This is a genomic window from Nonomuraea sp. NPDC059007 (genome assembly GCF_042740555.1).
GTDB lineage: Bacteria > Actinomycetota > Actinomycetes > Streptosporangiales > Streptosporangiaceae > Nonomuraea.
In genome coordinates, this window is the sequence record NZ_JBHYJD010000009.1 from 204,448 (window position 1) to 370,199 (window position 165,752).

161 protein-coding genes and 1 pseudogene (1 of these 162 running past the window's edge) are annotated in these 165,752 nt (G+C 70.7%); 86 read left to right on the forward strand and 76 right to left on the reverse strand.

Annotated features, from left to right (window positions below; translation table 11 throughout):
* The 4 genes from ACFWY5_RS17395 to ACFWY5_RS17410 all read right to left on the reverse strand — a co-directional run.
* Positions 1-104: the beginning of a serine hydrolase domain-containing protein gene (locus ACFWY5_RS17395; RefSeq protein WP_379610822.1), read on the reverse strand. It extends 886 nt beyond the left edge of the window; only the first 104 of its 990 coding nucleotides appear in the window; it begins with the start codon at positions 102-104; the stop codon falls past the left edge of the window.
* 250 nt (positions 105-354) lie between these two features.
* On the reverse strand, positions 355-1,173 hold the full coding sequence (locus ACFWY5_RS17400) for a carbohydrate ABC transporter permease (RefSeq protein ID WP_379632900.1): 819 nt from the start codon (positions 1,171-1,173) through the stop codon (positions 355-357).
* Complete coding sequence (locus tag ACFWY5_RS17405; RefSeq protein ID WP_379610824.1) at positions 1,170-2,036, reverse strand: carbohydrate ABC transporter permease; 867 nt, start codon at positions 2,034-2,036, stop codon at positions 1,170-1,172. Before ACFWY5_RS17405 ends, ACFWY5_RS17400 begins: the two co-directional genes overlap by 4 nt.
* On the reverse strand, positions 2,030-3,319 hold the full coding sequence (locus ACFWY5_RS17410) for an ABC transporter substrate-binding protein (RefSeq protein WP_379632902.1): 1,290 nt from the start codon (positions 3,317-3,319) through the stop codon (positions 2,030-2,032). Before ACFWY5_RS17410 ends, ACFWY5_RS17405 begins: the two co-directional genes overlap by 7 nt.
* A 158-nt stretch (positions 3,320-3,477) precedes the next feature.
* On the opposite strand from ACFWY5_RS17410, the gene ACFWY5_RS17415 reads away from it, so the two are divergent.
* The 3 genes from ACFWY5_RS17415 to ACFWY5_RS17425 all read left to right on the forward strand — a co-directional run bounded on the left by ACFWY5_RS17415 (position 3,478) and on the right by ACFWY5_RS17425 (position 8,181).
* The gene (locus tag ACFWY5_RS17415; RefSeq protein WP_379632904.1) at positions 3,478-4,533 is read left to right on the forward strand and encodes a LacI family DNA-binding transcriptional regulator; all 1,056 of its coding nucleotides are present in this window, start codon (positions 3,478-3,480) and stop codon (positions 4,531-4,533) included.
* A 181-nt stretch (positions 4,534-4,714) separates the two neighbouring features.
* On the forward strand, positions 4,715-6,295 hold the full coding sequence (locus ACFWY5_RS17420) for a hypothetical protein (protein ID WP_379610827.1): 1,581 nt from the start codon (positions 4,715-4,717) through the stop codon (positions 6,293-6,295).
* A 20-nt stretch (positions 6,296-6,315) separates the two neighbouring features.
* A complete protein-coding gene (locus ACFWY5_RS17425; protein ID WP_379632906.1) occupies positions 6,316-8,181 on the forward strand; it encodes a hypothetical protein in 1,866 nt (621 codons plus the stop codon).
* On the opposite strand, the gene ACFWY5_RS17430 is transcribed toward ACFWY5_RS17425, so the two are convergent.
* Positions 8,151-8,837, reverse strand: coding sequence for a TetR/AcrR family transcriptional regulator (locus ACFWY5_RS17430; protein ID WP_379610830.1), 687 nt, complete (start codon positions 8,835-8,837; stop codon positions 8,151-8,153). The genes ACFWY5_RS17425 and ACFWY5_RS17430 overlap by 31 nt on opposite strands.
* A 66-nt stretch (positions 8,838-8,903) precedes the next feature.
* On the opposite strand from ACFWY5_RS17430, the gene ACFWY5_RS17435 reads away from it, so the two are divergent.
* The 8 genes from ACFWY5_RS17435 to ACFWY5_RS17470 all read left to right on the forward strand — a co-directional run bounded on the left by ACFWY5_RS17435 (position 8,904) and on the right by ACFWY5_RS17470 (position 17,193).
* Positions 8,904-9,764: an alpha/beta hydrolase gene (locus ACFWY5_RS17435; RefSeq protein ID WP_379633108.1), complete on the forward strand. Its 861-nt coding sequence runs from the start codon at positions 8,904-8,906 to the stop codon at positions 9,762-9,764.
* A gap of 10 nt (positions 9,765-9,774) precedes the next feature.
* Positions 9,775-11,007, forward strand: coding sequence for an extracellular solute-binding protein (locus ACFWY5_RS17440; protein WP_379610831.1), 1,233 nt, complete (start codon positions 9,775-9,777; stop codon positions 11,005-11,007).
* Entirely contained in the window at positions 11,004-11,867 is an 864-nt protein-coding gene (locus tag ACFWY5_RS17445; RefSeq protein ID WP_379632908.1) for a carbohydrate ABC transporter permease, read from the forward strand. The genes ACFWY5_RS17440 and ACFWY5_RS17445 overlap by 4 nt, the downstream gene beginning before the upstream one ends.
* On the forward strand, positions 11,864-12,664 hold the full coding sequence (locus tag ACFWY5_RS17450) for a carbohydrate ABC transporter permease (RefSeq protein ID WP_379610833.1): 801 nt from the start codon (positions 11,864-11,866) through the stop codon (positions 12,662-12,664). Before ACFWY5_RS17445 ends, ACFWY5_RS17450 begins: the two co-directional genes overlap by 4 nt.
* Positions 12,661-13,950 carry a M28 family metallopeptidase gene (locus ACFWY5_RS17455; RefSeq protein ID WP_379632910.1) on the forward strand — a complete coding sequence of 430 codons (1,290 nt, stop codon included), beginning with the start codon at positions 12,661-12,663 and terminating at the stop codon, positions 13,948-13,950. Before ACFWY5_RS17450 ends, ACFWY5_RS17455 begins: the two co-directional genes overlap by 4 nt.
* Entirely contained in the window at positions 13,947-15,275 is a 1,329-nt protein-coding gene (locus tag ACFWY5_RS17460; protein WP_379632912.1) for a carboxylesterase/lipase family protein, read from the forward strand. The genes ACFWY5_RS17455 and ACFWY5_RS17460 overlap by 4 nt, the downstream gene beginning before the upstream one ends.
* 1 nt (position 15,276) lies before the next feature.
* Positions 15,277-16,869, forward strand: coding sequence for an AMP-binding protein (locus tag ACFWY5_RS17465; protein ID WP_379632914.1), 1,593 nt, complete (start codon positions 15,277-15,279; stop codon positions 16,867-16,869).
* A 66-nt stretch (positions 16,870-16,935) separates the two neighbouring features.
* Positions 16,936-17,193, forward strand: coding sequence for a hypothetical protein (locus ACFWY5_RS17470; protein ID WP_379610837.1), 258 nt, complete (start codon positions 16,936-16,938; stop codon positions 17,191-17,193).
* Between the two features lie 64 nt (positions 17,194-17,257).
* Here the strand turns inward: ACFWY5_RS17470 and ACFWY5_RS17475 are convergent, their stop codons facing one another.
* Positions 17,258-18,646: a PLP-dependent aminotransferase family protein gene (locus ACFWY5_RS17475; protein WP_379632916.1), complete on the reverse strand. Its 1,389-nt coding sequence runs from the start codon at positions 18,644-18,646 to the stop codon at positions 17,258-17,260.
* Between the two features lie 73 nt (positions 18,647-18,719).
* On the opposite strand from ACFWY5_RS17475, the gene ACFWY5_RS17480 reads away from it, so the two are divergent.
* Entirely contained in the window at positions 18,720-18,947 is a 228-nt protein-coding gene (locus ACFWY5_RS17480) for a hypothetical protein (protein ID WP_379632918.1), read from the forward strand.
* 147 nt (positions 18,948-19,094) lie between these two features.
* Here ACFWY5_RS17480 and ACFWY5_RS17485 read toward each other — a convergent pair whose 3' ends face one another.
* Positions 19,095-20,078: a helix-turn-helix domain-containing protein gene (locus ACFWY5_RS17485; protein WP_379632920.1), complete on the reverse strand. Its 984-nt coding sequence runs from the start codon at positions 20,076-20,078 to the stop codon at positions 19,095-19,097.
* Between the two features lie 42 nt (positions 20,079-20,120).
* On the opposite strand from ACFWY5_RS17485, the gene ACFWY5_RS17490 reads away from it, so the two are divergent.
* Positions 20,121-20,897: a TetR/AcrR family transcriptional regulator gene (locus tag ACFWY5_RS17490; RefSeq protein ID WP_379610843.1), complete on the forward strand. Its 777-nt coding sequence runs from the start codon at positions 20,121-20,123 to the stop codon at positions 20,895-20,897.
* Between the two features lie 125 nt (positions 20,898-21,022).
* Here ACFWY5_RS17490 and ACFWY5_RS17495 read toward each other — a convergent pair whose 3' ends face one another.
* Positions 21,023-22,171 (reverse strand): FAD-dependent oxidoreductase, encoded by a 1,149-nt coding sequence (locus ACFWY5_RS17495; RefSeq protein WP_379632922.1) that lies wholly within the window; start codon positions 22,169-22,171, stop codon positions 21,023-21,025.
* A gap of 43 nt (positions 22,172-22,214) precedes the next feature.
* Positions 22,215-22,850, reverse strand: a complete 636-nt coding sequence (locus tag ACFWY5_RS17500; RefSeq protein WP_379632924.1) for a TetR/AcrR family transcriptional regulator — start codon at positions 22,848-22,850, stop codon at positions 22,215-22,217.
* 61 nt (positions 22,851-22,911) lie between these two features.
* Between ACFWY5_RS17500 and ACFWY5_RS17505 the strand changes: the two genes are divergently transcribed.
* Both ACFWY5_RS17505 and ACFWY5_RS17510 read left to right on the forward strand, forming a co-directional pair.
* The gene (locus tag ACFWY5_RS17505; protein ID WP_379610846.1) at positions 22,912-24,081 is read left to right on the forward strand and encodes an amidohydrolase family protein; all 1,170 of its coding nucleotides are present in this window, start codon (positions 22,912-22,914) and stop codon (positions 24,079-24,081) included.
* A 137-nt stretch (positions 24,082-24,218) separates the two neighbouring features.
* Positions 24,219-25,202 carry a saccharopine dehydrogenase family protein gene (locus ACFWY5_RS17510; RefSeq protein ID WP_379632927.1) on the forward strand — a complete coding sequence of 328 codons (984 nt, stop codon included), beginning with the start codon at positions 24,219-24,221 and terminating at the stop codon, positions 25,200-25,202.
* 45 nt (positions 25,203-25,247) lie between these two features.
* Here ACFWY5_RS17510 and ACFWY5_RS17515 read toward each other — a convergent pair whose 3' ends face one another.
* From ACFWY5_RS17515 to ACFWY5_RS17535, 5 genes are all read right to left on the reverse strand, one after another.
* Entirely contained in the window at positions 25,248-26,189 is a 942-nt protein-coding gene (locus tag ACFWY5_RS17515; RefSeq protein WP_379632929.1) for a DMT family transporter, read from the reverse strand.
* Entirely contained in the window at positions 26,186-27,256 is a 1,071-nt protein-coding gene (locus ACFWY5_RS17520) for a glycosyltransferase family 4 protein (RefSeq protein WP_379632931.1), read from the reverse strand. Before ACFWY5_RS17520 ends, ACFWY5_RS17515 begins: the two co-directional genes overlap by 4 nt.
* A gap of 31 nt (positions 27,257-27,287) precedes the next feature.
* Positions 27,288-28,100: an SDR family NAD(P)-dependent oxidoreductase gene (locus tag ACFWY5_RS17525; protein ID WP_379610850.1), complete on the reverse strand. Its 813-nt coding sequence runs from the start codon at positions 28,098-28,100 to the stop codon at positions 27,288-27,290.
* The gene (locus ACFWY5_RS17530) at positions 28,097-29,278 is read right to left on the reverse strand and encodes a Gfo/Idh/MocA family protein (RefSeq protein ID WP_379610851.1); all 1,182 of its coding nucleotides are present in this window, start codon (positions 29,276-29,278) and stop codon (positions 28,097-28,099) included. Before ACFWY5_RS17530 ends, ACFWY5_RS17525 begins: the two co-directional genes overlap by 4 nt.
* Positions 29,279-29,412: 134 nt before the next feature.
* Positions 29,413-30,543 carry an ROK family protein gene (locus tag ACFWY5_RS17535; RefSeq protein WP_379632934.1) on the reverse strand — a complete coding sequence of 377 codons (1,131 nt, stop codon included), beginning with the start codon at positions 30,541-30,543 and terminating at the stop codon, positions 29,413-29,415.
* 120 nt (positions 30,544-30,663) lie between these two features.
* On the opposite strand from ACFWY5_RS17535, the gene ACFWY5_RS17540 reads away from it, so the two are divergent.
* Complete coding sequence (locus ACFWY5_RS17540) at positions 30,664-32,925, forward strand: phosphatidylserine/phosphatidylglycerophosphate/cardiolipin synthase family protein (RefSeq protein WP_379632936.1); 2,262 nt, start codon at positions 30,664-30,666, stop codon at positions 32,923-32,925.
* Here the strand turns inward: ACFWY5_RS17540 and ACFWY5_RS17545 are convergent.
* On the reverse strand, positions 32,906-34,147 hold the full coding sequence (locus ACFWY5_RS17545) for an MFS transporter (RefSeq protein ID WP_379632938.1): 1,242 nt from the start codon (positions 34,145-34,147) through the stop codon (positions 32,906-32,908). The two genes, ACFWY5_RS17540 and ACFWY5_RS17545, sit on opposite strands and share 20 nt — an antisense overlap.
* Positions 34,148-34,229: 82 nt before the next feature.
* Between ACFWY5_RS17545 and ACFWY5_RS17550 the strand changes: the two genes are divergently transcribed.
* Entirely contained in the window at positions 34,230-34,775 is a 546-nt protein-coding gene (locus ACFWY5_RS17550) for a CGNR zinc finger domain-containing protein (RefSeq protein WP_379632940.1), read from the forward strand.
* Between the two features lie 20 nt (positions 34,776-34,795).
* On the opposite strand, the gene ACFWY5_RS17555 is transcribed toward ACFWY5_RS17550, so the two are convergent.
* The 3 genes from ACFWY5_RS17555 to ACFWY5_RS17565 all read right to left on the reverse strand — a co-directional run bounded on the left by ACFWY5_RS17555 (position 34,796) and on the right by ACFWY5_RS17565 (position 36,722).
* Complete coding sequence (locus tag ACFWY5_RS17555; RefSeq protein ID WP_379610857.1) at positions 34,796-35,221, reverse strand: DUF6640 family protein; 426 nt, start codon at positions 35,219-35,221, stop codon at positions 34,796-34,798.
* Positions 35,222-35,316: 95 nt separating this feature from the next.
* Positions 35,317-36,132, reverse strand: a complete 816-nt coding sequence (locus ACFWY5_RS17560) for an MBL fold metallo-hydrolase (RefSeq protein ID WP_379632942.1) — start codon at positions 36,130-36,132, stop codon at positions 35,317-35,319.
* Positions 36,126-36,722, reverse strand: a complete 597-nt coding sequence (locus ACFWY5_RS17565) for a dihydrofolate reductase family protein (protein WP_379632944.1) — start codon at positions 36,720-36,722, stop codon at positions 36,126-36,128. Before ACFWY5_RS17565 ends, ACFWY5_RS17560 begins: the two co-directional genes overlap by 7 nt.
* A gap of 75 nt (positions 36,723-36,797) precedes the next feature.
* On the opposite strand from ACFWY5_RS17565, the gene ACFWY5_RS17570 reads away from it, so the two are divergent.
* On the forward strand, positions 36,798-37,286 hold the full coding sequence (locus ACFWY5_RS17570) for a winged helix-turn-helix transcriptional regulator (RefSeq protein ID WP_379632946.1): 489 nt from the start codon (positions 36,798-36,800) through the stop codon (positions 37,284-37,286).
* 71 nt (positions 37,287-37,357) lie between these two features.
* Here ACFWY5_RS17570 and ACFWY5_RS17575 read toward each other — a convergent pair whose 3' ends face one another.
* The 3 genes and pseudogenes from ACFWY5_RS17575 to ACFWY5_RS17585 all read right to left on the reverse strand — a co-directional run bounded on the left by ACFWY5_RS17575 (position 37,358) and on the right by ACFWY5_RS17585 (position 38,541).
* Positions 37,358-37,522, reverse strand: a complete 165-nt coding sequence (locus ACFWY5_RS17575) for a family 1 glycosylhydrolase (protein ID WP_379633110.1) — start codon at positions 37,520-37,522, stop codon at positions 37,358-37,360.
* Positions 37,480-37,794, reverse strand: a pseudogene (locus ACFWY5_RS17580) (family 1 glycosylhydrolase); the annotation flags it as partial. The gene ACFWY5_RS17575 and the pseudogene ACFWY5_RS17580, both read right to left, overlap by 43 nt.
* 57 nt (positions 37,795-37,851) lie before the next feature.
* Positions 37,852-38,541 carry a TetR/AcrR family transcriptional regulator gene (locus tag ACFWY5_RS17585; RefSeq protein WP_379632948.1) on the reverse strand — a complete coding sequence of 230 codons (690 nt, stop codon included), beginning with the start codon at positions 38,539-38,541 and terminating at the stop codon, positions 37,852-37,854.
* Positions 38,542-38,595: 54 nt separating this feature from the next.
* Between ACFWY5_RS17585 and ACFWY5_RS17590 the strand changes: the two genes are divergently transcribed.
* Positions 38,596-39,723, forward strand: a complete 1,128-nt coding sequence (locus ACFWY5_RS17590) for an FAD-dependent oxidoreductase (protein ID WP_379632950.1) — start codon at positions 38,596-38,598, stop codon at positions 39,721-39,723.
* Here ACFWY5_RS17590 and ACFWY5_RS17595 read toward each other — a convergent pair.
* From ACFWY5_RS17595 to ACFWY5_RS17605, 3 genes are read right to left on the reverse strand one after another with little or no spacing between them, the layout of a single operon-like run.
* Complete coding sequence (locus ACFWY5_RS17595) at positions 39,704-40,186, reverse strand: hypothetical protein (protein ID WP_379632952.1); 483 nt, start codon at positions 40,184-40,186, stop codon at positions 39,704-39,706. The genes ACFWY5_RS17590 and ACFWY5_RS17595 overlap by 20 nt on opposite strands.
* Positions 40,183-41,688 carry an ATP-binding protein gene (locus ACFWY5_RS17600; protein ID WP_379632953.1) on the reverse strand — a complete coding sequence of 502 codons (1,506 nt, stop codon included), beginning with the start codon at positions 41,686-41,688 and terminating at the stop codon, positions 40,183-40,185. The genes ACFWY5_RS17595 and ACFWY5_RS17600 overlap by 4 nt, the downstream gene beginning before the upstream one ends.
* Before the next feature lie 7 nt (positions 41,689-41,695).
* On the reverse strand, positions 41,696-42,370 hold the full coding sequence (locus tag ACFWY5_RS17605; protein ID WP_379610866.1) for a response regulator: 675 nt from the start codon (positions 42,368-42,370) through the stop codon (positions 41,696-41,698).
* A gap of 191 nt (positions 42,371-42,561) precedes the next feature.
* On the opposite strand from ACFWY5_RS17605, the gene vanY-N reads away from it, so the two are divergent.
* Positions 42,562-43,146, forward strand: a complete 585-nt coding sequence (vanY-N, locus tag ACFWY5_RS17610) for a D,D-peptidase/D,D-carboxypeptidase VanY-N (RefSeq protein WP_379632955.1) — start codon at positions 42,562-42,564, stop codon at positions 43,144-43,146.
* Positions 43,130-44,995 carry an AAA family ATPase gene (locus tag ACFWY5_RS17615; RefSeq protein WP_379632957.1) on the forward strand — a complete coding sequence of 622 codons (1,866 nt, stop codon included), beginning with the start codon at positions 43,130-43,132 and terminating at the stop codon, positions 44,993-44,995. The genes vanY-N and ACFWY5_RS17615 overlap by 17 nt, the downstream gene beginning before the upstream one ends.
* A gap of 8 nt (positions 44,996-45,003) precedes the next feature.
* Here ACFWY5_RS17615 and ACFWY5_RS17620 read toward each other — a convergent pair whose 3' ends face one another.
* Genes ACFWY5_RS17620 through ACFWY5_RS17630 form a run of 3 tightly spaced genes read right to left on the reverse strand, consistent with a single transcriptional unit; the run spans position 45,004 to position 48,040 of the window.
* Positions 45,004-45,696, reverse strand: coding sequence for an aspartate/glutamate racemase family protein (locus ACFWY5_RS17620; protein WP_379632959.1), 693 nt, complete (start codon positions 45,694-45,696; stop codon positions 45,004-45,006).
* 11 nt (positions 45,697-45,707) lie between these two features.
* Positions 45,708-47,087, reverse strand: a complete 1,380-nt coding sequence (murF, locus tag ACFWY5_RS17625) for a UDP-N-acetylmuramoyl-tripeptide--D-alanyl-D-alanine ligase (RefSeq protein WP_379632961.1) — start codon at positions 47,085-47,087, stop codon at positions 45,708-45,710.
* Positions 47,084-48,040 carry a D-alanine--D-alanine ligase family protein gene (locus tag ACFWY5_RS17630; RefSeq protein ID WP_379632963.1) on the reverse strand — a complete coding sequence of 319 codons (957 nt, stop codon included), beginning with the start codon at positions 48,038-48,040 and terminating at the stop codon, positions 47,084-47,086. The genes murF and ACFWY5_RS17630 overlap by 4 nt, the downstream gene beginning before the upstream one ends.
* 331 nt (positions 48,041-48,371) lie before the next feature.
* Here ACFWY5_RS17630 and ACFWY5_RS17635 point away from each other — a divergent pair, with 331 nt between their 5' ends.
* The gene (locus ACFWY5_RS17635) at positions 48,372-49,814 is read left to right on the forward strand and encodes an MFS transporter (RefSeq protein ID WP_379632965.1); all 1,443 of its coding nucleotides are present in this window, start codon (positions 48,372-48,374) and stop codon (positions 49,812-49,814) included.
* Here the strand turns inward: ACFWY5_RS17635 and ACFWY5_RS17640 are convergent.
* From ACFWY5_RS17640 to ACFWY5_RS17650, 3 genes are all read right to left on the reverse strand, one after another.
* Entirely contained in the window at positions 49,756-52,695 is a 2,940-nt protein-coding gene (locus ACFWY5_RS17640; protein ID WP_379632967.1) for an ATP-binding protein, read from the reverse strand. The two genes, ACFWY5_RS17635 and ACFWY5_RS17640, sit on opposite strands and share 59 nt — an antisense overlap.
* Before the next feature lie 73 nt (positions 52,696-52,768).
* The gene (locus ACFWY5_RS17645) at positions 52,769-52,948 is read right to left on the reverse strand and encodes a hypothetical protein (protein ID WP_379632969.1); all 180 of its coding nucleotides are present in this window, start codon (positions 52,946-52,948) and stop codon (positions 52,769-52,771) included.
* Positions 52,949-52,976: 28 nt separating this feature from the next.
* Positions 52,977-54,164, reverse strand: a complete 1,188-nt coding sequence (locus ACFWY5_RS17650; protein WP_379632971.1) for a cytochrome P450 — start codon at positions 54,162-54,164, stop codon at positions 52,977-52,979.
* A gap of 109 nt (positions 54,165-54,273) precedes the next feature.
* Between ACFWY5_RS17650 and ACFWY5_RS17655 the strand changes: the two genes are divergently transcribed.
* Positions 54,274-54,921, forward strand: a complete 648-nt coding sequence (locus ACFWY5_RS17655; protein WP_379632973.1) for a TetR/AcrR family transcriptional regulator — start codon at positions 54,274-54,276, stop codon at positions 54,919-54,921.
* Between the two features lie 114 nt (positions 54,922-55,035).
* On the opposite strand, the gene ACFWY5_RS17660 is transcribed toward ACFWY5_RS17655, so the two are convergent.
* From ACFWY5_RS17660 to ACFWY5_RS17680, 5 genes are all read right to left on the reverse strand, one after another.
* Positions 55,036-55,602, reverse strand: coding sequence for a class I SAM-dependent methyltransferase (locus ACFWY5_RS17660; RefSeq protein ID WP_379610876.1), 567 nt, complete (start codon positions 55,600-55,602; stop codon positions 55,036-55,038).
* 11 nt (positions 55,603-55,613) lie between these two features.
* Positions 55,614-56,774, reverse strand: a complete 1,161-nt coding sequence (locus ACFWY5_RS17665; protein WP_379610877.1) for a cation:proton antiporter — start codon at positions 56,772-56,774, stop codon at positions 55,614-55,616.
* Positions 56,775-56,786: 12 nt separating this feature from the next.
* Positions 56,787-57,269, reverse strand: a complete 483-nt coding sequence (locus tag ACFWY5_RS17670) for a cation:proton antiporter regulatory subunit (protein ID WP_379610878.1) — start codon at positions 57,267-57,269, stop codon at positions 56,787-56,789.
* Between the two features lie 131 nt (positions 57,270-57,400).
* Positions 57,401-58,390, reverse strand: coding sequence for an alpha/beta hydrolase family protein (locus tag ACFWY5_RS17675; RefSeq protein WP_379632975.1), 990 nt, complete (start codon positions 58,388-58,390; stop codon positions 57,401-57,403).
* Positions 58,387-59,310 (reverse strand): zinc-binding dehydrogenase, encoded by a 924-nt coding sequence (locus tag ACFWY5_RS17680; RefSeq protein WP_379632977.1) that lies wholly within the window; start codon positions 59,308-59,310, stop codon positions 58,387-58,389. The genes ACFWY5_RS17675 and ACFWY5_RS17680 overlap by 4 nt, the downstream gene beginning before the upstream one ends.
* A gap of 88 nt (positions 59,311-59,398) precedes the next feature.
* On the opposite strand from ACFWY5_RS17680, the gene ACFWY5_RS17685 reads away from it, so the two are divergent.
* On the forward strand, positions 59,399-60,331 hold the full coding sequence (locus tag ACFWY5_RS17685; protein WP_379632979.1) for a LysR family transcriptional regulator: 933 nt from the start codon (positions 59,399-59,401) through the stop codon (positions 60,329-60,331).
* On the opposite strand, the gene ACFWY5_RS17690 is transcribed toward ACFWY5_RS17685, so the two are convergent.
* Positions 60,321-63,422: a BTAD domain-containing putative transcriptional regulator gene (locus tag ACFWY5_RS17690; protein WP_379632981.1), complete on the reverse strand. Its 3,102-nt coding sequence runs from the start codon at positions 63,420-63,422 to the stop codon at positions 60,321-60,323. The two genes, ACFWY5_RS17685 and ACFWY5_RS17690, sit on opposite strands and share 11 nt — an antisense overlap.
* Positions 63,423-63,486: 64 nt before the next feature.
* Here ACFWY5_RS17690 and ACFWY5_RS17695 point away from each other — a divergent pair, with 64 nt between their 5' ends.
* Positions 63,487-64,338 (forward strand): NAD(P)-binding domain-containing protein, encoded by an 852-nt coding sequence (locus ACFWY5_RS17695; protein ID WP_379632983.1) that lies wholly within the window; start codon positions 63,487-63,489, stop codon positions 64,336-64,338.
* Position 64,339: 1 nt separating this feature from the next.
* Here the strand turns inward: ACFWY5_RS17695 and ACFWY5_RS17700 are convergent, their stop codons facing one another.
* Positions 64,340-64,786 carry a winged helix-turn-helix transcriptional regulator gene (locus tag ACFWY5_RS17700; protein ID WP_379610885.1) on the reverse strand — a complete coding sequence of 149 codons (447 nt, stop codon included), beginning with the start codon at positions 64,784-64,786 and terminating at the stop codon, positions 64,340-64,342.
* A gap of 89 nt (positions 64,787-64,875) precedes the next feature.
* Here ACFWY5_RS17700 and ACFWY5_RS17705 point away from each other — a divergent pair, with 89 nt between their 5' ends.
* From ACFWY5_RS17705 to ACFWY5_RS17725, 5 genes are all read left to right on the forward strand, one after another.
* The gene (locus ACFWY5_RS17705; protein ID WP_379632985.1) at positions 64,876-66,075 is read left to right on the forward strand and encodes an MFS transporter; all 1,200 of its coding nucleotides are present in this window, start codon (positions 64,876-64,878) and stop codon (positions 66,073-66,075) included.
* Between the two features lie 81 nt (positions 66,076-66,156).
* Positions 66,157-67,629: an FAD-dependent oxidoreductase gene (locus tag ACFWY5_RS17710; RefSeq protein ID WP_379632987.1), complete on the forward strand. Its 1,473-nt coding sequence runs from the start codon at positions 66,157-66,159 to the stop codon at positions 67,627-67,629.
* 98 nt (positions 67,630-67,727) lie between these two features.
* Complete coding sequence (locus ACFWY5_RS17715) at positions 67,728-67,934, forward strand: hypothetical protein (protein ID WP_379632989.1); 207 nt, start codon at positions 67,728-67,730, stop codon at positions 67,932-67,934.
* Positions 67,935-68,814: 880 nt separating this feature from the next.
* The gene (locus ACFWY5_RS17720; RefSeq protein ID WP_379632991.1) at positions 68,815-70,935 is read left to right on the forward strand and encodes an NACHT domain-containing protein; all 2,121 of its coding nucleotides are present in this window, start codon (positions 68,815-68,817) and stop codon (positions 70,933-70,935) included.
* A 434-nt stretch (positions 70,936-71,369) separates the two neighbouring features.
* Positions 71,370-73,919, forward strand: a complete 2,550-nt coding sequence (locus tag ACFWY5_RS17725) for a DUF262 domain-containing protein (RefSeq protein WP_379632993.1) — start codon at positions 71,370-71,372, stop codon at positions 73,917-73,919.
* On the opposite strand, the gene ACFWY5_RS17730 is transcribed toward ACFWY5_RS17725, so the two are convergent.
* Genes ACFWY5_RS17730 through ACFWY5_RS17775 form a run of 10 tightly spaced genes read right to left on the reverse strand, consistent with a single transcriptional unit; the run spans position 73,864 to position 82,622 of the window.
* Complete coding sequence (locus ACFWY5_RS17730) at positions 73,864-74,559, reverse strand: O-methyltransferase (RefSeq protein WP_379632995.1); 696 nt, start codon at positions 74,557-74,559, stop codon at positions 73,864-73,866. The two genes, ACFWY5_RS17725 and ACFWY5_RS17730, sit on opposite strands and share 56 nt — an antisense overlap.
* 4 nt (positions 74,560-74,563) lie before the next feature.
* Positions 74,564-75,655: an HAD-IIIC family phosphatase gene (locus tag ACFWY5_RS17735; RefSeq protein ID WP_379611134.1), complete on the reverse strand. Its 1,092-nt coding sequence runs from the start codon at positions 75,653-75,655 to the stop codon at positions 74,564-74,566.
* Positions 75,656-75,689: 34 nt separating this feature from the next.
* Positions 75,690-76,799, reverse strand: a complete 1,110-nt coding sequence (locus ACFWY5_RS17740) for an acyl-CoA dehydrogenase family protein (RefSeq protein ID WP_379610893.1) — start codon at positions 76,797-76,799, stop codon at positions 75,690-75,692.
* A complete protein-coding gene (locus tag ACFWY5_RS17745; RefSeq protein ID WP_379610894.1) occupies positions 76,792-77,055 on the reverse strand; it encodes an acyl carrier protein in 264 nt (87 codons plus the stop codon). The genes ACFWY5_RS17740 and ACFWY5_RS17745 overlap by 8 nt, the downstream gene beginning before the upstream one ends.
* A complete protein-coding gene (locus ACFWY5_RS17750) occupies positions 77,052-77,918 on the reverse strand; it encodes a 3-hydroxyacyl-CoA dehydrogenase family protein (protein ID WP_379610895.1) in 867 nt (288 codons plus the stop codon). Before ACFWY5_RS17750 ends, ACFWY5_RS17745 begins: the two co-directional genes overlap by 4 nt.
* Positions 77,919-77,935: 17 nt before the next feature.
* Complete coding sequence (locus ACFWY5_RS17755) at positions 77,936-79,039, reverse strand: Gfo/Idh/MocA family protein (protein WP_379610896.1); 1,104 nt, start codon at positions 79,037-79,039, stop codon at positions 77,936-77,938.
* 10 nt (positions 79,040-79,049) lie between these two features.
* Complete coding sequence (locus ACFWY5_RS17760; RefSeq protein ID WP_379610897.1) at positions 79,050-80,288, reverse strand: MFS transporter; 1,239 nt, start codon at positions 80,286-80,288, stop codon at positions 79,050-79,052.
* The gene (locus ACFWY5_RS17765) at positions 80,285-80,539 is read right to left on the reverse strand and encodes an acyl carrier protein (protein ID WP_379610898.1); all 255 of its coding nucleotides are present in this window, start codon (positions 80,537-80,539) and stop codon (positions 80,285-80,287) included. The genes ACFWY5_RS17760 and ACFWY5_RS17765 overlap by 4 nt, the downstream gene beginning before the upstream one ends.
* A 5-nt stretch (positions 80,540-80,544) precedes the next feature.
* Positions 80,545-81,354, reverse strand: coding sequence for an HAD family hydrolase (locus ACFWY5_RS17770; protein WP_379610899.1), 810 nt, complete (start codon positions 81,352-81,354; stop codon positions 80,545-80,547).
* Positions 81,351-82,622, reverse strand: coding sequence for a condensation domain-containing protein (locus ACFWY5_RS17775; protein WP_379633112.1), 1,272 nt, complete (start codon positions 82,620-82,622; stop codon positions 81,351-81,353). Before ACFWY5_RS17775 ends, ACFWY5_RS17770 begins: the two co-directional genes overlap by 4 nt.
* Here ACFWY5_RS17775 and ACFWY5_RS17780 point away from each other — a divergent pair.
* The 3 genes from ACFWY5_RS17780 to ACFWY5_RS17790 all read left to right on the forward strand — a co-directional run bounded on the left by ACFWY5_RS17780 (position 82,560) and on the right by ACFWY5_RS17790 (position 87,900).
* Positions 82,560-82,697 carry a hypothetical protein gene (locus ACFWY5_RS17780; protein WP_379633117.1) on the forward strand — a complete coding sequence of 46 codons (138 nt, stop codon included), beginning with the start codon at positions 82,560-82,562 and terminating at the stop codon, positions 82,695-82,697. The two genes, ACFWY5_RS17775 and ACFWY5_RS17780, sit on opposite strands and share 63 nt — an antisense overlap.
* A gap of 621 nt (positions 82,698-83,318) precedes the next feature.
* Positions 83,319-86,903: a beta-ketoacyl synthase N-terminal-like domain-containing protein gene (locus ACFWY5_RS17785; protein ID WP_379632997.1), complete on the forward strand. Its 3,585-nt coding sequence runs from the start codon at positions 83,319-83,321 to the stop codon at positions 86,901-86,903.
* A gap of 10 nt (positions 86,904-86,913) precedes the next feature.
* On the forward strand, positions 86,914-87,900 hold the full coding sequence (locus tag ACFWY5_RS17790; RefSeq protein ID WP_379632999.1) for a YdcF family protein: 987 nt from the start codon (positions 86,914-86,916) through the stop codon (positions 87,898-87,900).
* A 23-nt stretch (positions 87,901-87,923) separates the two neighbouring features.
* On the opposite strand, the gene ACFWY5_RS17795 is transcribed toward ACFWY5_RS17790, so the two are convergent.
* Genes ACFWY5_RS17795 through ACFWY5_RS17810 form a run of 4 tightly spaced genes read right to left on the reverse strand, consistent with a single transcriptional unit; the run spans position 87,924 to position 90,289 of the window.
* A complete protein-coding gene (locus ACFWY5_RS17795) occupies positions 87,924-88,286 on the reverse strand; it encodes a hypothetical protein (protein WP_379633001.1) in 363 nt (120 codons plus the stop codon).
* A 41-nt stretch (positions 88,287-88,327) separates the two neighbouring features.
* Complete coding sequence (locus tag ACFWY5_RS17800; RefSeq protein WP_379633003.1) at positions 88,328-88,459, reverse strand: aldehyde dehydrogenase family protein; 132 nt, start codon at positions 88,457-88,459, stop codon at positions 88,328-88,330.
* A complete protein-coding gene (locus tag ACFWY5_RS17805; protein ID WP_379633005.1) occupies positions 88,456-89,304 on the reverse strand; it encodes a class I SAM-dependent methyltransferase in 849 nt (282 codons plus the stop codon). Before ACFWY5_RS17805 ends, ACFWY5_RS17800 begins: the two co-directional genes overlap by 4 nt.
* A 13-nt stretch (positions 89,305-89,317) precedes the next feature.
* The gene (locus ACFWY5_RS17810; RefSeq protein ID WP_379633007.1) at positions 89,318-90,289 is read right to left on the reverse strand and encodes an alpha/beta hydrolase; all 972 of its coding nucleotides are present in this window, start codon (positions 90,287-90,289) and stop codon (positions 89,318-89,320) included.
* Positions 90,290-90,476: 187 nt separating this feature from the next.
* Between ACFWY5_RS17810 and ACFWY5_RS17815 the strand changes: the two genes are divergently transcribed.
* The 9 genes from ACFWY5_RS17815 (at position 90,477) to ACFWY5_RS17855 (ending at position 98,809) form a co-directional block, all read left to right on the forward strand.
* The gene (locus tag ACFWY5_RS17815; RefSeq protein WP_379633009.1) at positions 90,477-91,037 is read left to right on the forward strand and encodes a TetR/AcrR family transcriptional regulator; all 561 of its coding nucleotides are present in this window, start codon (positions 90,477-90,479) and stop codon (positions 91,035-91,037) included.
* Between the two features lie 20 nt (positions 91,038-91,057).
* A complete protein-coding gene (locus ACFWY5_RS17820) occupies positions 91,058-91,204 on the forward strand; it encodes a hypothetical protein (RefSeq protein WP_379633011.1) in 147 nt (48 codons plus the stop codon).
* 28 nt (positions 91,205-91,232) lie between these two features.
* Positions 91,233-91,805 carry a TetR/AcrR family transcriptional regulator gene (locus ACFWY5_RS17825; RefSeq protein WP_379610907.1) on the forward strand — a complete coding sequence of 191 codons (573 nt, stop codon included), beginning with the start codon at positions 91,233-91,235 and terminating at the stop codon, positions 91,803-91,805.
* 137 nt (positions 91,806-91,942) lie between these two features.
* Complete coding sequence (locus tag ACFWY5_RS17830) at positions 91,943-92,764, forward strand: ABC transporter ATP-binding protein (protein ID WP_379633013.1); 822 nt, start codon at positions 91,943-91,945, stop codon at positions 92,762-92,764.
* Positions 92,761-93,522 carry an ABC transporter permease gene (locus tag ACFWY5_RS17835; protein WP_379633015.1) on the forward strand — a complete coding sequence of 254 codons (762 nt, stop codon included), beginning with the start codon at positions 92,761-92,763 and terminating at the stop codon, positions 93,520-93,522. Before ACFWY5_RS17830 ends, ACFWY5_RS17835 begins: the two co-directional genes overlap by 4 nt.
* A 30-nt stretch (positions 93,523-93,552) precedes the next feature.
* Complete coding sequence (locus ACFWY5_RS17840; protein WP_379633017.1) at positions 93,553-94,761, forward strand: cytochrome P450; 1,209 nt, start codon at positions 93,553-93,555, stop codon at positions 94,759-94,761.
* A 15-nt stretch (positions 94,762-94,776) separates the two neighbouring features.
* On the forward strand, positions 94,777-96,090 hold the full coding sequence (locus ACFWY5_RS17845) for a serine hydrolase domain-containing protein (protein ID WP_379633019.1): 1,314 nt from the start codon (positions 94,777-94,779) through the stop codon (positions 96,088-96,090).
* Between the two features lie 24 nt (positions 96,091-96,114).
* A complete protein-coding gene (locus ACFWY5_RS17850) occupies positions 96,115-97,998 on the forward strand; it encodes a CocE/NonD family hydrolase (RefSeq protein ID WP_379633021.1) in 1,884 nt (627 codons plus the stop codon).
* A gap of 64 nt (positions 97,999-98,062) precedes the next feature.
* Positions 98,063-98,809, forward strand: coding sequence for a tyrosine-protein phosphatase (locus ACFWY5_RS17855; RefSeq protein WP_379633023.1), 747 nt, complete (start codon positions 98,063-98,065; stop codon positions 98,807-98,809).
* Between the two features lie 16 nt (positions 98,810-98,825).
* Here the strand turns inward: ACFWY5_RS17855 and ACFWY5_RS17860 are convergent, their stop codons facing one another.
* Positions 98,826-99,569: an SDR family NAD(P)-dependent oxidoreductase gene (locus ACFWY5_RS17860; protein WP_379610915.1), complete on the reverse strand. Its 744-nt coding sequence runs from the start codon at positions 99,567-99,569 to the stop codon at positions 98,826-98,828.
* A gap of 165 nt (positions 99,570-99,734) precedes the next feature.
* Positions 99,735-100,409: a GntR family transcriptional regulator gene (locus tag ACFWY5_RS17865; protein ID WP_379610916.1), complete on the reverse strand. Its 675-nt coding sequence runs from the start codon at positions 100,407-100,409 to the stop codon at positions 99,735-99,737.
* A 240-nt stretch (positions 100,410-100,649) separates the two neighbouring features.
* Here ACFWY5_RS17865 and ACFWY5_RS17870 point away from each other — a divergent pair, with 240 nt between their 5' ends.
* The 11 genes from ACFWY5_RS17870 (at position 100,650) to ACFWY5_RS17920 (ending at position 110,809) form a co-directional block, all read left to right on the forward strand.
* Complete coding sequence (locus ACFWY5_RS17870; RefSeq protein ID WP_379633025.1) at positions 100,650-102,299, forward strand: ABC transporter substrate-binding protein; 1,650 nt, start codon at positions 100,650-100,652, stop codon at positions 102,297-102,299.
* 9 nt (positions 102,300-102,308) lie between these two features.
* Positions 102,309-103,271, forward strand: coding sequence for an ABC transporter permease (locus tag ACFWY5_RS17875; RefSeq protein WP_379633027.1), 963 nt, complete (start codon positions 102,309-102,311; stop codon positions 103,269-103,271).
* Positions 103,268-104,128, forward strand: coding sequence for an ABC transporter permease (locus ACFWY5_RS17880; RefSeq protein WP_379610919.1), 861 nt, complete (start codon positions 103,268-103,270; stop codon positions 104,126-104,128). The genes ACFWY5_RS17875 and ACFWY5_RS17880 overlap by 4 nt, the downstream gene beginning before the upstream one ends.
* On the forward strand, positions 104,125-105,078 hold the full coding sequence (locus ACFWY5_RS17885; protein ID WP_379610920.1) for an ABC transporter ATP-binding protein: 954 nt from the start codon (positions 104,125-104,127) through the stop codon (positions 105,076-105,078). Before ACFWY5_RS17880 ends, ACFWY5_RS17885 begins: the two co-directional genes overlap by 4 nt.
* Entirely contained in the window at positions 105,075-105,842 is a 768-nt protein-coding gene (locus ACFWY5_RS17890; RefSeq protein ID WP_379610922.1) for an ABC transporter ATP-binding protein, read from the forward strand. The genes ACFWY5_RS17885 and ACFWY5_RS17890 overlap by 4 nt, the downstream gene beginning before the upstream one ends.
* A 23-nt stretch (positions 105,843-105,865) precedes the next feature.
* A complete protein-coding gene (locus ACFWY5_RS17895) occupies positions 105,866-106,696 on the forward strand; it encodes a carbon-nitrogen hydrolase family protein (RefSeq protein WP_379633030.1) in 831 nt (276 codons plus the stop codon).
* Positions 106,689-107,618, forward strand: a complete 930-nt coding sequence (locus ACFWY5_RS17900; RefSeq protein WP_379633032.1) for an acetamidase/formamidase family protein — start codon at positions 106,689-106,691, stop codon at positions 107,616-107,618. The genes ACFWY5_RS17895 and ACFWY5_RS17900 overlap by 8 nt, the downstream gene beginning before the upstream one ends.
* An 11-nt stretch (positions 107,619-107,629) precedes the next feature.
* Positions 107,630-108,484, forward strand: a complete 855-nt coding sequence (locus tag ACFWY5_RS17905; RefSeq protein ID WP_379633034.1) for a hypothetical protein — start codon at positions 107,630-107,632, stop codon at positions 108,482-108,484.
* Between the two features lie 85 nt (positions 108,485-108,569).
* Entirely contained in the window at positions 108,570-109,301 is a 732-nt protein-coding gene (locus tag ACFWY5_RS17910; RefSeq protein WP_379633036.1) for a hypothetical protein, read from the forward strand.
* Between the two features lie 48 nt (positions 109,302-109,349).
* A complete protein-coding gene (locus ACFWY5_RS17915; protein ID WP_379633038.1) occupies positions 109,350-109,871 on the forward strand; it encodes a hypothetical protein in 522 nt (173 codons plus the stop codon).
* Positions 109,868-110,809, forward strand: a complete 942-nt coding sequence (locus ACFWY5_RS17920) for a hypothetical protein (protein ID WP_379633040.1) — start codon at positions 109,868-109,870, stop codon at positions 110,807-110,809. The genes ACFWY5_RS17915 and ACFWY5_RS17920 overlap by 4 nt, the downstream gene beginning before the upstream one ends.
* Before the next feature lie 84 nt (positions 110,810-110,893).
* On the opposite strand, the gene ACFWY5_RS17925 is transcribed toward ACFWY5_RS17920, so the two are convergent.
* On the reverse strand, positions 110,894-111,169 hold the full coding sequence (locus ACFWY5_RS17925; RefSeq protein WP_379633042.1) for a hypothetical protein: 276 nt from the start codon (positions 111,167-111,169) through the stop codon (positions 110,894-110,896).
* On the reverse strand, positions 111,166-111,462 hold the full coding sequence (locus ACFWY5_RS17930; protein WP_379610930.1) for a hypothetical protein: 297 nt from the start codon (positions 111,460-111,462) through the stop codon (positions 111,166-111,168). The genes ACFWY5_RS17925 and ACFWY5_RS17930 overlap by 4 nt, the downstream gene beginning before the upstream one ends.
* Positions 111,463-111,739: 277 nt before the next feature.
* Between ACFWY5_RS17930 and ACFWY5_RS17935 the strand changes: the two genes are divergently transcribed.
* The 3 genes from ACFWY5_RS17935 (at position 111,740) to ACFWY5_RS17945 (ending at position 113,451) form a co-directional block, all read left to right on the forward strand.
* Positions 111,740-112,528 (forward strand): hypothetical protein, encoded by a 789-nt coding sequence (locus ACFWY5_RS17935; RefSeq protein WP_379633044.1) that lies wholly within the window; start codon positions 111,740-111,742, stop codon positions 112,526-112,528.
* A gap of 217 nt (positions 112,529-112,745) precedes the next feature.
* Positions 112,746-112,889, forward strand: coding sequence for a hypothetical protein (locus ACFWY5_RS17940; protein ID WP_379633046.1), 144 nt, complete (start codon positions 112,746-112,748; stop codon positions 112,887-112,889).
* A gap of 253 nt (positions 112,890-113,142) precedes the next feature.
* Positions 113,143-113,451: a DUF6355 family natural product biosynthesis protein gene (locus ACFWY5_RS17945; RefSeq protein WP_379633048.1), complete on the forward strand. Its 309-nt coding sequence runs from the start codon at positions 113,143-113,145 to the stop codon at positions 113,449-113,451.
* A gap of 52 nt (positions 113,452-113,503) precedes the next feature.
* On the opposite strand, the gene ACFWY5_RS17950 is transcribed toward ACFWY5_RS17945, so the two are convergent.
* Positions 113,504-114,043, reverse strand: coding sequence for a hypothetical protein (locus tag ACFWY5_RS17950; protein WP_379633050.1), 540 nt, complete (start codon positions 114,041-114,043; stop codon positions 113,504-113,506).
* Between the two features lie 358 nt (positions 114,044-114,401).
* Between ACFWY5_RS17950 and ACFWY5_RS17955 the strand changes: the two genes are divergently transcribed.
* The 8 genes from ACFWY5_RS17955 to ACFWY5_RS17990 all read left to right on the forward strand — a co-directional run bounded on the left by ACFWY5_RS17955 (position 114,402) and on the right by ACFWY5_RS17990 (position 127,312).
* Positions 114,402-116,300, forward strand: coding sequence for a hypothetical protein (locus ACFWY5_RS17955; protein ID WP_379633052.1), 1,899 nt, complete (start codon positions 114,402-114,404; stop codon positions 116,298-116,300).
* A gap of 208 nt (positions 116,301-116,508) precedes the next feature.
* Positions 116,509-117,195: a hypothetical protein gene (locus ACFWY5_RS17960; RefSeq protein ID WP_379633054.1), complete on the forward strand. Its 687-nt coding sequence runs from the start codon at positions 116,509-116,511 to the stop codon at positions 117,193-117,195.
* 9 nt (positions 117,196-117,204) lie between these two features.
* A complete protein-coding gene (grpE, locus tag ACFWY5_RS17965; protein WP_379610937.1) occupies positions 117,205-117,702 on the forward strand; it encodes a nucleotide exchange factor GrpE in 498 nt (165 codons plus the stop codon).
* On the forward strand, positions 117,703-119,286 hold the full coding sequence (locus tag ACFWY5_RS17970; RefSeq protein WP_379610938.1) for an Hsp70 family protein: 1,584 nt from the start codon (positions 117,703-117,705) through the stop codon (positions 119,284-119,286).
* Positions 119,287-119,289: 3 nt separating this feature from the next.
* On the forward strand, positions 119,290-121,812 hold the full coding sequence (locus tag ACFWY5_RS17975) for a hypothetical protein (protein ID WP_379633056.1): 2,523 nt from the start codon (positions 119,290-119,292) through the stop codon (positions 121,810-121,812).
* A 4-nt stretch (positions 121,813-121,816) separates the two neighbouring features.
* Entirely contained in the window at positions 121,817-122,977 is a 1,161-nt protein-coding gene (locus ACFWY5_RS17980) for a hypothetical protein (RefSeq protein WP_379610940.1), read from the forward strand.
* Positions 122,978-122,981: 4 nt separating this feature from the next.
* The gene (locus tag ACFWY5_RS17985; RefSeq protein ID WP_379633058.1) at positions 122,982-125,207 is read left to right on the forward strand and encodes a hypothetical protein; all 2,226 of its coding nucleotides are present in this window, start codon (positions 122,982-122,984) and stop codon (positions 125,205-125,207) included.
* Entirely contained in the window at positions 125,207-127,312 is a 2,106-nt protein-coding gene (locus ACFWY5_RS17990; RefSeq protein WP_379633060.1) for a hypothetical protein, read from the forward strand. The genes ACFWY5_RS17985 and ACFWY5_RS17990 overlap by 1 nt, the downstream gene beginning before the upstream one ends.
* Before the next feature lie 66 nt (positions 127,313-127,378).
* Here ACFWY5_RS17990 and ACFWY5_RS17995 read toward each other — a convergent pair whose 3' ends face one another.
* Together ACFWY5_RS17995 and ACFWY5_RS18000 are read right to left on the reverse strand one after the other, a co-directional pair.
* On the reverse strand, positions 127,379-127,783 hold the full coding sequence (locus tag ACFWY5_RS17995; protein WP_379610943.1) for a hypothetical protein: 405 nt from the start codon (positions 127,781-127,783) through the stop codon (positions 127,379-127,381).
* 202 nt (positions 127,784-127,985) lie between these two features.
* Positions 127,986-128,915 (reverse strand): SMP-30/gluconolactonase/LRE family protein, encoded by a 930-nt coding sequence (locus ACFWY5_RS18000; protein ID WP_379610944.1) that lies wholly within the window; start codon positions 128,913-128,915, stop codon positions 127,986-127,988.
* 128 nt (positions 128,916-129,043) lie between these two features.
* Between ACFWY5_RS18000 and ACFWY5_RS18005 the strand changes: the two genes are divergently transcribed.
* The 3 genes from ACFWY5_RS18005 (at position 129,044) to ACFWY5_RS18015 (ending at position 131,178) form a co-directional block, all read left to right on the forward strand.
* Complete coding sequence (locus tag ACFWY5_RS18005) at positions 129,044-129,412, forward strand: winged helix-turn-helix transcriptional regulator (protein WP_379633062.1); 369 nt, start codon at positions 129,044-129,046, stop codon at positions 129,410-129,412.
* Between the two features lie 114 nt (positions 129,413-129,526).
* The gene (locus ACFWY5_RS18010; protein ID WP_379610947.1) at positions 129,527-130,144 is read left to right on the forward strand and encodes a TetR/AcrR family transcriptional regulator; all 618 of its coding nucleotides are present in this window, start codon (positions 129,527-129,529) and stop codon (positions 130,142-130,144) included.
* Positions 130,141-131,178, forward strand: a complete 1,038-nt coding sequence (locus tag ACFWY5_RS18015; RefSeq protein WP_379610949.1) for an FAD-dependent monooxygenase — start codon at positions 130,141-130,143, stop codon at positions 131,176-131,178. The genes ACFWY5_RS18010 and ACFWY5_RS18015 overlap by 4 nt, the downstream gene beginning before the upstream one ends.
* A 116-nt stretch (positions 131,179-131,294) precedes the next feature.
* Here the strand turns inward: ACFWY5_RS18015 and ACFWY5_RS18020 are convergent, their stop codons facing one another.
* Positions 131,295-131,426 carry a hypothetical protein gene (locus ACFWY5_RS18020; protein ID WP_379633064.1) on the reverse strand — a complete coding sequence of 44 codons (132 nt, stop codon included), beginning with the start codon at positions 131,424-131,426 and terminating at the stop codon, positions 131,295-131,297.
* Between the two features lie 93 nt (positions 131,427-131,519).
* Positions 131,520-132,110 carry a TetR/AcrR family transcriptional regulator gene (locus ACFWY5_RS18025; protein WP_379633066.1) on the reverse strand — a complete coding sequence of 197 codons (591 nt, stop codon included), beginning with the start codon at positions 132,108-132,110 and terminating at the stop codon, positions 131,520-131,522.
* Positions 132,111-132,126: 16 nt separating this feature from the next.
* Here ACFWY5_RS18025 and ACFWY5_RS18030 point away from each other — a divergent pair, with 16 nt between their 5' ends.
* Both ACFWY5_RS18030 and ACFWY5_RS18035 read left to right on the forward strand, forming a co-directional pair.
* Positions 132,127-133,422: an amidohydrolase family protein gene (locus ACFWY5_RS18030; RefSeq protein ID WP_379610954.1), complete on the forward strand. Its 1,296-nt coding sequence runs from the start codon at positions 132,127-132,129 to the stop codon at positions 133,420-133,422.
* Entirely contained in the window at positions 133,419-134,273 is an 855-nt protein-coding gene (locus ACFWY5_RS18035) for an alpha/beta hydrolase (protein ID WP_379633068.1), read from the forward strand. Before ACFWY5_RS18030 ends, ACFWY5_RS18035 begins: the two co-directional genes overlap by 4 nt.
* A 167-nt stretch (positions 134,274-134,440) precedes the next feature.
* Here ACFWY5_RS18035 and ACFWY5_RS18040 read toward each other — a convergent pair whose 3' ends face one another.
* Together ACFWY5_RS18040 and ACFWY5_RS18045 are read right to left on the reverse strand one after the other, a co-directional pair.
* The gene (locus tag ACFWY5_RS18040) at positions 134,441-135,598 is read right to left on the reverse strand and encodes an NAD-dependent formate dehydrogenase (RefSeq protein WP_379633070.1); all 1,158 of its coding nucleotides are present in this window, start codon (positions 135,596-135,598) and stop codon (positions 134,441-134,443) included.
* Positions 135,599-135,690: 92 nt separating this feature from the next.
* Positions 135,691-136,617 (reverse strand): LysR family transcriptional regulator, encoded by a 927-nt coding sequence (locus tag ACFWY5_RS18045; protein ID WP_379633115.1) that lies wholly within the window; start codon positions 136,615-136,617, stop codon positions 135,691-135,693.
* Positions 136,618-137,001: 384 nt separating this feature from the next.
* On the opposite strand from ACFWY5_RS18045, the gene ACFWY5_RS18050 reads away from it, so the two are divergent.
* A complete protein-coding gene (locus ACFWY5_RS18050; RefSeq protein WP_379633072.1) occupies positions 137,002-137,637 on the forward strand; it encodes a TetR/AcrR family transcriptional regulator in 636 nt (211 codons plus the stop codon).
* A 354-nt stretch (positions 137,638-137,991) separates the two neighbouring features.
* Complete coding sequence (locus ACFWY5_RS18055) at positions 137,992-138,258, forward strand: DUF1876 domain-containing protein (protein ID WP_379610959.1); 267 nt, start codon at positions 137,992-137,994, stop codon at positions 138,256-138,258.
* 448 nt (positions 138,259-138,706) lie between these two features.
* Here ACFWY5_RS18055 and ACFWY5_RS18060 read toward each other — a convergent pair whose 3' ends face one another.
* Positions 138,707-139,609: a LysR family transcriptional regulator gene (locus ACFWY5_RS18060; RefSeq protein WP_379633074.1), complete on the reverse strand. Its 903-nt coding sequence runs from the start codon at positions 139,607-139,609 to the stop codon at positions 138,707-138,709.
* 71 nt (positions 139,610-139,680) lie between these two features.
* Here ACFWY5_RS18060 and ACFWY5_RS18065 point away from each other — a divergent pair, with 71 nt between their 5' ends.
* Entirely contained in the window at positions 139,681-140,097 is a 417-nt protein-coding gene (locus ACFWY5_RS18065; protein WP_379610964.1) for a RidA family protein, read from the forward strand.
* Positions 140,098-140,256: 159 nt separating this feature from the next.
* Here the strand turns inward: ACFWY5_RS18065 and ACFWY5_RS18070 are convergent, their stop codons facing one another.
* The gene (locus ACFWY5_RS18070; RefSeq protein ID WP_379610965.1) at positions 140,257-140,583 is read right to left on the reverse strand and encodes a hypothetical protein; all 327 of its coding nucleotides are present in this window, start codon (positions 140,581-140,583) and stop codon (positions 140,257-140,259) included.
* A gap of 99 nt (positions 140,584-140,682) precedes the next feature.
* Between ACFWY5_RS18070 and ACFWY5_RS18075 the strand changes: the two genes are divergently transcribed.
* Both ACFWY5_RS18075 and ACFWY5_RS18080 read left to right on the forward strand, forming a co-directional pair.
* Complete coding sequence (locus ACFWY5_RS18075; protein ID WP_379633076.1) at positions 140,683-140,886, forward strand: hypothetical protein; 204 nt, start codon at positions 140,683-140,685, stop codon at positions 140,884-140,886.
* Positions 140,887-140,972: 86 nt separating this feature from the next.
* A complete protein-coding gene (locus tag ACFWY5_RS18080; protein ID WP_379633078.1) occupies positions 140,973-141,260 on the forward strand; it encodes a hypothetical protein in 288 nt (95 codons plus the stop codon).
* A 62-nt stretch (positions 141,261-141,322) separates the two neighbouring features.
* On the opposite strand, the gene ACFWY5_RS18085 is transcribed toward ACFWY5_RS18080, so the two are convergent.
* Positions 141,323-141,961: a class I SAM-dependent methyltransferase gene (locus ACFWY5_RS18085; RefSeq protein ID WP_379610967.1), complete on the reverse strand. Its 639-nt coding sequence runs from the start codon at positions 141,959-141,961 to the stop codon at positions 141,323-141,325.
* A 61-nt stretch (positions 141,962-142,022) separates the two neighbouring features.
* Here ACFWY5_RS18085 and ACFWY5_RS18090 point away from each other — a divergent pair, with 61 nt between their 5' ends.
* On the forward strand, positions 142,023-142,661 hold the full coding sequence (locus tag ACFWY5_RS18090; protein ID WP_379633080.1) for a TetR/AcrR family transcriptional regulator: 639 nt from the start codon (positions 142,023-142,025) through the stop codon (positions 142,659-142,661).
* A gap of 67 nt (positions 142,662-142,728) precedes the next feature.
* Here the strand turns inward: ACFWY5_RS18090 and ACFWY5_RS18095 are convergent, their stop codons facing one another.
* The gene (locus ACFWY5_RS18095; protein WP_379633082.1) at positions 142,729-144,378 is read right to left on the reverse strand and encodes a SulP family inorganic anion transporter; all 1,650 of its coding nucleotides are present in this window, start codon (positions 144,376-144,378) and stop codon (positions 142,729-142,731) included.
* Positions 144,379-144,590: 212 nt separating this feature from the next.
* A complete protein-coding gene (locus tag ACFWY5_RS18100) occupies positions 144,591-146,399 on the reverse strand; it encodes an alkyl/aryl-sulfatase (protein WP_379633084.1) in 1,809 nt (602 codons plus the stop codon).
* Positions 146,400-146,789: 390 nt separating this feature from the next.
* Between ACFWY5_RS18100 and ACFWY5_RS18105 the strand changes: the two genes are divergently transcribed.
* A complete protein-coding gene (locus tag ACFWY5_RS18105) occupies positions 146,790-147,758 on the forward strand; it encodes an alpha/beta hydrolase (RefSeq protein ID WP_379633086.1) in 969 nt (322 codons plus the stop codon).
* 58 nt (positions 147,759-147,816) lie between these two features.
* On the forward strand, positions 147,817-148,665 hold the full coding sequence (locus ACFWY5_RS18110) for an alpha/beta fold hydrolase (protein ID WP_379633088.1): 849 nt from the start codon (positions 147,817-147,819) through the stop codon (positions 148,663-148,665).
* Between the two features lie 79 nt (positions 148,666-148,744).
* Here the strand turns inward: ACFWY5_RS18110 and ACFWY5_RS18115 are convergent, their stop codons facing one another.
* Positions 148,745-149,419, reverse strand: coding sequence for a TetR/AcrR family transcriptional regulator (locus tag ACFWY5_RS18115; protein ID WP_379610973.1), 675 nt, complete (start codon positions 149,417-149,419; stop codon positions 148,745-148,747).
* 157 nt (positions 149,420-149,576) lie between these two features.
* On the opposite strand from ACFWY5_RS18115, the gene ACFWY5_RS18120 reads away from it, so the two are divergent.
* The 5 genes from ACFWY5_RS18120 (at position 149,577) to ACFWY5_RS18140 (ending at position 155,524) form a co-directional block, all read left to right on the forward strand.
* The gene (locus ACFWY5_RS18120; protein ID WP_379633090.1) at positions 149,577-150,977 is read left to right on the forward strand and encodes an MFS transporter; all 1,401 of its coding nucleotides are present in this window, start codon (positions 149,577-149,579) and stop codon (positions 150,975-150,977) included.
* A 2-nt stretch (positions 150,978-150,979) separates the two neighbouring features.
* On the forward strand, positions 150,980-151,849 hold the full coding sequence (locus ACFWY5_RS18125; protein ID WP_379633092.1) for an SDR family oxidoreductase: 870 nt from the start codon (positions 150,980-150,982) through the stop codon (positions 151,847-151,849).
* A 79-nt stretch (positions 151,850-151,928) separates the two neighbouring features.
* Positions 151,929-152,765 carry an SDR family NAD(P)-dependent oxidoreductase gene (locus ACFWY5_RS18130; RefSeq protein WP_379633094.1) on the forward strand — a complete coding sequence of 279 codons (837 nt, stop codon included), beginning with the start codon at positions 151,929-151,931 and terminating at the stop codon, positions 152,763-152,765.
* Positions 152,766-152,779: 14 nt separating this feature from the next.
* Positions 152,780-153,487 (forward strand): DUF2306 domain-containing protein, encoded by a 708-nt coding sequence (locus ACFWY5_RS18135; protein ID WP_379610977.1) that lies wholly within the window; start codon positions 152,780-152,782, stop codon positions 153,485-153,487.
* Positions 153,488-153,505: 18 nt separating this feature from the next.
* The gene (locus tag ACFWY5_RS18140; protein ID WP_379610978.1) at positions 153,506-155,524 is read left to right on the forward strand and encodes an AAA family ATPase; all 2,019 of its coding nucleotides are present in this window, start codon (positions 153,506-153,508) and stop codon (positions 155,522-155,524) included.
* Here ACFWY5_RS18140 and ACFWY5_RS18145 read toward each other — a convergent pair.
* Entirely contained in the window at positions 155,513-155,971 is a 459-nt protein-coding gene (locus ACFWY5_RS18145; RefSeq protein ID WP_379610979.1) for an Lrp/AsnC family transcriptional regulator, read from the reverse strand. The genes ACFWY5_RS18140 and ACFWY5_RS18145 overlap by 12 nt on opposite strands.
* Positions 155,972-156,072: 101 nt before the next feature.
* Between ACFWY5_RS18145 and ACFWY5_RS18150 the strand changes: the two genes are divergently transcribed.
* Positions 156,073-157,509 (forward strand): pyridoxal phosphate-dependent decarboxylase family protein, encoded by a 1,437-nt coding sequence (locus ACFWY5_RS18150; RefSeq protein WP_379633096.1) that lies wholly within the window; start codon positions 156,073-156,075, stop codon positions 157,507-157,509.
* Positions 157,510-157,557: 48 nt separating this feature from the next.
* On the opposite strand, the gene ACFWY5_RS18155 is transcribed toward ACFWY5_RS18150, so the two are convergent.
* The 4 genes from ACFWY5_RS18155 to ACFWY5_RS18170 form a co-directional block, all read right to left on the reverse strand.
* Complete coding sequence (locus ACFWY5_RS18155) at positions 157,558-158,451, reverse strand: hypothetical protein (RefSeq protein WP_379633098.1); 894 nt, start codon at positions 158,449-158,451, stop codon at positions 157,558-157,560.
* Between the two features lie 45 nt (positions 158,452-158,496).
* Positions 158,497-158,922, reverse strand: coding sequence for a peptidase inhibitor family I36 protein (locus tag ACFWY5_RS18160; protein ID WP_379633101.1), 426 nt, complete (start codon positions 158,920-158,922; stop codon positions 158,497-158,499).
* Positions 158,923-159,144: 222 nt separating this feature from the next.
* Positions 159,145-160,338 carry an NAD(P)/FAD-dependent oxidoreductase gene (locus tag ACFWY5_RS18165; protein WP_379610986.1) on the reverse strand — a complete coding sequence of 398 codons (1,194 nt, stop codon included), beginning with the start codon at positions 160,336-160,338 and terminating at the stop codon, positions 159,145-159,147.
* A gap of 32 nt (positions 160,339-160,370) precedes the next feature.
* Complete coding sequence (locus ACFWY5_RS18170; protein WP_379610987.1) at positions 160,371-161,222, reverse strand: SDR family NAD(P)-dependent oxidoreductase; 852 nt, start codon at positions 161,220-161,222, stop codon at positions 160,371-160,373.
* Positions 161,223-161,447: 225 nt separating this feature from the next.
* Between ACFWY5_RS18170 and ACFWY5_RS18175 the strand changes: the two genes are divergently transcribed.
* The 3 genes from ACFWY5_RS18175 to ACFWY5_RS18185 are packed head-to-tail and all read left to right on the forward strand — an operon-like array spanning position 161,448 to position 163,806.
* Positions 161,448-162,356, forward strand: coding sequence for an RNA polymerase sigma-70 factor (locus ACFWY5_RS18175; protein WP_379610988.1), 909 nt, complete (start codon positions 161,448-161,450; stop codon positions 162,354-162,356).
* Between the two features lie 21 nt (positions 162,357-162,377).
* Positions 162,378-163,601 (forward strand): cytochrome P450, encoded by a 1,224-nt coding sequence (locus tag ACFWY5_RS18180; RefSeq protein WP_379610989.1) that lies wholly within the window; start codon positions 162,378-162,380, stop codon positions 163,599-163,601.
* A gap of 10 nt (positions 163,602-163,611) precedes the next feature.
* Positions 163,612-163,806, forward strand: coding sequence for a ferredoxin (locus ACFWY5_RS18185; RefSeq protein ID WP_379610990.1), 195 nt, complete (start codon positions 163,612-163,614; stop codon positions 163,804-163,806).
* A 340-nt stretch (positions 163,807-164,146) separates the two neighbouring features.
* Here ACFWY5_RS18185 and ACFWY5_RS18190 read toward each other — a convergent pair whose 3' ends face one another.
* From ACFWY5_RS18190 to ACFWY5_RS18200, 3 genes are all read right to left on the reverse strand, one after another.
* Positions 164,147-164,608 carry a VOC family protein gene (locus ACFWY5_RS18190; protein ID WP_379610991.1) on the reverse strand — a complete coding sequence of 154 codons (462 nt, stop codon included), beginning with the start codon at positions 164,606-164,608 and terminating at the stop codon, positions 164,147-164,149.
* A 34-nt stretch (positions 164,609-164,642) separates the two neighbouring features.
* Positions 164,643-165,050, reverse strand: a complete 408-nt coding sequence (locus tag ACFWY5_RS18195; protein ID WP_379610992.1) for a helix-turn-helix domain-containing protein — start codon at positions 165,048-165,050, stop codon at positions 164,643-164,645.
* A gap of 182 nt (positions 165,051-165,232) precedes the next feature.
* Positions 165,233-165,583 (reverse strand): VOC family protein, encoded by a 351-nt coding sequence (locus tag ACFWY5_RS18200; protein ID WP_379610993.1) that lies wholly within the window; start codon positions 165,581-165,583, stop codon positions 165,233-165,235.
* Between the last annotated feature and the right edge of the window lie 169 nt (positions 165,584-165,752).

Genomic DNA, 165,752 nt, shown 5'->3' on the forward strand with positions numbered 1-165,752 from the left:
ACCTGGATCCCGCCGGAGGTGGCGGCGCCGAACACCGCGCACGGCAGCCGCCCCGCCTTGATCTCGCGCCTGACCCAGTCGAGCGCGAAGTCGTGAGTGGTCATGGATGACTCCGACCTTTCGTGTTCCGCATCTCTGCGGTCCCTCCATTGGTATCGTTTAGGTGTTCGAACGGCCGGGTGATAGCCAAGCCTGGCTTGCCGGACTTACCGCCGGGCTGGCGGGATGTGAAGCCTGTGGAGGCTATGTGAGACCGGTCGTCCATCTTCGGGTGGGCGTGGGCAGTCGCTGGTGAAGCAGGAAGATCCAACCCGTGAGGGCTGGAATCCCCCGGATTCATCCGTGGGGAGGATGTCAACCCTTGAGTGCACCTTCCGTAAGACCGGCCAGGACGCGCTTCTGCGCGACGACGTACACCGCCACGAGCGGCAGCGTGGTGAGCAGGACGTGGGCGAAGACGAGGTTCCAGTTCAGGCTCTGCAAGGTGCCGGAGGCGAACTGGAACAGGCTCAGCGGCAGCGTGGCGTTCGCGCTGCCCTGGAGCAGGAAGAGGGCGAAGAAGAAGTCGTTCCAGACGTTGATGATCAGGATCACGCCGCCGACGAACAGGACAGGGCGCAGCAACGGCAGCAGGACGCGGACGAAGACCTGCGGGCGCGAGGCGCCGTCGATGGCGGCGGCGTCCTCCAGGTCGCGGGGGAACGCCCGCACGAACCCGGTCGCCAGGAAGATCACGATGCCCAGGCGGCAGCCGGTCATCGTCAGCACGTAGCCGAGCGAACCGCCGTCCAGCGACAGGGCCCGCAGCAGGTAGACGGTCGGGATGATCGACGGCGGCAGCAGGATCGACAACCCCATCACGAAGTACGCCGCCTGCAGCCACCGCGACCGGCTGCGCCCGAACGCCCACGCCGCCGCCGCGCCGAGGAGCACCACGGCCACCACGATCGGCACGGTCACTTTGAGGCTGTTGAGCAGCCCCATCAGGTAGCCGCCCCGGTCGAGCACGATGCCGTAGTTCTCGGCGATCGCCCACGTCCTGGGCAGGCCGAGGCCCAGCTCGGCGGCCTCGCCCGCGGGTTTGAACGAGTTGACGACCACGAGCCAGATGGGCACGATCACCCACGGGATCGCGAAGAGCGTCAGCGCCGCGTACTTCACGAAAGCCTTCATCCCGTCACCTCCCTGCGCCGCAGCCACCACACCAGGGGCACGGCGGTGGCGATCACCAGCAGCGTCACGGTGAACCCCAGCGCGCTGGCCGAGCCGAAGAAGCCCTGCCCCCACTGCTGGCGCATCACCACGTTCAGCGCCCGCGTGTGGTCGCCCGGCCCGCCGCCGGTGGTGGCGGCGATGACGTCGTACGCGCTGAGCGCGCCCACCAGCGTGACCGCCACGTTGAAGGTCAGCGCCGGGGCGAGCATCGGGAACACCACCCGGCGGAACCGGGTCCACGGCCCGGCCCCGTCGACGGTCGCCGACTCCAGCAGCGACTTCGGGATGGAGTTGAGTCCCGCGATGTAGACGAGGGTGATCAGCCCGCTCCACTTCCACGCGTCGATGAACGCGACCACCACCAGCGCGGTGGCCGGTTCGCCCAGCCACGCCCACTCCAGGCCGAGGAAGGAGTTGACCGCCCCGTCGGGGGCGAGCAGCCCGCGCCAGATGTATCCGGCGGCCAGCGGCGAGATGAGCGTCGGCAGAAAGAACGCCGAGCGGAAGACGGTGTTGATCCGGCTGGTCCGCTGCAGGGCCAGGGCCAGCGAGAGGCTGACCGTGTTCTGGATCGCCATGCACAGGATCGCGTACAGCACGGTCACGGTGACCGCGTTGGCCAGCAGGTCCTGGTCGATCAGCGTGCGGACGTTGTCCAGCCCGTTCCAGGTGATCTCGGCGCGGAAGCTCGTCCAGGAGGAGAACGCGAACCGGACGTTGAGCAGGAACGGGGCGACGAAGAAGACCGTGACCAGCACGATCGCGGGCAGTGCCCACAAAAGGGCCCACGGCAGCCAGGCCGCCCGGTTCCGCATCACCATCCGGGCAGCCCTGCCGCCTTGGCCGCCTGCTCGACCTGGCCCTGGAGCTGGGCCGCCGCCTTCTGCGGATCCTTCTGCCCGGCGATCAGCTCGGACATGAGCTGGGCCAGCCCGCCCATGCCGGGGATGTCGGAGTTGAAGGCGATGACCGCGCCGGTGTCGTACGCCTTCTTGACGTCCCGCAGCACGGACGAGACGCCCTGCGGGTCGGGCACGTCCTTGAACACGGGGAAGGTCTTGGACGCGGTGATGTACTCGGCGTAGGCCGGGCCGGTCATGAAGCGCACGAAGTCGAGCGAGGCCTTCTCCCGTGCCGCGTCACCGGTCTTGGGCAGGTAGAACGTTCCTATCGGGCCGGGCGCGTAGGTCACGAGCGGCTTGTCGCTCGACAGGCCGACGAAGCCGACGGACTCGTCGACGGTCTTCTGGTCGCCGCCCGCGGCCGCGAGGAGGGCCGGGAGCATGTCGGAGTGCTGGGCGACCATGGCGGCCTTGCCGCTCACGAGGGCTTTCATGGAGTCCTCGAACTTGGCGGTGACGATGTCCTTGTTGAAGCAGCCGTCGCTCTTCAGCTTGGCGTAGGCGGTCAGGCCGGAGACGAAGGGCGAGCCCGGGTCGGCCAGCGTGCTGCTGTGGCCGGCGATGGCCTTGCCGTACGCGTTGGACTGGTTGGCGCCCGCCAGGTAGAGGATGGGCAGGATCTGCACCGGCCAGATCGACCCGCCCGACTCGAAGACCGGCGTGACCCCGGCGGCCTTGAGCTTGGGGCAGGCGGCGGCGAGCTCGGCGAAGTTCGCGGGCGGGGTCAGCCCGGCCGCGGTGAAGACCTTCTTGTTGTAGTAGAGGCCGAAGACCTGGGGGAAGCCGGTGATGGCGGCGTAGACCTTGCCGTTGACGGATCCGGCGGCCTGGTAGAGGTCGCCGGACCTGGCGATGTACGGCTCGCCGGTCAGCTCGCGCAGGTTCTGGGCCGGGTTGAGCGCGAGCAGGCCGCTCACCGTGGCGTGGTACTCCAGGATGTCCGGGCGCTCGCCGGTGGCCCACCTGGTCTGGGTGGTGTCCTCGAAGCCGTCGGACGGGATCGACACCAGCTCGATCTTGTGGCCGGACTGCTTCTCGAACTTCTTGTACATCTCCAGCAGCGGCGCCGGGTCCGCGCTGTTGTGCCAGAGGGTCAGCTTCACCTGACCGGTCCCCTCCGGGGCGGACGATCCGCAGCCGGAGAGAGACAGGGCGAGGACGGCGCCGAGTGCCGCGCCGAGCAGACGGGATGGTGCTCTCACGCCCGCCCTCCTGTTCATGTTGGGTCAACTTCGTGTAGAACGTTCTCCATTGGTAGGGCATGAGAGAATCGCCCGTCAAGAGGTAGACCTGAGTAGCAGTGGAGAGCTAGCCTCCATTTTTAGAAATCGTTCTACGAAGACTCGACGAAGGACGGCGTGTGACGAGCGGACGGGTGACGATCGCCGATGTGGCCAGGCGGGCCGGGGTTTCCACGGCCGCCGTGTCCAAGGTGGTGCGTGGGGCCTACGGCGTGAGCGCGGAGATGCAGACCAAGGTAACGCAGGCCATCGACGAGCTGGGCTACCGTCCGCACGCCGCGGCCCGCGCCCTGCGCGGACGCACCTACACCCTCGGCGTCATGCTCTCCGACACCCGCAACCCGTTCTTCCCCGACATCATCGAGGGCGTCACCGACCGGCTGGGCGACACCGAGTACCAGGTGCTGCTCGGACCCGGCGGGATCGAACCCAAGACGCAGGCCAGGATGACCGACGCCATGATCGACCGGAGCATGGACGGGCTCATCCTGATCTCGCCGGTCATGACGGACGCCGAACTCACCGCCATCGCGACGGCCACCCCGGTCGTCGTGGTGGGCAGGCACGGCGGCGCCGCGGCCTACGACGCGGTCGTCGACGACGACGTGATGGGGGCCAGGCTCGTGGTCGACCACCTGGTCGGGCTCGGGCACACCCGGATCGCGCACATCACCCACCTGGAACGGGCCCGCGCCCAGGGACTGCCGCACACGGTGCGCGCCGAAGGCTACCGCCAGGCGATGCGCGCCCACGGACTCGCCGACGACGTGCTGGCCACCTCCTTCACCGAGGTGGGCGGCTTCGAGGGCGCGCGGGAACTGCTCGCCCGCGGCGACCGGCCCACGGCGATCTTCGCCGGGGCCGACATCGCGGCGCTCGGCGTGCTGCGCGCCGCCGACGAGGCGGGCCTGTCGGTGCCGGAGGACCTCTCCGTCGCCGGATACGACAACATCGGCATCGCCTCGCTCAAGCGCATCTCGCTCACCAGCGTCGACCAGGACGGGCACGTGATCGGGGCGACCGCCGCGCGCCTGCTCGTCGAACGCATCGAGGGACGTACCCGTTCGGTGACCTCGTCGGTGTCGCCCACGCTCATCGTCCGCGGAACCACCGGACCCCCTCGCCCTGAGACCCTGACCGCCTCGCCCCTGAGACCCGGGCCACCTCGCCTCTGAGACCAGACCGCCTCGCCCCCTGAGACCCGGACCGCCTCGCCCCCTGAGAACTGGGCCGCCTCGCCTCTGAGACCAGGCCGCCTCGCCCCTGAGACCCGGACCGCATGTCGCGGGCCACGCGTAAAACGTTCCGGCCGTCACCTGCCGTGCGTTAAAACGATTCAATGGAAGGACCCCCCACGTGAGACGACTCGCTCTCCTCGCCCTTCTCCTCCCGCTGGTCGCGCCCGCGCAACCGGCCAACGCCCAGGCGGCGGCCCTGGCCTGCCCGGTCAGGGTCGACCCCGCCGCGTTCGCCTCCGAAGCCCGCCTGAACACCCTGGCCGAGCAGCAGGAGGCGTTCGGCCCCAGACCGACCGGCTCCACCGCGCACGCCGGCTACGTCGACTGGCTGGAGGACGAGATGGCGGCCATTCCCGGCCTCCAGTTCTCCTCCCTGCCCTACGCCATCGACCGCTGGGACAGCCTCGGCACCGGCCTGACCGTCGGCGGTACGGCCGTGCAGGTCGCGGCCCCCGTGCCGTTCTCCTCCTCCACCGGCGCCGGCGGCGTCACGGCGCCGCTCGTCCACCTGGCCGCGGGCACGAACATCACCGCCGCCAACGCCGCCGGGAAGATCGTCGTCAGGGACCTGCCCTGGACCAACGTGCCCAACCTGCTCTTCTATCCGCTCGGCCTCGGCTACTCCATGTACGACCCGGGCATGACGATCAACCTGCTCGGCTCGGAGTCGATGGAGGCCCCGGCCGCGGCCGACGCCGACCTCAAGGCGGCCGCCGCCGCGGGCGCCGTGGGCGTGATCGAGGTCAGCCAGCTCCCGCACGCCCAGATCCAGGGCATGTACGCGCCCTACGAAGGCCTGCCGTACGGCGTGCCGGGCGCGTACGTGGGCGCCGACCAGGGCAAGCAGATCAAGGACGCGCTGGCCGCCGGGCAGCCGGTCCAGGCCGAGCTGACCGTGAACGCCGCCTGGACGCCGACGACGACCCGCACCCTGCTCGCGACACTGCCCGGCGGCAGCGCCCAGAAGATCGTCGTGGAGAGCCACACCGACGGCATGAGCCCGGTGTGGGACAACGGCCCGCTCACCATGATCGAGATGGCCCGCTACCTGTCGTCGCTGCCGGTGGAGTGCCGGCCGCGCACCGTGCAGTTCGCGTTCGTGACCGGCCACCTCTACCAGCACCTGACCGGTCCCGACGTGCGCGAGGGCGGCGCCGGTCAGCTCGCCGCCCAGCTCGACGCCGAGTACGACCAGGGCGGGGTCTCCTCCGTCGTCGTGCTCGAACACCTCGGCGCCAAGCGCTACGACGCGGTCGCCAGGCCGAACGGCCTGCCGGGCAAGCAGCTCGTCGCCAGCCCCACCCTCACCGAACTGCTGATGGTCCCGGTCAGCGAGAGCACGCCGCTGCGCGAACTGGTCAAGGGCCACGTCCAGTACTGGGACGTGAAGCGCACCGCGGTGCTCAAGGGCCTGTCGGCGGCCGACCTCGGCACGGTGCCGCACCACTGCGGCTTCGGCGGCGAGGGCACGCCGTACAACCAGCACCTGCTGCCCGTCATCGCTCCCATCGCCGCGCCCAAGACGCTGTTCTCGCCGCAGTTCGGCGCCGAGGCGATCGACGTGCCGGCGATGCGCAAGGCGTCGCTCGCCTTCACCGACGTCGTGCTCGACCTCGGCCCGATGGCCCAGTCGGCCGTCGCGGGCGACGTCACGGCCATGCGCCAGCAGCGCGCCTCGGGTACGCCGGGGTGTGCGTGAGCATAGACAGGAGGACGCTCGTGCGCCGGCACACCATCGCCGACGCCGGGTGTCCGCTCACCGTGGGAAACGGGGAGTTCGGCTTCACCGCCGACGCCACCGGGCTGCAGACCTTCGAGCCGCTGGGCACGCAGGCGCAGTGGGGCTGGCACACGATGCCCAACCCCAAGGGCCACGTGCTGGAGGACGCGCTCACCGACTACGACGGCGTCGGCTATCCGGACCTGTATCCGGCCACCGAGGCGGGCGGCTGGCTGCACGTGAACCCGCACCGCCTGCATCTGGGCCGGATCGGCCTCGATGCCGGCCTCGAAGTGCTCGGCCGGTCGAAGCAGACCCTCGACCTGTGGACCGGCCTGCTGTCCAGCTCCTTCGAGCTGGGCGGCGTGCCGTACGAGGTGGAGACGGTCTGTCACCCCGAGCGGGACCTGCTGGCCATCCGCGTCGCGGGTGGCGCGGTGATCAGGATCGCCTTCCCCTACGCCAGCGACGGCTGGCACACCACCGCCGACTGGGACAAACCCAACAGGCACACCACCACGCACAAGCAGGACGGTTCGCGCTGCGACTTCGTGAGGATCCTGGACAAGGACCGATACCACGTCGCCGCCGAGTGGGCGGGGCCGGCGCGGCTAACGTCGCCCGGCCCTCACGTGTACCTGATCCAGTGCGAGGAACTCGTCGTCGAGTTCTCCCCGTGTCCCGTCAAAGGCGCTCTCCCGTCCTTCTCCCAGGTCAGGGCGGCCGCCGAGGAACACTGGGAGAGGTTCTGGACCAGCGGGGGAGCGGTGAGCTTCGAGGGCAGCACCGACGCGCGGGCGCCCGAGCTCGAACGCCGGGTCGTGCTCTCGCAGTACCTCACCGCGGTCAACTGCGCCGGCTCCACCCCGCCGCAGGAGACCGGGCTGGCCGTCAACTCCTGGAGCGGCAAGTTCCACCTGGAGATGCACTGGTGGCACGCCGCCCACTTCGCCCTGTGGGGCAGGCCGGAGCTGCTGGAGCGCAGCCTGCCCTGGTATCGCGAGATCCTGCCGATGGCCAGGGCCACGGCCGCGCGGCAGGGGTTCCGCGGCGCCCGCTGGCCCAAGCAGGTGGGGCCGGAGGGCAGGGAGAGCCCGAGCGAGATCGGCGCGTTCATCATCTGGCAGCAGCCGCACCTGATCTACTTCGCCGAACTGCTCCGCCGGGTCCGCCCGGGGGCGCTGGAGGACTACCGGGACCTGGTGTTCGAGACGGCCGAGTTCATGGCCTCCTTCGCGGGCGGCGGGCATCTGGGTCCGCCGCTGGTCCCGGCGCAGGAGTCCTATTACGAGTCCAGGCGGGTGGTGCGCGATCCCACCTTCGAGCTGGCCTACTGGTGGTGGGGGCTGGAGACGGCGCAGCGGTGGCGGGGCCTGCTCGGCCTCGATCCCGACCCGGAGTGGGCGCGGGTCCTGCGCGGCCTGGCCCGGCCGCTGGTGCGCGACGGTGTCTACGCGGCCGTCGGCGTGGAGCCGTACACGATCAGGACCGATCACCCCTCGATGACCGGCGCGCTCGGGTTCGTGCCGCCCACGCCGCTGATCGACCCCGAGATCATGCGGGCCACCCTGCACGACGTGCTCGCCGGCTGGGACCTGGAGAGCACCTGGGGCTGGGACTATCCGATGCTCGCCCTGTGCGCGGCCAGGCTGGGCGAGCCCGGCACCGCCGTGGACGCGCTGCTCATGGACGCCCCGAAGAACACCTACCTGGCCAGCGGCCACAACCACCAGTGGCCCGATCTGCTGCCCCTCTACCTGCCGGGCAACGGCGGCCTGCTGGCCGCCGTCGCGCACATGGCGGCTTCCCGGTGTTTCCCGGAAGGCTGGCGGGTTCAGGCGGAAGGGGTGGTCGCGATGCCGTGATCGGGGCCGGCGAGCAGGGCGACCGTGTAGTGGTAGAGGTCGCCGGCCGACGACGTCAGGGTGGCGGCGCGGCCCGCGCGTACCTCCGAGGCGATGAACTCGGTGGTCCCGTAGACGATCAGGCGGGGCACCGCGGCGCGCAGCGGCGGCAGCGAGGGATCCTCCAGCCTGGCCCGCGCGGCCAGCGCCCCGAACATGTCGAGGAAGGGCCGGTAGGCGGCCTCACGCTGCTCGACGGCCCGCTCACCCGCCCTCGGCAACTCCACGAAGTACGCCTGCGCGTACTCCGGGCGCTCCTGCCACCACCGCAGGTAGGCGTTCATCCCGAGCCGGAGCGCCTCGCTCCAGCGATCGCCGGCCTCCGACGCGGCCGTGTAGATCGAGTCGATCATCTCGGGCAGGTCGCGTTCGCATCCGGCGAGGAAGCACGCCTCCTTGTCGGCGAACTGGGCGTAGAAGGCGTTGCGCGAGACCCGCGCGGCGGCGATCACGTCCGGCACGCTCGTCGCGGCGTATCCACGTCTCGCGACGAGCTTCAGCATGGCCGCCACGAGGCGTTCGCGCTGGGAGTTGCGCACCGTGTCGGGGGAGAGCCCGTGCCGCCCCCTGGGGAGTGGCCGGGCCGCCGGAACTTCCTTCTGTTCATGTCTTGACATCGCTCACCGATCGTACTTCCCTCTGTTGGGAGACGTTCACGTCTCCAAATAATCTACGAGGTGACCATGGAGAACTTCACCCGTCGGCAGGCGTTACGGGCAGGGGCGCTCGGCCTCATGTCGGCCGGATTCCTGTCGTTGACGACCACCGAGGCCGGCGCCGCCTCCACCATCGAAACGATTTACAAGGCAGCGGGTCCGTGGCCGGTCGCCACCGGCACCTCGGGCGGGCACCGGCTCTACTACCCGTCGGCCCTGGGATCGGGCGGCGCCACCCACCCGATCGTCACCTGGGGCAACGGCTCGTGGGCCACCCCCGACAACTATCCGGGGCTGCTCAACCACCTCGCCTCGTGGGGCTTCGCGGTGGTCGCCTCCACCGACACGACCACGGGCACCGGCGCCGAGATCCTCGCCGCCGCCCAGCACCTCGTCGGCCTCAACACCGACCCGGCCAGCGTCTTCCACGGCAAGCTCGACACCGCCCAGGTCGCCGCCGTCGGCCACTCCCAGGGCGCGGGCGGATCCATCAACGCGGCCAACGACTCCGCCGGGCTGATCAAGACCGTCGTGCCGATCGCCGTGCCCGCGCCATGGATGGCCGGCCCGGGAGACGAGTTCTCGGTCGCCGACCTGACCTGCCCGGTGCTCTTCCTCAGCGGCGCGAACGACTGGCTGATCTCCTCGGCCGCGACCGTGCAGGGCCACTACGACCAGGCCACCGCCGGAGCGGGCAAGGCGCTGCTCAAGGGCGCGGGACACAACGACATCCAGAACACCGGCGGGGCCTTTCTCGGCTACGTGACCGCCTGGCTGAGGTACCGCCTGCAGGCCGACGCCCAGGCCCGGGGGGCGTTCGCCGGCGCCACCCCCGAGCTCCCCACCAACACCGCCTGGCAGAACCAGGCACTCAAGAACCTCACCTAGGAGAACCACCATGGCGGATCTGACGCGGCGTGGGCTACTCGCCGCCGGCGCGCTCACCCTGCTCGCCGGATGCGGCGACGACCAGCCTCGGCAGCAGGCCGCGGACGGCAAGCCGCAGGGCACGGTCAACGTCTGGCTGCACGGCTCGCAGGACACCGGCCGGCAGTTCCAGGAGCTCGTGCACCGCTACATGGCCGACTTCCAGATCGACGTGAGGCTGCTCTACCTGCCCGTGGGCCAGCTCGACGCGAAACTGCTGACCGCCTTCAGCGGCGGCGCCCCGCCCGACGTCTTCAAGATCGGCCACTGGAGCTTCCCCGCGCACGCCAAGAAGAAGCGGCTCGCGCCCGTCGACGCCAAGGCGCTCTCGCTGCAGAACTACGAGCCGGGCACGACCACCCCGCTCACCTACCAGAACGTGCCCTACGGCGTGCCCATCGACTTCAACCCCTGCATGCTCTACTACCGCAAGGACCGGTTCAAGGAGGCCGGACTCGACCCCGACAAACCCCCGGCGACCTGGGAGGAGGTCGCCGAGTACAGCGCCAGGCTGACTTCCGAGGACCGCAGGCGGGTCGGCCTGCAGTGGCTCTACGGCGACCCGCAGTGGGCCCTCATGATGCTCACCGCCCTCATCCAGGGCAAGGGCGGTACATTCCCGGCGCTCGCCACCGAACACGGCATCAACGCCCTGACGTACATGTCGGGGATCGGCAACCCCAAGCTCTCCAACCCGCTGGGCGCGCTCGGCCTGTTCTACTCCGGCGAGGCCGCCATGGTCGTCAGCGGCGCCTTCCTCGGTCCCGCGCTGGAGAAACTGGGCAAGGACAAACTCACCTTCGGCAAGCAGTACGGCGTCGCGCCCATCCCCACCTGGGCCGGCGGCAAGTCCGTCGTCCCCGCCTACACCTGGGGCTGGGGCGTGGCCAAGGACTCGCCCAACCAGTTCACCGCCTGGCACCTCGTCAACTACCTGCAGGGCGCCCCGTCGGTGACCGCCAACCTCGACAACGGCATCATCATTCCTGCCAAGGGCTGGCGCGAGGCAGGGCCGCGCGGCAAGTCCGAGATCATGAAGATCGTCGCCGACAGCCTCCCGCACGTCGACTTCGGGCCGATCATCCCCGGCACCCTCGAACTGGCGAAGGCCGCGGCGAGCGCCATCGACGCGGTCGCCCACGGCAAGTCGGCCCCCGCCCAGGCCGCGGCGACCTTCGACTCCGCCGTGCGACTGATCCAATGAGAACCCGGCCCCAGGCCACGGCGGGAGTGGCGCTGACCCTCCCGGTGGCCGTGTTCTTCGTCGTGTTCTGGCTCGTCCCGTTCCTGTCCGCCATCTATCTCAGCTTCACCGACTACGAGATGGCGGGGACGCCCAACTGGATCGGCCTCGCCAACTACGAGCGCATGTTCGCCGACCACGGCTTCCTCAACTCGGCGTGGATCACCGTCGTCTACACGGTCTGCACGGTCGTCCCGACGATCGTGCTGGCCCTGCTGGTGGCCGTGCCGCTGAGCAAGCCGGGACGGCTCAACCGCTGGCTCAGGGCGCTCGTCATGATCCCGGCCGTGATGCCGCTGGCGGCGACGTCCATGGTCTGGGTGATCATCTACTCCGACCGCGGCCTGGCCAACACCCTCATCGGCCTGGCCGGGATCGAGCCGCAGTCCTGGCTGACCAGCTCCGACCTGGCCATCTGGGCCCTGGTCGTGATGGTCGTCTGGAAGAGCATGGGGCTGTTCGTGATCATCCTGACCGCCGGCCTGCAGGCGCTGCCCGGCGAGGTGTACGAGGCCGCCGCCATCGACGGCTCGGGAGCGGTGACCACGTTCACCCGGATCACGCTGCCGCTGCTGCGCAGGACCCTGCTGTTCGTCCTGGTCATCTCGGTGGCCGGATCGATGCAGGCGTTCGTGCCCGCCTTCCTGCTCACCGGCGGCGGGCCCGCCGACGCCACCCAGGTCCTGCCGTACTACATCTGGGCCAACGCCTTCCCCTACGAGCACATGGGCTACGCCGCCGCGATGGGCATGGTGCTGCTCGTCGCCATGGTGATCGTCTCGGCGCTGCAGTTCGGGTTCCTGAAGGGCGGCGACGAATGAGGATTCTGCGCGCCGCCTGGCTGATCGCCGCGGTCGGGGCGATGTTGCTGCCGGTCTACGTCATGATCGTCGTCGCCTCGGCGCCCGACGACACCGACCTGCGCGGGCTGGTCTTCAACGGCTTCCACCTGCCCGAGAACATCAGCGTGCTGTTCGGCGCGGGCAACCTGCCCACCTACCTGCGCAACAGCCTCATCCTGTGCGTCGGCACCGGGCTCCTGGACGTGATCTTCTCGGCCGCCGCCGGATACGCGATGGCCCAGCTGTCCTTCCCCGGCCGCCGCGTCCTGTTCGCGCTGGTGGTCGGCACGCTCGCGCTCACCCCGATGGTCCTGGTCATCCCCGTCTTCCTCATCGTGAAGGAGCTCGGCTGGGTCAACACCTTCCAGGGCATGATGGTGCCCGGCATGATCAGCGCGTTCGGCGTCTTCCTGGTGCGGCAGTTCGCCCTCGGCATCCCGAAGGAACTGCTGCTGGCCGCGCGGGTCGACGGCGCGGGGGAGTTCCGCATCTTCGCGCGCATCGCCGTGCCGCTGCTCAAGCCCGCGCTCATCACCCTGTTCCTCGTGCACTTCCTGGCGCAGTGGGACAACCTGCTGTGGCCCCTCATCGTGGCCAACGAGCAGGAGCTGTGGCCGTTGCCGGTGGGGCTGGCCAACTTCCAGAGCGAGGTCGGCATCACCTATCACCTGACCACCACCGCGGCGCTGGTCACCGCCGTGCCACCGTTCATCCTGATGGTGGCGCTGCAGCGCTACTACGTGGCGGGGCTCACCTTCGGAGGGCTGAAACGATGATGGACTGGATTGAAACGATCGTTTCGCAGGGCATCAGGCGTCCCGGCTACCCGGCCGACGACTGGACCGCCGCGTGGGCCGCCGAGCGCTTCACGGAGTTCGGGCTTCACGATGTACGGCTGGAGCCGGTCGAGCTGCCCGTCTGGCGGCCGGTCCACGCCTCGTTGGAGGTGCGCCTCGACGCCGACCCGTCGAAGGTCGTGCGGGTGGCGGCGTCGGCGCTGCCGTACACCAGACCGAAGGCGACCGTGAGCGCGCCGGTCAGCCGCGAGGTCGTGCCGGGCGCGATCGTCGTGCCCGAGTACACCTTCACCGAGCTGCCGCAGTCCTTCGTCAGGGATCTGGCGACGGCCGTGCACGACCCGGAGGGCGTCTTCGACGAGCTGGTCCAGACGCTGCCGTTCCAGCTCGACTACCTCGACGTCATCCAGGGCGTCATGGACGGCGGCGCCGCCGCCTTCGCGGGGGCGCTGACCGGCGTGCCGTGGGAGACACGCGACTACTACGTGCCCTACGACGCCGTGCACCGCGACCTCCCGGCCGTCTGGCTGTCGGGCGGCGACGCGCGGCGGGTGCTCGACCTGGTCGACGACGGTCCCTGCACGGGCACGCTCACCGTGGAGTCGGAGACGGGCCCGGCCGTCTCGCACAACGTGATCGGCACGCTCCCCGGCGGCTCCGACCAGTGGGTGATCATCGGCTCGCACCACGACGCGCCCTGGGCCTCCGCCGTCGAGGACGCCACCGGGATCGCGCTGGTGCTGGCCGCCGCGCGGTACTGGGCGGGCGTGCCCGAGCGGGACCGGCCGCACAACCTGATCTTCCTGCTCACCGCGGGGCACATGGCGCACGCCGCGGGCACCCGGGCCTTCATCGAGACCCACCGCGACCTGCTGGGCGACGTCGTCCTGCAGCTCCACCTGGAGCACGCCGCCCGGCGGTGCGTGGTCGTGGACGGCGAGCTGGTGCCCACCGGCGATCCCGAGCCCGGCTGGTGGTTCACCACCAGGAAGCCGGAGCTGGAGAGCCTGGTGGCGAGCGCCCTCGTCGCGGAGGACTTGAAACGTTCGTTCGTGCTGCCGCCGGACGTGTTCTCCCCGATGCCGCCGACCGACGGGGCCTTCTTCCACCCGGAAGGGGTGCCGCTCGTGCACTTCCTGTCGGCTCCCATGTACTTGTTCGACTCGGCCGACACCCTCGACAAGGTGCACGAGGCCAGCCTTGAGCCGCTCACCCGGGCGGCGATCAGAATCGTCGAAGGGACGGCCGGATGGCGCCGGGCATGATCGTGCGAACGACCGCCGGGCTGGTCGAGGGCAAGGCCGAGGAGGGCGTGCTCGCCTTCCTCGGCGTGCCGTACGCCGCCCCGCCCTTCGGCGAGCACCGCTTCGGCGCGCCCGCGCCCGCACCCGCCTGGCAGGGCGTACGGCCGGCCGGCACCCACGGCCCGGCCGCTCCGCAGGCGGCGGGGGAGGACATCGGCCTGTACGCGCCCGACGTCTTCGCGACCGGCGAGGACTGTCTCAACCTCGACATCCGCACCCCCTCGCTTGAGGGGACGGGGCTGCCCGTCCTGGTCTGGATCCACGGCGGCGCGTTCTCCATCGGCGGCAACGCAGCGGCCTGGCACCAGGGCCACCGCTTCGCCCGCGACGGCGTGGTCTGCGTGGCCATCAACTACCGGCTCGGCTTCGAGGGCTTCCTGGCCCTGGAGGACGCCCCGCTCAACCGGGGTGTGCTCGACTGGCTGGCCGCGCTGGAATGGGTACGCGACAACATCGCGGCCTTCGGCGGCGACCCCGGCAACGTGACGATCGCCGGCCAGTCGGCGGGCGCCGCCGCCGTCGCGACCCTGCTGACGATGCCCCGCGCGGAAGGGCTGTTCCGGCGCGCGATCGTGATGAGCGGCTCGGCCGGCCTGGTCGCCACCGAGCAGGAGGCGCGCGACTACGCCAAGACGGTCGCCACCCGGCTGGGGATTGCCCCGACGAGGTCCGCCTTCGCCCGGCTGTCCCCTGCGGAGCTCGTCGCCGAGCAGCCGCCGCCGCTGGCGGGCGGCTCCGGCGGGCTGAACGAGTCGGTGCCGATCAAGCCGGTCGTCGACGGCGACCTGATCCCGGCCGTCCCGCTGGCCGCGCTGGCCGCGAGCGCGCACCTGCCGCTGCTGGTCGGCTGCACCTCCCAGGAGGCCGACGTGTTCGTCCGCCGCATGGCCGCCGACGTCGACGAGGCCGCCGCGCGGGTCCTGCTCGACCACCTCGGCGTCCAGCTCGACGAAGCCGGCCTCACACCCGCCGAGCAGGTCGGACGCGCCGTCACCGCGCACCTGTTCACCCGCGAGACACGCTGGATCCGCGAGGCCAGGCCCGCCTACGCCTACGAGTTCCGGTGGGAGTCGCCCGTCGAGAGCCCGGTCGGCGGCGGACGCGTGGGCGCGGTGCACAACCTCGACCTGCCCTTCGTCTTCGACGTGCTCGACGCGCCCGGCGTCGAACGCACCGCGGGGCCGGACGCGCCGCAGGAGCTGGCCGACGCGATGCACGCCGCGTGGGTCCGCTTCGCCCGTACCGGCGATCCGGGCTGGCCACTTGATCATCTACGGAGGTTCTGACATGCGGTCCTACTCGAGCGCGCTCGCGCCGGCCCCGCTGCTGGGCGAGACCATCGGCGACAACTTCGAGCGTACGGTGGCCCGCTTCGGCGACCGTGAGGCCCTGGTGGACGTGCCCTCCGGCCGCCGCTGGACCTACGCCGAGCTGGACGCCGAGGTGAACCGGCTGGCGCTCGCGCTCCTGGCCTCCGGCATCGCCAAGGGCGACCGGATCGGCATCTGGGCGCCCAACCGCGCCGAGTGGGTGCTCGTGCAGTACGCCACCGCGAAGATCGGCGCGATCCTGGTCAACGTCAACCCCGCCTACCGCGCCCACGAGCTCGACTACGTCGTCAGGCAGTCCGGCCTGCGCCTGCTCATCAGCGCGCTCACGCACAAGGGCAGCGACTACCGCGCGATGGCCGAGGAGATCGGGTTCGCCGACGTCGTCTACCTCGGCGAGCCCGGCTGGGACCGGCTGCTGGCGATGACCGCCCCCGACGAGCGGCTGCGCGAGCGCATGGCGTCGCTGAGCGCCGACGACGCGATCAACATCCAGTACACCTCTGGCACGACCGGCTTCCCCAAGGGCGCCACGCTCTCGCACCACAACATCCTCAACAACGGCTTCTTCGTCGGCGAACTGCTCGGCTACACCCCGGATGACCGGATCTGCCTGCCCGTGCCCTTCTACCACTGCTTCGGCATGGTGATGGGCAACCTCGGCGCCACCTCCCACGGCGCGTGCGTGGTCATCCCCGCGCCCGGCTTCGACCCCGATGCGACGCTGCGGGCCGTACAGGAAGAAAGATGCACTTCCCTGTACGGCGTGCCGACCATGTTCATCGCCGAGCTGGAGCTGGCCGCCCGCTTCGACCTGTCCAGCCTGCGCACCGGCATCATGGCGGGCTCGCCCTGCCCCGTCGAGGTGATGAAGCGCGTCGTCACCGAGATGAACATGGCCGAGGTCGCCATCTGCTACGGCATGACCGAGACCTCGCCCGTCTCCACCATGACCAGGCCGGACGACAGCCTGGAGCGCCGCACCGAGACCGTCGGCCAGGTGATGCCGCACGTCGAAGTCAAGATCACGCACCCGGAGACCGGGCTGACCGTGCCGCGCGGCGAACCCGGCGAGCTGTGCACCCGCGGCTACTCGGTGATGCTCGGCTACTGGAACGAGCCCGCCAAGACGGCCGAGGCCATCGACGCCGCCCGCTGGATGCACACCGGCGACCTGGCCACCATGGACGCCGACGGCTACGTCAACGTGGTCGGCCGGATCAAGGACATGGTCATCAGGGGCGGCGAGAACGTCTACCCGCGCGAGGTCGAGGAGTTCCTCCACCGCCACCCCGACATCGCCGACGTGCAGGTGGTCGGGGTGCCCGACGAGAAGTACGGCGAGGAGCTCATGGCCTGGATCGTCATCCGCCAGGGCGGCACCCCGCTGAGTCCCGAGGCCGTGAGGGAGTTCTGCGCCGGCAAGCTCGCCCACTACAAGATCCCGCGCTACGTCCACGTCGTCGACGGGTTCCCGATGACGGTCACCGGCAAGATCCGCAAGGTCGAGATGCGTGAGGAGGGCATGCGCCTGCTCGGGCTCGACCGGTGAGCCTCGCCTCACATTCCGGAGCGGTGCGTTGTCGGACCGGGTGAGACGGAGGAGCGCATCACCGCCGTGGCGACCTGGCAGAGCGCCCCCTACTTCACCGGCGCCGAACGCGTCGCGCTGGAGCTCGCGGAGGCCGTCTTCACCCCGAGCCCGTTCGAGGACCGCGTCTCCGACGACCTGTTCGCCAGGGCGTCCGCCCACTACGACGACCAGGCGCTGTGGACGCTCACGATGGCGCTCGGCCACCTCAGCCTGTCCGTCCCCGTCGCGCTCATCGGCAAGCCGATCCCCGGCCGCCCATTCGGCAAGAACTACAGCAGGTAGGCCCCCTTCCTGACCTGCCATCCGGTACGGCTCGCGCCGCGGAAGGCGGGAGCCGTACCGCCGCTCATGAGGGAGGGGCGGTGCGGAGGGCGTCGACGAGGGTGCCGAGGGCGTGGCGGTAGGTGTGTTCGGCGGGGGTGGCGTAGCCGATGACGATGGCGGGTGGCGCGTTCTGCCGCCGGTGGTAGAACGGCGACAGGCCCTCGACGTGGATGCCGTGTCGCTCGAGGTGGCCGAGCAGGGAGGACTCGGAGCCGGTGTGCGCGGGGAACTGCAGCACGGCGTGCAGCCCGGCGGCGATGCCCGACAGCCGTGCGTACGGCAGTTGCTCGGTGACGGCTTGGCCGAGGAGGTCGCGGCGGTGGCGGTAGCGGGTCCGGCAGTGGCGGATGTGCCGGTCGAGTTGGCCGGTCTGGATGAGCCGGGTGAGGACGAGCTGGTCGATCACGTTGACGGACGACTCGTCCCAGCGGGTCGCCTCCTGTAGCGGGTCGACGAGGCTGCCGGGCAGGACGAGCCAGGCGAGGCGCAGGCCGGGCGCGATGGTCTTGCTGGTGGTTCCCACGTAGATGACCCGGTCCGGGGCCATTCCCTGGAGCGCGCCGACGGGGCGGCGGTCGTAGCGGAACTCGCCGTCGTAGTCGTCCTCCACGATGAATCCGCCGGACCGCCTGGCCCAGGAGACGAGCTCGACCCGCCGGGCCGGGCTCAGCGTGACCCCCAGCGGGTACTGGTGGGCGGGGGTGACGACGGCGGCCGATTCGCCGGTGAGCCTGTCGACGATCAGCCCGTCCCGGTCGACGGGGATGTGGCGCGCGCGGTGTCCCAGCTGCTCGATGAGGGCGGGGTAGTCGGGCTCGGTGGGATCTTCGAAGGCGATCGTGCTCCCGGCGCCGGCGTGGTGGCTCAGGACCTGGCACACCAGCCGGAGCGCCTGCGCGTATCCGGCGCACACCACGATGTGGGCGGGGGTGGTGGCGACTCCGCGAGCCCGGCCGAGGTATTCGGCCAGCGCCTGCCGCAGCTCGACGGCGCCGGCCCGATCCCGGTAGCCGAACGCGGTGTTGGGCGCGGTCCGCAGGACGTGCCGAGTGGCGGCGAGCCACTGGCGTCGCGGGAACACGGCCAGGTCGGGAAAACCCGAGCGAAGATCGATTCCCGGTACGGCCGGCAGCGTCGCGTGCGACGGGCGCGGGGACTCGGCGGGCGGCGCGGGCTGGGGCGCCACGCGCAGGCCCGAGCGCGGCTTCGACTCCAGGTACCCCTCGGCGACCAACTGGTCCAGGGCCTGGGTGACGGTGCCGCGCGAGACCCCGAGGTCGCTCGCGAGCGTCCGCGACGAAGGCAGCCGTGTTCCCGGCGGAAGCCGCCCGCTGCGTACGGCCTCGCGCAGAGCGAGCTCGAGCCCGGCTCTCAGCCCCTCACCCGTGCCGGTCTGAAGATGAAGATCCAAGCCCGATCTGGACCACTGATCCCGCATAAATCTGGACTATATCTCTGAGCCAGATGCCACCTACTTTGAAGGCATGAGGCACCTAGCCATGGCCATCGGGCTCACGGAGTACTTCCTCGGCCAGACCGCCCCCGCGGCGGCGGAGGCGGCGACGGAGGCACAGGCGCGGGCGGATCGATCGGACGGTGACCGGCTGTGGGGCATCGCCCGCTGGGCCCGGCGCGTGGCCTGTCCAGCAGAAGGCGGTGAAGGCGGAACCGGCGCACGACCTCGCGGAGTTGCCCAGGGCAAGGTCCGTTGAGGCGCGGGGAGAGGCAGGGGCGTGGAGCTGGTCATTGCCGGCGTACCGATAGCGCTGGTGATCTATCTGTCCTTCCTGGGCGCCATCGGCCTCTACCACGTCGTGAAGTCGTGGAAGGGCGAGGTCGCGGACTTCTTCTAGCGTTCATCAGGACTTCTGGTGGGACCGGCGGTAGGCGCTGGGGGTGATGCCGTAGGCCCGCCGGAAGGCGCGGGAGAAGGAGGAGGTGTTCGGGAAACCCCACTGGGCGCCGATCGTGTGGATGGGGTGCCGGTGTCTGGCCGGGTCGGCGAGTTCCTCGCGGCATCGTTCGAGGCGGCGTCGCCGGATCAGCGCGGACACCGTGTCGCCGCGGTCTTCGAACAGGGTGTAGAGGGTGCGGAGCGAGACGTTGTGGCGGGCGGCGACGGCCTGAGGTGTGAGCCGGTCGTCGGCCAGATGGTGGTCGATGAAGGCGTCGATGCGGTGCAGCAGGACCTGCCGGCGGGTTTCCGCCGGCAGGTGCCGCCATCTGGCGAGTTGCTGGGCGAGCAGGCCAGAGGCGAGGTCGAGCGCGGTGCGCTCCAGGACCCGCAGGCCCAAGGGTGTGCAGTCGGCGGCATGGGCGTCGATGGAGGTCAGGAACCGGCGAAGGATGGCGCCCAGGCCTTGGCGGGTGCCGAACCGGTGGCCGAGGGCGGCGTCGAGCCGGTCCTGGGGGAGGGGGATCGTGCCACGGGGGATGCGGAGGAGGGTGACCGCTGTGTCGCGGGGGCCTGGCGACCCGGCCGCGTAGGGGTGTGAGGTGTCGAACAGGACCATGTCTCCGGAGTCCATGACGCTGACGGTCCGCCGCTGGGAGATCGCTTTCCGCCCGTGGGTGATCAGCCCGAGCAGGTAGTCTTCCGGATCGCTACGGCGGATCAGGTGCGGCGTACGCCACGCGTGATGGTCGGACTGCACGTGCTGAGACAGTTCGATCCGGCCCAGGCGCAGCACGCGTGCCGATGCCTGGAAGCCCGCGGGGTCGGTGATCCGCAACCGGTGGGGCGCGATGGTCTGCGCCACCACGTCCTGATACCAGTCCGTCCTCTCGCGCGCGGGAACGTCGTCCGTGGCCACCCGTACCCACACAGCCGCTTCCTTTCCCATCGATTAGTGTCCTCCATATACTATCTGTGGGAGACTATAGGTATGCAGGACAAGAGGGCGGAGCCCGACGTTTCCCCGCACATCAAACGGCTGTGGCGCCTTTCCCCAGGACACCAGCGCGGGCGTCCGGCCGAGCTCGACGTGGAACAGGTGGTGCGCACGGCGATGGAGCTCGCCGATCGCGACGGCCTGAGCGGCGCCACGCTGCCCAAAGTCGCCGAGGCGCTGGGATTCACGAAGATGTCGTTGTACCGGTACGTGGGCTCCAAGGATGAGCTGTGCGAGCTGATGGGCGACCTGGCCATCGGCCCGGCGCCCGAGGTCGACGAGGCCGCCGGCTGGCGGGAGGCGCTGCGGCGGTGGACGCTGACCAGCCGCCGGGTCTACGGCCGTCACCCCTGGCTGGCGCAGTTGCCCATCACAGGCCCGCCCGTCGGCCCGAACGCGATCGGCTGGATGGACGCGCTGCTGCGCGCCCTCCGCGAGACCGGCCTCGGCTGGCCGGCGAAACTCGGCATCCTCAACCTCCTGGGCGGATACGTCCGCACCGTCAGCGCCTTGGAGCAGCAACTCACGCAAGGCCGCCTCGGCAGCGGACTCGACCAGGCGCAGAGCGAGCGGGACTACGGGGCGGCCCTCTCCCGCCTGGTGGAGCCGGACCGTTTCCCGGAAGCGGCCAAGCTGTTCGCCTCCAGCGTGTTCCGGGCGCCCGCGGAAGAAGGGGCCGAGGACGAGTTCGGGTTCGGCCTGGGGCTGATCCTCGACGGGATCGAGGCGCTGATCGCCACCGAGGCGGGTATCCGGCATGGATCTCCGTAGGGGATGGCAGCGCGTGGTCATCGCCGTCCTCACCGCCTTGGCCGTGCTCGTCCTTCTGGCCATCGCCGGGATGATGGTCGTTCTACTGGTCGCGGGTCCCGACTGAAGCGGTCGGTCAACGGCTTCTAGGCGTGCCAGAGGGCGGCGAGCCGGCGGGTGGCCAGGCGCTTCGGGACCAGGCGCAGCAGGGTGTCGCGTAGCCACGCCGGCGGACCGGTCAGGGAGGTCAGCCGCGACTGCCGGGCCGCCGCCAGCAGGATGCGGTTGGCGCGGGGACGGCGCTCGGCGTCGTAGCGGCGTAGCCGCTGGACGACCTCTCCCGGTTCGGCGCCGGTCAGATGCCGGGTCACCGCGGCCGCGTCCTCGAAGGCCTGGCTGGCCCCCTGCCCGAGGTCGGGTGACATGGCATGCGCGGCGTCGCCGAGAAGCGCGATCCGGCCGGACACGTACGAGGTGAGCGGCTCGGCCAGCTTGACGATCGGGTCGACGTGGATGGCCTCGGCCGGGGTGTCCGCGATCACTTTGAGCACTCCGGGGTGCCATCCGGCCATCATGGCCAGCACCTCCCGGCGCCCCTCCTCGGGGCTGGGGGGCGGGCCGTCCTGCGGGGTGTCGGTGTACCAGTACAACGAGTCGTCGCCGAGAGGGAACAGGCCGAAGTTCACCCCGGTGCGCCGGTCGACCATGATGGCCGCCAGCAGGCCGTTCTCCTCCGCCTCCGGGCTCCGGGGGAGTGTGCCGCGAAGGTCCATCCGGCCGGTCCGTCCCGGCCCGGGATGGCCGGGGAACAGGTGTGTACGCAGCTTGCTGCGGACTCCGTCGGCCGCGATCGCGGCGTCCACCGTCTCGACGGTACGGCCCTCGCTGATCACCGTGACCCCGTTGGGGCCGGGCTCCAGGCGTTCGATGGGCATGCCGGTGCGTACCACGCCGTCGGGCAGCGGGGCGCGCAGCGACCGGTGCAGCTCCGCCCGGTCGACGACGGCGGCGGCGCCGACCTCCCGCTGCGCCTGGGCCGAGTCGGTGACCAGCAGCGGCCGTCCGCGCCAGTCGCGCAGGCCCGCGTCGGTGGAGGGCATGGACAGCGTACGGACGTAGCCGTCCAGGCCGAGCTGCCGCAACGCCCGGGTGCCGTTCGGCATGATCACCACCCCGGTGCCCGCCTCCCTGAGTTCGGCGCCCCGCTCGTACAGGCTCACCTCGTGACCCTGGCGGTGCAGCCCGACCGCCGCCGCGACTCCCCCCAGCCCCGCGCCCACCACCGCGATCCGCATGCGCCCTCCATTCACTACGGTCGTACTAGTACGACAGTAGCAGTCACAGGAGAGTGAGCATTCTGATGAGGGCGGTTTCCGCCCACGCCTGCCAGGCGGCGTGGCTCCAGCGGCGCTCCGTGACCAGCAGCGTGTAGGTCTCGGGAGACAAGATCGTCAGCGCGATGTCGGCGGCGGTCTCCGGGTCCATGTCGTCGCGCAGCGGCGTCTTGCCCGCCAGGGCCCGGGCGAAGACCCGCTGTACCGTCAGGCGCTGCCGCAGGTTGGTGGCCCAGAGTTCGCTCAGGTCGGGATCGGTGGGCGCCGCGCTGCGTACGACGTCGAGCAGGGGCGCGGCGCGCAGGTAGATGTCGCCCGCCCCCGCGGCCTGGCGGCGGAGCTGCCCGCGCGGGTCGGGGTCGGCGACCGCCTCCCGCGCCCACGGGCGGTCCAGCGTGGGGATCGGCTGGTCGTCGCCGGCGACGGCCCGGTCGAGCGCGGCGGCGAGGATCGCCTTCTTGGTGCCGAAGGAGTAGTAGACGGTTTGCTCGCCCACCTTGGCCGCCGCGGCGATGGCGCCGATGCTCGTCAAGGTGTAGCCGGCGCTGGTGAACAGGTCGGCCGCCGCCGCGACGACGCGTGCCCTGGTGGCCTGTGCCCGTGCGGTGCGGCCGTCCACCTGCTGTGATCTTTCTCCCATCCACTTGACTGTAGCAGCACTACAAAAACATTCTTGTAGCCGGACTACAAAATGAGGTCAGATGAACAGACGCGAAAGCATCAAGCTGGGCGCCCTGGTCGCCGTGTCGGGCGCGGCCTTCGCCGAGAACCAGGTGGTCGCCGCGGGCAAGGAGGTGCTCGTCACCGCCGACCTCATGTTCGACGGCCGGCGCTTCGTCGAGGACGCCGCGGTGCTCGTCAGGGACGGCAAGGTGGTGCGGTCCGGCCCGGCACGGGCGGTGGGCGGGTCCTCGGCCCGCAGGTTCGCCCTGGGTGCGGCGACCATCGCGCCCGGGATGATCGACCTGCACGTGCACGCCACGCACAACCACGTGCCCTTCGACCGGATCCTGCGCCACGGGGTGACCACCGTCCGCGACCTCGGCGGCCACGTGCGGGGCGGCCCGCAAGGACCCGGGCGGCTGCGCTACCTGGGCTCCGGGCCGCTGGTCACCGCGCCGGGCGGCTATCCGATCCCCACCTGGGGGACGGGGCTGGCCGCGGTGGTCACCGGGGCGGACTCGGCTCGCCGTACCGTCTCCAAGCTCGTCGACCAGGGAGCGGCCGTCATCAAGATCGCGCTGGAGCCCGGCGGGGAGTCCGGGGCGCCGTGGGGCGGGGAGCACGCCTCGACGCCTCCGCCGTGGCCGATGCTCTCGCCTGAGACGGCGCTCGCCGTGGTGCGAGAGGCGCACCGGCGCGGACGCAAGGTGAGCGCGCACATCGGCGAGGAGCGCGGGGCCCGTCTCGCGCTGGCGGCGGGCGCGGACGAATGGGCGCACAGCCCCGCCGACCCGCTGCCGGCCGACGTGCTCAAGAAGGCCGTCCGGCAGGGTGTACGCATGATCGGCACCCTCGACACCCAGTCCAGGACCAAGGGGGCGATGAAGAACGCCAAGGAGTTCGTCGCCCTGGGCGGCAGGCTGCTCTACGGCACCGACATGGCCCACCCCGAGATCCCGCACGGGTTCGACTCCCAGGAGCTCAGCCTGATGATGTACGCCGGGCTCTCCCTGGAGCAGGCGCTCGCCGCGGCCACCTCGCTGGCCGGCGAGCACCTGGGGCTGGCGCCGCTCGGCACCCTGCGGCCCGGCGCGCCCGCCGACCTCATCGCCGCCGCCGGGGACATCCGCAAGGGGCACGGCGGCGTGAAGAACCTCGAGTTCCCCCTGCTTGTGATGGCGGGCGGACGTACGGTCGTCACCCCCTAGCCTCCACGCTCTTCATGAACGCGGGCGCTGACGAATCGCACGTTCCTCATAAGGACAGGGCTCGACATGGATATGGGTGTTACCGAACGGACGGAAGAGGCGTGCAGGTCGCGCGATCGGCGGGGAGGAAGCCAGGGATGAACACCGTCCTCATTCTCGGCGGCTACGGCGCGGTCGGCCGCGAAGCCGCCGCCGCGCTCACCGGAGTTCCCGGTACCCGGGTGATCGTGGCCGGCCGTAACCCCGGCCGGGCGGCGCCCATTCCGGGCACCACCGCCATGCGCGTGGACGCCGCCGACCCGGCCGATCTGGACAGGGCGCTGGACGGGGTCACGACGGTCCTGATGTGCGCCGAGATCGACAACGCCCGCGTCGCCCGCGCCTGCCTGAAGAGGGGCATCGGCTACGTGGACGTGTCGGCCTCCCACGACCTGCTGGCCGAGATCGGCGGCCTCGACGACGTGGCCCGCGCGTCCGGCGCGACCGCCGCGCTCAGCGTCGGCCTGGTCCCCGGGGTCACCAACCTGCTGGCCCGCGTCTGCGCCGAGCGTTCACCGGCCGCGGAACTGCGCGTCGGCGTCCTGCTCGGCTCTGGTGAACACCACGGCCCGGCCGCGATCGCCTGGACCCTGGACGGGCTGGGCGCCCTTGACGGCTCCTGGACGATGAACTTTCCCGTGCCGTACGGCTCCCGCGTGGTCCACCGCTTCCCGTTCTCCGATCAGTACACGTTGCCAGGGACGCTCGGCGTGCCTGCCGTACGCACCGGGTTGTGCCTGGACTCCCGGCTGTTCACCAGACTGCTGGCCGTGGCCGGCCGGCCCGCGGTCGCCCGCCTGCTGCGCCGGAAGGGGGTCCGCTCCCTGCTCCTCGGCGCGCTGGCGAGGTTCCACTTCGGCGGCGACGGGTTCGCCGTGACCGTCACCTCGGGCAGGGGCGGGGCGTCCTTCAGCGGGCGGCGGCAGAGCCGCGTCACCGGCCGCGCCGCCGCGCTGCTCATCCGCGACCTGCCCGCGCTACCGCCCGGCGTCCGGCACATCGAGCAGCTGGTGGACCCGATCGCCTTCCTGTCCGAGCTCGCGAGCGACGGCTTCGACCTCCGGATCGACGACGGCCCGTGACACCCGGTCGGGCGTCGGATCGGAACCGTACCGTGGCCACCGCCATTACGATGACGCGGCGTGAGCGGGTTCGTCCTTTTTCTCCCGCGCCAGCTTGCTCCGGATGACGAGGGCCATCCCGGCCAGCGTGAGCCCCATGCCGGCGACCTGCAGCGACGTCGGCGCCCCGGCCAGGTGCAACAGCGCCGAACTCACTCCCACCAGCGGCGGTACGGCGAGGCCCAGCAGCGCCGAGTAGGACGGTCCGCCGGTCAGCAGGATGCGGTGCTGGAGGAGGTAGACGGGCACGTAGATGACGATGCCCAGGAGCACGAGCATGCCCAGCACCGTCCAGCTGACCCGCTCTCCTGCCGCGACGTCCGTCGCCGCCCAAGCGGCGAGCGGTATCGTCCCGACCGCGAAGATCGGCAGGATGCGTGGCGCCATCGCCCCCTGGTAGCCGCGGTTCGTCCTGCTGAAGTAGAGGCCGTAGAAGGCCATGGAGAACATCGCCGCGAGCGCGACCAGCGCCCCGAGCGCCACGTCGTCGCCGAGCGACCCCGCCAGCCTGGGCACCGTGTACAGCGCGGCGCCGGCGACCGCGATCACGGTTCCGGCGATGGTGCGTGGTGAGGGCCGGGTGCGCAGCATCACGCTCTCGGCGATCAGCACCACGGCCGGGGTCAGGGAGAGGGTCAGCGCGGGCAGCGCCGGTCCGGCGAGGCTGATCGCGACGGTCGAGAGCACCGTGTACGCGGTCACCCCGGTCAGTGCCAGCAGCCCGATCTGCCACCACCGATAGCCCGTGGCCCGGGAGGCGGGCGGCGCGGAGGCGGGCGACCACCAGGTGAGCGCCACCAGGCCCAGGACGGTGAACGCGGTACGGCCCGCCGACACGATCCCGGTGCTCGCGTCGCGCAGGGAGGCCTCCACGACCAGCCAGGTCGAGGCCAGCAGGAGGACCAGCGCGGCGGACTGCCAGATCAGCCGCCCTCTGCCACCGCTCACCGCGTGACGGTTTCGTAGACGGCGCAGGTGCGTTCCACCATGCGGGCGGCCGTGTACAGCTCGCGGTGCCGGTCGCGGGCGCGGGCGGTCATGGCGGCGCCGCGGTCCTCGCGGGCCAGGACGTTCAGCGCGGCGCGGGCCAGCGCGTGCGGGTTGTCGGGGGCGACCAGCAGGCCGTCGACCTCGTGCCGGACCAGTTCGGGGATGCCGCCCACCGCCGTCGACACGATCGGGACGCCCGAGGCCATCGCCTCCAGGATGACGAGGCTGGCCGCGTCGCCGCGGGAGGAGGCGAGCAGCACGTCCGCGCCGATCCCGGCGGTCAGGGCGCCCGGCACGCTGCCGTGGAAACGTACGTGCCCGGCGATCCCGAGAGCGGAGACCAGCCTGTGGAGCAGGGTCTCGTCGGGGCCCGTCCCGACGAGGTGCAGCGTCGCGCCGGGCAGCTGGCCGAGCATGAGCTCGAATGCGAGGACGGCGACATCGGCGCCCTTCTCCGGCGACAGCCGCCCGCAGTACAGCACCCGCGGACCCGCGCCCGCCTCCAGCCGGAAGCCCGACGGCGAGGGGACGTCGACTCCGTTCGGCACATAGTGGACGCGGCCCGCGTCGCCGAGGAACTTGCCGATGGCCCGCTGGGCGAACTCGGCCACGGCGATGACCGGGAAGTCCGCGCCCGTGGCCAGGGCGGCCTCGAGGAACGGGTCCACCGGCTTGTACATGTGCTGTGTGTACAGCAGCGGCGCCCCGATCGCCGTGGAGAGCTCCTGGCCGCGGAACCCGGCGTGCATCAGGTGGGCGTGGATCAGCTCCGGCCGCCAGCCGGCGCCGGCGGCGAGGAGGGCGGCCGGGTCGCCGGGCTGTCCGGGAGCCGGGACCGGGAGCAGAGTCGGGTCGACGAAGACGTCGGCGCCCGCCTCCCGGCAGTGCCCGGTCAGCACCCCGTCGCTCCCGGCCACCACGGCGACCTTCAGCCCGCGGGCGATCTGGTGGGTCACCTGGGTGGCGACGTGGCTGACGGTTCCACCGGTCGTGGGGCCGCACTGCACCAGATGCATGACACGCATGCGTTGCGTCCTTTCCTGTCGGGTCGAGGGGTCAGTTGCCTTCGACGGAGCGGGCCATGAGGGCGTTGCCCGCGGTGAGCCCGCCGTCGACCGTCAGGACCGACCCGGTGATCCAGGCGGCGCTGTCGGAGGCCAGGAAGCAGATCGACGTCGCCACGTCCTCCGGCTCCCCGACCCGGCCCAGCGGGTACCACTTCTTGAGCGCGTCGAAGGTGGCGGGGTTCTTGGCGATCTGCTCGTCCCAGGCCGGGGTGCGGATGGTTCCGGGGCTGATCGCGTTCACCCGGATGCCGTGCCCGCCGTACTCCACGGCCAGTGAGCGGGTCAGCGAGACGATCGCCGCCTTGGCCGCGCTGTAGGAGGGGTGGCCGAAGAAGGCGAAGGCGTTCACCGACACGACGTTCACGATCACGCCGTCGCCACGCGCCATCATCGCGGGCAGCGACGTCTGTACGCAGCGCACCGCACCCTTGACGATCACGTCGAAGTCGGTGTCCCAGAGCCGCTCCGGCGCCTCATGGAAGCGGGGCGGTACCGGGCAGGCCACGATGGCGTTGTTGACCAGCACGTCCACCGGGCCGCCCAGTTCTCGCGCGGCCGCGGCGAATCCCGCGGACACGCTCTCGGCGGACGTGACGTCCAGCCGGAGACCGAGCGCCCGGCCACCGCCGGCGGCGATCTCCCGGGCGAGGTCGGCGGCGCCGGACTCGTCGATGTCGGTGACGGCCACCGCCGCGCCCGACGCCGCCAGCCGCCGTGCCGTCACCCGGCCGACGCCTCCGGCCGCGCCGGTCACCAGCGCCACCCGCCCGCTCAGGTCGAATCGGTCCTGACGTCCGCTCATGCCGCCTCCACCTGTCCGTTGTCGAAGTAGGCCCGCAGTGACTCCTCCAGCTCGGGAATCCGCAGTACGGCGCCGCCGTTCCGTAACGAGCGGGTGGCCAGGTCACCGGCGGCCACGGCCGTGCGCGCGTCCACCGGCGAGGTGTCGGTACGCCCGCCCTCACGCACGAACCGGACGAACTCCTCGATCACCTTCGCGTCCGCCCCGCCATGCCCGCCGACCGGCCCCGGGATGCGGAACTCCGCGTCCCCGGCCGGGTCGTAGCCGCGACGGCTCGAGTTCCACACCCGGATCGTGCCGCCCGGCTCGTCACCGAAGTTCTCCAGCCGCCCGGCGTCGCCGATCACCGTGAAGGAGCGCCAGTAGTCGGGGGTGTAATGACATTGCTGGTACGCGGCCAGCACCCCGTTGCCCAGACGCAGGTTCAACAGTGCCAGGTCCTCGACGTCGATCACCGGGTTGAGGTCACGCTGCCTGGACGGCGGCCAGTGCTCCAGGCTCAGCCAGTTCTCCGCCTTGGGCACTCCGGCGGCGCGCCGCGGCAGGTCGCCGTAGACGGTCAGCCCGCCGAGCGCCTGCACCTCCTCGGTGTGGCCGCCGACGATCCAGTGCATGGCGTCGAGGTCGTGGCAGGCCTTCTGCAGCAGCAGGCTGTTCACCTTGGACCGTTCGGCGTGCCAGTCCTTGAAGAAGTAGTCGCCGCCGTGACCCACGAAGTGGCGGATCCACACCGCCTTCGGGGTGCCGATCCGGCCTTCGAGCACGAGCCGGCGCATCAGGCGTACCACCTCCATGTGCCGCATGTTGTGCCCGACGTACAGCCGGGAGCCCGACTCCCTGGCGGCACGCAGGACGGCGTCGGCGTCCGCCACCGTCGTCGCCATCGGTTTTTCCAGGTAGACGGCCTTGCCGGCGCGCAGCGCGTCGATCGCCACCTGGGCGTGGGTGTGGTCGGGGGTCGCCACCAGTACCGCGTCGACGTCGTCGCGGTCCAGCAGGCGGCGGTAGTCGGTCTCGGCGGCGTTCGCGCCGAAGAAGCCGGCCTCCGTGCGGAGGGTGGTCTCATCCAGGTCGCAGACTGCGGTGATGCGCGATCCGCGGCCTGACTCGCGGTGGGCGGCGACGGCGAGGCTACGCCTCTGTCCCAGCCCGATGGCGGCAATGCGGAGATCGTCCATGCTCTGTCGGCCTCTCCATCACGTTGAGTCGTCAAGGCGTGGTGCCGTTGCGATCAAGATGCCTAATGGTGATTGAAAAGACAAGACTTGAAGCGATTTCGCGCACGGATCGTCATATATGGAGGAGACCATAATTAATGGAGCGGAGCCACCGGCCCGTGCTCCGGGTTGAAGAACCGCTGGTTGAGATGCTCGACCCCGAGGCAGACGGCCCCGATGGCCACGCATTCGTCCCCGAGCGTCGAGGCGCGCAGCTCGGGGGTGCGCAGGCACATCGTCTCCAGCTCGGCGCGCAGCGGTGGCATCAGGACGTCGGCCGAGCGGGAGAACCCGCCGCCGATGACGATCACCTGGGGGTCGACGGTCAGCGTCATGGCGGCGGTGGCCAGGGCGAGCACCTTGACGTAGCGCAGGACCACGTTGAGCGCGGCGGCGTCACCGCGCCGGGCCGCGTCGAAGACGGCCTGTCCCGAGTTTCCCGCGGTCAGCAGGTCGCTGGAGTCGGCCAGGTGGAACAGCGGGTGGAGGCCGATCTCGCCGGCCGCCCCGGTCGAGCCGCGCAGCGGGACGCCGTCCAGGATGATGGCCGCGCCGGCCCGGCGCCCGATGTGCAGGTAGACGATGTTGCGCGCATCGCGGGCGGACCCGCGGCGGCATTCGGCGAGCGCGGCGAGCCGGCTGTCGTTGTCCACCAGGACCTCGCCGGCCAGCCGGCCGGTGAGGTGGCCGGCCAGAGGTACGCCGGACCAGTCGTGGATGGCGCGGGAGACGACGATGTTGCCCTCGTTGTCGACGTAGCCCGTGCTCCCGGCGGTGGTGATCCAGACGTCGGCCGGTGAGGTGCCGGTGGCGGCCAGGCACGCGTCGACGGCCCGGTCGACGGCGGCCAGGCGCTCCTGCCTGGTGTGCCCGGGGGTGATCGGCTCGCGGGAGACGTGCCGGACCTCGCCGTCGAGGTCGCTGATGGCGGCCAGGACCTTGTGCGCCCCTATGTCGAGGCCGAGCACCCGGCCGTTCTCTGCGCGGAAGCGGTAGCGCCGGGCGGGGCGTCCCTTGCCGCCGCCGGTGCTCGGATCCATCTCGGCGACCCAGCCCATGGCGATGAGGTCGCGGACCACTTCCTTGATCGTCGCTCTGGCCAGCTCGGTGTGCTCGGCGAGGCGGGTGAGCGGGAGCGGTCCGGCCCCGCGCAGGGCGGAGACGACGGCGAGGGCGTTGAGCCGCCGCAGCCGCTGGAGGTCGCCACCGCTGACAGCGAGGGTCACTGCGTTGATCCCCTCTTGACGGTTATTAATTGTGGAGTCCACTATAAGTGCGATTTCGGGGATCAGCACTAAGAGACGATCTTGTCACCCCTCGCTGTGTCATCCCATGAGAGAGGTCACATGCTCAAGATTCTTGCCAGCTTAGTCATGCTGCTCGGCCTGGCCGTACCGGCTCAGGCGGCAGCCACCCCGCAGCTCGAGGCGTACTTCACCGCCCCGGGCGTCACCGGCCCCACCGACGACTCGCTGGAGACCAAGCTCACCGGGCTGATCGACCAGGCGGCGCCGGGCTCCACCCTCCGGCTGGCCACGTTCGTGCTCGAACGGGCGGTCATCAAGAACAAGCTCGTCCAGGCCGCGGGGCGCGGCGTGGACGTCCGGGTCGTGGCGGAGAAGACCGGGCACAACGCCCTTCTCGACCAGTTGGCCGCCGATCTCGGTCCGGGCCACGTGGTGCTGTGCGCGGACGCGTGCAACAGCACCGCCAAGGACGTCATGCACCACAAGTTCGCCGTCTTCAGCCGGTTGCTGGACGGCCGGACCGACGTGGTGGCGCAGAGCTCGCAGAACCTCGACGCCAAGTTCGGTGCGCACCAGAACATGCTGGTCAGCTCGGGCGACGCCGGGCTGGCGGCCGGCTATCGCGGCGTCTTCGACAAGCTGTGGTCGCAGCAGATCCACACCTGGGCGGGCTCCTTCACCTCCGACAGCGGCAAGGTCACCGTCTGGATGACGCCACGCGCCGACGACCCGATGGCGGCGGCGATCGACGCGGTCCGGTGCCCGGGTTCGATCCGGCTGGCCCACTCCCAGTTCGCGCTCGACCGCGTCGCGGTCCGGACCGCGCTGGTGAACCGCAAGAAGCAGGGCTGCTCGATCCAGATCTTCGTGCCGGAGGGCAACCAGACGACGGACGTGGCCAAGGAGCTCGCCAAGGACGGCCTCGTCGTTCACACCTTCCGCCCCGGCGGCTGCCACGAGCCCGTCACCACCTGCGACGTGGGCACGCTCCACTCCAAGATCATGCTGACCGAGGACGCGCTGGGCAGGCAGTACGTCTACACCGGCTCGCACAACATCAACATGGGATCGCTGACCACGGCAGACGACTCGTTCGTCAAGATCGACGATGCCGCGATCCACGCCGCCTACGCCGCCAACATGGATCTGCTGTACGAGCAGGCGATCAAGGTCGTGCCCGCCGCGTACCCGGACGCCGCCCTGCAGATGGCGGCCAACGACGCGGCCGACGAGCGCACTCCCAGAGCCTCGACGGAACGCAACGGCTACACCGCGCTCACCTGGGAGAGCGGCGCGCGGGTCTTCGCCAGGATCTACCGGTACGGCAGGCCCGTCACCGCCCCGATCCGCGTCGACATGGGCGGAGCGGGCTGCGCCACCGGCTGGAACCACGTCCAGCCCGCGGCCGGAGTCGACGACGGCGGCAACGCCTTCATCGCCTGGGCCGAGGACGGCGACTGCCGCGGCGAGCACAACATCGCCGTGCGCAGGCTCTCCGTCACCGGCCAGCTCGGCGTCACGATCTGGGTCAACCAGCCGGAGTGGCGCGGTGACCAGACGCGGCCCCGGATCGCGGTCACCGGTACCGGGGCGTTCACCGTGGTGTGGGAGGACGCTCACACCTCGTCCGTCCGCGCCGCCGGATACTCCTCGGCCGCGACCCGGCTCTGGGGCCCGGACGAGGCCGGCGCCGGCAACCGGCCCGACGTCGCGGTGGACGCCTCCGGCGTCGCCACCGTGGTCTGGCAACAGGCCCCTCACGTGTACGGCAAGCGGCTCGGCACGAACGGGGCCGTGGTGGCCGGCCGTACCCAGATCAACGCCAACAACGCGGGCCAGCACCTCGCACCGGCGGTCGCGACCACCTCGTCGGGAAACAGCGTGGTGGCCTGGAGCGACAACCTCGGCGGCATCTGGCGGGTGCGGACCCGTGGATTCACCCCGGCGCTGGCCGGCCGGTTCGCCGAGAAGCCGGTGAAGAACGGCCGCTACACCCTCGGCGACCAGGCCGACGGCAACCTGGAGTACCCGCCACTCTGCCACCTGAACGCCTGCGCCGTGCAGGGGACGCCGTCGATCGCCGCGGAGCCGTCGGGAAGCTTCGTCGTCGGCTGGACCGAGACCGACCTCTGGAACCAGGACCGCACGCACGAGGTGTACGCCAAGGGCTTCAACGCCGACGGCTCCGCGACCGGACGCTTTCCCGCCGAGCGCATGAACCCGAACACGGTCGGCAACCAGTTCGCCACCGCGGTCAGCGCCGGGCCGGGCGGATTCACCTACTTCTACACCGAGGACTTCAACGTCAACGGCTACGCGGACATCGTGGCCAGAACCGGATTCACGAACACTTCCCCCTGAGGTCCTCCGACACCACGTGATCGGCTTCCGCGCCCGGGTCGGCGGGCTTGGCTGAGCGCGTGGCGAACCACCCGGCGACGGCCGCCAGGACAGCTCCGGCCGCGGCGGCGACGAAGGCGGCGGGGTCGCCGCCCGCCGCCCCGTTGCCGCCCGGCCCGGTGAGCTGGCCGGCGACGGCGGTGCCCAGCCCATAACCGGCCCACATGAACGTGTTGAGCCAGGCGAAGACCTCCGTGCGGTAGCGGGCGGGCGCACGGTCGGCGAGCAGCGCCGGTACGACGGCGTCGCGCGGCCCCGTCGCCAGCCCGACCAGCGTGATCAGCACGGCGAGCGTGACGAACCCGGGCGCCCAGCCCGCCCCGAGCAGGAGGAGGGACTCGGCGAGCGAGAACAGGACGAGAAAGCGGCCGGAGGCGATCGGCCAGGACCGCGCGCCGTACCCGAGGGTGCCGACGAGGGCCCCGGCAGACAGCAGGCCCATCAGGACGCCGGCGGAGGCGGCTGAGCCGAAGGCGTCGGCCGAGGCGACCGCGCCGACGCGCAGGCAGCCGAAGGTGAACGTGCCGGACGCGGCGACGGCCAGCAGCAGGAGAGTGGGCCGGTGGGTGAGCGGTCCGGCCAGGCGGAACCTGCCCGGTGCCGCGGGTTCCGCCTGCCGTACCGCCGGCGAGGTCAGGAGCAGCGCGGTGCCGAGCAGGACCGCGGCGCCGGCGGCCGCCACCACGTTGTGGGCGGAGACCGCGAGGGTCAGCAGCGGCACGAGCATGGGGCCGGCGATGAACATCATCTCGTTGACCGCGTTGTCGGCCGCGTACGCCGCGGGCAGGCGGGCCTCGGGGACCAGGCGGGGCCAGGCGCCCCGGATGACCGAACCCGCGGGCGGAGTGGTGGCGCCGAGCAGGACCGCGGCGCCGATCATCAGGGCGGGCGGGGTGAGGAGGAGCAGGGCGTAGGCCAGGGCGTGGGCGGCCAGGTAACCCTTCAGCGCCCGGCGCGGGCCGTACCGGTCGGCGACCCGGCCGCCGAGCGGCGCGCACAGCGCCAGTGCCAGCGCGTGGCCGGTGAGGACGAGCCCGGCGACGGCGTAGGAGCCCAGCCTGTCGACCGCGGCCAGCAGCAGGGCAAGGCTGAGAACGGGCGTGCCCAGCTTGACGATGAGCCCGGCGGCGAGCAGGCGCGGGACACCCGGACAGGCGAGCAGGTGTCGGTAGGGTGCGAGCATGGCGACTCCGTTACCATCTAACTGGACTACACCCATAACATAGGGAAGGGGTGTTACTAGTCAAGTGGAAATAGCCTGTAACGTGACACGGCAGGCTCCGCTGCTCGCCGAACTGGTCAACCTGGCGACGGCGCGCCTGCGGGGCGGCGCCTCGGTGGTGCCGCCGGTCGGCGCGGACCTGGCGGCGGCGTTCGCCGCGGGACTCGGTGACCGGACGGCCGCGGCGGTGCTCGCCGTACCGGATGCCGGGCCGCGCCTGGCCGAGCTGGCCACCGAGCTGCGGCAGGCCCTCCTTGCCGCGAGCCCGGCCGATCAGGCCGCCCGCGTCAATGCCATGATCGCCAGGTACGGCGCGCAGCCGTACCTGGTCGACGATGTTGGCCAGCCCTTTCACCTGCACTTTCACGGTTCCGGTGGAACCCCGGTGGAGGCTCTGGGCGGTGAGTTCGCCATGGTGCTCGCCCTTGTGGTGGACGGCTACGGGCCGGATCGTTTCGGCGAGTGCGCCGCGCACCAGTGCGAGGCGGTCTACATCGACCTGACCCGCAATGGGTCGCGTCGTTACTGCAGCGCGGCGTGTACCGCTCGTGCCAAGACCGCCGCCTACCGCGGCCGCCGCCAGGCTTGAGCCACGTCTCTGGTGACCTCTCAGGTGGAGGCGTGGTGACGCAGGGTCGCCGCCGCGGCGGCCAGCAGGACCAGGAGCAGGACGATCGCCATGAAGACCTGCCCGTGCAGGCCGAGAACGAAGACGGTCCGGCCGGCGAACTCCGGGTCGTAGGTGGCGGTGCCGGGGAACAGGAGCGCGCCGATCATGCCGAGCCAAGGGACGGCCAGGATGGCGGCGGCGTGCAGCAGGGAGTTCCGGCCTCGCCGGAGGGCGAGGGCCAGCCCGATGATCCCGAGGAGCACGGTCATCACCATGTATTGGGCGTCGTGGAACTTGGCGTGCGGTGGCCAGGCCGGGTTGAAGGCGTGTTGTGCCGCGAGGTCGGGGATCACCAGGTCGGCCAGCACGGCGCCGACCGTGGTGATCACGGCGACCAGGACGATCAGGATTCGGGGGAGGGGCATCACGTGCATTCCTCTTAGAGCATCTAGTTTACTTAGAGGCATTAAGTAAACATAGATGCCCTAGGATGTCAATCGCACGGCGCCCGATGCCGGGTCTAGCCGGGGGTCGTGAGGCGTTGCAGCTGGCCTGTGTGGATGCTGCTCACCCATTCCCAGCCGGGCTTGGCCGACGGGCCCACCCGCGGGTCGCCGGGGTCCTGGCCGTCGCGCAGGGCGAGCACGTACGCCCGGTCCAGCTCGATCCGTGCCCGCGCCTGATCGGCTCCGCCGACCGACCCGTGGCCGGGGACGAGGGCGTCGACGTCGCCCGCCACGCCCTCCAGCAGCCGCAACGCCGCGAGGTAGTCCTCGATCGGGTCGGCGGTGCCGTCCAGGTCGAGCATCGGAACCAGGACGTCGGAGAGCATGTCGCCGGCGACGAGAACCCCGCGGTCTTCGACGAACAGCGCCGCATGGCCCGGGGCGTGCGCCCGATGCTCGATGATCCGGACTCGGGGGCCGTCCCAGGGGATCTGCGCGGTTTCGGCGGGGAGGGCGGTGATGAGGCCGTACAGGTCGAGCGGGACCTGGTCGGCGATGCCGGTCGGCTCCAGGTGGGCGGTGATCTCGGCCTTCGCGCCCGGGTCGGACAGCTGGTCGCGGACGGCGGCCGCGCATCGGGCCGTACCGTAGCGAGGGGCCGCGCCGAACAGCGGGTGCCAGAGCATGTGATCCCAATCCGGATGCGTCGAGAAGCCCGCCACGACGGGCTGCCCCAGGTCGGACAGGTCGCTCGCGAGGCAGGTCATCTCGCCGCCCGTGATCCCGGGGTCGATGAGCAACACGCCTGCGCGGCCTTGCACGACAATGGCGTTGCTCTGGACGAACTCGCTCTCGTGGACCAGCACACCCTCGGCGATCCGCGTCAGCACGGGCTCGCCTCCTTTACATCCTGGAGGGCGTAGCGGTGCATCGTGACGCCGTGCTCGAACGTTCGCTGCTCGATCAGGTCGAGCTCGATCGGCATGTCGTAGTCGTCGAAGAGCGGCCTGCCGAAGCCGAGGATCGCGGGGTGGGTCCAGAGGAGCAGTTCGTCGAGCAGCCCGGCCCTGAGCAGTTGTGTCGCGAGCGTCGCGCCGCCCACGCTGATGGTGCCGTCGGTCCCGGCCCGCAGGGCGGCGAGTCGCTCGATCGCGTCGTCTCCGCCGATGATCCGGGTGTTGTGGCCGGCGCCGCGCCGGGTGCGTGAGACGAGCACCTTGGGCTTGGCGGTCCAGAGCTCGCCGTACTCACGCATGTAGTCCGGCAGCGACGCGTCCTCGGAGGTGCCGGGCCAGGACTCCTCCATGAGCTCGTAGTAGACCCGGCCGTGGACCATGAGCGCGAGCGCCCGTGTCCGCGCGTTGGCCTCGCGGTGCATGTCCTCGTGGAGGCGCAGCCACTCGCCGGCGCCGTTGTCCCCGGGGACTTGCTCGATCCGCAGGTCGAGGGACACGTTCATCGAATAGACGAAGCGGCCCATCGTCCCCCCTTTCCCAAGAGTGCTTGCATTTTGCAATCACTATAATCAGGGCGAAGTGCCTGTCAAGGAGGAGCCGTGGAACCTCGGTCCGGGTGTCCGGTCAACGCCGCCGTCGAAGTGCTCGGAGATCGCTGGTCGTTGCTCGTGCTTCGCGACATCATCTTCGGCGACCGCCGCTACTTCCGGGCGCTGCTCACCGGGTCGATCGAGGGCATCGCCTCGAACATCCTCGCCGACCGCCTCGTGCGGCTCATCGACGCGGGGATCCTCACCCGCGGCACCGCGGTCCGGGGGCAGCGCGCTCGCTACAGCCTCACGGAAGCCGGCATCCAGACCCTCCCGATCATCTACGCCCTCGGCAACTGGGGCCTCGACCGGCGCCCCGGCAGCGACGAGCTCCGGAGCCGGCAGCAGCTCATGCGCGACGAAGGTCCGGCGTTCATCGAGGAGCTCATGGACGAACTCCGCACCCGCCACCTCGGCGCCCCGCCGAAGCCGCACGAAGGTCCCAGCCCGCTCGAACGTCTCGACGCCGCCTGCGCCGCACGAGAACACGCCGAGTGACAACCGCGGGAGCGCCTACGTCGGCAATGGCCACGCGGTCCCGTCGCCGCGGGGGCCGGCGGGGGAGCGGGTCAGGTGGACGGCAGGCCGTTGGCGGCGGCGACGGTCTGGTACCAGTGGCCGGAGGCCTTGACGGTTCTGCGCTTGGTCTGATGCTCCACGTGGACAAGGCCGTAGCGCAGTCCAGCCCGGCATGGTTGACGGTGCCCGTGCCCTCGGGTAGCACCCGGGCCCAGCTGATCCCGAAGTTGTGGGAACCGAGCCCGAGCCGGCGCATGAGCCGCAGGTCGTCGCGGTAGTGCCGGTAGAAGTCGGGTCCGTCCTCGACGGTCTCGCCCGTCGTCACGTTGCCGGGCGTACGTGACCAGGGGTGCCAGATGGAAGGGCCGCCGCCGTCGGCGAGCGGCGCTCCCTCGTTCTGTACGCCGTTGGTGCCCGCGCCCCACAGGAAACCTCGCGGGAAGGCGTAGCCGAGGGATGGGTCCACGTGCTGCATTTCGGTCATCATCTCCTTCTGGGAAGGGAATCACGACCCAGACGTTAACCCTGGAAGGCTCTCCTTCGCCTATGGCAGGTTGGCGATGCCGCCGAGGATGAGGGCGATGCCGGCGAGGAACTGCTCGCGGTCATCGTGCTCGCGCATCTGGCCGCTGATGGCGTGCATGAACGGGTAGCTGGCGGGGTCGAGTTCCTGCCACGCCGTCGACGTCGCCTCGAAGAACTTCTCGCGGTCGGTCTCGGCGTCTGGGGGGTCCCCTCCCATGCCGGTCTGGCTGACGGCGCCCAGGATGTAGTGCACGAGCGTCGAAGCCGCGACGAACCAGATGGCGTGCGGCACGCCCAAGGCGCGCACCTGCCGGCCGATCTTCTCGAAGATCCCCACGGTCACCGGGCCCCACGGGTTGCGGGTGAGCTGTACGGCCAGCCGAGTCGCCAGCCACGGGTGTACGGCGACCGCGTCGAACAGGCCCAGCGCCACGACCCGGATCTCGTCCTCGGGCGTGGCCGGAGTCCGGGAAGGCTCGGTGGCCAGGGCGGCGGCGACGACGGTTTCGGTCGCGGTGTCCAGCAGTTCCTCCCGGGTGCCCACGTGGTAGTAGATCGCCCCGGATCCGGTGGCAAGGCGCTCGGTCAGTGCCCGGACGGTCAGCCCGCCCTCGCCGCCCGCGTCCAGCAGTTCGATGGCGGTATCGATGATCTGCTCGCGGGAGAGCACCTGTCTGCGCCGCTCTGTCCGGCGCGCTCGCGTTGCCATGTCCCGCATTCTGCCACCTTGGAGCGATGAACCAAGTTGGTATAGTGTTCCAACATGGAACAGCGCACCAAAGATGCAGTCACGATCATCGGCGCCGGGCTCGGCGGACTCACGCTGGCCCGCGTCCTGCACGTCCACGGCATCCCGGCCGAGGTCTACGAGGCGGAGGCCTCGCTGGAGGCACGGTCGCAGGGCGGGATGCTCGACATCCACCACTACAACGGGCAACTCGCCCTTGAGGCGGCCGGTCTGATGGAGGAGTTCCGCGCCATCGTGGTGGAAGGCCGCCAGGCGATACGCGGTCTGGCGCCGGACGGCGCCGTACTGTTCGAGAAAGCCGACGACGGCACGGGCGGCCGTCCGGAGGCGCAGCGCGCGGACCTGCGGCGGATGCTGCTGGACGCGCTCCCGGAGGGCACCGTCCGGTGGGGCCGCAAGGTCACCGGCGCCAGGAGCCTCGGCGGCGGCCGCCACGAGGTGATCTTCGCCGACGGCGGCAGTGTCACCACGAGTCTGCTGGTCGGCGCGGACGGCGCCTGGTCGCGGGTCCGCCCGCTGCTGTCGGAGGCGGTGCCCGAGTATGCCGGCACGTCCTTCGTCGAGACCTACCTGTTCGACGCCGACACGCGGCACCCGGCCGCCGCGAAGGCGGTCGGCGGCGGCATGATGCTCGTCCCCGCGGAGGGGGAGACGATCACCGCTCACCGCGAACGCGGCGACACACTGCACGCCTATGTGGAGCTCACCAGGCCGCTGGCGTGGTTCGACGACATCGACTTCGCCGATCCGGCCGCGGCCGTCACGCGTGTCGTGGCGGAGTTCGACGGCTGGGCGCCCGAGCTCACCGCGCTGATCACCGACACCGACACCCCGCCGGTCCTGCGCCCGCATCACGCCCTGCCCCACCCGCACCGGTGGGACCGGACACCCGGGGTGACCCTCGTCGGCGACGCCGCCCATCTGCTGGCGCCCAACGGCGAAGGAGCCAATCAGGCCATGTCCGACGGCGCCGAGCTCGGCAAGGCTCTCGCCGCCCATCTCGACGACGTCGAGGCCGGTCTCGCCGCGTACGAGCAGGCCATGTTCACCCGCATGAGCCAGGCCGAGGAGGAGACGGCCAAGCACCTGGAGGAGACGTTCGGCGACCTGATCCGCGCCACCGCTACCCCGGGCAGTCTCTAGGGTCGACGCTCTGCCCCGCACCGACGACGGAGATCCGGGCAAGGCCCTCCTGCAGCGCGGCGGTGGTGCACACGATCTGCCGGACGGCCAGCGGGGACAGTTCGTCGCCCGGGGTGGACGGGTTCAGCACCAGGTGGCCGCCCGGCTTGACGGTCGCCGCGATCGGGCCGATGCCGGGCGGGACGTCGGTGGTGAGCCCGCGCGCTCGTTCCTCCGCGGTGGGGCCTTCCGCCAGCAGCGCGAGGGTGTCCGTCAGGAACATCGGACGGATACGCGGTCGCGTCACCACGCTGAGCCGGCCGTCCTTGACCAGGTAGAGCGTCATCGTCTTGGTCTGTGCCACGCCTCCGCTCGGCGGCTCGCCGGCGGAGATGGGGTCGCTGGGCCGTACGCCGCAGCCGGCCACGGCGACGAGCGACACGAGGCCGGCGGCCAGCACGCGGCGGGAGAGCCCGGGCCTCACGCGGAGTCTCCTTCCGGATCGGGTGCCCGGCGCGGCAGGCGCAGGGTGAACAGGGCGCCGCCGTCCGGGGCGTTGGTGACGGTGAGGTCGCCTCGGTGCAGGCGCGCGTTCTCCATCGCGATGGCGAGGCCGAGGCCGCTGCCCTCGGACCTGGCCCTGGCCGCGCTGGCCTTGTAGAAGCGGTCGAACGCGTGTGGCAGCACCGCTTCGTCCAGCCCCGGCCCGTGGTCGCGTACCTCCAGAGTGATCCAGTGCTGGTCGGCGGAGAGCCGTACCGACACCGGTGGCGCGCCGTGCCGCAGGGCGTTGCCGACCAGGTTCGCGAGGATGACGTCCACCCGGCGCGGGTCCAGCCGGGCCGTCACCGCGGGTGGAAGCTCGGTGTCCACCTGCTCCGTCCAGCCTCGGGCACGCAGGGTCGCGGGCACCAGCTCGGCCACGTCGACCTCGTTCAGCGTGAGGGCCGCGACGCCGGAGTCGAACCTGCTGATCTCGATGAGGTCGTTCACCAGCTCGGTGAGGTTGAGCGTCTCCTGGCTGACCAGCCGTGCGGCCTTGCCGGCGGTCTCGGGCAGCCGGGCCGCCTCCTCGTCGAGGATCTCGGCGACCGCGGCGAGCGCGGCCAGAGGGGTGCGCAGCTCGTGGGAGACGTCGGCCACGAACCGGCGCGCGTCGGCCTCCATCTCACGCAACTGCGTGACGTGCTGTTCCAGCTCCGCGGCGGTGTTGTTGAACGTACGCGCCACGTCGGCCAGCTCGTCGGAGCCGCTGACCGCGATCCTGGTCCGCAGCTCGCCCTCGCCCAGCAGGCGTGCCGCCCGGCCGAGTTCGCGCACCGGGCGCAGCACGCTCCGGGTGGCCAGCAGCGCGAGGAGGACCGCGAACGCCATGGCCGCGCCGCCGATGAGCCAGGAGTTCATGGCGAGCCGGTCGATGCTGCGTTGTTCGGGAAGCAGGCTGCGCGTGGTGTAGATCTCGATGCCGGAGTTCCGCGTCGCCTCCTGCTCGACGATCAGCAACGGCGCGCCGATGATCAGGAAGGGCTTGCCGTCCCGCACGACGCGTTGCCACGCGATGGCGCCGCCGGCCACTTCCTGCCGGAGCCCTCGTGAGAGGTCCCCGGGACCCAGGGCGGGCGGCATGTTCCCGCCCGGCCCCGTGCCCCACGGCGGGCCGGGCGGGGCGCCGGGTGGTGGGCCCTCCGGCGGGCCGGCCTGCGCGTACGCCTTCTGGTAGAGGACGAGCGTGGAGCTGTTTCTTTCTGTCATGGTTTCGGCGATCCTGCCGAGCTCGGTCTGGTCCGGCGTCGACGTCCGCAGCGGGAAGAGCGCCTCCAGGCGGCCCTTCATCGCCTGCAGCGCGGCGTCCTGGGCCCGCTGCAGGATGTCGTTGCGGGCCTGGACGTAGATCCCGCCGGCCACCGCCGCCGTGGTGACCACGCACAGCAGCGCGAACGCGGACAACAGCCGGGCACGCAGCCCCAGACTCGGCCGAGGCGTCATCGGCGGCTCACACCGGCCCGAACCGGTACCCGAACCCCCGCACCGTCTGCACGTAGACGGGCGCCGCCGAGTCGTCCTCGATCTTCGCGCGCAACCGCTGCACGCACGCGTCCACCAGCCGCGAGTCACCGAAGTACCCGTGCTCCCACACCGAGTCCAGCAGTTGCTGGCGGCTGTGCACCCGGCCCGGAGTACCGGAGAGTTCGAGCAGCAGGCGCAGCTCGGCCGGGGTGAGCCTGACCGGCACGCCGCGGTTGGCGACCACCAGCCCGGCCCGATCGATGGTCAGGTCCCCGTGCCGCTCCAGCTCCGCCTGGTCCCGGCCGATCCGCCGGAGAATCGCGCGGATGCGCGCCTCGAGCACCCTGGGCTGCACCGGCTTGACCACATAGTCGTCGGCGCCCGCCTCCAGCCCCGCCACCACGTCCATGTCGTCGCCGCGAGCGGTCAGCATGATGATCGGTATCTCCCCGATGGCCCGGATGCGGCGGCAGACCTCGAACCCGTCCATGCCCGGCAACATCAGGTCGAGCACGACGACGTCGGGAGGGTCCGTACGCAGCCGGTCCAGACCTTGCTCGCCGGACTCCACCGCGCCCACCCGATGCCCGTGCCGGGTCAGGGCCAGCTCAAGGCCCTCCCGCACGGCCGGGTCATCCTCGATCAACAACACTCGCGACACGCCGCCGAGTACCACAGCACGCTCCGTAACTCGTCCGCCGGTCAACTCCATCCACTGTCGGCCGGTCATGTCCCCGGCTCGTCCGCGCCATGTCATGGTTGTGTCACGGTCCCGCCGGCGGTGGCCGCCGTCGTCAAACGGTGACAAACGACAGACGACGCACACACATTCGGCGCCAATCGTAGTTCGTCATGAACGAACCACGCACCATCCCATCCCGGCCCCGAGATCGGCTGTTCGCCGTGGTCACGCACGTGCTCGCCGTACTCCTGCTGCCCGTGGCGCTCGCCCGCGACCCCGGCCGGGCCCGCGAACTGGCCTGCGGCTGGGCGTTGCGGATGCGCTTCCCCGCCGAGGACCTCGCCGGGCTCACCGAGGGCGCCCTGGCGGCGTTCACCGCGGCGCGCACCGAGGCGTTCTGGCGTCACGGCCAGCTCATCGGCCTCACCTCGGGACACCGCGATCCCGTTGTCCAGCAGCGGATGTTCGACGACGAGGTACGCCGCACCGGCTCCCCGGCCCTGGCCCGCATGCTCGTGCTGCCACCGGCGGAATCCTGCCACGTCAAGGGCATCGCGCTGGACGTACGCCCCCACGAGGGCGCGCACTGGCTGGAGGAGCACGGCGCCCGCTACGACCTCTACCGCATGTACGACAACGAGTGGTGGCACTTCGAGCACCACCCGGAGCGCCGCGGCATACCACCACGACGACGGCCCCACCCCGGCGTGGCCCACATGAGCGGGAACGGGAACCGGTATGTCAGCGGGGAGTAACGAACTGCTGGGACGCCGCCTGCGAGCGGCACGCGAGACGGCGTTCGTGGGGCGCGAGGAAGAGCTCGCGGTCTTCACCACGGCGTTGTACGGCGGCGGCACCAGCGTCCTGTACGTGCACGGTCCCGGCGGCATCGGCAAGACGGCCCTGCTACGGCGATTCGCCCGCGAGGCCGCGGCGGCGGGCCGGCCGGTGTCCATGGTGGACGGGCGCGTGCCGGATCTCCGCGAGACGGACGCGGTGCTGCTCGTCGACGACTTCGAGCGCCTGCAAGGCTTGGAGGAATGGCTGCGCGAGCGGTACCTGCCGCGGCTGCCCGTGGGAGCGCTGGTGGTGATCGCGGGTCGCAACCCGCCGGACCTGCGGTGGCAGGTGGATCCCGGATGGGCGGGGGCGCTGGAGGTGCTGCCGCTGCGCGACCTGCGGCCCGGAGACGCGCGGGCCCTGCTGGACTCCAGCGGGGTGCCCGCCGAGTCGCGCGAGCCGCTGCTGGCCTTCGCCGGTGGCCATCCGCTGGCGCTGCTGCTCGGGGCGGCCGTGGCGGTGAAGGACGGCGGGCGGTGGACGCCGGATCAGGCCATGGTGGCCACGTTGCTGGATCACCTGGTGGGCGAGGTGCCTTCGGCGGCGCACCGGCACGCTCTGGAGATCTGCGCGCACGCGCACACCACCACGGAAGACCTGCTGCGCGCGGTCGTGCCGCAGGACGCCGGGACGTTGTTCCGGTGGTTGCGGCGGTCGCCGTTCGTGTGGTCGGGCCGGCTCGGCCTGTTCCCGCATGACGTGGTGCGGGAGGCCCTGGAGGCGGACCTGCGATGGCGGGATCCCCAGGGGTACGCGGCGATGCACGACCGCGTCCATGCGCACCTGTCGGACAGGGTGCGCACGGTGAGCGACGCGGACGTGCCCGGCGCGGTGGCGGCACTGCTCTACCTGCACCGCGACACCAGGGCACCGGACGAGGGCCGGTTCCGGGAGGAGCCCTTGCGGGAGGAGGACGTCGGCACGCTGCTCCGGGTGGCGGCCGGAGCGGAGAGCGCCGCCTTCTGGGCCGAACGTCAGCCGGAGGCGTTCCGGCTGTATCGACGGACCGGAACCGGCGAGCCCGTGGCTTTCTCCGCGTGGCTGCGGCTGGCGGAACTCGACGAGGAGGAGCTGGCGGCCGACCCCGTCGTGGCCATGGCGTGGGCGCACGCGCGTGCCACCACGCCGTTGCGCGCCGGTGAGCATCTGGCGATCAGCCGGACGTGGGCGCTGCCGCCGTATCGCGGAAACTCGCCGGTGATGGACCTGATCCAGTGCCGGGCGATCGGCAACTGCCTGCGGTCCGAGCGGATGGCATGGTCCTTCCTGGAGCACGCGGAGCGCCTCGGGATGCGGGAGATCTCCGATGACGCGCACACCCTGTTCGCTCACGACTGGCGCGCGGTTCCGGCGCGGGCGTGGCTGGAAGGAAGGAACCAGCGGCCCACCGTCGCGACACTGGAGGTGCTGTCCCAGGCGGAGTTCGCCGAGGCCGTCCGCCAGGCGTTGCGCCGGCTGCCGCGCAAGGACGCGCTGGCCGACTCCCCGCTGACGCGCACCAGGCTGATCGCCGGGCGGACCGGCGAGAACCCGGCCACGGCCCTGGGCGACCTGCTCCGCCAGGCGATCGACGACCTGGCTGAGGACCCGCGCTCGGCCAAGCTCCACCGGGCGCTGTCCGTCACGTTCCTGCGCGGCACGCCCACCCAGGAACTGGCCGCGGAACGGCTCGGCCTCCCGCTCACCACCTACCGCCGCCATCTGAGCGCCGGCATCGAACGCGTCCGCGCCGGCCTGTGGCACCGGGAGCTGTATGGCACCTGAACCGCAGGTCAGTCGGCGAGCGCGAAGCCGGCCGCCGCCTCCGCGTGCAGCCGGGCGCTGGGCAACACCGGAATGGGGCTGTCCTTCTCGCCGATCAGCAGCTCGATCTCCGTACAGCCCAGGATGACGCCTTCGGCGCCGTCGTCCGCGAGGTCATCGATGATCTTCCTGTACGCCTCCCTGGACGAGTCACGGAGCACCCCGCGCACCAGTTCGTCGAAGATCACGCGATGGACCAGTTCCCGCTGCTCACGCCGGGGGACGACCACGTCGAGACCGTGGGCGGCCAGCCGGTCGCGGTAGAAGGGCTCCTCCATGGTGAACCGGGTGCCCAGCAGGCCGACCCTGCGCATGCCCCTGGCGCGGATCTCGGCGCCCAGGGCGTCGGCGATGTGCAGCACCGGGACGCTCACCGCCCGCTCCACGTCGTCGCTGACCCGGCTGAAGGTGTTGCTGCAGACGAGCAGGAGGTCGGCGCCGAGCTCCTCCAGGCCGCGGCCCGCACCGGTCAGCAACGTGCTCACCTCCTCCCAGCGGTCGGCGAAGATGAGATCCTCGACGGTCGTGTAGTCGACCGACCAGATGAGGCTGTTGGCGGAATGGCTGCCGCCGAGCCGCTCGCGTACCCGCTGGTTGATGATCTGGTAGTAGACCACCGTCGACTCCCAGCTCAGCCCGCCGATGAGACCGATCGTGCGCATGGAACTCCGTTTCACTGAATCGCCAGGGCCCGGGCGCAGACACCGAGGCCGATCTCGCTGGAGGCCTTGACGAACACCACGTCCCCCGGTTCGAGAAGCGCGGTGGCCAGCCTGATCGCATCGGCCACGTCATCGGCGGTGTGGACGGCCACGCCCTGGTCCGAGGACTCCGCCGCCTCCGCCAGCGCGAGCGGATCCCCCGCTCCGACCGCGATCAGCACGTCGAAGCGGAGGCCGGCGACCAGCCGGCCGATCTCCGCGTGCCGGGCGCGCGAGGCCTCCGCCTGCTGTCCCATCGCGCCGAGCACGGCGACGGTACGGCGGGCGCCGGCCAGCGCCTTCACCGCCCGCAGCCCGGCCCGCATGGATTCGGGGCTGGCGTTGTAGGCGTCGTTGACGACGGTGACGCCGTCCGGTCGTTCGACGATCTCCAGCCGGCCCGCCGAGCGCCGCCGGGCGGCGTTCAGCCCATCGGCGATCTCGGCGGCGCCCAGGCCGAGCGCGGTGGCGACGGCGGCGGTGGCCAGGGCGTTGCCCACCTGGTGCTCGCCGATGAGACCGAGCTCGACCGCGGCGCGGCCGGACGGCGTCACCAGCTCGAACGCGGCTCGCGCGCCATCGGTCATCCGCACGTCTTCGGCTCGCACCTGTGCCTCCGGCGCCCTGCCGTACAGCAGAATCGTGGCCCTGGTGCGACCGGCCATGCCCATGACGTACGGGTCGTCGGTGTTGAGCAGGGCGAACCCGTCCGCCGGAAGCGCCTCGACCAGCTCGCCCTTGGCCTCGGCCACGTCGGCGGGCCCGGTTCCCAGACGTTCCACGTGCGCGCTGCCGACATTGAGCACCAGCCCGACCTGGGGCGGCGCCAGCCCGGTCAGGTACGTCAGGTCGCCCTTGCGGCCCGCGCCCATTTCCAGCACCAGGTATCGGGTGGTGGCGTCGGCGCGCAGCACGGTGAGCGGCAACCCCAGCTCGTTGTTGAACGACCGGTCGGTGGCGACCGTCGCGGCGTGCCGTTCGAGCACCTGGGCCAGCAGGTCCTTGGTCGTGGTCTTGCCCACGGAGCCGGTCAGGCCGATCACGGCCGGGCTGATCTGTTCGAGCAGGTGCTTGGCCAGCAGGCCGATCGCGAGCTGGACGTCCTCGACCACGAGGGCGGGCACGCCGACGGGCCTTGAGGCCAGCACGGCGACGGCGCCCACCGCGACGGCGCCGGCCGCGTAGTCGTGACCGTCGACGTGGGCGCCCACCGTAGCGACGAACAGGCCGCCGGGCACCACCTCACGGGAGTCGACCGCCGCGGGCGCCGTCACCGTCGCCCGCGGGTCGGGCACGTCACACAGGCGGGCGCCGACGACCCGCGCGATCGTGTCCAGGGTCATGGGGATCATGAGCCGCTCCTGGCGAACGCGAGGTCGATGAGCCTGCGCAGCAGGTCGGGGTAGGGGACGCCGCTCGCGGCCCACGTCCTGGCGTAGACAGAACGGGCGGTGAAGCCGGGCATCGTGTTGATCTCCAGCACGTACAGGCGTCCCGTGTCCTGCTCGTAGAGGAAGTCGACACGGGACAGGCCGTAGCCGCCGATCGCCCGGAAGGCGCGCAGGGACAGCTCACGCACGTCCTCGGCCACCCGTTCCGGCAACTCGACGGGGATGGTGGCGATCTCGGCCTGGCTGAGGTACTTGGCCTCGTAGTCGAGCCACTCGCCGGGCACGATGAGCTCGCCGGGCACCGAAGCGTCCGGAGTGTCGTAGCCGCCGAGCACGCTGCAGATGAGCTCGCGCGCGCTCACCTCCTGCTCGACGATGACCACCCGGTCGTAGGCCAGCGCCAGATCCACGCCCGCGCGCAGTTCCTCCATGGAGGTGACGCGGGAGATGCCGATGGAGGAGCCCATGGCGGCCGGTTTGACGTACATCGGCCAGTCGAGCGACTTCACCAGATCCCAGGAGTCGGTGGTGGTACGCCATTCGTGCTCGGTGAACCACACGTGCGGAGTGACCGGAATGCCCTCCGCCAGGAAGGCGCGCCGCATCGCGACCTTGTCCATGGCCACGGCTGAGGCCAGGACGCCGCAGCCCACGTACGGGATGCCCAGCGTCTCCAGGTGGCCCTGGATGACGCCGTCCTCGCCGAACGGCCCGTGCAGCGCGGGAAAGACCACGTCCACCCGATCGCGTCGCAGCTCCACCGGCCACCTGCCCTGCCGGTCGATGATGACGGCGACGGGGTCGTACAGATCCTTCGGCAGAGCGTCGAGCACCGCGTGCGCCGACTGCAGCGACACCTCATGCTCCGCGGACGGCCCTCCCGCCAGTACGGCCACGCGTACGCGTTCAGTCACGATCTGATCAGCCTTCCTCAGGGACACGGAGACAGCGCCGGCGCCTCGGTGTTCGGCGTCGCCGGCTCAGCCTGCCGAGTGTCGAGCTTTCGGCCGGCCAGTTCCCAGGCCATTCGCCGTCCAGTTCCTGACCAAAACGCTCAGGGCTCGACCCGCTTCCGGCCAGGCGGAGCCATGCTCGCCGCGGCCCCTTGGCCCGTGAGCGGCTGGGCGCACGACCTTGAACCGGGGGGAACATGCCCGACGCTGATTGACCGGGTTCTGCCCCGCCCACGGAACCCGGTCACCCGACAGAGGCGCCCGCCGGCCGCCCCCACCTAACGTCGCCCGCATGGAACGGACTGAGACGGTACGGGCGACCCGCCGGGAGTGGATCGGGCTGGCCGTGCTGGCCCTGCCCACCCTCCTGCTGTCCCTGGATGTGAGCGTGTTGTTCCTGGCGCTGCCGCACCTGAGCGCGGACCTGTCGCCGAACGGCGCCCAGCTGTTGTGGATCATGGACGTCTACGTGTTCATGAGCGCCGGGTTCCTGGTCACGATGGGCGCCCTGGGCGACCGGATCGGGCGCAGGCGCCTGCTGGTCGCCGGCGCCGCCGCGTTCGGCGTGGCCTCGATCCTCGCCGCGTACTCCACCAGCGCGGAGCAGCTCATCGCCGCCCGCGCCCTGCTCGGGATCGCCGGCGCGACGCTGATGCCGTCCACGCTGTCGCTGATCGGCACGATGTTCGGCGACGCCAGGCAGCGCGGGATCGCGATCGGTGTCTGGATGGCGTGCTTCTCGGCGGGGACCGCGCTCGGTCCCGTGGTGGGCGGGGCGCTGCTGGAGTACTTCTGGTGGGGCTCGGTGTTCCTGCCGGGCGTGCCGGTCATGGCGTTGCTGCTGGTGGCGGCGCCGGTGCTCCTTCCCGAGCAGCGGCCCGGCGCGGCCGGGCGGCTGGACCTGCCCAGCGTGGCGCTGTCGCTCGCGGCGATCCTGCCGGTCGTCTACGGGGTCAAGAAGGTGGCCGAGCGAGGTCTGGGCGCGGAGCCGCTGCTGGTGGCCGCGGCCGGGCTCGCCGTGGGCGTGATCTTCGTCCGCAGGCAGCGCAGGCTGGCGGATCCGCTGCTGGACCTGCGGTTGTTCGGGCATCGCGCGTTCGGCGCCGCCCTGGCGCTCCTGCTGCTGAGCATGATCGCGCTGAACGGCACGGAGTACTTCCTCGCGCAGTATCTCCAGCTCGTCGAGGGGCTGTCGCCGCTGCGCGCCGCGCTGTGGATCGTGGTGCCCGCGCTGGGCATCATCGCCGGTTCGCTGCTGGCCCCGGTGCTCGCGCGCCGGGCGGGCCCGGTGGTCGTGGTGGCGGCGGGGATGGCGCTCGCGACGGCCGGGTTCCTGGCCATCGCACAGGTGGACGGCACGTCGGGCGCGGCCTTCACGGTGGCCGGGTTCACCGTGGCCTTCTTCGGCGTCAGCCCGGCCATGGTCCTGGGCACGGACCTGATCGTCGGCGCGGCGCCGCCGGAGAAGGCGGGTTCGGCCGCGGCCATGGCGGAGACCGGCGCCGAGCTCGGGGCCGCTCTGGGGATCGCGCTGATGGGCAGTGCCGGCGCTGCGGTCTACCGCGCGGGCATCGCGGGTACGGCGGCGCCTGCCGTACCGGGTGGGCTGCTGGAGGGTGTGGCGCGGGAGGCTTTCACGCGGGGGTTGAACACGGTCGCCGGCCTCAGCGCGGTGATCATGGTGTGTCTGGCGGTCGCGGCGGTTCTGCTGCGCCGGGTCCGGGCCGAGGGGTGAGGTCGAGTCCGGCGAGTTCGGTACGGGAGGAGATGCCGAGTTTGGGATAGGCGTTGGACAGGTGGTAGCCGACGGTTCTCGGGCTGAGGAACAGGCGGGCGCCGATGGCGCGGTTGCTCAGCCCGCCGGCGGCCAGCCCGGCCACCTGGAGTTCCTGCGGCGTGAGGCGTCCGACCAGGTCGGCGGCGTCCTGCCGGGCCGGGCGGCTCTCTCCGGCCGCGCGCAGTTCGGCGCGGGCCCGCTCGGCGAACAGCGCGGCCCCGAGGTGCTCGAAGATCGCGAGCGCGGTACGCAGGTGGGGGCGGGCGTCGGCGCGGCGCCGCTCACGCCGTAGCCATTCGCCGTACAGCAGCCGGGTCCGCGCCTCTTCCAGCGGCCGTCCGGCGCCGTGTTCGTGGAGTTCGACGGCACGGACGTAGTGAGTTTCCGGGTGGTCGCCGGCCAGCGCCCGGCAGCGCGCCGCGACGGCGGCGGCCCAGGTGTTGCCGGAGTGCGCGGCCCAGCCGGCGTACCAGTCGCGGGCGGCGGCGGCCTGCTCGGGCCGTCCCGCACGGGCCGCCGCCTCGATCACGTCGGGCAGCGCGAAGAGGGTGAACGGCAGGTGCGCGGCGTCCTCGATCGTCCCCCGCTCGGCGAGGACGTCGTCGTGGCGGCCTAGCCCGAGCGCGAGCAGGCTCGACGCGCCGGAGGTCAGGACCGTTCCGAGACCGGGCCGCTGCGCGCGGCAGCCGGCGATCAGCGCCCGGCACCGTTCCTCGTCGCCTTGGAGGGCGGCGAGGTCGGCCAGCAGGCTGACCAGGTAGATCTCGCTCATCCGGTGGCCGGTGTCGCGGGCGATGCGCAGGCCCTCCTCGGCGTTGGCGAGGGCGTCGTGCCGGTGGCCGAGCAGGATCTGGAAACGGCTCAGGGTGCACAGTGCCAGCGGCAGCACCCCGATCGCCCCCTGTTCCCGGCAGGCGCGCACCAGATCGCCGGCCAGGCGCAGGCCGCCGGCGTCGTCGCCCAGCGCCCAGTACCAGGAGGGGACGAGCGCCGTCTCGCGCAGCTGTGAAGAATCGGCGAGGCCGGTCAGCTCGCGCAGCGCGCGTACCCCGTCGGCGATGTCGCCGCCGAACCCGATGGCCATGCGCGCCAGGGCGGTGGCTCTGCGGGCGTGGGGTGCGCGGCGGCCCATCCGCTCCGCGGTCTCGCGTACGGCGGGCAGGTCGCCGGCCACGATCGCGGAGTCGACCGCGCGGAAGAGCAGCGAGTCGGCCAGTTCGGCGTCGAGGCCCGCCGCGAGCCCGGCCGAGGTCAGGATCCGCCGGGCGGAGGCAGGACGGTGGTGCTCGTCGGCGACTGTGGCGCGGATGGCGGCGGCCCGCGCGAGCATCACCGGGTCGGCCCCGGACTCGGTGGCCCGTGCGGCGAGGGCGCCGGCGTGGTCGAGGCGCCCCGCGTCGGTGGCCGCCTCGGCGGCGGCGAGCAGCAGCCGCTCCCGCCTGCCGCGGTCCTCGCTCAGCGCGGCGGCCCGCTCGTAGGCCGCGGCCATCGCCGCGTAGCCGCCTCGGGCGCGGGCGCGTTGCGCGCTGTCCTCCAGCAGGGTGGCGACGTGCTCGTCCGGTCCGGAGCTGATCGCGGCCAGATGCCACGCGCGCCGGTCGGCGTCGGCGGCGCCGAGCTTCTCCGCCAGCGCGCGGTGCGCCTCCAGGCGCAGGGCCAAAGGAGCGCTCTGGTACGCGGTCGCGCGTACCAGCGGATGCCGGAACGTCAGGCGCCCCTCGGTGAACAGCAACAGGCCGGCCTGCTCACCGGGCGCCACATCCGTGAGGGAGGCGCCCAGCCGCGCCGCCGCGCCGAACACCACGGCGGGGTCCGCGGTGTCGTCGGCCGCGGCCACCACCAGCAGCCGTCGCGTGGCCGCCGGAAGGTCCGCGATCCGGTGGGCGAAGGCCCGGCGCAGCCCGTCGCCGGGTCCTCCGGCGGGTGGCGGGCCGTCGTGGAGGTCCACCGGGAGTTCCAGCAGCGCGAGCGGATTGCCTCGTGCCTCGTCCAGGATCTGGTCCCTGACCTGCGGCGCGAGACCGGCGGCGCGCTCGGCCAGCAGGCTCGCGGCGGCGTCGCGGTCCAGTCCGCCCACGGTCAGCTCGGGCAGGCCGGGCGCGGGGAACCCCGACGGGTGCTCGTCACGGGCGGCGAAGATCATCGTGATGCCCTCGGCGTGCAGCCTGCGTGCCGCGAACAGCAGGACCTCGGCGGAAGCGTGGTCCAGCCAGTGGGCGTCGTCGATCAGGCACAGCAGAGGGCCGTCCTCGGCGAGGTCGGCGAGCAGGGTCAGCACCGCGAGGCCCACGAGGAACCGGTCGCCGTCCGCGCCCGTGCCCAGCCCGAGCGCGGCGCGCAGTGCGGCGGCCTGGCGTCCGGGCAGCGCGTCCACGCGGGCGAGGTACGGGTGCAGGAGGAGGTGCAGGCCCGCGAACGGCAGCTCGCTCTCGGACTCGATCCCGATGCCGCGCAGGACCCGAGCGGTTCCGGCGACGTCGACGGCGTGCCGGAGCAGCGCCGACTTCCCGATGCCCGGCTCGCCCCGCAGGACCAGCGCTTCGCTGTGCCCGGACCGGGCGCCCGCCACCAGCCGCTCGATCACGGCGGTCTCCCGCTGCCTCCCCCAGAGCATGACGAACAACCTACTGCTCCCCGGAGAACGGGCAGAGCTACAGGCGCCCCGCCCGGCGGCGATCCTGCCGGACGAGCCCCATCGCATGCGAACGCTCGTTGCATCAGTACGCCTTCCACGCGAGCCGCGCAGGACGAGGCCCTGCGGCGAGGTCCACGCGACGGTGCCGGCCGCCACCAGGGTCAGGGCCACGATGGCGGTCGTCAGCAGGTAGGCCGTCGCCACCCACGAGAAGTGCTCCCGCCCAGGTCACCGTCGTTCCCGCGGCGGCCGTCACGGCGCGCGTACCTGCGGATGATCACGACGCCCGCGGGGATACCTTCTGGTGGTAGGCCAGGAATCCGGCGAGGAGCAGGACGAGCTCGCCCGGCAGGACGAGGCCGAACAGCACCGACTCGGCGGTGACGAGCACGCCCACGACGACGTACAGCCATCCGGGGCTCACTCCCGTGAGCGCGTCGATCAGCCGGCGATCCACGCCGGTTCTTCCCCCGTCACGTTTCCGCTCACCAGGTGACCGGAAGGGCCTGCACGTTGTGTGAGACCGAGTTGACGCGGAACACGACGTCCTCCCTGGGCACGGCCAGCCGCAGGCCGGGAAACCTGCGCAGCAGCGCCGGGAAGGCGATCCGCATCTCCGTCCTGGCCAGGGGCGCGCCGATGCAGTGGTGGATGCCGTGGCCGAACGCGATGTGCGACACGGTCTCGCGGGTGATGTCGAAGACGTCGGGCTTGCCGGCGAGCGTGTGGTCACGGTTGGCGATGGCCAGCGAGCAGACGACCGCGCTGCCTGCCTTGATCAACCGGCCGCCCAGGGTCACGTCCTCGGTCGCGGTCCTGATGATGGGGATGCTCACGACGGACAGGTAGCGCAGCATCTCCTCCACCGCCTGTTCCACGGCTCCGCGCCGGTCGCGGACCAGGTCGGCCTGTTCGGGATGGTCGAGCAGGAGCAGCGTGCCGAGGCCGAGCATGGCGGCGGTCGTCTCGTGTCCGGCCAGGAGCAGCAGCGCGCCGATCCCGGTCAGTTCCTCGTCGGTGATCTCGTCGCCGTGCTCGCGTACCAGCATGCCGAGCAGGTCGTCGCCGGGGTCGGCACGCTGGAGGGCGACCAGCTTGGCCATGTAGGCACGTGACTCGGCGGAGATGGCGACCCTCTCCTGGACGCCGCGCCGGAAGTCGAGCTGGGCGCTGCTGCGCTCCTGGAACTCGTCGCGGTCTTCGTACGGGACGCCGAACAGCTCGCAGATCACCAGGGACGGCAGCGGCAGCGCGAACGTCTCGATCACGTCGACGGGCCCGCCGCCGCTCTCCATGGCGTCGAGCAGGTCGTCCACGTATCGCTTGATACGCGGCACCAGGGCGTGGATGCGCCTGACGGTGAACTCGGGGGTCAGCAGGCGGCGCAGCCGGGTGTGCTCGGGAGGGTCCTCCTCGATGAACCAGCCGGGAGATCTCATGCTGAGCCGGGCCGCGGACTCCTCGCCCAGGGACGCGGCCTGCGCCCCGCCGGTGCTGCTGAACAGGGCGGAGTCGCTCAGGACCCGGCGTACGTCCTCGTGGCGGGTGACGAGCCAGGCGGGCATGGACCGGAGGCCGATCGGCAGCCGGTACTCGGCGACGGGGGCCTCGTCGCGGAGCTGGTAGAGGGTCTCGCCGGGGTGGTAGCCGTCGCGTTGCACGTGGAGGGCCATGGACTGTCCTTTTCTCGCACGAACATGAGTGAGAGTCGACTCTCGTTTATGGCTGATTTCGACGGTAGCACAACTGGGAGCCAGCTCTCACTCAGGTAGGATGGGCTCCGTGAACGCCGAAGCTCCGCGCAGACTGCGCGCCGACGCCGCCCGCAATGTCGAACGCATCATCGTCGCCGCGCGTGAGGTCTTCGCCGAGCAGGGCGCGGAGGCGCAACTCGACGACATCGCGAGACGGGCGGGGGTGGGACAGGCGACGCTCTATCGCCACTTCGCCAACAAGGAGGACCTGATCCTGACGATCGTCAGGCGCAGGTTCGACGAGGACGTCGAGCCCGCCATGCATCGGGCGCTGGCCGACCCCGATCCCTGGTCGGGCATCGTGCTGCTGCTCGAAACGGTGCTGGAGGTGGCGGCGGGGGAGCGGGCGACGTTCGCCGCGGCGAGAGGTCCCGCGGCCTTCCTCGGGCTCGCCTCGCAGTACTTCGACTCGCTGACGGTACTGCTCGGCCGCGCGCAGGAGGCGGGGCTGGTGCGCGCCGACCTGACGGGGGAGGACGTGCCCAGGTTGTTCACGATGCTCGTGGCGGTGCAACGGCTGGGCAGCGACCCCGGAGACCTGCTCATCGGCGCCAGGAGCCTGGGCAGCGAGCCCAATGAGGGGTGGCGGCGCTACCTGGTGCTCCTGCTGGACGCGCTGCGCCCCGCCGCCGCCAGCCCGCTACCTCCGCTGACGACGCGGACCTCTCCTCTGTAGGGCGTTCAGGCGGCCAGCGCTATCCGTCTCGTGGCTTCCTCCTTGCACAATCGACTGCGTTGCTCAGCGCTGAGCGGGGATCCCGCCGGGAGCGGCTCCACAGCAGAGCGTCTGTCATCTCCCGGCGATGACCAGGCGGAACCAGGGGAACAGCACCGTCCCGCTGATCACGCGCTGCGCCTGGATCGCGAGTCCGGCGGCGGCCAGGTGGCGGGACAGGCCGTCGGGGCGTGGGCGGGCGCCCAGGCGGCGGGGCGGTGGGTGGGTGAGGTCGGCGTAGGCGAACACCCCGCCGGGGGCGAGCACGCGGGCGATCTCACGCAGCCCGGCGGCCAGGTCGTGCCAGTGGCGGCAGCTCAGGGTGGCGGTGACCACGTCCGCGCCGGCGTCGGCGAGCGGCAGCCGTTCCGCCCGCGCCCGCACCAGCCCGGAACCGGACGGGCAGGGGCGGGCGGCGGCGAGCATGGCGTGGGCGGCGTCCACCCCGATCAGGCGCGCGTCCGGATAGCGCTCGCGCGCCCGCCGGAGCAGGCGCCCGGTGGCGCAGCCCACGTCCACCAGCACGCCGGGCGGCGGCCGATGGTTGTCGAGCAGGTCCAGCAGGGCGGCCTGCACCGGCTCGCTCACGGCGGCCGGCAGGCTGTCGTCGTAGCCTGCCGCCCAGCGTTCGAACCGCCCCATGCCTTTTAGTTTCAGGTACGGCGGGCGATCGCGGTGATCAGCGGCTGGACCAGTTTGGCGGCCAGCGGCCCGAAAGCGGCCAGGATGAGGACGTAGGCGGCGGCCAGCGGACCGAGGTCGGGGTGCGCTCCCGCGGCGACGGCCAGTCCGGCGATGACGATGTTGAATTCGCCGCGGGGGATGAGGGCGATGCCGGCGCGGGCTTGGCCGGCTTTGGCGATCCCGGCGCGGCGGGCGGCGTAGGCGCCGGTGAGCAGTTTGGTGATCATGCTGACGACGGCCAGCAGGATGGCCAGCCCGGCGACGGGCAGGATGGCGGCGGGGTCGGTTTGCAGGCCGAAGAAGACGAAGAAGACGGCGGCGAACAGGTCGCGTACCGGGGCGAGCAGGGTGCGGGCTTCGTGGGCGAGTTCGCCCGACAGGGCGATGCCGACGAGGAAGGCGCCGACGGCGGCGGAGACCTGGAGCTTGGTGGCGATGCCCGCGACCAGGAGCGCGAGCCCGATCACCTTGAGAAGCAGGACCTCGCTGGAGGGGCTGGCGACGAACTTCTCGATGAGGCGGCCGAAGCGCAGCGCGATGAGCAGGACGACGCTGACGGTCGCCAGCGCGATGCCGACGGTCACCGCGCCGCCGGCGAAGCTGACTCCGGCCAGCATGGCGGTGAGGATGGGCAGGTAGAGGGCCATCGTGAGGTCTTCGAAGACCAGGAGCGACAGGACGACGGGCGTTTCCCTGTTGCCGATCCAGCCCAGGTCGGACAGAACTTTGGCGGTGATGCCGGAGGAGGTGGCGTAGGTGACGCCGGCCATGGCGACGGCGGCGACGGGGCCCCAGCCGAGCAGCAGGGCGGCGATCGCGCCGGGCGCGGCGTTGAGCACCAGGTCCACGAGGCCGGCGCGGGCGTTGCTGCGCAGGGAGGAGACGAGCTCGGAGGCGTTGTATTCGAGGCCGAGGGTGAGCAGGAGGAGGATGACGCCGATCTCGGCGCCGGTGGCGATGAACTCGCCGCTGGTGGCCAGGGGGAGGATGCCGCCTTGGCCGAAGGCGAGGCCGGCCACGAGGTAGAGGGGGATGGGGGAAATGCCGGCCCGTACCGCTAAGGCGCCGAGTACGCCGAGGCCGAGGATGATGGCGCCGAGTTCGAGGATGAGGATGGCGGTGTGGTGCACGCGGTGTCTTTTCTATCCGGTGGCGAGGATCTCGGCGACCGCCGCGGTGGACTCGGCCGTGCCGACGACGACGATGACGTCGCCGGCCAGCAGGGCGAGGTCGGGGGCGGGGCTGGTGATGACCCGGCCGGCGCGGACGACGGCCACGATGGAGGCGCCGGTGCGGGTGCGCACGCGCGCGTCACCCATCTGCCGGTCGGAGTACGGGCTTTCGCCGGTGATCGGCAGCTGGACGCTGACCAGGCCTTCGACCTGCTTGTGCAGCTGGTTGAGGCGCTGGACGATGCGGGGCGCGCCGAGGAGTTCGGCCAGGGCGTCGGCCTCGTCGTCGTTCAGGACGATGTCCTCGCAGGCGCTGTCGGGATCGTCGGGGTCGTAGATGATCAGGTCGCGGCGGCCGGTGCGGTGGGAGACCACCCCGATCCTGCGTCCCGCGTGGGAGGTGAACTCATGTTTGAGCCCGATGCCCGGCAGCGCCGTCTGCTCGATCTCCATGGGGGTCTCCGTTCTCGATAGCGGAAGGGGTGGTCCGCTTGTGGGCTGCGTTCGCGGAGGTTCGCAGGTACGTAGACTATCGAAATGATCATTAATGGCCGGAACTCGGGCGCGAGGACGGACAGCCGTGATCAGCGCGGCCCTGTCAGTTCTCCGGAAAGCCAGTCGGCGGCCGCCGCCAGCCAGTCCGGACGGGCGTTGCCGAGCAGGTGGTCGCCGTGCGGAACGTGCAGGTACCGCCCGCGTGACGCCAGGTGGGCCAGCGGCTCGCCGTTGGTGACGCCGGGGATGACGTCCTGGCCGCCGTCGATCACCAGCAGCGGGCAGGTGATCCGCGGGGCGAGGCCGGACAGGTCCACCTGCTCGGCGAAGCGGCGGGCCGCGTCTTCGCCGCCGGCGCGTTGGGTGAGCAGGTCGCGTACCGGGGGCGGCAGGGTGTCCCAGTCCAGCCGGAACGGGCCGCTGACCGTGACGGCGGCCGCGACGCGGCGTTCCATGGCGGCGCTTTCCGCGGCGTAGTAGCCGCCGAGGCTGAGTCCGACGAGCCCCACGCGCTCGGCGCCGCGCGCGTCGACGACCTGCGCGATCACGTGGTGGTAGTCGGCGCGGACGGTGGTGGTGGCGGTGAGCGTGCCCTGTCCAGGCCCGTCCATGGCGAACACGGCCATGCCGCGGCGGAGCAAGGCGTTGATCACGTCGTGGAACTCCTCCTTACCGGAGTCCAGCCCGGGGACCACGATCGCGGTGGCCGCGGCATCGGCCGGGCCGCGCAGCCAGCCGGTGAAGGTCGTGCCCTCGATCCGGCGCGAGTCCGGCTCCAGCAGGTCCAGCGCGCGGCCCATGGCGGTGTCCGCCTCTGCGGCCGCCAGCGCGCGCTCGTTGTTCGGCCCCAGGGTGGCGAAGTGGAACCAGCGCGCCGCGTCCTGGAGGTGTCCGGCCGCTGAGATCGCCGTTCCCGCCCGCGCCGCGCGGGCCAGGTGCCCGCGCGCGGCGCTCATGAAGGCTTGACCCCATTGGTCCAGGCCGGCCAGCTCGGCGGCGACACGCTGGTACTCGTGCGGGTCCAGCCCGGCTCCGGTCGCGCGCGACAGGTTGGCGGCGGCGAAGTCCGCTGCGTTCATCGTGATGCTCCGATCGTGAGGACGGCCTTGCCACGGATCCGGCGTTCCCGCAGGTCGATCAGGACGTCCGCGGTCCGGCTCCAGTCAGCGGTGCGGCCGATCTCCACGTGCAGCCGCCCGCCGGCCACCAGTCGCAGCAGGGTGGCCAGGTCGCCGCCGTACGGGCCGCCTGCGTAGTGGAAGTGCCGGATCACGGCGTTCTCCGGCCCGGCGAGCAGGTCGAAGAAATCCACCGTCGCGGGTGTACGGCCGGCCTGGCCGAACCAGATCAGCGTGCCGCCGGGGACCAGCCTGGCCAGCGCGTCCGCGAGCACGCCGCCACCGGTGGACTCCATGACCACGTCGAACGGCCCCTCCGCGGCGGCCACGTCGTGCACGATCGCCGCGGCTCCCAGCTCGCGCAGGCGCGCACCGCGCTCGGCGGTGGCGCTCACCGCGGTCACCTCCGCTCCGGCCGAGGCGGCCAGCTCGGTCAGAAAGTGCCCGACTCCGCCCGAGGCGCCGGTCAGCAGGATCCGCCTGCCGGCGACGGCGCCTGCCGTACGGAGGAGCCGGAGCGCGGTGATCCCGGCCAGCGGCAGGGCGGCCGCCTGGACGGTGGTGATCTCGTTGGGCAGGACGGCGACGGAGTGGGTGGGCACCGCCGCGTACTCGGCCCAGCCGCCCATCGCCGGATGGCCTGCCACGCGGGTACCGGCCGGCGGCCCGGAGCCGTCGGCGGCGGCCTGGACGACCAGGCCGGCGACGTCCTTCCCGGGTGTCAGGCCGGGTTCCGGCTCTTCCAGCAGGAACGTCTCCCCGCGATTCGGCGAGAACGCCTCGACCTTGATCAGCACCTCGCCCGGGGCGGGCGTGGGCTGAACGTCCTGGGCGAACTCCACCGGCCGCGCCACATCTCCCGTAGGGATCAATCTACGCATGCGGCCATGAAACCGTCATCGGGGTCGGGTGCTCCAACAACGATCGCGACCGGCCGACAACCATCGGTTGTCACCTAAGGTGACAGGCGTGGATCTCGACTTGGCGCAGGTACGTGCGTTCGTGTTGACCGCCGAAGGACGGCACTTCGGTCACGCGGCCGAGGAGCTGTCGATCTCCCAGCAGGCGCTTTCCAAGCGGATCGCCCGCCTGGAGTCCACGCTCGGCCGCCGCCTGCTCGACCGCGGCGGCCAGGGAGTACGGCTCACCGAAGCCGGACGGCGTTTCCTGGAGCCTGCCCGGCAGGCGCTGACCGCCGCGGACCGGGCCGTGGCGGCGGTGCTGGAGGCGCACCGCCCGCTGCGGATCGACGTGTGGGGCCACCTGTACGCGCCCATGCGCACGCTGGCACAGGTGACCACCGCCGAACCGCGGCTGGAACCGGGACACGGCCGTGACCTGCCTTCCGTGATCGCCGCGCTGTCGCACGGCGACGTCGATGCCGCCTTCGGCCGCGTCCACGCCCCGCTGCCCGCAGGGCTGACGCATCGCCTGGTACGGCTGGAGCCGGTCGACGTGATCCTCGGCGCGGATCATCCCCTGGCGGACGCGCCGGCGATCCGGCCCGAGCAACTGCGTGACGGCGTCCTGTGGGCCCCGGGCGCGCTGCACCGGCTGGACTTCCTGCGCCGCTTCGCCGACTCCTTCGGCATCCGCGAGCGCGCCGAGGGCGCCAACCTCGGACTGGACCACTTCCTGGCCGACCTGGCCGCTGACGCTCGGCGCTTCAGCCTGCTGCCCGCGGACGTGCCCCTCCCGCCCCGCCCGGCGATCCGCTCGATCCCGCTGATCGGCCCCACTCCCTTGTACGCCTGGTCACTGCTGTGGCGCGGCGACGGCGCTCATCCGCTGCTGGACACCCTGGTGAGCGCCTTCGTGACGGAGGCGGAGCGGAACCGGTGGCTGGAATACGATCCCGTCCACGACTGGCTCCCCGAGAACGACCTCTCGGCTACCCCGTGAAAGAACCCCGCCGGCGAGCCACAGCCTGTAGCGCGGCGACAGACGCGCCGGCACCCTCCGACCGGCCGCGGGCGAACGCCTCGGCGAAGGCGTCCAACCCCAGGGCGCGCCGGGCGGCGGCCGTGACGCGGTCGACGTCACCCCGCTCGCCCGCCGGCAACGGGGCCTTCACCGAGTCACGGGCCGCCGAACCGGCGCCCAGGAGGCGGGCCGCCGCCCGGTGGTCGCCCGCGCCCGCCCACGCTCCGGCGAGCCCTTCCAGGGCGAGCGCCACGGCACGCTGATCGCCCGTGGCCAGGGCGGCCTCCAGCCCTTCCCGGTGCAGGTCGAAGGCCGTTTCGTGGTCGCCGCGGAGTTCGGCCACGAAGCCCAGTTCGGCCAGGATGAGCGCGGCGCCGGGATCGCCCTGCCACTGCCGGCACCAGTCCAGCCAGGCCCGCAGATGCCGCTCGGCGGCGTCGAGGTCACCGCGCCGCCGGGCGGCCAGGCCCAGGCCCACCTCCGCGAACTGCTCGGTGAGGGTGTTCAGCTGCTCGGCCGCCAGCCGTCTGGCCCGCTCGTGATACTCGTCGGCCTCGGCGTACGCGCCGGTGTGCAGCGCGATCCGGCCCAGCATGGCCAGGCTGTCGGCGACCTGGGGCCAGAGCCGGAGGTCCTCGGCGACGTCAAGGGCGTCGCGGTGCAGGGCGCGGGCGCGTTCGTAGTCGCCGCCGATCTGGGCGAGGGAGCCGAGCAGGTGCGTGGCCTGCAGGAGTCCCCAGCGGTCGCCTTCCTCCCTGAAGAGCGCCAGGCTCCGCTCGGCGTCGCGCCCGGCCGCGTCCAGGTCGTGCGCGAGGGTGTGGGAGGCGTGAACGCTCAACGTCGCGGCGATCCCCCACCGGTCATCCAGCGCGCGGAACGTCTCCAGTGCCCGGCTCGCCAGGCCCAGGCTGACGGACGGGTCGTCGAAGCCGGAGTGGGCCAGGCTGAGAAGCCATTGCGCCTCGGCGCGGGCCCGCGGGTCGCTGATCCGCGCGCAGAGCTCGTCGAGATGCTCCGGCGAGATCGCGGCCGGCCGGTCGCGGATCAGCAGGCCCATCCCGGCGTGCCACGCGGCGGCCACCGCGCGCGCTTCGGCGTCACCGCCGAGCGTCAGTGCCAACTCCAGCGAACGGCGGGCCTCGCCGAGCCGGCCGCGCAGGAACCAGTACCTGGACAGCGCGGTCACCAGCCGAAGCGCCCGGTCCGCGGCGCCCCGCCGTACCGCGTCGTCCAGTGCCGAGCGCAGGTTGGCGGCCTCGGCGTCGAGGCGGCGCAGCCAGTGCCCCTGGTCGGGGCCGTGCAGGTGCGGCCGGGCGCGTACGGCGAGTGCGGTGTAGAAATCCCCGTGCCGCTCCCGCACGGTGTCCAGTTCGCCGGCCTCGTCGAGGCGCTCCAGGCAGTAGGCCTGGACGGACTCCAGCAGCCGGTACCGCTCGTCGCTCACGACCACCAGGGAACGGTCCACCAGCCGCGCCAGGAGACCGAGCACCTGCGAGGAGCCGACGCCGTCTCCCGCGCAGACCGTCTCGGCCGCCTCCAGCGCGCACCCGTCGGCGTGGACGGCGAGCCGGCGCAACACGGCACGTTCGGGGCCGGTGAGCGGCTCCCAGCTCCAGTCGATCATGGCCCCGAGTGTCCGCTGCCGCGGCGGGGCGCCGCGCCGGCCCGCGTCCAGCAGGTGGAAGCGGTCGCCGAGCCGGGCCTCGATCTCGCGGGCGCTGAGCGTGCGGGCCCGGATCGCGGCCAGTTCCAGCGCGAGCGGCAGGCCGTCCAGCCGCCTGGCGATGGCCTCCATGGCGAGCCGGTCCGCGGCGAACCCCGGCGCCGCGGCGGCGGCCCGCGCGGCGAACAGCCGGACGGCGCTGTCCAGGTCCAGCGGTGGTACGGCGTGCAGGTGCTCGCCGGGAATGTCCAGCGGGATCCGGCTGGTCGCGAGAACCCGCAGGCCCGGCGCGCTGGTCAGGAGCAGCTCGGCTAGCTCGGCGACCGCGTCCACCACGTGCTCACAGTTGTCGAGCAGGAGGAGCAGGTGCTTGTTGCGCACGGTCGCGGCCAGGCGGTCGGCCACGTCGTGCCGGACGCCGATGGCGGCGGCCACCGCCTCGGCCACCCGGTCCGGGCCGCCGTGCCGGTCGAGCCCGGTCAGGTCGGCCAGCCAGACGCCGTCGTCGTAGGCGGGGGCCAGCCGGGCGCCGGCCTCCAGCGCCAGCCTGGTCTTGCCGGCGCCGCCAGGACCGGTGAGGGTGACCACGCGGGCGGTGGCGAGCAGCTCGCGTACCTCCTCGACGGCCTTCTCCCTGCCGACCAGCTCGGTGAGCGGGACGGGAAGGTTGGTGCGGGGAGGGTCGAGCGCGGGGTCGCGGCGCAGGATCGACCGGTGGAGCGCGCGGAGCTCCGGGCCCGGGTCCACGCCCAGCTCCTGGGCCAGCCGGGCGCGTACCTCGTCATAGCCCTTCAGCGCCTCGCCCTGCCGGCCGTCGCGGTAGAGAGCCCGCAGGTGAACGGCGCGCAGGCGCTCCCTGAGCGGGTGGCGGGCGACCAGGCCGGCCAGCTCGGCCGACAGCCCGTGCGCGCCGAGCGACAGCCGGGCCTGCGCCTGCTCCTCGATCGCGGCGAGCCGCTGCTCCTCCAGCCGGAAGGCGGCCGCGCGGGCGAACTCCTCGTCGGCGTACTCCGCGAACGCGGGCCCGCGCCACAAGGCCAGCGCGTCACCCAGCAGCGCGGTCTTCTCCGCGGGATCCTGCGCCGCCCGCGCTCGCTCGACCAGCGACTCGAAGCGGCTCGCGTCCACGTCCCCGACGTCCAGGAGGTACCCGGGAGCGCGCCAGGCCACGAGCGCCGGATCGCCCAGGGCCTTGCGCAGCCTGGACACCTTCGCCCGCAGCGCGGCCTCGGGATGCTCCGGCGGCCGCTCGCCCCACAGGATGTCGATCAGCAGGTCGGCGGGGACCACGCGGCCGTGGTCGACCAGCAGGGCGGCAAGGACGCGCCGGACCTTCGCCTCGGGGACGCCGACCTCACGGCCGTCCGCCGACCGTACGGCGAGCGGGCCCAGCACGTCGAAACGCATGAGACCACGGTAGGCGGCATCCGACCGGCATCGAACCGGAACCCCCGCCCGGCACGCTCAAGCCATGAACACTCCTGTAACTGTCATCGGCCTGGGTCTCATGGGAAAGGCCCTGGCCGCCGCGCTGGCGGGGAACGGATATCCGACGACCGCCTGGAACAGGTCGGCGACCGCGGTCCCCGACGGCGTGACCCGGCTGGACACGGTGGCGGAGTCGAGCCCGACGATGGTCGTCTGCCTGTCGACCTACGACGTCATGGACGAGGTGCTTTCGACCGCCGACCTGCGCGGCCGTACCGTGATCAACCTGACGTCCGGCACCCCGGGCGAGGCCAGGCGGGCGGCCGCGTGGGCGGCCGAGCGGGGCGCCGCCTACCTCGACGGGGCGATCATGGCCTCTCCGCAGATGATCGGCACGCCCCAGGCGCAGCTCCTGTACGGCGGGCCGAAGGATCTCTTCGCGGCCGGCGAGCCCATGCTGCGGGTCTTCGGCGGCACCACCGTCCATCTGTCCGAGGATCCGGGCGTCCCGCTCCTGTACGACCTCGCGCTGCTGGCCATGCTGTACGCGGCCGGCCAGGGTCTGGAGCACGCGCAGGCGCTGGTGGGAACGGCCGGCGTCAGCGCGACGGAGTTCCAGCCCTACGCGAACGCCTGGCTCACCCACGTGATCGGGCCGATGGCCGGCCCCGAGAACGCGCACGCCATCGACGCCGGCGAGCACGCCACGGACGTGTCCAACATCAACACCAACGCGCTCGCGATCGGCCACGTCATCCGGGCGAGCCAGGACGCGGGCCTGCCCGCCGACTGGCTCTTCGCCCAGCAAACACGGTTGGAGCAGGCCGTCGCCGACGGGTACGGCAGCGAGAGCCCGACGCGGCTGATCGACTACCTCAGGAAAGAGATGGGATGAGCTAACGGATCTTCCGCACGTGGGTGGTGCCGGAATCGAGGAGGGCGCCGTCGGCGCCGGCCGGCGCCACTTCAGGCACCCGGACGCCGTGCTGGTCGACCAGGGTGGAGTGGGCTTCGCCCGGCGCGAAGGCGTGGCGTTCTCCCCACTGCCGCAGGGTGAGGATGACGGGGAAGAGGTCGCGGCCGGCGTCGGTGAGCACGTACTCCTGGCGGCGGCCCGACGGCGCGGTGCGCTGGGCGAGGAGCCCGTGAGCGGTGAGCTTGCCGAGGCGGTCGGTGAGGATGTTGCGGGCGATGCCGGTACGCCGCTGGAACTCGGTGAACGACCGCGCGCCGTCCATCGCGTCACGGATGACGAGAAGGCTCCACCTGTCGCCGACGAGGTCGAGCGTGCGGGCGACGGGGCAGGTGGGGTCGGTCCAGCCGAGGTCGGTGCTGCGCGACATGACACCTCCGAATGAGTTGCGAATTGAAACCATTATGCCGTACGGTCAAAATTGGTGGCAATTTGCTACTAATCGAAGGTGGGAGTGCGATGGACATGCGGCGGCGGTTGCTGCTGGCGGTGGTGTGCGGTGTCGCTGTGGCGAGCATCTACGCGGCGCAGCCGGTTCTGGAGCCGATGGGACACGATCTCGGCGTACCGGCGGAGCTCACCGGGTGGATCGTGGCGACCGGCCAGATCGGCTATCTGGCGGGGCTGGTCCTGCTGGTGCCGCTGGGCGACGTGGCCGATCGGCGCCGGCTCATCGCCGCGCACCTGGCGCTCACCGCGGTGGGCCTGATTCTGACGGCCTCGGCGCCGGCCGCGTGGGTGGCGTTCGCGGGGCTCGCGGCGGCCGGGGTGTTCGCGGTCGTGGTGCAGACCACGGTGGCGTACGCCGCGTCGGTCTCGCCGCCCGCCGAACGCGGACGGAACATCGGTGTCGTGACCTCGGGCGTCGTGGTCGGCATCCTGGGCGCGCGGGTCGTCACCGGCGCGCTCGCCGAGGTGTGGGGCTGGCGGAGCGTCTACGCCGTGCTCGCGCTGCTGGCACTCGGGCTCGCGGCCCTCGTCCTCGCCGCCCTGCCACCGGAGGAGCGCCCCAGCCCGCCCGCGGGCTACCGGCGGGCGGTCCTCTCGCTGGGCGGACTGTTCCGGCAGCGCGTCTTCCTGACGCGCGGGCTCATCACGTTCTTCCTGTTCGCGTCGTTCGGAACCCTGTGGAGCGGGTTGTCCCTGCCGCTGGCGGACACGCCGTGGCGGCTGAGCGAGAGCCAGATCGGGCTGCTCGGCGTCGCCGGACTCGCCGGCGCGCTCGGCGCGGCACGCGCGGGACGGTGGGCGGACGCGGGACGGGCGGGTCCGGTCACCGGCCTCGCGCTCACCCTGCTCATCGTCTCGTGGGTGGCGATCGCGCAACTGCCGTGGTCACTGGGGCTCCTCATCGCCGGCATCGTGGTTCTCGACTTCGCGGTCCAGGCCGTACACGTGAGCAACCAGCAACTGCTCACCGCCGCGCATCCGGACCGCACCAGCGGCGTCATCGGCGGCTACATGGTCTTCTACTCGCTGGGCTCCGCCCTCGGCGCGGCCACGACCACCGCCGTCTTCACCGCCCACGGCTGGGTGGGCTCCAGCCTCCTCGGCGCCGGATTCGCGGCCTGCGCGCTGGCCGTCTGGGCCTTCGACAGGCGACGACCCCTCGGCGGCGCGACCCTCCGATCCGAGACCTTCGAGTCGCGACACCGTTGAACCGGCTGCTCACGGAGTGTCACCACGATCGCGAGGGTGGCGGCTGCCTACTCTGGCCCTTGCGGATCACAGGGGGGCAGCATGACGGTCAGCCGACGAGTACTTCTGCGAGCCGGGGCAGCCGTGGCGGGCGCCGCGCTGGTGCCGGGATCTCCCGCCCGGGCCTCGGCACTACCGGCGAGGCCGGAACCGGAGCCGGCCGCGTGGCGCCAGCTTCGGCGGCGGCTGAGCCCCGCCGCCCGCCTGTACCGGCCGGGCGCGCCGGAGTACCCGTCCCGGGCCGCGGTGGACAACCTGCGCTATGCCGCGGTACGGCCGGCCGGGGTGCTGGCCTGCGCCACCGAAGCCGACGTGAAGGCCGCGCTGCGCTGGTGCGCCGAGCACCGGGTGCCGTTCGCGGCTCGCTCGGGCGGCCACAACTACGCCGGGCACTCGGCCACCACCGGCCTGGTCGTCAGCGTGCGGGCGCTCAACCGGGTGGACCCGCGCGGGCGGCGGCTGCACCTGGGCGGCGGCGCCACCAACTCCGACGTCTACGCCGCCCGCGACGCCGGCCTGTACTTCCCGGGCGGCCGCTGCCCCGGAGTCGGCGTGGCCGGCCTCACGCTGGGCGGCGGGCTCGGCTTCAACGACCGCAAATGGGGGCTGACCTGCGACCGGCTCGTCGAGACCCGCCTGGTGCTGGCCGACGGAAGCGTCGTGCGGGCCGCCGAGGACGAGAACGCCGACCTGCTGTGGGCCTGCCGCGGCGGCGGGGGCGGCAACTTCGGCATCAACACCGCCTTCGTCTTCGACGCCGTACCGGTGGACCGTCAGCGCGTCACGGTCTTCGACCTGACCTTCCCCCTGTCCGCCGGGCCGCGCGTGGTCGACGAGCTCCAGCACATCCTGCACGCCGACCAGTCGGGCGAGTTCGACGTACGCATCGGCTTCAGGCACACCGGCACGGTGGCGGTGCTCGGCCAGCGCCTCGGCGACCAGGAGGTCCTGCGCCGCCTGCTCACCCCGCTGCTGCGCCTGCGCCCGGCCACGACCCACATCGAGGAGCTCGGCTTCTGGGCCGGACAGGACTACCTCATGGAACGCCCCGGCCCCAAGGACTGCTACGCCAGCAAGTCCCTGGTCCCCGACCGGTGGCTGAGCCCCGAAACCGTCGAGCACATCACCGAATGGGCCCGCACGTGGAAGCCAGGCCCCGCCCATGCCACCGGCTACCTCACCCTGTTCGCCATGGGCGCCACCAGCGCCGCGCCCCGCCCCGACGAGAGCGCCTACCCGCACCGCGCGGGCACCTTCGTCATCGACATCGGCACCCACTGGCGACCCGGCACCCCCGCCCACCAGGTACGCCTCCTGCTCGGCCAGATCCGCGCCCTTCACGAGACCTTGCGCCGCCACCTGCGCACCGACGCCGCGTACGTCAACTTCCCCGACCCCGACCTGCCCGGCTGGCAACACGCCTACTGGGGCGCCAACTACACCCGCCTGGCCGAGATCAAACGTCGCTACGACCCAACCGGCCACTTCCGCCACCCCCAAGCCATCGGCCGGTGACAGAGACGCCCGGCGGAACAGCCGTGGAACCGGGCTGGAACGCCCATCGGATGGTGGCCCCGCAACCGGCGGGGCCGAGCACCCGAAGGGGACAACCCATGAAGATCAAACGCATGCTACGGCGGGCCGCGGGCATCACCACCGTCGGCGGCGGCGGGCGCGTCACCGACGTCATCCACACCGACGCGACGCAGCGCCTGGCCTGGGAGAAGTTCGCACTGGTACCCGTCGGGAACGGCTTCCACGCCATCCAGACGATCAACGGGCGCTTCCTGACGGCTGTGGGCGGCGGTCGGCGCCGCTGACCGGTTGCTGGGCTCGGCGGCGAAGACGCGTACCGGATGGTCCTGGCGCTCCCGAGCATCGCGCTGTCGCGCCTGCACGCGTACGCCCACCTGGGCGAGCCGAGGTGGTTGGCAGGACGCGATCACCGCGCTCGACACCACCGAGCGGGCGACGGGCCCGCTGGTCGAGAGCGGCAGCGCGAACTTCTCCCTCTGCCACGGGCTCGCGGGCAACGCCGAGCCCTTCCAGGAGCCCCGAGCGCTGCTCGGAACCGAAACGAACCTCCCGGCACCCGTCGCCGCCCACGGCCAACAGCGCCACGCGGACACGGGCTTCCCCCGGCCGTGCGGCACTCACAGGAAGGGTCACGACCACGTGATCGCCCAGGAGGCAGCAGCGGTGCGGACCTGTCGGCGATCGCTTGCGACGTGTTCCGATGGGCACGTTCCTCTGACCATGCCCCAGATCCGCCGCATGCTGGCGCCACTCATCCCGGGCCGGTCTCGATCTGCCGAAGAGCTCCTGTGCCGGCGTAAGTGCCGAATCGCCGTGACGCCGGCATGAACGGTGTGGCGGATGCGCGACCAAGCGGCGACATGGGATCTCAGATTGCTGGTGGCGGTCTGCAGTCGCGCCCGCTTGACCATGCGCTGCGCCGCTGTTCGGGATCTACCGGCCACCGACCGCCGGATTGTGCATCGCAGGCCCCGGCCACGACCGGCATCCTGCTTGCCCTGAGCACAGTGCAGCCGACGTGGCAGCAACGCGGGTTGCCGTCGGCAGTTCGCTATGTCCATGCAGAAAGACCGGTTTGGGCGTTCTTGGCGTGCCGGGTGAGCGAGTGGGAACGATGATGACGTGATTCCCCCGGGGGCAGGCTGGCGGACACTGGTCGCGGTCGTGACCCTTACGTTGCTGGGGGTACTCATCGCCTTCGCCGCGCAGGAGCTTGACCGCAAGGCCGAGGTCAGCCGGGCTGATCTGGCCGCCTTGGCTGTGGCCGCGGCGGTAGCGGCCGCAGGAGTGCTTTCCTGGCTCAAACGTTCTTTCCCTGCACCCTCCCTTCGGACAACCAATCTCGAGATGGCCCGGCAGACTCTGGCCGAGCAGGTGGAACAGCAGTGGAAGACGGAATCCCGGCTTCGGGTCTTGGACGATCCGGAACCCATGCCCATCGCCTGGCGGCTGACCGGCAACGCCGCGGTGATGAGTCAACCTCACCTGATCACGGCCGGAGATCCGCCCTTTTCCGCACGTGCCGATGACATCGCCGATCTGACCCGCCAGTTTCGCGCCCTCAAGCGCCGTCGGCTGATCATCACCGGGGACGGGGGCATGGGGAAGACGACTCTGGCCGTGCAACTCCTCCTGGAATTACTCGCATCCCGGAAGGCCGAACAGCCGATGGCGCCCGTCGGCGAGATCATTCCCGTCCCGGTGCTGCTCCCCGTCAGCGGATGGGATTGCCGCGCCCATCCTCGCCTGCACGACTGGCTTGGCGCTCGTCTGGCGCAGGACTATCCGCTGCTCACCAGGCCGGAGTTCGGACCTGGAGCCGCTGCCGCGTTGGCGCGCGGCCATCACATCCTGCCGATTCTGGACGGCCTGGACGAGCTTTCCGAGCAGGACCGCGTCAAGGTCATCAAGGCGCTGAACGCGTCCATGGACGCTTCCGACCAAGTCGTCCTCACCTGCCGCAAGGGCGAATTCCTCACAGCCATCGCGCAACTCGGCCGAGCGATCAACGGTGCCGCCGTCATCAGTCCCGAGCGTCTCACCGCCGTCGACGCCGCGAACTACCTGACAGCCTGTCTGCCCGGTGAACCGCCTGAGGCATGGCGAGGCGTCCTTGCGGCACTTACCGATGGCGTTGCCCCCAGCTTGGCTCAAGTTGCCTCTACTCCATTGGGCCTATGGCTGATCCGTGTCGTCTACATCGACACCAATTCCGACCCCACACCTCTCATCGGGCCTCTGAACGGCGATCCCGCCTTACTTCACACCCACCTACTTGATCTCCTCATCCCTGCCCTCATCGAAGCACGTCCAGCCAGTTCGAGTTCCGCCGATCACTTCCGGCCCCGCCGACAACTCAACGCCGTAGCCACGCGCCGCTACCTCACCTATCTGGCCAACCACTTCCACCCCGATACCACTCGGGATATCACCTGGTGGCATATCCCTTACACCGTCCCTCACCTGCGCGTCGCCGCTGGGATCACAGCCGGTCTGATCACCGGGATCGTGTTCGGGCTCGGGGGCAGGCTCGCGTTCGGCCTCATGACAGCACTGGCAGCGGGGCTCGTCGGTGGCTTCATAGGCGGGCTCACAGCGTGCGGATCTTGGGTTGACGAAGCACCCGGACATGCCCCCTTACGACCCTGCGGACGAACAACCCTGTTGTTCCAGTCCATGAGGAGCAATCTCGCGTTCGGACTCACGTTCGGAGTCACTACCACGCTTGCGCTCGGACTCGAAAAGGGTGCCGTATTCGGTCTGGAGATCACCTTGATGGTGGGGCTTGTATTCGGGCTAGTCGAGTGGGCGGAACAATCCACCCGCCCACCGAACAGAACGCCCCGCTCTCCATGGGGAATGGCTACTGGATTTCACACCCTCTTTCGTGCGCTCCTGGCCGGGGCTGCGGCAACGCTCACCGTCGGTCTCGGGGGCGTGCACATGACTACTGGGCTCGGGAACGCGATCACGGGCGGACTCGCCATCGGGTTGGTCATCGGACTTGCGGGCGGACTCGGAGTGGGCCTCGGGGGAGGGTTTTGGGGTCGGCTTGGCGGTGGACTGGGGGGCGGGAACCATCACGCGTGGCTGGCATGCACGCTCGCGGTCGCACGGCTGGTGGTGACGCGGCGACTTCCCCTTCGGATCATGGACTTCCTTGATGACGCCCATCGGTTGGGACTATTGCGAGCGGTCGGACCGGTCTATCAGTTCCGGCACGCAGCTCTGCATGATCATCTCGCCGGAGTACCTGCCACGTCGGGCGGCCAAGCAGGCCAATAGTCGGTCACCGAGATGGCCGCCGAGGTCGTGTATCGATTTAGAACTCGGGAACACGCTGAACGGGTACTCATCGGAGTATCCAGGCGGCTTGGTGGTACTCGTTGATCGCTTCGTCGCCGGCCTCTCGGCTGCGCGCTGTCTGCCCTCTACCGCTTCAAAGTACCGCCGCGACGGTTCTGGTTTGCCTGGGGCTCGAACCTGGAGTCTACGGGTTAAAGTCGCCTCGATTGGTGGCGTTCTGTGGCTGTGAGTTCCGTTTTGTATCGCTGTGGCCGGGGATTTCCGTAGTGGCGTTATGCGTAATGTGTGCATCTCGTGGCGACTGGTTGTGGCGGAGTCAAGGGAGACGCCACGGTTGCGACTGACCAGGTATGACAGCGTAACTTATTGTGTCTTTGCGGTGTACAGGATGCTCCGGCAATGAACGGGACGGCATGAAGGCGACCGAAACCACTCTTCGCAAGCTCATTCAGGGTGACCAGCAATTAGTGGTCCCTCTCTACCAGCGCCAGTACACCTGGGAACGCCCGCAGCTCACCCAGCTGTGGGCCGACATCACCGCCCAGGTCGATGTGCTGGCCGAGCGGCGGCAGGATGCCCCCAGCCACTTCATGGGGTCGGTGGTCCTCGCGCCAGGGCCGGAGCTGGCGCCGAACCGGTCCCAATGGATCATCGTGGACGGCCAGCAGCGGCTGACCACCCTGATGCTGGCGCTCTGCGCGATCAGGGATCACCTCGTTGCGGAGGAGCCCACTGCTCGTGAGCGGATCAACGAGCTCCACCTGATCAACAAGTTCCAGCAGGGGGAGATGCGCTATCGGCTCCTGCCCACCCAGGCGGACCGGGCGGCGTTCAAGGCGTGTGTGGACGGCGCGGCGGAAGGCAGGTCCGAGAGTCTGATCGGCAACGCCTATCAGTTCTTCCGCAGCGTGCTGAAGGAGTTCGACGATCCGGCCGACCCGCATGACGTCGCGCGAGTGGAGTCGGTGCTGCTGGATCGGCTGAACCTCGTGCAGATCCTGGTGGAGAAGGACGACAACGCGTTCCGGATCTTCGAGTCGATCAACAACACGGGCATGCGGCTCAGCCAGGTGGACCTGATCCGCAACTATGTCTTCATGTGCCTGCCCACGCGGGGCCAGCACGTCTACGACGCGTACTGGAAGCCGATCCAGGACCTGCTGGATGCCAAGGCCATGGAACAACTGATGTACCTGGTGCTGGTTCTGAAGGAGGGTGGCGACGCCCAGTACAGCGCCGTTTACCGTGGGCACCAGCAATTGCTGCTCGCACTGTCCGCGGATGAGAGCCGGGTCGAGGAGTACGTCCGGGATCTGCACCGCCGTGCCCGGCATCTCCGGCAGATTCTCTTTCCCGGCGATGATCTGCCGTTCGCCGGGAAGGTGCGCTTCCTCAAGGAGTGGCAGGCTTCGACCGCCTACCCGCTGGTGATGCGCCTGATGGAGTTGCGCGAGGACGACTTCATCGGCGACGAGGAAGTGGGGCAGGCGCTGGCCTATGTCGAGAGCTTCCTCGTCCGCCGGCTGATCGCCGGTGTCACTACCGGAAACCTCAACCGCATCTTCCAGCGGCTCGCCGTACAACTGTCGGCCGAGGAAGAGGTGCCGCAGGCGGTACGAGCCGCACTGTCGCCGGCCAGGCTGTACTGGCCTTCGGACGACCAGCTACGGGAAGAGATCCGCAGCCGTGCCTTCTACTGGCAGGGCCGCACGGTGCAGCAGAAGCTGGTCCTGCGGCGCATCGAGGAGTCGCTGGGCAGCAAGGAGCGGGTGGACCTCGCCGACAAGCGCATCACCATTGAGCATGTCCTGCCGCAGTCCATGACCGCCGACTGGCTGAGCGAACTGTCCGGCGGGGGAGAGGACGCCGATCTCCTGCACCGCCGGCTCGTTCACACCCTGGGCAATCTCACGCTCAGCGGCTACAACTCCGAGCTCGGCAACAACTCCTTCGCCGCCAAACGCCGGCAGCTGAGCCAGAGCGGGCTGGTCATGAACCAGGAGATCGCCGCCGGCGAGCGCTGGGGGAAGGCCGAGATTCTCGCTCGCGCCGACCGGCTCGCCGACCGGACGATCGCCATCTGGCCCGGTCCGGAGGAGTCCGGGCGGGGCAGCGCGGCCTCACGCGACTGGACGCAGCTGCACAGCGCCCTGGCGGCGCTGCCGGCCGCCACCTGGACCTCCTACTCCGACCTCGCCGAGCTGATCGGCTCGCATCCCGTTCCCGTCGGCGTACACCTGGCAAGCGTCCCGGTCCTCAACGCGCACCGGGTCCTCACCAGGTCAGGACAGGTGTCCGACGGTTTCCGCTGGGTCGATCCCGACGACGATCGAGACGTGCACGACGTCCTGCGCGCGGAAGGACTCACCTTCGACGAGGCCGGACGGGCGGCCGCGGACCAGCACATCAGCGTCCGCGAGATCGCCGAGCTGCTCGGACTGCCCATCGCCGCGGATCTGGCCGAGACCGAGAGCGCGGGCGAGGAGAGCCTCTCGCCGCAGGCGTTGACGACGCTGGAGCAGCGCTTCCTCCGGCAGCTCAACGAGCAGAGCGGCCCGCAGGCGGCCGGCGCCGTCCAGCGTCTGCTGGAGCACTGGCGGTCGCGGGGCGGCGAGCTTCAGTACGGCACGTCCGCCGCCGCCTCCTGCGCGCCGATCATCAAGGTCGGCGGGCAGACCATGTACGTCATCCGGTTCTACGCGAAGACCGCCGAGATCCCCTTCGGGCTGCTACGCAACCGCGAGCCGTTCAACGACCCGGGGCTGCGAGAGGAGCTTCGGCAGCGCCTCAACGACGCGCCCGGCGTGGACATCCCGGTCGCCAAGCTGGAGCTGTATCCCCCTGTCAAGAACACCCAGCTGGCGAGCCTGGCTGTGTTCGACGTGGTCGTGGCGGTGCTCGACTGGTTCATGGCCACGGTGACCGAATCTGAAGGCCGGTTGGGCGTTTTCGGGCCAGGGTGACGCCGTCGGCCATCGGCAGCAGGGCGATCTCCACGCGTTCGTCGGCGTGCAGCAGCAGGTTCAGCTCCCGGATCGCCCGCGTGTCGGAGTCCTGGGCGTCCTCGTCGACGACCTTGCCGAACAGCAGTGTGTTGTCGATGATGATCAGGCCGTTGGGCCGCACCAGGCTGAGGGCCAGTTCGTAGTAGGTGAGGTAGCCGGCCTTGTCGGCGTCGATGAAGATCAGGTCGGCGCCGGCCGGGCCGTACGTGTCGAGGAGGTCGGAGAGTGTGGTGGCGGCGTCGCCGATGCGCTGCTCGATCCGGTCGGCGACGCCGGCGCGCTGCCAGAACTCGCGTGCCACCGGCGACCACCGCTCGGTGATGTCGCAGGTGATCAGGCGGCCGTCCGGCGGCAGGGCGCGGGCCATGCACAGCGCGCTGTAGCCGGTGTAGGTGCCGACCTCGATCACGGTGCGTGCGCCGGTGAGGCTCACCAGCGTGGCCAGGAACTGGCCCTCCTCGGGCGAAACCTGCATGAGCCGGCCGCCGGGCAGGCGCTCGGTCTGCTCGCGCAGGCCGGTCAGGACGGGATCGTCGCGCAGGGAGACCTCGCGCACGTAGGAGCGCAGTTCGGGGGTCCATTCGAGCTGGCCGGCCATGGGTTCAGCCTCCTTGAGGGGCCGCGCGGGCCAGGTCACGGGCGGTCAGGTCGGGGGCGGTCAGGTCGATGGCCGCGGGGGCCGGACGCGGCGCGGGCACCTGGTGCAGCAACTGGGTGCCTTCGACGGCGTGCCCGTCCAGGCAGGCGCACGGCTCCAGGGTGTAGCCGGCGAAGCGGTAGGCGATCTCCATCATCCGGTTGCGGTCGGTGGGCCGGAAGTCGGCGGCCAGGTGGACGCCGGCGGTCGCGGCCTGGTCGCCGAGCCAGTTCAGGATGGCCGCGCCGGCGCCGAAGGAGACCACGCGGCAGGAGGTGGCCAGCAGCTTGACGTGCCACATGGCCGGGTGCACGCGCAGCAGTACGACGCCGACCGCGCCGTGCGGGCCGAAGCGGTCGCTCATGCTGACCACCAGGACCTCGTGGCCGGGGTCGCCGGTCAGCTCGCGCAGCGCCGCGGCGCCGTAGTGGACGCCGGTGGCGTTCATCTGGCTGGTACGCAGGGTGAGCTCTTCCACGCGGGCGATGTCGTCGTGGCCGGCACGCGCGATGCGCATCTCCAGCCGCAGCGAGCGCAGGAACTCCTCGTCGGGCCCGGCGAACGCCTCCTTCTCCGCCTCGCGCAGGAATCCGGCCTGGTACATGCGCCGGCGCTGGCGGGAGTCGGCGGTGACGGTCGCCGGGCTGAACTCCGGCAGCGCCGTCAGCCCCGGGAGCTGGCCGGGCTCGTACAGGCGTACCTCGGGCAGGTGGAAGGCGACCTCGGCGCGTTCGGCCGGCTGGTCGTCGATGAACGCGAGCGTGGAGTGGGCGAACCGGAGCCGCTCGGCCAGTTCGCGCACGGCCGCCGACTTCGGCCCCCAGCCGATGCGCGGCAGGACGAAATACTCGCTCAGGCCCAGCCGCTCCAGGCGGGCCCAGGCCAGGTCGTGGTCGTTCTTGCTGGAGATGGACTGCAGGATGCCCCGGGCGTCCAGCGCGGCGATGACCTCGCGGACCTGCTCGCTGACGCGGACGTCGCCGTCCTCCAGCAGCGTCCCCTGCCACAGCGTGTTGTCCAGATCCCACACGAGGCACTTGATGGTCGCGGAAATGATCTTCCTCCTGTCGCGAGTGTTGTCGCGAGTGTCGTCACGACCCGGTGAGCGCATGCCGGGCCAGGATCAGCTGGCAGATCTCGCTGCTGCCCTCGATGATCTCCATGAGCTTGGTGTCGCGGTAGGCGCGGGCCACCACGTGGTCGTCGCGCGCGCCCGCCGAAGCCATCACCTGTACGGCCGAGGCCGCGCCACGGGCGGCACCGCTGGCGCTGACGTGCTTGGCCAGCACGGTGGCCACCACGACGTCGGGGGAGGAGGCGTCCCAGCAGTCGCTGGCGTGCTCGCAGGCACGGGTCGCGCTCCGCTCGGCCACGTACAGCTCGGCCAGGTGCCGGCCGATGAGCTGGTGCTCGGCCAGCGGCTTGCCGAACTGGCGGCGGGAGCCGGCGTGCGCGGTGGTGGCGGCCAGGCAGGCGCGCAGGATGCCGACGCAGCCCCAGGCGACCGACATGCGGCCGTAGGCCAGCGCGGTGGTGACCAGCAGCGGCAGCGGCTGGCCGCCGCCGCCGAGCACCGCGTCGGCCGCCAGGCGCACCTCGTGGAAGCGCACGTCGGAGTGGCCGGCGGCCCGGCAGCCGAGCGGCGCGGCCACCGGCTCGACCGTCACGCCCGGCGCCGTGGCGGGCACCAGGACGGCGGCGGCCCCGTCGCCGTCCTTGGCGACGATGACCAGCAGGTCGGCGTAGGCGGCGGCGGTGACCCACTTCTTGTGGCCGGTGAGCACGACCGTGTCGCCGTCGCGGCGGATCTCGCTGGTCATGGCGGCCAGGTCGCTGCCGGCCTCGTCCTCGCTGAAGCCGACCGCGGCCAGGTCGCCGCCCACGAGCCGGGGCAGGTGCGCGGCGCGCTGGCCGGGGCCGCCGAGTCGCTGGATCGTCCAGGCGGCCATGCCTTGGGAGGTCATCACGCTGCGCAGGGAGCTGCACCGGCTGCCGACGTGGGCGGTGAACTCGCCGCCGTCGCGGCTGCCGAGGCCGGGCCCGCCGTACGCGGTGGGGACCTGTGCGCACAGCAGGCCACGCGCGCCGAGCGTGCGCAGCACCTCGGGCGGGATGCGCCCGGCCAGGTCCCAGTCGCCGGCGCGGCCGCCGATCAGCTCGTCGGCCAGCTCCCGCGCCCGGGTCAGGGCGGGCTCAGGCATCGGCCCGCTGCTCGCGCAGCCGGTGCACCAGCGCCGCCATCGTCTCGACCGAGCGGAAGTTGTCCAGTTGCAGGTCGGTGCCGGTGACGGCCACGCCGTACGTGCTCTCCAGGTGGACGACCAGCTCCATGGCGAACATCGAGGAGACCAGGCCCGAGGCGAACAGGTCCTCGTCCTTGGTGACGAACGACTTGGTGCGGCTGGTCAGATGGGCCAGCAGCTCGTCCTCGACGGTGGTGATGGGTTCGACGGTCATGACAGCGCCTCTCCGTAGTCGTAGAAACCTCGGCCGCTCTTGCGCCCGAGGTGGCCCTGGCGGACCTTGTCCAGCAGGACCTCGCATGGCCGGCAGCCTTCGTCGCCGGTCCGCTCGTACAGGGCCGTGAGGGAGTCGGCCAGGTTGTCCAGCCCGATGAGGTCGGCGGTGCGCAGCGGCCCGGTCGGGTAGCCGAGGCAGCCGTGCATCAGCGCGTCGACCTGCTCGACCGTGGCGGTGCCCGCGCCGACGACGCGCGCCGCGTCGTTGATCATCGGGTGCAGGAGACGGCTGGTGACGAAGCCGGGCGCGTCGCGTACCACGACCGGCTGGCGGCCCAGCGCGGACAGCAGCGCCATGGTGGCGGCCATCGCGGCCTGGTCGCTGCGCTCGCCGCGGATCACCTCGACCATCCTGATCAGGTACGGCGGGTTCATGAAGTGGGTGCCGAGCAGGTCGCCGGGCCGTTTGAGCGTGGCGGCCAGCTCGCCGATCGGGATGCCCGAGGTGTTGGTGATCAGCGGCGTGCCGGGCTCGACCAGGCCGCACACCTCGCCCAGGACGTCGGCCTTGAGCGCGGCGGACTCGGTGACCGCCTCGATCACGGCGCTGGCGTGGCGTCCGTCGGCGAGCTCGCCGGTGACGGTGAGCTCGGCGGGCGCGGCGCCGCGCGGGGTCCCGCCCAGCAACTGCGCGTGGCGGGTCTGCTGCCGCACTCTGGTGTACGCGCTGTCGCGCGCGAGCGTGCCGGTCTCGACCAGCACGACCGGGACGCCGTGCCCGATCGCCATGGTCGCGATCCCGACGCCCATCGTGCCTGCTCCGATGATGGTGAGCCGGTGTGCTGACTGCTCGGTGTCCACCCAACCTCCTGAAAGGGTCACAGTGTCTGGCGCTGTCCGCCGGCCGAGCCGCGCACGGCCAGGTCCATGAGCCGGTGGATGCCGGCGGCGAAGGCGAATCCGGGCTCGGCCGGCTCGCCGGTCCGCACCGCGCGCGCGAGCCCCTGGTAGGCGTGGGCGACGCTGGCGGCCGGTCCCGGCGCGAGGGCCGAGGCCGGGTCGTGCACGTCGACCGGGACGGCCAAGGGCCGGCTGGTCTCGCCTTCGAGCAGGCGGATGTCCCAGGGCGCGATCTGGCAGGGCAGTCCTGGTACGGCCGGTTCGATGGCCAGCGTGGCCTCGGAGCCGACGATCCGCAGGCTGAACCCGGCGGCGGCGGGCGGCGCCCCGGACAGGACGGCCACGGTGGCGGTGGCGCCGTCGTGCAGCGATCCGGCGATGACGACCTGGTCCGGCGCGCTCGCGTCGGCGAGCTGCCCGGTCTCGGCGATCGTGACGCGCGGGCGGCGCGTGTCGACCTGGGCGGAGAAGGTGGCGAAAGGGCCGAGAACGGCCCGCAGCACGGCCAGGGCGTGGCCGCCGCCGACGGTCAGCAGCGTCGCCCCGCTCGCCTGGTCGATGATCTGGCGGCGGGCCTCGGTGACGCTGGCCTCGCCGAATCCGGACAGCACTACCTGGAAGGAGGCCGACAGCACCTGCCCGATCCGGCCGCTTTCGACCAGGTCGCGGACGAAGCGGACGCTCGGCGAGCGCACTCCCTGCAGCCCGGCCAGGTGCACGCGGCCGGAGGAGGCCGACAATTCGGCCAGCTCGCGCGCCTGGTTCTCGTCCAGGGCGAGCGGCCATTCGCAGTAGACGTGCTTGCCGGCGGCCACGGCCGCGCGGATGAGCGTGTCGTGCTTGGGCACCTTCACACAGATCGTCACCAGGTCGACGTCGGGGCTGGCGATCAGCTCGGCGGCCTCGCCGAAGGCGAGGGGGACGTCGAAGGCCTTGGCCGTCTCCTCCGCGCTGTGCTTCCTGGTGGTGGCGACGGCGGCGACCGTGAAGTCCGGCAGCCTGCTCAGTGCCGCCAGGTGGGCGCCGACCGCCCAGCCGTTGCCGCTCGCGCCGATGATCCCGGCCCGAATCCTGCCGTTCATGTTCTTCCCTTCAGCTTGTGCCCGCGGGCGTGGGTGACACCGGCCGCAGTCCGCGTACCGCGGGGATCGCGACCAGCGCGAGGCAGCCGAGGGTGAGGACGGCGGCGCTGGCCAGCAGGACCGGCGCGCTGCCCGCCGTCTCGGCGACCGGTCCGGACAGTGCCCGGCCCACGGGGACCAGCATCATCGAGCCGGTGATCTCGTAGGCCAGCACCCGGTTGAGCACCTTGGGCGGCACCTGGGTCTGCACCGAGGTCGACCACATCACCGCCCAGTAGGAGCGTCCGACGCCGGCCGCGAACATCGCCGCGGCCACGAGCACGACCGGCGCCTTCAGCGCGATGAACAGGAACTGCGGGATGAACAGGGCCAGCCACAGCGCGCCGGTCAGCAGGGGCCGTTTCGGCATGCGTTTGAGTGCCAGGAAGCCGCCGGCGATCGCGCCCGCGCCGTGGGCCGACATCAGCAGCGCGTACGCCGAGGCGCCGCGGTCCTCGGTCAGGACGGTCGCGCTGAGCACGTGGTAGGGGCCGAACACGGTCAGGCCCAGGACGACGAAGACGCAGATGACCGACCACAACCACGGCCGGGAGGCGAAGGCCGTCCAGCCCTCGCGGATGTCCTTCAGCACGCGGGGACGGCCCGCGGCGGCGGCGCCGGACAGCCGCAGCGTCCAGACCAGCAGGCAGCTGATCAGGCAGGTGGCGGTGACGAACACCATCACGACCGGCGGCCCGGCCACGACGAGCAGCACTCCGGCCAGCGCCGGCCCGCCCAGGGTCACGCACGACTCGGTGATGCGCAGGGCGGCGTTGGCCTCGTGCACCCGGCCCGGCGCGACCTCCGGGACGATGCCGGAGATGGACGGCTGGAACAGGGCGGTGGCGGTGCCGAAGACGGCCTGCGTGATGAGGATCTCGGCCAGGCTCGGGCTGCCGGTCAGCAGGCTCACCGCCAGCCAGCCCTGCGCGGCCAGCCGTACCAGATCGGCGAGGACGAGCAGCGGCTTCGGACGGAAATGGTCGGCCAGCGCGCCGCCGAACAGCATCAGCACGATGGTGGGCCCGAGTGAGGCGGCCAGCGCGTAGCCGACGCCGCTGGCGCCGTAGCCCTCGCCCAGCACGGCGGCGATCAGCCCGATCGGCAGGATGATGTCGCCGAGCAGCGAGATGGTGCGGGCGGCGAAGTAGTTGCGGAAGTTCGCCGACCACAGGCGCGGCCCCGCGCCGGTCGCGAGATCCTCGGTCAAGGTTGGGCCCGGAGCTCGCGGATCGTCTCCCACAGGGCGGCCGGGGTGGCGAAGGTGGTGAAGGTGACCAGGTCGTCGGGCAGCGCGAGCTGGTACTCGTCCTCCAGCCTGGCCGCCAGGTTGATCATGCTGATCGAGTCGAGGCCCAGGTCGACCAGGGAGACGTCGGGCTCCAGCCCGTCGGCGACGACCCCGTCGGGCAGGCACTCGGCGATGGCCGCCTCGAACCGCTCGTCCCAGGTGATCTGCATGCTCTTCACTCCGTTCCTCGGTGGGGGAGAAGGTTTCCGGCCAGCCAGGCGGCGACGCCGTCGGCGTCGCAGGCTCCGGTGATCGCGTCGGCCGCGCGCAGCACGTCCTGTTCGGCGTTCTGTACGGCCACGCCCACCCCCGCCCAGCGCAGCATGCCGAGGTCGGCCGCCGAGTCGCCGAAGGCCACCACCTGGCCGGCCCGTACGCCGCGGTCCGCGCACCAGCGGCGCAGGGCCGAGGTCTTGTCGACGCCCGGCGCGACGATGTCGGCGAAGCCGTCGAAGCGGTGCGAGACCTCGGCCAGGCCGGCCACGGACGCGGCGACGGCGGCGTCGAAGCGGGCCGGGTCCATCCACGGGTTGCGGGCGAACAGCTTGAAGACCGGGCCGGCGACGCGGCCCTCCCCGGCCCGGCGTACGCGGACGGTGCTGAGCCGGTCGGGGTAGTCGTGTTCGACCTCGGCCGCTTCGGCGGTGACCCAGCCGAAGCTGGTGCGCGGCGCGGCGGCGGTGATCCGGTCGGCGATGGTGTGGATCGTCTCCGCATCCAGCACCTGTTGTCCGGAAATTTCGCAGGAAGGGAGGGCGTAGGTGATGGCGCCGCCGCAGCAGATGCCGGCCGAGACCAGCCCCACCTCGTCGGAGACGCGGCGCAGCGCGGACAGGTGGCGGGCGGTGACGTAGACGATGTCGAGCCCGGCGGCGGCGACCGCGCGCAGCGTGCCCACGGTGGCGGGTGACAGCGAGCCGTCGCTGCGGAGCAGGGTGCGGTCGAGATCGGTCGCCACGACGCGCAGGCGGGAGGCGTCGATCACCGGCCCGCCCCCCTGGCGGGGACCACGTCGGACAGGCGTACGCTCCAGTCGCCCGCCGCGGCGGTGAGGAAGCGGTGGATGCCGGCGGCGAAGGCGCTCACCCAGGGCCGGGAGTAGAAGTCGGTGCGGTAGCGCACGTCCACGCTGATGACGCCGGGCCGCTCGGCGCTCAGGATGCGCAGGCCGCCGCGCGGTACCGGGAGCACGGGCAGGCCGACCTGCCTGAAGACGGCCCGCCCGGTGCCGGCCTGCCCGGTGTCCGGCTTGGCGGCGGCTGGGTCGTTGTGGCTGCCGAAGTCGAAGTTGACGTAGCGCGGCACCCTGGCCGGGTCGGCGCCGTGGCGCACGCCGTACTGGGACGGGTTGACGAGCTTGGTGACCAGCGAGTGCGGCAGCTGCTGGCGGCGCAGCGCCCCGAGGACCGCGCGCGTCTCCATGGCCAGCAGCCGCTCCAGCGTCGGGTCGCCGCTCAGGTCGGTGCGGAAGACGATGGGGGTGGCGAAGTACCCGAAGACCTCGGCGACCTCGGGCAGCACCCGGTTGGCCGCCGAGCCGTAGACGGCGACGTCGTAGGGGTCGTGGGGGGTGGAGCCCGGCAGGCGGTGCGCGGCGACGGCCGCCTTGACCGCGGCCGAGACGATCCCGTAGACGCTGACGCCCGCGGCCGTGGCCGCGGCGGCGAGCTTGGGCTGCAGGTCCGGCGCGGTGGTGAAGCGCACCCGGTCGGCCCCTGTTTCGCCGCCCGGCGCCGCGGGGTCGGTCAGGCCGGAGGCCGGCAGCGGGTCGACGCCGTCCAGCGTGGTACGCCAGTAGTCCGACAGCCGCTCCAGGACGGCCCCCTGCAGATACGAGCGCTCCCAGGCGGCGTAGTCGGCGAACTGGACCGCGACCTCGGGCAGCCCGGGATCGGTTCCGGCGGTCTGCGCGCCGTAAAGCCGGATCAGGTCGTTGACCAGGACGTCGCGGGACTTGCCGTCGGCGATGATGTGGTCGACGCTGAGGCCGAGCAGGCTCAGTTCATCCTCCACACGTACCAGCCACGCGCGCAGGAGCGGGCCGCCGGCCAGGTCGAAGGGCTCCTGCAGGCGGCGCTCCAGCAGGCTCAGCGCCTGCTCGCGCGAGCCGGCGGCGGTCACGTGGAAGAAGTCGCGCAGTTCGGCCACCGGGCGCATACGCAGGCCGTCGAATGTGGCGCGTAAATTCTCGTGGCGGGCGGCGACGCCGTGCAGCGCGGTTTCGAGCGCGGAACGGTCGAGTTTCCCGGTTATCTCAATGCAGGTGGCGATGATGTTGTTCGGAATATGCCCGCCGCCGGCCAGGAGACGTTCTTCCTGGGTGTGTGATACCGGCAGATCTCGGTCGGCTCTCGATAGGACGGTAATTCCCCCGGACCGCGCCAAATCTTCCTCCGTATGTCGTGTTCGGGCTGTATTTGCTGCCCCGTCGCCCGGACGCGAATGGAACTCCAACAGATCGCGTCCGGAATGTCAATGCGTCCGAGCGGCCCGCGCTGGCTGTCAGGAGCCTGATAGGCGTCTCGACATGCGTCCGAACCGCAGTGCCCCCTACCTGCGAAGAATCTCATAAGGGAGGAGCCGTAAAACAGGATTACGGCCTGTCCGGGCGCTGGTCGGCGGTGCCTTGTGACCCACGTCACAACAAGGTCGGGGATTGACACATTCATTTTCCGATGCGAATCTCGCCAATGATGTAGCCAGGGCTCAAATCGGGGGACGGTGCCTGTGCAAACCCATGTCTTGACGCGTTCAGGTCTGCTGCCCTGGATTGTCTCGGGCCCGGACGAAGCCGCACTGCGGGCCAGGGCGGCGGAACTGTCACGGTACGTAGCAGCACAGGAGCGGATCGACCTGACCGGCCTTTCCTATTCCCTTTCGAAGGCCGATGGCAGGTCAAGTAACCGGGCCGTTCTGCTGGCTCAGGACCGCGCCGGATTGATTGCGGGAATGGCCGCGCTGGCCGACGGCGAAGACGTTCCGGGGCTCTTTCGCGGCACCGGCCCAAATCGCCGGACGGCATTCCTGTTCTCCGGGCAGGGCGGTCAGCGCGCGGGGATGGGCCGCGAACTCGCCGAGGTCTTCCCGGTGTTCTCCGCGGCCCTCGACGAGATCTGCGCCCACTTCGACTTCCCGCTGCGCGAGGCGATGTTCGCCGCCGACGGCGCCACGCTGGACGAGACGCTGTACACCCAGGCGGGCGTGTTCGCGCTGGAGGTCGCACTGTTCCGGCTCGTCGAAAGCTGGGGGCTGCGGCCCGCCTACGTGCTCGGCCACTCCCTCGGCGAACTGGCCGCCGCCCACGTCGCCGGCGTCATGTCGCTCCCGGACGCCTGCACTCTGGTCGCCGCGCGCGGCAGGCTGATGGGCCAGGTGGCCGGGGACGGCGCGATGGCGGTGATCCAGGCCGCCGAGCACGAAGTCGCCGCCGACCTCGCCGCGAACGTCTCCCTGGCCGCCGTCAACGGGCCCGCCTCCGTCGTGGTGGCCGGAGACGCGGACGCCGTGGCCGAACTCGGCGCGCGCTGGCAGGCCAAGGGGCGCGTCGTACAGCGCCTCAACGTCCGGCTCGCCGGGCACTCCCCGCACATGGACGCCATCCTCGGCCCGCTGGGCGAGGTCCTGGCCGGGCTGGAACTGCGGCCCGCGCGCATCCCCCTCGTCTCCAACGTCACCGGCGCCATCGCCACCGAGACCGACCTGCGCTCGCCCGCCTACTGGGTACGCCACGTCCGTGAGCCGGTGCGCTTCCACGACGGCATGCGCCGCCTGCGGGAGGAAGGCGTCACCACCTTCCTGGAACTGGGCCCGGACGGCACCCTCACCGGCATGGGCCGCGCCTGCCTCGGCGAGGACACCGAGGCGGTACTCGTCCCGGCGCTGCGCGGCAGCAGGGCCGAGGCCCGCGCGATCGTGCTCGCGCTCGCGCAACTGCACGCCCGCGGCGCCCTGGTCGGCTGGGACCCGATCTTCGCCGGCTCCGGCGCCGAGCCGTACCCGCTCCCGGCCGGTCTTTCCGATGGGAACACCGCGACGGGCCCCGGCGGCTCCCTCCGCGAGCGGCTGCCGGCACTGCCGGAGCGGGAGCGGCTGCGCGTCCTGACCGACCTCGTGCGCACCCAGGTCGCCTTCGCCGCCGACCACCTGGCCGCCGGCGAGGTCACCGGCACGCGTCCGTTCGCCGAGCTCGGCCTGACCTCGCTCAACGCCGTCGAGCTGCGCGACCGCCTGGCCGCCGCCACGGGCACCCGCCTGACCGCCACGCTGATGTTCGACCACCCCACCCCGGCCGCCCTCGCGCGTCACCTGCACGACCTTCTCGCGGGTACGGCCGGCGGCCCGCACACCGCCCCCGCCCCCATGGCCGGCGACCCGGTCGCCGTCGTCTCCATGAGCTGCCGCTACCCGGGCGAGGTGCGCTCACCCGAGGACCTGTGGCGCCTGGTGTCGACCGGACAGGACGCCACCGGCGGCTTCCCCACCGACCGCGGCTGGGACCTGGAGATCCTCAGCCGCTTCGGCGAAGGCAGAAAGGGCGCCACAGGACCCGCCTACCGCAACGCGGGCGGCTTCCTGTACGCGGCCGGCGAGTTCGATCCCAGCGTGTTCCGCCTGTCACCGCGCGAGGCCCTGGCCATGGACCCGCAGCAGCGCCTGGCCCTGGAATGCTCCTGGGAGGCGATCGAACGGGCCGGCATCGACCCCGTCTCCCTCAAATCCACCGAAACCGGCGTGTTCGTCGGCACCAACGGCCAGGACTACGCCTCTCTCCTGCACGCCTCCCAGGAAGGCGTGGACGTCTACCACGGCACCGGCGGCGCCGCCAGCGTCCTGTCCGGCCGCATCTCCTACGCCCTCGGCCTCGAAGGCCCCGCCCTCAGCGTGGACACCGCCTGCTCCTCCTCGCTGGTGGCACTCCACCTGGCAGGTCAGGCGCTGCGGCAGGGCGAGTGCTCGATGGCCCTGGTCGTGGGCGTCACCGTGATGGCGACCCAGCGCAAGTTCCTGGAGTTCGCGCGCAACCGGGGGCTGTCGCCGGACGGGCGTTGCATGTCGTTCGCCGAGGCGGCCAACGGGATCGCCCTGTCGGAGGGCATCGGCGTCCTGCTGCTGGAGCGGCTGTCGGACGCCCGCCGTAACGGACACCGCGTCCACGCGCTGCTGCGAGGCAGCGCGATCAACCAGGACGGCGCCTCCAACGGCCTGACCGCACCCAACGGACCCTCGCAGGAGCGGGTGATCCGGCGCGCGCTCGCGCACGCCGGCCTGCGCCCGGACGACGTCGACGCCGTGGAGGCGCACGGCACCGGCACCCCGCTCGGCGACCCCATCGAGGCCAACGCCCTGCTCGCCACCTACGGCCGCGACCGCCCCGCCGGCCGCCCCCTCTGGCTGGGCTCGCTCAAGTCGAACCTCGGCCACAGCCAGGCCGCCGCCGGGGTCGGCGGCGTCATCAAGGTCATCATGTCCCTGCGCCACGGCCTGCTGCCCCGCACCCTGCACGTGGACGAGCCGACCAGCCGCGTCGACTGGAGCGCGGGCCCCGTGCGGCTCCTGACACGGGAGACGGCCTGGCCCGCCCGCGACGTCCCGCGCCGGGCCGCCGTCTCGGCGTTCGGCATCAGCGGCACCAACGCCCACGTGATCATCGAGGAGGCGCCGCACCCGGAGCCTCCGCCTGCCCAAGAGCCCGCCCAAGAGCCCGCGCCCGCCCGGGAGCTCGCGCCCGCTCAGGAGCCCGCGCCCGCCCGCGACGTCAGCGCGCCGTGGGTCTTCGCCGCGCGCACCGAACCCGCGCTGCGCGCGCGGGCCGCGCAACTGCTCGACGTGCTCGACCGCGCCGCCACGCCCGCCGACGTGGCGGTGTCGCTGGCCACCAGCAGAGCATCACTCGAGTACGGCGCCGCCATCGTCGCCACGGATCGGGCCCACCTGGCCGAGGCCCTCAACGCCGTGGCCACCGGCGGCGAGGCGGACGGCCTCCACCGGCGCACCACCCGCAAGGAACCCGCGACCACCCTGCGCCTCACCGCGGGCGGCACCCGGTTCGCGGACGAACTGGCCACCGCCCTCCCCACCTACGCGCGCGAACTCGCCACGATCACGGCCGCACCGGCTACCGGCGCGCGAGCACCATCCGAGCAGGAGGCCGGCCGCGCTCTGGTCCATTGCCTCGTCCACTGGGGTCTTCGCCCGGACGCCATCACCTGGCCGGAAGGCCTCGCCGCCGGGATCCCCGGCCTGGCCGGGGTGCCGGTCCTGGCGGCAACGGCAGAGCCGGACTCCGGTCTCGTGGTGACGATCGGCGACCCGGGGCCCGCTGACGAGGGCCACCTGGCCTACCGTCCCGGCGAGGGCGCCGCCGTGCGCGAGCTCGCCACGCTGCTCGCCCGCCTGTACGCCGCGGGCGTCCCGGTGAACTGGCGGGCGTTCACCGCCGAGTTCGGTGGCGAGCACGTGGACCTGCCCACCTATCCGTTCCAGCGCCGCCATTACTGGCTGAAGGCGCCGGCCGCGCCGTACACCTCCCACTGAAGCCGCCACGATGCCGCTCGCCACTCGCCCCGCGTCGAGGATCAGGGACTACCTCGCCTCCGTGCTCTCCCAGGCGGGCGCCGCCCGCGAGGACGCGGCAACCGCCGCGACGCAGGTGCACGTGGACCTGCCCGGCCAGGACGCCGCGGCGTTCTACCTGACGTTCACCGAGCACGACCTGCTGGGCTGCGGCGAGGGGGTGCTGGCGGCGGCCACCGCGGTGGCCCGCTTCGACGGCGGCGTCATCGAGCACCTGTGGAGCCGGCGCGTCACGGGCACCCGGGCGGTCATGTCCGGCCTGGTCAGCCTGGAGGGCTCCTACCGCGAACTGGCGGGGCTGCGCCGGGCCATGCGCGGGCCGAAATTCCGGGCGTGGGTCAACCGGCTGCGCCTGCCGTCCAGGGCGGCGCACCATCCGGCCTTCCGCCCGCGCGGCGGCCCGCCGCTGATCGTCATCCTGGGCGCGACCAACGACGACGCCGGCGGCCTCAGCCCGATGGCGCGGGCCAGGGCGGCGAAGGCGATCGAGGTACGGCACATGCTGGCCGGCGCGCGGCTGGTGCTGACCGGCGGCTTCGGCGCACATTTCAACACCACCGGCCACCCCCACTGGCGCTACCTGGCCGACCACCTGAGCGAGCGCGGGGTGCCGCCGCAGGACATCCTCGCGGTGACGGAGAGCAAGCACACCTACGAGGACATCCTGTACCTGCGCGAGGTCGTCGCCCTGCACCGCCCGAAGCGGGTCGTGGTGGTGACCTCCGACTACCACGCGGCCCGGGTTCGCTGCATCCTCGACCTCGTGCTGCCGACCGCGGGCCTGGCGGTGGCCTCCAGCGACGGCGTGGACGCCCGCCTGCTCGCGCGCCTGGCCGCGCACGACGAGGAAGCCCTGGCCAGGACCGTCGTGGCCGCCGCCCTGTTCGGCCCCGACCAGCTCAACGACGGCCCGCTCGCGGTCTGCCTGGGCCCGACGTTGTGCTGGAAGTCCGTCTGATCCGGTACGCGGTCACAGGCGCTCTAGCGGGTGTTGAAGGTGTAGTCGGTGAAGTTCTTTCCGCCGGGGTGATAGGCGGTCGAGGTCCCGCCGGACGGGGCCCAGTTGCCGTGGACCGTGTCGCAGTTGTGGCCGGGGCCGCACCACTTGCCGACGATGCGCCACTCGGTCTGGCCGGGGCGCTGGTTCACGCAGCCCGAGATGCGGACGTGGGTGCTGGAAGCGCGAGGGGTCTCCCAGCAGGCCAGGTCGAGCGTGATGTCTCGGGTACTGGCGCCGGCGACTCCGAAACCGGTGGTGGTCAGGGCCGTGGCGAGGGCCGCGACGGCGGCGGCCCTGGGAAGGAACCTGCTGGGGCGAGCGGACGGTGAGCGGGGGACTCGCATGGACATCTCCTTGTTGCGGTTGGTGACTACGGTCTGGTGGGTCATCGTTCGCGGGTGACGCGGCCCGCGATCGACCGGGTTTCGAGGTATTCGGCCAGGCCCTGCCTGCCGAGTTCGCGTCCCATGCCGGACTGCTTGAACCCGCCGGCAGGGGTGCCGGCGTTGATGTTCACGGTGCCCGGCCGAAGGTGTATCTGAGCATCCCCTTGTCCATCCTGGCCAGGCCGGGGATCGCCCGCATGACGGCGCAGCGGATCTGTTCGCCGCGGGGCATCTTCGCCACTTCGGGCGAGCTGATGAACCGTTCCTGCTCGGCCAGTTTCAGGTCCGGGTTCCAGCGCTCCACCTCGCGCGGGTTGTCGAACCCCTCGTTGACGGGGACGCCGATGGTCTTGATGGCCGGGACGACGGTGCGCATCATCCGGGAGGAGAGTTTCGAGAAGCCCAGCAGGAGGATCTCGCCGCTCTTGAAGTGGGCGGTGATCCTGCGCAGGAGCCTGATGAAGGTGGGCCGGGTCATCCACGGGTAGAGCCCGTCCATGACCGCGATGACCGGCCGGTGTGAGGGGAGCGCCTCCAGCCAGCCTTCGTCGTCGAGTGAGGTGGCCAGCATGTGGATGTTGGCGGTCTCCTGGTACACCTGGGCGCGCAGGGCGATCATCGTGGGCAGGTCCACGTCGTACCAGTCGGCTTCGGGCGGCGGGCCGATCCGGTAGCCGCGGCTGTCGAGCCCGCAGCCGAGGTCGAGGACGATCGCGCTGGGGTGGCGGGTGAGGAATCCGCGGATCCAGCGGTCGAAGTGGACGGCCCTGATGGTGACGTTGAGCCGTTCCTTCTCTTCGAGTTTGGGGGTTGGCTGGATGCGCGACCAGTCGTAGTCGAAGGACTGGGCGACCTTCTGGGCGTACGGGTCGCCCAGGATGGGGCTGGCGGCGCCGGCGTCCACGGCGCGGGCGTGCAGGGTGATGAACGAGGTCTCCTCGATGCCGCCCAGGCCCGCGGTGCTGATTCCGGGCACGGTCCTTCCTTTCTCACTGCCGCATCGCGGCGACGGTGTCCTCGGTGGGCGCGGGGGTGGCGGACGGCAGCCGGGTCTGGCGCAGGTAGCGGTCGAACCAGCCGACCGCCAGCTCCATCGCCTTCTCCAGGCCGGGCCCCGTGTACAGGCCGAGCACGTCGTAGGGCAGGATTTCCAGCCGCTTCGGCTCACCGGCCTTGTCGAAGGCGCTCTGCGCCTCCTCCAGCACGTGGTACGGGTCGTAGTGGCCGTTGGCGATCATGAGCAGGGGTGTCGGCGCGAGCCGGTGGATGAGGTTCTCGGGGGCGAAGGTGAGCAGGTGCTCGGTGGAGTCGAGCGTCTTCTCGTTGCGGTAGGTGGGGTACAGCGTGGACGACAGCTCGTGCGCCTGCCGGGCGCTGTCGTGGTCCAGGCTCAGATGGGGCACCCGCAGGCTGGCGCCCGTCTCGTGGCGGCGTTGCCAGTCCAGGTCGAGCTGCTCGCGCATCGCGTGCACGCCTTCGCGGCCGAGGAGCCGTTCCAGGTAGCGCCAGCCGTTCCAGACGCTGGGGCTTTGCACGACCACCGCCTTGACCCGGCGGTCCAGGACGGCGGCCTGGACGGCGACGGAGCCGCCGACGCTGACCCCCCACAGCCCGATCCGCTCGGGCTCTACCTCCGGCCGGGTCTGCAGGTAGGAGACGGCGCTGCGGAAGTCGTCGACCTGCCGGTCCGGGTGGTCCAGGCCGCGCGGCTCACCCTCGCTGGAGCCGACCGTGCGGTAGTCGATGGCCAGGACGGCGAAGCCCGCGCTCACGAAGTAGGGCGCGAAGTACGCCAGCGCCTCCTTCACCATCACGCCGCTGTGGCCCAGCACCAGGGCGGGCGCGGGAGTCCGCTCCGGCAGATACAGGTCGGCCGCGCAGCGGGTGCCGAGGCTGTTGAACGTCACGTGTTCCGGCTGAAGAGCCATGTCTTCACATCCTTCTTGATATTTCAGCCACAACTGAAACAGCTAGCATCTTGGACTTAACCATCATTAGCATTAATCGGCAAGCCCTGCCGGGCTTCTCTGGCAACATCCTTGGATCTGGCGGACTTTGGTGATCGATGGTTAACTGCGTATCACCTGGAAGGAGCTCTTGTTGGCACAGCGCACGCGGCGCGGAAGACCGCCGGGAGATCGCCGCGCGGTGATCCTTCGCGAGGCCGCGCGGCTCTTCCACGAGCGCGGCTTCCACGGCACGAGCATCAGCGAGATCGGCGCCGCGGCAGGAGTGAAGGGCCCGACCGTGTACCGGCACTTCTCCGACAAGAACGCCGTGCTGGTGGCCCTGATCGAGCGGAGCGCCGACCGGTCGGAGAGCGATGTCGCCCAGGTTCGGCGCGACGGCGGCACGCCCGCCGAGCTGCTGGCCCGGCTCATCGGGGTGCAGGTGTGCCAGGCCGTGGAGGACGGCCCGGTGACCGCGGTCGCCGCCCGCGAGGTGCGCAACCTGCCCGCCGGGACGAGCGAGCCGCTGCTGCGCCGCGCCAGGCTGAACCACGAGCTGTGGACGGGCCTGCTCGCCCAGGCCCGCCCGGAGCTGGCGAAGGACGAGGCCCACGCGCTGGTGACCGGCGTGAAGTGGCTGATCTTCACGCTCGCGACCGGCCGCACCGGCCTGGAGACCGACCGGCTGCACCGGCTGATCGCCGGCATGGTGCTCGACGTCCTGCTGCCCGGATGTCCGCGTCGCGCGGAGCCCGGCTGATCCACGAGAAAGGAGTCCGCATGGACATCGCCAACGGGGTCGCACTGGTCACGGGCGACGTTCTCATCCAGCGCGGCACCCCGCACGCCTGGAGCAACCGTTCCGGCGAGGTGTGCGTGCCGGCCTGCGTGGCGATCGGCGCGGACGCGGCCACCAGGCCACAGTAGGGTTCTGGCCGGGACGAAGGGGGAACGGGTGCAGCCCGCTGGCGACAGGCGTGAACCGATCATCCGGCAGGCGGCACGCCTGTTCGTCGCCCAGGGTTACCACGCGACCGGCATGGACGAGATCGGCGCGGCGGCCGGCGTCACCGGACCCGCGATCTACCGCCACTTCACCGGCAAGGACGACCTGCTGCTGGCGATCGTGGCGGCCGACACGGCACGGGCCGAGGCCGAGATCCGCGAGGCCTACCAGGAGGCCGGCTCCCCGGAACACCTGCTGCGGGCGCTGGTCGGCAAGCGCGTACGCCGGGCGCTCACCGACGCCCACCTCATGATCGTCGCGGCCCGCGAGGCGGGCAACCTGCCCGCCGGCCCGCGGCGGCCCATGGCCCGCCGCCGGCGCCTGATGCGCGAGGAGTGGGCCCACCTGGTCGCGGAAACGCACCCCGGGCTGCCCGACCCCGAGGTCCGCGCGATGGCCGACGGCGTCATGGCGCTCATCTACGGCCTCGTCGCCGCCGATGCCGGATGCGACGAGGAACGGCTCCAGCGCCTGGCGTATGAGGCGGCACTGGCCGCGTTGCGCCCTCGCGGGGACCACTAAGAGCCTGATGGACCAGCTACTCGGTGTTGCTATCTACCGGTAGTCGGTGTTACTTTGTACCGGTAGCTAGCGCCACCGAGTAGCTGGCGCGCCGGCCGTGGCGCATTCCCCCCGTACATCAGAGAACGGATATCCGGATGACAGTCCATCAGGCCCAAGGGCCCTCGATCCGCGTCCAGGGCCTGACGAAGGCCTACAAGGAACTCCAGGTGTTGCGCGGTGTGGACTTCGAGGTGGCGCGGGGCAGCATCTTCGCCCTGCTCGGCTCGAACGGTGCGGGCAAGACCACGGTCGTGCGCATCCTGTCCACGCTGCTCAAGGCCGACGGGGGCACGGCGCACGTGCACGGCTTCGACGTCGCCAAGCAGGCCGGGCAGGTGCGGGAGTCTTTCTCCCTCACCGGCCAGTTCGCCGCCGTGGACGAGATCCTCAGCGGCCGGGAGAACCTGGTGCTGGTCGCCAAGCTGCGGCACCTGGCGAACCCGGGCAAGGTCGCCGACGACCTGCTCGCCCGCTTCTCGCTGACCGAGGCCGGCGGACGCAAGGTGTCGACCTACTCCGGCGGCATGCGCCGCCGCCTGGACATCGCGATGAGCCTCATCGGCAACCCGCCGGTCATCTTCCTGGACGAGCCGACGACCGGGCTCGACCCCGAGGCCCGCCTCGAGGTGTGGCAGGCCGTCAAGGAACTCGCCGCCGGCGGCACCACCGTGTTGCTCACCACCCAGTACCTCGACGAAGCCGAGCAGCTCGCCGACCGGATCGCGATCCTGCACCAGGGCCGGATCATCGTCAACGGCACTCTGGCCGAGCTCAAGCAGCTGCTGCCGCCGGCCAAGGTCGAATACATCGAAAAGCAGCCCACCCTCGAAGACGTCTTCCTCGCGCTGGTCGGCAGCGACGGCAAGGACGCCAAGCACCGCGTGTCCGTCCAGACGAAGAACAAGGACCCCCGATGAACAAGCACTTCCTCGGCGACACCACCGTCCTGCTGGGACGATCCCTGCGCCACATCACCCGCAGCCCGGACACGATCGTCACCACCGCGATCATGCCGATCGCCATGATGCTGATGTTCGTCTACGTCTTCGGCGGCGCGATCAAAACCGGCTCCGACTCCTACGTGAACTACATGCTGCCCGGCATCCTGCTCATCACCGTCGCCTCCGGCATCGCCTACACCGCCTTCCGCCTGTTCACCGACATCAAGAGCGGCATCTTCGAGCGCTTCCAGTCGATGCCGACCGCCCGCTCCTCGGTGTTGTGGGCGCACGTGCTGACCTCGCTGGTCGCCAACTCGGTCTCCCTCGTGGTCGTCCTGCTCGTCGCCCTGATCATGGGCTTCCGCTCCGGCGCCACGGTGGGCGCCTGGCTCGCGGTCGCCGGCATCCTCATCCTGTTCACCCTGGCGCTGACCTGGATCGCCATCATCCCCGGCCTCACCGCCAAGACCGTGGACGGCGCGAGCGCGTTCTCCTTCCCGCTCATCTTCCTGCCCTTCCTCAGCTCCGCCTTCGTGCCCACCAACACGATGCCCGGCCCGGTCCGCTTCTTCGCCGAACACCAGCCGGTCACCTCCATCGTCAACGCCATCCGCGCCCTGCTCACCGAACAGCCGGTCGGCACCGACATCTGGATCGCCCTCGGCTGGTGCGTGGGCATCCTCGTCGTCGCCTACGGCTTCGCCATGAACACCTACCGCCGCAAGATCGCCTGACCAGGGAAAACATCGCGAGATGGGAATGCCATGAGTGAATCCCTCCACACCGTCACGACGATGCCGACGGCCCGCCGGCCCGGCTGTCCCTTCGACCCGCCCAAGGAACTGCTCGACATCCGCGAGCGCGGCCCTATTGCCCGCTACTCCTTCCCCGACGGGCATCAGGGCTGGCTGGTCACCGGGTTCGACCTGGTCCGGTCGGTGCTGGCGGACCAGCGGTTCAGCTCGCGCAAGGAGCTGATGCTCCATCACCCGACCATCGACTTCGGCGACATCGAGGTTCCTGCGGCGCCGCCGGGCGAGTTCCTGCTGATGGACGATCCGCGGCACAGCCGGTATCGCAAGCCGCTCGTGGGCAAGTTCACGGTACGGCGGATGCGGCAGCTCACCGAGCGGGTCGAGCAGGTCACCGCCGAGCACCTGGACGCCATGGAGCAGGCCGGAACCACGGCGGACCTGGTCACCGCGTTCGCCAAGCCGATCCCGGCCGTCATGATCTGCGAGCTGCTGGGCGTGCCGTACGCGGACCGGGGCTCTTTCCAGGAGAACATCGACAAGTTCATGAGCGGGGAGACCAGCGACGAGGAACTGATCGCGGCCTACACCGCGGTGCAGACGTATCTGGCCGAACTGGTGGCCGCCAAGCGCGCCGAGCCCACCGACGACATCCTCAGTGAGCTCACCGACAGCGACCTCACCGACGAGGAGCTGAAGGGGATGAGCCTGATCCTGCTGGCGGCCGGGCTCGACACCACCACGAACATGCTCGCGCTGGGCACGTTCGCCCTGCTGCGGAACCCGGCCCAGCTGGCCGCGCTGCGCGCCGGCCCCGAGCTCATCGACAGCGCCGTCGAGGAACTGCTGCGGTACCTCAGCGTCGCCAAGGGCTCCGTGCGGGTCGCGCTGGAGGACGTCGAGCTGGGTGGCCAGAGCATCAAGGCCGGGACGACGGTCCTCCTGTCCTACAACACCGCCAACCGGGATCCCGAGCGCTTCAGCGACCCCCACCTGCTCGACCTGCGCCGGCAGGACGGCGGGCACCTGGCCTTCAGCCACGGCGTCCACCAGTGCCTCGGCCAGCAGCTGGCCCGCGTCGAGATGCGGGTCGCGTTGACCGCGCTGGTCAAGCGCTTTCCCTCGCTACGGCTGGCCGTACCGGCTGACGAGGTCGCGCTGCGTCCGGAGAGCGCGGACATCTACGGCGTCAAGAGCCTCCCGGTCACCTGGGGCGCCTGAATGACAGGCGACTTCATGACCTCGCCTGAGGACGGCCCTTCGCGCCGTTCGGTACTCGGCGCGCTGGGCGCCGTCCCGCTGGCGGCCGGTGGCCTCGTGGCCAAGGCGAGCACCGGCCCGATCCCCAAGACAGGGCTGCGCAGAGTGCGTGACGTGCTGGCCCGGCATGTCGAGTCCGGGCGGATTCCAGGGCTGGTCGCCCTGGTCAGCCACGGTGGGGAGACGCACGTCGAGGCGATGGGAACCATGCGCGCCGAAGGCGGCGCGCCGATGCGCCGGGACACGATCTTCCGGATGGCCTCCACGACCAAGCCGGTGGCGATGGCGCCGATGATGGTCCTGCTCGACGAGTGCAAGGTGCGGCTGGATGACCCGGTGGATCAATGGCTGCCCGAACTTGCCGACCGGCAGGTGCTGAAGCGGCCCGACGGCCCGTTGAACGACACCGTCCCTGCACAGCGGCCGATCACCGTGCGGGACCTGATGACCGCCACGTTCGGTCTCGGCATCGATCCGACGGTGCTGAGCTTTCCGATCACGGCCGCGATCTTCGAGAGAGGGCTCTACCCGCCCGCGGGGTTGCCGATCCTTGGGCCGGATGAATGGATGCGCCGCCTGGGCACGCTTCCGCTGATCTATCAGCCAGGAGAGCACTGGCAGTACAACATCAGCCACGATGTCCTCGGGGTGCTGGTCGCGAGGGTCGCGGGCAAGTCGTTCGAGACGTTTCTGCGCGAGCGCGTCCTCGATCCGCTGGGCATGAAGGATACCGGTTTCCACGTGCCCGCTGGCAAGATCGACCGGCTGCCGCCCCTCTACGCGCCCGACCCGAAGACGGGAAAGCTCAACGTCTGGGACGAGCCGGTGGGCGGAAGCGTGAGCAAGCCTCCGGTCTTCCAGTCCGGCGGCGGTGGGCTGGTCTCCACCGTCGACGACTACCACGCCTACTTCCGGATGCTGCTCAACGGCGGGACGCACGGCGGCCGGCGCATCCTGTCCCGGTCCGCCGTCGAGATGATGACCACCAACCGCCTGACGCCCGAGGAGACGGCGATCCGCACCGCCATGGGCAAGAAGTTCGTCCACGTGTCCTTCGGCCAGGGGCAGCACGGCGGCTGGGGCTTCGGGATGGCGGTGCGCACCTACCGCGCCGACTACGCCTCCGTCGGTCAGTTCGGCTGGGACGGCGGAGCCGGGACCTCGACCTACGGCGACCCGGACAAGCAGCTCGTCGGCATCCTGCTCACCCAGGTCGGCACGACCAACCCGGACTCGACACGGGCCATCCTCGACTTCTGGAGCACGCTCTACCAGGTGATCGAGGACTGACCATCAACCCCAAGGGAAAGGCGCATGTTCAGCACGCGACGGCGAGGGTTCCTCGCCAATGTCATCCTCGCGACCACGCTCGTGATCGCCACCGCTCCCGCCGCCTCCGCGACGGCGAAGCCGGAGATCAAGGTCTCCGGCGGGGCCACACAGCCGGTCTTTTCCTATGAGGACGCCATCCGTGAGCACGTCCGGGTGCGGTCCTCGGTGGACAGTGACGGCGATGGCAAGAAGGACCTGGTCCGGGTGGACATCATCCGGCCGAAGGAGTCCGATTCCGGGCTCAAGGTCCCGGTGATCATGCAGGAGAGCCCGTACTACGACAACCCCGGCGTCGGCTTCGAGATCGAGAAGAAGAAGTACGACGCTGAGGGGAACGTGATGAAGTTCCCCATGTATTACGACAACTACTTCGTGCCCCGCGGGTACGCGTTCGTATCCGTCGACATGATCGGCACCAGGCTGTCCGACGGCTGCCCGACGTCTTATGGCGCCTCCGACGTGCTGGGCGGCAAGGCGGTCGTCGACTGGCTGAACGGCCGGGCGGTGGCCTACGACGACAAGGGCGATCCGGTCAAGGCCACCTGGACCACCGGGCGTACCGGGATGATCGGCCACTCGTACGAGGGAGCGCTCGGCGTCGGCGTGGCCGGTACCGGCGTGGAAGGGCTGGAGACGATCGTGCCGCTCTCCGCCTACACCAGCGGATACGAGAACGGCCACGCCAACGGTGTCCTCACCTGGTTCAAGGGCGGCGCGAGGTGGCAGTCCGAGCATGTCGACAAGGACCCGGCGGAGAAGTGTGAGGCGGTGCGCCGGCAGATGGACGCCGAATCCGGCGATGAGACCGGCAACTACACCGCCTACTGGAACGAACGCAACTACCGGACCGGGCCGATCGCGAAGGCGCGCAACGTCCGCGCCAGCGTCTTCGCGGTGATGGGCATGCAGGACCGCAACGTGGTGGGCAGCCAGTTCGCCGAGTGGTGGAGCGCGCTGCCCCGCGACGTGCGGCGCAAGGCGTGGGTGACCCAGTACGGGCACATCGACCCGTTCTGGGCCCGTCGCGAGGCGTGGCTCACCGCCCTCAACAAGTGGTTCGACCACGAACTGATGGGCGTCTCCAACGACATCATGCGCCGGCCGCGCGTCGACGTGCAGCTCGGCCCGGACCGGTGGATCAGCCAGGCCGACTGGCCGGCGCCGGCGCGGTCGACGACCCTGCGGCCGCGGCAGGACGGGTCTCTGGGCCGCGAGTCCTCGACCGGAACCGGCGGCTACGTCGACATCGCCAAGACCGAGATCGCGATGGCCGCCGACCCCGCCACCGCCAACCCGAACCGGCTGGCCTACCTGACCCCGCCGCTGAAGAAGGCGATGAGAGCGTCCGGAACGCCGTCCGTGAGCCTGCGCCTCAAGCTGGACAAGCCGACCGCCAACCTGGGCGTCCTGCTCGTCGACTACGGCCAGGACACCCGGATCAACTACCGCGAACGCGGCGCGACGTCCGGGGAAGGACTCAAGATCATCGGGGGCGAGGACTGTGTCGGCCAGAGCACGGCCGATGACGACGGCTGCTACTTCAAGGCCGGCGACAACACGGCGGCCTCCGGCTTCCACGTGGTCACCCGCGGCATCCTGGACGCGCAGAACCACAAGTCGCTCAGCCGCCAGACGCCGCTGACGCCGGGCCGGCCGTACCAGATCACCTGGAAGATGTTGCCGCTGGACTACGAGTTCAAGGCGGGACACCGGCTCGGCCTGGTGCTGACCGGGGCCAACGACGACTTCAACCTCGACATGTCCGGCAACGGCTCCGGGACCGACGTCGAACCCGGCACCGGGGCCCGGGTCACCGTCGACCTGGCCGGCACGTCGGTGTCGCTGCCGCTGGTGACCGCGCCATAGGGGGCACGTTTTCCCGCCGCCCGCGAGCAAGAACCAATCCGGCGCCGCGCGCATCTGATCAGGCATGAGTGAGATCGATGTTGAGCGAGTGCCCGCCGATCGAAACCTCGACTGGGACGGCTGCTTCAACGCCCGTGACCTCGGCGGCATCCCGGTACTCGGAGGCGAACAGATCCGATGGCGGGCCGTCATCCGCTCGGACAATCCCGAGCGGCTCACCCCTGCCGGCTGGTCGGCGCTCATTGCGTACGGCGTGCGAACCGTCGTCGACCTGCGCAACCCCAACGAGCGCCAAGGCGACCAGTGGGCGCGCCCCACAGGCCTGAGCACGGTGCACGTGCCGCTGGACGACGCGGACGACACCCAGTTCTGGACCTACCTGTGGGACAACAAGCTGGACGGTTCGCCGCTCTACTACCGGATCTTCCTCGAACGCAAGGCACGGCAGTGCGCCGCCGCCATCGCCGCCGTCGCGCGGGCTCGACCTGGTGGCGTCCTCATCCACTGCGGCCTCGGCCGCGACCGCACCGGGCTCATCGCCATGCTGCTCCTTGCCCTGGCCGGAGTCAGTCCCCACCACATCGCCGCCGACTACGAACTGAGCATCCCGCGCCTGCCCCGGCTGTTCGCCGCCCTGGGGATCGACGACCAGACAGCCGACATCCAGGACATCCTGGCTCGCAAGAACACCACGGCCCGAGCGGCCATCCATGACGCCCTGGACGGACTCGACGTGGCGGACCACCTGCGGACGGCGGGACTGTCCGGGCAGGACATCCAAGCCGTCCGCGAGCGCCTCCTCCCTGTGTGACCTCCCGAGGGGTTGGCTACCAGGCGATGGGGCCGAGTCGATCGATGAAGAGCCCGGTCGGTCCGTCGGCGCCGATCGTCGCGAGTTCGACGATCGGGTCGGTGCCCTCGGTGACGGTCAGCTGGCCGGTGTGATGGTTCATGTCGGTGGCGGTGAACTTGTGGTTGGCGACCTCGCCGGGAGTGATCATGTTGAATTTGACGTCCGGGAGCGCGTGGGCGTACCGGACGGTGATCATGTTGAGCGCCGCTTTCGACGAGGTGTAGGCGAGCTCGTGCATCTTCGAGGCGGGCTGGTCCGGATCGGTCACGACCGCGAAGCTCCCGGCGGCGCTGGACACCATCACCACCCGCGGATTGTCCGCCGCCCGCAGCAGGGGAAGGAACGCGTGCGTGACCCTGACCGGCCCGTACACGTTGGTGTCGTAGACGGAGTGGATCTCCTCAGCCGTCGCGTCCGCGGGAGCGACGGCCCGCCCTGGCGCGCCGGCGTTGTTGATCAGCACGTCCAGCCGGTCGGTGTGCTCGCGTACGAGCCGCTCGGCGTCGCGCACCGACTCGTCCGAGGTCACGTCCAGCGGGACCATGACCACGTTCGCGCCGCCGTCGGTCAGCCTGCCGGCGGCCGCCCGTCCTCGCCCCGGGTCGCGGGAACCGAGGAAGATCGTCCATCCGAGTTCCCCGAGCCGCCGGGCCGTTTCCAGGCCGAGTCCCTTGTTGCCTCCGGTGATCAGCACCGAGGTCTGTTCCGAGTTCGTCATGCCCCCTGAGACGAGATGCCCCGATCGGCTGTGACACGACCGGGACGGCAAGGCCATCACCGGGGTCGCCTCCGCCCGTCCGGGTGGCCTGATCGCGGTGTGGCGGGCGGGCATGCCGGGGCGCCGGTCACCGCGGGCAGGCGCCACGCCGGTTGAAGCCCCGGGTCACGCCTCCAGGGGTGCCGGCTTCAGCAGTTCCTCGCCGCGCCGCAGGGAACGCAGCCAGTTGGCGCGGGCCGCTTCGGCCGCGGCCTGGGCGTCGCCGGCGCGCAGCGCGGCGAGCAGGACGCGGTGCTCCTCGTAGGCCTCCTCGTGAACGGGGACGTAGCCCCAGATGTGCCGCTCTATGCGACGCAGTTGTTCGTCGAGTGATTCGAGCAGCTCGATCAGTACCGGGTTGCCGGCTCTTCGGTAGTAGACCCGGTGGAACTCCTCGTCGAGGGCGCTGAGCCGGTCGGGCGCCGTGGTGCGGGCCATCGAGTCGAGCAGGCCCTGCATGAGGTTCAGATCGGCTTCCGTCATCAACGGCGTGGCCAGTTCGGCGGCCAGCGCGTCGAGTGGCGCGCCGGCCTGGAACAGGTGCGGCGCCCGGTCGAGGGGCAGCCCGGCGACCCGGGTCATCCGGCTGGCGCTGGCCTCGATGAGTCCTTCCTGGCCGAGCCTGATGAGCGCTTCGCGCACGGGCGTGCGGCTCACGCCGAGGAACTGCGCGATCTCGACGTCGCGCACGACCTCGTGGGGCTGCAGGACTGCGTTGAGTATCCAGCTGCGCAGCTCCTCGTAGGCGAACTGCTGAGCGCTCGTGTAGCGCCTTGCTGACTTCACTAGCGGGAGGGGCACCGCTCAAATATATCGGCTATCGCCTCCGGCCGCGATCCCCCGGGGGAATGCGCCCAGTGAGTGGCTGGTAACAGGGGTCTTGTCGGAATTCGGCTGACCGATATACTGGCCGCCATTCCGCGACGAACCCCGGTGATCCCCCAGGTCGGCACGGCCACCGCCGGGGCGCGGCCTGGTCCACGCCCGCGAACCCGTGTGCGGCCAGAGCCTCGTGTGGGCACGGAGAAAGAAGGCAAGACGGTGAAACCTCAGACTCGGATCGCCGCGTTGTCCCTGGTCGGCCTGCTGGCCGCGGGGTGCTCCAGTGGTCAGGGCACGGCTTCCCCCGCCGCGGGGAAGGGGGGCGGCGTGCTGCGGATCGGCACCACGTTCACCTGTAACTCGATCAACCCGTTCGCGTCCACCGGGACGACCTGCGCGATGATCTTCCGGTACAACTACCCGTTCCTTGTCCAGTACATCAGTTCCGGCGCCGTCGAAGGCGATCTGGCGACGAAGTGGACCACCTCACCCGACGGCCTCACCTGGACGTTCGACCTGCGTCCGGGCGCCAAGTGGTCGGACGGCAAGCCTCTCACCGCCGCCGACGTGGCCTTCACCATCAACACGATCGTGAAATACCGCAAGGGTCCGACCGCCTCGGAGGCCGCGTCGGTGAAGAACGTCAAGAGCGCTTCCGCCACCAGCCCGACCCAGGTGACCGTCACCTACGACAAGCCGACCGCCAACGTGCTCGGCCGCCTGGTGAAGATCCCCGTGCTCCCCGCCCACGTCTGGCAGCAGTACGCCACCGGCGACGGCATGCGGCTCAAGCAGACCCCGAACGCCGCGCCCCTGGTCGCCGGTGGACCGTTCCGGCTGGCCAAGTACACCAAGGACCAGATCGCGCTCATGGAGCCCAACCCCCACTGGTACGGCGACAAGCCCAAGCCGGCCGGCTTCGGCCTGCAGTTCTTCAGCAGCCCCGACGCCATGGTGAACGCGCTCAAGACCAACAGGATCGACTACGCCGCGCCGTTGCCCATCACCGCGGCCAAGCCCGTCGAGCAGGCGGGGTTCACCGTGACCAGGCAGCCCGGCTTCCGCATGCACAACCTGATCATCAACCAGTCGCCCCACCAGAAGGCCCACCCCGAACTGCGCGAGCCGAAGGTGCGTGCGGCGTTCGAGGCGGCGGTCGACAGGAAGCGCATCATCGAGGTCGCCTACCTCGGCTTCGGCACGCCCGGCAGCTCCATCATCCCCCCGGTGAGCGGCGACTGGTACGACCCGTCGGTCAAGCCCGACGCCTTCGACCTCACCCGCGCCGCCGCCCTGCTCGACGAGGCCGGATACAAGCCGGGTCCGGACGGCATCCGCGTGGCCGGCGGCGCGACCATGTCGTACGAGGTGATCATCCCCGACGTCGAGGGCGGAGAGGGAGAACGCGCCCTGCAGATCGTCACCGAGGACTTCAAGAAGATCGGCGTCCAGCTCAAGCCGCGGCCCGCCGACAACGCCACCGCCTTCGACCAGATGACCGGCACGGACAAGAAGTACGACCAGTACACCGTCGCGCAGTGGGGCTGGATCGCCCAGCGCGACCCCGACTTCCTGCTCAACGCCATGACCTGCGACCAGTGGGGCAGCTGGAACGACAGCGCCTACTGCGACAAGAAGTACGACGAGATGTACGAGCGGCAGGCGGGCACGGTCGAGGACGGCGCGCGCAAGAAGCTCGTCTGGGAGATGCAGAAGACGGTCAAGGACGCCCGGCCGTACGTCGTCACGCACTACGACGACGTCGTCGAGGCCCACACCAAGAGCTGGAGCGGGTTCGCCACCTCCGCGCTCGGCATCCTCGACTCGCAGTCCCGCTTCGGCCTGCTGTCCGCCGGCTCCGGATCCTGAGGATCGCCCGTGTCGCGTACCAGCCATCTGATCAGGCGCCTGCTGGCGGCCCTGATAACCGTCTACGCGGTGGTGACGCTGAACTTCCTGCTGTTCCGCGTGCTGCCGGGGGACGCCGTGGCGAACATGTCACGGGTCCCCGGTGGCTCGCCGGAGCTGACCGCGGCGCTGCGCCGGCAGTTCGGTCTCGACCTGCCGCTCTGGGACCAGTACTGGATCTATCTCGGCCGCCTGGCGAGCGGCGACCTCGGCGTCTCCTTCGCCACGCAGGAACCGGTCGGCGCCCGCCTGGCCGAGGCGTTCGCCAACACGCTGCCCCTGGTCACCGCCGGGCTGCTGCTGGCCCTGGTGCTCGGCCTGGTCAGCGGCGCCCTGGCGGCCTGGTACCGGGGCGGATGGGTGGACAGGCTCAGCACCAACACCGCGATCGCCTTCTACTCGGTCCCGACGCCCTTCCTCGGACTGCTGCTGATCATGATGTTCGGCGGCTACCTGCCCGCGCAGGGGATGCGCGACGAGTTCCTGGTCGACCCGACGGGGGCCGAACTCGTGGCCGACCTGGTCAAGCACATGACGCTGCCGGCCATGACCATCGCGCTCATCGTCTTCGGCCAGTACACGCTCGTGGTGCGCTCCTCGATGATGGAGACGCTCGGCGACGACCACGTGCTGACCGCGCGGGCGCTCGGCGCCGGACCCGTCCGCATGCTGGCCAGGCACGTGCTGCCCAACGCCATGCTCCCCATCACCACCCTCGTCGCGCTCTCGCTGGGCGGCCTCATCGGCGGCTCGATCCTGGTGGAGAGCGTGTTCTCCTGGCCGGGCGTCGGCCGCGCCATGTACGAAGCGGTGGTCCAGCGCGACTACCCGATGCTGCAGGGAGTCTTCCTCGTGCTCACCGTCTCCGTGGTCACCCTCAACCTGCTGGCCGACCTGCTCTACGTCCGGCTCGACCCGCGGGTGGCCCGATGAGACGCCTGCGCGCCAACCCCAGGGCCGCCGCGGGCGTGGCCGTCCTGCTGCTGCTCACCGCCGTCGCCCTGCTGGCGGGATGGCTCGCACCGTACGGCCCGGCCGAGCAGGTCGGCCCCGTCTTCGGCCCGCCGGAGCCCGCCCACCCGCTGGGTCTGGACGACGGCGGGCACGACGTCCTCAGCCTTCTGCTGTACGGCACCCGCCCCACGCTGTTCGTCGGCGCGGCGGCGGCCCTGGTCGCGATCCTGGTGGGCGGCGTCATCGGCGTGGTGGCCGGGTACTTCGGCGGCTGGATCGACGGGCTGCTCATGAGGATCACCGACTACGCCATCGTGATCCCCGCCCTGCCGCTGGGCATCGTCATCGCGGCGGTGTGGGGCAGCAGCATCGGCCATCTCGTGGTGGTGATCGCGCTGCTGCTCTGGACGACCACCGCCCGCGTCATCAGGGCGGAGACCGCCTCCCTCAGGAACCGGCCCGCCATCCAGCGTGTCCTCGGGCTCGGCGCGAGCCACCTCCGCGTCATCGTCCGCTTCCTGGTGCCGCAGCTCGCGCCGCTGCTCAGCGCGATGGCCGCGCTCACCATCGCGCTGGCCGTCTTCACCGAGACCGCGCTCACCTTCCTCGGCCTCGGCGACCCCGACACCGTCACCTGGGGGACCATGATCCGCTTCGCGTTCCAGCGGACGGCGATGACACAGGGCGCCTGGTGGGCCTTCGCGCCGCCCGGCATCGCCATCTCGCTCGTCGTCATGTGCTGCTACTGGGTGTCCCAGTCGATCGAGGACACCCTCAACCCCCGGCTCAAGGTCGCGCACGCGTCCCGGACGTACTTCCAGGTGGTGAACAGATGAGCCTGCTCAGCATCCGCGACCTGGAGGTCGCCTTCTCCACCGGCGGCGCGCAGGTGCGCGCGGTGCGCGCGGTCAGCCTCGACCTCGCCCCGGGCGAGCGGGTCGCCCTCGTCGGCGAGTCGGGCTGCGGCAAGACCACGACCATGCTGGCCATGATGGGCCTGCTGCCCGCGAGCGCCACCGTCTCCGGGCAGGTGCTGCTCGACGGCACGGACATCCTGGCCGGCGGCGAGAGCACGATGCGGCCGCACCGCTGGACCGACATCGCGATGGTCTTCCAGGGCGCCATGAACGCGCTCAACCCGGTCCGCCGGGTGGGCGCCCAGATCGTCGAGGCGGTCCGCATCCACGGCGGCTCCCGGCAGGAGGGCAGGCTGCGCGCCCGCGAGGTGCTCGACCTGGTCGGCCTGCCGCGGGACGCCGTGTCCCGCTACCCGCACGAGCTGTCGGGCGGGCAGCGGCAGCGGGCGGTCATCGCGCTCGCGCTGTCGTGCCGGCCCAGAATCCTGCTGGCCGACGAGCCGACCACCGCGCTCGACGTGATCGTGCAGGACCAGATCGTCACCCTGCTGAAGGAGCTGAGCGACTCGCTCGGGCTGGCCGTCGTGCTCGTCACCCACGACCTGGCGCTGGTCCCTCGCCTGTGCGACCGGGCCGCCGTGATGTACGCGGGCTCGGTCGTGGAGAACGCGCCGTGCGCCGACCTCGTACGCGGCCCGCGCCATCCGTACACGCGGCGCCTGGTCGAGGCGACCCCCGACCTGGCCGGCGAGCGCCCGCTGACCTCCATCCCCGGCGCGCCGCCCAGGCTCGACGGGCCGCTGCCCGGCTGCGCCTTCCAGCCCCGCTGCGGGGAGGCGCTGGAGCGGTGCGCGAGCGCCGCGCCGCCGCTGCTCCCGCTGGCCGGCGGCAGATCCTGCGCCTGTCACCTTACGGAGGTGCCCGCGTGAGTCTCGTCGCCGACGACGTCGTCGTCACCTACGGCCGCAGGGGGCGGGCTCGCGCTCTCGACGGGGTCGCTCTCACCCTCGGCAAGGGGTCCATCGTCGCGCTGGTCGGCGAGTCGGGCTCGGGCAAGAGCACGCTGGCCCGCTGCCTCGTCCGCATGCAGGAGCCGGCCGCCGGCCGGGTCAGCCTGGACGGCACCGACCTGCTCACTCTGCGGGGCAGGCGGCTCAAGGACTTCCGCCGCCGCGTCCAGATGATCTACCAGGACCCCTACGAGTCGCTGATTCCACGCCAGCGGGTCAGCGACATCGTCGCCGAGGGCCTGGCCATCCACGGCGTTCCGAAGGGCGAACGGGACGAGCGGGTTCGCGAGGCGCTGATGGCCGTCGGGCTCACCCCGGTCGAGTCCTTCCTCGACCGCAGGCCGTTCGAGCTGTCGGGCGGGCAGCGGCAGCGGGTCGCCATCGCCGGGAGCCTCGTTCTCGAACCCGCGTACCTGATCGCCGACGAGCCGGTCTCGATGCTGGACGTCTCGGTCAGAGCGGGCGTGCTCAGCCTGTTCGGAGACCTGCGCCGCACCCGGGAACTGGGCATTCTGCTCATCACCCACGACCTGGCCACCGCCGTCCACGTCGCCGACCGGATCGTGGTCATGCACCGGGGAAAGATCGTGGAGGAGGGCCCGGCCAGGCAGGTGACGGCGGACCCCGCCCACGACTACACCCGTGCGCTCCTCGCGGCCACGCCGGACCTCGGCCGCCCGTGAAGCCACGTCAAGAACGGAGATCCATGCGCATCGCCATGGCCCAGATGTCCTCGGGGGACGACCGGGCCGACAACCTCCGCCGGATGGCGGCCACGCTCGACCGGGCGGCCGGCGAGGGGGCGGAGCTCGTCCTGTTCCCCGAGGCGTGCTCCTATCGGGGCACGCTCGCGGCCGAGCACGTCGAGGACAGGACGGGGCCCACACTGTCGCTGATGTCGGAGAAGGCGGCAGGTCACGGGATCGCCGTCCTGGCCGGGGGGCTCTGGCTCGCCTCCGGTGATCCGGGCCGGCCGTACAACGCCAGCGTTTTCGTCGGTCCCGGCGGCGAGCTCGCCGCGGAGTACCGCAAGGTGCACCTGTTCCGGCTGCGGGCCGCCGAGGTGAACGAGGACGAGGGCGCCTACACCACCCCGGGCGAGCACCTGGTCAACGTCTCCTACCGGGGGTTCGGCTTCGGCCTGTCGATCTGCTACGACCTGCGCTTCCCCGAGCTGTACCGGGCGCTGGCCCGCTCGGGCGCGGACGTGCTGTGCGTGCCGTCGAACTTCTCCGCCGTCACCGGCGCCGTCCACTGGGAGCCGCTGCTGCGGGCTCGGGCGATCGAGAACCTCTGCTACGTCCTGGCCCCGGCCCAGGAGGGCGTCAGCCCCGACGGGTTCGTCACCCACGGCCACAGCCTGGCCGTCGACCCCTGGGGCCGCGTGCTCGCGTGCGCTCGGGACGGCGCCGGGCTGATCATGGCCGAGCTCGACCGCGGCGCGCTCGACCAGGCTCGCGGCGCGCTCAACGCGCCGAACGAGACCGTTCCTTCCGTGTACGGCGGGTCGGTCGCGCAGGAGCAGGTCCATGGGTGAGACGGTGAAGGCGGTGCGGGTGCCGGTAGGTCCACGCCGGTTCTTCTACGACCGTGGCGAGCCCGCCGTGGCAGAGGTCGCCAGCGGGACCAGCCTCGTCTTCGAGACTCTCGACTGCTTCTCCAACCTGCTGACCTCGCCCGAGCAGCGCTTCCGCTCCGAGGCCGAGCTGATCGAGCTGGTCGGCGCGTTCAACCCGGTCGCCGGCCCCGTGGCCGTCCGCGGCGCCGTACCCGGAGACGCGCTGGCGATCACCGTCGAGCGCGTCAGCCTCGGCGCGCGGGCCGTGACGGTGCTCCACGCCGACCCCGAACTCGGCCTGCCGGACGGTGACACCCGCGTCTGCCCCGTCGAGGGCGGCACGGTGTGGTTCCCGACCTCGCGGGGACGCCTGGCGCTCCCGGCCAGGCCCATGATCGGCACCCTCGGCGTGGCCCCAGCGGGTGCCGCGTTCCCCTCGCTGCTGTCGCACGCCCGCTGCGGCGGCAACATGGACTGCCAGGCGCTACGACCCGGCAGCGTGCTCGTGCTGCCGGTCGAGGTGCCGGGCGGGCTGGTGTCGCTCGGGGACGTGCACGCGCTCATGGGCGACGCCGAGATCACCGGCACCGCGCTGGAGGCCCCGGCCGAGGTCACCGTGACGGTCGAGCTGCTGCCGGGGCTGGGCCGGGCGATGGCCGGGCCGTACCTCGACGAACCCCATCGGATCGGCGCCGTGGGCTGTGCCCACGGCGTGAGCGTCGACCACAACCTCCGCTCGGCGATGACCGAACTCCGGCGCAGGCTGGTCGAGGAGTGCGGCTACCTTCCCGGCGAGGCGTACGAGCTGCTCGGCGCGGTCGCCGAGGTCACCGTGAACCAGTGCGTGCACGGCGGCTGGTCGTCGGTCCACGCCGCCGTACCTCGCTACGTCACTTCCTGATACGAGGGATCATGCACCAATCGCGCAAACTCTCCGTGTGGGACATAGGCCGCACTCCGCTGTACGCGTGCCAGTACGACCAGCGCTTCTCCTACTGCCTGTACGTCCCCGACGACTACGCGCCGGAGGGGGACAAGGTGTACTCCCTCGTCGTGCTCGTCCACGGCACCGAACGGGACGTCCAGTCGTACCGGGACTCCTTCGTGGACTTCGGCAGGGCCAACGACTGCATCGTGCTGGCCCCGCTGTTCCCCGCGGGCATCCCCGACCCCGGCGAGCTCGACGGCTACAAGTACCTCGAACACCGGGGCATCCGCTTCGACGAGATCCTGCTCTCCATGGTCGAGGAGATCTCCGCCTGCTACCGGGTCGAGGGGGCCAGGTTCCTGCTGTTCGGCTACTCGGGCGGCGGGCAGTTCGCGCACCGGTTCGTCTACCTGTATCCGGAACGGGTCCGCGCCGCCTCGATCGGCGCGCCGGGCGCGGTGACCCTGCTCGACGAGGCCCTGCCCTGGCCCGCCGGCCTCGCCGGAGCCGAGGCGGTGCTGGGCAGGAACGTCGATCCGGCCGCGCTCGGCGGTACGGCCATGCACCTGGTGATCGGCGCCGACGACACGGGAACCCAGTCGAACAGCGTGCCCGCTGGCCATCCCGCCTGGATTCCCGGTGTCAACGACGAGGGCGTCCCGCGCACCACACGGCTGCGGGCACTGCGGCGCAGCCTGGAACGACACGGCATCCCGGTCCGCTACGACGTCGTGCCGGGTGTCGGCCACTACGGTCCCGGTGTGGTGAGCAGGGTGAAGGACTTCTTCACCCACGTGCTCACCGTCGACGCCGAACGGACCACCTCGGGCACGGGCTGACGTCAGCGCTGAACTCCGGACTTGCCTGAGCGGCGGAGAGCATGGCCGGTATCGAGATCGGCCTCATGGAGACTCCTTTTCCGCGATGGCCGTTCGACGCTGGTTCCCCTCAGCTCTGGCCGCCGACTTCTACCCGCACTGCAGTACACAGCCCGATCTGGTCGGCGCCTTGCAGGACGCGCAGGTCACCGTAGGCCCGATGACCGCCGACGAGATACGCCGGGTCATCGTTCAGCCCGCGGCCCGTGCCCGGTGCACCGTCGAAAGCGCTCTGGTCGCGCACTTGGTGGCGCAGGCTCACGGGCGGCCGGGTGTGCTTCCGCTGCTGTCTCACGCCTTGCTGGAAACGTGGCGCCGCCGTCAAGGCAACGCCCTCACGCTGGCCGGGTTTCACGCGACCGGCGGAATCGAACGCGCGCTCGCCAGAACGGCCGAGAGCGTGTTCACCACGTTCGACACCCGCCAGCAGCGCGTTGCCAAGCAACGGTTCCGGCGGCTGACCGCGCCTGGCGAGGCCACCGAGGCCACCAAACGCCGCATCGCCACCATCGAACTATCTGGCCGGTCGACGGCGGCGCCCCCGTCGCGTATCACCGCTTTGGAGCGTCGGTCGAAAGCGTCACCTACATCCCGGACGGTCGTCTCGCCACGGCGCATGACGACGGCACGGTCCGGGTGTGGTCCTGCGGAGCCTGCCGGCCGATCGAGCAGGTGCGGACGCTGGCGGAGAACCTTGGTGTGGACGACCACACCCGACGAACGGGCAGGCTTCCTGACCTTCATCGACGATGCCGACAAGAAGCAGAGATCGCGATGACTACCGGCCGCTTATCGAAGGTCGCTGACAGTAGCGGACAATGGTGCTATGACACGATTGAGCGCGAACATGCTGGCCCTCCTGGTTTGCCTGGTGCTGGTCGGTTGTGGTGCTCCCCTCGGGCGGGAAGCCGAGGAGCCCGCCGGTGGCGTAAACCCCACCGGCGAGGAGGCCGAGGCGCCTGGTGCCCCTACCGGTGGGAGAGGGGATGCGGAGGCGTACGGGGCCCCGATCGAGATCCCCGCGAAAACGGAGGATTCTGGCCGCCCTCTCGATCACATGATGAAGGTGATCAAGGACGGCATACGGCGGCAGTGCCCTCGGCACGAGTTGTGCGTCAAGGTGAGGGTCGAGGCGCGCGACCGGGGTTCTCTCTCGACCTGCCAGTTCGACGAGACGGAGCCCAAGCAGGGAAGCAAGGTCAGACAGGGCTCCACCGTCGTGATCGTCACCGGCAAGGAGCCCTGCCCGACGCCGGTGACCCCTGACCCCGGCGACTCGTCCCCGTCGACCGGGAAGTCTCCCGCCCCACGTTCGCCCGACGTTCTGGAGCCGGAGGTCAGTCCGTGACGGAGGGCTCGCCAGGAGCCGGCCCCACCGCCGCCACGAAGCGGCCGCGGCCGGCCGCCGATGAGGCGGCGAGCTGGCTCGGGACCGACTCTCCGATCATCAGAGTCCTCGGGGCGGTCGTGGCTCCCGCCACCGCGCTCACCGCGATCTTCTTCTACTTCGGCTGGTCCCGCGCGTTCTGGTTCTACGACTACCTCGGCGTGGATTCGACCCTGCTGGGCCTGACCACCCAGGACTACGTGTTCCTCAGCGTGGACGGCCTGTTCGTGCCCCTGGTCACGGCCGCCTGCGCGGGGCTGGCCGTACTCGTCCTCCGGTGGGCGCGGAACCGGCTGGGCATCCGCGTCATCCCCGCACCCAGGGTGCTGGTCCCGGTGATGGTCGCGGCAGGGCTGATGCTGTTCCTCAACGGGGTCTCCCGCATCTTCGGTGAAACGATCTTCAACCGGCCGCTGGCGGTCGCACCGCTGAGCCTGGCCGCCGGAGTGCTGCTTCTGGTGTGCGCGCCGCGCCTGACCCAGATCGCCCGCCCGCGTTGGGTCACCATTCTGGAACTGACGGTTGTGCTGGTCCTGGTCGGCATGAGCCTCTTCTGGGCCGCCAACGACTACTCCGCCGCGGTCGGCCGTTCCCGGGCCCGCGAGTTCGTCTCCCAGCTCTCGAAAGCCCCGGCCGTCGTGGTCTACAGCGCCCACGGCCTGAGCCTGCAGCACGTGCCCGGCATCCGGCGGACCCGCTGCGAGGACCCCGACACCGCCTACCGGTTCCGTTATGACGGACTGAAGCTCGTGCTGCGCTCCGGCGACCAGTATCTGCTGGTCCCCGCGGACTGGTCACGCGCGGAAGGCGTCGCCCTGCTGCTTCCCCAGGGCGACACGCTCCGCTTCGAGTTCAGCCCGGCATCCGTCCGCGCCACCACCCGGCCACCGTCCTGCTGATCATCGAGTGGATCCTGGATCGCGAGAGACGCCGAGGACGTCGAGCACCCTCCAGGTGCCGGCGCGCTGACTACCTGACGCGGCTCAGCAGGAGCTGCCGAGCACCCGCCCGTCGAGCATCGAGGCCGCCCGGCAGGAGAAGGTCGCCGGTGGGGACATCACTCCGGACAGCAGAGTGATGGTGGCGGGCCCGGTGCCCGACGGGCCGGTGCATCCGCCCGCCATGATGTTCATGGTGCTGGCCAGCGGGTTGAAGTAGTAGATGCCCCAATCGCAGACGTAGGCCCGTTCGGCGGGCGGCGGTGTGGGTGCTCCCGCCGAGATCGTGGCGGCGGCGAGGGCCGCGATCAGGATCTTCATGGTGTCGCCTCCGGACGGCAGCCGTCGGCTCCGAGGAAGCCGTTCCAGGAGAAGGCGGTGTGGCAGCGGTAGGTGCCCGCGTCGCGGCCGAACCGGAGCACGACGACGACGTCGGCGCCGCCCCAGCCGTCGCAGGGGTTGGCCGAGATGTGGCCGCCGTTCTGCCCCGGGGTGAGCATGCCGCTGAAGCAGGTGTGGGTGCCCGCGGCGTGGGCGGTTCCGGCGAGGAGCGGCGAGGCGGTGAGGGCCGTCGCGGCCAGGGCGGCGACGGCGGCGCGCCGGAGGAGTGGCACGGTGTTGCCTCCTAGGTATGCTGCGGATTTCGCCCCACACGCTAGGAACGCCGCCCCGCGCCGCCCAGAGGCATGCGTCACCGGTTGGCATGGATATTTCCCCGTCGACCTCTCATGTCATCACATCTCAGGAATTCGCCCAGGTTCCGCCAGGGGTGACATGGGGCCACCGTCCGTCAGGGCGCCTCCCAACCTCGACCGGCGGGACAGTCGTGATTGGCCCGAGATCTTGGTCTGTGAAGATTCCCGGCAGATCACAGGCAGGGAGGAGCGAGCCATGGTAAAGCCGTGGGTGGCGGTTCTTTGTGCGGCGGCAAGCTTGACCATGGTTTTCGAGGCGAGCGCAGATGCGCGGATCGATCCGGCGACCGCTCTCCAGCGTCAGCTCGTGGACGGCCGGGGAGTAAAGATCGCGCAGTTGCATATCGCTGAGCCCGGCACGTGGAGAACCACCGGTAGCGTGGAGTTCGGCAAGGGAAAAGCTGTCGCAGCCGACGTGGTCTATCGCGACTCCAAGGCGGCGCCCGAGGCCCGGGTCATCAGTTTTCCCGACCGCTGGTACAGGCGTGAATACCCGCGTGACAAGTCGCTGCCGGACGGAAAGACGTGGTTTCTCTTCCCGGCCCCGCCGAACGGTCCCATGTTGGACTGCGGGCCTATCGATTTGAGCCATCCGGCCACGCTGAAGGCCGTGCTGCGGACCGCCACGGTCAAGCGTCCGGCGGGAACGTACGACAAGGTGCGCACCACTCTCTACCAGGGCCGCATCACCCTGGGCGAGCTCTACAAGGCGAACAGCGCCTTCCGGATCCCGCTCGACACCAAACCCGCCGGCAAGTACGCCAAGATCCCGGTGACCTGGCAGATATGGCTCGGCAAGGACCAGCTCGTGCGCCGATGCCGGAGCTCTTACGCCCAGCCGATCATCGCACCTGGTCTGCAGATCGACGAGCGTTTCCCGGTCACCGAGGACATCCGGCTGTCCAGATGGGGCACCGAGACAGACATTCAGCCACCTCCCGATGATCAGGTGACGTCCTACGACGACGTCGACGCGTCAGAGTAGGTAGCCGTCGTCAGCAGGCCGCCGGCCGGATCAACTACGAGTGGTGCACAACCGAGCGCACGCCCCTGACAGAATCCTCTTCGATTGGAACTCGCGGGACAACGTCCGTAAGGGGTCAGGCGGTATTTCGAAGACCGTGCGTGTGTTGCGCCGAGACCGCGCTCACGGCCCTCGACCGCGCGAGGCGGGCGGCGGTGATCATGCGGATGAGGAGCAGGTGCTGCGGGCTCAGATCCTCGCCGCGTTGCGCGAGCTCAACAGGTGGCGGGCGCGCGTCCTGTGGGTGGCTTTGGTGGTCGAGGTGTTCGCGCTGGTTCTGATGGCGGCGAGCGCGGCGGTGGTGCTGAGTTCGCTTCTTTGAGGGTGACCGTCTGCGGTGACCCTCAGGTGCCGGCCGCTCCTGCCTGTCCGAGGGTGGCCGCGTGGTGGTCGACTTCGGCCGAGTCTGTCCGAGGGCCTGTTGGACACCTCCTTCACCCGGCTTTGCTCGTACCACGCAGCGGTGATCGAACGGACACCCACCGCGAGCGAGGTGCGGCGAACCGCCCACCGGCCGAGCGCCCCCTCACGCGCCGGCACCTCTCCACACACCGAACACGAGAAGGAGAACTCCCATGCGCACTCAGCTCAAGGCGGCCCTGCTGGCGGCGACCACCGTGCTGGCCCTCGGCCCCGCGACCACGGCGCTCCCCGCCGCGGCCACCACCGGCACGACGGCAACCGCACGCCAAGCACCGGTGTGCGGCCACTTCACCAACGCGGGAACGGAGTACTACCGCAACTGCGCGAACGTGAGTGAAAGGATCTGGGTGACCAGGCGATTCAGTCAGAACGAGCACTACTGCGTCCGGCCGGGAACGCAGGTGCAACTGGGCAACTTCGCCAACGTCTACGGCGTCTATCACGACGGCTGGAACTGCTGACCTTCAGATCGTTCGGCCCGGCGCTCACGTCTCCGTGAGCGCCGGGCCGGTGTCAGTATCGGATCCAGAGCGAGCTGGTCCGGTCGTTCATGCGGTCGCCGACATAGCCCACGTTGGGCCCGTCGCCCCTACCGTCGAACCAGTACGCCCCGTCGCCGTCCAAGCTGTAGCCGTCGTAGATGCTCACCGAACGGCAGTTGCTGTACGTGTAGAAGCCGGAGATCTCGTTGTCCCAGATGAGGTTCGGCCGCAGGCGGTAGCCTGACGAGTCGCAGGGCCCCTCCTCCGCCGACACGATGATGCGCGTGAGGTTCGGCGGGTTGTTGTGCGCGTTCCAGAACCACTCCATGAGCAGCACGTCGGGCGCGGCCGCCGCCGTGAAGGCCGGCGAGGCCGGGTCGTCGCTGCACGTCTCCGACTTCACCGGCGAGAAGCCCCCGTCGACCGACTTGCCGACCTCGACGACGCAGAACTTCCCGTCGGGCGCACTGGCTGCCGTGGCGGTCCCGGTCGTGAGACCGGTGATGAGCAGGGCCGATGCGATCACCGCCAGCACCCGGCGGGCCCGGGCGGCGCCCTGGCGAGCATTCATGGCATTGCCTCGTAAGCCGCGTTTCACGATTTTCTCCCCTGATCGAATCGCTGTTCGTACCCCCGCCTGTCGCGGTGGCGAAGGCGTTACAGCTCCGATGTAGCACGGGGGAGTTTGATCGGGTTCAGAGCCAGGCGCCCAATCAATCAATGGTGAACAACCTTCGGAATCAGGCCGGTCGTCTGACGAGTCGGCCTCATGTTTGGGTCAGTCTGACCAAAAAATGACTTACCCCTTCAGGTCACGATGACCTTTTGTTACGGTGGGAAGCCTCCTGAGAGGGGCGTGACCTCATGGGGCAACACTTACGACTGCCGGCGGCACCCTGATGCCGGCCTCGTGGACAGCACATTCGCGGGTGCTGCCGCTGCGGGCCGCCAGGCGTGTGGCGGTGGCGGTCCGGCGTTCGGAGCTGGGACGGCAGGCCGCGGCCGGGCTGCGGCCCAGGGGCATATACGGCATGCTCAGGGAGCGCGCGCCGCTCTCGCTGATTCTCTACGCGGCGGCGCTGGACGGGCGGCTGGTGTGGCGGGGGCCTGAGGCCTTCGCCCTCCTGGAGCCCCCGTACGGCTCCCGCACCCGGGGCCGTCCGGCGGGCCTGAGCAGGATGGCCGATCGGTACTGGGAACTGCTGACGATGATGGTTCCCCCGGCGGCTCTCCTGGGACTGGCCTTGCTACTGGTGGCGCTGCGTCAGTGGTCCCCGGTGGCGTTGTGGGCGGCCCTTCTGGCGGCCCTGCTGGCGATGCTGCACGTGTGCGTGCTGATGACCGCGATGGTCGTCACGATCTTCGTCCGGTGGGCGGCCGGGCTTCCGCTGCGCCGGGAGCGGGAGTGGCGGGCGGCGGGGGATCTGCGCTTCCTGCACTGGTCCATGCCGCTGTTCCACTGCGCGGACGCCGACGAGGCGCCGATCTTGCTGGAGCGTGCCAAGGAGCGGCTGCGGGACCTGGTCAGGGCTCAGGTGGTGCACGCCACGGAGGACGTGGCGGCGCGGACGCGCACGGTGGAGGTCAACGAACTGCTGTTGTGCCTGCCGGTTGGCGCGACGAGCGCCGCGGCGCGAGACGAGGTGGTCAAGGCGAGCGTGGACGCCGCGGGGCCCGGCGGCACCGGTGTGCGGTTCATGGCCACCGGGTCGCGACCGGCCATCAGGCTGGCCAAGCCGTTCGAGTCGGGGTCGTTTCTCGGCCTGTATCTGATGGGGCTCGTCGTGATCGTGCTGGCCGAGGCGGTGCTGGTGGCGGACGCGGAGCGGGACGCGTGCGGGACGGACTGCGCGGGCCGGCCGGCCGGCTACCCGGAGGCGGTGCGATGGCTGGCCTGGCGGCTGATCGGCGGCAACCCCGCGGACCTGATCCCGGTCACGGCGCAGGCGTGGACGGTGGGCTGGCTGACCACGATCGCCGCGTGGATGGTCCCGCTGATCCTGCTGGTCACGGCCGTGCGGATGGCCGCGGCGCACAAGGAAAGGATGGCGCGATTCGTGGAGAGGATGAATCCTGTGCTGGGCACGACGACAGTTCTCATCATGGTGGCCACTCCGGTGGAGAGACAGGCCGTGCTGGAGGCGATCGGCCAGGTCACGGGTGAGGCGCCGCGGCGCCGTGACCTGCGCTGGCACACCGCGTTCGAGCTGGGGGTGGTGAGCGGCGCCCAGGTGCTGCTCGCGCAGACCCGGCCCGGTTCGACGGAGCCCGGCGCCGCGACGCTCACCGCGCAGTCCCTCATCGACCAGCTCGACCCGGACTACCTGCTTCTCACCGGCATCTGCTACGGCCTGGTGACGAAGAAGCAGAAGCTCGGCGACATCCTGGTCTGCACCCAGCTGCGGGTCATGGATCACAAGAAGATCGCCGAGCCGGCGCTGGGCCGGCCGGTCGAGCGCCTGCGTGGCGATCGGGTCACGCCGTCGGTGACGTTGCTGGACAGGTGCCAGAACGCCCGCCTGACGCAGGAGGGGCCGGCGGTGCACTTCGGTCCGCTGCTGTCGGGCAATGTCCTGCTGGACTCGCCCACCGAGCGCCAGCGCATGATCGAGGCCGAGCCGGAGGCGATCGGCGGCGAGATGGAAGGGCTGGGGGTCTACGCGGCGGCGGCCAAGGACAAGGTCGACTGGATCGTCGTGAAGGCCATCGCGGACTGGGGGATGGACAAGGACGACACGTGGCAGCCGATCGCCGCCAGGAACGCCGCCGAGTTCATGGTCGACGTGCTGCAGACTGGCGGCCTGGATCATCCACCTATATCACGATAAATCCGGGCAAAATATAGCGCGATAAACGCCCCGTGGCGTATATGGATCTCATTCCGGTAACCGTGGTTGCCAATGCGAATAACTGGCATATTCTACTGATCCTTGGCACGTTCCAAAGGAGGCGATGGGGATGGATCGCCCTAGGCTGCCGGGTAATTCCACCGGGTCCCTTCCGGGCCGGCCGGGCGGCTCAGGCCGCCTGGCCGGCGTGGCGATCGCCGCCGTCCTGCTCCTGGCACTCGCCGCCGCCGGAGCGATCTGGTACGTGAACAGCCGCCAGGAAACGCTGGCCGAGGCCGCCCTGGCCGGCGCCAGGCAGACGCCGGGCATCGTCTGCCTGGACGTGGCCGGCGACTTCTCCACCTCGATGAACGACAACATCGAGACCAGGGACGAGGCGCTGGCGCTGCTGCGGCCGTTCATGACGCGTGAGATGCGCCCCGACGACCTGCTGACGACGGCCAAGTTCGCCAGTACGGCGGCGCTCACCCTGCCCCCCACCCGCGCCGCGGACCTGGCCGGAGCGGCCGAATCCAATGCCGGCGTCGAACAGAACGACGCCACTTTCCTGGCGCCCGCGATCAAGGCCCTCGATCGCGGCCATCGCCGTGCCCGCGCGAAATGCGAGCGGCGGATTCTGGTCGCGGTCACCGATGGCGAGGTCGCCGACCAGGATTCCGACCTCGTGCCTTTGCTTCAACATTATGACCGCGTCTATTTGGCCATTCCCGACGAGGCGCCCGATTATCGGCCGGCCGAATTCTCGCATGCGCAACGGGCCTCCGTCGTTTCCGAGGGATTCGACGGCGCCGGCGCCCTGAGCCTGCTGTACGGCAAGGCGCTCGCGGCGGCCACCGGCCAGAAACTCATTCGGAAGACCCCGCCTCCCCCTTGAGGAGCTTCCATGGATCAGGAGAACACCTCGGACGTGGCGGCCGCGCTGGCCGCTCTCACTGAGGAGATCAAGCGCGAGCACGACCGCGCCGCCCACCGCGAAGAGATCATCGACCGGCTGCAGGAGGACAACCAGCGGCTCCGCCACGGCCTGCTCCAGGAGGCGCTGGTGCCGATCCGCAGGGGCCTTTTCCGCCTGCACGACCAGGTGAGCCGCGAAGTCGCGAGGCTGCGCGCCGATCCGCAGGCTGACGGTCACCTCGGCGCGCTGATGGCGGCCATCGCCGCGGAAGTGGCCGAGGTACTGGCCCGTACGGGAGTCGAGTTGATGGAGGTCGAGGCCGGCCAGCCGTACGACAGGGAAAGGCATCGCCCGATCGGCGTGGCCGACGGCCCGGACGGCCTGGTGGTGGCGGTGGCGGCGGCCGGTTTCGAGCAGGACGGGCGCATTGTTCGCAAGGCCGACGTGGTGCTCGGCAGGGCGCCGCTCCAGGAGGAGGACAGGTAGATGGCGGTTTACGGAATCGATCTCGGCACCACCTACTCGTGCATCGCGGGCATCAACGAGGCCGGACGGGCCGAGGTGTACCGCAACCAGGACGGAGCGGACACCACGCCCTCCGTGGTCTACTTCGAGACCCCGAACAACATCGTGGTGGGGCAGGCCGCCAAGGACAGCGCCGTCATCGAGCCCAAGCTGGTGGTCAGCCGGATCAAGCGTGACATGGGGCAGGCCGTCCCCCGGCCGATGCACGGCCGCGACTACAGCCCCGAGGAGATCTCGGCGTTCGTGCTGCGCAAGCTGGCCGAGGACGTGGCGGCGGACGTCGGTCAGGCGGTCTCGGACGTCGTCATCACCGTGCCCGCCTACTTCGGCGCGGCCGAGCGCGACGCCACGCGCAAGGCCGGGAAGATCGCCGGGCTCAACGTCATCGACATCATCTCCGAGCCGATCGCCGCCGCGATCACCTACGGCGTGCTCAACCCTTCCGAGGACTGCCACATCCTCGTCTACGACCTCGGCGGCGGCACCTTCGACACCACCGTCATCACCCTGCGCGCCGGCAACATCGAGGTGGTCTGCACGGACGGCGACCACAGCCTCGGCGGGGCGGACTGGGACGACGTCCTGGTGGAGTACCTGGCCGAGCGGTTCCGCCAGGAACACCAGGACGTGAGCGATCCGCTGGAGAGCGACACCACGGAGCAGGACCTGCGCAAGATCGCGGAGGATCTGAAGAAGACGCTCTCCAGCAAGCTCAAGCACACCGCACGCGTCATGCACGAAGGCCGCGTGACCACCGTGGAGCTGACCCGTGAGTCGTTCGAGGCGCTGACCCGGCACCTGCTCGACCGCACCGTCTCCATCACCCACCGCACCATCGCGACCGCGCGGGACAAGGGGGCGGCCTCCTTCGACCACGTGGTTCTGGTCGGCGGCTCCTCCAGGATGCCCGTGGTCGCCGAGACCATCCAGAAGGAACTCGGGATGGAGGCCAAGCCGAAGGACCCGGACCTCGCCGTCGCCAAAGGCGCGGCGCTGTACGCCTTCGAGGAGACCTACCGGCGGCTGATCAGCTCGGGGCGGGAGGCCGAGGCGGAGGCCATGGCCCTGGGGGCGGGCCTGTCCACCACCCAGCAGCAGCAGATCAAGGACCGCACGATCAAGACGGTGGCCTCGCGCTCCTTCGGCATCATCACCACGAACCCGCACAACCGCCAGGACTACGTCGCCCACCTCGTCCACGCCAACGACTCCCTGCCCGCCGCGGTGACCAAGGGTTTCGCCACCCTCGACGACAACCAGGACACCGTGGCCATCCAGGTGATGGAGCAGGCGGGCAGCAGCGAGTCCAGGAACGTCGAGGACAACAACGAGATCGGCGCGGGCGACCTGCGCATCCCGCCCGGCAAGCCGGCCGGCTTCCCCATCGAGGTGACCTTCTCCCTGGACACCTCCGGGCTCCTCCACGTCACCGCCCGGGAGAACGAACGCGGCCAGCAGCTCGACCTGGACATCCAGATCGGCGGCATGTCCGAGGAGGAGGCCGCCGCCTCCCGCGACTCCCTGGCCGAGATCAACGTGAGCTGACCCATGCCCTTCGAAGAGAGCGGCTATCTCCGGCAGGTGCTCGAACCCGCCCGCCTGTCGGGCGGCGTGCCCCCGCCCGACCTGCGCGAGCGCTACCAGCTGAACGAGTCCATGAGCGCCGCCGAGGTCACCGCGACCGTACGGCAGGTGCGGCAGTGCTGGCGGCGCTCACGCGGGCAGCTGAAGTACCGCAAGCTGATCGACGCCCTGGAGGCCGAGCACGGCAGCAAGTTCAGCGCGATCTTCCAGGCGGCGGCGGAGGGCGATCTCGGCCCGTTGCGGGCGGAGATCAAGCAGTCGGCTGAGCGGGCCGGAAAGCGCCTGAGCGACCTGCGGCGGCGCCTGGACGACGCCGCGGGAAAGCTGCGCCTGCTGCCTCCTGACGTGGTGGCCGGGATCGCCAGGTCCGTCGGGCTCGGCGAGGAGCAGGCCAGGGGTCAGGCCGGGGAGCTGGGCATCGAGATCCGCGAGCCGGATCAGCTGCCGCAGGCCGCGCCGTACGCCGCCTACGCCAAGGTGCGCGAGGCGCTCGACACGATGAACCAGCCGAACCTGGCCGCGTACGTCTTCGGCGAAGGGGCCGCCGCCATCAAGGTGCTGGGCCCGATGCCGGAGGTCATGAGCAGGGTCGAGCGCCTGGAGCAGGAGGCGCACTCCCGGACGCGCGGGCCGTGGACGGTGAGCGCGGAAACCGTGCTGACCGCGCTGCGTCACGCCACCGGCGCGGCGGACCTGGTGCGCTTCGACGTGATCACGCGGCTGCGCGAGCGCGTACGCGAGCATCCCTACGACGACACGCTCATGCGGTACGCCACCGGCGAGCTCAGGCTGGACGAGGGAGACGCCAAAGCGCTGATCTTCGCCATCCGCCAGGAGAGCGGTGTCCTGGGCGGGCCGGGGAGCAGGCTGCGCGAGCTGGTCGAGGCGGGCCAGATCCAGGCGGCCGCCGAGTTCGCCGAGGCGCTGCCTGCGGAGGCGCTGGCCGACGAGGCGGCCGAGCTGGCCACGGACGTGCGTGCCCGGCTGGCCAACGCGATCCGCCTCCGGGACGCCGCCCGTGCCGAGCACGATCCGGATCAGGCCTGGATCATGCTGGAGCAAGCTCTCGACCGGGTGCCCGACCTGGCCGGGGCGACGGCCATGCTCGCCGGGCTCGCCCCGCATCCTCCCGGCGACGTGCGGGCGGCCGTCAGCGAACGGGCCGTGGTGATCACCTGGCAGCCGTCCGCGTCCCGCGCGGGGGAGATCGTGTACGAGGTGCTGCGCGACGGCATGACCTGCGCCGAGACCGGACGGGCCAGCGCCCGTGACGAGAACCCGCCGGTGAACAAGCCGGTGACGTACGCGGTCGTGGCCAGGCGCGGGCAGGCCGCCTCCACTCCCGTGGCGGCGCGTCCGCTGGCCGTTCGCCCGGAGCCGGACGAGGTGCGCCTGTCCGGCTCCGACGGCGTCGTCACCGGCAGTTGGCGGTCCCCGGCCGAGGCCGTGCGCGTGGTCGTCACCCGCGACGGCAGGCCGGTTCAGGCCGAGGGCTCGGGCTTCCGCGAGCGCGGGCTGCGCGACGGCGCGACGTATGAGTACGTGATCGCCGCCGTCTACCAGGACGGGCCCAGGCAGGTCACCACGCCCGGCGTGCGCCGCTCGGTCGTCCCGGTGGCCCGCCCCGAGCCGGTCGCGAGCTTCACGCTCGAATCCGCGCCCGGCGCCCCGGGCGAGGTGCTGATCCGCTGCGCGGAGCCGGCGGCCGGGGTGGTGGAGTTCCTGTCGCTGGCGGCCGAGCCGCGCTGGCCGTACGAGACAGAGGTGAGCCTGGAGGAGATCCGGGCGGCGGGCAGGGTGCTGCCCGCCCGGCCCGTGCGTGGCGGGTACGTGGTGCGCCCCGGGGACGGCTCGCAGTTTCTGCTGGCCGTCACCGTCGCGGGTGACCGCGCCGTCGTCGGAGCCTGCCGCGAGCACGTCAACCTGGGCGCGCCCCAGCGGGTGAGCGCCGTCCGCCGCGGGACGGCGGTGCTCATCGGGCTGGAGTGGCCGGCGGACGTCCCGGAGATCGAGGTGCGCTGGAGTTCACGCCGGTTGCTGGTGAGCGCCGCGGCCTACCGCAGCCAGGGCGGCATCCGGCTGGACATACCCGAACAGGAGACGCCCGCCATCGAGCTCGTGCCGACGACCGTCGTGAAGGGGACGCGCGTGCACGGCTCCGCGGTGCCGGCGCCACTCGCCTCGGCTCCGCCGGTCCGCTACGACCTGCGCAGGCAGGGCTGGCCGTGGCGGCGGGAGCTCCAGGTCGAGGTGACCTCCGACGTCCCGGCGCTGCTGGACCGGCTCGTGCTGGTCATCAAGGCGGGGCGGATCCAGCCCGCCTCCGCCGCCGAGGGGCGGGTGATCGGGGAATGGGCGGCCGTCACCACCCCGGCACTGCTGACGGTGGCCTGCCCACGACAGCGCCGGCCGTACTGGCTGCGTTGTTTCGCCGAAGGGCCGGTCGAGCTCGTCGATCCGCCCGTCCGTGTTCTGAAGGCGGGATGAGTCCGTGATCACGTGCCCCTACTGCTTCACCAAGGTGGCCCCCGGCCGCATCGCCTTCCGTTGCCTGGGCGCCAGCGGGCGGGCCAAAGGGTGCGCGCCCCAGCCCGACACGGTGCTCGGCGCGTTCCGCGGCGGCACCGGCGCCCCCGCGCTGCCGCCGGTCTTCAGCGCCAAGCGCGCGGGCCGGCGCGCCACCTGCCCCACCTGTTCCCGCGAGTCGGCCTGGCGGGTCTGCCCGTCCTGCCACAACCGGCTGCCGGCGGAATACTGTGCGAACCCGGGCAAGATCGTCGCGTTGGTAGGCGCCAAGCACGCGGGCAAGAGCACCTACATCGCCGTGCTCGTCCACGAGCTGATGAACAGGGTGGGGGAGGAACTGCACTCCTCGATCGTGCCCTGCGACGACCGCACGATCGAGCGCTACAAACAGGACTTCGCCGGTCCCCTGTACGGTGAGCGGAAACTGCTGCTCAGCACCCAGTCCGCGTCGGCCAGCCCGCGTGACCCGCTGGTCTACCTGTTCACCCGCACGGTGGGGCGGATGCGGCGGCGTACGGTATCACTGACCTTGGTGTTGTTCGACACCGCGGGCGAGGACCTGCGCCAGCGCGAGATGAGCGAGTTGCACCTGCGCTATCTCAGCGCCGCCGACGCCGTCATCTTCCTGCTCGATCCCCTGGAGCTGCCGGGCGCCCACGCCGCGCTCACCGGCGCGGCCAGGGCGCGCTCGGGCACGCTCGCGAGCGACCTGATGAGCGACCAGATGGACGTGGTGGCTCGGGTGACGGAGCTGCTGCGCGGCAAGAGCGGAAAGCTGACGATCCCGGCGGCGGTCGCCCTCAGCAAGATCGACGAACTGCGGGAGTCCATGGAACACCAGTCGGCCCTCCACCGCGCCCGCGAGCCGATCGGCGCCCTCGACCTGGACGACAGGGACGCGGTCGACGAGCAGGTCCGATCGTTGCTGCACCAGTGGGAGGCCGGAATGATCGACCGCTACCTGGAGCAGCACTACACCACCTACGCGTTGTTCGGCCTGTCGGCACTCGGCTCCGTGCCGGAGGGCGAGGCCGTCGCCCGCAGCGGCATCCGGCCGTACCGGGTCGAGGACCCGTTGCTGTGGCTGTTGTACCGCTTCAAAATGCTCAACGGCGTCCGGAGGTAGCCCCATGGCCTGGCAACTCCACTACACCTCGGCAGAGAACGGGCCGTCAGGACGGGCCGGGTTCCAGATCGTCGCCCGCAGCCCGGGTTTCCCTCCCGAGCTCGACGCGCAGGTCACCCCGTACTTCACCTATCGCCCTCCGCCCACCACCCCGACCGCGCCCACCGGCGAGGAGATCGCGGCCATGCCCATCGCCATGTCCTACGGCCCGGCCGGCGACCACCTCACCCTGACCCGCTGCGCCTACCTCGGGCAGGACTACTCGGGCCGCTACGGCAACTTCCTCGGCCAGGCCGTCGTGGCCGACGAGGTCGAGCTGGTGGGGGTGCGGCCCGTCGAGTTCTGGCAGGCTCCCCTGTGGGACGGGCGGCCCGCGCCATCGGGCGCCGAGCTGCCCCACCTGGACGACCTGCTACCGGGCACGGCGCTGGACCCCGAGTCGCTGGGGGAGTGGCTGAGCGAGCACGGCGGGTTCGCCTACGAGTGGCTCGGCGTCCTTCTGGAGCTGGTACGGCGCAGCCTCGCCACCGGCCACGGCCGGATCGTCCTGGTACACCCCGACGCCGGCGAGATCGTCCGATGGATCGCGGTGATCTCCTACTCGCTGCCCTGGGAGACGGTGCTGCGCCTGTCGTTCGTCACCTACAGCGGCGATCCGGCCGCCAACGCCCAGCTCATCATCGGCACCACGCCGGACGTGTGGATCCCCGCGGACCTGGACGCCACCGTGCTCAAGCTGACCGGGCCGCCCGAGCCGATCGAGGCCGGCCGCTTCTCCACGACGATGCGCGAGTTGTGGCGCGCCGCCGACTTCGGCGGGATCGACGAGCTCGCGGACTTCGGCCCGGCCGATCCGGAAACGGCGGCGGCCGTGGTCGCGCTCTGCCTGGCGGGCGCCACCCTGTCGGCCGAGGAGCAGGCGGCGGTGGCCGCACTGGCCGCGAACGGCCTTCCCGAGTGGGTGTGGCCGTTGCTGGGTCAGCGGGCCGATCTGCTCGATCACCCGCTCGCCCGGACGGTCGCGTCCCACGGGCCCGCGGAGGCGGCGGCTCCGTGCGCGGCCCGCTGCGCCGTCCTGGCGTTGCGCGAGCCGGGGCTGCCGCCGCCGGGCCCGCTGACCGAGGCGTTCCGCCATCGGGTGAGCGAGGTGGCGCGGGCCGAGCTGAGGGCCTCGCGCGACCTCGCGCACGTGGTCGGTGTGCTGCGGGTGGCCAGGGAGTGCGCGTTGTCCCTGCCCGGCGCGGAGGTGGAGGTGGCGGTCGCCGGGCTGGCCCGGATGGGGGTACACGACGGGCAGGCGCTGCTGGAACGCGTGCCGATCGCCTGGTACGAAGCGGTCTTCGCCGGGCTGCTCGCGGGGCTGGAGGCGGCTCCTCGCCATACGCGTGAGGCGGCGCTGACGCCGGAGTTCTGCCGGGATCTGGCGGGCCGGGATCTGAGCGCGGCCCCATCGCTCGCGGCGGCCGTGCTGGCCTGGCAGGTGAGCGCGGGCGAGCTGGACCGGGCCGAGGCGAGCGTGCGGATCCTGTCCCTGGCCGGTGACGGGCAGTCGGCGGAGCGGGAGGCGTCGCTGGCCGCGATCTGGCGGGCCGAGCCCACCGCCGCCGAACTGCACCGGCTGCTGCAGACCCTGGGCACGCGGCTGGAGGACTTCTACACGCTGGCCGAGCTGCCCGGACGCTTCTTCGTACACGCCGGGCTGAAGGACAAGGACGTCAGGGAGGTCGCCGCCCTGACCGCGCGGGCCGGGCTGCGCGGCAGCACCGCCGACGACGCCCGCGCGGTGCTGCTGGCCGTGGGGATGGCCGCGGAAAGGCCCCTCGCCCGCCTGCTCGACGACGTCGAACGGCTCGGCGAGCTGTCCGTTTACGCGCCGCTGCGGGAGCAGGTGCTGAAGCGGGCCGCCAAGGAGCTGGCGAGGTGCTCGACCGAGCTCCGGATCGAGGTGCTGCGGCGCGGCTCCGACCGGGCCAGGCACTGGCTGCTCGACATCTGGCTCAACCCCAAGGCCGGGCGCGAGGAACAGGCCGCCCTGCTGGAGATGGCCATCCGCCTGCACCGGCACAAGCTGGTGATCGGCGTCCTGGAGGAGTGGGCGCGAGCGCTGGTCAACAGCCGCTCCCTCGGGCCGCTGGAGAGCCGGTTCAAAGCCGATCGCGAACTGTGGGCGGGGGTGCAGCGCCTCGTCGAGCCGCGCCGCCGCAGGCTCCTCCCCTGGGTAGGTCCCTGATGTGGGGATTCCTCTTCCTGGCCGCCTTCTGGCTGGCGGCCGTCATGCTGGCCGTCTTCGTGGCGGTCATGATCTTCCCGGTCGTCCTGCTGGCCGGTACGGTGACCGCCGTCGGCATCCATCTGATGCACGTGCACGCCACCCTCTTCCCCGACCATGCCGGCGGTCCCTCGCCGGTGACGCTGCCCGACGGCAGGCCCGGTCGCGACCCCGCGTACCGGCACTATCTGGTCGGCCAGGTGTGGAAGGACTGGCGGGTGATCGTGCGCGGGACCACGCCACGGGTCGTCGCGCGGGCCGAGAAGGCGGTGAACGCCGCCACCCGCGTACTGGTCGGCGGGGAGCAGGCCTGGTTCCTGTTCCCGCTCTGGATCGGCGTCGTCGCCGGGATCGTGGCGGCCTTCGTGCCCGCCGGGCTGATCGCCCTGTTCGTCGTCGCGATGTACCTCGTGGCGATCGTGCTCGGCCTTCTGGGCTGGCTGGCCTGCGTGGCGGTCCTGCGCGCTCTGGAGCAGGTCTTCATGGTGGTCCGCCGCATCCTGCAGACCTGCCCCTATCCGGGCTGCTACGCGCGGTTCACCCTGCCGGTGTACGCCTGCTCCACCTGCGGGGCACGGCACGCGCGGCTGACGCCCGACACCAACGGCGCCGCCCGGCACGTGTGCCGGTGCGGGACCCGCCTGCCGACGACCATCCTGCTCGGCCGCTACCGCCTCCAGGCGTTCTGCCCGATGTGTGACCGGCAGCTGCCCACCAGGGTCGGCCGGGTCAGGATCGAGCCGCTGCCCTTCGCCGGAGGGCCGGACGCGGGCAAGACGACGTTCATGGCGCTGGCCGTGGACGCCATGCACAGCGCGGTGAACACCGCCGGAGGCAGCGTGCTGTTCGCCCAGAAGAGCGACGAGCAGGCCTTCAGAAACCTGCGGAGGGAGCTGGCTTCGGGCCGGGTCAGCAAGACCCTGCCCGATCTGCCCAAGGCGGTGATGCTGGACGTGGCCCTGCCCGGAAGGACGGGCGGCAAGCGCATTCTCTACCTGTTCGACCCCTCGGGCGAGCACTACACCGGCGCCAGCAAGATCGAGGAAATGCGCTACCTCTCGCACGGCGAGGCGCTCATTCTGATCATCGATCCGTTCGCGCTGCCGGAGGTCCAGGACCACCTTCTGGAGAGCGAACGTCAGGCGCTCACCGCCAAGGGCGTCATGTTGTCGAGAGAAGACCCGGCCGACACCTTCAACCGGCTGCGCAACGAACTGGCCGGCCGCGCCGACGGCGGCAAGCAGCGCCGGGTCGCGGTCGTCCTCACCAAGGCCGACCTGCTGAAGCAGACCACCTCCGGCCGTGGGGTCGAAGAGGTGCGGAAGTGGCTCACGCTCATGGGGCTCGGCAACCTGGTCCGTGAACTCGACCACCAGGGCGCCCAGGTCCGCTACCTGTCCTCGGGGCTGCCGCCGGAGCCGGGCCGGATCGCCGAGATGCTCGGCTGGCTGACCGGTCTGCGGCTCAGCGCCGACCTCGGTGACGCCTCCGCCCAGGAGCTGACCACGGGGGACGCCCGCCGTCCCTGGGACGTCAGACCGCGCCAGGAGGGCCGGCCGCCCCTCAGCTACCTCGTCTTCCGCCGCGCCCTCGCCGTCGCCACGATCGTCGCCTCGATGCTGATGGTGATCGTCTTCAGCCTCCAGCTCCTGGCGCAGTGGCTTCCGAGCAGCAGGCCGGTACGGCTGGGCAGCACGTCGGCCGGCGAGACGGGTACACCGACCCCGATCACCAAGGCGATGGCGGGACGGTGGAGCGGTACCGTCCACCAGGGTTCTGGGCGGTATCGGGTGCGGCTCACCCTCACCAGGGGCGCGCTGCCCGGAAGCCGGGCGGGCACCATCACCTACCTCAGACTCGGCTGCTCCGGCACCCTCACCCGCGAACCCGACCGGGGCGTGACCGGCCAGATCGTGGTGCGCGAGAACATCACCGACGACCCGAAGAACACCTGCGTCCGCATCGGATGGATCGTGCTGGAGCGCGACTCGGACGGACTCGACTACCGCTGGTACCGCACCGCCGACCTGACGACGTCGGAAGCCACCGCCACCCTGGCGAAGTAGACATCGCGCGTCGTGGCCGCGCAGACCGCCGTCTCCAACAGCGGCCTGCGACGGCTATTTAGCGGGCTAAAGCGGCTGAATGTCGACTACTTGCGTGCCCCAGGGACAGAAGCGGTCGCCGGACAGCGTGCCGTTTTCCACATCGGACGGTTTGCCGTCGCAAAGTTCCATCGATATGTCGACGAACTCCAGGTCACCGGGATCCAGGTGCCAGCTCCACCCGACATTGACGTCGGTCCCCGGCAGAATTTTTCCATTGATGTGCTGACGATTTCCTTGGCCGGACATGTTGCGGTACGCCGCATCGACGTCGTTGGCGTCGACGAGGCGCACGCGGAAGCTCTCCCCGCCCGTGTTGATGGTCGCCACGTACTGCGCGGCCGCGGTTCCGGCCTGAACCGGGCTGCCGGCGGCGATGAGCCCGACGGCGCTGACCGCGACTGCGGCGGCCATGCGAACAGCGTTGAACATGGATTCTCCAATCTTCTGGCTCGGCAGTGAGTAAAGGGATATCGCCCGTCCATCTAACGATGAGATTTACTGGTTGTGAATGCTCGCGAGCATGACAAAGATCACAACACTCAGCGGGTTTGTAAAAACACGGAATGTGCCTGACCTGTTTCAGGGGGCGCGATTCCGGAATTCTCCGGCTTGTTGCTGCGCGTGCGGCAGGTCAGGGGCGGGTGATGGCCACGGCGTCGTAGGGCGTGGCCGGCGTCGGCTTTGTCGTGAAGCGGGCGTTGGGGAGGTACAGCCGGGACCTGAACGCGGCCACGGTCGTCGGGATGTCGAATCGCGGACTGCCCACCCGGCGCACGACGCGGCCGTCGGTGCCCGCCGCGTTCACGCGCAGTGTGGTCAGGCGGCTGCGCTTGTTCGTGACCCCGTTCTCCACCGCGTACAGGGTCCGGCCGCGCAGCAGCAGGCCGTCCCCGTCGGGCAGGGACTGGCCGTGCAGGTTCACCCGGCGGGTCTTGCCGGACGGGTGGACGCGGAACAGCCCGCCGGTGTTCGACTGGACCACGAGCAGGCCCCGGCCGTCCGGTGTCTCGGTGATGCCGTTGGCGTTGAAGCCCTTGCCGTACTTCAGATCTCCGGTGAGCCGGATCCGTTCCGCGTCCGCGGGGAGTTGTTCGCCGCGCAGCGGCAGCTTGTAGAGCACCGGGTTGGTGGAGTCGGTGAACCACGCGGCGTCCCGGGTGAGGACGACGTCGTTGACGAACGCCGGGCCCGTGGCCAGCCGGTAGGAGGCCAGCACCCGGCCGGTCCGGGTGTCGATGACGCGGGCGTCGCCGGCCGTGCCGCCGGCGACGAACAACCGTCCGTGCTCGTCGGTCTTCATCCCGAGGGCCGGCCTGCCGGAACCTCGGCTAATGATCTTTCCGTGTCCGGTGCGCAGGTCTGCGCGGTAAATGGAGCCGTCGGCCATGGAGCCGATGAACGCGTACGGTCCGGGACCGATGGCGATGCCTTCGGGCCGGAAGCCGTCGGGCAGGGATAGGGAGGTTGGATATTTCGTCGTCGCTCCGGCGGGGCCGCCGACGGTGATGACCAGTGGGAGTGTGGCGAGAAGCGCACCCAGGACCCTGATCGATCGCATCATGTGCTGCCTTCCTGGTTTCGCGCACGCTCTCTCGAGCGCTGTTGTACATGTGATGAGTCGCGGCGATGCCGTGGCTCGCCCGACCCACGTTAAAGATCCGATAGGTACCTTTCGGTACCTTACGCACCATGAGTACCTTTGACCGGCCGGGTGACGTCTTCCTGGCCGACTGCCCGGCCCGGCTCGCCGTCGAGATCCTCAGCGACAAATGGTCGGTCGTGGTCGTCTACGCCCTCGGCAACGGCCCGCGCCGCCATGGCGAGCTCAAGGCCCTCATCGGCGGCGTCAGCACGAAAATGCTCACCCAGACCCTGCGCAGGCTCCAGCACCACGGGCTGGTGCGCCGCGAGGCGTTCGCCGAGGCGCCGCCGAGGGTCGAGTACACGCTCACCGACCTGGGGAAATCGGCACTGGAACCGGTCGACGCACTGTGCCGCTGGGCCGAACAGAACGGCGACGCCGTACTGGATGCCCAGGAAAGCGAGGTGCCCGGCTAGGGACCCGATTCCCTGCATGTCGATCTCCGCGCGCTGCCGGCACGGGTGGCGGGACCGCCCGAGTTAGAATACGGTCGTACCGATACGAGTGTATTCAACAGCGGAGCGACACCAGTGCCCAAGAAGGTCGATCACGGGGAACGGCGCCGCCACATCGCGGCGGCCCTCCTGCGGGTCATCGAGAGGGAGGGCATGGAGGCGGTCAGCGTGCGGACCGTGGCGGCCGAGGCCCGATGCTCCGTGGGCGCCATCCAGCGCCACTTCACCAGCAAGGACGAGATGCTGCGATTCGCGCTCGCCGAGGTGATCGAGGCCTCCGGTGAACGGCTGCGCCACCTCCCCCTGACCACGGACGGCCGGCGCTTCCCCGAGATGCTGCGCACGGTGATCCTCGCGGTCCTTCCGCTGGACGCGGCCCGTCGTGGTGAGGCCCTGGTCTGGGCCGCCTTCTACGCGCAGGCGGCGGCCCGCCCCGACTTCGCCGCGGCCATCGCGGAAGTGACCAGGGAGTCGCGGGGCCTCCTGCTCGTGGCGTTGCGGCTGGCCGAGGAGTGCGGACGGCTGCGTCCAGGCCAGGACCACGAGGCGCTGGCCCAGTTGATCATGGCGGTCATGGACGGGCTGATGTGGGCGATTCTCGTGGACCCGGACGGCGTACGCGGCAGGCACCTGGACGCGGTGGACGCCACGGTCGCTCTGCTGTGCACGGAAGACGAGGAAGGGAACCGATGAGAGTCCTGATCTGTGGCGCGGGCATCGCCGGGCTGGCCCTGGCCGGGCTGCTGGAGCGCGACGGGCACGAGGTGGTCGTCGTCGAGCGTGCTCCGGCGCCCCACGGAGCCGGGTACATGCTCGACTGCCAGGGGCCCGGGTTCGACGCCGCCGAGAGCATGGGGCTGCTGCCCGAACTGCGCGCGCGGGCCTTCACCCTGTCGGAGCTCGTCCACCACGACGACGAGGGGACCGTGACCGGTCGGTACATCGACGACCGGCCCGGCGCCGACCGGATTCTGTCGATGATGCGGGGCGAGCTGGAAGACGTTCTGTACCGGTCGATGCAGACCCGGGTCCGCTTCGGCCGTACCGTGCACTCCTACCACGACGTTGGCGACGGTCTCGCCGTGACATTGAGCGACGGCGGCGTGGAGCGCGCCGACCTGCTCGTCGGCGCGGACGGCATCCACTCGCGGATCAGGACGCTGACCTTCGGCGCGGCCGGGCACACTCTGCTCGACCTGGGCTTCCACACCGCCGCCTACGTCTTCGACGACCCCGAGACCGCCCGCGCCCTGGGCAACGACCTGCACATGCTGGAGGCGCCCGGTCAGCAGGTCGGCGCCTATCCCGCGCACGACGGGCGGGTCGCGACCCTGTTCACGCACCGCACCGCGCCGGGCGCACCCCTGCCCGCCGACCCGCGTGCCGAACTGCGCAAGGTGTACGGCGGGCGCGGCTGGCTCGTGCCACGGCTCCTGGACAACTGCCCGGCGCGGCCGTACTACGACCGCGTGGCCCAGATCGACCTGCCGGCCTGGAGCCGGGGCAGGGTGACGCTGGTGGGCGACGCCTGCCAGGCGATGTCCCTGCTCACCGGGCAGGGCGCGGGAATGGCGCTGGCCGCCGCCCACGCCCTGGCCGGCGAGCTACGGGCGGGCGGCGACCTGGAGGCGGCGCTGGCCCGGTACGAGCGGACGGTCAAGCCGGTGGCCGTGCGCGTACAGGCAGAAGGGCGCGCGACGGCCGAGGAGTTCGTCCCAGCCGCATGAGGCCCCAAACCAAGATCACCGTGACGCTCGTTGCCGCCGTCGACCATACGCGGCATCCCGCGCCCGCTGTCGGCAATTCAGGGCCACGGTGGTCAGGGGCCGTCCCGAATTCGGGTCTAGCCCTGCCGGCCCGCCCGGTTGGGCACCTCGGCCGGCAGCGCCATCTGCCGGGCACCGGCCGGGCCGCGCGGATCTCCGCCGCTGCATGACACCCACGGGCGCGGGCCGTACAGGCGCAGCGAACTCATCCGGCGTGCCCGCGGCCAGGTCAGTGCGGGCAAGCCGCCTGCCGATGCTGTTCGGGGGGAGGGCTCTCGTGGTGGTGAAAGGCGGCTCCCCGTTCAAGGCCCCGGACGTGGAACGGCTCGGCCCTTGCTCATGCGCAGGATCAAGGTGACGGCGTCCTCCGACTGGGCCGCCGGCGTCAGAACCTGCTGTAAGAGCAGGCCACGAATCGCGGCGACGGCGACGGTGGCCACGGTCTGCGCTTCCTCGGTGCCGTGGCCTTCGCGTTCCGCGAGCGAGGCCAGCATCTTGGTCAGGTCGTCGAGCGAGTCGATGAACTCACGAAAGTCCTCCGGCCTGTACGCGGCCAGTCCCACCACGTGAAAGAAGCCGCGTACACGCGACAGTTGCTCCGGCCGGGTGTACGCCCGCCAGATCGCCACGACGAGGTCGTCGAAGGTGCCCCGCTGGGCGAGGTCGAAAAGCGCCGCGTTGTCGCGGGCTCGCTGTGCCTTGAGCATGGCGGCCAAGACGCCCGGGAGTGACCCGAAGTGGTATCGCAGCAGGGCGTGGCTGGTCTCGGTCCGTGCGGCGATCTCGCGGAGCGACACCTCCGGTGAGGGAAGGTCCTCGCCGAAGGCGTCGAGAAGCCGAGCCAGGAGACGCTCGCGTGCGTCGCCTTTGCGTTCCGTGCTTGACAGGATCACTCCCACAGTTTATCCATTGGAAAAGAAGGGCCGTGTTGCTTCACACATGGTCGCAGTCGGCTCGCAACGGCGGAGGGAACGACTCGTGGGACGTTTTCAGGTGGTTGGCGCGACGGTCGTCGACGGGTCGGGTCGCGACCCCGCCGACGTCGACGTCACCGTCGAAGACGGGCGGATCACCCAGCTCGGTGCCTCCGGCGCTGACGGCGAGCGCCTCGATGCCGGGGGACTGACGATGACGCCCGGCCTGATCGACGCTCACGTTCACCTGGGCTTGTCGAGCCCGATCCAGCCGCAGTTCTCGTTTCAGATCAGTGCCGCCGAGATCGCGGCGGACATCTTCGCCACGGCCGGCGCGACGCTCGACGCCGGCTTCACGACCGTCCGGGACACCGGCGGGATCGACGGCGGCGTCGTCACCACGATCGCGAAGGGCAAGGTCAGGGGGCCGCGCGTCCTGTCGTGCGGACCGGTGCAGTGCCAGATCGGTGGGCACGGCTACTACGGAGCCGACTGGGAACCCACCGAGCTGTGGAGCAGCCATCACACTCCGGGCCTGTGCGCCCTGTCCATGATGTCGGGCAACGCGGACGAGCTGCGAGGCAACGTGCGCGAGGCCTTCCGTCGCGGAGCCTCCTTCCTGAAGCTCTGCGTGACCGGCGGAGTGGTCGGTGCGCTCGACCGGCTGACCGACACCCAGTTCACCGTGGAGGAGATCGCCGTCGCCGTTCAAGAAGCCGCCGCGCGGGGCACCTACGTGACGGTTCACGCCCACAACAACGACGGCATTCGGAACGCGGTCGAGGCCGGGGCGCGCTGCGTAGAGCACGGCACCGACCTCGATGAGTCCACGGCCACCCTGATGGCCACCCGCGGCGTCGCCCTCGTGCCCACGTTCGCTGTCGTCGAGCAACTGCTGCGTGACCCCGCTGGAGCCGGCCTCGGCGAGTCGGCCCGCGATCGGGTGACGGGTGTTCGCGAGCGGATGACGGAGGCGCTCGCCGTAGCCAGGAAGGCCGGAGTGCGGATCGGGCTGGGTTCCGATCTCATCGGTCCGGCTCAGGAGCGTCGAGGCGAGGAACTCAGGTTGCGCGCGGAGCTCGAGACGCCGATGGACGCTCTCGTGGCGGCCACGAAGACCAACGCCGAGATCCTTGGCCTGGCCGGCCAGGTCGGGGTCATCGCACCCGGTATGCAGGCAGACCTCGTGCTCTGGAACGGTGACCCGCTCGAAGATCCGAAACTCTTCGCCGACCCCGCCAACGCCATCGTCGTCGTCCAGGCCGGCCGCGTCGTGAAGGACCTGCGATGAGCGCCATGTGGCAGGGCTGCCTCGCCGACACCGACTACTTCGAGACACGTTCCAGCGGCGGTCACGACTACGGCATCTGGGTCACCACGCCACCGCGATACGATCCCGCCACGACGCAAGCGCCTGTCGTGTACGTGCTCGACGGCAACTGGGCCGTGGGCATGACGGCTCCGCTCATCGTCACCCAGTTGGACCCCATGCAACAGATCAAGCCCTACATCCAGGTCAGCGTCGGTTACGCGGGCGAGGAAGCGCAGCACTGGGCACGGCTGCGCAACAGAGACCTCGTGCCACCCGGCGAGCCCATCGCCCAGGAGTTCATCGACGCCGTGGGGATGGGCGTGCGGACGGGCGGGAGGACACGCGAGGAGGCCGACGCCTACCTCGCCGAACTACGCGACACCCGAGCCGACAAGTTCCTGAGCTTCCTGACCGCGGACCTGCACCCACGGATCGAACGCGACTACGGCACAGCCACGAGCGGTCACGGCCTTTACGGCTACTCCTACGCCGGACTCTTCAGCCTCTACACCTGGCTCAGCGGCGGCACGCTCTTCGAGAGCATCGGAGCGGGCAGCCCCGGCGTCGCCAGTGCGGAAAGCCAGGTCTTCACCCAGCTCAAGGAGATGGGTGACAGCCGGCATGCCGCCAAGCTTCACGTGACCTTCAACGACCGGGAGCTTCTCGGGGACCTGGCCGTCTACCAAAGCATCACGAAGAACACGGCCACGCTCCTGCACCGCCTCACCTCCCGCGGCGGAGCCGTCACCAGCGCGATCCTGCACGAAACGCACGTGACCGGCCTGCAGGCCTCATTCCTCAGCTACCTCAGAACCTGCCGTGCCCTGTGAGTGCGGGCAAGAGTACCCCGGGAAAGGGCCGGCAATCAGGGCGCTAAGGGTCATTCAGGCTTTGATCGCGTCGGTGCGATGCAGGCGCCAGGCGGCGAGCGTTGGCGATCGCCAGCATGACCACCGACAGGGCGAACACCATCAGGCTGGTGGCGGAGCCCGTCCTTCTAGCGGGTTCGGGTGCTGTAGGAGTGGGCGCCGGTCCCGGCCAGGGCGCCGCCCTCGACGATGAGGTACTCCGGCCGGATGGGCGTGCCGTCCAGCCAGCATTCGAGGATCTCGCGGGTCCCTGCCGCATAGCGGGCCTGGGCCGACAGCGACGAGCCGGAGATGTGCGGGGTCATGCCGTGATGCGGCATGCTCCGCCACGGGTGGTCGGCCGCGGCGGGTTGCGGGAACCACACATCGCCCGCGTACCCGGCCAGTTGCCCGTTGTTCAGCGCGCGGACGATCGCGTCGCGGTCGGCGATGCGCGCCCGCGCGGTGTTGATCAGGTACGCGCCGCGCTTCATCGTGGCGATGAGCGTGTCGCCGAACAGCCCCTCGGTCTCCGGGTGCAAGGGAGCGTTGACCGTCACCACGTCGCAGTGCGGCACCATTGAGGCGGTGTCGCGATGGTAGGTGAGCCCGAGCTCCTGCTCGACCTCGGCGGGCAGCCGGTGCCGGTCGGTGTAGTGCAGTCGCACGTCGAACGGCTGGAGCCGGCGCAGCACCGCCAGCCCGATCCGGCCCGCGGCCACGGTGCCGACGGCCATGCCCTCCAGGTCGTAGGAGCGGGTCACGACGTCGGCGATGTTCCAGCCGCCGTCCAGGACCGTCCGGTGGGCGGGCAGGTAGTTGCGTACCAAAGAAAGGATCATCATGACGACGTGCTCGGCGACGCTGATGCTGTTGCAGTAGGTGACCTCGGCGACGGTGACGCCGTGGGTGATGGCCGCGTCGAGGTCGACGTGGTCGGATCCGATCCCGGCGGTGATGGCCAGTTTCAGTTCGGGGGCGCGGGCGAGGCGCTCGGCGCTCAGGTAGGCGGGCCAGAACGGCTGGGAGATCACCACGTCGGCGTCGGCCAGTTCCCGCTCGAAGGCCGCGCTGTCCTTGTCGGAGGTGACCACCAGGATGTGGCCGCGTTCTTCCAGGAAGCGACGCAGGCCAAGCTCGCCGGACACGCTGCCGAGCAGGTGGCCGGGGGTGAAATCGACGCCCTTGGGGCTGGGCAGCGTCTGCCCGTCCGGGTAGCCGGTCAGTTCGGGCAGCCCGTCGCGGGCGTAGGACGTGGGGTAGCCGCCGATCGGGTCGTCGTACAGGACGCACAACACCTTGGCCATGGCTCTGCTCCTCCTCGGTGGGGATGACCTCACTGTCCAACGGGCAAATCCGCAGGTCAAAGCGTTTGTGGCTATCGGGTGATAGGTGGCGTCTATGCCAGGTACCCGACGGTGAGCCGGTCGAGGACCTCGCGCAGGTCCACCTCACGGGCCACCTCCAGCAGTGCCCGCGCGATCACCGGCTCCGGCCCCGCGCCCGCCGTCACCAGCCCCACCCTCGGCTGCCTGGCCACCTGCTCCAGGCGAACCACCCGCATGCCCTCCGGGACGCCGAACATGTGCAGCCACGCGTGCGCGATCACACTCGACCAGCGGTGCGTGGCCACGTGCGCGAACAGCGCCGAGACTGTGTCGGTCTCGATCGCCGCTACGGCCACCGCCCCGGCGCGGGCGAAGTGGGCGTCCAGGATGCGGCGGTTGCGCATCTCGGGGGCCAGCAGACAGAGCGGCAGCGCGGCCACCTCCGCCCACCGGACCGTGCTGCGCCCGGCCAGCTCGCCGTCGGCGGGGGTGAGCAGCAGATAGCGCTCCTCGTACAGCGCGACGGCGCGCATCTCGCCGAGGTCCTCATCGTCGTCGAGGTAGGTCATCGCCATGTCGATCTCGAAGTCGGCCAGCCGGCGGGCGATCTGCCGCGACGACAGCGATGTCAGCCGGACCCGCACGTGCGGATAGCGTTCGCAGAACGGCGTCGTCAGCAGCGAGGCCGCGGTGAGCGCGGTCGGGATGGCGCCCAGCCGCAGCGTACCCGCCAGGCCCTCGCGCATCCGCGACAGGTCCTGGCGCAGCGCGTCGGTGTCGGCCAGGATGCGGTGCGCCCACAACAGCACCCGCTCGCCCTCCGGCGTCAGCCCGGCGAAACGCCGGCCGCGCCGCACCAGCGGCACATCCAGCTCACGCTCCAGCTTGCCGATGGCCGCCGACAGCGACGGCTGCGAGACATGGCAGGCCGCGGCCGCCCGCCCGAAATGCCGCTCGCGGGCCAAGGCGACGAGGTACTCCAACTGGCGTAACAACACGGCCAAGGATCACCCGCCGTCCATGTCATCTCTCCCGCGGCTAGCCTTTTTGAGACTACTCAGTGCTCGGCGACCTCCCGCGCCCGCGCGTCCTACCGTGCACTCGACCGGCTCGCCGCCCTGACACCGATCGAGCCGCCGGCCGCTGAACCCGGCCGGGGTGGCCCGCCCCACACCCGCTACGCCGTCACCACCGCAGGTCAAGATTGGTGGACGAGTTACAGGCTCCGGGCTCCCGTCGCGAAGGTCTGCCGACCGAAGGGAGGCCGCCCCGCTGGGCGTTCTCCGCACTCGTCAGGACATGAGTGGGTGCGGGAGCTATTTGACTGGTATTTGTCGATCACGTGATTGGCCGAACAGATGCCGGATCTTAGGGTCACTGGTATGACGTCAGGCAAAGGGGATGAGCGGGAGCGCATCCTCCAGGCAGCGTTCCGGCTGTTCGCCGCGCTCGGCTACGACGCGACGGAGGTCGTGCAGATCGCCGAGGCGGCAGGGCTGAGCACGAGGGCCGTGACCTCCCAGTTCGGCGCCAAGCGCGACCTCTACCTGGCGGTCATGGAACGCGCTCACGCCCTTCACTCGGCCGTCGTGGAGGCGAGGGTCAAGGACGTGCAGACCGCTCCGGTCGCGGAGAAGGCGGCGGCGATCCACCGGCTCATCGACGCCTACATCGACTTCTCCGCCGACAATCCCGAGGTGCCCGCACTGTGGATGCACCGGTGGTTGTCCGACGCCCGAGACGTCAGCAACCTCGAGGCGGAGTACGTGCAGCCGCTCGCCGAGTTCGCCATCGAGAACATCATCCCCGTGACCGAGGCCCCGGACGCCGACGTGCACTTCACGATCAACACCTTGGTGTGGTGCGTGCACGGGTTCGTGCTCAGCGGTGTGTTCGACGCGTCGGGACGGCGGCGCGGCCCCGACGACCTACGCGCCATGCGGCGCTTCCGCGCCCACATGCACCAGATGATCCACCGGACGCTTGGACTGCCGGGTTCACCGCCTCCGGCCGTGTGACGGCTTTCTCCGGACCCCTCACTCCGGCGAAGGACTCGATGAGCGAGCCCTGCTCGCTGCCCACGTGGTACGGATGGATCTCGTCGAAGCCGAACGAGCCAAGGGGCCGCACCCGCCCGTCTTCTTGCAGGCACGCGCCACTTTCGCCCCTGCGGCCAGCCCACGGTGATCAGCCCGTCGGCGCACCAGCGCGCGGTCTCCTCGCTCACGGCCGAGCCGACGAGCGCGGGCGGTTCGATGGGCAGCGTCCACAGCCCGGCCCTGTCCACCGGGACCAGGCACTCGCGCTCGGTGCCCTTCTGGAGAGATGCTGGGGTATATGACCGCATCGTCACGTTTGTGGCAGGAGGCGTCATGAATACCAAGGAGTGGACCGTCAAGATCCTCATTACCGAGGACGACGAGGACAAGCGCACCTCGGCTACCGCCGTGCTCTACGCGATCGACAACAGGCGGCACGAGAGCGTCGGCTACGCCCGCCGTAACCCCGACGACCGTCCGATCCCCGAGATCGGCGACGAACTGGCCGCCGGGCGCGCGCTGATGGACCTGGCCGACAAACTCCTCGGTGACGGAGCCGAGGACATCGCCGAGATGGCCGGCCCCGCCCGGGCCATCTGAGATCCGCGCGCCGAGCAGTCCCGACGCGGGCCGTCCCTGGCTGCCCGCCCCGATCAGCATGCCCGCCGCGCCGTTCGCGCCGAGCACCCCGAGCGGGCGCGGGCGGCGCGCGAGCCGGTGAGCGGACTGCCGGTACGCGGGATCAACTACGACGTCGGCACCGCCTACGTGCCCGGCACCCTGTCGCGGCCGGAGTGGGACGCCGTCCACGCGGGCGAGGACCTGCGCGTCATCGCCGCGGAGCTGCACTGCACGGCCGTCTGCGTGTTCGGCACCGACATCAGCCGTCTGAGCGAGGCCGCCGAACTCGCCCTGGAACGCGGCCTCGAGAATCGCCCGCACCGACCCTTATGCCTGGGAGCCCAAGGCCGCCTTCCACCGTCTGGCCGGGATCTACCGGCGCTCAGGCTGAGCGGCGAGGCTCCGAGTCGCCATCTGGGGCGGAAGATCACCTGTAAGGGGAGCTGCTGCGGGCGACCTCCAGGAAGCGGGCGACCAGGGGGTTCTGGTCGTCTCGGCGCGAGCTCGCTGCGACGGTGGTGCGCATGTTGTTGGGTTCGATCCGGCGGTAGGCGACACCCTTGAGGCGGATCCGGCGGATGCTCGCGGGGGCGAGCGACACGCCGAGTCCCGCCTCGACGAGCGCGCAGACCGTCTGCCATTCGACCGCCTGCTGGCCGAGGCGGGGCTCGAATCCCGCGTTGCGGCACAGGCCGAGGATCTGGTCGTGGACCGTCGGCCCCGCACCGCGGGGCAGCAGTACGAACGGCTCGTCCGCGAGCGCCTCGATGGGCAGGACGCGCTGGGCCGCGAGGGGGTGGGCGGCCGGCAGGATCGCGATGAACTCCTCGGACAGGATCGTCTCTGTCGCCAGCCCCGGCTCGTCCGGCGGTTCACGCAGGAGCCCGATGTCGATCACGTGCTCGTGCAGGGCGATCACCTGCGGGGCCGTGGTCATCTCGCGGATCTCCATGTTCACCTGGGGATACCGGTCGTGGTAAGCGCGCAACAGGCCCGGCAGGACGGTCAGCGCGAGCGATGCGGAGAAGCCGATCCGGATGCGACCGGCCTCACCACTGCCGGTACGGCGGGCCGCGTCCAGACCGGCGGCGATCTCATCGAGCGCGCGCCGGGCGGCGGGCAGAAGTTCCTGTCCCGCCGCGGTGAGGGCGACCCGGCCGGGTCCTCGGGTGAACAGCGGGTGTCCGACCTTCGTTTCCAGGCGGCGGATCTGCTGGCTGAGCGGTGGTTGCGCGATGCCCAGCCGCTCCGCTGCGCGTCCGAAGTGGAGTTCCTCGGCGAGCACCGCGAAGGCGTGAAGCTGCTGGAGTCCGAGTTCAGGGCGGTCCATATCTGCAGAGATATCACAGGGTTCCTGCAGAGGTATTGGACATATCACCGCTGGATGTCTACCTTCGCCGCATGAGTGAGCGACGCGTGATCTTGAGTGGTTCCACGTTCGAGGAGGAGATCGGCTACGCGCGGGCGGTGATCGACGGCGACTGGGTGCACGTGTCCGGGACGACCGGGTTCGACTACGCGACCATGACCATCTCCGACGACGTGGTCGAGCAGGCCGAGCAGTGCCTGCGCAACGTCGAATCGGCCCTGACCGAGGCGGGCTGCTCGTTCGCCGACGTCGTCCGGGTCAGATACCTGCTCCCCGACCGTGCGGACTTCCAGCCGTGCTGGCCCACCTTGCGCCGCTGCTTCGGCGAGATCCGCCCGGCCGCGACCATGCTCGTGTGCGGCCTCGCCGATCCCCGCATGAAGTTCGAGATCGAGGTGTACGCACGACGTTCACGAGCGCCAGAGCCGGAGTCCGCTGCCGCGGGCTGAGCTTCACGCGGCAATCACGCAACACCGGGCACCGCACGGCCGCTCGGCGGAGCGGTGCCCAGGTGGTTGAGCGGGTTTGTGACATAAAACGATGGACAATCATCACCGAGAAATCTTGGCATGGCCGTAGGGTTAATGAAGTGGCATTGGAGTTACCGTCTAGCACGTTCTCTGGCCTGCCCTAAATCCTGCGGCAAAGCCGATGTCGTAGGCCTCTTGGTTGGACCTTCCGTAGTAAGGGTTGCCGCACTTCGCTCCGGCTTCGAATCCTTCCGCGTAGCCGTTCGAGCAGATCTTCCTTTGCTTCTTCCCGAAGCTTCTGCAGACGGGCGGCGCGGCTTCCGATGCCGCCGTGACCTGGCTTTCACCAGTGGACTTCTGAACGATCGAGGCCTGCGAGGTTCCGACCGTCCCCAACAGGAGGGCGGCGATCAGCGGGCTGGCGAATAGCGCACGTTTTCCGTACATCCTCATCTCCTTCCTCATGAAGGCACTATTGGATGGCCCGGTAAGGCCGATCCACATGAAGATGAACCACTGCGTTCTACCATCGTACTCGTTTGATTTGCCGGCAGGTCCAGACCGTTGACTTCAATACGAGCGCGGCTTTGCCTGGCGTACACCGTCAGGGGGCGCTGCGGTAACGCGACCGCCGGCCCCGGCGGCAAGGCGAACACCGGGATCGTGGCGGCGGCCGGCGTACTGCCGGATGACGTCCGGGTGGAAGGCACCGGCCACGCGGACGCCTCCGGTGGCGGGGAGGCCGACAGCGGGGTACGGCTCGACTGACTCGTGCCCGGCCTGAGGTCACGTGGTTGACGCTCCGCCCAGGAAGGTGACCGGATGAGGGCCGATCTCCCGCCCATGAAGGCTTCGTGTCCAGCAGCGACCGTGACTTCCCGGCGAGGTGCCTGGCCGGCGCCTGGGGAGAGCTGGGCGACTTCGACCGCGCACGGGCCGTCGCCGCGTCGATCGCCGACCCGCGGGAGCGCGCGCTGGCGTCCCTGGCCCGGCTCGCCCCCGCCCCGCTGTCGGCCCGCCTCCTCTGCCTGGCGCTGGCCCAGGACGCCGACCACACCAAGATCCTCCACATCCTCGCCGACCTGGCCCCTGACGCCCTGCGCACCGCCCGCTCCTGGACTCCGCCACTGCTGCTTCCCTGAGCTGTGTGGCCGGCAAGCGCGTCAAGCTGGCGCCCAGCCGAGGGATCCGCGGCCGGAGCTCGCTAGGTGTCGCGGCGCAGCGTGAACCAGAAGGTCGGCACCGAGTTGGTGCCGGGTGTGACGTCGAGGAGTTCCCAGCCGCGGAACCTGGTGCGGAGTTCGTCGGCCGTGACGCCCGCCGCCCACGACGTGACCTCGGGGACCGGGTTGCCGAGCGGCTCGGGGCCGTACCCGAACATCAGCAGCCGTGCGCCGGGAGCGGCGCGGTGTGTGAGCCCGGCGGCGTAGGCGTCGCGGCGGTGCGGTGGGATGCCGCAGTAGCAGCTCAGGTCGAAGAACAGGTCGAAGGGGCCGGGCACGTTCAGCTCGTCGAGGCGGGTGGCGTCGCCGTGCAGCAGCCGTACCGCCACGCCGGCCGTCGCGGCCTTCGTTCTGGCCTGGTCGACGGCGCGGTCGATCAGGTCGACGGCCGCCACGTCCCAGCCGTGCCGTGCGAGGTAGACGGCGTTGGTTCCCGTGCCGCAGCCGAGTTCGAGGGCGCGGCCGGGCGGCAGTGCGCCGTGCCCCTCTACCAGGGCGACCAGCTCGGGCGGGGTCACGCCGGTGTCCCACGGCGGCTTGCCGGCGCGGTAGTAGCCCTCCAGCGCGCGGTGGACGGACTTCTCCTCCTGCCGTGCGGAGGCCAGGTCCGGTTCGTTCATCGTCTCCTCCAAGAGATTAGAGTTGAACTCTAGTGATGCACTCTAGAGATATACTCCCAATATGGAAAAGGTCAAGCGGCCGGACAAGCGGGCCGAGCGCTCACGGCGTACCCGTGAAAAGGTCATCGAGGCGGCTCGGGAGCTGTTCATCGCGCAGGGTTACGGGGCGACGAGCCTGCAGGAGGTCGCGGACCGGGCGGGCGTGGCCGTCCAGACCATCTACTTCGTCTTCCACAACAAGCGCACGCTGTTCAAGGACGTCGTCGACACGTCCATCGCCGGTGACGCCGAGCCGGTCGCCACCATGGATCGAGAGTGGTTTCGCGCCGCGTGCGCCGAGCCCACCGCGGCGGGGCAACTGCGGGCGCACGTCTGCGGCACCCGCGAGATCCTGGGCCGGGTCGCTCCGATCATGCCGCTGATCGCGGCTGCCGCGGCCACCGACCCTGAGATCGCCGAGCAGTGGCCGGACACCCCCGACCCGCGCTACACCGTGCAGTACGCGGCGGCCGTCGCCCTGGCCGGCAAGCCTGACATCCGTCCCGGCCTCTCGGTCGAGATGGCGGCGGACCTGCTGTTCGGCCTGCTCAGCCCGCAGCTCTACCTGATCTTCGTCCGCGACCGCGGCTGGTCGCCGGACACCTGGGAAGAGTGGGCCCGCACCGCCTTGACCGCCCAGCTCTGCGCTGATCGCGGCTAGGTGCGAGGGCGCGGCTGGCACTCTCCGGCACCGCGCCCTTTGCCTGGCCGCTCTTGGCGTCCCCGTCTCAAGGGGAACGTAGCCTGCCGGCGCGAGCCAGCGCTTCGTCCAAGGCGTCGGAGGAGTCCGCGCCGGCGGGGATGATGTTGTCCGCTCCGATGATCTCGGTGGTGCCGGTCTTGTCCAGGACCTTGCGCAGGGACGGCTGGACCCCGGCCAGGATCAGGGTCCCGCCGACGTCTCGCATCTTGGTGGCGTGCTTCTGGAAGGCCTTCATCAAGGTCGAGGACGGTACGTCGGGAAGCGTCTGCAACAAGAGCACGAGGATGCTCCCATCAGCGTGGTCGATGCGCGGCCAGCTCTGGTTGATCCTGTTGAGCTCGGCGAAGAAGCTGACCCCGGTGTAGCGCAGCACGAGGGTCTGCCCGGGTTCGAGCTGCTCGGGGGGTTCGGAGGCGGTCCATCGGCCGCTGCGCGGTGAGCGGGTGAGCCGGACGAGCCGGGCGTTCTTGGCGATCTGCCCACAGAACAGGGCTAGCGACAGGAAACTGCCGATCAGGATCGCGTGCTGGAGCGGCAACTGCGTGGTCGCCAGGAAGGTCGCGATCATCGAGGTGAGCGGCGCCCAGGAGGTGGCGGCGACGAGCTTGATGTCGCCCAGCCGGTGGACGACCAGTTCCACGCCGATGACGATCACCAGCCCGCCGATCACCGGCATGGGGATCAGCTCGGTGACGGATCCGGCCGCCAGCACGATGACGGCCAGCCACAGCCCGGCGAAGATCCCGGCCCACCTGGTGCGGGCTCCCGCGCTGGTCGCGATGCCGGTGCGGGACAGCGAGCCGCCGGTGGGCAGCGCCTGGAACAGCCCGCCGAGGACGTTGGCGTAGCCCTGCGCCTTGAAGTCGGCGTCGACGTCGGTGCGGCTGCCGTCGGGATTGGGTACGGCGGCGCCGATCCCGGCGGCCTGCGCCAGGGCGACCAGGGCCACCGCGAAGGCGCCCAGCCCCAGGGCCGGTGCGGCGGCGAGGCCGGGGAGCTGGGGGAGCGGCAGGCCGGAGGTGACCTTGGCGATGTCACCGACGAGTTCCACCTTCAGATCGGCCACCGCGACCACCACGGTGACGACGACCAGTGCGACCAGCGTGGCGATCGGCCGCAGCGGGCGCAGCGCCCAAGCCGCCGCCCACACCGCGATGGTCGCGAGGCAGACTCCGACGGTGACCGGTTTCCAGGAAGCGATGTGGGTGATCCAGTCGGCGATCTGCCGGAGCTTGTTGTGTCCCGCGGGCTCGTACCCCGTGGCGTCACCGAAGGCGCCCACGATGATCTGGACGGCGATTCCCGTGGTGAAGCCGGTCATGACGGCGTTCGACACGAAGCTCATCAGGGCGCCGAGCTTGAGGAAGCCGAACAGCAGCATCACGACGCCGGCCATGACGGTCAGCATGGCCACGTTGCCCAGGTTGTGCGGGTCGAGCCCGGCCTCGGCCAGGACGCTCTGCGCCGACAGGGCGATGGCGCTGGTCAGCGTGGTCACCATCAGCACGGTGCGCGCGGTCAGCGAGCCCACGAGGGTGGGCACCATGCCGGAGTACAGGCCGAGCACGGGATTGAAGCCGCCGATGTTGGCGTAGGCCATGCCTTCGGGGATGCTGAACAGCCCGGTGACCAGCCCGGCGATGGCGTCCCGGCCGGTGGGCCGTCCCAGCTTCACGAGCCCGCCACCCGCCGCACGGGGATCAGCGGGCGCTGCGTGGTCCGCACCAGCACAGGAGGTGGAACTTCTGCGGCGACCCGGCGCGGGCAACCCCCTCCCAGGACGAACCAGGGCGAGAGGGGTGCGTTGATCATCGCGCCGAGCGCCTTCGGCGTGCGGCGCCGCGCGGAGGGGACCAGTCGATCTCTCATCTCGGGGCCGCGGGAGGGCTACGGCGTGACGATGTTGAAGTCGCGATCCGGGGTGTCCAGGAGCCCCAGCAGCGTGATGAGCGCCTGCGGATCGCCCTCGCTCCGTACGCCGTCGTGGCTGCGCGTGGCGACCATGCCGAGCAACTGCGGCTTGGTCAGCGTCAGTGTGAGGTCGGCTGGGGTTCCTTCGTGGTCGTGCGTCTGTACGAGCACGCCGTTGGCGAGGCGGAGCCGTACCGTCTGCTGAAGGTCGGTGAAGTGGCAGTCGATCGTCAGGCGGGTGTCCCAGGCGCGGGGGCCGTCGATGCGGATGGCGATGGAGTCGAAGATCTGCTCGACGCTCAGGGCGCGGGCGACGTCGTGGCTGGCGGTGTCCAGGCTGGCGTCCGCCTTGTCGCCGCGCAGTTCAGCGGCGCCCTGGAGGTAGAAGTTGCGCCAGGGGCCGTTCTCGGCGCCGTGGCCGAGCTTGTCGTAGACCTTGGCGAGCAGGTCGCGGGCGTCGGTGTTGTCCGGGTCGTCGAAGACCACGTAGTTGAGCATCTGGGCCGCCCAGCGCAGTTCGCCCGCGTCGACGGCGGCCTTGGCCTTGGGCAGGACGGCCTCCGCGCCGCCCATGAACTCCACATGTTTCCTGGCCGACTCCTCGGCGGGCAGCTCCCACAGGTGCGCGGGGTTGCCGTCGAACCAGCCCATGTAGCGCTGGTAGATGGCCTTGACGTTGTGGGAGACCGAGCCGTAGTAGCCGCGCGCGTGCCAGGACCGCGCAAGCGTGGGCGGGAGCTGGATCATCTCGGCGATCTCCGCGCCGTTGTAGCCCTGGTTGAGCATGCGCAGCGTCTGGTCGTGCAGGTAGGCGTAGAGGTCGCGCTGCTCGGTCAGGAATGTGGTGAGCGCCTCGGTGCCCCAGGTCGGCCAGTGGTGCGAGGCGAACAGCACGTCGGAGCGGCCGGCGAACAGTTCGATCGCCTCGGTCAGATAGCCGGCCCAGACCCGCGGGTCACGAACCATGGCGCCGCGCAGCGTCAGGATGTTGTGCAGGTTGTGGGTGGCGTTCTCGGCCATGCACAGGGCACGCCGGTCGGGCAGCGAGAAGTTCATCTCCGCGGGCGCCTCGGTGCCCGGCGTGAGCTGGAAGACGATGCGTACGCCGTCGACCGTCTCCTCCTGGCCCGTCTCGGTGATGGACAGGTTCGGCTCGATCAGCGAGATGGTCCCCGTGGAGGTGGTCTGGCCGAGTCCGGCGCCGATCTGGCCGGCGGGGCCTTTGGCCAGCTCCGCGCCGTACATGTAGATCGCCCGCCGGTTCATCGCGGTGCCCGCGTAGACGTTCTCGGCCACCGCGTGCTCCAGGAAGCCGGAGGGGGCGATGATCGGGATGTCCGCGCCGTCGGGCACGACTCCCCGGACGCCGCCGAAGTGGTCGGCGTGGGAGTGGGTGTAGATGACGGCCGTGACCGGACGGTCGCCGCGCTGCTCCCGGTAGAGCTTGAGCGCCGCCGCGGCGCACTCGGCCGACAGCAGGGGGTCGACGACGATGACGCCGCGCTCGCCCTCGATGAAGGAGATGTTGGACAGGTCGAACCCGCGTACCTGGTAAATGCCTTCAGCGACCTCGAACAGCCCGTGCTTGGCGCAGAGCCGGGACTGGCGCCACAGGCTCGGGTTGGCCGTGTCCGGGCAGTCGCCGTCGAGGAAGGCGTACCACTCCAGATCCCATACCACCGCCCCGGACTCACCGGTGATCTTCGTCTCCGCCGCGGTCGCGACGAATCCTCTGTCGGCGTCGGTGAAGTCTGTCCGGTCATCGAACGAGGGCAGGTCGGTCACAACTACTCCTCAGGGCCGCTCATGATCCTGGCCCTCTCCTCACTTCCCGGCCCTCCTTCTGGGCAGCGCTACGAAAGGGTCATTTGTCGGCATTCGCGGCAAGCGGGAGCGTGCTGTCCTGGGTGTGGCACTCCCAGGAAGTACGCGGCCTTCATCCGCTCCGATGACCTTGGAAGAGTCGCAGGTGTCTGTCATGCGGAACCCGACGTCAGGGGCGGCCGGTGTCGAGCACGTTGTCCGCCTGCCGACTTCCTATGCCGAACGTAACACATGCGCGTAAAGGAAAGAATCTCTTGCGCTTGGTTGAATGTCTCTGCATCTATGTTGCATACTCCCTCTAGCGAGAGAAGCTCTCGCGTTTTGGAGAAGCTGTCCGGTCAAGGAGCCTGCATGTCTGAGAGAACCCCCACCGCTCCCGTGCTCGAACCGGCGGCAGCGGCGTTCGCCGAGGCCACCGCCCAGCCGCCCTACCTGTTCCAGATCCCCGTGGAGGAGGCTCGCGCCGCGGTCGACGAGGTGCAGGCGGGCGAGGTCGCCAAGCCCGAGGTGGATGAGGAGTGGGTCACCGTCGAAGGCGGCCCGACCGGCTCGGTGAGAGCCCGGATCGTCAGGCCCCGGGACGCCGTTGGACCGGTCCCCGTGGTGATCTACATCCACGGCGCCGGATGGGTGTTCGGCAACGCCCACACGCACGACCGTCTCGTCCGCGAGCTGGCCGTCGGCATCGGGGCCGCCGTGGTCTTCCCCGAGTACGACCGTTCGCCCGAGCACCGCTACCCGGTCGCCATCGAGCAGAACTACGCCGTCGCCCGCTGGGTGGTCACCCACGGCGCCGGCAAGAACCTGGACGCCGAGCGCGTCGCCGTGGCCGGTGACTCCGTCGGCGGGAACATGGCCGCCGCGCTGACGCTGATGGCCAAACAACGCGGGGACGTGTCCCTGCGGGCCCAGGTGTTGTTCTACCCGGTCACCGACGCGAGCTTCGACACCGCCTCCTACCATCAGTTCAGCGAAGGCTACTTCCTGCGCCGTGATGCCATGCGGTGGTTCTGGGACCAGTACACCACCATCGACGCCGAACGCGCCGACATCACCGCCTCGCCCCTGCGCGCGTCACTGGAGGATCTGGCCGGACTGCCACCGGCGCTGGTCATCACCGCCGAGGCCGACGTGCTGCGCGACGAAGGCGAAGCCTACGCCGCCAAACTCCGCGCCGCCGGGGTCCCCGTCGTCGCCGTTCGCCACCTCGGCATCATCCACGACTTCGTCATGCTCAACGCCCTGCGCGACACCCACGCCGCCCAAGCGGCCATCGACCAGGCCGTCCACGCACTGCGCACCGCACTCCACCAGAACTGACCCACGCAAGCGCGGAACGGAGTTCCCGCACCGGTCGCCCCTTCCGCAAGGAGACATCATGTTCCGTCCCGAACGCACCACCTCTCGCCCGGCCGTCGGTAACCTGGCCAAGCTGGCTCTCGCGCCCCTCGTGATCGGCTCCCTGCTGGCCGCCACCACGACCGGCGCCGCCGCCTCCCATGACAGGGGTTCGAGCAGGGCCAAGCCGACCGTCGTCCTCGTCCACGGCGCCTTCGCCGACGCCTCCAGCTGGGCCGACGTCATCAAGCGCCTGCGCCGCGACCACTACCGCGTCATCGCCGTGGCCAACCCCCTGCGCGGCCTGCACGACGACGCCGCCTACGTGCGCAGCCTCCTGGACACCGTGCAAGGCCCCGTCATCCTGGCCGGCCATTCGTACGGCGGTTCGGTCATCACCCAGGCCGCCGCCGGCAACCCGAACGTCAAGGCCCTGGTCTACATCGCCGCGTTCATCCCCGCCACCGGCGAGAACGCCGCCGAACTGGCGGCCAAATTCCCCGGCGGCACCCTCGGCGACACGGTGAGCAGCGCCTCCTACCCCCTGCCCGGCGGCGGCACGGGCACCGAGCTGACCATCAAGCAGGACCGCTTCCACCAGCAGTTCGCCGCCGACGTCCCCGACGCCACCGCCGCCGTCATGGCCGCCACCCAGCGGCCGGTCTCCACCGCCGCCCTGGAGGAAAAGGCCACCGAGACCGCCTGGAAGACCATCCCCTCCTACGCCCTCGTCGCCGGCCGGGACCTCAACATCCCGCCCAAGGCCCAGAAATGGATGGCGGAGCGGGCCGACGCCCACACCGTCACCGTCCCCGGCGCCTCCCACGCGATCACCGTCTCCGAACCCTCGGAGGTCGCCGACCTCATCCGCCGCGCCGCGCGCGACTGAACCCACCCCAGCCGGCGACCAGCCGCTCGGCACCGAAGGCGGGAGGCGTGGTCAGGGACGGCGTCCCCCACCACGAGCCTCAGTCGCGATGCTCCCGTTCGATTCTCTCGATGAGGAGTTCGATCTCGTACTCGAAGAGGGCGTCGACCTCGACCGTCATCGCCGACAGGCCGCCGCCGAGTTCGAGGCTGACGATGCCGTGCACGCATGACCACACGGCGACCGCGAGCCGGAAGTCCGCGGAGCCCGCGGCTCGGGCGGCGAGAACGTCGTCCTTCTGATAGGTCGCCGGTTCGCCGGCGAACTCGGCGAGGACGCCCAGGAGGATCACCATGAGCGAGCGGGCCGCGGCGGCCAGAGATTCGGCGTGCGCGTCGTAGCCCGGTACCGGGGGCTTGAACAGCAGCTCGTAGCGGTGCGGCTCGGCCAGGGCCCAGGCCCGGTAGGACCGGGCCAGCGCGCGGAAGCGCTCTTCAGGGGTACGGCCGGCCGCCTCGCCGCCCAGCTTCTGGGCGATGGCGTCGTGCAGGTCCTCGTAGGCGTCGATGACCAGGGCGGTCAGCAGGTCGTCACGGCTGGCGAAGTAGCGGTAGAGCCCGCCTCCCGACACTCCCAGTTGCTTGGCGATGGCGTTGATCGAGATCGCCTGGGGCCCGCCTTCCGCGAGCTGGTCCAGGGCCGTCGCCTTCACGTCCTCCCGGACCTGCTCGCGGAAACGTTCACGCATCGAGCTACGGGGGGCGGGTGTGGGCATCGCATCCTCCTATGGGTCTAGCAATCATAACATGGCCCACAGAAGCAAAGAATATTTCGCTTTGACTTGAGCTGTGATGTTTGGCAATGCATAATCCGTAAAGCGAGAAGTTCTCACAGAGTAAAGAGTGTCACTTAGCACCCGAAGGAGGTCAGCCATGGGCATCACCACGACCAGGTCGCGACGCGCCCTGGCCATGGTCGCCCTGGCCATGGCCGCGGGCACCGTGATCCTCGACGTCTCGATGGTGAACCTGGCCACGCCCGCCATGAGGACGGCGTTGAACCTGTCGACGGCGGAACTGTCGTGGGTCGTGGACGGCTACTTGATCGCCTTCGCGGGACTGTTGCTGCTGGGCGGCCGGCTCGCCGATCTGCTCGGCGGCCGCAGGATGTTCCTGACCGGCGTCGCGATCTACGTGGTCGCGTCGATCGCGTGCGCCCTCGCCTTCGACGCGACCACCCTGATCGCCGCGAGGATCGTTCAGGGCGCGGGGGCGGCGGTCCTCACTCCCGCCGCGCTCTCGCTCATGCTCGGCCTCTACCCCGAGCCCGGCGAGCGGCGGCGCGCGCTCGGTGTCTGGGGCGGGAGCCTCGGCGCGGGCAGCCTGCTCGGCGTGGCGCTCGGGGGAGTGGTGACCCAGGCCCTGGGCTGGCCGGCGATCTTCTGGTTTCCGGTGCCGATCGAGATCCTCGTGGCCGTCCTCGTGGGGTACGCGCTGCCGCCGTCCCCGGTCAGGCGAGGGCGGTTCGACCTGTTCGGGGCGGCCACCATCACCCTGGGCATCTCGGCGCTGGCCTTTGGGCTGATCTCCGCCCCCGAAGCCGGATGGGGCTCCGTGCGCACGGTCGGGAGCCTGGCGGTCGGCGCGCTCTCGCTGGGGGCGTTCATCGTCGTCGAGCTGCGCTCCGGCCACCCTCTCGTCCCGCTCGGCGTCTTCCGGCGCAGGCCGGTGGTCATCGCCAACACCGTGATGCTCCTGCTGGGCGCGGTGTCGGTGGGCCTGTTCTACTTCCTGTCCCTGTACCAGCAGCAGGTCCTCGGCATGTCGCCCGCCACGGCCGGCCTGAGCCAGTTGCCGATCGCGGTCCTGATCACGCTGGGCGGCTTCGGCGCTCCGTGGCTGGCCCGGCTGACAGGTCTGCGATCGGCGATGGCGGGCGCGCTGGCCGCGTTGTCCGCGGGGCTGTTCTGGCTCGCCCAGAGCGAGGCCGGAAGCGAGTACGTCACCGCGCTTCTGGGGCCGTTCCTGCTGATCGGCGCCGGACTGGGTCTCGGATTCGTCTACGCGACGACCATCGCGGTCTCCGGCGCCGTCGTGGGGGAGACCGGCCTGCTCAGCGGTCTGATCAACGCCACGCGTCAGCTCGGCGGAGCCCTCGGGCTCGCGGCCCTGATCGCGCTGGCCACGGCCGGCGCGCGGCCGGAGGCGGGCGACGGCGTCGCCTACACCGATGCCTTCCTCGGCGCGGCGGTGCTCGCCCTCGTCGCCGCCCTTCTGTCCCTCATCCCGGCGGCACACCGCACGCCGGAGTCCGACCCACAGGTAGAAGGATGATCATGGAGACATCGACGGTTCTCGTGGTCGGTGCGACCGGAGGGATCGGGTCGCAGGTGGTGCCGGAGTTGCTGGCGCGCGGCGTACACGTGCGTGCGATGACGCGTACACCAGAACGGGCGGCCTCCCTCCCGGACGGAGCCGAACCCGTCGTCGCGGACCTGCACGACCAGCGGGCCGTCACCACCGCGCTGCGGGGGGTGGACGCGGTCTTCCTGAACAGCCCGTCCGCGCCGGACGCAGCCGAGGGCCAGATCCGGTTCGCCGAACGTGTGCGCTCCGCCGGGGTGCCGCGGCTGGTGCTGCTGTCCCAGTACGCGGCACGAGCCGACTCGCCCGTGCGGTTCCTGCGCTGGCATGCCGCCGTGGAGTCCTTCGTGTCCACCCTCGGCCTGCGGGAATGGACCACGCTACGCCCGAACCTGTTCATGCAGGGCGTGCTGAACTTCGCCGGCGTGATCAGAGCGGAACGGCGATTCGGCGCCCCGATCGGCGAGGCGCCCGTGAGTCTCATCGACACCCGCGACATCGCCGCCGCGGCCGCGGTCGTCCTCACCGAGCCCGGACACTCCGGCCGCACCTACACCCTGACCGGCCCACGCGCGGTGACCCACGCCGAGATCGCCCGGGCGTTGTCGGACGCGACGGGCCACCGGATCACCTTCGCCGACATGTCTCCGGCCGACTTCGCCGCCGCGATGCACCAGATGCTGCCGCCCTGGCAGGCCGACGGCCTCGTCGAGGACTACGCGCACTACGCCAGAGGCGAGGCCGCCGACGTTTACACCGACCTCACCGACCTCACCGGGCAACCGGCACGGGACCTGACCGACTTCGCCCGCGACCACGCCGCCGCCTTCACCCCGGCATGACGGCCCGCGACCGGCGGCCCGGCCCATCAGGAGGCGGGTACGCCTGCCTCCTCCACGACACACCGAGCAGGAGTTCGACATGAGCGACAGGAAGATCGCGCTGGTGACGGGAACGTCCAGCGGAATCGGGCTGCACACCGCCGTGGGACTGGCGCGCGAGGGCTTTCACGTCGTCGCCACGATGCGCGACCCCGGCCGGGCCGACCGGCTGCGGGCCGAGGCCGCCGACCAGGGAGTCGATCTGACGATCCGGCAGCTTGACGTCACCGACCGCGACGGCGCCCGTGCCCGCGTCGACGAGGTGACGGCTGATCTCGGGCCCATCGCTCTTCTCGTCAACAACGTCGGCCAAGCCATCCTCGGAACCCTGGAGCAGGTCGACGACGACGCTCTACAGCTGCAGTTGGAGGTCAACTTCCTCGGCGCCGCCGCGCTCACCCGGCACGTTCTGCCGTCGATGCGCAAGTCCGGCGGCGGCCGGATCGTCAGCGTCAGCAGCGAAGGCGGAGCCGTGGGGCAGCCGTTCCTCGACGGCTACATCGCCGCCAAGTTCGCCCTCGAAGGCTTGATGCAGTCGCTCGCGCCGGTGGCGGCCCGCTTCGGGATCGCCGTCAGCGTGGTCGAACCGGCGGCCGTCTCGACGAACTTCGTCGACAACGTGGACAACAGGGCGTTCCCCGGCCCCGACGACCCCTACCGCGGCCTGGCGGAGAAGTACCTCCAGAGCGCGGTCGACAACCTGACGCGGGCCCAGCCGGTTCAGGAAGCGGCCGCTGTCGTGATCGAGGCCGCGACGACCGCCACGCCCCGATTCCGGTGGCAGACCTCGCAAGCCGCCGCCGCCTCGGTCGGCAGATCCCTCGCGGATCTGGACGGCAGCGCCGTCGTCGACGCCATGTCCACCTGGCTGGACTGAAACGGAGCACCGTGATGACCTCCTCTCCCGCCCCCCGGACCAACCTCCACCGCTGGTGGTGGGCGCTGTGGGGGCTGATGGCCGTATCCGCGATCGGCATCGCCGCCTACGCGCTGCCGCCCTATCTGTCGGGGAACCCGGCCGACAGCAACGTGCCCATCGACCCGGACGTGGCGCTGCATTACCTGTCTCTCACCATGCACGCCGTACCCGGCGGCCTCGCCCTGATCATCGGCCCCTTCCAGTTCATGGCCCGGTTGCGCGCCCGCCGGCCCAAGCTGCACCGGGTGGCGGGCCGGGTCTACATGATCTCCGTCCTGTTCGCGAGCGGCGCGGCTCTGTTCGCCGCCACGTTCTCGCTCGGCGGCCTCTCGGTGCAGATCGCCTTCTACCTTCTGGTCGCGGGATGGCTGTACACGCTGGCCAAGGCCTACCTGAGCATCCGCCGCGGCCAGGTACAGCTGCACCGGATCTGGCTGATTCGCAACTACGCCCTGACCTTCGCCGCGGTCTCCCTGCGCGTCTACCTGCTCACCGGCCTGATGCTGAAGCAGTCGGTGGCCACCGCGGTGCCGTTCGAGGAGATCTACAACCTCAGCGTGTGGGCGTCCATCCTGGTCAACGTGGCCGTGGCCGAGTACTTCATCATCCAGCGCACGCTCGCGCCGCTGGCCCGCCGCCGGCGGCTCGGCGAGGCCGTACCGGCCGCCGAGCCGAGCTAGGTCTGGAGGTTCGTGGCCATGTCGGCGGAGACCGCCCGCGGGTCCGACGTGCTCGGACGGCGGGTGCGGGCCGCGCGCGAGCTGGCGTTCGCGGGGCGGGAGAAGGAGCTTGAGGTCTTTCGCGCGGCGTTGCGCGGCGGCAACTTCAGTGTCCTGTACGTGCACGGACCCGGCGGCGTCGGGAAATCGGCGTTGCTGCGCATGTTCCAGCGCGAGGCCGCGGCGTCGGGGCGCGTGGTGACCGAGGTCGACGGACGGGTCACGCCCGGGTCACCCGCGGCGTTCGAGGCGGCGGCGGAACCGGTGCTGCGCGATGCCCGTGCGGTGTTGCTGGTGGACGCGTTCGACCAGGTCCAAGCTCTGGAAGCGTGGCTGTGGGAGAGGTTTCTGCCGCGGGTGCCGACGGGGGCGCTGGTGGCGATCGCCGGGCGGTTCCCGCCGGACATGCTCTGGCAGGCCGACCCGGGGTGGGAAGGTGCGCTTGAGGTGCTGGCGTTGCGCGGGCTCGCGCCCGCGGACGCGCGTGCGCTGCTGGATTTCAGCGGGGTGCCGGACGAACAGCGTGAGCCGGTGCTGGCCTTCGCCTCCGGGCATCCGCTGGCGTTGCGGCTGAGGGCCGCGGCGATCAGGAACCGGACCTCCTCACGCCAGGACGTGGTGGCCGCGCTGCTGGACCAGATGGTGGGGCCGGTGCCGTCCGAGGCGCACCTGCGCGCCTTGGAGGTGTGCGCGCACGCGTACGTCACCACGGAGGACCTTCTGCGTACGGTGCTTCCCGACCACGCGGGCGCGCTGTTCCCATGGCTGCGCCGGTTGCCGTTCGTGGAGTCGAGCGGCCTGGGCCTGGTCCCGCACGATGTGGTGCGCGAAGTGCTGGAAAGCGACTTCCGGTGGCGGGACCCGCAGGCGTACGCCGACATGCACGACCGTATTCACGCGTATCTGGCCGGCAAGGTGCGGAACGCGGCCGATCCCGACGTGCCGGGTGCGACGGCGGCCTTGCTCTACCTGCACCAGGCCGGCGGCGCCCATGAGGAGACCGGGATCAGAGAGGACGTGTTACGCGCCGGGGACACGGACACGCTGATCCGCATGGCCACGGCCGCGGAGGGGGAGGCGCCCGCCGCCGGCGCCGGCTTCTGGGCGCGACGCCGTCCGGAGTCGTTCCGCGTCTACCGGCGCGCCGCGAGCGGCGAACCGCTGGCGTACTGCGCCTGGTTGTGCCTGCCCGAGCTCGACGAGTCGGAACTGGCGGCCGACCCCGTCGTGGCCGCGGCGTGGGAACACGCGCGCGCCACCGCGCCACTGCGCCCCGGTGAGCACCTGGCCGTCGGCCGCGTGTGGGTGCCGGCCTCCGCTCGTGACGCGCCGGTTCTGGAGCTGATCATGCGGCGGCTGATCGGCAACTGCCTGCGTACGGAACGGCTGGCGTGGTCGTACCTCGCGGCCTGGGATCCGTGCCCCGCCTTGGCGGAGCGGTTCCGGCGCCTGGGCATGCCGCCCATCGCGGAGCCGCCCGCGGCGGGGCGGGCGACGTACGGCCTGTTCGCCCACGACTGGCGGACGGCTCCCGCGTCGGCGTGGCTGGAGCACCTGAACCGGCCGCCCGCCGGCGACCCGGGCACCACCCCGGCGAGGCTCGCGGTACTGTCGCGGGCCGAGTTCGAAGAGGAGGTCAGGAAGGCGCTGCGCCGGCTGCCACGGCTCGACCTGCTGGCCGCCTCGCCGCTGACGCGCACCAGGCTGATCACCGAGCGGAGCGGCCAGGACCCGGCGACGGCGCTGCACGATCTCCTGCGCCAGGCGATCGACGATCTGCGCGAGGACCCGCGCTCGGTCAAGTTCCACCGCACCTTGGCCGCCACGTTCCTGAGCGGCACCCCCACCCAGCAACTGGCCGCGGAAAAGCTCGGTCTGCCCCTCACCACCTTCCGCAGGCACCTGACGGGCGGCATCGAACGCGTCTGCGCCGACCTGTGGCACAGCGAGCTGTACGGCAGGGGCCGGCGGCCAGGCGGTGCAGCACTAGGGAATTGACGGAAACCCCGGCGTGGTCTTGACCGTGGTCATGGTGAACTGGGAATTGGTCCGTGCGACGCCGGGCAGATCGGTGAGCTTGGTCATGTACAGGTGTTCATAGGCGTCGAGGTCGGCCACCGCGATGCTCAGCAGATAGTCGGGCTGGCCGAACATCCGACGGCAGTGCACCACCTCTTCCAGCCGGCGAACCTCGGCCTCGAACGCCTCGATCGTCGCCCTGTCCTGAAGCGCCATTTCCACATGGAGCAGCACGTGGAAGGCCCGGCCGATCGCGGCGGGGTTCACCGCGGCGTAATAGCCGGTGATCACACCACTGCTCTCGAGCTGGCGAACCCTGCGCAGGCACGGGGACGGCGACAAGCCCACGCGGTCCGCCAGCTCGATGTTGGCCAGCCGCCCGTCCTTCATCAGATGCGCGAGAATTGCTCGATCGGTCTTGTCCATGGCACACCATGCTAATCGCCGTCCGCTGCCGGGCATCTTTGGCATCGCGTGCCAGGGCGATGTGGCTACCGTTGACCACGGGATACCTGGGAGGGGCCGCGATGACTGAGCATCCGACACTGAGCCTGGACAAGGACGGCCACAAAACGGCCGGCCGGTTGCTGGCCGCTTTCCTTGAGGGCTACGAAGACTCCATCCCCGGGCGCCCGCTCGTCCCCGAGGTGAACCGCGAGGTTCTCGCGAACCTGCTCACGACCCCGTTCCCCGACAAGGGCATCGGGATCGAGGGACTTTTCCACGAGATCAACGACAAGATCCTGCCGAATTCCACGACAGTGAGTCATCCGCGTTTTCTCGCCTACGTTCTCGGTCCGCCCAACGGCATCGCCCCCTATGCCGAGGCGATCGCCGCCGCCATCAACCAGAACTGCAACTTCTGGCAGCTCTCCCCGTCCGCGAGCGTGATCGAACGCGCCGTCGTTTCATGGCTGGCCGGACTGTTCGGCTACGGCGAGCAGTCCGGCGGAATCCTCACCGGAGGAGGGTCGATCGCGACGCTCAACGCTCTCGCGACAGCCCTGCACGCCCACCGGCCCGGCTACCGCGAGCAGGGGCTACAGAACTCCGGCCCCCGGCTCGTCCTGTACACATCGGCCGAGGCGCACCGATGCGTGGACAAGGCGGCGGCCATTCTCGGCATCGGGCTGGACAACGTCCGCCACATCCCCGCCGACGACCGTCACCGCATGCGCGCCGATGCTCTGGAGCAAGCCGTTCGCGACGATCGCGCAGCCGGGCTGGAGCCGTTCTGCGTCGTGGCCACGGCCGGAACGGTCACCACGGGATCCATCGACCCGATCGCCGAGATCGCGGACCTGTGCATGAGCGAAAACCTGTGGTTGCACGTCGACGGCGCCTACGGCGCCCTGTTCGTCCTCTCCGACCGGAGCGATCCCGCACTCGCCGCCTGCGCCAGAGCCGACTCCATCGCTCTCGACCCGCACAAACTTCTCTTCGCTCCCCTGGAGGCGGGGTGCCTGCTGGTACGCGACCGAACCCAGCTCAGAGACGCCTTCGCCTTCTCCTCCTCGTACCTCACCGTCGCGGAGGACCCGCTGATGGTCGACTACATGGACTACGGCCCGCAACTGTCCCGCGGGTTCAAGGCGCTCAAAATCTGGAGCGCGCTGCAGGCCTTCGGCATCGACACCTTCCGGTCGGTGATCGGCCGTACCCTGGACCTCGCTCAATATCTGGCCGGCCGCATCCAGGCCGAGCCGGATCTGGAGCTCATGGCGCCCGTACCGCTCACCGCCGTGTGCGTTCAGATCAAAGGCGCGACCGAGGCGGACCACACCGCCGCACTCGCCACCCTCATCAACGAGGGCACCGCGCTCCTCGGCCCGGCCCGGCTCAACGGACGGCACGGCATCCGCGCGTGCGTCACCAACTACCGCACCACGCACGCCGACATCGATCTCATCGTGGACCGCCTGGCCGAGATGGCCCACGACGTAAGGTCTCGCGTCGCTCGCTAGGGAAACGCCGCCATCGGCACGGCGGCGCGGTGTGTCAATGCGCTTGCGTCATGGTCTGTCCATCGGTCGCGTGCGGTCGATGACCCGGCGGGCGGCTTCAAGCTGCCGGATCTTGACGGCCCTGAGCCGCTGGAACTTCTTCGGGTGGCGGCCGATGGCGTCGTTCTGGATGCGGGTCTCGGCTGCCGCCCAGATGGATACGAGGTCGGTCTTGTCCTTGCAGCTGAGGTCGGCCTGGGCCGTGCGGATCTCCTGTGGGGTGGGTTGGCTCGTCTCCCAGCGTGGGTCGGTGATCGCGGTGAGCGGGTCGGGGTAGGGGAAGCCTTCGCCCGCCATGCACGCGCTCCAGGAACGGAACGCCCGGGTGACCTTCTCGTCGCGCTGGGAGGCGTCGAAGGAGGCGAAGATGGTCTTGTTGAAGAAGCCGGCGTCGGCGTTCGGCGCCCCGGCTGACAGGTGGTCGCGCGCTCGGTCGAGGCATCGGTCGGCGGCCTTGCGCACGGTGGGCGACGCCTGTGCCGTTCGGGCGAGATCGTGCTGCTTGCGGGCGGCCACGACCGGCCGGTCAGGGGGTGTGTGGTACCCGAACACATCGGCGATCTCGCGTTCGATGACGCCGTAGCGGCGGCGGTGCGGTGGTTCGCTCTCGCTGCCGGCAGGGGCGGGAAGCACGTGCCAGGCCATGCCGCGTGCGCGCAGGCAGTCGCGGACCAGCAGGTCCTCGGCGACCTCCAGGGTCATGTTCTCGGCCGGGCTGAAGTCGTAGGCGTCGAAGGGGAGGGTGAGCCTCCGGGCCTGTTCGCCGGGTGCTGGGACGGCGGCCGTGTGCGAACGGGCCGGCGGGGCCGCCGGTGCAGCCGGTGCCGCCGAGCAGGCCGGGACCGCTCCGGCGAGGAACGCCGATGCCAGGGAGATGCTCCATCGCCGGAGCGGGCCGATCATCGCCTGCGCCGGGTGGACGCTGCCGCCGCGTCTGCGTGGGTCACGTCAGCGCTTCAGCGAGGTGGTCTTGTTGTCGAAGCCGTTGTTGGTGAGGTCCTTGTCCTCGCTCTCGGCTCGTGCGGCGTATCCGGAGGCTCCGGCACAGTTACGGCGGTCGTAGAACCGGATCTTCCGGTTGTATTTGTTCTTGTGAGAGCTTGCCCAGTTGTTGTACCTGTTCGGCAGGGTCCCGCATCTGCCGGGGGAGGGCATCCTGATCTGGATGTAGGTCCGTCCTCGGAAGTCGTCGTGCTCGAACAGGCACAAGCGGTTGTTGGCACACGCGGCCGACCGTACGGACACTCCACTGACGACCTCGTAGGAGACTTCGTCGCCGGGTGCTGCGGCGGCCTGGGCGGCGGGGCCGTACCCTGCCAATCCCAGGAAGCTGAGCGACATGGCGCCGGCGATGAGAGCGGTCTTACCCTTCATGTGCATTCCTTTCGATACTGTGTGGGCGACTCAAGATCTTTTGCTGGCCTCCTCTCGTCCGAAGCCGGAACAAGGGGAGGACTCACGTTCATGAAGGCGTCTCCCCTGGCTCGGGCTGAAAGCCTGGTCGGGTGTCGCTGATACTCAGGCGACGAGCGAGGGGCCACCGAGGGGGACAGCCGGCTCGGAGTTGTTCGAGGCGCCGGGAGCCGTCGCGGGCGGCTACGCGGGCGCTCTTTCGGCGGTCGTGTCCGGTGCGGCGGCCAGGCGGTGCTTGCGCCTGGGCATGCCGAAGGTCGGGTGCGAGGTGGCCCACAGCGACATCGTGAGGATGCCCGCCTTGGTACGTGCGGCCTTGCGGCCGCCGTCGTATGCCGGCTTCGCCTGTCCTTGGTCGTCGACCGCCTGCCGGATCCCGTCCCTCCGGCCGAGGCTGATCTGGTTGTAGGTGTAGATCAGTTTGGTGTGGGGGATCGGACGGCCGGTCAGGCGTCCCACGATCGCCTCGATCGCCTGCCGGCTGGTGTAACCGGCCGAGGCGCAGGACATCGGCATCGGCCGGCCGTTGTCACCCATGGCGTGGGCGCTGTCGCCGATGGCGTACACGTTCGGGTGCGAGACCGACCGCATGGTGCGATCGACGACGATCTGGCCGTTCCCGGTGACCGCCAGGCCGGCGGCGACGGCGATGGGGTCGAGCGCGAACCCGGCCGTCCACGCGGTCGCGTCGGACGCCAGGGCGGTGCCGTCGGCGCACAGCACCCGCGTCGCTTCGACGGCTTGGACGCTGGTGTGCTCCAGGACGGTGACGCCCAGCCGGTCGCAGGCCCGGCGCAGGTGGCCGCGGGCTCCGGCCGAAAGCCGGGCGCCCAACTGCCTGCGGGCGATGAGCGCCACCGACAGGCCGGGCCGGGACTCGGCGATCTCGGTGGCGGTCTCGATGCCGGTCAGCCCGTCACCGACGACCACCACGTTCCCGCCTTCGCCCCACCTGTCCAGGCTGGCCAGGCGCTCGCGCAGGCGTAGCGCCGAGGGCCGGGCGGCGACGTCGAAGGCGTGCTCGGCCACGCCGGGGACACCCTCGACGTCGCCGTGGCTGCCGAGCGCGTAGACGAGCGTGTCGTAGCCGAGTCCGCCGGCGCCGTCGGTCATGGTGATGATCTGGCGCTCGGGGTCGATGGCGGTGACACGGGCCAGGCGCAGCCGTATCCCCGTGCCGGCGAAGACGTCGGCGAGCTTCGGCGCCTCGACCTCCTGACCGGCCACCAGCTGGGGCAGCCGCATGCGCTGGACGAAGTCCGGCACGGCGTTGACCACGGTGATCTCGGTGTCGGCCGGGGACAGCCGACGGGCCAGGATGCCGGCCGCATAGGCCCCGGCATAGCCGGCGCCGAGAACGACGATGCGGTGCTTCATGTAGTGCTCCTGTCGGGCTTGTTGCTGGTGGGTCACCGATTTCCTTGGTCGAGGTCGCCGTGCGCCTGCGCAGAAAGGTCCTGCCAGTCGGCCCAGGTCTTGAGCCGGTCGGCGTAGACCTGCCGCAGCATCGGGTAGAAGCCGTGGCCGAAGAGCACCCGCAGGGGCGGGTCGGCGGAGTCGACGATCTTGAGGAGGGCCTGGGCCGCGGCGGCGGGGTCGCCGGCGGGCTGCTTTCCCGCGAACTCGGCGATACGCCGGCGAAGGCCGTCGTAGACCGGGCTCGGCTCGGCCAGGTGGCCGTTGTTGAGGGGATCGGGGTTCTTGCCGCCCCGGGTGGCGAAGCCGCCGGGCTCGATGATGGTCACCTTGACGCCGAAGTCGGCGACCTCCTGGGCGAGCGATTCGTTCAGGGCTTCCAGAGCCCATTTCGAGGCGCTGTAGGCGCCGCTGAGCGGCATCGCCATGAGCCCGGCCGCCGAGGACAGCTGGATGACGTGCCCGCCGCCCTGCTCGCGCAGGTACGGCAGCGCGGCCTGGATCACCCACATCGCGCCGAACAGGTTGGTCTCCAGCTGGTCGCGCAACTGCTGCTCGGCCAGCTCCTCGATCGCGCCGACCTGGGCGTAGCCGGCGTTGTTCACGATGACGTCGAGACGGCCGAAATGCTCGGCGGCCCGCTTCACACTCGCGAAGACGGCGGCCTTGTCGGTCACGTCCAGCTCCAGCGCAAGCACCGCCTGGCCGTACGCGGCGGCCAACTCGTCGAGGCTCGCGGTGCTCCGCGCGGTCGCCGCCACCTTGTCGCCGCGCGACAGGGCGGCCTCGACGAAGTCGCGGCCCAGGCCGCGTGACGAACCGGTGACGAACCAGACCATGCTCATGATGACTTCCCGTTCCTTTGCGGTGGGGTGCGCGGCGCTCATCACGCGACGCGGCCAAGGCGATCGTTCGCGTGGTGTCCTGATGACCATGCGGCGTCGGCGCCCCGGACTTTGTGACAGCGCGGTCGTGTGACGTGTGTCACCGATCACGGGTGTCACACAGCGGTACGCGCCGGCGCCTTGTGCATAAGAGCAGGAATCGCGGGGACCAGGCAGGAGACGGGTATGGACGAGCGCGGCCAGATGGACGACGCCGCCGAGGCGACCGAGGTGTTCCTCGCCCACCGCAACCTGCTGTTCACCGTCGCCTACGAAATGCTCGGCTCGGCCGCCGACGCCGAGGACGCCCTGCAGGAAACCTGGCTGCGGTGGGTCAAGGTCGACAGGGAGCAGGTACGCGACCAGCGCGCCTACCTGGTGCGGGTGACCACCCGGCGCTCGCTCGACCGGCTGCGCGCCATGCGGCGTCTCAAGGAGGACTACGTCGGCCCTTGGCTGCCTGAGCCGCTGCTCACCGCGCCGGACGTGGCCGAGGACGTCGAGCTCGCCGAGAGCGTGTCGATGGCGCTCATGCTCGTACTCGAGACGCTCTCACCCACCGAACGCGCCGTCTTCGTGCTGCGCGAAGTCTTCGGCATCAGTCACGAGGAGATCGCGGCCGCCGTCGGCAAGAGTTCCGCGGCCGTCCGGCAGATCGCGCACCGCGCCCGCCGGCATGTCGACGCCCGGAGGCCGCGGGAGGTGGTCTCCCCGAGCCAGGCGCGGGCCGTGCTGGAGTCGTTCCGGCGCGCGTTGGAAACCAGGGACCTGCAGGGCCTGCTTGACGTGCTCGCCCCGCAGGTCGTTCTGGTGAGCGACGGCGGCGGCGTCAAACAGGCGGTGCCGCAGCCGATCACCGGCGCCGGCAAGGTGGCCCGCATGATCGTCAACGGCCTCGGCAAGGCTCAGGTGGCGCTCACCAGCGAGCCCACCGTGGTCAACGGCAACCCGGCGCTCCTGCTCCGCATGGACGGCGAGATCGACGGCGTCATCGCGGCGCGGGTCGAGGACGCCCGCATCACCGGCCTGTACTACGTCCGCAACCCGCGGAAGCTGACCCGCATCGCCTCCGAGACCCCGCTCACCCTGCGATGAACACCTACTGGGAGGTCCTTCATGACGAACAGCGTTGCCGGCGAACTCGCCGGACTCGAGCTGCCGGTCGAACGTGGCTGCCCGTTCGCCCCGCCCACCGCCTACGAACGGCTGCGCGAGCAGGCGCCGATCAGCAAGGTCCGCCTGACCAGCGGCGGGCAGGCGTGGTGGGTGTCCGGGCACGAGGAAGGCCGTGCCGTCCTCGCCGACCCCCGTTTCTCCTCCGACAAACGCAAGGACGGCTTCCCCCTGTTCAACCTCGACGCGGCGACCCTGCAACTGCAGCGCAGCCAGCCGCCGGTGATGCTCGGCATGGACGGCGCAGAACACTCCGCGGCCCGCCGCCCGGTGATCAGCGAGTTCACCGTGAAGCGCCTGGCCGCGCTGCGCCCGCGGATCCAGGACATCGTCGACCACTTCATCGACAACATGCTCACCGCCGACCGGCACCCGGTCGACCTGGTGCGGGCGCTGTCCCTGCCGGTGCCGTCCCTGGTGATCTGTGAACTGCTCGGCGTGCCGTACACCGACCACGACTTCTTCGAAAGCCGCACCACGATGATGGTGAGCCGGACCTCGACCGCGGACCGCAATCGCGCCTTCATCGAACTGCGCGCCTACCTCGACGACCTGGTCACCCGCAAAGAGTCCGAACCCGGCGACGACCTGCTCAGCCGGCAGATCGCCCGGCAACGCCGGAACGGCGCACCCGATCACACGGGCCTGGTCAGCCTGGCCTTCCTGCTGCTGACCGCCGGACACGAGACCACCGCGAACATGATCTCGCTCGGCGTGGTCGCGCTGCTCTCCCATCCGGAGCAACTGGCCGTGGTCAAGGCCAATCCGGGCAAGACGGCCATGGCCGTGGAGGAACTGCTGCGCTACTTCACCATCGCCGACACCGTCACCTCCCGGCTGGCCACCGAAGACGTGCGGGTCGGCGGAGTGAACATCAGGGCCGGCGACGGCGTCATCGTCTCCGGCCTGTCGGCCAACTGGGACCCCGCGGCGTTCGAGAATCCGGCCGAACTGGATGTCGAACGCGGCGCCCGCCACCACCTCACCTTCGGATTCGGCCCGCACCAGTGCCTCGGCCAGAACCTGGCCCGGATGGAACTGCAGATCGTCTTCGACACGCTGTTCCGCCGCATCCCCACGCTGCGGCTCGCCGTACCGGCCGACGACCTGCCCTTCAAGAACGACGCCGTCGTCTACGGCGTCCACGAACTTCCGGTCACCTGGTGAGCAGGACGTGATGCGGATCAAAGCCGACACCGGCCGTTGCGTCGGTTCCGGCCAGTGCGTGCTGACCGAACCGGCCGTCTTCGACCAGGACGACGACGGCATCGTGGCCCTGCTGACCGACCACCCCGACGACCAGCGCGCCACACAGGCACGCCACGCCGTCACCCTGTGCCCTTCCCAAGCCCTGTCCATCCTGCGGGAGTGAGCGCGACACGAGGCGTTCACGGTACGTGCTGTCAGCCGGGACCCTGGTGATCGTCGGGCGGACCTGGGCGAGTTGGCCGCTCGCACTGCCGACGAGCCCGCCAGCGGAGGTCATCACGGGGAGAGCGGCGGCCACGCCGGTTGCGGCACGAAGTCCAGCACCGAGTGCACCAATCTTGTAGACGTGGAGCGCTGAGTAGGGCTTCGACTCCCGCGCCCCCGACGAGGTGGCATAGGGGAGCGTGGTTTCTAGCGGCAGGGTCATCCACCGTGAGGTGGCCAGGATGTACGCGGCGGGCCACCACGAATTCCTCGCTCCTGGGGGAAGAGGACTGACAGGTCTACTTGTCTCCGCGCCAGCGGGCGATGTCCTCGTCCGTGACCTCGACGGGACCCGCCGCCAACTGTGTGATCCTGATGTGGTTGCCGAAGGGGTCACGCAGCGCACAGTCGATGCCGTACGGCTGCTGCGTGGGCTTCTCGGTGAATTCGACACCCTTGGCGCTGAGGGTGTCGTAGGTCTTCTGGCAGTCGTCGGTGTTGAGGATCGCGGCGACGCCCAGCGCGCCCTTGGTCACCAGGTCGCGGACCTGGGCGGCGGTCTCCTCGCTGAGCGACGGCGGACCCGGCTTTTCCAGGAGGATCGACCGGTCCGGGTCGGACGGCAGAGCGACGAGGAGCCAGCGCATGAACCCCATGTCGACGTCGGAGGTCACTTTGAAGCCCAGCTTGCCGACGTAGAAGTCCAGCGCCTCGTCCTGGTCGAGCACGTACACGGAATGAATGCTGATACGAGAGAACATGCCTCGACCCTACGGACAGTAAGGGCGTGATGGCTTATCCGAAACGACTCGGTCTGGTCCACGCCTTGACGAAGCACACCGGGACATCGACCGGTGACGTGCCTGACCGAAACTCGGTGGGGGACATGCCGACGATGGCCCGGAACGTACGGCTGAACGTCCCCAGACTCTCAAAGCCGACCTGCGCGGCGATGTCGGTGACACTGACCGACGTGGAGCGCAGTGACGCCATCGCACGTTCGATCCGCCGCCGTTGCAGGTACCGGTGCGGTGTCTCGCCGAACGTCGCCCGGAACGACCGGGTGAAATGGGTGGGCGACATCAGGGCGATGTGCGCGAGCGCGGGTATGTCGAGGGGGTGGGCGAATTCCCGGTCCATCGCGTCCCGTGCACGCAACAGCCGCCGGTTCTGGTCCTCACCCGGGCTGAGCACGTAACCCATCGTAGTTAACGCAGGCAGGCGACGAGCCATTGACGTGCGGGTACGGCCGGCATCGGAGTCCCCTCGCCGGCCTGCTCACCCTGCCCGCCCCTGGAACGGTGGGGGATGGGTGAACATGCCGGCGAGCCGCGGTCACGGACGCGTAAGCCGTACGCGACCGGTTGGGCGGACCAGCTCGGGGTCTAGCTCAGCTCCTGGACCACGGTGACCAGGTTGCCGTCAGGGTCGTGCAGGTGGCAGAAGGCCACGAGGCCGGGGACGGATTCGAGCGCACTGGGCGTGAAGCCGTTTTCGACCAGGCTCGCGCGCTCACGTTCCACGTCCTCGACCACGAGCCGGAGACCCCAACCCGTCCCGGCCGGTACGGCTTCGACGCGATCGAGTTCGAACCCGTTGTCTCCGGAGACCTCGAAGACGACCATGTCGGGTGCCGACTCCGCGTCCCCTTTCAGGCCGGTGACCCGCTCGTACCACTGCTGGGAGGCTGCCAGGTCGACGGCCGGGATGCCCGCGTAGATACCGTTCAGTTTCATCGTCGTGCTCCTTCGGGTTTCACAGCCGGACCAGGGTGTTTCCCCGGTGCCTGCCGTTCAGCTGGCCGATGAGCGCGCCGGGGACCGCGGGCAGGCCGCCTTCGATGACGGTGTGGGGGAAGACGAAGCGGCCTTCGCGTACCCACTGGCTGTAGTGCTCGTTCCAGGC

Bases quoted from the DNA above. Each gene is read 5' to 3' on its own strand.
- ACFWY5_RS17400 (WP_379632900.1), bottom strand. From the start codon at position 1,173: ATGAAGGCTTTCGTGAAGTACGCGGCGCTGACGCTCTTCGCGATCCCG.
- ACFWY5_RS17405 (WP_379610824.1), bottom strand. From the start codon at position 2,036: ATGGTGATGCGGAACCGGGCGGCCTGGCTGCCGTGGGCCCTTTTGTGG.
- ACFWY5_RS17430 (WP_379610830.1), bottom strand. From the start codon at position 8,837: ATGTCAAGACATGAACAGAAGGAAGTTCCGGCGGCCCGGCCACTCCCC.
- ACFWY5_RS17435 (WP_379633108.1), top strand. From the start codon at position 8,904: ATGGAGAACTTCACCCGTCGGCAGGCGTTACGGGCAGGGGCGCTCGGC.
- ACFWY5_RS17440 (WP_379610831.1), top strand. From the start codon at position 9,775: ATGGCGGATCTGACGCGGCGTGGGCTACTCGCCGCCGGCGCGCTCACC.
- ACFWY5_RS17445 (WP_379632908.1), top strand. From the start codon at position 11,004: ATGAGAACCCGGCCCCAGGCCACGGCGGGAGTGGCGCTGACCCTCCCG.
- ACFWY5_RS17450 (WP_379610833.1), top strand. From the start codon at position 11,864: ATGAGGATTCTGCGCGCCGCCTGGCTGATCGCCGCGGTCGGGGCGATG.
- ACFWY5_RS17455 (WP_379632910.1), top strand. From the start codon at position 12,661: ATGATGGACTGGATTGAAACGATCGTTTCGCAGGGCATCAGGCGTCCC.
- ACFWY5_RS17460 (WP_379632912.1), top strand. From the start codon at position 13,947: ATGATCGTGCGAACGACCGCCGGGCTGGTCGAGGGCAAGGCCGAGGAG.
- ACFWY5_RS17465 (WP_379632914.1), top strand. From the start codon at position 15,277: ATGCGGTCCTACTCGAGCGCGCTCGCGCCGGCCCCGCTGCTGGGCGAG.
- ACFWY5_RS17480 (WP_379632918.1), top strand. From the start codon at position 18,720: ATGAGGCACCTAGCCATGGCCATCGGGCTCACGGAGTACTTCCTCGGC.
- ACFWY5_RS17485 (WP_379632920.1), bottom strand. From the start codon at position 20,078: ATGGGAAAGGAAGCGGCTGTGTGGGTACGGGTGGCCACGGACGACGTT.
- ACFWY5_RS17490 (WP_379610843.1), top strand. From the start codon at position 20,121: ATGCAGGACAAGAGGGCGGAGCCCGACGTTTCCCCGCACATCAAACGG.
- ACFWY5_RS17495 (WP_379632922.1), bottom strand. From the start codon at position 22,171: ATGCGGATCGCGGTGGTGGGCGCGGGGCTGGGGGGAGTCGCGGCGGCG.
- ACFWY5_RS17500 (WP_379632924.1), bottom strand. From the start codon at position 22,850: ATGGGAGAAAGATCACAGCAGGTGGACGGCCGCACCGCACGGGCACAG.
- ACFWY5_RS17505 (WP_379610846.1), top strand. From the start codon at position 22,912: ATGAACAGACGCGAAAGCATCAAGCTGGGCGCCCTGGTCGCCGTGTCG.
- ACFWY5_RS17510 (WP_379632927.1), top strand. From the start codon at position 24,219: ATGAACACCGTCCTCATTCTCGGCGGCTACGGCGCGGTCGGCCGCGAA.
- ACFWY5_RS17520 (WP_379632931.1), bottom strand. From the start codon at position 27,256: ATGCGTGTCATGCATCTGGTGCAGTGCGGCCCCACGACCGGTGGAACC.
- ACFWY5_RS17525 (WP_379610850.1), bottom strand. From the start codon at position 28,100: ATGAGCGGACGTCAGGACCGATTCGACCTGAGCGGGCGGGTGGCGCTG.
- ACFWY5_RS17530 (WP_379610851.1), bottom strand. From the start codon at position 29,278: ATGGACGATCTCCGCATTGCCGCCATCGGGCTGGGACAGAGGCGTAGC.
- ACFWY5_RS17540 (WP_379632936.1), top strand. From the start codon at position 30,664: ATGCTCAAGATTCTTGCCAGCTTAGTCATGCTGCTCGGCCTGGCCGTA.
- ACFWY5_RS17545 (WP_379632938.1), bottom strand. From the start codon at position 34,147: ATGCTCGCACCCTACCGACACCTGCTCGCCTGTCCGGGTGTCCCGCGC.
- ACFWY5_RS17555 (WP_379610857.1), bottom strand. From the start codon at position 35,221: ATGCCCCTCCCCCGAATCCTGATCGTCCTGGTCGCCGTGATCACCACG.
- ACFWY5_RS17565 (WP_379632944.1), bottom strand. From the start codon at position 36,722: ATGGGCCGCTTCGTCTATTCGATGAACGTGTCCCTCGACCTGCGGATC.
- ACFWY5_RS17585 (WP_379632948.1), bottom strand. From the start codon at position 38,541: ATGGCAACGCGAGCGCGCCGGACAGAGCGGCGCAGACAGGTGCTCTCC.
- ACFWY5_RS17590 (WP_379632950.1), top strand. From the start codon at position 38,596: ATGGAACAGCGCACCAAAGATGCAGTCACGATCATCGGCGCCGGGCTC.
- ACFWY5_RS17600 (WP_379632953.1), bottom strand. From the start codon at position 41,688: ATGACGCCTCGGCCGAGTCTGGGGCTGCGTGCCCGGCTGTTGTCCGCG.
- vanY-N (WP_379632955.1), top strand. From the start codon at position 42,562: ATGAACGAACCACGCACCATCCCATCCCGGCCCCGAGATCGGCTGTTC.
- ACFWY5_RS17615 (WP_379632957.1), top strand. From the start codon at position 43,130: ATGTCAGCGGGGAGTAACGAACTGCTGGGACGCCGCCTGCGAGCGGCA.
- ACFWY5_RS17620 (WP_379632959.1), bottom strand. From the start codon at position 45,696: ATGCGCACGATCGGTCTCATCGGCGGGCTGAGCTGGGAGTCGACGGTG.
- murF (WP_379632961.1), bottom strand. From the start codon at position 47,087: ATGATCCCCATGACCCTGGACACGATCGCGCGGGTCGTCGGCGCCCGC.
- ACFWY5_RS17635 (WP_379632965.1), top strand. From the start codon at position 48,372: ATGGAACGGACTGAGACGGTACGGGCGACCCGCCGGGAGTGGATCGGG.
- ACFWY5_RS17650 (WP_379632971.1), bottom strand. From the start codon at position 54,164: ATGGCCCTCCACGTGCAACGCGACGGCTACCACCCCGGCGAGACCCTC.
- ACFWY5_RS17660 (WP_379610876.1), bottom strand. From the start codon at position 55,602: ATGGGGCGGTTCGAACGCTGGGCGGCAGGCTACGACGACAGCCTGCCG.
- ACFWY5_RS17670 (WP_379610878.1), bottom strand. From the start codon at position 57,269: ATGGAGATCGAGCAGACGGCGCTGCCGGGCATCGGGCTCAAACATGAG.
- ACFWY5_RS17675 (WP_379632975.1), bottom strand. From the start codon at position 58,390: ATGAACGCAGCGGACTTCGCCGCCGCCAACCTGTCGCGCGCGACCGGA.
- ACFWY5_RS17680 (WP_379632977.1), bottom strand. From the start codon at position 59,310: ATGCGTAGATTGATCCCTACGGGAGATGTGGCGCGGCCGGTGGAGTTC.
- ACFWY5_RS17690 (WP_379632981.1), bottom strand. From the start codon at position 63,422: ATGCGTTTCGACGTGCTGGGCCCGCTCGCCGTACGGTCGGCGGACGGC.
- ACFWY5_RS17695 (WP_379632983.1), top strand. From the start codon at position 63,487: ATGAACACTCCTGTAACTGTCATCGGCCTGGGTCTCATGGGAAAGGCC.
- ACFWY5_RS17700 (WP_379610885.1), bottom strand. From the start codon at position 64,786: ATGTCGCGCAGCACCGACCTCGGCTGGACCGACCCCACCTGCCCCGTC.
- ACFWY5_RS17705 (WP_379632985.1), top strand. From the start codon at position 64,876: ATGGACATGCGGCGGCGGTTGCTGCTGGCGGTGGTGTGCGGTGTCGCT.
- ACFWY5_RS17710 (WP_379632987.1), top strand. From the start codon at position 66,157: ATGACGGTCAGCCGACGAGTACTTCTGCGAGCCGGGGCAGCCGTGGCG.
- ACFWY5_RS17715 (WP_379632989.1), top strand. From the start codon at position 67,728: ATGAAGATCAAACGCATGCTACGGCGGGCCGCGGGCATCACCACCGTC.
- ACFWY5_RS17725 (WP_379632993.1), top strand. From the start codon at position 71,370: ATGAAGGCGACCGAAACCACTCTTCGCAAGCTCATTCAGGGTGACCAG.
- ACFWY5_RS17730 (WP_379632995.1), bottom strand. From the start codon at position 74,559: ATGGCCGGCCAGCTCGAATGGACCCCCGAACTGCGCTCCTACGTGCGC.
- ACFWY5_RS17740 (WP_379610893.1), bottom strand. From the start codon at position 76,799: ATGCCTGAGCCCGCCCTGACCCGGGCGCGGGAGCTGGCCGACGAGCTG.
- ACFWY5_RS17745 (WP_379610894.1), bottom strand. From the start codon at position 77,055: ATGACCGTCGAACCCATCACCACCGTCGAGGACGAGCTGCTGGCCCAT.
- ACFWY5_RS17755 (WP_379610896.1), bottom strand. From the start codon at position 79,039: ATGAACGGCAGGATTCGGGCCGGGATCATCGGCGCGAGCGGCAACGGC.
- ACFWY5_RS17765 (WP_379610898.1), bottom strand. From the start codon at position 80,539: ATGCAGATCACCTGGGACGAGCGGTTCGAGGCGGCCATCGCCGAGTGC.
- ACFWY5_RS17785 (WP_379632997.1), top strand. From the start codon at position 83,319: ATGGCCGCGCTGGCCGACGGCGAAGACGTTCCGGGGCTCTTTCGCGGC.
- ACFWY5_RS17790 (WP_379632999.1), top strand. From the start codon at position 86,914: ATGCCGCTCGCCACTCGCCCCGCGTCGAGGATCAGGGACTACCTCGCC.
- ACFWY5_RS17795 (WP_379633001.1), bottom strand. From the start codon at position 88,286: ATGCGAGTCCCCCGCTCACCGTCCGCTCGCCCCAGCAGGTTCCTTCCC.
- ACFWY5_RS17820 (WP_379633011.1), top strand. From the start codon at position 91,058: ATGGACATCGCCAACGGGGTCGCACTGGTCACGGGCGACGTTCTCATC.
- ACFWY5_RS17830 (WP_379633013.1), top strand. From the start codon at position 91,943: ATGACAGTCCATCAGGCCCAAGGGCCCTCGATCCGCGTCCAGGGCCTG.
- ACFWY5_RS17835 (WP_379633015.1), top strand. From the start codon at position 92,761: ATGAACAAGCACTTCCTCGGCGACACCACCGTCCTGCTGGGACGATCC.
- ACFWY5_RS17840 (WP_379633017.1), top strand. From the start codon at position 93,553: ATGAGTGAATCCCTCCACACCGTCACGACGATGCCGACGGCCCGCCGG.
- ACFWY5_RS17845 (WP_379633019.1), top strand. From the start codon at position 94,777: ATGACCTCGCCTGAGGACGGCCCTTCGCGCCGTTCGGTACTCGGCGCG.
- ACFWY5_RS17850 (WP_379633021.1), top strand. From the start codon at position 96,115: ATGTTCAGCACGCGACGGCGAGGGTTCCTCGCCAATGTCATCCTCGCG.
- ACFWY5_RS17855 (WP_379633023.1), top strand. From the start codon at position 98,063: ATGAGTGAGATCGATGTTGAGCGAGTGCCCGCCGATCGAAACCTCGAC.
- ACFWY5_RS17860 (WP_379610915.1), bottom strand. From the start codon at position 99,569: ATGACGAACTCGGAACAGACCTCGGTGCTGATCACCGGAGGCAACAAG.
- ACFWY5_RS17880 (WP_379610919.1), top strand. From the start codon at position 103,268: ATGAGACGCCTGCGCGCCAACCCCAGGGCCGCCGCGGGCGTGGCCGTC.
- ACFWY5_RS17885 (WP_379610920.1), top strand. From the start codon at position 104,125: ATGAGCCTGCTCAGCATCCGCGACCTGGAGGTCGCCTTCTCCACCGGC.
- ACFWY5_RS17895 (WP_379633030.1), top strand. From the start codon at position 105,866: ATGCGCATCGCCATGGCCCAGATGTCCTCGGGGGACGACCGGGCCGAC.
- ACFWY5_RS17900 (WP_379633032.1), top strand. From the start codon at position 106,689: ATGGGTGAGACGGTGAAGGCGGTGCGGGTGCCGGTAGGTCCACGCCGG.
- ACFWY5_RS17905 (WP_379633034.1), top strand. From the start codon at position 107,630: ATGCACCAATCGCGCAAACTCTCCGTGTGGGACATAGGCCGCACTCCG.
- ACFWY5_RS17910 (WP_379633036.1), top strand. From the start codon at position 108,570: ATGGCCGTTCGACGCTGGTTCCCCTCAGCTCTGGCCGCCGACTTCTAC.
- ACFWY5_RS17915 (WP_379633038.1), top strand. From the start codon at position 109,350: ATGACACGATTGAGCGCGAACATGCTGGCCCTCCTGGTTTGCCTGGTG.
- ACFWY5_RS17925 (WP_379633042.1), bottom strand. From the start codon at position 111,169: ATGAAGATCCTGATCGCGGCCCTCGCCGCCGCCACGATCTCGGCGGGA.
- ACFWY5_RS17935 (WP_379633044.1), top strand. From the start codon at position 111,740: ATGGTAAAGCCGTGGGTGGCGGTTCTTTGTGCGGCGGCAAGCTTGACC.
- ACFWY5_RS17945 (WP_379633048.1), top strand. From the start codon at position 113,143: ATGCGCACTCAGCTCAAGGCGGCCCTGCTGGCGGCGACCACCGTGCTG.
- ACFWY5_RS17950 (WP_379633050.1), bottom strand. From the start codon at position 114,043: ATGAATGCTCGCCAGGGCGCCGCCCGGGCCCGCCGGGTGCTGGCGGTG.
- grpE (WP_379610937.1), top strand. From the start codon at position 117,205: ATGGATCAGGAGAACACCTCGGACGTGGCGGCCGCGCTGGCCGCTCTC.
- ACFWY5_RS17970 (WP_379610938.1), top strand. From the start codon at position 117,703: ATGGCGGTTTACGGAATCGATCTCGGCACCACCTACTCGTGCATCGCG.
- ACFWY5_RS17975 (WP_379633056.1), top strand. From the start codon at position 119,290: ATGCCCTTCGAAGAGAGCGGCTATCTCCGGCAGGTGCTCGAACCCGCC.
- ACFWY5_RS17985 (WP_379633058.1), top strand. From the start codon at position 122,982: ATGGCCTGGCAACTCCACTACACCTCGGCAGAGAACGGGCCGTCAGGA.
- ACFWY5_RS17990 (WP_379633060.1), top strand. From the start codon at position 125,207: ATGTGGGGATTCCTCTTCCTGGCCGCCTTCTGGCTGGCGGCCGTCATG.
- ACFWY5_RS17995 (WP_379610943.1), bottom strand. From the start codon at position 127,783: ATGTTCAACGCTGTTCGCATGGCCGCCGCAGTCGCGGTCAGCGCCGTC.
- ACFWY5_RS18000 (WP_379610944.1), bottom strand. From the start codon at position 128,915: ATGATGCGATCGATCAGGGTCCTGGGTGCGCTTCTCGCCACACTCCCA.
- ACFWY5_RS18005 (WP_379633062.1), top strand. From the start codon at position 129,044: ATGAGTACCTTTGACCGGCCGGGTGACGTCTTCCTGGCCGACTGCCCG.
- ACFWY5_RS18015 (WP_379610949.1), top strand. From the start codon at position 130,141: ATGAGAGTCCTGATCTGTGGCGCGGGCATCGCCGGGCTGGCCCTGGCC.
- ACFWY5_RS18020 (WP_379633064.1), bottom strand. From the start codon at position 131,426: ATGAGTTCGCTGCGCCTGTACGGCCCGCGCCCGTGGGTGTCATGCAGC.
- ACFWY5_RS18035 (WP_379633068.1), top strand. From the start codon at position 133,419: ATGAGCGCCATGTGGCAGGGCTGCCTCGCCGACACCGACTACTTCGAG.
- ACFWY5_RS18040 (WP_379633070.1), bottom strand. From the start codon at position 135,598: ATGGCCAAGGTGTTGTGCGTCCTGTACGACGACCCGATCGGCGGCTAC.
- ACFWY5_RS18050 (WP_379633072.1), top strand. From the start codon at position 137,002: ATGACGTCAGGCAAAGGGGATGAGCGGGAGCGCATCCTCCAGGCAGCG.
- ACFWY5_RS18055 (WP_379610959.1), top strand. From the start codon at position 137,992: ATGAATACCAAGGAGTGGACCGTCAAGATCCTCATTACCGAGGACGAC.
- ACFWY5_RS18060 (WP_379633074.1), bottom strand. From the start codon at position 139,609: ATGGACCGCCCTGAACTCGGACTCCAGCAGCTTCACGCCTTCGCGGTG.
- ACFWY5_RS18065 (WP_379610964.1), top strand. From the start codon at position 139,681: ATGAGTGAGCGACGCGTGATCTTGAGTGGTTCCACGTTCGAGGAGGAG.
- ACFWY5_RS18070 (WP_379610965.1), bottom strand. From the start codon at position 140,583: ATGAGGAAGGAGATGAGGATGTACGGAAAACGTGCGCTATTCGCCAGC.
- ACFWY5_RS18085 (WP_379610967.1), bottom strand. From the start codon at position 141,961: ATGAACGAACCGGACCTGGCCTCCGCACGGCAGGAGGAGAAGTCCGTC.
- ACFWY5_RS18090 (WP_379633080.1), top strand. From the start codon at position 142,023: ATGGAAAAGGTCAAGCGGCCGGACAAGCGGGCCGAGCGCTCACGGCGT.
- ACFWY5_RS18105 (WP_379633086.1), top strand. From the start codon at position 146,790: ATGTCTGAGAGAACCCCCACCGCTCCCGTGCTCGAACCGGCGGCAGCG.
- ACFWY5_RS18110 (WP_379633088.1), top strand. From the start codon at position 147,817: ATGTTCCGTCCCGAACGCACCACCTCTCGCCCGGCCGTCGGTAACCTG.
- ACFWY5_RS18115 (WP_379610973.1), bottom strand. From the start codon at position 149,419: ATGCCCACACCCGCCCCCCGTAGCTCGATGCGTGAACGTTTCCGCGAG.
- ACFWY5_RS18120 (WP_379633090.1), top strand. From the start codon at position 149,577: ATGGGCATCACCACGACCAGGTCGCGACGCGCCCTGGCCATGGTCGCC.
- ACFWY5_RS18125 (WP_379633092.1), top strand. From the start codon at position 150,980: ATGGAGACATCGACGGTTCTCGTGGTCGGTGCGACCGGAGGGATCGGG.
- ACFWY5_RS18130 (WP_379633094.1), top strand. From the start codon at position 151,929: ATGAGCGACAGGAAGATCGCGCTGGTGACGGGAACGTCCAGCGGAATC.
- ACFWY5_RS18135 (WP_379610977.1), top strand. From the start codon at position 152,780: ATGACCTCCTCTCCCGCCCCCCGGACCAACCTCCACCGCTGGTGGTGG.
- ACFWY5_RS18140 (WP_379610978.1), top strand. From the start codon at position 153,506: ATGTCGGCGGAGACCGCCCGCGGGTCCGACGTGCTCGGACGGCGGGTG.
- ACFWY5_RS18145 (WP_379610979.1), bottom strand. From the start codon at position 155,971: ATGGACAAGACCGATCGAGCAATTCTCGCGCATCTGATGAAGGACGGG.
- ACFWY5_RS18150 (WP_379633096.1), top strand. From the start codon at position 156,073: ATGACTGAGCATCCGACACTGAGCCTGGACAAGGACGGCCACAAAACG.
- ACFWY5_RS18155 (WP_379633098.1), bottom strand. From the start codon at position 158,451: ATGATCGGCCCGCTCCGGCGATGGAGCATCTCCCTGGCATCGGCGTTC.
- ACFWY5_RS18160 (WP_379633101.1), bottom strand. From the start codon at position 158,922: ATGAAGGGTAAGACCGCTCTCATCGCCGGCGCCATGTCGCTCAGCTTC.
- ACFWY5_RS18165 (WP_379610986.1), bottom strand. From the start codon at position 160,338: ATGAAGCACCGCATCGTCGTTCTCGGCGCCGGCTATGCCGGGGCCTAT.
- ACFWY5_RS18170 (WP_379610987.1), bottom strand. From the start codon at position 161,222: ATGAGCATGGTCTGGTTCGTCACCGGTTCGTCACGCGGCCTGGGCCGC.
- ACFWY5_RS18175 (WP_379610988.1), top strand. From the start codon at position 161,448: ATGGACGAGCGCGGCCAGATGGACGACGCCGCCGAGGCGACCGAGGTG.
- ACFWY5_RS18180 (WP_379610989.1), top strand. From the start codon at position 162,378: ATGACGAACAGCGTTGCCGGCGAACTCGCCGGACTCGAGCTGCCGGTC.
- ACFWY5_RS18185 (WP_379610990.1), top strand. From the start codon at position 163,612: ATGCGGATCAAAGCCGACACCGGCCGTTGCGTCGGTTCCGGCCAGTGC.
- ACFWY5_RS18190 (WP_379610991.1), bottom strand. From the start codon at position 164,608: ATGTTCTCTCGTATCAGCATTCATTCCGTGTACGTGCTCGACCAGGAC.
- ACFWY5_RS18195 (WP_379610992.1), bottom strand. From the start codon at position 165,050: ATGGGTTACGTGCTCAGCCCGGGTGAGGACCAGAACCGGCGGCTGTTG.
- ACFWY5_RS18200 (WP_379610993.1), bottom strand. From the start codon at position 165,583: ATGAAACTGAACGGTATCTACGCGGGCATCCCGGCCGTCGACCTGGCA.